The organism is Saccharothrix coeruleofusca (genome assembly GCF_017876325.1).
In the GTDB taxonomy this organism is placed as follows: Bacteria; Actinomycetota; Actinomycetes; order Mycobacteriales; family Pseudonocardiaceae; genus Actinosynnema; species Actinosynnema coeruleofuscum.
The window spans coordinates 6,821,277-7,044,488 of the sequence record NZ_JAGINV010000001.1 but is presented as its reverse complement, the minus strand read 5'-3'; the positions used below and the strand labels follow the sequence as shown (position 1 = coordinate 7,044,488).

Below are 223,212 nucleotides of genomic sequence, written 5' to 3'. Positions count from 1 at the left end.
TCGCCCGCGACCGCCTCGATCAGGTCGCGCGGCCTGCCGCCGACGATCGCCGCCGCGCGCTCGGCCAGCTCGCCGTAGTGCAGCGTGTCGCGCAGGTCGTCGGTGGCCGCCGCGCGGGACAGGTCCAGCCACGCGGTGATGTCGACCAGGAAGTCCTGCCCGTCCCGCTTCTCGTGCTCGAACACGCCGTGGTGGCCGCGCACCCGCAGGCCGCGCAGCTCGATGCGGTCGCCCGCCGGGTCAGCCACGGCCCGCCCGCCAAGCCCGCGCCACGGCCACCGCGTCCAGCGAACGGCCCACGTCGTGCACCCGCACGCCCCACGCGCCCGCGAACGCGGCCAGCGCCGACACCGCCGCGGTGGCGTCCTCGCGGCCGTCCGGCGCGCGGCCACCCAGCAGCGTGCCCAGGAAGCGCTTGCGGGACGCCCCCACCAGCACCGGGAACCCCAGCTCCAGCAGCACGTCCAGCCGGTTGAGCAGCTGCCAGTTGTGGTCGGCGTCCTTGGCGAACCCCAGACCGGGGTCCAGCACCACGTCCTCCGCCCGCACACCCGCCGCCAGCGCGGCGTCGACCCGCGCGGACAGCTCGTCGCGCACCTCGCGCACCACGTCGTCGTAGACGGCCAGCCGCTGCATCTCGCGGCTGTGCCCGCGCCAGTGCATGACCACGTACGGCACGCCCGCCTCGGCGACGACCTTCACCATCGCCGGGTCGGCCAGGCCGCCGGAGACGTCGTTGACGATCGACGCGCCCGCCTCCAGCGCGGCCAGCGCCACCTCCGAGCGCATGGTGTCCACGCTCACCGGCACGCCCTCGGCGACCAGCTCGCGGATCACCGGCGCCACCCGCGCGGCCTCCACCTCCGGCGGCACCCGCTCGGCGCCGGGGCGGGTGGACTCGCCGCCCACGTCGACCAGGTCGGCGCCCCGGCGGTGCACGGCCACGCCGTGCGCCACCGCGTCGTCGCGGTCGAGGTAGCGACCGCCGTCGGAGAACGAGTCCGGGGTCACGTTGAGCACGCCCATCACCACGCAGTGCCCCGGCCTGGGCAGGGTCACCGGCCGCGCCCCCTGATCAGCTCGATCGCCTCCGCGCGGGTGGTCGGCGAGTCGCGCAGCATCCCGCGCACGGCCGAGGTGGTGGTGCGCGAGCCGGGCTTGCGCACCCCGCGCATCCCCATGCACAGGTGCTCGGCCTCGATGACCACGATCACCCCGCGCGGCTCCAGCCTGCGCACCAGCGCGTCGGCGACCTGCGAGGTCAGCCGCTCCTGCACCTGCGGCCGCTTGGCGTACAGGTCGACCAGCCTGGCCAGCTTGGACAGCCCGGTGACCCGGCCCTGCTCGTTGGGGATGTACCCGACGTGCGCGACGCCGTGGAAGGGCAGCAGGTGGTGCTCGCAGAACGAGTACATCGGGATGTCGGTGACCAGGACGAGCTCCTCGTGGCTCTCGCCGAAGGTCTTGTCCAGCACGCTGTCCGGGTCGGTGAACAGCCCCGCGAACAGCTCCCGGTAGGCCCGCGCCACCCGCGCCGGGGTGTCCCGCAGGCCCTCCCGGTCCGGGTCCTCGCCGCAGGCCAGCAGCAGTTCCCGCACGGCTTCCTCGGCCCGGCGCTGGTCGAAGGGCCGTCGCGCGGCGACGCCGGCCTCCCCCGTCAGGGAGAGGCCGGCGTGGTCGAGACCGGTCACTGGCGGTTGTCCGGGTCCGTGTCGAAGGACCGCTTCCCCGCCTCCGCGTCGGTGGGCTCGGGCTGCCACTGGGTCGCGGGCGGCTGGCCGCCGCCGGGGACGGTGGCCGGGGTCCAACCGGGGGGCGCGCCGTAGTTCGGCGGGCCGGACGACGGGTGCTGCGGCTGGTAGCCGTTGCTGCCGTTGGGCTGCTGCGGCGGCTGCTGGGCCTGGACCGGCGCGGTCACCGGCTCCTGCGCCGACGTCACCTCGGCGATCTCGCGCTCCAGCTGCTCCTCGACGGTGGGCGGCCACGGCTCGCCGCGCTCCTTGGCCAGCTCCGCCGGGGTCTTGACCGGCGGCTTGTCCGAGGGGACGCGGTTGCCGAACTCGTTGAACTTGGTGATCCTCGGCCGCTTCTCCACCCCGGCGAAGATCCGCTCCAGGTCCTTCTGGTGCAGGGTCTCCTTCTCGATCAGCTCCAGGGTGAGGTTGTCGAGGATGTCGCGGTAGGTGTTGAGCACCTCGTAGGCCTCGGTGTGCGCGGCCTCGATGAGCTCCCGGACCTCCTCGTCGATCTCGTGCGCGACCTCCAGCGAGTAGTCGGCCTGGCGGCCCGCGGTGCGGCCGAGGAACGGCTCGCCCTGCTCCTGGCCGTACTTGACCGCGCCCAGCCGGGCGCTCATGCCGTACTCGGTGACCATCGCGCGGGCGATCTTGGTGGCCTGCTCGATGTCGTTGGACGCGCCCGTGGTCGGCTCGTGGAAGACCAGCTCCTCGGCCGAGCGCCCGCCCAGGGCGAACACCAGCCGGGCGATCATCTCGGACCTGGTCATCAGGTCCTTGTCCTCCTCGGGCACGGACAGCGTGTGACCGCCGGTGCGCCCGCGGGCCAGGATGGTGACCTTGTAGACCGGGTCGATGTCCGGCATCGCCCACGCGGCCAGCGCGTGCCCGGCCTCGTGGTAGGCGGTGATCTTCTTCTCCTTCTCGGAGATGATCCGGCTCTTGCGGGCCGGACCGCCGATCACCCGGTCGACGGACTCCTCCAGCGCGGCGCCGCTGATCACGGTGCCGTTCTGCCTGGCGGTCAGCAGCGCCGCCTCGTTGATGACGTTGGCCAGGTCCGCGCCGGAGAACCCGACGGTGCGCTTGGCCAGGCCGTCCAGGTCGGTGTCGGGGGCCAACGGCTTGCCCTTGGCGTGCACCCGCAGGATCTGCTTGCGGCCCTTGAGGTCGGGCGCGGACACCGGGATCTGCCGGTCGAACCGGCCGGGGCGCAGCAGCGCGGGGTCCAGGATGTCGGGCCGGTTGGTCGCCGCGATCAGGATGATCCCGCCGCGCGAGTCGAAGCCGTCCATCTCCACGAGCAGCTGGTTGAGGGTCTGCTCGCGCTCGTCGTGGCCACCGCCGAGGCCGGCGCCGCGGTGGCGGCCGACCGCGTCGATCTCGTCGACGAAGATGATGCACGGCGCGTTCTGCTTGGCCTGCTCGAACAGGTCGCGGACGCGGGAGGCGCCGACGCCGACGAACATCTCGACGAAGTCCGAGCCGGAGATCGAGTAGAACGGCACCCCGGCCTCACCGGCGACCGCGCGCGCGAGCAGCGTCTTGCCGGTGCCGGGCGGGCCGTAGAGCAGGACGCCCTTGGGGATCTTCGCGCCGAGCGCCTGGTAGCGGCCGGGGTTCTGCAGGAAGTCCTTGATCTCCTGCAGCTCCTCCACGGCCTCCTCGGCGCCCGCGACGTCGGCGAACGTCGTCTTGGGCATGTCCTTGGACAGCTGCTTGGCCTTGGACTTGCCGAAGTTGAGGACGCGGTTGCCGCCGCCCTGGGCGTTGTTCATCATCCACATCAGCAGCACGAGCAGCAGGCCGAGCGGGACCAGGTACAGCAGGATCTGCATCAGGAACGAGTCCTGGTTGACCTTGGTCTCGACGGTCGGCTTGTTGCCCGCCTGGTCGAGGATGGTGAAGACCTCGTCGGTGGAGCTCGCCGGGAACTGCGTGATCAGCCGGTCGTGGCCCTCGAAGGTCACCCCGTCGTTGAGGGTCAGCTTGAGGCGCTGCTCCTTGTCCTCGATCGTGGCTTCCTTGACCTTGCCGTCCCGGACTTGCTGCAGTGCCTGGGACGTCTTGACCGGGGTGTAGCCCCTGGCGTCGTCGAAGAGCACGTTGAAGGCGTAGTAGAGCAGCAACACCGCGACGATCCACAGCAGCGGGTTGCGAAGCAGGCGCTTGCGGTCCATGCACTTACGGCCGTCGGGCGGCCTCGACCCTCCCTGACTTGGTGACGGGCGCAGACGGGCACGCCCGTCCGACCAGCCTACCGCCCGAGCCGCCGGAGCAGTGCTCCGCGTGCGGAAGCGGCGGACCGGGTGGTGGCGTTCGAGGGATCAACGGCCGGGGACGGCCGAGGGTTCCCCACCGCGGTGCCGCGGTGACCACGAACACGGCCCGCAGGTCAGAGCGGTTCACCGGGGTCGTGGTGAACCGCCTCGGCCACACCGCCGTAACCACCATGACGGCCTTGGCGTTACCAGCGCGGGTAGCGACCGCGCGAGCCGGACTCGGGTGACTCGGAACACCAGGGGCCGGCCGCGTGGTGGCGCGCGTGCGATCCTCGCCACCACGAGTGTTCAACACCCACCCGAAAGAGTGAACACCGACCGAAGGTAACGACAGCATGTCCCCTCGCCCCCAGACACCCGGACGCCTCCGGCGGGTCGCCCTCCCCGTCGGCGCCCTGCTCGGCGTCATCGCGGCCGCCGGTGTGACCGTGGTCGCGCTGCGGGCCACCAGCGGTCCCGACTGCGACGGCACCCTGCCGCTGAAGGTCGCGGTCACCCCCGCGGCCGAGGAGGTGGTGCGGGCCGCCGCGGAGGACTACCAGGCGGACCAGCCCGTCGTGGACGGCCGGTGCGTGCAGGTGCAGGTCGAGCCCCGCGGCGCCGCGGACGTGGCCCACGAGCTGCCCACCGCGCAGATCAACCCGCCCGCGCTGTGGATTCCCGACTCGTCGATGTGGGCCGCCGAGGCCCAGCGCCAGGCGGGCGACGAGGGTGTCGAGGCGCCGAAGCTGGACATCGGCGAGCCGCTGGCCAGCTCCCCGCTGCTGATCGCGGGCTCCGAGCGGGCCATGACCGCCCTCGGCTGGCCGATCACCCCGGTGAGCTGGAAGAAGGTGGTCGACCCAGGGGTCGAGGTGACGCTGAGCGACCCGACCACCTCCACCGAGGGCCTGGCCACGCTCGCGGTCATCCGCGCCCAGCTGGGCAACCCCGACGGCACCCCCAAGCCGGAGCTGATCGGCGCGCTGCTGCGGGTCGGCCGCAACGCGCTGCCGTCCGTGCGCGACGCCTTCGGCAAGGTCACCCAGGGGGTGGACAACGCGCCCGTGTTCACCGCCCCGGAGCAGTCAGTGCTGGCCGCCAACCGCGCCGCCGGGGCGCGCAAGGTGGTGGCGTCCCAGCCCCAGGAGGGCACGGTCGCGTTCGACTACCCGGTGGTGCGGGTCAGCCGGTCGGGTGAGCAGGCGGGCACCGCGCGGGCCGCCCAGGACTTCGAGGCCGCCCTGCGCGGCGACCGGACCGCCCAGCGCTTCGCCGAGGCGGGCTTCCGCACCCCGGACGGCAAGGCCCCGCAGGACTGGACGACCGACGAGCACGGCGTGCGCGGCGGCGAGGTCACCGTGCTCAAGACCCCCACCCCCGACCAGGTCTCCGAGCTGCTGGGCACGTGGGGCGCGGTGAGCCTGGACGCCCGGCTGCTGGCCGTGCTGGACGTGTCCGGCTCCATGGCCGAGCCGATGGGCAACGGCAAGCAGACCAGGGTGAACGCCGCCACCGAGGCGGCGCTGACCGCGCTGGGGATGCTGCCGGACACCTCGGAGATCGGCCTGTGGGCGTTCTCCACGGACAAGAAGCCGCCGAACGACTGGATCGAGCTGGTGCCGCTGGGGCCGCTGGGCGAGGCGCTGGGCGGGCCGACCCGGCGGGTGCGGCTGCAGCAGGGCGCGTCCAGCCTGCCGTCGCTGGTCGGCGGCGGGACGGCGCTCAACGACACCACCCTGGCCGCGTTCCGGCACGTGCAGCGGACCTACGACCCGACGAAGATCAACTCGGTGACCCTGATCACCGACGGCCGCAACGACGACATCTCCAGCATCGACACGGCCGCGCTGATCGAGACGCTCAAGCGGGAGGCGGACCCGACCCGGCCGGTGCCGCTGATCATGGTCGGCCTCGGCAACGAGGCCGACATGGCGGCGCTGCGCCAGATCGCCCAGGCCACCGGCGGCAAGGCGTACCAGGCGATGGAGGCCGAGGACATCCGCGGCGTCCTCCTGGACGGCATCTCGCAGCGCCGCTGCCGCCCCAACTGCTGACCCCACCCCCTCGGGTAGTACTTGCCCACCCCCCACCACCCACCCGGTGAGGCGCGTGCAAGTACTACCCGAGGCGCCCACGAGGGCCGGTAAGTACTACCCGAGGCGCGCGAACGCTCAGTTCGCGGTGTCCGAACGCTCCGTTCGCGCGATCGGGTGAGCACGACAACACCGGTGCTAGTCAGGTGGGCACCGCGCGAGGCCGCGTCGGCCTGTCGGCATGCCTTTCGCGGAAAATCACGCTCTTCGATTTTCCGCGAAACGCGTGCCGATGGGCCGACTTCCAGGCGGCCGAGCCGCCGCGCCGGAGGCGCGGCAGTCCTACACCGAGTAGACCTTGGGGTCGAGGGTGCCGATGTAGGGCAGGTCGCGGTAGCGCTCCGCGTAGTCCAGCCCGTAGCCCACGACGAACTCGTTGGGGATGTCGAAGCCGATGTACTTGACCGGCACGTCGACCTTCACCGCGTCGGGCTTGCGCAGCAGCGAGCACACCTCCAGCGACCGCGGCTTGCGCGAGGCCAGGTTCTTGAGCAGCCACGACAGGGTCAGGCCGGAGTCGATGATGTCCTCGACGATGAGCACGTCGCGGTCGGCGATGTCGCGGTCGAGGTCCTTGAGGATGCGCACCACGCCGGAGGACGAGGTGGACGAGCCGTAGGAGCTCACCGCCATGAACTCCAGCTGCACCGGCACGGGCAGCGCCCTGGCCAGGTCGGTCATGAACATCACCGCACCCTTGAGCACGGTGATCAGGACGAGGTCCTGGTCGCCCGCCGGGTAGTCGGCGGCAACCTGCTTGGCGAGCTCGCCGACCTTGTCGCCGATCTCCTGCTCCGTGATGAGCACGGAGGCGATGTCGCCGTCGTACACGGACGATCCCCTTCGGTCATGCCTGCACTGCTTCCAGGATCAGCCTGCCATGCGCGCGGCGCGCCACAAAGCCGCCCGCCAGCCAAACGCCCCCCTGACCGCGCCAGTCCCCCACCAGCGCGTCCACCGAGCGCAGGTGCGAGTCGGACAACTCGGGCACGCCTTCGGCGAGCAGCCAGCGCCGCAGCACCCGCCTGCGCAGCGCGGCGGGCAATCCGTCCAGGTCCCCCACCGCGCAGCAGTCGCCGTCGAAGGCCGCCGCCAGCTCGTCCAGCGCGTCGCAGTCCTCCCGCAGCTGGGCGGCCGTGCGGGCCAGCGCGTCGGCGACCCCGCCCTGGAGCACGTCCTCCAGCAGCGGCAACACCTCGGTGCGCAGCCGGACGCGGGTGAACGCCGGGTCGGCGTTGTGCGGGTCGGTCCACGGCTCCAGCCCCAGTTCGGCGCAGGCGGCGGCGGTCGCGGCGCGGGGCACCCCGAGCAGCGGGCGGCCCCACGGCGGGTCCAGCGGGCGCATGCCCGCGATCGAGCGCGGCCCGGAGCCCCGGCCCAGCCCGAGCAGCACCGTCTCGGCCTGGTCGTCGCGGGTGTGCCCGAGCAGCACCAGCCCGCGCTCGGGGCGCAGCGCCGCGTACCGGGCCCGCCGCGCCGCCGCCTCCGGGCCGCCGGGGCCGTCCACCACGACGGTGCGCACCTCGGCTGCCAGGCCCAGCTCGGCGCAGGTGCGGGCGGCGCGGGCGGCCACCTCGGCGGAACCGGGCTGCAGGCCGTGGTCGACCACGACCGCGCGGGCGCCGGGCGCGAGCTTGGCCGTCACCGCGGCCAGCGCGAGCGAGTCCGCCCCGCCGGAGACCGCCACGGTGACCCGCTCGGGCCGGTGCTCCAGCAGGAACCTGCGCACGGCCGTGCGGACCTGGGCGAGCGGCCCGTTCCCGCTCACGGCGCGACGCGGCGCAGCCAGGCGGCCGGGTCGGTGACCTCCACGCGGGTCGGGAGGGTGTCCGGGCTGGTCCACACGGTGTTGAAGCCGGCCATGCCCACCTCGTCGACCACGTGCCGGGTGAACGCCGCGCCCTCGGCGTACTGGCGGACCTTGGCCTCCACGCCCAGCAGCGTGCGCAGCACCCGGTCCAGCACGCCGCCGCCCTTGCGCCGGACGGTGAACCGCTCGCGGATGGTGCGCACCGAGGGCACCACGTCCGGGCCGACGGCGTCCATCACGTGGTCCGCGTGGCCCTCCAGCAGCGTCGACAGCGCGATCAGCCGGTCCAGCACGGCGCGCTGCTCGGGGCTCTGGAACAGGTCGAGCAGCCCCACCGGGCCGGTGGCCTCGCGCAGCCGCCGGGGCAGGTCGCGCAGCCGCGGCGAGGAGCCGTCCATGGCGTCGAGCAGCTCGGTGACCAGGCCGGCGAAGTGCCCCGCGAGCCACGGCACGCCGGTGAACTGGAGCCGGTGGGTGACCTCGTGCAGGCACACCCACATGCTGAAGTCCTCGCCCGGCACGTCGAGCGCGTGCTGCGCGCCGACGATGTTCGGGGCCACCAGCAGCAGCCTGCCGCCGTCGGAGAACGGGTCGTACTGGCCCAGCACGCGGGCGCTGAGGAAGGCCAGCACCACGCCCGCCTGCACGCCCGCCGTGCCCGCGAGCACGCCGCTGAACGCGCCGGACTGCTTGGGCAGCGCGCCGTCGGTCAGCGCGCTCAGGCCCTGCGCGGCGGCGCGCACCCAGGCCGGGCGGTCGACCACCTCGCCCGGCCGCAGCGGCAGGCCGCTGCCCAGCCCGGTCAGCTCGCGCACGTGCACCTCGGCGTCGACCGCCAGCTCGCGCAACCTGCCCACCGCGATGTCGGCCTCGGCCCTGGGCACCACCGGGCCGGGCCGCACCAGACGCGCGGCCGTGGCCACCGCCAGGTCCCAGTCGACCGGCGTGCCGCCCACCTGCTCCTGCTGCGTCGCCGCGTTCACCCCACCGACGCTACCTGCGCGTGCGGGTTCAGGAACAGCCGCAGCCGCGCAGCGCGGCGGCCAGCTCGTCCAGCGCCCCGCGCACGCTGTCGGTCGACTTGTCGCTGATCGACATGAACGCGAACACCAGGAGCCTGCCGTCGACGTCCACCACCACGCCCGCCAGCGAGTTCACGCTGGTCAGGGTGCCGGTCTTGGCGCGAACCCAACCGCGCCCCGCCGCGCCGCTCTGGCTGTACCGGGTGGCCAGGGTGCCGCTGCCGCCCGCCACCGGCAGCGCGGTCATCAGCGGGCGCAGCTTGGCGGTGCGCGGGTCGGCGGTGTCCGGCCCGGCAGCGGTGCTGAGCAGCGCGCCCAGCAGCTTGGCGGGCACCCGGTTGTCCAGCGACAGGCCGCTGGCGTCGGCGGACTGCACGCCGGTCAGGTCGAACCCGTGCTCGGTGAGCACGTCGCGGACCGCCTTGGTGGCGCCCGCGAACGACGCCTCCTGGCCGCGGGCCACGGCCACCTCGCGGGCCATCGTCTCGGCCAGCACGTTGTCCGAGTTCTGCATCATCGTCTCGACCAGCCGGTCGACCGGCGGCGACTTGACCTCGCCGAGCACCTTGGCGTCGGCCTTGGCGGTGGTCCGCCCGGCGACCTGCGCGCCGAGCCGCTCGGCCAGCTCGCGGGCGGCGTCCTCGGCGGGGGTGCCGGTGCGCGGGGTGTCCAGCAGCTGCGGGTTGCCCCGGCCGCCGTCGAGGATCAGCGACGTGATCGGGGTGACGAAGCCGTTGGGCACGTCCATGGGGTCCACGCCGGGCGCGATGCCCTCACCGGTGTAGCGGCTGGTGTCGAACTGCACCCTGGTGACCGGTCCGGCCGCCTTGACCTGGGCGACCAGGTCGTCCAGCGTGGCCGCGCCGGGGTAGACGGTGGCCACGCCCTCGGGCAGCGAGGACAGCGTCGGGTCGCCGCCGCCGACCAGCACCACGGTGCCGGGCTGGTCGCCCTGGACGACCTTGGTGGACAGCTGCTGCGTGTGGTCCAGCTCCAGCAGCGCCGCGGCGGCGGTGAGGGTCTTGATGGTGGAGGCGGGGGTCAGCGGCGTGGTCTCGCCCTGCTGCCACAGCGTGGTGCCCGCCACCGGGTCGACCACGACGCCGGTCAGCGTGCCGAGCGCGCCGTTGGCCGCCGGTCCGCTCAGCGCGGCGGTCACGCCGGGGGCGCTGGGCGGGGGACCGCCGCTGCCGACGGCGCGCAGCGCCCTGGTGACCTCGGCAGGCGGCGCGGGGGGCCGCGTGGTGGCGGTCGGGATGCTGTCGAACCAGCCCAGCCGCGCGCCCGCCAGCGACGCGCCCGCGACCAGCACGGCGACCAGGGCCAGCGCGCCGATCAGCAGCGGACGCCTGCGGCGGCGGACGGGTTCGGCGGTGCCCTCGGGCTGCTGCTCGGCCTGCTCGGGGCGCGGCGCGGGAGCAGGAGCAGGGGCAGGGGCAGGGGCAGGAACCGGGGTCGGGGCGGGCGCGGGGGCCGGGACAGGAACCGGGGAGGGAGCAGGGGCCGGGACGGGCTGCTGCTCGGTCCGCTGCTGCTCGGCGGGCTGCTCGGGCGAGGGTGCGGGCAGCTCCGTCCGGGGCGCGTCGACCTGCGGCGGCTGGAGCCGGTCCACGCGCAGCATCTCCGTCGAGGCCTGCTCCGGCTGGGACGACTCCGGGCGGGGCGACTCCGGGCGGGGCGACTCCGGGCGGGGCGACTCCGGCCGCGGCTTGGGCGGCAGCGGGATGCGCATGGTGGGCGGCTCGGCCGGTCGCGAGCGCTGCACCTGCACCGTCGGCGGCTCGCGGTCCGCCTCGTCACCGTCCACGGTTGGCCACGATGGCTCGTCGGGCACGCGGGGTCCTCCGGGGTCGACTACGGGCAATCTCACACCCCCAGGCGAGACCGCTGTGGGGGTTGACGAGACGTCGTGGTCCACACTAGTGGCCACACCGCACAGCGAAGACGAGCGAGGACCAGCGCAGTGGAGTTCGACGTCACCATCGAGATCCCCAAGGGGGTCCGCAACAAGTACGAGATGGACCACAAGACCGGGCGCATCCGGCTGGACCGCACCCTGTTCACGGCCACTCAGTACCCGGCGGACTACGGGTTCGTCGACGACACGCTGGGAGAGGACGGCGACCCGCTGGACGCCCTCGTCCTGGTGCAGGAGCCGACCTTCCCCGGCTGCCTGATCCGCGCCCGCGCCATCGGCATGTTCCGGATGACCGACGAGAAGGGCGGCGACGACAAGCTGCTCTGCGTGCCCGCGGACGACCCGCGCAGCGAGCACCTGCGCGACATCCACCACCTCAGCGAGTTCTACCGGCTGGAGATCCAGCACTTCTTCGAGGTCTACAAGGACCTGGAGCCGGGCAAGAGCGTCGAGGGCGCGACCTGGGTCGGCCGCACCGAGGCCGAGGCCGAGATCGTCCGGTCCTACCAGCGCCTGAAGGACGCCGTGGCGCGCGGCGAGGAGCACTGAGCCCGGAGAACCGGGTCGAACGCGGAGAGGCCCACCCCCTGGCAGGGGGTGGGCCTCTCCGCGTTCGACCGGCGGGTCAGTGCACGGCGACGGGAGGCGCCGCGGCCTCCTCCTCGTCGCGCACCCGCTCCAGGTTGGAGCGGGTGGACAGCGGGACCTCGCGCAGGAACCACACGATCGCGAACCCGACGGCGGTCACCACGCCGCCGACCACGAACACCGTGCCGATCGCCTCGGAGAAGCCCTCCAGGAACGGCCGGGCCAGCACCGGGTCCAGCGTGGTGAGGAACTCGGTGTTGTCCAGGCTCATCCCCGAGCCGCCGCTCTGCAGGGACGCGGCGAACTCGCGGTTCTCCGGGCGGGCCAGCGCGGCCTGGAACTCCGGGCGGCCGAACGCCTCGCGCAGCGCCTCGGCGATCTTGGTGGTGACCGTGCTGAACAGGATGGACAGGAACACCGCGGTGCCGACCGTGCCGCCGATCTGGCGGAAGAAGGTGGCCGACGAGGTGGCCACGCCCATGTCCCTGGGCTCGGCGGCGTTCTGGATCGCGATCAGCAGGGTCTGCATGCACAGGCCGAGGCCGATGCCCATGCTGAACATCAGCACCAGCGGCTGCCACACCGGCGTGTCCACGCCGACCCGGCTGAACACGAACAGCGTCACGGTCAGCACCGCGAAGCCGATCACCGGGAAGATCTTGTAGCGCCCGGTCACCGCGGTGATCCTGCCGCTGATGTTCGCCGCGGACATGATGCCCAGCGTCATCGGCAGCATCATCAGGCCCGCGTCGGTGGCCGAGTAGCCCTTGACGATCTGCAGGTAGAGCGGGATGGACACCATGCCGCCGAACATGCCCGCGCCGAGCACGAAGTTGATCGTGTTGCCCATCGAGAAGGTCTGCTTGCGGAACAGCCGCAGCGGCAGCAGCGCCTCGTCGCCCATCCGCCGCTCGGCGAGCACGAAGCCGATCAGGCCCAGCACGCCGACGACGTACATGGCCACGGCGGTGGTCGAGGCCCAGCCCCACTCGCGGCCCTGCTCGGCCACGACCAGCAGCGGCACCAGGCCGACGGCCAGCATCAGCGCGCCGAGGTAGTCCACGCGGTGGTCGACCCGCTTGTGCGGGACGTTGAGCACCTTGGCCACGACGGCCAGCGCCACCAGCGCGATCGGCACGTTGATCAGGAACACCCAGCGCCAGCCCGCGGTGCCCAGGAACGTCTCCATGCCCGCGAACAGGCCGCCGACGACCGGGCCCGCGACGCTGGAGGTGCCGAAGACGATCATGAAGTAGGCGGCGTAGCGGCTGCGCTCCCTCGGCGAGGTGATGTCCGCGAGGATGGCGAAGGCCAGCGACATCAGGCCGCCCGCGCCCAGGCCCTGCACCGCGCGGAACGCGGCCAGCTCGTACATCGAGTTCGCGATGCCGCACAGCAGCGAGCCGACCAGGAACAGCGAGATCGCGGTCAGGTACAGCGGCTTGCGGCCGTAGATGTCCGACAGCTTGCCGTACAGCGGGGTCGAGATGGTCGCCGTGATCAGGTAGGCGGTGGTGGCCCACGCCTGCACGGTCTGGCCGTTGAGCTCGTCGGCGATCGTCTTCATGGCGGTCGCGACGATCATCTGGTCCAGCGCCGCGAGGAACATGCCCATCAGCAGTCCTGACAAGATGGTCAGGATCTGCCGGTGGGTGAGCAGCGCCGCGCCGGGTGGCGTGGTGGCTGTTTCCGACATCAGTTGTTCTCCCCTTCTGGGCGCGGTCGTGATCCGCGCTCAGGGATGAAGTTCGGGAGCGCCCGCTCGTAGTCGCCCACGAAGCGCTCGAAGTAAGTGGCGAACTCGGCCCACTCCGGTGTGGACCAGTCCGCGAACAGGCGCGCGATCGCCGCGTTGCGCCCGCGCCGCCGCTCGTCGAGGAACGCGACCCCGGCCTCGGTCACCACGAGCACGCTCGCGCGCCCGTCCGCGGGGTCGGCCCTGCGCTCGACCAGGCCCTCCTTGACCAGGTCCGCGACCTGGCGGCTGACCGTGGAGGGGTCGGAGAAGACCGCCTCGGCCAGCGCGCTGGATCGCGACGGCCCCTGGTAGTGCAGGGTCGCCAGCAGGATGAACGAAGCCTTGTCGATGCCCGCCTTGCTCATCTGGGAGTGCAGGCACGCCTGCAGCCTGTTCAGCCGCGCCAGCGCGTGACCGACGCGGTCGGCCAGCGCCTCCTCGGACGCGGGCGCTCCGTCGTCGGGCTCGGTCGTCATCGGGCACTCCGTTGCTTGCATCATCCAACTAGTTGCTGAGTACAAGCATGCACTTTCGGAGGATTCTTCGCAACTGAGATGACCGGCGTCTCACCTCTACTGGTTACCCAGCGGTAACATCCGGCCATGGACACCTCGTCGCTAGCCGCCGCCATGAAGCAAGCCGTGCCGTGGGTGCGCACCAACGGCATCGAGTTCGTCGAGGTCGCGCCCGGTCGGGTGGTCACCGCGCTGCCCGACCGCGAGGACCTGCGCAACCACGTCGGCGGCCCGCACGCCGCGATGATGTTCGGCGTCGCCGAGACCGCCTCCGGCGCGGTGGTGATGGCCGCCTTCGCCGAGCACCTGGGCAAGGCCACCCCGCTGGTGGTGAGCTCGCGGATCGACTACCGGAAGCTGGCACTGGGCGCGCTGCGCGCCGAAGCCGTCCTGGACCGACCGGCGGCCGACGTGGTCGCGGAACTGGAGTCGGGCACGCGGCCGGAGTTCCCGGTGCGGGTGACCATCACCAACGCCGAGGGCGTCACGACCGGCGAGATGACGGTGGTGTGGACGCTGCGCCCCAACCGCTGAGGCGGGTAACGCGCGGGCGGTGGCCGTGCGATGCCCGGTACATGAACGCCACCGGTTCGGTCCGAGGATTGGCTCCACTCCTGGCGATTCCGGTTCTGCTGCTGACCAGTTGCGGAACCGGTCCGTCCACAAACGACAGTGCCGCCCTGTCGATCGCCCCCAGCACCACAACTTCCACCACCACGACGACCACGACGACGACCACCCCGCCTCCGGTCCAGGTCGCCGACGTCGTGGACGCCCGCACGATCGTCGTCACCGGCGGCGCCACCGTCCAGCTCGCCGGCCTCGCCCAGCCCGGCGCGTGCTGGGGGCAGTCCGCCACCGGTGCCGTCAAGAACTCCTTGGCGGGCAAGTACTTGCGCGTCAACGGCGGCACCGTGCTGCTGCCGGACGGCACCGACCTGGCGGTGTTCCTCGTCGGCCAGGGCCTGGCGCGGGCCGAGCAGGCGGCAGGCGCCGTGCTGAGCGCCGCACAGGCGACCGCGCAGCAGGCCAAGCTGGGCCTGTGGGGAGCGCCGTGCGACGGCGCGGACACCGTCGCGCCCCCGCCGCCCGCGCCCAAGCCCGCGCCGGTCCCGGCCCCCGAGCCCGCGCCCAAGCCCGCACCGCAGCCCGAGCCCGCCCCGGAGGTCTACTACCGCAACTGCGACGCGGCCCGCGCCGCGGGCGCCGCGCCGCTGCACCGCGGCGAGCCCGGCTACCGCGCCCCCCTCGACCGCGACAACGACGGCGTGGCCTGCGAGTAGCTGGTAGAACCAGCCGGGTGAAGGTGGACCGCGTCGAAGTCGAGTACGACCCCGGCAGCGTCGTGGCGGCGGCGCTGGAAGCGGAAACGTCCGGCTGCGACGGGTTCTGGGTCGCGGAGACCCGGCACGACCCGTTCCTCGCGCTCGGGCAGGTCGCCGGGCGGGTGCGGCGGGTCGAGCTGGGCACCGCGATCGCGGTCGCCTTCGCCCGCAACCCGATGAGCACCGCCGTGCTGGCCAACGACCTGCAGCTGATCACCGGCGGCCGGTTCCACCTCGGCCTCGGCTCGCAGGTCGAACCGCACATCACCAAGCGGTTCGGCATGGCGTGGTCCAGGCCCGCGGCCAGGATGCGCGAGTTCGTGCTGGCCATCCGGGAGATCTGGCGGGCGTGGGAGACCGGCGACCGGCCGCGCTTCCGCGGCGAGTTCTACACGCACACGCTGATGACGCCGTTCTTCGACCCCGGCCCCAACCCGCACGGCAACCCCCGCGTGTGGCTGGCGGGCGTCGGCGAGCGGATGACCGAGGTGGCGGGCGAGGTGGCCGACGGGTTCCTGTGCCACGACTTCACCACCGAGCGCTACCTGCGCGAGGTCACCCTGCCCGCGCTGGCGCGGGGCCGCGCCAAGGCCGGGAAGCCGCTGGCGGGCCTGGAGATCAGCGGCCCTTCGCTGGTGGTGACCGACGACGAGTCGGCCGCGGCGGTGCGGCGGCGGATCGCGTTCTACGGCTCCACCCCGGCCTACCGCAAGGTGCTGGACCTGCACGGGTGGGGCGAGCTGCACGAGGAGCTGCACCGGCTCTCGCGCAGGCAGCGGTGGGACGAGATGAGCGCGCTGGTCGACGACGAGGTGCTGCGCGCGTTCGCCGTGGTCGGCACGCCCGCCGAGGCCGCGGCGGCGCTGCGCGACCGCTACGGCGACGTGGTCACCCGCGTGGCGGCCCCGGTCCTCATGACGGCGTGAGCCGGTGCGGGCGGCTCGGCGTGCTGCGCACGCCGTGGTGGAACAGCGCCAGTTCGACCGGCGGCTCGCACCGCCTCGACCACCGCCGCCTGCCGCCCCGCAGGACGAGCAGGACCAGCGGCAACGCCAGCACGGTCAGCACGACCATCCCGATCACCGCCACCACCTCCACGAACGCAACGACAGGATGAGGCCACCCTGATGCCGCATGCGCGAACGTCACTCTAATGGAGTAGTCAACGGTCCCGGAACGCGGAAACGACTCGGGTCCGGCGCGCGTGGCACGCCGGACCCGAGTGCATCTCACCTGAGCCGCCTGTCGGAATCGAACCGACGACCTGTTCATTACGAGTGAACCGCTCTGGCCGACTGAGCTAAGGCGGCGAGACGCGACAACTATAGCCCAGCCTTGCGTCGTGACCGATCAGGGGGTTCCCTCGTTGAGCCCACGGGTGACGCACCTCACCCCGCGTCACCGCGACATCGCCGTCCGGGGAGGACCGACCAGATGCGCCTGTTGGCCGTGCCCGCCGCCCTCGCGCTGGTCGCGCTGTGCGCCACCCCGGCGCTCGCGCAGCCGGTCACCACACCGGTGCCAGGCCCGGTGAACCCCGGTCAGCCGCCGATGTCCGCCGGTCCCCCGGTGGTGGCTCACGCGATCGGGGACGCGGGCACCGGGCTGGCCGTGGTGCGGCTGGCCCCGGACTCGGCCGCCACCAGCTCGATCCTGCCCGGTTTCGGCGAGCGGCTGGCCGAGCAGTCGGCCGCGGAGCTCGGCGTCGGGCTGGCCAGCGCCCAGGCCAACTCGGAGGCGCTGCTCAGCTACGAGCGCGCCGTCGCCCAGGCCTCGCCGCTGGGGTTCGCGGTGCGGGGCCACGCCCCGCAGACGCCGGGCACGCTGGTGCAGACCGCCTCCCCGGACAACGCCCAGCCGGTGGCGGGTGGCCTCAACCCGCCCCGGACGCCGCTGGGCGGCCTGCTCAGCGTCGGGGCGCTCAACGGCACCGCGCACGCCCGCTGGGACGAGCGGCTGGGCCCGTGCGTCTCGCCGATCGCGGACGCCACCACCGAGCTGGCGAGCCTGAGCGCGCTCAACGCGATCCCCACCCTGCCCACCGCCACCGACCTCACCGGCGTGCTCGCGGACGTCCCGAAGCTGGACGCGGACGCCGAGCGGGCCCTGCTGGACGGGCTCAACCGGCTGGCGGGACCGCTGAGCAGGCTCGGCGGGCTGCTGTCGGGCAGCCAGGACACCGGGGCGGACGGCTCGCTGCTCAGCCTGCCCAACGCGCTGGCCGCGCGGTCCAGGGTCGAGCTGGTGGACCTGCCGGGCAGCCCCAACAAGGCGGTGCGGTCGATCTCCACGCTGCAGGCCACGGCCGTGCGGCTGCTGGCGGGCACGCCCGCGGAGATCCGCGTGGACGTGGTCGGCCAGCCCGCGCTGATCGCGCTGGCCACCGGCGACGAGGCCACCTCGCGGGTCGACTACACCGCGCCGGTGCTGCGGGTCAGCCAGGGCGGCAGGCAGCTGGGCGTGCTGGACGCGGCCAACCCCCGCCTCGACGTGCCCATCGGCGTTCCGCTGGACCAGGCCGGGAAGCTGCCGCTGGTCGGCGACGTGGTCGACCGGCTGCCCAGGGTCGACATCGGCGTGCTGCGGCTGCAGGTCGGCCAGCTCAACCGCAAGGCCGCCCCGCTGGAGGGTCCGCTGGAGGGTCCACCGGGGCAGGGCGGTCCCGCCGTCGAGGGGTTCACGGTCGGCGCGACCGCGCGGCTGCTGGACCTCCAGCTGCTGCCCACCGACGCGCTGGGCCTGCCGAACCTGCCCTCGGCGCTGGCGCAGGTGTCGCTGGGCGAGCAGGTGGTGCGGGCGGCGGCGCCGCGCGGCGGGGTCGTGTGCGCGGCCGCCGCGGCCCCGCCCGAGGACGCGCGGCCCGCGCCACCCGCGAAGCGGGCGCTGGCCCGCACCAACGCCGCCTACCGGACCGTGCCGATCTTCTGGACCGGCACCGCGCTGCTGCTCGTGGGCGTGGTCCTGGTGGCCGCGCTGCCGCCGCGCCGACCTCGGGCCGACCGCCGGTAGATCCCGGCGTCAGCCCCGGTGCAGCGTGGTCAGCATCGCCTCGACGGCGATGCGCGGTTTGACGTTCATCTCCAGCGCCTCCCGGCAGGCCAGCACGGCCTCCAGGCGGCGCAGCGTGGACTCGGGGCTCCACGACGCGGCGGCGGTGCGCGCGTCGGCGGCGCGGTCCGGGTGGTTCAGCGCGGCCTCCGAGCCGGTCGCCGAGACCAGCACGTCCCGGTAGAACGCGGCCAGGTCGACCAGCGCCTGGTCCAGCGAGTCGCGCTGGGTGCGGGTGGCGCGGGACTTCTGCCGCTTCTCCAGGTCCTTGAGCGCGCCCTTGGCGCCGCGGGTGGCCGCGGCGGTGCCCTTGCCGGTGCCGCCCGCGCCCATCGCGGTCTCCAGCGCCTGCCGCTCGGCCTCGTCGCGGGAGGAGTTGGCGGTCAGCGCGTCCGCCTCGGCGGCCTTCACCAGCTCGTCGGCGCAGGTGAAGATGTCGGCGGGCCTGCGAAGCGCGAGCGGGATGCCCAGCACGGCCTCGCGCCGCTGCCTGGCCTGCTCGTCGGTGGCCAGCCTGCGCGCGCGCTCCACGTGCCCGCCGCACACCGACGCCGCCCAGGACGCCAGGTCCGGGTCCACGCCCTCGTCCCGCAGCGCCTCGGCGATCGACGCGGCGCGCGGGGTGCCCAGCGGCACGACCCGGCAGCGCGAGCGGATGGTCACCGACACGTCCTCGGGGTGGTCCGAGGGCGCGCACAGCAGGAACACCGTCCGCTCCGGCGGCTCCTCCACGGCCTTGAGCAGCGCGTTCGCCGCGCCTTCGGTGAGCCGCTCGGCGTCGGCGATGATCACCACCTGCCACCGGCCGCCGGTGGGCCTGCGCGCGGAGACCTGGACCAGCGACCGCATCTCGGCCACCGAGATCGACAGCCCCTCGGGGGCGACCACGCGCACGTCCGCGTGCGTGCCCGCCAGCGCGGTGTGGCAGCCTGCGCACGCGCCGCAGCCGGGCCGGTCGTCGACCGCCGTGCACTGCAGCGCGGCGGCGAACGCGCGGGCCGCCACCGACCGGCCGGAGCCGGGCGGGCCGGTGAACAGCCAGGCGTGGGTCATCGCGCCGGGCGCGGGCGAGCCGCCCGCGACGATGCTCGCCGCGGCCTCGGCGGCGGCGCTCAGCACGGCGACGGCTTCGGGCTGGCCGACCACCCCGCCCCAGACACCCTTGCTCACCGGGCCACCGTACCCAGTGCCGCGATCAGGTCGCCTCGGCCATCGGGTGGGCGGCTGGGGTGGGCCGCGCGGACTGGCGGGCCTCGATCAGCGGCAGCACCGCGGCGCGCACCCGCTCGGCCACCTGGTCCTCGTCCGCGTCCGCGTCGACCACCGCGTACCGCTCGGGGTCGGCGGAGGCCATCTCGCTGAGCAGCCGCTGCACCCGCCAGTGGTGCTCGGCGTTGTCCATCGGCCGCTTGCCGCCCTCGGCGGCGGGCAGCGGGGAGCGGTCCAGCAGCACCGTGATGTCCGGGCGCAGCCTGCCGGTGGCCCAGTCGACCAGGCCCTCGACCTCGCGCGGCTCGACGCTGCCCGCGGCGCTGAAGTGCGCCAGCGGGCTGTCCACGTAGCGCTCCATGACGACCAGGGAGCCGCCGTCCAGCGCGGGCCGGACCTCGCGCTCCACCACGTCGGCGCGCACCGCCGCGGCGACCAGGGCGTGCGCCCGCACGCCCGCCAGGTCGGCGGTGGACAGCAGGTTGCGCAGCCGCTGCTCGTCCAGGTCGGGGTCGCTGGCCAGCAGCACCTCGCGGCCGGACGCGCGCAGCGCCTCGGCCAGCCGCCGGGCCTGCGCCGCGGTGTCCCGCCGGGTGTTGCCCTCGACCGCGATCAGCAGCCCGCCGCCCCGGCGCGGCCTGCCCCGGATGGCGGCCACCAGGTCGGACAGCAGCGGCTCGCTGCGCCGGTCGTCCATCTGCCGGTAGGCAATCAGGCCCAGCAGCGCGGCCACCACGCCCGCGCCGAAGAGCACCGGCCGGGTGCCGTCGACCTGCATCGGGTGGCCGAACGCGGTGACGGTGCGCTGCTGCACCAGGCTGACCAGCAGCGGGGTGGTCGCCGACGTGGCGAACAGCACCACCTTCAGCAGCGACTGCAGCAGCGCCACGGTCCGGCCCCGCATCGCGTCCTCGACCTGCGAGCCCACGATGGTCAGGCCGGTGAGGAACGCCACGCCCGCGCACCCGCCGACCAGCGCCACCGCGATCAGCGCGATCCACAGGTGCGGCGCGATCGCGACCACCAGCAGGCTCAGCCCGGCCAGCACGATGGTCAGGCCGAACAGCCGGTCGTAGGGCAGCCGCCGGGCCATCCTCGGCGCGGTCGCCATGCCCGCCGCCAGGCCCGCGAAGACCGCCACGAACAGCAGGCCGAACGTGGAGTCGCCGCCCAGCAGCGAGTTCGCGTACAGCTTGGCCGTGCCGACCACCGCGCCCGCCGCGGCGAACGCGCCGATCATGCCGATGACCAGGCCGCGCACCAGCGGCGTGCGGCCCGCGTAGCGCAGCCCGTCGCGCAGCATGGCGAAGAAGCCGGGGGCGTCGCCGTCCTGCCTGGCCCGCCGCACCACGGCGGCCCGGCCGGACAGCTCCGGGATGCGGGTGGCGACCATGATCGCGGAGGTCACGTACAGCGCGCCGTTGACCATGACCGCGATGGTCGCGATGCGGAACTCGATGTCGGTGTTCTGCAGGTGCAGGTAGCCGGGGATGCCGGAGATCAGGGAGTACAGGCCCGCGCCGCTGATGACCGAGATGCCGTAGGTCATCACCAGGCCGAGCTGGTTGGCCGTCTCCACCTGGTCCGGGCGGCGCAGCAGGTTCGGCACGGCCGAGTCCTTGGCCGGGATCCACAGCATCGCGCAGCAGCCGACCAGGAAGTTCGCGACGAACAGCCACCAGGCCGTGCCGACCAGCGCGATGGAGATGAACAGCCCGCCGCGCAGCAGGTCGCAGACCACCATGATCTTGCGGCGGTCGAACCGGTCGGCCAGCACGCCGCCGAGCGGGGCGAACAGGATGCCGGGCAGCAGCTGCGTGAGCACCACGAGGCTGAGCGCGAAGCTCTGCCACTGGTAGCTCTCCAGGAGCCGGGTGACCAGGCCGGTCAGGGCCAGCAGTGACAACCAGTCACCGATGCTGCACAGATAGGTGACACCCCAGAGCCTGCGGAAGGGCCGGATCGCCAGCACGCTGCGAATCCGGTGGCTGGTCGAAGCGTCCTGGATGGTGCTCACCCCCTGCCTGGTGCGATGAACCAGCGTAGCCGGGGTCATCAGGGCTGGTGACCAGATGAACCATTCGGGTGGTGGTTCCAGTCACTTGGAGCGGTCGAACAACGACCGGACGACCTCGCGCAGGGTGTCGAAGAACGCCCCGGTCCGCACGACCATGAACCCGATGCCGATTCCGATCTCGCTCGGGACCTCCTCCGGCCGCGCCGCTGCGGGCCGGACCGGGGCCATCGGCGCAGGAAGCCGCACGGGACGCTGATCGGAGCGCCGCGGAGGACGTTGCACGGGGCGCTGGACATGGCGCTGAACGGGGCGCTGAACGGGGCGCTGCGGAGAGTGCCGCAGGGGGCGCTGGGCGGCGCGTCCCGGCAGCGGCGGCGCGGGCCGAACCGTCCGCACCGGGGCCTGCCGAGGTGGTTCGACGACCGCTTCGGGTCGCGCGGGCGCGGACTTCGGGGCTCCGGGCGCGTCGTAGGCCCGCTCGCCGGTCACCAGACCGGCGAGCGGATCGGGAAAAGCGCGTGGCGGCGGTGGCGGCTCAGTGCCGTCAGGTCCGAATAACCACTCGTCCACCGCCACCACCTCCGCTAGCCCTTGGCCTTGGCCGGTGCCTTCTTCCGCGCCGCGGGCTTCTTCTTCGTGGTCGGGCCCTTGGCGCGCTTCTCCGCCAGCAGCTCGGCCGCCCGCTCGTCGGACAGGCCCTCCACGCTGTCGGACTTGCGCAGCGAGGCGTTGGTCTCGCCGTCGGTCACGTACGGGCCGAACCGGCCCTCCTTGACCACCATCGGCTTGCCCGACACCGGGTCGTTGCCCAGCTCCTTCAACGGCGGCGCGGCCGCCGCCCGGCCCCGCTTCTTCGGCTCGGCGTAGATCTTCAGCGCCTCGTCCAGGGTCACCGTGAACAGCTGGTCCTCGCTGGCCAGCGACCGCGAGTCGGTGCCCCGCTTCAGGTACGGCCCGTAGCGGCCGTTCTGCGCGGTGATCTCCGCCCCGGTCTCCGGGTCGGTGCCGACCACCCTGGGCAGCGACAGCAGCTTCAGCGCGTCGTCCAGGGTCACCGTCTCCAGCGACATCGACTTGAACAGCGAGCCGGTGCGCGGCTTGGGCGCCTTCTTGCCGTCCGGCGGCTCGGGCAGCACCTCGGTCACGTACGGGCCGAAGCGGCCCTCCTTGGCCACGATCTCGTGCCCGGTCACCGGGTCGGTGCCCAGCGAGCGGCCCTCCTGCGGGGTCGCGAACAGCTTCTCCGCGACCTGCTGGTCCAGCTCGTCCGGCGGCAGGTCGTCGGGCAGGTTCGCGCGCTGCGACACCCCGTCGACCTCGCGCTCCAGGTACGGCCCGTACCGGCCGACCCGGACCACCACGGTGTGCCCGTCGGCGTCGGTGAACAGCGGGATCGAGTTGACCTCGCGCGCGTCGATCTCCTCGACGCTGGAGCCGACCAGCTTCTTGAGCCCGCCCGAGCGGCCCACCGACGACTCCGGCCCGACGTTGCCGCCGAAGTAGAAGCCGGACAGCCACGTGGTGCGCTCCTGGCGGCCCGCGGCGATGCCGTCCAGCTCGTCCTCCAGCGCGGCGGTGAAGTCGTAGTCCACCAGCCTGCCGAAGTGCCGCTCCAGCAGCCCGACCACGGCGAACGCCACCCACGACGGGACCAGCGCGGACCCCTTCTTCCACACGTAGCCGCGGTCCTGGATGGTGCTGATGATCGAGGCGTAGGTGGACGGGCGGCCGATGCCCAGCTCCTCCATGGTCTTGATCAGGCTGGCCTCGGTGAAGCGCGGCGGCGGGCTGGTCGAGTGGCCGTCCGCGGACAGCTCGGCGGCCTGCACCGGCTGGTCCTTGGCCAGCTGCGGCAGCCGCGACTCGGCGTCGTCGGACTCGCCGCCCGCCTCCGCGTCCACGGTCTCCACGTACGCCTTGAGGAAGCCCGCGAAGGTGATCGTGCGGCCGGACGCGGCGAACAGCACCTCCTCGCCGCCGGTGGTGGTGCCCGAGATGCGCACGCTGGTGGTGTTGCCGCGCGCGTCGGCCATCTGCGAGGCGATGGTGCGCTGCCAGATCAGCTCGTAGAGCTTGAACTCGTCGGCGTCCAGCTCGCGCGCCACCTGGCCGGGGGTGCGGAACACCTCGCCTGCGGGCCGGATCGCCTCGTGCGCCTCCTGCGCGTTCTTGACCTTGCGGTTGTACTGGCGCGGCTCCTTGGGCACGTACTGCGAGCCGTACAGCTCGGTGGCCTGCGCGCGCGCCGCCGAGATGGCCGTCTCCGACAGCGTGGTGCTGTCGGTGCGCATGTAGGTGATGTAGCCGTTCTCGTACAGCTTCTGCGCCGCGCGCATGGTGCGGTCGGCGGAGAAGCGCAGCTTGCGGCCCGCCTCCTGCTGGAGCGTGGAGGTCATGAACGGCGCGTACGGCTTGCGCGAGTACGGCTTCTCCTCGACCGAGGACACCGTCAGCGTCGCGTCGGCCAGGCCGGTGGCGATCGCGCGGGCCTGCGCCTCGTCCAGCACCCGGACGTCCGCGCCCTGCTTGAGGCGGCCGTCTGAGCCGAAGTCGCGGCCGGTGGCCAGGCGGGTGCCGTCCACCGCGACCAGCCGCGCGCCGAACGTGCGGGGGCTGGCGTCCGCACCCGCGTCCATGGTCGCCGAGACGTCCCAGAACGAGGCGGTCACGAACTTCATCCGCTCGCGCTCCCGCTCGACCACGATCCTGGTCGCCACGGACTGCACCCGGCCCGCCGACAGCTTCGGCATGACCTTCTTCCACAGCACCGGGCTGACCTCGTAGCCGTAGAGGCGGTCCAGGATGCGGCGGGTCTCCTGCGCGTCGACCAGGCTCTGGTCCAGGTCACGCGGGTTGGCCGCGGCGGCCAGGATGGCGGGCTCGGTGATCTCGTGGAACACCATCCGGCGCACCGGCACCTTGGGCTTGAGCGTGTCCAGCAGGTGCCAGGCGATGGCCTCGCCCTCGCGGTCGCCGTCCGTCGCGAGGTAGAGCTCGTCGACGTCCTTGAGCAGCTCCTTGAGCTCGGCGACGGTGGACTTCTTGTCCGGGGTCACCACGTACAGCGGCTCGAAGTCGTGGTCCACGTCGACGCCCAGCCGCGCCCACGACTGCCCCTTGTACTTGGCGGGCACGTCGGCGGCGCCCCGCGGCAGGTCGCGGATGTGCCCCTTGGACGACTCCACGACGAAGCCGTTGCCGAGGTAGGACGCGATCTTGCGCGCCTTGGCGGGCGACTCGACGATCACCAACCGCCGGTTGCCGCTCGCTGATCCCCCGTTGGACTTCCTCGCCCGTGTCGATCCAGCCACGCCGTCCCGCTCTCTCCCCGAACACTGTGTTCCCGACCCGCCAGTGTGCACTGTCCTTAGTCGCCGACGAGCAGCCCTGGTCGCAGACAGAGTGACACAACCGGCGGCGTTCGTCCGCCAGGAGGACCGGCTACGCGGCCGGCCAGGTGCGCTCGGCGACTCCCCGCGGAGCACGTCCGACCAGCTCCGCGAGGCGTTCCAGCCGTCTGCGGCCGACCACCCGCAGCGCGGGCGGACCCGCGCGGGGCGTCAGCAGCGCGGCGGGCAGACCGGCCGCCGCCAGCGCCGTGCGCAGCGGCTCGTGCGTCGCGGGGGCCAGCGGGTCCAGGCCGAGCAGGTAGCCCGACTCCACCCACCGGCCCGACGCCAGCGCCCACATCCTGAGCACGCCGCCGTGCGGTGTGAAACCCTCGGGCACCGCCTTCTCCGCTCCCCGCAGCCACCGCGCGGCCAGCCCCCGCAGATCCGCCCGGAAGGCGGTCCTGACCTCCCACGTCCGCACAGGGCCCGCGTTTCCCGCAGCGTCTCCCTCAGCGTCCTCCGCGCCGTCCTCGGGTGGTGGGGCCTCGACCGAGCGCGCCTCGGCCTGCACACCGCGCTCGGCGAACGCGGCGACCAGCGCCGGGGCCCGCCACCGCTCCTCCAGCCCGACCGAGACCCGCGCGGCCCGGCCCCTGGCGAAGCCCAGCACCTGCCCCGGCCCGCACAGCACACCGGCGAGGTCACCGACGCACGGCTGCCTCGCCTCGGCCGAGAAGAAGGACAGTTGCCCCACAGGCGGCAGCGTAGAACACACGTTCGACCACGGCCAGTGGTCGAGCGGAGCAACCGGAGCGGCGGGTCAGCCGCCCATGTTCCGCAGCAGGTCACCCATGGCGGTGCACTGCGGCGCCTGCTTGAACGCGGCTCCCAGCACCGGGTCGCCCTGGATCTTCTCGACCTGCTGGCGCAGCGTGGTCGGGTCGCCCGCTTCGCCGCCCAGCTGCTCCAGCTTGGCGGAGAACTGCGGGTCGTTGGGGTCGAGCCCGGCCAGCTCCCGGTTGGCGTCGGTCAGCCCCTTGCCCGCCTGGCCGAAGTACCCGACCAGCTCGTCGTGCAGGGCGCGGGTCTCCGGCGAGGGCGCCCCGATCCGGGCCAGCTCCTCGCTCGCGGCGGTCAGCGCGGTGCCGGACTTCTCGCTGAACTGCAGCAGCGCGGCCTTCTGCGCGGCCGGGTCGGTCGCGTTGCCCCCGGCCAGCAGCGCCTGGAGCATCTCGACCATGCCCTGCGCCATCACCCCCATGCCGTCGCAGAAGGCTCCCGCCCAGGTCACCGGGTCGGCGGTGGCCGCCGAGGTGGTGGTGGTGGTGGGCGCGGCCGAGCCGCTGGAACCGGTCGCGGCCGTGTCTCCGGAGGTGGTGCCGGAGGTGCAGCTCGCGACCGCCAGGCAGGCAGCGAGGAGGCCGGGCAGGATGATGCGGTGCTTCACGAAGAGATCCCCCAGTCGAGTGACAATCGAAAGGGGGAACCTACTACGAGGTGGCGGGCGGGGCCTCGGACGTCGCGGTGGACGGCCGCAGCGTCCGCAGCGCCTGGCAGGACGGCGCCTGCTGGGCCGCCGCGGCCAGCTCCGGGTGCGACTCCAGCTGCTTGAGCGGCTCGGTGAACTCGTCCAGCCGGGCGATCGCGTCGCCCGCCGCCTGGATGCCGCCGACCGGGTCGTTCGCGTCGGCCTGCTCGATCGTGCTCCTGGCGTCGCCGAAGGTCTTGGCCACGTCGGTGAAGGTGGCGGCCATCTTCTCGACCTGCTCGTCACCACCCGCCACCGGCGAGGGGCCGACCTCCCGCAGCCTGGTCGCCGTGGAGCCGAAGGCGTCGGCCATCTGGCCCATGTAGGCGGCCATGTCGGCCTTGAGCTTGTTCTGGTCCGTGGCGTCCAGCTTCGGGGGCGTCTTCGGGACGCTCACGAACGACGAAGCCGCCGCGCACACCTTGTCCACGTACGCCACCGCGGCGTCGTTGGAGGAGGTGGACGGCGGGGTGCTGGACGTGGCGGAGGAGTCGTCGCCGCCCGATCCGCAGCCCGCGAGCAAGGCGGACGCGGCGAGCGCGGCGGCGAGGCGGACACCCATGTCGTCTCCCAGCGTGTTCCGGTGTGCTCCCGGTGTACCTCGCAGTACTACCCGAAACCGCCGGGGGCTACGCACGCAGGGGTGCCCGCGAATACCACCCGAAAGGAGGATCGGACGGCATTCGCGGGCACCGGTGGGCTCAGGCCGCGCCGTTGGCGACCGGCGCGTCCGCGGGCGTGTCCGAGATCGCCGTGCCGCGCCGCTTGGACACCACCACGGCGGCCACGATGATCACCGCGGCGACCGCCGCGATGGCGTAGCGCACGCCCGCCGAGGCGTCCGCGCCGACCGAGAAGGTCACGATCGCCGGGGCGATCAGCACCGACACCAGGTTCATCACCTTGATCAGCGGGTTGATGGCCGGGCCCGCGGTGTCCTTGAACGGGTCGCCGACCGTGTCGCCGATGACGGTGGCCGCGTGGGCGTCGGAGCCCTTGCCGCCGTGGTTGCCGTCCTCGACCAGCTTCTTGGCGTTGTCCCAGGCGCCACCGGAGTTGGCCAGGAAGACCGCCATCAGGGTGCCGGTCGCGATCGCGCCCGCCAGGTAGCCCGCCAGCGGGCCGACGCCGAGGCCGAAGCCCACCGCGATCGGCGCCATCACCGCGAGCAGGCCGGGGGTGGCCAGCTCGCGCAGCGAGTCCCTGGTGCAGATGTCGACGACCTTGCCGTACTCCGGCTTGACCGTGCCGTCCATGATGCCGGGGTTGTCGCGGAACTGGCGGCGCACCTCGAACACGATCGCGCCCGCCGCGCGGGTCACCGCGTTGACCGCCAAGCCGGAGAACATGAACACCACCGCCGCGCCGATGGCCACGCCGACCAGCACGTTCGGGCTGAACACCACGTTGGTGAAGGACACCGGCACCTCGCCCAGGGCCACCTGCACGTCGGCCAGCGCCTGTTCGATGGCGTCCTTGTAGGAGCCGAACAGCGCGGTCGCCGCGAGCACCGCGGTCGCGATGGCGATGCCCTTGGTGATGGCCTTGGTGGTGTTGCCCACCGCGTCCAGCTCGGTGAGGATCTGCGCGCCCTCGCCGTCCACGTCACCGGACATCTCGGCGATGCCCTGCGCGTTGTCCGAGACCGGGCCGAAGGTGTCCATCGCGACGATGACCCCGACCGTGGTCAGCAGGCCGCAGCCCGCCAGCGCCACCGCGAACAGCGACACCACCACCGAACCGGACAGCAGGAACGCGCCGTACACCGCGCCGCCGATGACCAGCGCGGTGTAGACCGCCGACTCGAAGCCCACCGAGATGCCGGACAGGATGACGGTGGCCGCGCCGGTCAGCGAGGTCCGGCCGACGTCCTTGACCGGCTTGTACTCGGTGCCGGTGAAGTAGCCGGTCAGCCACAGGATGACGGTCGCCAGCGCGATGCCGATGATCACCGCGATCGCGGCGATCAGCGCCGGGTTGCCGGGGGTGCTGCGGATGGCGTCCGGCACCCCCTCCAGGTCGGCGAACGAGCCGGGCAGGTAGACGAACGCCGCCACGGTGCACAGCACCGCCGAGATGACCGCCGAGATGTAGAAGGAGCGGTTGATCGCGTTGAGGCCGTTCTCACCGGTGCGCGCGCTGGTGGTGTAGACGCCGATGACCGCGGTCAGCACCCCGATGGCCGGGACGATCAGCGGGAACAGCAGGCCCTGCATGCCGAACGCGGCGGTGCCCAGGATCAGCGACGCGACCAGGGTGACCGCGTAGGACTCGAACAGGTCCGCCGCCATGCCCGCGCAGTCGCCCACGTTGTCGCCGACGTTGTCGGCGATGGTGGCGGCGTTGCGCGGGTCGTCCTCGGGGATGTTCTGCTCGACCTTGCCGACCAGGTCCGCGCCCACGTCCGCGGCCTTGGTGAAGATGCCACCGCCCACGCGCATGAACATCGCCAGCAGCGCCGCGCCGAAGCCGAAGCCCTCCAGCACCCTGGGCGCCTGGCCCGCGTAGGCCATCACGACCGCCGCCGCGCCGAACAGGCCGAGGCCGACGGTCATCATGCCGACCACGCCACCGGTGCGGAACGCCACCCGCATGGCCTTCTCCCGGCCGCCCGACTCCTTGGCCGCGGCGGCCACGCGCACGTTCGCGCGGGTGGACAGCCACATGCCCAGGTAGCCGATGGCGGCGGAGAACGCCGCGCCGATGACGAAGAACAGCGACCTGCCGATCCGCTCGGCCGCGGTGTCGGCCGGGAGCGCGAACAGCAGCACGAACACGATGACGACGAAGATGCCGAGGGTGCGGAACTGGCGGTTGAGGTAGGCCGCTGCGCCCTCTTGGACCGCCTTGGCGATGTCCTGCATCTTGGTGGTGCCCTGGCCCGCGGCCAGCACCTCCCTGAGCAGCACGTACCCGACGGCCAGGGCGGCCAGGGCGACCACGGCGACCACGGCCACGAGGCCGCGATCACCTCCGGAGAGCTCCAGGCCCTCCGCGAGGAATTGCCGGGACATCCATCCTCCTGGTGAGAGTTGGCCCAACGGAGGCTGGTTCGCGGCGCGCCAGGGCGGGCCCGACGTCAGCCCCGGCACGACGTGATCCATCCCTCATTGGATGCGATAGCGGCGGAGTCTATTCATAGGGCGCAACCCCACCACCAGGTGTACCGATCTGTGCACGCGCCGTTATCAACGCAGGAAGCAAAGGTAACTCAGGGGGCGCTGTCGGCGCCGTGTGCGAAGCTGCGGTGCGTGGCGCACCAAGGACGTCGACTCCTGGACCGGGTGCTCGCGGGCGTGCCCTCCGGCGAGTCGCCGCTGACGCACGCCGCCGACCTGCCCGCGCAACCCGCCCAACCGGTCCCGTGGCCCTCCTGGGCTGCGGAACCGGTGGTGGCCGCGCTGGTCGAGCGAGGCGTGCCGGTGCCGTGGCGGCACCAGGCCCAAGCCGCCGAGCTGGCCTGGTCGGGGCGTGACGTGGTGGTGGCCACGGGCACCGCCTCGGGCAAGTCGCTGGCCTACCAGCTGCCGGTGCTGAGCAAGCTCGTGGAAGATCCAAAAGCAACAGCTCTGTACCTGTCGCCGACCAAGGCGCTGGGGGCCGACCAGCTGCGCGCGGTCGAGGCGCTGGGCCTGCCCGGCGTGCGCGCCGCGAAGTTCGACGGCGACACGCCGATGGCCGAGCGCGACTGGGTCAGGGCGCACGCCAACTGGGTGTTCAGCAACCCGGACATGCTGCACCGGGGGGTGCTGCCCAACCACTCCCGGTGGATCAGGTTCTTCCGGCGGCTGTCCTACGTCGTGGTCGACGAGTGCCACGCCTACCGAGGCGTGTTCGGCTCGCACGTGGCGCTGCTGCTGCGACGGCTGCGGCGGGTCGCCCGGCGCTACGGCGCGGACCCGGTGTTCGTGCTGGCCTCGGCGACCGTGGCGGACCCGGCGGGATCGGCGTCGCGGCTGCTCGGCGCGCCGTGCGAGGCGGTCACCGAGGACGGCTCGCCACGCGCGGGCCGGACCGTGGCGCTGTGGGAGCCGCCGCTGCTGGACGACCTGGAAGGCGAGAACGGCGCCCCGGTGCGGCGGTCGGCGGGCGCGGAGACCGCCCGCATCCTGGCCGACCTGGTGGTCGAGGGCGCGCGGTCGCTGGCGTTCGTGCGGTCGCGGGTGGGGGCGGAGCTGACCGCGCTGGGCGCGCGGCGCATCCTGGCCGAGGTCGACGGCGAGCTGGTCGACCGGGTGGCCGCCTACCGGGCGGGCTACCTGCCCGAGGAGCGGCGGGCCCTGGAGCGGGCGCTGTCCGGCGGCGACCTGCTGGGCGTGGCCACGACCAACGCGCTGGAGCTCGGCGTGGACATCGCGGGTCTGGACGCCGTGGTGGTGGCCGGTTTCCCCGGCACCCTGGCCTCGTTCTGGCAGCAGGCCGGGCGGGCCGGGCGCAGCGGCGACTCCGACGCGCTGGTGGTGTTCGTGGCGCGGGACGACCCGCTGGACACCTACCTGGTGCACAACCCGTCGGCGGTGCTGGACAGACCGGTCGAGGCCACCGTGCTGGACCCGGCCAACCCGTACGTGCTGGAGCCGCAGCTGGCCTGCGCCGCGGCCGAGCTGCCGCTGACCCCCGACTGCCTGGACGAGTTCGGCGGGCAGGCCGCGCGGGCGGTGCTCGACGACCTGGTGGCGCGGCGGGTGCTGCGGCGCAGGCCCAACGGCTGGTACTGGACCTCGCACGACCGCCCGCACGGCGAGGTGGACATCCGAGGCTCGGGCGGCGAGCAGGTCGTGGTGGTGGAGGCCGACACGGGTCGGATGCTGGGCACGGTCGATCCGGGCGCGGCCTGCTGGACGGTCCACGAGGGCGCGGTCTACCTGCACCAGGGCGAGTCGTACGTGGTGGACCGGCTGGACCTGGACAGCGGGATCGCGCTGGTGCGCGCGGAGAAGCCGGAGTGGACCACGACGGCCCGCGACACCAAGGACATCACCGTGGTGCGCACCCTGGACAAGCGCGAGTACGACGGCGTGTCGGTGTGCCTGGGCGAGGTCGAGGTGACCTCGCAGGTCGTGTCGTACCTGCGGAAGCTGCCCTCCGGGCAGGTGATCGACCAGGTCGCGCTGGACCTGCCCGCGCAGACCCTGCGCACCCGCGCGGTCTGGTACGCGGTGGACGACGCGCTGCTGGTGGGCAGTGCGCCGGGGGGCGCCGGTCTGGCTCCGGCGCGCGTCCCCGGCGCACTGCACGCGGCCGAGCACGCGGCGATCGGCCTGCTACCGCTGTTCGCGACCTGCGACCGCTGGGACATCGGCGGTGTCTCGACCGCGCTGCACCCGGACACCGGGAAGGCGACGGTGTTCGTGCACGACGGTCATCCGGGGGGAGCCGGTTTCGCCGACCGCGGCTTCGCCGCGATCATCCCGTGGTTGGCCGCTACTGGGGAGGCCATCGCTGCTTGCGCGTGCCCGGCCGGGTGCCCGTCCTGCGTGCAGTCGCCGAAGTGCGGGAACGGCAACGACCCACTGGACAAGGCGGGCGGGCTGGCCGTGCTGGACGTCGTGCTCGGGGTTGTCGGGGAGGGGTCCGACGACGCCCGGCACGGCCGGGTCTCAGGTCAGGACCGGTCGGCGGAGACCAGTCCCTCGTAGCGGTCGGGCACCCGCACGGCCTCCAGCAGCGCGTCCTCGACGACGCCGGGGCGCGGCAGCTGCCAGCCGCAGATCTGGGGCTTGACCCGCCAGTGCACCACGCCGTGCTGGACCGGCGTCGGCGGCAGCGGGACGTACTCGCCCCGCCCGTAGTGGTGGACGTCGTCGTGGGCCAGCAGGTCGGTGCTCAGCGGCTGCCCGGAGGCGACCAGGAACATCCAGCGGCCCGCGGGCGTCGCGGCGATCGGCACCGGGATGCCGATGGCGCGCAGCGCGACCGCGGCGCGGCGGCCCAGGTCGGCCCCGACCTCGATGGCGTCGACGCCGTGGCCGGTGGCGACCAGGATGCTGTAGGACTGGCCGGTCCACCAGGAGGCGACCTGCTCCGGCCTGCTGCCGATGCGCTCCTGCCAGTCGTGGTGCACCGGGACCGGGCCGTCCTGGTCCAGGCCGTCACGACCGGCCCACCGGTCGCCCGCCGGATAGGTGCCCGGCAGCACAGGCCACCCGTGCCACGCGAGGTTGACCGCCTCCGCGCGCAGCTCGATGCGGAAGGCCCCGCGCCAGCTATCCGACCACTCCATGTTGAGTTCGCCTCCTTGAGGACCACGACACCGTGTCGGGTACTTCTCGACACCGCGTCGGTGCCGCCATTCGAATTAACGACACGACCGGCCCCGTTGGTAACCCGGCAGTCGACAACTGGTCGTTGCGGAACGGCGAACGCCCTTCGCCCGGACGGGGGACCGAACGACCGCGGCCACCGTTCACCGCCGGCGAACCCCACTGTGAGTCCGCTCACCGCCGGAGGACGACCGCTCGTCGTGCGGAGGACCCCTCACCATTCCGCCGGACCCGCCCGCGCCCGTGCGCTCGGCGCGTCGAACAGCACGGGGCCGCCGGAGGACTCGCCGGAGGACTCGTCCGACACCTCGACCGAGACCTCCCAGCCCCGCACCGAGCAGTCGTCCAGCCTGCCGCCCATCCGGGTGATCACCCACTCGGCGCGGGCGCAGGCGTGCGCCGGACCGGACACCAGGTGCGCCGCCGCGGCCAGCGCGCCCAGGTCGGCCGCGGCGGTCAGGCGGTGCCGGACGAGGGTGACCTCGCCCAGCCGGATGCCGAGGGCGGTGATCGTGAACAGGACCGACAGCAGCGCCACCGCCAGGACCGAAGCCGCGCCCCGGTCGTGGTGCGGACGCATCCACCACCTCCTTTCGCTCGTGCTGCTTCGTCTTCGTCACCTGAACGCTCAGTTCGGAGTGCCCGAACGCTCAGTTCGCGGTGTCGGAACGCTCGGTTCGCGGGGCTCCTCGGGGGTGGGTTCCAGGACGGCGTAGGCGCGGGCGCGCAGGGTGAGACCCGCTTCGGTGGCGGTGACCTCGGTCCAGGCGGTGTCGCCCTCCAGGCGCACGGTCAGGTGGGCGTCGGCGGGGGCGATGGCGGCCACGGCGGACTCGGCCAGCGCGCTGTCGCCCCTGGCGACCAGCCGGGCCGCCTCGCGGGCCGCGTCGGTGCAGCGGAGCTGGGCGATCACGGCGGCCAGGCCGCCCGCGCACAGCGCCAGGAAGGCCAGCAGGGCGCAGATCGCCAGCGCCGCTTCCACCGTCGCGGTGCCCCGGTCGTCGCTCACCAGGGCAGGTCGAGGGCGAGCCGCAGCACCTTCTGCAACTGCTGCTCGACCCATCCGCCCGCGACGAACGTCAGGAGCAGACCCGCCAACGTCGCCGCGGCGAGCGTGGTGAGGGCGTATTCGGTGGTGGTCGTTCCCCGGTCGTCGAGCACTTTCATCCTCCATCGGGTGTGATCAGGTCGGGGTGGGATCAGGTCAGGGTGGGATCAGGTCAGGGTGTGATCAGGTCAGGGTGCGCACGAGGCCGAGCACCACGGGCAGCACGCCGAGGCACAGGAAGGCGGGCAGGAAGCACAGCGCCAGCGGCCCGGCCACCAGCACCGCCGCCCGCTGGGCGCGGGTCTCGGCTTCGTCGGCCAGCGCGGCGCGGACGTCGCGGGCCAGGTCGGTCACCGCGTCCGCCAGCGCGGCCCCGGACCGGGCCGACCGCTTGGCCGCGCGGGCCAGCGGCGCGGTGTCCGGGTGCGCCAGGGCGGGCGCCCAGGCGGTGGCCGGGTCAACGCCGAGCGCCAGCTGGTGGCAGACGCGGCGCAGGCGTCCGGCCGGACCCGGCGGCACGCCCGCCAGCACGGCGTGCAGGGCGCCCGCCACCGGCAGACCGGCCCTGAGGCAGGCGGCCAGCAGGTCCCAGGTCGCGGCCAGGGCGAACGGGTCGGGCGGTGGCGGTTTCGCCCTTGTCCGCCGCGCGGGCGGCGGGCGCAGCCGGTCGAGCGCCGGTCGGCCCGCCGGGAGCACCAGCAGGGCCAGGGCGAGCAGCAGCGGGCTCATCCCGGCGCCTCCCCGGTCAGGTGAGCGCACCAGCGCAGTCCCGCGCACACCAGCACCGCGCCGAGCACCAGCAGGACCTGTCCCGCGAGCGTGGTGCGCAGCACCTGGACCGGGCCCGCTCCGCTGAACTCGCCCAGCAGCAGCCCGAAGACGGGCAGCGCGGCCAGCACCGCGACGCTGGCGCGCGGTCCGGCCATGCGGGCGCGGACCTGCCGGGCGAACGCCGCGCGCCGGTCGAGGTCGCGGCCCACCGCTTCCAGCGCGCCCGCCAGCGGCACCCCGTGCGCGTCGGCCAGCCGCCACGCCCGCGCGAGCGGGGCGGCGTCGGTGTGCGCCAGCGCGGCTTCGACGTCGCCGCCCCTGGCCGCCGTGGTGGCGATGGTGGCGAACACCTCGGCGGCCGGTGGTGCGCAGTCCTCGGCGGTGTTGGCCGCCGCCGCGGCCGGGTGGGCTCCGGCGCGCAGCTCCGCGGTGAACGCCTTGAGCCCGGCGGCCAGTGCGGCGGTCGCGGCCAGCCGGTCCCGCCGCGCGACGCGGTCGCGGTGCTCGCGCCACAGGACCGCAGCCAGCAGCGCGCCCGCGAGCGCACCGCCCACCCCGGCCACCAGCCCGAGCAGCGCGCCCCCGACGGCGACCACGGGCGTGCCGGGCCGCCTCCACCGCCATCGGCGTCGCGGCTCGGGGCGCAGCGCTCTCAGGCGTCGGTGGGCGCGGGGTGGCGGCAGCGCCGCCAAGGCCGCCGCGAGCACGATCAGGGGCATGGCCGTCCCCGTTCGCGCAGCATCTCGCGCAGCACCGCCGCGCCGGCCTGCCACCCGGTGTCGTGCCGCCAGGCGGGCGTGACCCCGGTGGTGCGGGCCCTGCGCTCGAAGACGCCGATCTCGACGAGACGACGCGCGCCGGTGGCCGTCCGGCGCGTGTGCAGCACGACCTGCACCGCCGCGGCGAGCTGGCTGTGCAGTGCCGCCCGGTCCAGGCCGCCCAGCGCGGCCAGCGCCTCCAGCCGGGCCGGGACCTCCGCCGGGGAGTTGGCGTGCAGGGTGCCCGCGCCGCCGTCGTGGCCGGTGTTGAGCGAGGACAGCAGGTCGCACACCTCCGCGCCGCGGACCTCGCCGACCACCATGCGGTCCGGGCGCATCCGCAGCCCCTGCCGCACCAGGTCCCGGACGGTCACCTCGCCCGCGCCCTCGACGTTGGCGGCGCGCGCCACCAGCCGGACCACCTGCGGGTGGTCGGGGTGCAGCTCGCCCGCGTCCTCCACGCACACCACGCGCTGGTCGTGCGGCACGCAGCCGAGCAGCGCCGCCAGCAGGGTGGTCTTGCCCGAGCCGGTGCCGCCGACGACCAGGAACGCCAGGCGGGCCTCGACGATGGCGCGCAGCAGCCCGGCGGTGGGCCCGTCGAAGGTGCCGCCGCGCTCCAGCGCGGCCAGGTCGTGCGCGGCGGGCCGCAGGACGCGCAGCGACAGGCAGGTGTGCTGGCTGATCGGCGGGAGGACCGCGTGCAGCCGCACGGCACCCGGCAGCCAGCCGTCGACGTACGGGACGGCGTCGTCCAGCCGCCTGCCCGCGGCGACCGCCAGGCGCTGGGCCAGGCGGCGCACGGCCGCCTCGTCGGTGAAGGTCGTGCCGGTGCGGCGCAGCCCCTCGGCCCCGTCGACCCACACCTGGTCCGGCGCGGTGACCAGGACGTCGGTCACTCCGGGGTCGCGCAGCAGCGGCTCCAGCGGGCCCGCGCCCGCGAACTCCCGGCGCAGCACGGCCAGCGCCCGCAGCACGTCCTCGTCGCCCAGCAGGCCGCCCGCCTCGCCGCGCACCGCTGCCGCGACCGCGGCCGAGGTCAGCTCCGACCGGCCGTTGGCCAACCTCCGGCGAACGCGCTCGACCAGATCGGCGGTCACGGTGCGCACCCGCGCAGCGGCCTGACGCGGCCGCGGCGGCGCCGTCCTGGCCGGAATACCTCCGAACACAGGAATCCCCACCACCTCACCCGTTCGGCGCTCACTCGCTCGGCGCTCACCCGTTCAGCCCTCACGGAGCACCGCCAGCACCTCGCGGGCCGCCTTGGCCAGCCGACCGCGAGCGCCGCCGGGGAAACCGCCCCGGTCCAGCGCGCCGGCCAGGCGGGGCTGCGACGGCATCACGGTGAGCAGGGGGACGCCGACCGCGTCGGCCACCTGCCCGGCCCGCAGGCCGCCGGGCGCGGGGCCGCGCACGACCGCGCCCAGCGCCACGCCGCGCTCGCCGACCTGGCGGGCCACCCGCTGGGCGGCGGCGCAGGCCCGGACCTCCGCCGGGACCACCAGCACCGCGAGGTCGGCCCGGTCCAGCGCGGCGCAGGCCGCCGGGGTGAGCTGGCGGGGCAGGTCGCACACCACCGTGTCGCCCGCGCGGCGGCCGGACTCGACCACCGCCGCCACGGCCTCGGGTTCGGGGTCCGGTCCGGCCCGACCGCAGGCCAGCACGCTGAGCGTGCCGCGCCGGGTGGACCGGCCGGGCAGGGCCGAGCGCAGCGACGATGCGGGCACCCGGCCGCCGGTCACCCGCACGTCCGGCCAGCGCAGGCCCTGCGCGGCCTCCACGCCCAGCGCCAGGTCCAGCCCGCCGCCCAGCGGGTCGCAGTCGACCAGCAGCCCGTTGCCGCCCGCCGCCAGCACCGCGTGGCCGAGCGCCGCGGCCAGCACGGAGGCGCCCGCGCCGCCGCGCCCGCCCAGCACCGCCAGCACCCGGCCCCCGCCGGTCGGCGGGCCGTCGGCGACCTCCCGCAGGACGGCCACCAGCTCGGGCGCGCCCTGCGGCAGCACCACCACGCGCGCCACGCCCAGCGCCACCGCCCTCGGCCAGGCGCCCGGCGACGGCGGGCCGGTCGCCACCAGCAGCACGTCCGGCCTGCGCGGCAGGCCCGCCGCCGCGCAGGCCTCCAGCGCCCGCTGGTCCAGCAGCACCGCGGGCGCGGCGGCCCACCGCCCGCGCAGGGCCGCCACGTCGGCCACCCGCTCCACCTCGCACTCGGCCGCGGCGGCCAGCCGGAGCACCTCGTCCAGCAGCTCTTCCCCGGTCACCAGCGCCACCGGTCGTCGCACAACCCCACCCCCGTCGATCAAGGACTCGTCGGGGTCCACGGTCACCGGTCGTGGGCGGGCCCACAACGACCGAAGATCAACATGTGGACAACCGGGGGCCCTGTGGACAACTCGGCGCGATGAGAGCGCTCCCGCTCGCAGCGGACGCGGAGGTGCGAAATGCTGGGGGATTTGGCGGGAAAAGGGCCCGGCGGTCCAGCGAGCGGCGGCGGCCACCCGAGTCCGGACATGGGACGACCCCCGCCAGGGGGGAGGGACGGGGGTCGTCATTGGTTCAGTCCCGGGGGGTCGGACTGAACCCGTCCGGTCGAGCCGGACCAGTCCTACTGTATCCCCCCGCGCCAGGGTCATGCGCGTCTTCCGTTAGAGGGACAGAAAAAATTCGGGGGGCCGCATCACCTTCGGTTCGTAAACCTTCGAACGTAGGCGTCCATCCGGGTCTCGCCCGTGCGCCCTTAAGCTGGAGCCGTGACCGAGCACCCGAACGACGGCGACGCCAATGAAGGTGACGCCAGCGGAGGACGTCGAGTCGCCGCGTTCTTCGACCTGGACAAGACGGTCATCGCCAAGTCGAGCACGTTGGCGTTCAGCAGGCCCTTCTTCCAAGGCGGCCTGATCAACCGGCGGGCGGTGCTCAAGAGCGCCTACGCGCAGTTCGTCTTCATGCTCGCGGGCGCCGACGCGGACCAGATGGACCGGATGCGCTCCCACATCACCGCGCTGTGCGCGGGGTGGGACGTCGAGCAGGTCCGCGCGATCGTCGACGAGACCCTGCACGACATCGTCGACCCGCTGGTCTACAAAGAGGCCACCCAGCTCATCGGCGACCACAAGGACCAGGGCCACGACGTGGTCGTCGTCTCCGCGTCCGGCGAGGAAGTCGTCTCCCCCATCGCGGAGATGATCGGCGCGACGCGCAGCGTGGGCACGCGGATGGTGGTCAACGGGGGCCGCTACTCCGGCGCGGTCGACTTCTACTGCGCGGGCGAGAACAAGGCCATCGCGGCCAAGCAGCTGGCCGCGGAGCACGGCTACGACCTCGCGGAGTGCTACGCCTACTCCGACTCGGTGACCGACCTGCCGCTGCTGGAGGCCGTCGGCCACCCCACGGCCGTCAACCCCGACCGCGCCCTGCGCAAGGTCGCCGCCCAGCGCGGCTGGCCCGTGCTGACCTTCTCCGACCCGGTGTCGCTCAGGGCCCGCCTGCCGCGCCCGTCCGGCGCCGCGGTGGCGGTCACCGCGATCGGTCTCGGCGCGGCCACGGCGGCCGCCGGGGTGGCCTGGTACGGACTGCGCAGGCGGCGCAAGAACTGATTCACCCCGCTGTGCCCCGCTCAGCGGTACCTACGGCGGAAACCCCTGTCGCACAAGAACATCCGCTACTCACCGTTGCTTGACCGGTGCACCCCATCGAGCCCTTGATGTGACGGCGGGCACGGACTACAAAGGAAGTGCGGACCTCGGGTCGGCCGGGACCGGGCGAAGAGAAGCCCAGCTCCTCCCTGACAGAGCTCCGTGCGCGGACGTCGAGCACCCACGCGCAGCACGCCGCGGGAGGCTTGTCGTCTAGGGCCTGCGTACCGGGACGCCGGACGCCGAGGCCAGGTTGGTACGACACGAGTTGCACGCTTGGTAACTCGAACGTCCGCGCTGCCGGCGGTGCCCTCACGCGAGTGGGGGCATCGCCTGTTTCATGCCCGTGGAAACCGCACCATCGAAGGACGAGCGCGAGCCGGAAATCGTCGGGGCCGCCCCGCACAATGGCCGCACGACGGCGATGAGGCAACGTTGACCCGCCACTGTGGCGTGGGTAACTTGCCGATTGCGTCCACCAGTGGTGGAACATCGCCAAGTGGGGAGGCCACCGTGCTCCGGCTCCGCCGAACGCTCGTCGCCACCGCCGTGGCCGCGGCCTCGCTCGCCGCGCCACCGGCCACCGCCCAGGCGCCCGCCGACGCGGCCGGGGCCGCGCGGCTGGGCACCACCGCCATCAGCGCGCTCCTGCGGGGCATGTCCCTGGAGGAGAAGGTGGGCCAGCTCTTCGTCACCTACGTGCACGGCCAGGCCGCCGACGAGGCGCACCCCGGCAACCAGCGCGACTTCGGCGTGGGCACCGCCGCCGAGGTGGTCGCCAAGTACCGGCCCGGCGGGGTCGTCTACTTCAACAACTCCAGCTACGACAACATCGACACCCCGGCGCAGATCGCCGCGCTGTCCAACGGGCTGCAGCGGGCCAGCCGCATCCCGCTGGCCATCTCCACCGACCAGGAGATGGGCATCGTCACCCGCATCGGCCCGCCGGTCACCCAGTTCCCCGGCAACATGGCGCTGGGCGCGGGCCGCCGCGCCCAGGACGCCGAGAAGGCCGCCGAGATCACGGCGCGCGAGCTGCGGGCGATGGGGATCAACCAGGACTTCGCCCCGGACGCGGACGTCAACTCCAACCCGGCCAACCCGGTGATCGGGGTGCGCTCCTACTCCGGCGACCCGGCGCTGGCGGCCACCATGACCGCCGCCCAGGTGCGCGGCTACCAGCAGCACCCGCTGACCCGCACCGGCGTGTCGGCCACCGCCAAGCACTTCCCCGGCCACGGCGACACCGCCGAGGACAGCCACACCAGCCTGCCGACCGTGGACCGCACCGCCGAGCAGTGGCGCGCGGTGGACGCCGAGCCGTTCCGGGCGGCCATCGCCGCGGGCGTGGACTCGATCATGACCGCGCACATCCGGATGCCGCTGATCGACCCGTCCGGCGAGCCCGCCACGCTGTCCCGACCGGTGGTGACCGGTCTGCTGCGCGAGGAGCTGGGCTACGACGGGGTGGTCATCACCGACTCGCTGGCCATGGCGGGCGTGCGGCAGCTGCACCCCGACGCGGAGATCCCGGTGCTGGCCCTCAAGGCGGGCGTGGACCAGCTGCTCATGCCGGTCGACCTGCGCGTGGCCGTGGACAGCGTCGTCGCCGCGGTGCGCGGCGGCGAGCTGACCGAGCGGCGCATCGACCAGAGCGTGCTGCGGGTGCTGCGGATGAAGTTCCTGCGCGGGATGCTCACCTCCCCGCCCGCGAGCGCGGACCCGAAGGTGGGCACCCCGGACCGGCTGGCGGTCGCGCAGGCCATCGCGGACCGGACGGTCACCGCCGTGCGCAACGACGCGGGCGTGCTGCCGCTGTCCGCCAAGCCCGCGTCCGCGCTGGTCACCGGCTGGGGCGAGACGACGACCCGAGCGCTGGCCGAGCGCTTCGCCGCCCGCGGCGCGGCGGCCACCGCGCTGCCCACCGGCTCCGCGCCCACCGAGGCGCAGATCGCGTCGGCCGCGCAGGCGGCGGCGGACGCGCAGGTCGTGGTGGTGCTGACCAACGCGCTGTCCCGCCAGCCCGCCCAGCAGGCGCTGGTGGCCCGGCTGCTGGCGACCGGGAAACCGGTGGTCGCGGTGGCCGTGCAGAACCCGTACGACGTGGCGCACACCGACGCGCCGACCTGGCTGGCCACCTTCTCCTACGGCGCGGTGTCGATGGAGTCCCTGGCCAGGGTGGTCTACGGCGAGGTCAAGCCCGCGGGCAAGCTGCCGGTGGACGTGCCCGGCCCGCGCCCGTACCCCTTCGGCCACGCCGTGGGCTGGTGACGCGCGTGGACCGCAGGGGATTCCTGGCCGGCGCGCTGGCCGTCCCCGCGCTGGGCGCGGCGTCCGCCCCGGCTTCGGCGGACCCGGCCTCGGCCGCCGGGGCGACGGCCACCGGCGCGGAGCAGCTGGCCGCGCGGGGCTGGCGGCGGTTCGCGGGCCGCAAGGTCGGCGTGCTCACCAACCCGACGGGCGTGCTGCGCGACCACACCCACGTCGTGGACTCGATGGTCGCCGCCGGAGTGCGGCCGGTGGCGGCCTTCGGCCCCGAGCACGGGTTCCGCGGCACCGCGCAGGCGGGCGGCTCGGAGGGCGACTACCTGGACCCGCGCACCGGCGTGCCGGTCTACGACGCCTACGGCGCGAACGCGACCAAGCTGGCGGGCATGTTCGCCAAGGCGGGCGTGGACACCGTGGTGTTCGACATCGCCGACATCGGCGCCCGCTTCTACACCTACATCTGGACCATGTACACCGCGATGCAGGCCGCGGCGGCCACCGGCGCGGCGTTCGTGGTGCTGGACCGGCCCAACCCGATCGGCGGCACGGCGCGCGGCCCGCAGCTGGACCCGGCGTACGCCACGGGCGTGGGCCGCAAGCCGATCGTGCAGCAGCACGGCATGACCGTGGGCGAGCTGGCCGGGTTCTTCGACGGCGAGTTCCTGCCCGAGGACGGCGGCCGGGTCGCCGAGCTGGACGTGGTCGAGGTGCGCGGCTGGCGGCGCGACCAGCTCGACACCGGCCTGCCGTGGGTGCCGCCCAGCCCGAACGTGCCCACCAGGGACACCGCCCTGGTCTACCCCGGCACGTGCCTGTTCGAGGGCGTGCTGTTCTCCGAGGGCCGGGGCACCACGCGGCCGTTCGAGACCGTCGGCGCGCCGGGGCTGGACTGGCGGTGGGCGGAGGACCTCAACGCGGCGGGCCTGCCGGGCGTGCGGTTCCGGGAGACCCACTTCGCGCCGACGTTCAACAAGTTCGCGGGCACCGCGTGCGCCGGGGTGGCGGTGCACGTCACCGACCCGCACCGGTTCGACGCCGTGCGCACCGGCGTGGCCATGATCGTGACCGCGAAGGCCCGCTACCCGCAGCAGTTCGGGTGGCGGCCGGACAACTGGATCGACAAGCTCACCGGCTCCGACCGGCTGCGCCGGATGGTCGACGCGGGCGCGGGCACCGACGAGGTGGTCGGCGCCTGGGCCGCGGAGCTGGCCGCGTTCCGGCACACCCGCCGCAGGTACCTGCGCTACCGGTGAGGAGACCGATGCGAGTTCCCGCCCTGCTGTTCGCGTCCGTGACCGCCCTGAGCCTGCTGAGCGTCCCCGCGAGCGCGACCGGCGCGGGAGGCCGCTTCGACCAGCCGCACGACCGCTTCGCGCCCGCGTGGACCGCGCTGCGCCCCGGCACGCCGCAGCGGGCCGGGCTGGACCCGGCGCCGGTCGAGGGCGCGTTGGAGGCGGTGCGCCGCTACACCGAGCCGGGCGCGGACGGCCACCCGCTGTTCGCGGGCGCGGTGACGCTGCTGGCGCACAACGGGGTCGTCGTCGCCCACCAGCCGGAGGGGTGGGCGGTGCGCTACGCGGACGCGGCGGGCACCGAGCTGCCCGAGGACCAGCGGGTGCCGATGGCCCCGGACACGATCTTCGACCTGGCGTCGGTGTCCAAGCTGTTCACCTCGATCGCGGTGATGCGGCAGGTGGAGCTGGGCCGGGTGGCGATCGACCGGCCGGTGGCCGACTACCTGCCGGAGTTCGGGGTCAACGGCAAGGCGTCGATCACCGTCGAGCAGCTGCTGACGCACACCTCGGGCCTGGAGCCGTGGCTGCCGCTGTGGCAGAGCTGGCCGGACCGGGCCGCGCGGGTCAAGGCGGTCATGGACGTGGCCCCCAAGACCCCGCCGGGCACCGCCTACGCCTACTCGGACCTGAACCTGATCACGCTGGGCGTGCTGGTGGAGCGGGTCGCGGGCAAGCCGCTGGACGCCCTGGTCCGCGAGGGCGTCACGGAGCCGCTGGGCATGGTCGACACCGGCTACAACCCGCCCGCGAGCAAGCTGGGCCGGATCGCGGCGACGGAGTTCCAGGCCAGCCCGCCGCGCGGCATGGTGCGCGGCGAGGTGCACGACGAGAACGCCTGGTCGTTGGGCGGCGTGGCGGGCCACGCGGGCGTGTTCTCCACCGCGCGCGACTTGGCGGTGCTGGGACAGGCGCTGCTCAACGGCGGCGCGTACGGCGGCAGGCGGATCCTCGAACCCGCCACGGTGGAGCTGATGCTGACCGACTTCACCGGTGATTTCCCCGGCAACTCGCACGGCCTCGGCTTCGAGCTGGACCAGCGCTGGTACATGGGCGCGCTGACCGCGCCGGGCACGGCGGGCCACACCGGGTACACGGGCACTTCGCTGGTGCTGGACCCGCTGTCGCGGTCGGTGGCGGTCCTGCTGACCAACCGGGTGCACCCGAGCCGGAACTGGGGCTCGGTCAACCCCGCCCGGCGCGCGGTGGCCGACGGGCTGGCGAAGGCGCTGGCGGTGAAGCCGCGGCGCGGGCCGTCGGCGTGGTCGCCGGTGGTCGCGGGCGGCACGCTGACCACGCGCGAGCTGCCGGTGCGCGGGACGCGGCAGCGGCTGGTGTTCAGCGCGTTCGTCGACCTGGACCCCGGCGACCGGGTGGTCGTGCAGGCGGGTGACGGCACCACCTGGCGGGACGTGGAGGTGCTGACCGGGTACGGCGAGCGGCGGTGGGAGCGGGTGGTGGTGGACACCGCGCCCGCGTCCCGGTTCCGCTGGGTGTACTCGCGGGGCACCGGCTACGGCGGCCGGGGCGTGCACGTCGACGCGGTGCGCGTGACCGACCAGCGGGGGCTGGTGCTCGACGCGGAGCGGGAGCAGGCCGGCCTGACGGCCGAGGGCTGGCAAGCCGTCAACAGGTAGTAACGATCTTCCCGATAGTCGATATCAACAGGGTGGATCGTGCTCGATCAGGGTGACAGCAGGGCACTCTACGTTGACCACTAGTCAATCGGTTAGTAAGTTTCCCACGTGGCCACCGAAAGCACCGACACCAGCCCCCTGGTGAAGATCCGCTCCCTGCTGCCCGGCCTGGCCCGAGCGGAGCAGCGGGTCGCCAAGGTCGTGCTGGACAACCCGGCGACCGTCGCGCACCGCAGCATCACCGAGGTCGCCGAGGCCGCGGGCACCAGCGAGACCACGGTGACCCGGTTCTGCAAGGCCATCGGCGTCGGCGGCTACCCGGAGCTGCGCATCGCGCTGGCCGCCGACACCGCCCGCACCGCCGCCCGCACCGACCGCGACCTCGGCGGCGACATCGGCCCCGGCGACGACCTGCGGCAGGTGGTGGGCAAGGTGGCCTTCGCCGACGCCCGCGCGGTCGAGGAGACCGCCGAGCAGCTCGACGTCGACACGCTGGAAGCGGTCGTCGAAGCGGTCGCGGGCGCGGGCCGGGTGGACGTCTACGGCTTCGGCGCCAGCGCGTTCGTCGCCTTCGACCTGCAGCAGAAGCTGCACCGCATCGGCCGCACCTGCTTCGCCTGGAACGACACCCACATCGCGCTGACCTCGGCCGCGGTGCTCAGCGGCGCGGACGTGGCGGTGGGCATCTCGCACACCGGCTCCACCGCCGAGACCGTCGAGGCGCTGCGGGTGGCCAAGCAGCACGGCGCGACCACGGTGGCGCTGACCAACTTCCCCCGCTCGCCGATCACCGAGGTCGCCGACCACGTGCTGACCACGGCGGCGCGCGAGACCACGTTCCGCTCCGGCGCGATGGCCAGCCGCATCGCCCAGCTCACGATCATCGACTGCCTGTTCATCGGGGTCGCCCAGCGGCACGTGGACAGCGCCAAGACCGCGCTGGAGGCCACCTACGACGCGGTGGCCGGGCACCGCCTGGGCAGCAGGCCGGACGGCAGGCGGCGCAGGGAGGCGGGTAAGTGACCTCACCCCCGAACGGTGTCGCGGTCCGGGTCGACTCCCCCACCGAGGCGCGCAACCCGCGGACCGAGGACATCGACCGGGTGTCCACGCTGGAGGTGCTCCGGCTGATCAACCAGGAGGACCGGCAGGTCCCCGACGCGGTGGCCGCGGTGCTGCCGGAGCTGGCGCGGGCCGTGGACCTGGCGGTGGTGGCGCTGCGCGGCGGCGGCCGGGTGCACTACGTGGGCGCGGGCACCTCGGGCAGGCTGGCCACGCTGGACGCCGCCGAGCTGCCGCCCACGTTCAACGCCCCGCCGGAGTGGTTCGTCGCCCACCACGCGGGCGGCGCGGAGGCGCTGGTCCGCGCGGTGGAGAACGCCGAGGACGAGGCGGCGGGCGGCGCGGCGGAGATCCGCAGGCACGCCGCCCCCGGCGACCTGGTGCTGGGCGTGACGGCGTCGGGCCGCACCCCGTTCGTGGTCGCCGCGCTGGAGCAGGCGCGCGCCCTGGGCGCCCGCACCGTGCTGGTGTCGAACAACCCCGACGCCGCGCCGGTCGACGTGGACGTGCTGATCGCGCTGGACACCGGCCCGGAGGCCATCGCCGGGTCCACCCGGATGAAGGCGGGCAGCTCGCAGAAGCTGGTGCTGACCTCGTTCTCCACCGCGGTGATGGTCAAGCTCGGCCGCACCTACTCCAACCTCATGGTGTCCATGCGGGCCACCAACGCCAAGCTGCGCGGGCGCACCGTGCGCATCCTGCGGGAGGCGACCGGCCTGGCCGAGCCGGAGTGCACCGCCGCGCTGGCCGAGGCGGACGGCGACCTGAAGGTGGCGCTGGTGCGCCTGCTCTCCGGCGTGCCGACCGCGCGCGCCGCCGAGGTGCTGGCCGCCGCCCACGGCCACGTCCGGCAGGCGCTCAGCCTGTTGGCACCGGGCGCCACGGGATAGGCGTCGACAGCACCATCGCGCTGGAGGTCTCGCCGTAGCCGCCGAGGCGGACCAGCAGGCGCTCCAGCTCGCTGATCGTGGTGGTGACGACCTTGACCACCGAGCAGATGTCGCCGGTCAGCCGCTGCACCTCGACCACTTCCGGGCAGTCGTCGAGCAACTCCGGGTGCACCGTGATGCACCGGGGGCCGTAGCACTTCATCCGCACCAGGGCGACCACCGGGCGGCCCACCGCCGTCGGGTCCACGGTGGCCCGGTAGCCGGTGATCACGCCCGCGTTCTCCAGCCTGCGCACCCGCTGCGCCACCGTCGGCGGCGACACGTGCACGCGCCGCGCCAGCTCGTTGTAGGACAGCCGCGCGTCCTCCTGCAGGGCGTCCAGCAGCGCCCGGTCCACCGCGTCCAGCTCCGTGCTCACGAATGAAAACTCCCGCCCGTCATGACTTTCCGAATGATAGAAGAACGGGCTTCGCAGGCACTTGATGGCCATTCAGCCGACGTGGAATCGCAGGCATCATGACGTCATGGAACAGACCTGCCCCGTAGCCCCGAAGCTGGACTTCGGGGGCACCACGCCGTACGAGGACTACGTGCACGCCTCGGTGCTGCACTCCCTGCAGCAGCAGGCTTCCGACGACCCGCGTGAGATGTCGTTCCTGGTCATCACCCAGATCATGGAGCTGTACTTCGGGCTGCTCTGCTTCGAGTGGCGGCAGGCGCAGAGCGAGCTGCGCGCCGACGACCTGCGCGCCGCCGTGCGCACCCTGCGCCGCAGCGACCTGCACATGCAGGCGTTGAACGCGGCCTGGCGGCCGATCGCCCGGATGACGCCCGCGGAGTTCAACTCCTTCCGGGACGCCCTCGGGGAGGGCTCGGGCTTCCAGTCCGGCCGCTACCGCGAGGTGGAGTTCCTGCTCGGCGAGAAGTCACGCTCGATGCTGGTGCCGCACCGCGCCGCGCCCCGGCAGCACGCCGCACTGGAGGCGCTGCTGCACGAGCCCAGCCTGTACGACGACGTGCTCGCCGCCCTGCACCGGCAGGGCCTGCCGGTCCCGGCCGAGGTGCTGGCGCGCGACGTCTCCCAGCCCTACGAGCCGCACCCCGACGTCGAGCGGGTGTGGACCGGGATCTACCGCGACGGCTCCCGCGACCTGCTGGAACTGGGCGAGGCGCTGACCGACATCGCCGAGGAGTTCGCCCGGTGGCGCTACGACCACCTGCTGGCCACCCGGCGCTCGATGGGCGCCAAGGTCGGCACCGGCGGGTCAGCGGGCGTGGCGTGGCTGGAGAAGCGCACCCAGCGGTCGGTGTTCCCGGAGCTGTGGACCGCCAGGAGCTACGTGTGAACGACCCGCTGGCGCACGTCCGCGCGCTGTTCGACCTCGACGACGACGTGGTCTACCTGGACGGCAACTCGCTGGGCGCGCCCCCGCGCGCGGTGGCCGAGCGGATGGCGCACGTGGTGCGCCACCAGTGGGGGCGCAGGCTGATCCGCGGCTGGTCCGAGGGCTGGTGGGAGGCTCCGCAGCGGGTCGGCGACCGGATCGGGCGGCTGGTCGGCGCCGCGCCTGGCCAGGTGGTGGTGGCCGACTCCACCAGCGTCAACCTGTTCAAGGCGCTGATGGCGGCGGCGCGGGGTTCGGACCGGGCGGAGATCGTGGTCGACGCGGGCACCTTCCCCACCGACGGCTACCTCGCGCGGTCGGTGGCCGAGCTGACCGGCCTGGCGCTGCGGTCCGCGCCGCCGGACCGGCTGGAGCTGACCGAGCGGACCGCGGTGGTGCTGCTCAACCACGTCGACTACCGCACCGGGCGGCTGCTGGACATGGCCGCGCTGACCGAGCGGGCGCACGCCGTGGGCGCCAAGGTGGTGTGGGACCTGTGCCACAGCGTGGGCGTGCTGCCGATCGAGCTGGACGCGCTGGGCGTGGACCTGGCGGTGGGCTGCACGTACAAGTTCCTCAACGGCGGCCCCGGCTCGCCCGCGTTCCTCTACGTGCCGACCGCCGCGCAGCCGTCGTTCGAGCAGCCGCTGACCGGGTGGAACGGGCACCGCGAGCCGTTCGCGATGGCCGAGGACTACCGGCCCGACCCCGGCGTGGCGCGAGCCCGCGTCGGCACCCCGGACATCCTCTCGCTGCTGGCGCTGGACGCCGCGCTGGACGTGTGGGACGGGGTGGCGCTGGCCGACGTGCGGGCCAAGGGCCTGGCGCTGACCGCGCACTTCATGGCGCTGGTGGAGGACCTGCCGGGCATCGAGGTGATCACCCCGAGGGACGAGTGGCGCGGTCACCAGGTGTCGCTGCGGCACCCCGAGGCGCGGCGGTTGACCGGTGAGCTGGCCGACCGCCAGGTCATCGGCGACCACCGCCCCCCGGACGTGCTGCGCTTCGGCTTCGCCCCGCTCTACAACAACTTCGACGAGGCCGAACGCGCCGCCACCACCCTCGCCAAGCTGCTCTGAGCGTCTGCAAGTACTACCCGACCGCTGTTCTGGGGCACTTGACTACTACCCGGGACCAGGCCGGGTGGTGCTGAGCCGGGTAGTAGTCAGCGGCCCGTTCTCCCGGGTCGGGTAGTACTTGCAGGCGTCAGGAGGTGGCGTCGGCGATGCCGCGGGCTTCGCGGGCGCCCGCTTCCAGGGCGGCGCACCAGAACAGGACCCAGCGGGCCACGCCTTCGGGGTCGCCGGTGGAGAAGTCGTGCAGGGCGGCGTCGTACTCGGTCTGCTTGCGCAGGCAGTGCACCTCGGGCACGCCCAGCGACTTGGGGTCGAGGCCGGAGGCGATGGAGGCCAGCCGCGACGCGGCGCGGGCGACCACGCCGTTGGCGGTGCCGAACGGCGACAGCGCCATCAGCTCGCCGTGCACCACGGCCACCAGCAGCGGGCCCGGCACCCGCGTGCCGCCGGTGACCAGGCCCGCGAGCAGGTCCAGCCGCTCGGACACGCCCGGCGCCAGGCGCGGCCTGCCCAGCTCGCCGCCCAGGTCCGCGCCCGCGAGCACGTGCAGCCTGGCCAGCGCCTGCAGCGGCGCGCGCTGCCAGGTGGGCAGGACGACGCCCAGCGCCTCGGCCACCCGCAGCGAACCCGCCAGCACGGGGTCGACGACCGCGCCGTCCTCGGGAATCCGGGTGGGGCCGCCGTCCAGGGCGGCGGAGGCGCGGGCGGCGCGCACGGACGCCTCGGCGGCGGTGGTCGCCCAGCCGCGCAGGTTCACCCGGTGCCGGTGCACCTGGAAGACGGCGTCGCGGGCCGCCGCCACGGCGTCGGTCACACCGGGCAGGTCCAGCAGCGGGGCGAGCGGGTCGGTCACCCGGAAAACACTACCCGCCGGTAAGTGGTTATTCGGAAATGGCCGGAATTGGCTGTTCCAGATGTCCACTTGGCGGCCTACCGTCGCAAGCATGACCTGGTACGACCGCCCCGTGCTGACCGGCCCGCACGTCCGCCTCGAACCGCTCACCCTGCGCCACACCGAGGGCCTGCTCGCGGCGGGGAAGGACCCGGACACCTGGACGTGGCTGAGCACCCGGCAGCCGACCGACCTGCCCGCGATGCGGCGCTACGTCGAAGCCGCGCTGGCCGACCCCGCGCGCCTGTCGTGGGCCCAGGTCGACCCGGCCACCGGCGAGGTCGCGGGCACCACCTCGTACTACGAGATCGACACCAAGCACCGCGGGCTGTGGATCGGCCACACCTGGATCGGCACGCGCTGGCAGCGCACCGGCCTGAACACGGGCGCGAAGCTGCTGCTGATGACCCGCGCGTTCGAGGAGCTGGGCGCGTTGCGGGTGGGCTGGCACACGGACGTGCGCAACCAGCGGTCGCAACGGGCGATCGAACGACTGGGGGCTGTGCGCGAGGGCGTTCTGCGGCACCATCGCATCCGTCCGGACGGGACGCTGCGCGACACCGTCGTCTACTCGGTCACCGCCGAGGAGTGGCCCGCGGTGAAGACACGATTGAGTGAGTGATGGGCATCACCTCTGTGCCGCTGGTCGCATGTGAGGTGTCGTTTAGCGGAACCGCACTGGTCAGCGCCCTCCCCTGCGGGTTACACAGTTACCCACGCGTTTCACCCCCGCCGAAATTGGTCTGAACCTATTGGGTGCGCAGTGAGCCGCACCGCACTACGTTCGGTGCGCACCCACGGCCAGGACTCAGGAGGTCTGCCCACCATGACCCAGCCGCAAGCCCAGGGACCGGCCCTGGACAACCTGCTGACCGAGAACCGGACGTTCCCGCCTGGCGAGGAGTTCGCCGCCCAGGCCAACGCCACCGCCGCGCTCTACGACGAGGCGCTGGCGGACCGCGAGGCGTTCTGGGCGAAGCAGGCGGAGCGGCTGACCTGGGACACCAAGTGGACGCAGGTGCTGGACTGGTCGAACGCCCCGTTCGCCAAGTGGTTCGTCGGCGGCAAGCTCAACGTCGCCTACAACTGCGTCGACCGGCACGTCGAAGCCGGTCACGGCGACCAGGTCGCCATCCACTGGGAGGGCGAGCCGGGCGACAGCCGCGCCATCACCTACGCCGAGCTCCAGCGCGAGGTGTCCAAGGCCGCCAACGCGCTGACCTCCCTGGGCGTGGGCGCCGAGGACCGGGTGGCGATCTACATGCCGATGGTGCCGGAGGCGATCTTCGCCATGCTGGCCTGCGCCCGCGTCGGCGCGATGCACAGCGTGGTCTTCGGCGGCTTCTCCGCCGAGGCGCTGCGCACCCGCGTCGAGGACTCCCAGGCCAAGCTGGTGATCACCACCGACGGCCAGTACCGGCGCGGCAAGCCCGCGCCGCTCAAGCCCGCCGTGGACGAGGCCGTGGCCAACGCAGGCAGCGTCGAGCACGTCCTGGTGGTCAAGCGGACCGACACCGAGGTGTCCTGGACCGAGGGCCGCGACCTGTGGTGGCACGACGTCGTCGACGCCCAGTCCGACCAGCACACCCCGCAGGCGTTCGACTCCGAGCACCCGCTGTTCATCCTCTACACCTCGGGCACCACGGGTAAGCCGAAGGGCATCCTGCACACCGCGGGCGGCTACCTCGTGCAGACCGCGTACACGCACTACAACGTGTTCGACCTCAAGCCGGACACCGACGTGTACTGGTGCACCGCCGACATCGGCTGGGTCACCGGGCACAGCTACATCGTCTACGGCCCGCTGGCCAACCGCGTCACCCAGGTCGTCTACGAGGGCACGCCCAACACCCCGCACGAGGGCCGCCACTGGGAGATCATCCAGAAGTACGGCGTGTCGATCTACTACACCGCGCCCACGCTGATCCGCACCTTCATGAAGTGGGGCGCGGACATCCCCGCCCAGTACGACCTGTCCTCGCTGCGCGTGCTGGGCAGCGTCGGCGAGCCGATCAACCCCGAGGCGTGGATCTGGTACCGGGAGACCATCGGCGCGGGCAAGACCCCCGTCGTGGACACCTGGTGGCAGACCGAGACCGGCGCCATCATGATCTCCCCGCTGCCCGGCGTGGTGGACACCAAGCCCGGCTCCGCGCAGCGCCCGCTGCCCGGCATCGGCGCGAAGGTCGTCGACGACCAGGGCGTCGAGGTCGCCAAGGGCGGCGGCGGCTACCTGGTGCTCGACCAGCCGTGGCCGTCGATGCTGCGCGGCATCTGGGGCGACGACGAGCGCTACCGCGACACCTACTGGTCCCGGTTCGCCGAGCAGGGCTACTACTTCGCGGGCGACGGCGCGAAGTACGACGCCGACGGCGACATCTGGCTGCTGGGCCGGGTGGACGACGTGATGAACGTGTCCGGCCACCGGATCTCCACCACCGAGGTGGAGTCGGCGCTGGTGTCCCACCCGACCGTGGCCGAGGCCGCCGTGGTGGGCGCGTCCGACCCGACCACCGGGCAGGGCATCGTGGCGTTCGTCATCCTGCGCGGCGGCGTGGCGCAGGACGAGGCCAAGGGCGAGGAGGCGATCAAGGCGCTGCGCGACCACGTGGCCAAGGAGATCGGCCCGATCGCCAAGCCCAGGCAGATCATGGTCGTGCCCGAGCTGCCCAAGACCCGCTCCGGCAAGATCATGCGCCGCCTGCTGCGCGACGTGGCGGAGAACCGGCAGATCGGCGACGTCACCACGCTGGCCGACTCGTCGGTGATGGAGCTCATCTCCAGCGGCCTGCAGTCGGGCAAGGGCGAGGACTGAGCCCGGAGAACTGAGCACGGAGAACTGAGCACGCCGGAACGGGGTGTCCCGCACTGCGCGGGGCACCCCGTTCCGGTTAGGGTGGTCGGCGGTGTGCCGGGAAGTCTGGTCGGCGAGTGGTTCCGCCGACCCCTGGAGTTGACGACTTGACCCGCGCCCAGCGTCCCGTCGCCGAGTTCGCCCGCTACCTGCGCATGGAGACCGTGGGCGGCGTGGTGCTGCTGGCCGCCACCGCCGTCGCGCTGCTCATGGCCAACTCGCCGCTGCGCGAGGTCTACACGGCGGTGCGCGACTTCCACGTGGGACCGGAGTCGCTGCACCTGAGCCTGAGCGTCGGCGACTGGGCCAAGGACGGGCTGCTGGCCATCTTCTTCTTCGTCGCGGGCCTGGAGCTCAAGCGCGAACTGGTCGTCGGGGAGCTGAGCGACTTCAAAGCCGCCCTCCTGCCCGTGGTGGCGGCGGTCGGCGGCATGGTCGTGCCCGCGGTGATCGCGCTGGCCGTGGGCTGGGGCCACCCCGGCGTGGAGCGGGCCTGGGCCATCCCGGTGGCCACCGACATCGCCTTCGCCCTCGGCGTGCTCGCCATCACCGCCTCCGGCCTGCCCAGCAGCCTGCGGGTGTTCCTGCTGAGCCTGGCCGTGGTCGACGACCTCGGCGCGATCATCCTCATCGCGGTGCTGTTCACCGCCCAGTTCAACGTGTTGGCGGCGGTCGCCGCGGTGGCGCTGCTCGCCCTGTACGCCTACCTCCAGCACCGCCGGATCACCACGCCGTGGCTGTACGTGCCGATCGCGGTGGGCACGTGGGTCGCGGTGCACGCGGCGGGCATCCACGCCACCATCGCGGGCGTCGCGCTGGCGCTGCTCACCCGCGTGCGCAAGGACCCCCACGAGCGCGAGGCCCCCGCGCTGCGCCTGGAGCACCGCCTCCAGCCGTGGTCGGCGGGCCTGGCCGTGCCGGTGTTCGCGCTGTTCGCGGCGGGCGTGCCGGTCGGCGCCGAAGCGCTGCGCGGGGTCTTCGCCGACCCGCTGGCGCTGGGCGTCGTGCTCGGCCTGGTGGTGGGCAAGGTGGTCGGCATCCTGGGCGCGTCGGCGCTGGCGGTGCTGTTCAAGATGGCCGTGTGGCCCAGCGGCGCGGGCCCGCGCGACCTCGCGGCGGTGGCCGTGCTCGGCGGCGTCGGCTTCACGGTGAGCCTGCTCATCGCCGAGCTGGCGCTGGACGGCGCCACCGCCGAGCGCGCCAAGGCGGCCGTGCTGCTGGCCTCGCTGATCGCCTCGCTGCTGGCCGCCGTGCTGCTGGTGCGCCGCAGCCGGGTGCACCGGCGGGCGGCCTCGGGCGGCTGATCCCCCCGGTCGGGCGGCCTCGCGCCCGCGTGCATGGCACGATGAGCCGGTGACCACCGCGAGGGACAACACCAACGGCTCCGGGCTGCCACCTGTTCCGTCGATCCCGCTGACCGCGGAGAGCGCCGCCTCGATCGCCGGGGAAACCTCGATCGGCGGCCTCGTGCGCGACGCCACGGCCCACATGTCCACGCTGATCAGGGCAGAGGTCGAACTGGCCAAGTCCGAGGTGGCCGGCGAGCTGAAGAAGGGCGTCAAGGGCAGCGTCTACTTCATCGTGGCGCTGACCGTGCTGCTGTTCAGCTCGTTCTTCTTTTTCTTCTTCGCCGCCGAGCTGCTGTCGGTGTGGCTGTACCGCTGGTTCTCGTTCCTGCTGGTGTTCCTGCTGATGCTGGCCACGGCGGGCTTCTTCGCCCTGCTGGGCGTGCGCAAGGTCAAGCGCCTGCGCGCCCCGCAGCGCACCATCGACTCGGCCAGGGACACCGTCGCGGCCATCCGGCACCGCGGCGACGGCCACTGACCCCGGCGCCGTGCGGCTCCCCCCGGACCCGTCCACGACGAGGGTCCCCGGCCCGTGGGCGCACCGCGACGTGTCGGCCAACGGCATCCGCCTGCACGTGGCGGAGCTCGGCGACGGGCCGCTGGTGCTGCTGCTGCACGGCTTCCCGCAGTTCTGGTGGGCGTGGCGGCACCAGCTGACCGCGCTGGCCGCGGCGGGCTACCGCGCGGTCGCGGTCGACCTGCGCGGCTACGGCGACTCGGACAAACCCCCGCGCGGCTACGACGGGTTCACCCTGGCCGGTGACGTCGCCGGGCTGGTCAAGGCGCTGGGCGCACCTCGGGCGCACCTGGTCGGCCACGCCTGGGGCGGAATGCTGGCCTGGACGGTGGGCGCGATGCACCCGCGCCTGGTGCACTCGGTCACCGCGATCTCCGCCCCGCACCCGCTGGCGCTGCGCCGCGCGGTCCGCAAGGACCCGCGCGGACAGGGCAAGGCGCTGGGTCACCTGTTCCGGTTCCAGCTGCCGGTCTACCCGGAGCGCAAGCTCACCGCCGACGACGGCGCGGCCGTCGAGGCCCTGCTGCGCGAGTGGTCCGGCCCCAAGTGGACGGTCGCGCCGGAGTTCGACGAGGTGGTGCGGCGCAACCGCGAAGCCGTGCTGGTGCCCGGCGTGGCGCACAGCGCGCTGGAGTACTACCGGTGGGCGGTGCGCTCCCTGCTGCGCAGCGACGGCAGGCGGTTCGCCGAGGCCGTGTCCCAGCGGCTGACCGCGCCCGTGCTCCAGCTGCACGGGGCGCTGGACCCGGTGATGCTCGCCCGGACCGCCCTGGACTCGGCCGACTGGCGCGGTCCGGGGTCGGTGTACCGGTGCGTGCAGGAAGTGGGCCACTTCCCCCACCAGGAAGCCCCCCAGACCACCACCGGGATGATCACCGACTTCCTGGCCGGGCTGTAGCGGTTCGCAGGGAGTAGGGGTCTAAAAGCGGCGCTCGCCGCGCGCGCAGCCCTGGTGCGTGGGCAAGTACTACCCGACGGGGTTGGCGGGGCCGGTAACTACTGCCCGAGGGGCGCGGAAGCGCCGGTCAGGGCGCGGAAGCGTGGGTCGGGGCGCGCGAATGTTGAATTCGGGGTGTCTGGAGGTTCGACTCGCGGGGGTGACACGCCCAACACGCCCATAGGCGGGTGACGCCGGGCGCGGGCGTGGTGGGCATCGTGCGAGGCCGCGGCGGGGGTGGGGCGGTTCTACACGGCGCAGGTCTGGGTGGAGACGCGGCGGACCAGGTTGGGGGCCTTGGCGACTTCTTCGGCGACTTCCTGGGCGGTCAGCACGAAGCCGGTTTCCTGGTCGTCCACGGCGGCGCCGAACACCACGCCCATGACGCGGCCCTGGGGGTCCACCAGCGGGCCGCCGGAGTTGCCGCTGCGGACCTTCGCGCGGACCGTGTAGACGTCCCTGGTGACGGTCTGGGCGTCGTAGATGTCCGGGCCGCGCAGCATCTGGATGCGTTCGCGCACGCGCGCCTCGGAGGCCGTGTAGGGGCCGTCGAGGGGGTAGCCCAGGACGATGCCGTCCTCGCCCTGCCGGATCTCGTCGCTGCGGAACCGCAGGGGCGCCGCGTTGAGGTCGGGCACGGCCAGGATCGCGATGTCGGTCTGCGGGTCGTAGTGCACCACCGTGGCGTCGAACTGGCCCCGGCCGACCTCCACGACCACCTCGCTGGTGCCCGCCACGACGTGCGCGTTGGTCATCACGCGCTCGGGGGAGATGACGAAGCCGGTGCCCTCCAGCGCCCGCGAGCACGACGGCGCCCGGCCGCGCACCTTCAGCACGCTGGGGCGCAGGTCCTGGACGACGGGGTTGCCGCTCAGCGTCGGGTCGGGCGGACCGACGTCCTTGAGCGGGGTGCGGTTGAACGGGTCCATCGCGGCGGGGAAGCCGGAGACGTCGAAGAGGTTCTGCAGGTCCTGCGAGAGGGTGCGGGCGGCCTGCGGCATGGTGTCGTTGACCGTGGACAGGATGACCGACTGGTTCAGCGCCTTGGCCAGCGACGGCAGGCCCGCCACCGCGGTCAGCGGCAGGGCGATCATCCAGGCCACCACGAACACGACCGCGCCCTGCACGATCGCGCCCAGCGCGTTGTCCGCGCCGCGCAGCGGACCGGAGTTGATCTTCGGCTTGATCGTGCGGCCGGTGTAGACGCCCAGCGTCTCGCCCAGCGCGACGAGCAGGACCACGATGCCGACCGCGAAGACCACCTTGGTCACCACGTTGTCGAACCGGGCCACCACCAGCGGCGCGACCTGGGTGCCCAGCACCAGGCCGAGCAGCACCCCGACGAACGCGGGCAGGGCGACCACCATGCCCTGCCGCGCGCCCGAGACCGCGGCGAACGCGGCGAGCGCCAGCACCAGCAGGTCTACCCAGTTCACGCCCTACCTCCACCCGGCGCTAAGTAGCAGCGCGCAGCGCTAGTTCCAGATCACGCACGTCGGAGGTGTCCCACGGGCGTTCCCAGCCCCCCAGCGCGAGCAGCCCGTCGAGCAGCCCGGCCGTGAAGCCCCACACCAACATGCCAGGAGCGGAGAAGGCGGGGCCGGAGTAGCCCGAGGAGTGGCGCACCCGGAACCTGTTCGCCGGGTCGGCCAGGTGCGCGATCGGCACCCGCGCCACCGCGGCGGTCTCCGCCGGGTCCACCGGCGCGACCGGCGAGGGCTGGTCCCAGTGCGCCAGCACCGGGGTCACCAGGAACCGGGACACCGGCACGTGCAGCTCGGGCAGCAGCGCCACCGGCCGCACCCCCTCGCGCAGCACGCCGGTCTCCTCGAACGCCTCGCGCAGCGCGGTGTCCACCGGCCCGTCGTCCTCCGGGTCGGCCGCCCCGCCGGGGAAGGCCACCTGGCCGGGGTGCGAGCCCAGGGTGTCCGCGCGGCGCAGCAGCAGCACGTCGGGACCGTCCTGGCCCTCGCCGAGCAGGATCAGCACGGCGGCGGGCCTGGCGGTGCCCGGCGGGGGCGGCGGCACGCGGGTGAACGCGCGCGCGTCGATCTCCGCCGTGGCCTTGACCAGCCGTGACATCCACTCCGGGAGGTCACCCGGTTCGACCTGCGCGGTCATCCGACCACCTCGCGCACCTGCTCCACCGAGGTGAACACGGTCGGGTCGGTCACCAGCCGCGACGAGCCGTCCGCCGCGAGCACCACGCTGGCGGGCAGCGCGTTGGGTGCGTGCAGCGCCTTGCGCACCGCGTCCGCTTCGTCGACCACCGAGGGCAGGCGCACGCCGAGGTCCGCGAGCAGTTCCAGGCCGTCCTCCTCCTTGCTCCGCACCTGCACCGCGAGGACCGGCACGGAGCCGGGCTGCTGGGCGTACTCGTCCAGCACGCGCAGTTCCTCACGACAGGGAACGCACCAGGGGGCCCAGAAGTTCACCAGAGCCCGTCCGGACAGCGCCGAGGCCACGTCCACGGTGCCGCCGTCGCTCATGCACACCGCGGTGACGCCCCGCAGCTGCGGGGGGCCGCCCTCGCCGCGCGGGCACGGCCGCAGCGCGGCCCGGTCGCGCGCCTGGCGCACGTCCTCGGGCGAGGCCGTGGTGCGCTGGCTGCGCGGCACCTCAGGGGTGGGTTCGTCGGGCGTGCGGGGCCACAGGGCGACCACGCCCGCAATCGCCAGGACCAGGACGACGACCGACCACCGAGCCGCGGAGCTCACCCCAGCTTCTCCCCCGCCCGGACCCGTTCGGCCAGTGCGATCAGGTGCTCGGCCTCCTCGCCCTTGACCAGCTTGGCGGCCTTGTCCGGGTCGACCTGGCCGATGCCGTAGGAGGGGCACAGCGGCGCGAGCAGGCAGGCCCCGCACGCGGGCGTGCGGGCGTGGCAGACCCGGCGGCCGTGGAAGATCACCCGGTGGGAGGCGATGGTCCAGTCCTTGCGCTCGATCAGCGCGCCCACCGCGTGCTCGACCTTGACCGGGTCCTCCTCCTGGGTCCACCCCCACCGGCGCACCAGGCGGCCGAAGTGGGTGTCGACGGTGATGCCCGGCACGCCGAAGGCGTCGCCGAGCACCACGTTCGCGGTCTTGCGGCCGACGCCGGGCAGCGTCACCAGGTCGGCCTGCCTGCCGGGCACCTGGCCGTCGAAGCGCTCCACCAGCGCCGCGCCCAGGCCCATCAGCGAGGTGGCCTTGTTGCGGAAGAAGCCGGTGGGCCGGATCAGCTCCTCCAGCTCGGTCCGGTCGGCGCCCGCGTAGTCGGCGGCGGTGCGGTAGCGCCGGAACAGCGCGGGCGTGACCTCGTTGACCCGCTTGTCCGTGCACTGGGCCGACAGCACGACCGCGACCAGCAGTTCCAGCGGGTTGGTGAAGTTCAGCTCGCAGTGCGCGCCGGGGTAGCCCTCGGCGAGGACGCGGACCGTGCGGCGGGCCCGGCGCACCAGCCCGAGCCGGGTCTCCTGGGTTTGGCGGCGGGTGGCGGGGGGCACGCAACCAATGTACGGGCGCACACGTCCTCCACTCGAAGCGGCTCGACACGCCGGACAAAGGACCCTGCCACCGCACCGGGTGACCGGATGCGCGAGGATCGGAGCATCATGACTGCCTGGTTCGTCATCGCCGTTCCGATCGTGATCATGTTCTTCGCGCTCTTCATGGAGCGCGTGGAAGCCCGTCTGCGGCACGTGGCCGTGCAGGAGGACGAAGTCGAGGAGTTCCTGGAGTCGGCCCGGCCGGACGAGGTCAGGGCTCTCTACGGGCACGGCATCGGCCGCGCGCTGGAGCTGTTCCGGCTGCGCAGGCTGGGCGGTCGTGCCAGGAACCTGCGACAGCGGCGGCCCCGCCGCTAGCAGGACCGACGGCGAGGCCCTCGGGACGTTCCCGCGGGCCTCTTCGGGCTGTCCGGGCTGCTGGTGGGTGGCGTGCCGAACGGCGCTTCCCGCCACAGCCCTTAGACTGCACCCAGTGATCGGCGGCAGGCGCTGATCCGCCATAAGGCGGAACGCGCTCAACCATGCCGCCGCGTCTCGACAGGAGGGACGAGGTGGACGAGACCCTGGCCCGCGCGGGCATCTTCCAGGGGGTTGAACCGGCTGCAGCGGAGGCACTGGCGCAGACGCTGGAGTCCGTTGAATTCCCGCGTGGCCATGTGATCTTCGCGGAAGGCGAGCCGGGCGACCGGCTCTACATCATCCAGTCCGGCAAGGTGAAGATCGGCCGGAAGTCGCCGGACGGGCGGGAGAACCTGCTGGGGATCTTCGGCCCGTCGGACATGTTCGGCGAGCTGTCGATCTTCGACCCCGGTCCGCGCACGTCCACCGCCACGACGGTGACCGAGGTGCGCGCGGTGAGCATGGACCGCCCCGCGCTGCGGCAGTGGATCACCAACCGGCCGGAGATCGCCGAGCAGCTGCTGAGGGCGCTGGCCCGCAGGCTGCGCCGGACGAACTCCATGCTGGCCGACCTGATCTTCACGGACGTGCCCGGCCGGGTGGCCAAGGCGCTGCTGCAGCTGGCGCAGCGCTTCGGCAGCCAGGAGGCGGGCCTGCTGCGGGTCACCCACGACCTGACGCAGGAGGAGATCGCCCAGTTCGTCGGCGCGTCGCGGGAAACGGTGAACAAGGCCCTCGCCGACTTCGCCCACCGCGGCTGGCTGCGCCTGGAGGGCAAGAGCGTGCTCATCCTCGACCCCGAGCGCCTCGCTCGCCGGGCCAGGTAGCGGCACGACAACCGCACCAGCCCACCCCGCTCCAGCAGCGCGGTTCCGGGTGGGCACCACGCGAGGCCGACTTCCAGGCGGCCGAGCCCGACCCGGCGGAGCCGGGTCAATCCAACAGAGCCTGGACGCCGCCCCCGACGCGGCGTTCCAGGCTCTGCTGTTCGCGCGGCCCATCCCCCGACAGTCCGCGCTAACCCGCACTCCCGGCGCTGGTAGGCCCCGACCCTGCAACGCCGGAAGTAGGGGTGGTTACCCGTTTGACTTGGCCGTGAAACCGGTCGGGCCCGCTGGTCGGCGGGGTGACCGATCGGCTCCAACGATCGCACGTTCCCTCCCCCGCCGCTCAAGGCCGTTCACTCTCAAGGAGTGCGAGGGGGCATCTTTCGCTGCCCTGTTTCACCCGGTCATCCGAGTGCCGTGACCTGATCGCGACCCCGGTGAGCGGTGGCGGAGCACACCGGAAACCATTTGGTACGCACGTACCACTCCAGGCATACTGGTACGCATGTCCCACTCTGCCCGCTTCTCCGACTACCGCGCTGCCCTGAGCACCCCCGGCATGCGTGGCCCGATCACGGCCTCGCTGCTGGCCCGCCTGCCGATCGCGATGATCGGCCTGTCGCTGCTGCTCTACGTGCAGCACGAGACCGGGTCGTTCGCGACCGCGGGGCTGGTGTCGGCGGGCGCGCTGGTCGGCGTGGCGGTGGGCTCGATCCTGCAGGGCAGGCTGATGGACCGGCTCGGCCCCACCCGCCCGCTGCTGGCCACGGTCGGCCTGTTCGCGCTGTTCGTGGCGGTGGCGGTGCTGGCGGTGGAGGCGGGCGCGGCGCCCGGCGCGCTGGTCCCGCTGGCGTTCGCGGTCGGGCTCACCGAGCCGATGGTGGGCTCCGCGTCCCGCTCGCTGTGGGCGGTGATGGCCCCGGCGGGCTCGGTGCGGCTGGCCGGCTACGCCTACGAGGCCATCAGCATGGAGGTCTTCTTCATCCTGGGCCCCGGCCTGGCGGGCGTGCTGGTCGCGGCGCCGTGGGCGGGCACCGGCGTGGTGGTCGGCGCGGCGTCGATGGTGGCGGGCGCGCTGTGGTTCGCGCTCAACCCGACCGTGCGCGCGGTCCGGCCGGTGCGCACCCGCGGCAGCCTGCTCGGCGCGCTGGCCTCGCCGGGGATGCGGACGGTCGCGCTGGCCGCGCTGGGCTTCGGCGTGACCATCGGGTTCATCGAGGTGGCCGTGCCCGCCGCCGCGGCGCGGGCCGGTCACGTGGGCCTGGGCGGGCTGCTGCTGAGCCTGTGGTCGATCAGCTCGGTGCTGTTCGGCGTGCTGTACGCGATGAAGCCGGTGCCGCGCGCCATGCACCTGCGGCTGCCGGTGCTGCTGGGCGGGTTCGCGCTGCTGTCGACGCTGCTGGCGGTGCCGACGACGCTGTGGGGCCTCGGGCTCGCGCTGTTCGCGGTGGGCACCCTGATCACCCCGCAGTCCACCACCCACTCGGCGGTGATCGAGCAGGTCGCGCCGCGCGGGACGGCCACCGAGGCGTTCGGCTGGGTGGTCACCGCGGTGACCGTGGGCCTGGCCGCCGGCCAGTCGCTCAGCGGCAGGCTGGTCGAGTCCCACGGCACGGGCTGGGCGTTCCTGGCCGCCTCGGGCTCCGGACTGGTGATCGCGGCGCTGGTCTGGGTCTTCCGCGGCACCGTCGCCACCCCCGCCGAGCTGCCCTCGCGCGAGGAAGTCGAACTGGTCGCCCGCTAGATCGGGAACTGTCGGTGGTGCGGTCTAGCTTCACCGCATGGACCTCACCGCCACCGCGGCGGACCTCGCCGCCGCCGCGTCCGACGTCGCCCGCCTGCTCCCCGCCCGCGTGCTCGACCCCGTGCTGGCCGGTCTCGTGCTGCGCGCGGACCCGCACGGGGTCGAGCTGGCGGGCAACGACCGCGAGCACGCCGTCCGGCTGACCCGCCCGGCCACCGTGCACACCGAGGGCGCGGTCCTGGTGCCCGCCAGACCGCTGGCGGAGACGCTGCGCGGACTGGCCGACCACCAGGTCAGGCTGGTTGTCGAGGGTTCGCGGCTGGCGGTGCGGACGCAGTCGGCCCGGTTCGCCCTGCCGCTGCTCGACCTGGCCGCGCACCCCGGCGTGCTGCCGCTGCCGCCGCTGGCCGGCCGGGCGCCGGGGGCGGCGCTGGCGGGCGCGCTGGCTGCGGTGTCCACGGCCGCCTCCAAGGACGACGCGCTGCCGGTGTTCACCGGGGTGCGGGTGCACGCGGCGGGCGAGCGACTGGAGCTGATCTGCACCGACCGCTACCGGATGGCGTTCGCGTCGCTGCCCTGGTCCGGCGGGGCGCTGGACGTGCTCGCGCCCGCCGCCGCGCTGGCCGAGGTGTCCCGGCGGTTCGGCGGCGGCGAGGTGGCCGTGCACGCCGACGCCGACCGGGTGGCCCTGGCCTGGGCGGGCGGCAGCGCGAGCACCGCGCTGCTGGCCGCGCCCTTCCCCGACGACCGGGCCCGCAAGCTGCTGGAGGCCGACGCGGAGAGCACCGTGCTGGTGGAGGCGGACGTGCTGGCGGGCGCGGTGCGCCGGGCGGCGCCCTACTCGGGCCCGCACGGGGCGGTGACCATCCAGGTGGACGACGGCGAGCTGCGGGTGCGGGGCAGCGACCCGCAGGCGGGCGAGTCGGAGGAGTCGGTCAAGGCGTCGGTGGACGGCAACCGGCTCACCAAGAGCTTCCAGGCGCGCTACCTGGCCGACGCGCTGCGGGCGTTCGGCGGCGGGCGGGTGGAGCTGCGCATCCGGGACGGTCTGCGGTCGACGGTGCTGACCTGCGACGCGGGCGAGGACGGGGTGGAGCTGACCTACCTGGTGGTGCCCCTGCGCACCCCGTGACCGGCCCCGGTCAGCCCCGCAGGTAGTCCAGCTGCGCGCGGACCGACCACTCGGCGGCGGACCAGAGCGCGCGGTCCACGTCGGCGTAGACCACTTCGACGACCTGGCGGGCCGTCGGCGGCCCGCCCAGCCGCTCGGTCAGCCGCTCGACGGCCGCGCGGACCTGGGCCAGGCGCAGCTCCCGGTGCGCGAGGTAGGCGCGGGCCGCGGTGCCCGCGTCCGGCAGCTCGGGGCCGTGCCCCGGCAGCACCGCCGTGCCCTCGGGCAGGTCGGCCAGCGCGCGCAGCGACTCCAGGTAGTCGCCCAGCCTGCCGTCCGGGTGCGCCACCACGGTCGTGCCGCGCCCCAGCACGGTGTCGCCGGTCAGCACGGCGTCGTCGAGCAGGAAGCACAGCGAGTCCGACGTGTGGCCGGGCGTGGCGAGGACCCGGATCTCCAGCCCGGCCGCGATCACCACGTCCCCGCCCGCCAAGCCCTCCTCGCCCAGCCGCAACGCGGGGTCCAGCGCGCGTACCGGGGCCTTGACCCGCTCGGCGAACGCTGCCGCGCCCTCGGCGTGGTCGGCGTGCCCGTGGGTGAGCAGGACCTGCGCGACCGGGCCGAGCGCGGCGATCCGGGACAGGTGGACCTCGTCCAGCGGGCCGGGGTCGACCACCACGCACGTCTCCTCGCCGGGGGCGCGCAGGACCCACGTGTTGGTGCCGTCCAGGGTCATCACCGAGGGGTTCTCCGCCAGCAGCACCGCCGCGGTCGGGGTGATCTGCCGCAGCACCCCGTAGGCCGGGTGGGCCAGCCGCTCGCCCTCGACGGGCGCGCCGCTCACGGGACCACCACGCGCACCGCGCCGCCCTCGCGCACGAGCTTGGGGATGATCTTCTCCACGGTCCGGTCCACCACCAGCACCTCGGCCGCCGCGCCCAGCTCCGCCAGCTCGGCCAGCGCCACCCAGGTCGGCGGCAGCAGCAGTCGGCGGCCCGCGCGCCAGTCCGCCAGCGCGTCGGCGGGCCGCTGCCACACCGCGTCGGACGCCTCGGTGGTCACCGCGTCGGCCCGCTGCCCCTCGGGCAGCAGGGCGGCGAAGAAGCGCGTGTCGTAGCGGCGGGGCTCCTCGGCCGGGGTCACCCAGTTCGCCCACGGCCGCAGCAGGTCGGCCCGCAGCACCAGGCCCGAGGAGGCCAGGAACCCGGCCAGCGAGACCTCCCGGTCCACCAGCGCCCGGCGGGCGGCGGCGTAGGGCGCGGTGTCGGCCACCACGGTCGTCTCCGAGGGGCCCGCGAGCAGCACGCCGGACTCCTCGAAGGTCTCCCGCACGGCCGCGCACACCAGCGCCCGCGCCAGCTCCGGCGAGCAGGCGAAGCGCTCGGCCCACCAGCTCGGCGGCGGCCCCGCCCAGGCCACGCCCGTGTCGGCGTCCCGCCGGTCGACCCCGCCGCCGGGGAAGACCGTCATGCCGCCCGCGAACGCCATGCCCGCGACGCGGCGCTGGAGGAACACCTCCACGCCCTCGGCGGCGTCGCGGACCAGCAGGACCGTCGCGGCGTCCCTGGGCTTCACCGGGGTCGCCGGGGGCACCTCGGGGACCATGCTCGCGGGCAGCACCAGTTCTTCGGGCAGTTCGCGCACGACACGAGCCTACGGCCGATCAGCGCGGGCAGGATGGAGTCGTGGACGTGAAGCGGAAGTGGCGCCTGCTCGGCGCCGACGGATTCATACCCGGCGTAATCGCGGGGGTGCTGCTGACGACCGCCGCCACTCTGGTGCTGTTCCTGCCCACCACCACCACGATCAGCAGCAGGCAGCCGGAGGGCGAGGTACCCGGTGTGTTCGTGAAGCGGCACGGCAGCCCGATGGGCGGCAGGGACTACGAGGTCTGGCTCGGCCAGACGGAGGACAGGGGGCACGTCGTGCGGATTCCCTCCGGCTGGGGCACGGACTTCGAGGTGCGTCCTGTGGAGGGCGGCTTGGAACTGGCGTTCGCCTCCGGCGGGCGGGTCTTCGTGCCCGAGCGGTTCTACACCGGGAACCGCTAGCGGGCAGGATTGTCCGCGTGGACGAACAACTGCGGGTAGGACTCGTCGGCGCGGGACCGTGGGCGCGCATGGTGCACGCGCCCGGCCTGGCCGACCACCCCGGCACCCGGCTGACCGCGGTGTGGGCGCGCAAGCCGGAGGCCGCGGCCGAGCTGGCGGGCACCTACGGCGCCGAGGTGGCCGCCGACCCGGACGAGCTGCTGGCGGCGGTGGACGCGGTGGCGTTCGCGGTGCCGCCGGAGGTCCAGTCGGGGATCGCGACCACGGCCGCCGAGCGGGGCAAGCACCTGATCCTGGAGAAGCCGGTGGCGGCCACGCTGGCGGACGCCGAGCGGCTGGCCGGGGCCGTGCGGCGGGCGGGCGTGGCGTCGCTGGTGATGCTGACCAAGCGGTTCGCCCCGGAGATCCGCGAGCAGCTGGACCAGCTGCGCGAGGTCGGCGGCTGGGCGGGCGGATCGGTGCGGGTGCTCAACGGCGCGCTGCTGGAAGGGCCGTTCTCGCGGTCGCCGTGGCGGCACGAGCGGGCCCCGCTGGACGACGTCGGCCCGCACGTGTTCGACCTGATCGACGCCGCGCTCGGGCCGATCACCCAGGTCATCGCCGCGCACCGCGGCGAGGGCGGGCTGTGGCAGCTCATCCTGGGCCACGAGGGCGGCGCGACCAGCGGCGTCTCGCTGAGCATGGCGCTGCCGCTGAACCCCGGCGTCTGGGAGGTGGCGGTGTTCGGCGAGCACGGCCACCGGGTGCTGGCCGACCGCGGCACCAGCGCCCAGGACTGCTTCACCAACCTGCTGGACGACTTCGTGGCGATGGTGCAGAGCGGCACCACCGAGCACCCGTGCGACGTGCACCGCGGCTTGTACCTGCAGCGGATCATCGACCAGGCGCGGCGCGCGGCGGGCGGATGAGGCACCTGCCGACCCGGTGGGCGGCGGTCGCCGCCCCACCGGGTCAGCCGGGGTAGTTGCCGTTGTTGGGCTTGGGCACGCCGTTGACGTACTCCGGGCCACCGGCGGGCCAGGTGGACTGCTCCCGCTGCGCCAGCTCCTCGTGCAGCTGCTGCAACAGCGCCCGCTCCCGCTCGCTGAGCTTGGCGTCCACCGGCTGGGACAACGCCGCCGTGGCCGGGGCCTCCCCCTCGGCCAGCGCGGCCTGCAACGCGGCCAGGTCGTCCGGGTTCAGCTCGGTGGTCACCTCGGAGCGCGACAGCGGCGGCTCCTCCAGCGCCGGGGGCTTGGGCAGCTCCTCCTCGACCGGCTCGCGCACCGGCAGGCGTTTGACCGGCTTGGGCGGGAACGGCTGCACGCCCTCGAACGAGTCGGCCCGCGCCCGGCGGGCCTTCGAGCCGGTCTCTGGTTCGGCAGGCACCGGTTCCGGCTCGACCACCGGTGCCTTGTCCCGGACCTCGCCGTCGAACCAGGTGGCGTTGTCCACGGGCTGGTCGACCGGCACCGCGGGGAAGAACACCTCGCGGGCCGCGGTCACCGCCGAGGCGTGGTAGTCGCCCAGCGGTGTGCCGACGGTCAACACCTCCACCGCCGCCCGGATGCCCGCCCGGCGCAGCGCCACGTCCACCCGGTAGGCGGTCGCCGGGGCGAACCCCTTCGGGCCTATGTCGACCAGCACCACGCGCTGCGGCAGCGGCCCCGGCGTCGCGCCCGCCGGGCTGGACCGCCACGAGGCGCGCACACCGCGCACGTCGGGCAGCGAGGACACGGTCTTGGCCAGCGCCTCCGACAGCCCCTCGGCCGGGTCGGAGTCCGAGCTGAACCGGTGCCTGAGGTAGGGCAGGTGCTCCACCGCGAGCAGCCGATCGGCCAGCGCGGGGTCCGAGCGGACCTCCCTGAGCACCGCGCCCAGCTCGCGCCGCTCGTCGCCGGTCACCGGGATGCGCCCGGCCAGCAGGCAGCCCACCACCAGCTCCGCCGCGCGGTCGGGCTCCGCCACCGCCAGCAGCTCCCTGGCCTGGGACAGCGCGTCGTCGTCCACGCGGCCCGCCAGCGCCAACAGGAAGTCGTGCAGGCGGACGGGAAGCCCCACTCCGTCATGCGCCACGACTGCTTCTCCTTCCGGCCCCCGCACCGCGGCGAGCACTACACGGGCACCAGGTGCCCATCGGCCTCGGCGCCGGTGCACACCAGCTCCGATGCCGCCAACGCCGCCCGGTGGTAGGGCGGCAGGTCCAGCCCGGCGGGCAGGACCTCCACGCACGGGTCGTGCTCGCCGAGCGCGCGCAGCACCCGCTGCACCTCACCCGCCAGCCGAGGGCTGCCGGAGGTGGCGGTCACCAGGATGATCCGCCTGGTCCCACCACCGCCGCCGCGCCGCCACGAGGACCGGACCTCGCCGACCCCCGGCCGACCACGCAGCGTCGCGCCGAGCACCACGGTCGCGGAATCCCCCATTGACGCCTGATCGGGTGATTCCGGGGAAAAGGTGTAGTCGGTCTCCGGGAGTTCGTCCAGTCCTCTGATCGAACTGATCGCGCCGGGGTCGGCCCCGTGCGGGAGCAACGCGTCGGCGAGCAGCCGCTGCTCGTGGTCGGTCAGCCCGACCCGGTCGTGCAGCAGCGTACGCGGCAGGGCGCGGGCGAGCACCGCCGTGGCGTCGGTCGCGACCCAGTCGCGGTACCGCCAAAGCACGTCGTCCGGGAGCCGCCCGGCCAGCCGCAGCAGCAGCTCGTGACACGTGTCCGACATCTCACTCCCCGATCTCGACGACCAGTTCCACCTCGACGGGCGCGCCCAGCGGCAGCTCGGCCACGCCGACCGCGGACCGCGCGTGCGCCCCCGCGTCCCCGAACACCTCGCCGAGCAGCTCGGACGCGCCGTTGACGACGGCCGGGTGACCGGTGAAGCCGTCGGCGGAGGCGACGAAGCCGACCAGCTTGACCACGCGGACCACCGCGTCCAGGCCCACCAGCGCGTCCACCGCGGCCAGCGCGTTCAGCGCGCAGGTGCGGGCGTGCGCCTTGGCCTCCTCCGGGCTGACCTCGCCGCCGACCTTGCCGGTGGCGGCCAGCGAGCCCGCCACGAAGGGCAGCTGGCCGGAGGTGAACACCAGCGAGCCGGAGCGGACCGCGGGCACGTACGCCGCGACCGGCGCGGCCACGGCGGGCAGCTCGACGCCCAGCTCGGCCAACCGGGCCTTCCAGCTCACGACTTCGGCCGCTTCAGGTAGGCGACGTGCTGCTCACCGCTGGGGTTGGGCAGGACGGTGACCAGCTCCCACCCGTCCTCGCCCCACTGGTCCAGGATCGCCTTGGTGGCGTGGATCAACAGCGGGACGGTGGCGTACTCCCACTTCTGCATGGTGGGAGCCTAGCCGCACCCCCTTGGGCGGGTGCGGGCGTGGGTCAGCGCCGGGCGCCGTCGAGGAACGCCCGGAAAGCCCTGCTGGTGAACACCAGGGTGCCCGCGCCCCGGTTCTTGCTGTCCCGCACGGCGGTGCGCCCCCCGGCCACCGCCAGCTCGACGCACTGGGCGTTGGTGGCGCTGCGGCTGCTCTTGCGCCACGTCGACTCGCTCATGACTTCCCCCCGGCTGTCCGCGCTGACCCGACGAGTCTCACCGGTCCCGGCCGTGGCGGCGGACCGGCCTAGGCCACTCCGGGCACGTCCGGTTCGGGGAGGCGACACCGTCGGACCAGCGCGTCAGCCGAAGACGCCTGCGATCGGCCCCGGATCGGACGGCGCGGGCGCGAGGCGGTGCCTCGCGCCCGCGCGGGCGTCCACCGGGTTCTCAGGCGTTGACGGGGACGGGGGCGGAGTCGACCGCGACGGGCCGGTCGCGCAGCACGACCAGGGCGACGACGGCCGCGACCAGGGCGCCGACCGCGGCGGCGGTGAAGCTGGTGGACATGGCGGTGGTGAAGGCGTCGCGGGCGGTGCCCGCCAGCGCCGCGTCACCGCTCCGGGCGGCCACGCCGAGGGCGTCGCCGATCGAGCGGCGGGCGTCGCCAGGGGCGTCGGCGGGCATGGCCGCGGTGAACGCGCCGCTCAGCACGCTGCCCAGGACGGCCACGCCCAGCGCGGCGCCCGCCTGCTGCACCGTGTCGTTGAGGGCGGAGCCGACGCCCGCGTGCCGCGCCGGGACCGCGCCCATCAGCGCCGCGATCGCCGCGGGCATGGCCAGGCCGCCGCCCGCGCCGACCAGCGCCAGCGCGACCACCGGGGAGGCCGAGCCCATGACCTGGAAGCCCGCCGCCATCACGGCCAGGCCCACCGCGGTCAGCACCCGGTTGCCGACCTTGCGCCCGAGCGCCGCGCCGAGGGCGTTGAACACCAGGGCGGCCACCGCCATGGGGATGAACGCCAACCCGGCTTCCAGCGCCGAGTAGCCGAGGACGAACTGCAGGTACTGGGTGACCACCAGGAGCAGGCCGCCGTTGCCGATCTGCACCAGCGCCAGCGAGAAGCAGCCGCCGCTGAAGTTGCGCTCGCGGAACAGGCCCAGCGGCACCATCGGGGACTCGGCGCGCAGCTCCCACAGGACGAAGCCGGTCAGCGCCAGCACCGCGACGCCCGCCGCGACCAGGGTGCCGGTGCCCGAGCCGTGCTGGGGCAGCTCGATGATCGTCCAGACCAGCGCGACCATGCCGACCACGGACAGCACCGCGCCGAGCGGGTCGGGCTTGCTCCAGGGGCCGCGCGACTCCGGCATGAGCGCCACGGCGGCGACGACGGCCAGCGCGACGATCGGCACGTTGACCAGGAAGACCGCGCCCCACCAGAAGTGGGCGACCAGCACGCCGCCCAGCACGGGCCCGCCGACCAGGCCGACCATGGACACCACGCTCCACGCGGCCATCGCCGTGCGGCGCTCGGCCTCGTCGAACACCGTGATCAGGATGGACAGGGTGCTGGGCATGATCAGCGCGCCGCCCACGCCCATCAGCACGCGGGCGCCGATCAGCTGCTCGGGGTCGCCCGCCAGCGCGGCGGCCAGCGAGGCCAGCCCGAACACGGCCAGACCGATCACCATCACCCGCCGCCTGCCGAACCGGTCGGCCAGACTGCCCGCGGTCAGCAGCAGACCGGCGAAGACCAGGATGTAGGAGTCCAGAATCCACTGGACGTCCTGGGCGTCGGCGCCCAGTTCGGCGGTCATCGCCGGGATGGCCACGTTCAACGCCATGTTGTCGACGACCAGCACCAACGTGCTCAAGCAGAGCACGATCAAGATCAACCAGCGACGCGGGTGACGGTCCACCGCGAATCCCCTCCCGAGTGGTGCGCACACTGTGCGCTTGACTGCGAACAATGTACGCATAGCGGAACGCTGTACGCAACTAGGTACACCGTGCGCTACGCTGGCCAGGTGCAACAGGACGAACGGGCGCTGCCCACGGTGTGGGCGCGGGAGGACCGGAGCAGGCGCGAGCAACCGGCGCTGAGCAGGGCGCAGATCGTGGCCGAGGCGCTCCGGCTGCTCGACGCCGAGGGCATGGAGGCGCTGACCATGCGCAAGCTCGGCGCCCGCCTGGACGCGGGCGCCACCTCGCTCTACCGACACGTGGCCAACAAGGACGAACTGGTCGAACTGGTCGTGGACGAGGTGTTCGGCGAGATCCGCACGTCCTCGGGCGGGGACTGGCGCAGCGCGGTCGCCGATGTCGCGCGGGACATGCGCGCCGCGATCCTGCGGCACCCGTGGGTCGCCTCCGCGCTCGGCGCCGCGGGCATGTCCTACCTCGGCCCGAACCTCCTGCGGCTGTCCGAGGACCTGCTGGTCACGCTGGAGGCGGCGGGCTTCCCGCTGCTCCCGGCCAACATCGCGATGAACACCGTGTTCGCCTACGTCATCGGCGTCGCCACCAGCGAGGCCGCCTGGCTGACCATGCTCCAGCGCGGCGGCCAGAGCGAGCAGGAGTGGACCGCCCGCCTGCGGCCCACCATCGAGCGGGCCACGCGCGGCTACCCGAGACTGGCCGCGCTCTACGAGGCGGAGGGCGCCAGGAACCCGGAGGAGGTCCGCGAGGACGACTTCGAGGTGGGTCTGCGGCACGTCCTGGACGGCCTGGAGGTCGCCCGCGACCGCGACCGGATCACCTGATCGGGAAAGGCCGCCCACGGCGCCGGTCCCGCCGCTACCTTGATCGGGTGGAAACCTGGCGGGTCGTGGCCACCTGCGCCTTCGTGGCGGGCGGGCTGGTGCTCGTGCTGGTCGGCATGGCCCAGGTGCGCGACCGCACCCGCACCCGCGGGCAGCGCCGGACCAAGCGCGCCGAGGTGCTGCGCGCGGGCCTGCTCGGACTGGTCCTGGTGGCCGTCGTGGCGCTGCTGATCGCCTACTTGCTGCCGTCGGTGGTGGCGTGGGGCGTGGTGGCCGCGACGGTGATGCTCGTCGTGTTCATCACCACTGTGGACTGACCGCGTCCAGCGGAGTGGCGCTCGGCGCGCATAGGCTGATCCGGTGAACGGCTGGACCGACGAACTCTCCCGCGCGCGGCTGCACGTCGTGACCGGCAAGGGCGGGACCGGCAAGACCACCGTGGCCGCGGCGCTGGCGCTGGCCCTGGCCACCGGCGGCAGGCGGGTGCTGCTGGTGGAGGTCGAGAACCGGCAGGGGATCGCGCGGCTGTTCGACCGGCCCCCGCTGCCCTACGCCGAGGAGCGCATCGCCTCCGCGCCCGGCGGCGGCGAGGTGCGGGCGCTGGCGGTCGACCCGGAGGCCGCGCTGCTGGAGTACCTGGACATGTTCTACAACCTCGGGTTCGCGGGCCGGACGCTGCGCCGGATGGGCGCGATCGAGTTCGCCACCACGCTCGCGCCCGGCCTGCGCGACGTGCTGCTGACCGGCAAGGTCAAGGAGTGCGTGCGGCGGGTGCGCCCGACCGGGCGGCACGAGTACGACGCGGTGGTGCTCGACGCCCCGCCGACCGGCCGGGTGGTGCGCTTCCTCGACGTCACCAGGGCCATGGCCGAGCTGGCCAAGGCGGGTCCGATCAGGGGGCAGAGCGAGGGCGTGGTGAAGCTGCTGCACTCCGGGGACACCGCGGTGCACCTGGTGGCGCTGCTGGAGGAGATGCCGGTGCGCGAGACGCTGGACGCGGTGGCCGAGCTGGACGCCGCCGACCTGCGGCCGGGGGCGGTGTTCGTCAACCGGGTCAACCCGCCCCGGCTGCCCGAGCGGTCGCTGGTCGCCGCCGCGCAGGGCCGGGTGGACGCCGAGCGGGTGCGCGCCGGGCTGGCCTCGGCAGGCCTGGAGGTGGACGACGAGGCCGTCGAGGGGCTGGTCGACCAGGCCGTCGAGCACGCCATGCGGGTGCGCGCCGAGCAGCGCGCCAAGGAGCTGCTCGCCGAGGCCGACCTGCCCTCGCTGGAGCTGCCCGAGCTGACCGACGGGGTGGACGTGGCCGCGCTCTACGAGCTGGCCGAGGTGCTGGTCGGGCGGGGGGTGCGGTGAACCGGCTGGACGTGGACGCGCTGCTGGACGACCCGGCGACGCGGGTGCTGGTGTGCTGCGGCTCCGGCGGCGTCGGCAAGACCACCACGGCCGCCGCGCTGGCCGTGCGGGCCGCCGAGCGGGGCCGCCACGCGGTGGTGCTGACCATCGACCCGGCGCGCAGGCTGGCCCAGTCGCTGGGCCTGCGGGAGCTGGACAACCAGCCGCGCGAGGTGCGCGTCGAGGGCTTCCAGCCCAAGGGCGGGCTGCACGCGATGATGCTGGACATGCGCCGCACGTTCGACGACATGGTGTGGGCGCACGCGGGCCGGGAGCGGGCCGAGCAGATCCTGGCCAACCCCTTCTACCAGACCATCTCCACCTCGTTCTCCGGCACGCAGGAGTACATGGCGATGGAGAAGCTGGGCCAGCTCGTCGGGCGCGACGAGTGGGACCTGGTCGTGGTGGACACCCCGCCCAGCCGCTCGGCGCTGGACTTCCTGGACGCGCCGCAGCGGCTGTCCACCGTGCTGGACGGCAAGCTGATCCGGATGCTGTCCGCGCCCGCCCGCGCGGGCGGGCGGGGCATCCGCAAGATCGTCGGCGCGGGCTTCGGCCTGTTCACCAAGGCCGTCTCCACCATCGTCGGCGGCCAGCTGCTGCAGGACGCCTCCACCTTCGTGCAGGCGCTGGACAGCATGTTCGGCGGCTTCCGGCAGCGCGCGCAGGCCACCTACGACCTGCTGCGCTCGCCCGGCACCGGGTTCCTGGTGGTGGCCGCGGCCGAGCCCGACGCGCTGCGCGAGGCCAGCTACTTCGTGGAGCGGCTGTCGGCCGAGGACATGCCGCTGACCGGGTTGGTGGCCAATCGCACCCACCCGGTGCTGGCACCGCTGGCCGCGTCCGGCGCGCAGGCCGCGGCGGACCGCTTGGAGCGCTCGGGTGACGCCCCGCTGGCCGCCGCGGTGCTGCGCGTGCACGCGGACCGCGTCGCCGTCGCCGACCGGGAGAAGCGGCTGCTCGCGCGCTTCACCCGCGCGCACCCCGGTGTGCCGCTGGTCGGTGTGCCCGCGCTGCCCGTCGACGTGCACGACCTGGACGGGCTGCGCGAGATCGGCAGGCGCCTCGCGGGCGAGTGATCCCCCTCGCCGTGCGGGCACCCGAAGGCGCGCTACCCGACCTTGGACTCCTCCAGGTGCTCCTGGCGCGCGGTGTCGAGCAGCTCGTGCCAGGACGTGACGTCGGGACGCCGCCGCAGCAGCGCCCGCCGCTCACGTTCGGTCATGCCGCCCCACACGCCGAACTCGATCCGGTTGTCCAGCGCCTCGGCCAGGCACTCGGTGCGCACCGGGCACCCCAGGCACACCAGCTTGGCCTTGCGCTGCTCAGCGCCCCGGACGAAGAGCTGGTCCGGCTCCTCATCACGGCAGGACGCCTTGATCCGCCAATCCCCCTGCTGCATATCCCCCACCTCGTTCACACTTGTCCGGTCCGGTAAATCCGCCACACCCCTGCCGCGGATGCCGTAGGCTCACCACCGAGTGGCCGTGCCGTTGGCTGCTGTCCCTGGACGTTGACGGACTGTAGAGCCTTCCGGTTCCACCTCCAACCCTGGGTTGCGCACCTGTTACCTGTCTTGAGTACGAGTACTCATCCCGGGTAATGGCGTTACTTCTGCCTGATCACCCGTCGGTGAGCCGCGTACGCTGACCCGCGTGCGAGTCAGGAACGGCGTGCTGAAGCTGCTCGGCCTGTGTCTGCTGGCGGGGGTGCTGCTGGCGGGCCTGCTGTTCCCCGTCGTCGGCTCGCTGGGGCTGATGTCCAACCAGGCCAGCGACACCGTGGACAGCATCTCCGCGGACCTGGTCACCACCGACCCGCCGCTGATCACCACGATCACGGACAAGGACGGCGCCCCCATCGCCTACCTGTACGACCAGTACCGGGTGCTGGTGCCGCCGGAGAAGATCTCGCCGACCATGAAGGCCGCGCTGGTCTCGGTGGAGGACCGGCGCTTCTACGAGCACCAGGGCGTGGACTGGAAGGGCACCTTCCGCGCGGCGCTGACCAACCAGTTCAGCGGGTCGGTCACCCAGGGCGCGTCCACGCTGACCCAGCAATACGTCAAGAACTACCTCGTCCACGTGGTGGCCAGGAACAACAAGGTCGAACAGCAGAAGGCGCAGGAGCAGACTATTGCGCGAAAAATGCGTGAAGCGCGCATCTCCTTGCAACTGGAGAGCAAACTCGGCAAGGAGGAAATCCTCGCCCGCTACCTGAACGTGGTGCCCTTCGGCTCGACCATCTACGGCATCGCGGCGGCCTCGCAGGCCTACTTCGCCACCACGCCGGACAAGCTGACCGTGCCGCAGGCGGCGCTGCTGGCGGGCATGGTCAACAGCCCGTCCGCGCTGGACCCGGAGGTCTTCCCGGAGAAGTCGCTGGAACGGCGCAACCAGGTCATCGACAAGATGGTGGAGAACGACAAGCTCTCCCGCGAGGCCGCCGAGGCGGCCAAGGCCGAGCCGCTCGGCCTGGCCCAACCGGTCCGCACCCCGCCCAACGGCTGCGTCGGCGCGGGCCCGGAGAACGGCTTCTTCTGCTCGTACGCGGTGCAGTACCTGGAGCGCAACGGGTTCAGCCTGGAGCAGCTGCGCACCGGCGGCTACACCGTGCGCACCACCCTGGACCGCACCATCACCCGGCAGGCCAAGCAGGCCGCCGAGGCGCAGGTGCCCAAGAACACCGACGGCATCGCCAACGCGATGGCCGTGGTCCGGCCCGGCAAGGACAAGCACGAGGTGGCCGCACTGGTCGCCAACCGGGACTACGGGCTCAAGCCCGAGCAGTTCCAGACCCAGTACGACCTGCCCAGCGGCGTGGAGAACAAGTTCGGCGCGGGCTCGGTCTACAAGGTGTTCACCGCGGCGGCGGCGCTGGAGAAGGGCATGGGCATCGAGAACGTCATCCCCACGCCCAGCTTCTACGAGTCGCGGGTGTTCAAGGGCGGCGGCGAGCGGTGCCGGGGCACCGGCGAGCCGAACACCCGCTGGTACTGCCTGGGCAACTACGACAACAGCTACCCGCCGCAGATGTCGCTGCAGCAGGCCCTGGCGACCTCGCCGAACACCGGGTTCGTCATCCTGGAGGAGCGGCTGGGCATGGACCCGGTGGTGGACATGGCCGCCCGGCTGGGGATGCGCGAGACGCTGGCCACCAACCTCAGGGGTGAGCCGCCCAACGCCAAGGACAAGAACAAGGAGCTGCGGATCTCGCAGACCGAGTTCTACAAGGCCAACGGCGGCAACGCCTCCTTCACGCTGAGCCCGGCGCCGGTGAGCACCCTGGAGCTGGCCAACGTGGCCGCCACCATCGTCAGCGGCGGCACCTGGTGCCCGCCCACCCCCATCGGCGAGGTGCTCGACCGCAACGGCAAGGTCGTCGAGGTCAACGAGGCCCCGTGCGAGCAGGCGGTGTCCGAGGGCCTGGCCAACGGCCTCGCGGCGGGCATGAGCAAGGACGACCAGGCCAACGGCACCGCGGCGGGCGCGGCGCGGCAGTTCAAGTGGACCCGCCCGATGGTGGGCAAGACCGGCACCACCGAGGAGTTCAAGTCGGCCGCGTTCATCGGCGCGACCCCGGACTTCGCGGGCGCCGTGCAGGTGTTCAACGACGGCACCTCGCCCCGGCCGATCTGCCTGGGCGACAAGCCCAGGCTGTGCGGTCGCGGCGGCAACATCACCGGCGGCAGCCTGCCCGCGCGGACCTGGTTCGACGCGATGAGCCGGGTGCACGCGGGCCTGCCCGTGCGCGAGCTGCCCAAGCCCGAGGAGCGCTACCTCAAGGGCGGCACCGAGATCAAGATCCCGGACGTGGTGGGCAAGAACGTCAACGAGGCCACCCGCCTGCTGGAGCAGGCCGGCTACAAGGTCAGCACCCAGAACCGCAACTCCGGGCAGCCCAAGGGCACCGTGGTCAGCCAGACCCCGCGCGGCACCGCCCTGCGCGGCACCATCGTCACGCTGCTGGTGAGCACCGGCTACGTGCCGCCGCCGCAGCCGACCGCCCCCGGCCCCACCGGCGGTCAGCCCTCCGGCGGCCCCGGCACCTCGCAGCCGCCGGAGATCACCCTGCCCACCGAGCCCACAGAGCCCACCGGGCCGCCCGGCGGGCCGGAACCGGGCATCCCGATCCCCACCCGCCCCCGCCGCTGACCCGGCCCCAGGGGGCAGGCCCCCAGGGGTAGGCCCTCAGGAGGCCGGGCTCTCAGGAGGCCAGCTTCGCCTTCACCGCCGCGGCCACCCGGCCGCCCTCGGCGCGGCCCGCGACCTTGGCGTTGACCGCCTTCATGACCTGGCCCATCTGCCGCTGCCCCGGCTGCTCGCCCAGCTGCGCGGCCACCTCGGCCACCGCCTCGTCGACCAGCGCGGCCAGCCCCGCGTCGTCCAGCTGCGCGGGCAGGTAGGACTCCAGCACCGAGGACTCGGCGCGCTCCAGCTCGGCCTGCTCGGTCCGCCCCGCGCCCGCGAACGCCTCGGCGGCCTCCTTGCGCTTCTTGACCTCGCGCGCGAGGACCTTGAGCACCTCGTCGTCGGACAGCTCGCGCGCCGCCTTGCCGGAGACCTCCTCGGTGGTGATCGCGGCCAGCGCCATCCGCAGCGCGCCCGCCCGGACCGTCTCCCGGCCCTTGATCGCGCTCGTCAGGTCCGACTGCAACCGCGCCTTCAACTCCGCCATGCGGCTCAACCTACCGGGCACCACGCCGCACCCCGAACCGGTTAACCCCCTACCCTCGGGGGCGTGAACACGTTCGGTCGCGCGCTGCTCGCCACCACCGCCCTCGGCACCGCCACCATCGCCTACGCGGCGGGCATCGAGCGCAGGAACTGGACCCTGCGGGAGGCGACGCTGCCCGTGCTCAAGCCGGGCTCGGCCCCGCTGCGCGTGCTGCACCTGTCCGACCTGCACATGACGCCCAACCAGAAGTCCAAGCAGCGCTGGGTGGCCGAGCTGGACTCGCTGGAGCCCGACCTGGTGGTCAACACCGGCGACAACCTCGCCCACCAGCAGGCCGTGCCCGCCGTGCTGCGCGCCCTCGGCCCGCTGCTCGACCGGCCCGGCGTGTTCGTGTTCGGCAGCAACGACTACTACGCGCCGCGACCGAAGAACCCGGCCCGCTACCTGCTGCCGTCGTCGAAGACCAAGCGCATCCACGGCGTCCAGCTGCCGTGGCGCGACCTGCGCGCGGCGATGATCGAGCGCGGCTGGCTGGACCTGACCCACGTGCGGCGCACGTTCACCGTGGCGGGGCAGACCGTGTTCGCCGCCGGCCTGGACGACCCGCACCTCAAGCGCGACCGCTACCAGGACATCGCGGGCAAGCCCGAGGACGCCGCCCTGCGCCTGGGCGTCACCCACTCCCCCGAGCCGCGCGTGCTGGACCCGTTCGCGGCCGACGGCTACGACCTGGTGATGGCGGGCCACACCCACGGCGGGCAGCTGCGCGTGCCGGGCTACGGGGCGCTGGTGACCAACTGCGAACTGGACCGGTCGCGCGCCCGAGGGGCGTCCCGGTGGGGCGAGCACACGTGGCTGCACGTGTCGGCCGGCCTCGGCACCTCCCCGTACGCGCCGGTGCGCTTCGCCTGCCCGCCGGAGGCCAGCCTGCTCACCCTGGTGCCCCGACCCGTTGACGCAGGTCAGGAGCGGTCTGAGGGCAAAAGGGGTACCCGGTTCGGAGTGGGTGGGAACGTCAGGTAGAGTTCTCCTCGTTCGATCCCAGCCGGGGTGTGGCGCAGTTTGGTAGCGCGCTTCGTTCGGGACGAAGAGGTCGCAGGTTCAAATCCTGTCACCCCGACCAGGTCAGGCCCGGTACGTCGCAAGACGTACCGGGCCTGACCTGTATCTGAGTGACTTACTGCGTGACTACGCTCCCGAAGCCGGGAAGATCCGATCCATCGCCGTCGCGCCGTCTTGGATCACTGGCCGGATCTGATGGCGGTACACCTCCTCCGTAACCGACGTGCTGCTGTGCCCCACGAGCTTCGATATCTGGTCCGAGGTCATGCCGCTGTCCGAGAGCAGCGAGACGAAGCTGTGCCGCAGCTCACGAGGCGTCCACTCCGCGGCGTTGAGCCCTGCCGCCTTGAGGACTCGCCGGAACATGCGACGCACGTTGGCCGCGTCCAGCTCGGTACCCACTTCCGACGCGAACACCAACCCGTGCTCTTGCCACTGGTCGCCGGCTCGCTTCCGTTGCACCTCCTGACGCGCCCGCTGCGCTTCCAACGCCTTGATTGCCCGCTGCGACAGCGCGAGCGTGCGCCGGGACTTCCGCGTCTTCGTGTCGCCGCCGGCCCGTACCGACCGCCACACAGCGATGTGCGGCGGTACCGGCGGACTGGCGTGTGCGTCCCCCTTCAGGTCGACGTGCGACCACGTGAGGGGCCGCGCCTCCTCAGTGCGCGGGCCGCCCACCAGCGACACCACGATGTAAGCCCCGATCGTCGATTCATCAGCTTCCGCGCGGAGCAAGACAGCCTCGGCCTGCTCGAAGCTCAACGACTTCGACGGTCTACCGGCCTGCCCTTCCGGGCACTCGCAGAGAAGCACGACATTGCGCTTGACCTTGTCGCGCGCCTGCGCCCGGCTGACGGATCGGCGGAGAACCGAACGGATGTCTCGCAGCGTTCGCGTGCTGAGGGTCTTCGCCTTCTCCGCCAACCACTCGTCAACGTCGTCTGCCGACAGCTCCCGGAGCTTTCGAGCACCCAACGCCGGGATGACGTGCGTTTCTGCCAGGATGCGGCACGTTGTGACGGTCTGCTTGTCACGACCGTTCAGGCCGTACTGCAACCAGTTGGTCACAGCGTCGGCAACTGTGTAGTTGTGTGGTTCTATCGCTAGCCCGTCTTTGACGTCACGTTGGATGGCGTCAAGTTTGTTCTTCGCTTCGGTCTTGGTTCGGCCACTGGCGCGCTTGGTGATCCGCTTCCCTCGTCCGTCAAAGCCTACGGTTACGGTCGCAATCCAGCGCTTACGCTTGTCATCCCAGTGCAGGCCACCGTCCCCGCGGCTACGCCGTTTCGCCAAGGTGCACCCCCGCTTCCCGCTCCAACAGCGTGACGTAGGAACGGATCGCGGATGCCGGGATAAGCGTGGCACTGCCTTGCTTGACGAACTTGATCCGTCCGGCACGCATCTGCTCGTAGAAGGTGCTGCGACTCAGTGACAGCAGCCGCATCGCTTCGGGCACTTTGTAGAGATACTTCGCCAACTCGGTGACGTTGCTCGTGTCGCTCATCGGTTTCCCCTCGTTTTCCGGTGAGTCGTGCGGCTTCACGCGAGCGCTTCCCAGTGGTGCGGTCTGTCGTTGGGTGGGGATTTTGGGCATGCGTCATCACCTTGTGGTCGGTCGGGGTGGCGGCGACGTAGCGCGGCTGGACGTCGGCGCTGTGCGGGGGGCGGGTACGGGGTGTCAAACCCGCAAACCCGCCGATCGAGCAGAGGAAGGGCTGTGAGCTGCGGTGATGCGGTGCGGGTTTGAGGTCGGGGCAAACCCGCGCCAAAGCCGCGGGTGGTCGTGTCAAACCCGCAAGCGGGTCTGCAGGGCCGGTCGGAGGGCCGCCCTGCTACTGCCAGAGGTCGGCCTGGCCGGCCGGGATCTGGTCGTCGGTGGCCTGGTCGGGCTGGTGGTCGTCGTTGGTGCGGGTTTCGACCCAGAAGACGCGGGCTTTGGCGTGGGTGTCCATGGCGGAGCGGATGACGTAGTCGCCGTGCCAGCGGCCGATGTGGCCGGTGAGGTGGCGGCCGATGGATTTGGTGGAGGGGGTGCGGCCTTGTTCGTCGGTGAGGAAGGTTCCTTCCCAGCGGTCGACGGGTTGGTTGTCGATGATGTCGATTTCGGCTTGTTGGCGGAGATGTCGGCTGGTGATGCGGCGGTCGTGGTTGAGTTCGTGCCAGCGTGCGAGGAATGCGACCCATTCGGCGTCTTCGTCGTCGGCTTCGCGCATGTCGTTGAGGTTGTCGAGGAAGCCGTCGATGCCGTGGTGGGCGAGTAGTCCGCCGGAGGCTCCGGCCCAGGTGGTGAATTGGCGCATGGTGTGGCCGGAGCGGGGTGCTCCGGCGTTGATCCAGTCCATGACCAGGATCAGCAGGTGCCGCAGCACGGTGACGCGGTTGGCCGGGGTTTTGAGCCAGTTGTCCAGGTGGGGAATGCCGAACGCGGTCTGGTCTCGTTGGTCGGGGTGCGGGTCGTTGGGGTCGAGTCGGACCAGGACGGTGCGGGTGGCCATGTCCCCGCCCAACCGGATGTTGTTCCCGGTGGCCAACCACAGCCGGTTGTTGGTGGCGGTGAATCCCGCGCCGGAGGAACCGAGCATCCGGGCGGACCATTGCGGTGAGGTGAGCAGTTGGGCCAGGACGGCGGAGGAGACGATGGTCCCTTCGGCGATGTTGTCCCACAGCATGATCGGCGATGAGCTGTGCAGGGCACTCGTGATGCTCTTCTCCAATTCGCTGTCGTCGCCTTTGCGCCAGACAAGGTTTTTGCAGCCGTAGATGTAGCCGGGAATCTCGGCGAGCAAGGTTTTGCCGCTGGACTGGGTGGTGGCGGAGATCAGGCCGAACGGGGTCAGGCATCCGAGATAGGGACGCAGGATCGGAGCGAGTAGTAGGGCGATGTGGTTGGCGCGGTCGGCGGGCGCGACAAACGGGAAATCGGACAACAGCCGGTCCAGCAGGAAGGTTTTGGCGTCGGCGACCTGGTCGGCGGTCGGGTGGGTCGGGACGGGCGACATGGGGGCGGTGGGCGAGTAGTAGAGGCCGGTGGCGGGGTCGTAGCCGCTGGTCTGGATCAGCGTTCCGTCAGGTCGCAGGACGGGTGATCCGACGATGCCGGTCAAGGGTCGGACGCCGGGCCAGTAGCGGGAGGACAGCACCGCCGACAGGGCAGTTCCGGTGGGGCTGACCTCCACTTCGGTCCACTCGTCGGTGTTCTTGTCCTTCTTGAGGCGGTGGACGTAGGTGTGGTGGGCGAGCAGGAAGGCCAGCGCGGAGGCGGTGAGCGGTTCGGCCTGTACGGGCGGTGCCGCGGGCTGTCCGGCGGTCTGGTCGGTGCCGGTGGGGCCGGAGACGCGGGACAGGTGCACGAGCTGCCCGCCGGAGACGAACACGTCGGGCAGCGCGCCACCGGCGACGGCGGCGGTGAGGGTGCGGATGGTCTCGGCGTCCCCGCCGATGCGGATGGGCGGCCGGTCGACGGGATCGGTCCCGTCGGCGGTGTCGGCGGTGGTGGGTTCGGCAGCAGTGGTCATGCGACGGGCCTCCCTTCCGTGGCGTGCTGGGCGCGGTCGGTGGTGGTCATGCGGCGGGGTGTTCGGTCGGGGTGCGGGGTCGGTTGAACCCGGAGGCGAGGGCGTAGCGGATCTCTCCGGCGGGCAGGCCGGCGGTGTGGGCGGCGGTGGCGAGCGCGGTCTCCACCTGGTGGCGGTCGATCCAGCCCGCCTCGACCATCCCGGCGAGTCGGCTGGTGGAGCGGAACAGCTTGCGGTTGCGTCCGGAGTCCGGCGGCATCGCGGCCAACTCGTCGCACGCCGAACGGAGCGCGGCGGCGGCGTAGCGGGCTTGGCGATCCTCACCGCGGGCGGTGACCGTGACCGGCGCCGGTCGGATCGGTGTCGGGGTGGCGTGGCGGTCATGGCCGGTGCGCACAAGTTCGGCGGTGAGCCAGTCGGGCAGGACAGCCGGGGTCAGGGCGGTGGAGGCGCGGCGGTAGGTGCCGGCCGGGGTGGTGGAGCCGGGCAGCACGACGTAGCCGCCGTAAGCCTTGATGTCGACCTGCCAACCCAGTCCGCTGCTCACCACGCTTTCGCCGTCGCGGACACGGCCGCTGCTGGACTTCCACCGGCCCGACTCGGCGGTGTAGAGCAGGTGCAGCCCACCGGACGGGGTCTCCGTGACGAGGGTGTCCACGTCGAAGCCCTGCCCCCGCAGGCCGGCCAACGTGGCGTAGGTGTCGATGCCGTCGGCGGGCAGCGGGTTCCCGACCGGCCAGGGCACGCCGTTGAGCGGTTGGGCGGGCGGGGTGCCGCCGTGCGCGTCGAGGTCGACGGTCAGCAGCCCGGAAACCCCCAGGTGCACCGCCCACACGCTCGTGCGCCACCGCGCCGCCCACCGACCGATCATCTGCGTGTCGGCGGTGGCGGCCCACACGCCGTGGCACAGCGCGCCGTCACGGCGGGCCAGGCACGTGCACTGTGCGGCGGTGTGGCCTCCGCCGCCCCGGCAGTCCGGGCAGCCGGCCAGCGGGCGTTTGGTGCCGGGGTGCAGGGGCAGCACGTGCCAGCCGTGACGGCCGGCCACCCACAGCGCGACGTCGGCGGCGGTGGGCCGGGTTGCGGTCATGGCGGTGGTTCCTCTCGGGTGGTGGGCGCGGCCCTGTCGCTGCGGGGACGGCGGTTGGTCACGTCCCCGCAGCGACCAGTGCCGACGGGGTCAGCGGCGGCGCAAGCGGTTGAGGTCGGCGAGGGTGAAGCCGACCTGTTGGGCGACGTGGTCGTTGCCGGAGGCGACGTTGCGGGTGCTGTGCCCGTGGTGACCGTTGGGGGTGTCGTGGTCGTCCCGGTCGTGGTGGGTGGCGTGGTGCACGGCCTCTTCGGCGCGGCGCAGTGCCTCGTTGATGTGGTTGGTCACGTCCCCGTCGTCACCTGCGGTGTATCGGAAGCTGGTTGATCCGTGGGTGACGTCGTGTTGGCTGCCCACGTGCGCGCCGGAGTGGGCGATGTTGGTGTTGTGCAAGGTGAATCCTCCGTACCGATAGGTGCTTTCGTCCCTTGTGGACGCTCCGGTGGTGGTGTCGTCGGTGGTCGTCGGCGGGGTCACGTCCCTGTCGTGACCTGCGGTCGTGTCGTGGTCGGCGGCGGGGTCCTGGCCCTTGGGGTGGCGCTGGTTCACGGCGTCGTCCTTGGCCTGTCGGTGGGCGGTGCGGGCGGTGTCGAGGCGTTCGCGGGCAGCGGTGATCTCGGCCGGGTCGCCGGTCTCCTTGGCCTGGCGCAGGGCGCGGCGGGCGCGGGAGACGGCCTGTCGGGTGTTCTGTGTGGACCGCCCGCTGGCGTTGGGGCAGCGGCGGCCTCCTGCTCTGCACATGTCACGTCCCCTTGCCATGCATGGGATTCGGAGGTCAGCGTTTGGCCGCGATGTCGGTGGCGCGGCAGGTCGGACAGACGGTGTAGCCGGACAGCGTCGGGAACCACACGCGGGAGTTGCCGCCCTCGGGCATGGTCTGGCCGCACAGGGTCTTGACCTGGCCGGACCACCACGAGCGGGTGCCGATGTGCGCGACGGGCTTGCCCATAACTCGACCTCTTTCGTGACTGTGTGTGACGCCGGGTGGACGTGTTGGGGTGACGCGCGGGCGGTGCCATCGGGTGCCGGCGCGGGGGTGGGGAGGGTGGGGGTGAAGCGGGGCGGGGTGCCCGCGCACTCCGGTTTCCGAGAGTCGCGCGGGCACCGCTCATCGCAGATTCATTGCTTCATTTCTTCACTTTCCGCTGGTCAGGGCCTTGACCTGCGGGTTTCATCCGGGAGTGCGATTGTTCATCCCGGATCGTCGGGTTCACCGGTGTTTCACTCGTCGGCGAACCCGTCGGGGTCGTCGTCCTCCGCGGGGTCGGCGGCGGTGCCACGCATGAGCTGCTGTTGACGGACGGTGACGGGGTCGACGTTGTACGCGCCGTTGGTGGACGGCACCTTCACGCCGTGGTCGGCCAGTGCCTTGACCAGGGCCATGCGGTCGCGCATCTGCTGGTAGGGCAGGTGGCGCGGGTGCGCGGTCTTGAGCGCGGCCAGGACCTTGGCGGCGGTGACGGCCTGGTCACCCAGCACGGCCAGCACATCGGCCAACAGGTCCCGGGGTTCTTCGTCGTCGCTGGTGGGGGTGGGGACGTGACCGGCGCGCAGCTCCATCGCCCGGTCGGTGACCTCGGCCACCTCGGCGGAGGTGAGGTAGAAGCTGCGCAACAGGCCGGGTTGAGCCATGATGCCGCGCACCATGGCGGTGCCCACGTCGCCGGGACCTTCGTCGGTGGCCGGGTCGAGACTGACCGCGGAGATGCCGGCCTTGTAGCTGCCGGTACCGAGGATGGCGTCGTTGGACTGCTGGTCACCGATGGCGAAGCACGCCTTGCACGAGGTCACGGCGGTGACCTTGCGCGGCAACGACGCCGTGGACGCTTCCGGCGTGGCGAACAGCAGCGTGACGGCGTACTTGCGGGCGGCGCTGATCAGCTTGGTGACCACGTCGGCGGCCTCCTCTCCGTACTCGTCGTGCATGAACAAGGCCTGACACTCGTCGATGACCACCACGCGCGGACGCAGTCGGCTGTCCTTGGCGGCAACCGTGCGGTTGACCTTGCGTTCGTCGTGTTCCCGCAACGCCTTGCCGCGCACGTCCAGATCGGCGTACAGCTCCCGCAACGTGTCCAGGCAGGCCCGGACGGTCTCCTTGTCCGCCCCAGTGCGCAGAGTCCGCAGCCGCGGTTTCATCGGGTCGTAATCGGCGTTCTCGGCCAGCACGAACACGTCCACGTCCACCAGCGGATCCAGGATCGCTCCGCACACCAACGTGATGAACAGCGACGACTTACCCGACCCCATCACCCCGGCCGCGGCATAGTTCTTCTCGAACAGCAGTGCCCGGACCACCTCGCCCCGGATGTTCACCCCGACCGGCAGGGCGGCGAAGTAGTCCGTCGGCCCGTTGGTGTCCAGCAGCGGCCACGGCCCCACCGGACCGGACAGCGCGCCCTGGTCGGCCACCCACAGGTCCAGCACACCCGGTTGCCCCTTGGGCTCGGACGGCCAGACCTCCACCGGCAGGCGCACGAGGTTGTGCGCGAACACGGTCTTGCGCTTGACGATCTCCTCCACCGGCACGCCTTTGGGCATGACCAGCTGCATCCGCCAGCCCTTGCCGTCGCGGTGCGGCGGCTGCACCCACGTCGGTGTGATCGACCGTCCCCAGCCCTCCTTGAACGCCTGCCGCAGCGCGGGCAGCCCGGACAGGTGACGCAACGCGGACAACACCGCGGACTCGTCGGGGATGATGTCGCGGCCATCCGCCTCAACGGTCCGCTCCTCACCCGCCCACATCGGCAGGGTGCCCCGGTCACGTCCCACCGGGATGGTCCGCGCGGCCCAGGTGCCCGCGCCCGCGATGGCCCAGGCCCACCAGTAGCCGCCGACCGGGGACAGCTCCACCACGGTGGTCCAGAAGTCCACCATGCCGTTCCACCGGTCGGTCAACGACGCTGCGCCGATGACGGTCTGCACCGCGGAGAACCCGAGGAACACCACGTGCCCCGACGCCAGCAGCAGCACCGCGCCACCCGACCACCGCAGGATCTCCAGCCGCCGTTCCCGGCCGCGTTGGGCCGCGCCCGACCGGCGCCGCTCCAACACCTCCTCAAGCTCGCGCAGGACGTGGAAGTCCTCCGCGCTCTTGGCGTTGACGCGCAGGGTGGTGATGGCCTGTTCGAGGTCCAGGTGCTTACGGCGTGCACGGCGCTCCTGGCGGCGGATGCGGGCACCGGCCACCGCGTACCCGGCGTTGCGTCGCACCGCGCGGGCCACGGAGCGGGTGCGCTCGTGGCGCACCACCCGAACCACCGCACTGGCCGCGGTGCGGGCCGCGTTCTGGGCCGCCATGCGGCGGTCCAGCTCGGCGGATTCCTCATCGGTCAGCAGTTCCCCGACAACGGCCCCGTCCGGCTCCACCTCGCCCGTGTCCGGGGTGGCGTCGGCGTGGCGCACGGGCAGGCGCACCACGTTGGTGCGCTCCCGGTCCTCGTCCTCGTCGTGATGGTCGTGGGCGGTGGTGCTCATCGGGTCACCTCGCTTCCGGTCGGGTCTGTCGGGCGGGCTCGGTCAGGGCGTTGCGCAGTTCGCGGGCGTACTCGCTGCCGCAGCGCAGGTGCGCGCGGATGGCACTCGCCGACGCGGTGGCGGGCAGGTCACCGGCGGCGATGGCGGCACGCAGTCGGGGCAGCAGCGCGGCGGCCCGCGCGGACAGTTCTGCCTGAACGATCGGGGTGTCGGTCGCACGTTCAGGGGCGGTGTCGGCGCTCACCGGGGCCGGGCTGGACGGACCGGCCGGGGTGGCGTGGGTCGGGGTGTCGGTGCGGTGGCCGGCGGGGTGCGCCGACGCCGGTCGGGCCGGAGCGGTCCGGTCGGGGCGGGTGCCGGCGGTGTGGTCGAGGTGGGCGAAGCCGTCCCAGATGATCGGCAGGACGGTGACCGCGCCGACGGCGACCAAGGGGCCGATGGCGTGGGCCAGCAGCGTCATCGGCTTGAAGGTATCGGCGACGATCGGCAGGTAGGGCCAGACGTTGAGCGTCAGCGTCACCCCGAGCGCGCCGAACTCGACCTTGGTCAGGTGCGGGTGGTGCAGGGTGGTGCCGCGGGTGGTCAGGAACGCCTTTGCGCCGACGACCACCAGCAGGATGGCGGAGATGACCGGTTCGACCGCCCACGCGCCCCACCACGCCGCGCCCCGCTCGGTCATGCCGAGGGTCAGGGTGTGGTGCACGCCGGTGGTGGACCAGGCCAGCGCGCCGACCAACGCCACCAGGGCGGTGACGGTGAGGACCAGGCGCACGCGGGCGGCCTGCCACGCCCGCGCCATGGGGTTCTGCCCGAGGGTGTGCAGGCGGGCGGCCTCGTGAGAGCGCTTGAGGGCCTTGCGTACCCGCTTGGTGTCCACCAGCAGGGGTGCGGTGTCGTCCTGCAAGGCCAGCAGGGCGTGTGCCTCGGCGACCTCGGCGCGCAGCCCGCGCACCCGCCGCGTGTCTCCGGCGGCGGAAGCGGCGGCGTGGTCCTGGCCCTCGTCGTCGGCGGCGTGTTCGCGCTGGTTGACGGGGCGGACGTGGTCGACGGGCACGGCCGATGTGGGAACGGTGGGCGCGGCGGCGGCGACGTAGCGTTCCAACTCGGCCACGGTGGCGGCGAACGGGTCGAACTCGTCGGGACCGGGCAGCGGGGTTGCGGTCGTGCTCATCGGGTCACCTCCAGTCGGCGGGCGGAACGAGGGGAGAGCAGTCCGGCGCGGTGGCCGGTGCGAGTGGTGGCGCGGCGGGCCAGGACGACGACCAGCAGGGCGGGCAGGCCGTAGGCGACCAGCAGGACCGTGGGGTCCTCGGTCTGGGCGGTCACCGCCCACTGGGCCAGGCCGATCAGCCCGGCGACCATGAGCAGCTTCCACAGCACGATCACCGCCACCACGGCGAGCGCGATGAGCAACAGCAGTAAGGGGGTGGGGATGGTCGCCACGGTCACGCACCCCCGATGGGGCGCAGCACGCGGCCGGAGGCGGTCAGGTACTCCCACGACCGACCGCGCTGACTGGACGGGGCGGAGCCGTCGGCGGTGGTCACCGGGATGACCGGGCCGTAGGGGGTGGGCTGGATGAAGGTGTCGCCGGTGCGGACGTCCACGAGGTCGCGCCGGTGCAGGTTGTTCGACATGCTGGTGCTCTCCTGACCCGCCCGTGACGGGCGGTGTTGGGGTGGACCGGACCGGCGGCGCGTTCCTGGCCGGGAGTTGGGCCGCCGGTCCGGGCGGAGTCAGTGCACGAGGGTGGTGCCGTACTGCCGCTGGACGAGGTCCACGGCGTCGGTGAGGACCTGGTCGTGGTCGAACGCCAGCGACCCGAACTCGTCGGCCAGCACGTCGGCCACCGGCCACCAGCGGGCCTGGCGGGCGTCGTCGCCACCGACGGCGGCGGGCATGTGGTCCAGCACCGCGGCGAATCCCACCGACACCACCCGGCCACGCGGGTCACGGCCGGGGGTGTCGTACACGCCGACCTGGTCCAGGCTCCATTCCTCGAACGCCACGCCGGTCTCCTCGTGCAGCTCGCGCACGGCGGCGGCGGCGAAGGTCTCGTGCGGGTCGACGTAGCCACCGGGCAGCGCCCACCGACCCGCGAACGGGTCGTGACCCCGCTCGATCAGCAGCACCCGCCACTGACCGGCGTCGTCCTGGGCGAACAGCAGCACATCGGTGGTGATGGAAGCGTTGTTGTCCTTCACAGCAGCGATCTCCTCAGAAGTGTTGATGTGCAAGGGAAAGCGAGAGCAGGTCAGGTGGCGGCCTGGTACCGGGCGTACCGGCGGGCCAGGCGGGCGCGGTTGGCCTTGTCCAGCGCGGCCTGACGGGCCGGGGTCATCGGCCGCACCGGCTTGGCGGACTCGACCAGGTAGAGGCTTGCGAAGTTGCGCCGCCCACTGGCGCGGTGGCGCACGTAGAGCACCGCGACCGGATCGGCACCACCGGGCCGCAGCCCTCGCGCCCGCAACTGACGGCGGGTGGCGAGCCTGTCACGCGGAGCACGGCCCCAGGTCAACAGCGGCAACCCGTCATGCGTGCCGCGCGTGAGCACCGTCCCCGTGGTCCAGGGCACCGACTCCACCCACACCCACGGCCAGCGCGCCATGTCACCGGCCCACCAACACCGACGCGGTGCCGACGGCGGCCGTGTCGCTCGCGGCCAACAGACGGCGGTACTCGTCGGCGTAGTCCAGGTGCAAGCGCTCCGCGTCGTACAGGGCCGACCAGACGATGTCCCCCACCCGCACCGACATCCGGGCCTCCGCGAACACCTCCGCCAACGCGGTCTCCGCCCCGACCACGTCCCGGTAGTACGCCACCCGGTCGAAACCCTCGGCGTACAGGTCGAACCCCACAGCGGCGAAGCGGTCCCGCACCCCGCGCAACCGGTCCTCGGCGGCCCTGAACCGGGCGTCGAAGTCCTGCAACATCCGGTCCATCACGCCACCGCCGTGAGCAGCGCGGCCACGCCCAGCCACAACCAGTGCCAGGACTGGTCCAGCGCATACGCGCCCGTGCCCAACGTGGGGTTGTCGTCCCGGCCGGGTCGCGGTGCGCCGAAGGTGACGAACCCGCCCTTGCCGACCAGCGCGGCGAGACGGGCCAGGGTGTGGCGGCGGTCGGCCCAGTAGTGCGTCACCGCGGACACCAACTGTCCGGCGACGAACCCCGCCGGGGTGATCGGCAGGCCCAGCAGCCACCACAGCAGCGCGACCGTCCCGGCGGTGACCATGGTGTAGGAGGCGACATGCCGCAAACAGGCCAAGCGGCCCGCGTGCGACCTCCACCCCTTGTGGACGCTCTGCGACTCGGTCTGAACCCAGTGATCAGCCACGTTGTGCGCCACCAGCAACGCTGGCAGTACCGCCGCGAAGGCGACCGCCATCCCCATGGCGTCGAGCTGCATCACGCCACCCGCTTCACGGCCGCAGCGGCACGACGGGCGGCGTTGCGACGCGCCTTACGTCCCTTGCCCTTGCTCCAACCGAACACCGGCGACGGCAACGCCGTGGCGACCGCCACCGGCCCCACCATCCGCTCCGCATCCTCCAGCTCGGCCGCAGCCTGGGCGACGCTGACGCTGCCGTACTTGGGGGTGATGCCCGCCAACGCACGGGCCAAGATGCGCCGGTTACGGCGCTCCCGCGCCGACCCGTCCAACAGCCCCGACGTCGGCTCACCCAACGCGATCTCCACCGAAACCTGCGCGTCCAGCAGCGCCAACGCCGCCGGAGTCAAGCTGTCCGGGTAGTGCTTCGTGGTAGTCATCGCCCCTCCGTCTTAAGACAATTATCGTGTCGCACACAGTAGACATACTCCGTCGCAGCCGTCAAGACGTGTCTCAAGACGGGTGGGTAGGATGTGTGTTATGGCTGATCAGGGAGCTACAAACCGCCGTCGATCAACAGCTAGCCAGCGAGTCGCGGATGGCTTGCGAACGGCAATCGCTGACGGCGACTACCGGCCTGGCGACCCGTTGCCCGCATATCGGACACTTGCGGCTACGTACGGAGTTGCGGTCAATACAGTGATGGCGGCCGTGCGGCAGCTCGCCGAGCAGGGCTTGGTCGACATCAAGCCGAACTCAGGGGTCGAGGTTCGAGCTACAAGCAACGAGGCGGCCTACGGCCTCGCTGATCTGCGAGCGGATGCACGGGGCATCGCGAGCGAACTCCTAGACGCGTCGCAGACGCTCGCGAGCCTCGCGAAGCGGGTAGAGGATCTTCAAGACCGAGCGAAGCGCTTGGATATCAAGTGATCGCCAGCCCTCTCGGCTACCTACCGACCGTGGAGCCGAACGTGCCGAGCGCGTCGAGCACGTAGCCGCCCCAGTCCCCGAGCCGCTGCGCAGCGTGCGCCGCGCCCACGGGGTCACGGAGCACAAGTGCCAACAGCACGAGGAGAACGAGCAGGGGCACAACCTTCCGGCCGCCCTGCCCGCCCGTGATCGGCATCATCGTGTGGTTCTTGCGCCCCATGACTTCCTCCACAGTTGGCCGATGTGGTGATAGGGCTATTCCACGCCGAAGCACAGGACGGTTACACCGCGTTCCAACAGACCCTTGCAGACGTCCTGAGCATGCCCGTAACGTCCAAAACGTCCTAGGAACGTCCAGGGGAGGGTGCGTCATGCCCAACGACCGACTTCGGGCGGCCATCCGTGCCGCTGGGCTCACGATCGAGGACGTTTGCTCGCGTGTAGCGGTCGACCCGAAGACAGTCGAACGGTGGATCAGTAACGAATCACGGAAGCCGCACCGCCGGACTCGCTTGACGGTGGCAGCCTTATTAGGTGTTGACGAAGTACACCTATGGCCAGAAGTTGCAGAGGATATCCGCACCCGCCACACCGGGCAAAGTGAAGTGGTGTATGTGTACCCAACTCGCGCCTCCGTGCCTCACGATTTGTGGCTCGAATTAATCAGCGACGCAAGCACCGAAGTTGACGTTCTCGTGTACGCTGGCGCATTCCTTGTGGAGCAGTACAACCTAATTCCCGTTATCCGGCGCAAGTCGGCCGAAGGCGTTAAATTCCGACTTCTCGTCGGTGACCACACATCGACTGCCGTCATCCAGAGAGCCCGCGAAGAGGGTACGCCCGGAGGACTCGAAGGGCGAACACAACTCATGCTGCGCTACCTCGAAAGCGTTGCACGACTGCCAGGCGTCGAAGTACGCAGCCACGGAACAGTCCTGTATAACTCGATATACAGGTTTGACAATGACATGCTGATCAACGGCCACGCTTACGGGACGGTTGCCGGACAAAATCCGGTTATCCACATCCGACGGGCTCCCGGCGGGATGATGTGGGAGAACTACTCGTCATCCTTTGAGCGCGTATGGACCAGTGGCGTACCGGAACTACAGTAGAGGAGTTTAGCGTGGCTCGGATCGACTACTTCAATGACGCTGACGCACCCGCAGTCAATAGTGTTGTTCCCTCGGTTACATGCGCAATTCGGGATGACGACGGGAGGATCCTCCTCATCCACAAAGTGGACAACGACCTGTGGGCGCTGCCGGGCGGCGGGCACGACCCTGGCGAGAGCATCATCGACACGGTTGTGCGGGAGGTGCGTGAAGAGACAGGACTTGACGTCCAAGTCACCAGCCTGGTCGGCACATACACCGACCCACGACACGTCATGGCCTACGACGACGGCGAGGTTCGACAGCAGTTCTCATTGTGCTTCAGGGCAAAGTGGATTGGTGGCATGCCGCGCGAGGATGGCACCGAAACGAAGGCGGTACGTTGGGTCAACCCCAACGACTTGGATCGCCTCAACATCCACCCGTCAATGCGCCTACGGATTGATCACGCCCTTGACTCAAACCGTACGGAGCCTTACCTCGGTTGAGTCGCCAGGCGCAAGCGTGCTTCTGTTCGCGAGACAGCCTCGCCGATCACAGGTCGAGCCCTCAGCCAAAATCGGTGCACCGGATCGTTGGCCGGATAACGCGTGAAGACTTCGTCAATACGTTCGTCATAACTCACACTCTCGCCAGATGGACCGGTGGTGAGGTCTGCCGTGGCAAGAGCATCCGAAAGCGGACTCTCTTCGAACGGGTAATCGGCCAGCACATGAGGCATGCCGCGCTCCACTGCTTCAAACCGTGCACCCGAGTGGTGCGCAACCAGGTTCACCAATGCCGTGGGCAACTCGTGTTCGCGCAAATATGCGGCACCATCGGCGGCGTGGAGACCTGTCGCGACAAGGTCGGGCGCGTAGCCAATGTCATGGAGCCATGCGGACGCCACTAGAAGCTTGTCCGCTACGGAGTCCAACTCGGGTGATTCCCGTGAGTGAACCGCTGCACGGATCGAATCGGCCCGCACCGCGACTGCTTGGACGTGCCGCCAACGGCGTTGCAGTGGTGACACCAGCGCTTCAGCTGTGCGGCGGGCATATTCGACAAGATCGGAGTTCTGCGCTTCCCAGCGCGCTACGTCCTGCGCGTCCTTGGCCAGTTCCATGGCGCACCTCCGCTTCCGGTTCCACAGACGAGTCTTCCACTGCACACACGTGCAGTACACGGCATCGACAGCACTCTCGGCACTCGCCTGTCGTAGGCGGTCCGTGAGCTGCGGTGCATCGGTACCACCACGGTCCGCTCTGCCCCTGGCCCAAGGAGTGACGCCCGCCGGGACGGCGGACGGGCTTGCCGGAGCTGGTCAACGCCGCAGAACGCCGTACAGGACGGCCTGAGAGCCCCACAGAGGCGACCAACCGAGCCAGCCCATGTGCAGGGACACCTGCCGAAGTGGGGCGCAGCCAGTCACGGGACTGCCCTACTACCTCGCGCGAGGCAGTAGGGCAGTCCCTGGGGTGCGCGGGTTTGGAGGCGGGTTTCAAACCCGCCACTTGCACCAAACCCGCACCCAAACCCGCGCACCATCAGCGCAGGTCAGAGCACACCTCATCGGTCTCTTGCGGGTTTGCGGGTTTGTTTCTCATCCTGAGAAAGGAGAAGAGTAGTACATGACCACGCCAGAGCACGGGACGGGCTTGCCGGAGCTGGTCAACGCCGCAGAACGCCGTACAGAACGGCCTGAGAGCCGCACAGAGGCGACCAACCGAGCCAGCCCATGTGCAGCGACACCTGCCGAACCGGCATGGGTAAGATTTGCCACCAGCTAGCGGGGTGGTGCGCCAGCGAGCGCCGATGTCCACTTGAGACAATGCCAGCGAACGCGGTGCGATTTGCCCAGTGGCTGCCCAAGTTGGCTCTGCCCAAGTTGGCTCTGCCCAAGTTGGCTCTGCCCAAGTTGGGCAGCGACACGTCTACCCAGGTCAGAGATCGGTTCGAACGCGCGGGGAGCGCGGTTTCCTAAAACGCAGCTTCCAACACAGCGGCGGGTCGCCGATACGCGCCGGGGTGAGTACGCGATGGTGTCGTCATGACCAGTGATCGTGGCCACGAGACCCGGAGGGGCCGTGTGTTGGCGGAGGTGCGGTGGGGCTGGGTCAGTGGGTTGTCGTTGACCGCCGGTGGTGTGCTGGGTGTGGTCGCGCTGCGGCCGTGGTGGTCGGAGATTTCCATCCGGTTGGGTCAGTGGTGGCCGGTAGCGGGCACGGTGGTGCTGTTCGTGCTCGGTGTGACGGCCATGCATCGGCGCGCCCTGGCCGCCCAGGACAACGCGGGTCCGGCCCGAACCTCGGCTACCGGGACCGGGACTACGGCCACGGGTAAAGCGGAGGTGACGGAGCGTCGGTCGAGTTTGTCCGGGTGGGTGGTCCTGACCGCGGCGATCAGTGTCCTCGGTGTTGCGGTGCTGGTGCTGGCAGTGATGTGGGACTGGTCGGCGGTGCCAGGTCTAGGCGCGAAAGACGCGGCGAGCACGCGGTTAGAGACGGTGAAGTTCGCCGCGAGCGTCGCGGTCGCCGGCGGTGGGTTTTTCGCGTTGTACCTGGCCGCGCGTCGACAGCGGACCCAGGAGTTGGAGCTGGCGCAGCGCCACGCCGAATTCGACCACAGCGAGCGGGATGCGACCGAACGCCGGGTGACCGAGCTGTACACCAAGGCTGTCGAACAGCTGGGGTCGGACAAGGCCGTGGTCCGCCAGGGCGGGTTGTACGCGTTGGAGCGCGTAGCCCAGGACAACCCCACCCACCGACAGACCGTAATCAACGTGATCTGCGCCTACCTGCGCTCCCCGTACACACCACCTCCGGATCGTCCCATCACCCGCCGCACCGGCCTGCTCCGGTCCTTGCGCGGAACCCCCGCCGCCCGGGTAGCCGCCGCCACCGCGTCCGCGCGCCGTATCAGCCTGAATCCACCCACACCGTCCCCTACAGAGGAGGAATCGCGCCAAGAGCGCGAGGTTCGACTTACCGCCCAGCGCATCCTCGCCGCTCACCTGCGCCCCAACCTCGACGAGGACACCGGTCAAGCCGTCAACCCACGCTACTGGGGGGAGGGCTACGACCTGGATCTCACAGGCTCTACCCTTATTGACTTCAATATGACCGGCTGCCATGTCAACACCGCATCATTCCGCGGCGCGACCTTCACCGGCAACGCCTTGTTCCACGACGCGACCTTCACCCGCGACGCCTTGTTCGACGACGCGACCTTCACCCGCAACGCCTGGTTCCACCGCGCGACCTTCACCCGCAACGCCGAGTTCAACGACGCGACCTTCACCGGCGACGCCGAGTTCCACGACGCGACCTTCACCCGCCACGCCTGGTTCCACCGCGCGACCTTCACCGGCGACGCCGAGTTCAACGACGCGACCTTCACCCGCAACGCCTGGTTCCACCGCGCGACCTTCACCCGCAACGCCGAGTTCAACGACGCGACCTTCACCCGCGACGCCTTGTTCGACAACGCGACCTTCACCCGCAACGCCTGGTTCCACCGCGCGACCTTCACCCGCAACGCCGAGTTCAACGACGCGACCTTCACCGGCGACGCCGAGTTCCACGACGCGACCTTCACCGGCCACGCCTGGTTCAACGACGCAGCGTTCCAGTCGATTGCTAGGGCTGACGATGTGTGGGTACGGATTGATCAGCCCAGAAGCAATGTCCGTCCGTTGCTGGGAGAGAATTCGTGGCCAGCAGGATGGACTGTAGACGGGTCGGTGGCGGCACCCAGGGATGGCAGGGATGGCAAATGGGCTCAGTTGGTACCGGTGCCGATCGTTCTTACCTCGCTGCCCTCGCAGGCTGTCGACGCTTGAGCGACCAACTGCGTGACAACCGAGGCGGACAGGTGCGCACGCACCAGGATGTCTATGGACGTCATACGTGCTGTGAGCTGGGAGAACAGGGAGGCCTTGGTCCTAGGAACTTTGCTTCGGGACGAAGAGGTCGCAGGTTCAAATCCTGTCACCCCGACCAGGTCAGGCCCGGTACGTCGCAAGACGTACCGGGCCTGATTTGCGTTCCAGCCAGATGGCTGGAGGCAGGCCGGTCCAGTTCCACCTCACCGCCGTCCGTAGAAGGCTTGGAGGCGATGGACGCCAACCAAGCGGAGTGAGGCCAGGACGATGACCGGGAGCTTCGAAGGTCGACCCGCGTACCTCCGGATCGCAGATGACCTGCGGCGGCAGATCCTCGACGGTGAACTGCGGGACGGCGACCGGCTCCCGACCGCGCAAGAGATCATGGACGACTACGGCGTCTCCCGGATCGTGGTCCGCGACGCGATCAACCTGCTGCGCTCCGAGGGCTTGGTGCGCACCCAACAAGGCAGCGGCAGTTACGTCCGTCGGCACAAGCCGCTGAAGAAGCGCGTCATGGGCGACCTCTACGCGAAGCGCCCAACCTTCTCTCCCGTCGCCCAGAGCGCCCAAGCCGCCGGGAAGACCGCCGACTGGGAGTGCCAGTCACGAGCCACCAAGGCCACCAGAGCTGTCGCCGACCGACTGGGCATCGAGCTAGGCGACGACGTGAGAGCCCCGAGGCCCTTCGAGACGGACAAGCTGGAAGTTCCCCAAGGAGTTCCAGTCATGGCTGTCGAGCGCACCTACTACGCGGGCGACAGGCCAGTGGAAACAGCGGACATCATCGTGCCCGCCGACCGCTACGCGCTGTCTTACACGACCAGGATTCCCGAGGTCGCTTCCGAAAGCTGGTGAGCACGCCCCGAAGACACTTCAAAAAGTTCAGCAAGTGGCATTTTCATCATGCCGGTGACGGGGCTTTCCGCAACTTGCTCCAACCACTCGGTCACAGCAAGGCCAGGAACTCGGCGGCTGTCAGGCCGGCTTGGCGCACTACCGACGCCAGCGTGCCCCGCTTGACGGTGCCGTGCATCGGCAGGATGACTGTTCGACCGTCGTGATGCCGCCATACGGCATGGCTGCCCTTGGTGCGTACGTGCTCGAACCCGAGGGACTTCAACACGCGTTCAACCCTGCGCACGGGCAGGTCGGCCAGCGCAGGGCTCACGCGGCGCTACCCGGCAGGTGGAAGTGGGTCACCAACGGAGCGGGGGTGATAGTCGGCGTCGGAACGTGTTCGAGGTAGAGCTCCACGGCCTCGGCCAGGTTGCCCAACGCCTCGTCGATCGTCTGCCCCTGGCTGGCCACGTCCACCTCCAGGCACTGAGCCACGTACCAGTCCTCTTCCTGGTGGACGGCGGCGGTGAAGGTGTGCGGTCGACTCATGAGAGCAGTGTCCCACCAGCGCGCCGGTGAGGGGGGCAGGCGCAGCAGGGGCCTGGCACTTCGCGGCTGTGAGGCCGGTCTGACTGACGCACGATGGATGCGAGCGCACCTCGGCCACGGGCTCGACGCGCACTCCGCCGAGGTCGGTTCAGCGGTCAAGCAGCAACCGGTCACCTGGCGCGGAATAACGCGCCGCCCGCCGTGGTGTAACTGTTGCGACGGGTTGGTCGCGGGGAGGAGCCGGGAGCCCATGAGCCTTCGCCAGTACGAGTACGCGCTGGCCGTCGCCGAGGAGGGCTCGGTGACGGCGGCGGCGGAGTTGCTGCGCGTCGCGCAGCCGTCGGTGTCCCAGCAGATCCGCAACCTGGAGCGGGAGCTCGGTGTGGACCTGTTCGCCCGCACGCCGACCGGCCTGGTGCCCACCCTGGTCGGCCGGGTGTTCCTGCGGGAGGCGGAGGCGGCGGTGAACGCGGCGCGGCGGGCCAAGGCGATGGCGCGGGCCGGTGCCGACGAGCTGGTGGGCGAGCTGGTGGTGATGGCGCAGATGGGCTTGGGGACGCGGCAGCTGCCGGGCGCGCTGGGCGCGCTGCGCCGCCGCTTCCCCCGCCTGGAGGTCACCGTCTTCGAGGAGCCGAACCCGGCCGAGCTGGAGCGGATGGGCCGCCGGGGCGTGATCGACCTCGCCCTGGTGGCCTCGACGTGCGAGGAGGGTGCCGTCGACGCCCACCACCTCGGCGACGAGGAGTTCGTCGTGGTGCTGGGTGACGGGCACCGGCTGCTCGCCGAGGACCGGGTCGGGCTGGCCGAGCTGGCGGGTGAGCCGTGGGTGCGGTTCGACCGGGACAGCGCGCTCGACGGCGTGCTGCGGGACGTGCTGCGGGAGCACGGGCTGGCCCCGACCACGGTCGCCCGCGCGTCCCAAACGGCGACGGCCGTGCGCTGGGCCGCCCACGGGCTGGGGGTGACGCTCGTCCCGGCCTCCGCGGTGCCGCACGGTCACGAGCACCTCGTGCGGCCGGTGTTCCCGGTCGTGTCCCAGCCCGTCATCGCGGCGGTCCGGCGCGGCGCGGGCCGGGCGGAGCTGGCGCTGCTGGAGCTGCTGCGCCAGGAGTCCTGGTCGCGGTCCGCTGTCGTGACGGCCTGAGCGGGGGCCGTCAGCCCCTGGGGAACTCGCCGCCGTCCACGACGAGGTTGCTCCCGGTCAGCCAGCTCGCCCGGCCGGAGGCGAGGAACAGCACCGCGTTGGCGATGTCGTCGGGCTCGCCGTCGCGCCCCAGCGGCGGCGTGGTGGCGCTGACCTGGTCCGGCGTCGAGTCCAGGCGCGCCCACTGCTCCCGCGTCGCTTCGCCGCCGGGGGTGGCGACCCGGCCGGGGGTGACGGTGTTGACCCGGACGCCGAACGGGGCCAGTTCGGCGGCCAGTCCCCGGCTGTAGTTCTCCAGCGCCGCCTTGGCCGCCGTGTAGTGCAGGAACGGTCCGGACGCGACGGGCACGGCCGCGGAGGAGATGTGCACGATCACCCCCGAGCGCCGTTCCCGCATCCCCGGTGCCAGCAGCGCGTCCAGCCGCACCGACGCCAGCAGGTTCAGCTCCAGCGTGTCCTGCCACTCCTCGTCGGGGATGTCCAGCGCGCCGCGGTGCGGTCGCGCCCCGCCCGCGTTGTGCACCAGCAGGTCCACCCCGCCGAACGCCTCCCGCGCGGCCGCGGCGATCGCCTCCGCCCCGCTGCGGGTCCGCACGTCGGCTTGGACGAAGCGGGCCCCCTCCGGCGCCGCGCTCGTCGCCGACCTGGCGGTGGTGAGCACTTCGGCGCCCGCGCCCAGGAGTTGGCGCACGATGGCCGCGCCGATTCCGCGAGAACCGCCCGTGACCAGGGCCCGCTTTCCCGCGAATTCGGGCGTGCCAGATCCGTTCTCGGTCGTGGTCATGCCACTGGTCCTCTCCGTCGTGTATTCGGTCAACCCATCGGGCTCTTTCACGGTACGGCGGGGAAAGAACGGGAAGCAAAGACGAAATAACTGCGGACGCCATAGGGGGAACCTATGGCGTCCGAACGCTCGGTTCGCGGTGGGCGAGCGCGGCACCCCCAAGGCGGACGTCGCCTTCACGGGCTACCGGAAGCGCGGGCGGGCCGCCTGCTGATTCCGCACCCGGAGCGCCGCTCCTTCCCGACGATCGTGGAATGATTTCCGCCTTATTGCGGTTTCGCCGAAAATCTCGCGGGAATGTGCCGAAAATCGACCTCCCCTCAGGACAATGTCGGTGTCGACGACGTTGTCGGAGGGGCGGCATGACTGATCCAGCGGACCGCGGGAGACCCGGCCATCGAGTTCTGCTCATAATCTTGTTCGTCCTGGTGACCGCCGTGGTCACGTCCGTGTCGGCGCGCCTGGTCGCCGACGTGGTCGAGTGGTGGCGGGCGGACGGCATCCCCTACCTCGCCGCGACCGCGGTGATGCTGATCCTGTCCAGCGTGCTGATCAACGCGCTGCCCAGGGCGGTGAAGGAGTTCTGGCACTGGTCGGGGCCGTTCCCGGCGGTGGCGGACCGGGTCGGGAAAGCGCTGACCCGCCCGCGCAAGGCGCTGGGCGTCGTGATCACCGTCCCGCTTCTCGCCGGAGCGGGCTACGTCCTGCTGCCGCCCGCGCTGGAGCCGGGCGAGCTGGTCATCATGGCGGCGCCGGACCTGAGCCCCAACACCCCGCGCACCACGCTGATCGAGCAGTGGAACGAAACCCACCCGCGCAATCCGGCCAGGCTCGAAATCGCGGCGGGTGAGACCGAGGAGCAGCACGAGCGCATGGTCAACGACGCGGAGGAGGACGGCGAGCACAAGGCCGACGTCTACATCCTCGACGTGGTGTGGATGCCGGAATTCGTCGAGAACGGATACCTGCGGGAACTGGACCGGTCGAAGCTCGGGGACGACCTGGACGACTTCGTGGCACCGGTGCGGCGCACCTGCGAGGTGAAGGGCAAGCTCTGGGCGCTGCCGCTCAACACCGACACCGCGCTGATCTACCACCGCACCAAGGTGCCCGGCGTCGACGCGCCGCGCACCTGGGACGCCCACTCCGGGACCCCCGCCGCCGAGGGGCGCGGCGGGGTGGAGGCGGCGACCGCCGCGCAGTTCTCGGACGAGATGCTGATGGTCTCGGCGCTGGAAGCGATCTGGGCGGAGGGCGGCGGGGTGGTGACCGAGGACGGCGAGGTCACGCTGACCCCGGACGGCAGCCGGGTGAGGTTCACCAAGAACGACTACGCGGGGATGCGCAAGCTCAACGCGATGACCAGGGCGCAGGGCATCGCGCTGACCGACCCGCGCCCCGAGGACACCAACGCCCTCGACGCCGTCGAGCAGTTCGCCGCCGGGCGCACGGCGTTCATGCGCAACTGGGCCATCGCCCACCAGCAGCTCGACGACCGGCAGGCCGAGCTGGACGCCGCGGGCGTCACCTTCGACGCCATCGCCCCGCCCTCGCCCAGCGTGCTCGGCGGGCAGAACCTGGCGATCTCGGCGCACACCGGCGAGCCGAGGGCCGCGCAGGCGCTGATCCAGTTCCTCACCAGCGCGCAGAGCCAGCAGATCCTGGCCGAGGTCGGCGGGTTCGCGCCGAGCAGGGGATCGGTGTACGACCGGGCGAAGAGCGAGCACTGGGTGCACGTGCGGACGGCGCTGCAGCAGACCCGGCTGCGCCCGAACACGCGGAACTACACCGAGTTCAGCAAGGCCTTCCGCGACGCCGTCAAGAACGTGGTGAGCGAGCACGACCAGATCCCCGACGAGACCGCCAGGGAGTTGGCGGAGATCCTGCGGAAGTGACCGGTGGACCGGCGGGGCCCCTCCGCACCCCCATGCGGAGGGGCCTTCGCCGGTCAGCTCATATCTCGGTTGTCCACCGGGATCAGGTGGCGGGGTACGACCGCCATGTCGCGGTTGGCGGGGCGGTTGTCGGGGCGGTTGTCGGCCGGGGCGCGGTACGGCGTGCGGGCGTGACGCATGGCAACTCCTCCAGGTGTTGGTGAATGTGCTTCCACGGTATTGACCGCTCCCGCCTCCCGGCCACCGGATTTCGGCACTCGCCGCGCATTCGCCAAGGCGATTCCCTGGCGAGAATTCGACTCGTGGCGAGTCTGTGGCAAATCCCGTCGACAGGCCCTAGCGTGAGCGCGTGGACGTGTCCCGCCGTGCCCTGGACCGGCTCTGCTCGCTGCACAAGTCCGAAGGGGTCCAGCGCACCCCGCTGGACCGGCACCTCGGCCCCGAGCTGCGGGCGCTGTGGGGCATCGGCGAGGCCGACCGGCCGGAGCGGGCGCGGGCGAAGGCCGCGCTGCAGCTGGAGCGCGCGTTGGCGGGGCTGGACCCGGTCGTCGCGGCGATCGGCCGCGGGTACTTCAACACCTCGCTGGAGCCCGCGTGGTGGGCGTTGAACCTGACCGCGCGCAAGCAGCGGCTGTGCGTGGAGCTGGGGGTGTCCGCGCGCACCATGGACCGCCGGTTCCGGGACGAGGTGCAGCCCGCCCTGATCGCCTCTTTACGAGCCGGACCAGCGCCGATATCCCCCGACGAGGTGAGCGCGCGGGTCGCCGCGGAGCGGCGGGTGGTGGCGGGCGACCCGGTGGTGGACACCGGCGCGGACGACCGGATCGCGCGGTTCCGCCGCCCGGTGTCACCGCTGGAGGAGGCGCTGCGGTTCCTCCGGGAGGAGCGGCTGCACGCGCTGCGGCACGCCGGCGGCGAGCTGGTGGTGTTGCGGCCGGACCGGCGCAGCGCCTGGGTGCCGGTGTTCAGCAGTCGAAGCAGACTGCGCGAGTACGTCCGGAGCAATCCGCGGTTCTCCGGACTGCCATTTAGCACCACTGGCGCGAAACTCGTCGCGGAGTTGCTGGCGCACCGGACGCCGATCGGCGTCGTGGTCAACCCCATTGCCGAGCGGGCGGGTGATCTCGGGTGGACTTTCACCCTGCTCCCCGAACAGGTGGCCGCGTTCCGGCATTAGCGAAATCCACTTCCGGAATAGGGCGTCCGCGATAGGCTGCCGACCGTGAACGGCTTCTCGGTCGATCCACGCGAACTGCTCGACGCGGCCAAGCGCGTGCGGGCGGAAGTCGACGACCTGGTTCGCGAACCGGCGCTGAAGTACCGGGTCGCGCCGGACCAGGTGGGCCACGACGGGCTCGGGGCGGCGCTGGCCGCCTTCCACGAGACGTGCGCGGCGGGCGCCACGACGCTGGTCGAGGACGCACTGGAGCTGATCCGCAGGTTGGAGGCCACGGCCGCGGTCTACACCGGGGCGGACGAGGACCTCGCGGACCTGCTCCGCGCGCCGCGGTGACCGGCGCCCGCGCATGGCCGAAGACGCGGACCCGCTGCCCGGCAACTGTCATGCGCTGGACGGGGAGGTCATCCGCCTGCGCCACGTCGCCGCGGGGTTGGAGGGGGTAGCCGGTGCGGTGCACCGGGCGCGGGTGGACGGCTGGCAGGGCGACGCTCGGGAGCGGTTCGACCTGGCGCGGGCGCGCCTGCGGGAGCACCACCTGCGGGCTGCCGAAGCCTTCGCCACCGCCGCGGGGGCGGTCGAGGACTACCGGGCCGGGCTGGTCGAGCTGCAGCCGCGCGCCCGGTACGCGGTCGAGGAGGGGCGCGCGGCCGGGCCGGTCGGCGTGGCCGTCGCGCGCGAGCAGGTCGAGCGGTGGCGGCGGCAGCTCGACCTGGCCGGTGACCGCGCCGCGGCCGCGGTGGACGAGGCCCGCCGCCAGCTGGCCGAGCTGCGGCGGGTGTTCGGCGAGCCGCCCGCGCCCGTGCCGGTGGCGGCGCCGGCCACCCGAGCCGTGGCGGCGCCCGCCCCGAGCCCCCGGCCGGACCTGCGCGACCAGTCGACCTACGAGCGGGAGCTGCGCAGGCTCAACGACGCCTTGCTGACCTCTTTCCTGGCCCTGCGCTGAGCATCGGGGCCCTCCCGGTGGGTGCACCCGTTCAGGCAGGCGCAGGGTGAGCAGGCGTCAGTCCACCCCGCACCCGATCGGGAGGTCCACCACCGGTGCGACGGACGCGGCCCCCGGCGGCGGGAACACCGCGCGCAGGGTGAAGGCGAACGGCGTCGGGCCGTGCTCCCGCAGGTGCACCAGCCGCTCCTCCGCCTCGGCCGCGGTCGGCCGGTGGCCCGCCGGAACCCACCACAGCACGGCCATCGCCTCCACCGGCCGGGCGAACCAGCGGCGGCGCTCGCGCAGCACGGCCACGTGGTCGGCCCCGTACACGTAGTCGACCAGCTCCTGGCGGGAGGCCCAGGTCGACATGTTCAGCAGCAGCCACTCGTCGTCGAAGACGCGGACGGCGGTGGCGTCGCCGTCCTCGGTCCGCAGCCGCCAGCGGAAGCCCGGCGCGCGGTCGGCCGCCGCGTTGACCGGGTCCAGCGCGGCCACGAAGTCGGCCAGCGGCGCGCTGTCCAGCGGGGCCAGCAGCCTGGCGATGTTGGCTTGTGACAGTTCGAACCCAGAAATTCCCCCAAGTGTCATAAGCACCACCCTAGCGAGCTGAGGCACGATCGAGTGGTGCATGACCACCAGGTGAGACCCCAGGTGCGCGACACCTACGGCACCGGCGACCTCAGCGCGCTGTCGATCTTCGCGGGCGGCTTCATCAACTTCGGCTACTGGCGCGACATCCCGCTGGACGGCGAGCTGACCGTCGAGCAGCGCGTCGCGTCCCAGGAAGCGCTCTACGACGTGGCGCTCGACGCGCTGGGCGTGCGACCCGGCGACCGGGTGCTGGAGGTCGGCAGCGGGCGCGGGCTGGGCGCGGCCAGGGTGCTGCGGCACGACCCGGCCCTGGTCCGCGGGCTGGACCTGCTGCCGGAGCAGGTGGCGCGGGCCAGGGCCACCACCACCGACCCCAGGGTGGCGTTCGTGGTGGGGTCCAGCGCGGACATGCCCTTCGGCGACGGCGGGTTCGACCGGCTGCTGTCGGTCGAGGCCGCGCAGCACTTCGACGACCTGGCCGCGTTCACCCGCGAGAGCGCCCGCGTGCTCGCCCCCGGCGGGTCGCTGGCGGTCACCACCTTCTTCGCCGCCGACGACCGGGCGGGCCCCCCGCTGTCCGAGCTGCTGGCCACCTTCGCCTCCGGCCTGGACCTGCCTCACCCGATCGGGGACTTCCTGGCCGACCTGCGCGCCGCCGGGTTCGCCGACGTGACCGCCACCAGCATCGGCGAGCACGTGTGGCGGGGCTTCGACCGGTGGATCGAGCTGGGCGAGTACCGCGACAGCTGGGGCCGCAACTGGGTCACCGCCGTGGCGCGCGGCCTGGTGGACTACCACCTGGTCACCGCCCGCAAGCCGGCAGGATCGCAGCCGTGACGACGCACCCCACCGCTGCCGTGCCCGACCAGCTGTTCGCCGACGCCGAGGCGGAGGCCCGGTGGCGGGCCCGCTTCACCGCGCCGCGCGTGAGCCTGCCCGGCTGGGCGGACGACGCGCCCGACCGCAGCCTCTACCTGTCCAACTCCAGCGGGGTCTGGGAGATCTACGCCTGGGACCGCGCCGCGGACACCCACCGCAAGGTCACCGACCGGCCCAACGGCACCTCGCACGGCGCGCTGAGCCCGGACGGCGAGGCGATCTGGTGGTTCGCCGACAGCGACGGCGACGAGTTCGGCGTGTGGGTCCGCGAGCCGTTCGCCGCGACCGGGCAGCCCGCCGAGCCCGCCGTGCCGGGCGTGCGGGCCGGGTACCCGGCCGGGCTGGAGATCGGCCACGAGGTGGCCGTGGTCGGCACCTCGACCGACGACGGCACGACCATCCACCTGTCCCGCGCGGGCGGCGAGGCGGAGGTGCTCTACGCGCACGAGAACGACGCGGGCGTGTCCGCGCTGTCCAAGGACGAGTCGCTGGTCGCCATCGCGCACTCCGAGCACGGCGACAACCGGCACACCGCGCTGCGCGTGCTCACCACCGGCGGCGAGGTCGTCGCCGAGAAGTGGGACGGCCCCGGCAAGGGCCTGGACGCCATCGCGTTCAGCCCGGTGCGCGGCGACAACCGGCTGCTGGTCGCGCACGAGCGGCGCGGTCGCGAGGAGCTGCTGATCTGGGACGTCACCGCGGACACCGAGACCGAGATCCCGGTGGACCTGCCGGGCGAGATCAGCGCCGACTGGTACCCCGAGGCCGACGCGCTGCTGCTCGTGCACACCTACCGGGCGCGCAACACGCTGCACCGCTACGACCTCAAGACCGGCGAGCTGTCCACCTTGGACACTCCACACGGGACGATCGGCTCGGCGGGCGTGCGCCCCGACGGCGCGGTGGAGTACTCGTGGTCCTCGGCCGCCCGGCCCGGCGTGGTGCGGGTGCTGCGGGCCGACGGCGACGAGCGGGTGCTGCTGGAGCCCGCCGGTCACAAGGCGCCGCCGTCGGCGGAGCTGACCGACGTGTTCGTGGGCGACGTGCACGCGCTGGTGGCCCGGCCCGAGGGGGCCCCGGACGGGCCGCTGCCGACCGTGTTCAGCCTGCACGGCGGGCCGCACTCGGCCGACGAGGACCGGTTCTCCGCCTACCGCGCGGTGTGGCTGGACGCCGGGTTCGCCGTGGTGCACGTGAACTACCGGGGCTCCACCGGCTACGGCTCGAAGTGGCGCGACGCCATCGAGGGCAGGCCCGGCCTGACCGAGCTGGAGGACGTGGCCGCGGTGCACGACTGGGCCGTGCGCGAGGGCCTGGCCGACCCGCGCAAGTGCGTGGTCAACGGCGCTTCGTGGGGCGGGTACCTGTCGCTGCTGGCGCTGGGCACCCAGCCGGAGCGCTGGGCGGCGGGTGTCGCGGGCGTGCCGGTGGCCGACTACCTGGCCGCCTACGAGGACGAGATGGAGCCGCTGCGGGCGTTCGACCGGGCGCTGTTCGGCGGCTCGCCCGAGGAGGTGCCCGACCGGTACCGGGAGTGCTCGCCGCTGACCTACGTCGACGCGGTGCGCGCGCCGGTGCTGGTGCTGGCGGGCGAGAACGACCCGCGCTGCCCGATCCGGCAGATCGACAACTACCTGGACCGGCTGGCCGCGCGCGGCGCCCGCTACGAGGTGTACCGCTACGACGCGGGCCACGGGTCGCTGGTGGTGGCCGAGACCATCCGGCAGACCGCCGCCGAGGTCGACTTCGTGCGGCGCGCCCTGGGCTGAGCGGACCGCCGGGGGCCGCCGCTGGTGGCGGCGACCCCCGGCGCAGGGGTGATCAGGCCTGCTGGGCCTGCCACATCCAGTGCGCCTCTTCCAGCTGCTTGGTGATCTCGATCAGCAGGTCCTGGGTGACCAGGTCCGTCTTGTCGGTCTCGTCGACGCGCGCGCGCAGCCGCTGGATCAGCGCGGCCAGGGTCGCCACGATCGCCTGGACGACGTCGTCCACCTTGAGCCAGTTGTCCGGGAACTCCGGCACGCCCGAGGACTCGGCGACGGTCTTCGCCTTGCCGTTGGGCGACACGCCCAGCGCGGCGGCCCGCTCGGCGACCTGGTCGACGTAGGTGCGGGCGGTGGTCACCAGCTCGTCGAGCTGGAGGTGCGCGCTGCGGAAGTTCTGGCCGACCACGTTCCAGTGCGCCTGCTTGGCGATCAGCGACAGGTCGATCAGGTCGACCAGGGTGGCCTGGAGGACCGCGCCGACCGCGGCCTTGTCGGCGTCGGACAGCGGGCTGGTGATCGGGGACTTGCTCATGGTTGCTAGCGCCTCCTTCAGACGGTGGCTTCCGGGGGGCGTCCGGGAGGAGTTCCCTCTCAGACGGTGGCGCTGACCGCCACCTCGATGTTGCCGCGCGTGGCCTTGGAGTACGGGCAGATCTGGTGCGCCTTGGCGACCAGCTCCTCGGCCGTCGACTGCTCGACGCCGGGGATGCGCGCGACCAGCTCCACGGTCAGGCCGAGGCCGTCGTCGGTGCGGCCGATGCCGACCTTGGCGGTCACCTCGGTGGTGCCGAGCTGGACCTTCGCCTCGCGCGCGGCGAGCTTGAGCGCGCCGTGGAAGCACGCCGCGTAGCCCGCCGCGAACAGCTGCTCGGGGTTGGTCGCGTCGCCGCCGGGGCCGCCCATCTCCTTGGGCACGACCAACCGCTCGTCGATCACGCCGTCGGAGGAGCGCACCTCGCCGTTGCGGCCTTCGCCGACCGCGGTCGCTTCCGCCGTGTAGAGCACCTGCATCGTCACGCTCTCCTTCGAGCCGGTGGGGTCAACCGTCGTGTGGATCAACGCCACCCGCCACCCGATCTGCACCCGGTCGTGTGACAACTCACGCGCCCTGTTCCGAAGTACCCCCGGACGCCGGAGGTCAACCGGAGTGTGTCGCGGCGAACTCCGCCACCTGCCTGCCGATGGTGCGCAGGGTCTGCGCGACCGAGGGGTCCGAGCAGCCGCCGTCGGGGTCGAACTCGACCTGCCCGGAGTTCACCGCCGCGCCCAGCGGGGTGGGCCAGCCGCGCAGCGCGTGCACGATGGAGCGCAGCGCGGTGAGCGTGGTGACCGACGCCTGCCAGCCCTGCGCGGCGGCCACGCAGCCGACCGCCCGCCCGTCCAGGTAGGGCCGCTGCTCGCCGCGCAGGTCCTCCACGTAGTCCAGGGCGTTCTTGACCAGGCCGGAGACCGTGCCGTGGTAGCCGGGCGAGACCAGCACCACCCCGTCGGCCCGGCGCAGCACGTCGACCAGCCTGCGGGCGTTGTCCGGGCGGTCGGGCACCGAGGGGTCGTAGAAGGGCAGCACCAGTTCGGGACCGCAGACCTCGACCACCTCCGCGCCCGCCTCGCGCGCACCGGCCAGCGCGATGCGCATGGCGCGCTCGGACTGGGAGTTGGGGCGGATGGAACCGCCGATGCCCACCACCGTGACCGTCATGCCACCCGATCCTGCCACCTCCAGTTAGCTGGAGGTCCACGCGACGTGACGGTGACTACTAGCGTGCACTACTGACGAGTAACGTGAATGTCATGTCGAAGTTCGCCGATGCGATCCCCGCCGGTGTGGTGGCCGGTGCGCTCCGCTTCGCGTTCGGGCTGCCCAAGCCGCTGCGCAGGCTGATCACCGGGCCGCCGATCGTGGTCGACGGCCAGCGCCTGCACCCCGAGGCGCAGCTGCTGCTCAGGTTGCAGCAGCTGGGCGGGCAGGAGTGGCGCACCGACACCCCGGCCGCCAACCGCGCCGCCCTCAGCCGCAGCAACCTGCTGGTCGCGGGACCGCCCGTGCCCGGCGTGGCGGTGCGGCCGGTGACCATGGACGGCGTGCGCGGCAGGCTCTACACCCCGCACGGGCTGGCCGCGGGCTCGCCGCTGCTGGTCTTCTACCACGGCGGCGGCTGGGTCAGCGGCGACCTGGACAGCCACGACAACCTGTGCCGCCACCTGGCCGTGGAGGCGGGCGTGCGGGTGCTGTCGGCGGACTACCGGCTGGCCCCCGAGCACCCGTTCCCGGCCGCCGTCGACGACGCGCTGACCGCGTACGCCTGGGCCGCGGCGCACGCCGACGAGCTGGGCGCCGACCCGTCCCGCCTGGCGCTGGGCGGCGACAGCGCGGGCGGCAACCTGGCCGCGGTCACCGCCCTGCACGCGCGCGACGAGCACGGCCCCCGGCCGGTGTTCCTGCTGCTGTTCTACCCGGCGGTGGACGCCACCGCGCGCCGCCGCTCGCGCGACCTGTTCGGCGACGGGTTCTTCCTCAGCGACGAGAAGATGGACTGGTTCGCCGACCACTACGCGCCCCAGCGCGAGGTCCGCGCCGACCCCCGGCTGTCGGTGCTGCTGGCCGAGGACCTCAGCGGGCTGCCGCCGACCTACCTGGCCACCGCGGGCTTCGACCCGCTGCGCGACGAGGGCGAGGCGTTCGCCGAGAAGCTCGCCCGGCAGGGCGTGCCGGTGGTGCTGCGCAGGCACGAGGGCCTGTTCCACGGGTTCGCCAACATCCTCGGCGTCGGCGGGGTGTTCCGCGAGGCGGTCAGCGAGGCGGTCGGCGCGCTGCGCACCGGCCTGGCGCTGGCCAACGCCCGGCAGGACGTCCCCGAGACCGCCTGAGGGCGGGCACCCCGATGAGGGTCCTGGAGGAGTTCGTCGAGGGCAAGGCGGGCGACGACGAGGAGTGCGAGGACGGCGTCGTCGTCACAGCCCACTTCGTCGCCGTCGTCGACGGGGCCACGGACAAGACCGGCCACCGCTACGACGGCATGACCGGCGGTCGTCTCGCCATGCTCACGTGCCTGGAGGCGGTGCGGACCGCCGCGCCGGACGTCGACGCGGCGGGCATGGTCGGGCGCATGTCCGCCGCCCTGGCCGCGCGGCTGCCCAGCGGCGTGGCGCCGCAGGAGCGCCCGGCCGCGGCCGTCGGCGTCTACTCGGCCGCGCGGCGCGAGGTGTGGCAGGTCGGCGACGTCGCGTACTGGCACCGCGGCCTGCCCCCCACCGGCGTGCGGACGCTGAGCGCCGTCGACCACTTCTCGGCGGGCGTCCGGGCCGCGGTCCTGACCGCCGAACTCCACCGGGGCGTCCCCGTCGAGGAGCTGGCGAGGCAGGACGTCGGCCGAGCGGCGATCCGGGACGTGCTCATCAGGCAGGGCCTGTTCCGCAACAACGCCGAGGCGGGCGAGTGGGCCTGCGGTGCGATAGACGGCAGTCGCGTCCCCGAAGAGCTCGTGGGGGTGCACGCGGTGGCCGAGGGGGTGCGGGAGCTGGTGCTGGCCAGCGACGGCTACCCGCTCATCTTCCCGACGCTGGCGGAAACGGAGCGGGCGCTGCGGGGGCTGCTCGCGGACGACCCCCTCTGCATCGGCCCGCTGAGGTCGACGAAAGGGCTTCGGCCGGGGCACACGAGCTTCGACGACCGGGCCTACGTCAGGATCGCCCTCGACTAGCGGCGGCACACGGCGGGGGGCCGTTCCCCCGGCAAGAGAACGGCCCCCCGCTGATCCGCTCACCTGCCGAAGGCGGCGGCGATCTTGTCGCCCGTCTCCTTGTCGATGTTGCGCCAGTACTCGAACACCCGCTCCAGCACCGGCTCGGAGACCCCGTTGGAGGCGTGCGCGATCACGTTCTGCACCAGGCGCTCGCGCTGGGCCTCGTCCATCACCTCGCGGATCAGCGTTCCGGCCTGGCCGAAGTCGTCGTCCTCGGGGTGCAGCTTGTAAGCCGCGCGCACGACCTCGTCCTCCACGCCGTAGTTCGTGGTGACCTCGCCCGCGACCGAGGCGTCGGCGTGCGGGCCGCCGTAGGAGTTCGGCGCGTACACCGGGTCGACGGCGTTGCGGTAGGCCATCGCGCCGTCCTTGGAGTAGGAGTTCACCGGCGACTTGGGCCGGTTCACCGGCAGCTGGTTGTAGTTCGCGCCGATGCGGTAGCGGTGCGCGTCCGGGTAGGAGAACATCCGGCCGATCAGCATCTTGTCCGGCGACGGGCCGATGCCGGGCACCAGGTTGGTCGGCTCGAACGCGGCCTGCTCGATCTCGGCGAAGTAGTCCGCCGGGTTGCGGTCGAGCACCAGCTTGCCGACCGTGATCAGCGGGTAGTCCTGCTGCGACCAGACCTTGGTCAGGTCGAACGGGTTGAAGCGGTAGGTCGCCGCCTCCTCGTACGGCATGACCTGCACCTTCAGCGTCCACGACGGGAACTCGCCGCGCTCGATGGCGTGCCACAGGTCGGCGCGGTGCGCGTCGGCGTCCTCACCGGCGATGCGGGCGGCCTCCTCCGAGGTCAGGCACTCGATGCCCTGGTCGGTCTTGAAGTGGTACTTGATCCAGAACTTCTCGCCCGCCGCGTTCTCCCACAGGTAGGTGTGCGAGCCGTAGCCGTTCTGGTGCCGCCAGGTCTTCGGGATGCCCCGGTCGCCCATCAGCCAGGTGACCTGGTGCGCGGTCTGCGGCTGCAGCGTCCAGAAGTCCCACTGCATGTCGTGGTCGCGGCGGCCGGTGTCGGCGCGGCGCTTCTGGGAGCGGATGAAGTCGGGGAACTTGATCGGGTCGCGCAGGAAGAACACCGGGGTGTTATTGCCGACCAGGTCGTAGTTGCCCTGCGTGGTGTAGAACTTCAGCGCGAAGCCGCGCGGGTCGCGCCAGGTGTCCGGGGAGCCCAGCTCGCCCGCGACGGTGGAGAAGCGCAGCAGCACCTCGGTCTTCACCCCCGGCTGGAACAGCGCGGCCTTGGTGTAGGCGCTGACGTCCTCGGTGGTCTCGAAGTAGCCGAACGCGCCACCGCCCTTGGCGTGCACCACCCGCTCGGGCACGCGCTCGCGGTTGAACTGGGCGTTCTTCTCGATCAGGTAGTGGTCCTGGAGCAGGATGGGGCCGTTGGCGCCCAGGGTCAGCGAGTGGTCGTCGCTGGCGACCGGGATGCCCGCGTTGTTGGTGGTGTGCGGCGTCTGGGTCACGGCTGGCTCCTCTGTGCTGACTGGCAGTCGGGGCACAGTCCCCAGAACAGGACTTCGGCCTCCTCCACCGCGAAGCCCGCCGTCGCGGAGGGCTCCAGGCAGGGGGCGGCGCCGTGGACGCAGTCGACGTCCTCGGTCTTGCCGCACCGCCTGCACACCAGGTGGTGGTGGTTGTCGCCGATGCGGGTCTCGTAGCGCGCCGGGTGGCCCGCGGGCTCGATGCGGCGGAGCAGGCCGGTCCGCTGGAACGCGTGGAGCACGTCGTACACGGCCTGCGTCGACACGGACCCCAGCTTGGCGCGCACACCCCTGGCCACCTGGTCGGCCGTGGCGTGGGGGTGGTCGGCGAGCCACTCAAGCACCGCGATCCGGGGCGCGGTGGTCCGCAACCCGGTGTTCTTGAGCAGCTCGCGGGGTTCTGGGGACATGGCTCCTCCAGGTCATCACGTTTTCTTGAACTAGTCAAGAAAACGACTGGTTAAAGTTGTTGCTCCAGCGGGCGAAGATGGCAGTCGTGACCCCCGCCCCGTACCTCGCCGTGCTCCGGATGCCCCGCGTCCCGTCGACCATGCTGCTGTTCCTGCTGGCCAGGGTGCCCTCCACGGCCGCCGGGATGACCGTCACCATGCACGTGCTGCTCGGCCTGGAACGCGGCTACGGCGCGGCCGGGCTGGTCGGCATGATGAGCACCATCGGCATCGCCCTGGGCGCACCCCTGATGGGCCACCTCACCGACCGGCGCGGGCTGCGCGCCATGCTGCTGCTGTCGATGGTCTCCGAAGGCGTGTTCTGGTTCGTCGCGCCGCTGCTGTCCTACCCCGTGCTGCTGGTGACGTGCCTGATCACCGGCCTCACCGTGATGCCGGTGATGTCGCTGGGCAGGCAGGTGCTCACCGCGCTGGTGCCCGAGGCGAGCAGGCGCACCGCGCTGGCGATGGACGCGATGGCCGTGGAGATCTCCTTCATGGCGGGCCCCGCCTTCGGCGTCTTCCTCACCACGCACTGGTCCAGCCGCACCGCGATGTGGTGCATCGGCGCGGCGATGGTGCTGTTCGGGCTGGTGCTGTTCGCGATCGACCCGCCCATCCGGGGCGAGCAGGAGGAGTCCGGCCCCGCGCTGCCCCGGCGGCAGTGGCTCAACGGCAGGCTGCTGGGCGTGCTGATCAGCGCGGGCGGGGCCACGTTCGCCCTCTCGGGCGTCGAGGTGTCGCTGGTGGCCTCCATGCGGGGGCTGGACCTCACCGCGTGGACCGGCGCGATGGTGGCGGTGATGTGCCTGGCGTCGCTGGTCGGCGGGTTCGTGTACGGCGTGCGCAAGCGGGTGCCGCCGGTGTGGCTGCTGATGGGCGGCATGGGCGCGCTGGCGCTGCCGGTGGGGCTGTTCGACTGGTCGCCGTGGCTGCTGGCCCTGGCCCTGGTGCCGACCAACCTGCTGTGCGCGCCGACGATCACCAGCACCGCCGAGGCGGTCACCGAGCTGGCGCCCCCGTCCGCGCGCGGCGTGGCGATGGGGCTGCAGGCGTCCGCGCTCACCCTGGGCGTGGCGGTCGGGCAGCCGGTGACCGGGTTCGTGATCGACCACTCCTCCCCCGCCTGGGGGTACGCGACGGCGGGCCTGGGCGCGCTGGCCGTCGCCGTGGGCGCGGCCCTGCTGGACCGGTGGCAGCGCCGCCCCGCCGCCCCCGTCGCCGTGGAAATGCGGTGACCGCTTTTTTCCCATGACCAAGGGGACACTTTCCCGATATCTCCGCGCTAATGCGGATGGCTTCGCCCGCCCACCGTGCCAGGCTGCCGCACCGCCCACACCCCGGAGGCGGCGAAGATGATCCGGCACACCCGCGTCCACCGCATTCGGCGATCGGTTCGCGCGCTCGCCCTCGCCCTGTTGCCGATCGCCGGCTGCGCCGCGGAGGACGGCTACCGCCCATCCGACGCCTGCCCGGTCCCCGCCGAGCCGGTCGGCCGGTGGAACGGCGGCTCGAACGAACTGGGGCGCTGGCACTACGAGTTCTCCGACAACGGGGCGCCCATCACCTCCACGTGGAGCGCGCGCGGCGGTCTGCTGTCCCTCGACGGGTACAGCTACGTGCCCGTGCGCTGAACGCCTCACGAGTCCCAGACCCGCACCGCGAACCAGAACCGGCCGGTCTCGTCGGGGCCCAGGTGGGTCATCGCCGCGATCCTGCCCTCCGTGGTGCGGACGCAGAGCTTGCCGCCTACCTGCGGCTCCAGCAGCACGTCCGATCCCCTGGCGACGTAGCCACGGCACTCCTCGAACGAGGGCTCACGCGGCCCCGGCCACTCCACCGCGACCGCGCCCTGCCCCGGCGTCACCTCGGTGTAGTGGTCCTTCCTGATGTCCGCGCCCGCGTCCCCCGGCACCGCCGGGTCCACGTCGAGGTCGAGACCGCCGGGCCCCATCCGCACGTTCCCCGCCCAGAACGGCGTCCCGTTCCCGGCGGTGGCGGGCGTCGTGCCCGCCGGAGGGGGAAGGCCGCCCCCGGTCGGGGTGGCGTTCGGGGTGGGCGTCGGGGTCGCCCGCTGGTCGCGCGGGCCGTCCAGCACCAGGAACGCGACCACCGCCCCCACCGCGACCAGCAGCACCACGACGAGTAAACCCACCGGCGGGGAATGGCGGAAATTCTGCTGGATGGTGACATCACCGCCGATGGACCCCGATTGCACAACGGCACCGGGGCGTTCCGCCCTCAATTCGTTCCCGGTGCGCGGAAAACCATCGGACATGGCGCAATCCTGCCCCGCGCCACCCCTTTACAGCACCACCGCAGCGCCCGACGAACCCGAACGGATCAATCCGCCACGAGGTCCTGGAGGGCTTGGTAGAGGCGCTCGACACCGGGGCGGGCCCGCAGGTAGTGCGCCACGGCCTCGGGATCGGGCTCGATGGTCCGCGTCGGCACCACCAGGTCCGCGGCGACCTCCAGGGAGGGCAGCTCGCCCAGCGCCCGCCACGCCAGCAGCGCCGCGCCGACGCCGGAGCCCTCGCTGTCCTCGGCCACCTCCAGCGGCAGCCCCAGCGTGGAGGCCAGCACCGACGCCCACAGCGGGTGCCGGAACGCCCCGCCGGTCACCCGGACCGCGTGCACGTCGGCCACCGACCGGACCGCGTCCAGCACCAGCGCCAGCTGCTGGCCGACCCCCTCGACCAGCGCCCGGCCGACCTCCGCCCGCCCGTGCTCGCGGCGCAGCCCGACCACCGCCGACCGCGCGTCCGGGTCCCACCACGGGGCCCGCTCCCCCAGCAGGTACGGCAGCGCCGTGATGCCGCCCGCGCCGAACGGCACCTCCGCCGCCTCGTCCAGCAGCTCCACCACGTCCACGCCGAACGACTCGGCGGCCCACTGGGCGACCACACCGCCGTTGCTCACCGCCCCGCCCAGCACCCACAGCCCGTCGCCGATGGCGTAGCAGAACACCCGCCCGCCCTCGTCCACGGCGGGCCGGTCGCGCACCACGCGCAGCGCGCCGCTGGTGCCCAGCGACAGCGCCGCCACACCGGGCACCACGGCCCCCACGCCGAGGTTGGCCAGCGGCCCGTCGCCGCCGCCGAGCACCACCGGCGTCCCGGACGGGATGCCGGGCACCTCCAGCGCCAGCGGCAGGACCTCCAGCGGCGAGCGCAGCTCCGGCAGCACCGCCGCGGAGATCCCGGCGAACGCCAGCGCGTCCGGGTGCCAGGCCAGGGCGTCCAGGTCCATCAGGCCGGTGGCCGAGGCGGAGGAGTGCTCGGTGACCCACTGGCCGGTCAGCCGGAAGGCCACGTAGTCCTTGATGCCGCACCAGCGCGGCGCGGAGAACCCGCTCTCCGCGAACCAGGCCAGCTTCACCAGCGGCGACATCGGGTGGACCGGCGTGCCGGTGGCCCGGTGCAGCGCGATCCCGCGCGGGGTGCCCCGCAGCCGCGCGGTCTGCTCGACGGCCCGGTTGTCCGCCCAGCTCAGCGAGTGCGTCAGCGGCGTGCCCGCCTCGTCCAGCGCGAGCAGGGTGTGCATGGCCCCGGTGAGCACCAGCGCCCTGACGTCCAGCCCGGCCGCCGCGACCTCCCGCAGCGCCGCCAGCGCCGCTTCGAGCACCTGCGCCGGGTCGTGCGTGGCCTCGCCGGACCGGGTGGTGCGCATCGGGTAGCCGCGCTCCGCCGACGCCACCACACCCGCGTCCCGGTCCACCGCGATCACCTTCGTCGCGGTCGTCCCCAAGTCGATGCCCAGCACTACCTCCGCCATGGCGGAGAACCTACCCGCGCCACCTCCCCGATCCGACGCGCGAGGTCACGACCGTCAGCGGTGCCACAACCGGCGGCGGCCCGCGCCAACGGCGTCAGGCCCTGGCGCAATCGTTGAGACGCCACGCTCTCCGCGCGATCGATCACGTTGGCAGCCAGTCGAAGACCGTGATCCCTGTTACCCAGCCTCAGGTGCAATGTCGCCAGAGTGCTGAGGTCCATCAGGTTGCCGCGTTCCAACTCCGCCTTGTGCCCGTTCACCGCGACGCGCATCGCTTCCAGAGCCTTGGGCGCGTAAGCGGGCTGGAGTGCGCTGAGCGCGAAGTAGGCGTTGCCGCGCACGGACCCCACGCCGCCGGCGCGGAAGTAGGCCAACCAGTGCGGAACCGAGTCATCGGCATACTGGGCGAAAACGTCTTCGCTGCGGGTCACCAACTCCTCGGCACGCCGCGCTCGCCCCATGTCGGCGTAAGCCCGCGCTTGGTAGCAGGAGGTGACGAACTCGATGGCGCCTCGACCGGATTCCGCGGCGGGCAGCTCCGCGAGCTGGAAGAGCTTCAGCGCCTCATGGGGGTCACCACCGGCCAAATAGATGTGCCCCGTGCGGCACAGCACGAACGCGCACAGCGCCGGATCGTCGGCGAGCTTGGCGTGTTCGAGCGCGCGCAGGAAGTGGTGGCGGGCGTGGTCGACCAGATCGCTGTCGAAGGAGGTCCAGCCCACCACGCTGTGCAGGTCGGCGAGCGCGGAGTGCAGGTCTCGACGGACCCCGTCCGCCATCGACGTGTCCAGCAGCCGCTCGGCCTCGCGAGCGTGCGCCGCGGCTGCCGCTCGGCAGGCGGCTCCGCCGAGGCGGTAGTCGAGACCTCGGAAAGCCGCCGTCGCGGCGCGCAACCGGTGCACGTCGGCGGCACCGACGTGGCTCGGGGTGGTGGCGCGCAGCACCGGTTCGGCCGACACCGCCGGAACACCGAGGACGGGATCACCCACCACCACGGCCGCCGCACTGGCGAGGAACTGGCGTCGCTTCACGGCCTCGACCTCCGTCCCGGCGGAGTGGTCCTGGTCGTCAAGGTACGCGGGGACCCCGGCCAACCCCAGGAGTTCACGCGGACAGCCCAACCCGTCCGCGACGCGCGCCAGCACGTCGTAAGCGCGTACCGCCCGGCCGTTCAGGATCTCGGACACCTCGGAGGGGGTCTGCCCGACCAACCGCGAGATCCGGCGCTGCGAGACACCCGCCTCGCGCAGCAGCCGGTAGACCCGGCCGATGTCCCGCTCGGCCAGCGCCCGCCGCATCTCCGGCGCTCCCCAGTCGGTCAGCGCACCGTCTTCCCCCGCGTCGAACGACACGCGCGGAACGTACCGCCGAACGGAGCAGCGGAGGCCGACGTTCACCCGTCAGCCTGAACGCGAAACGGCCCACCACCCCTGACGCCTGCAAGTACTACCCGACCCACCTCAAAACGCCGCTGGCTACTACCCGGCTTCGCGAAGTCGGGTAGTAGCCAGCGGCTCGTCCGAGGGGGACGGGTAGTACTTGCAGGCGCGGGGGTCAGAGCCGGGAGGCCAGGCCCTCGGCGATCTCGTAGGTGTTCAGCGCCGCGCCCTTGCGCAGGTTGTCCCCGCACACGAAGAAGTCCAGCGTGTTCGGGAAGTCCAGCGCCTGCCGCACCCGCCCGACGTAGGTCGGGTCGCCGCCCACCACGTCGGCGGGCGTCGGGAACCGCTTGGCCTCCGGGTCGTCGACCAGCACGATCGACGGCTGCGACTCGAAGATCTTGTGCGCCTGGGCCACGGTGACCTCGCGCGCGAAGGTCGCGTGGACCGCCAGCGAGTGCGTGGTCACCACGGGCACCCGCACGCAGGTGGCGGACACCTTCAGGTCCGGGATGCCGAGGATCTTGCGGGACTCGTTGCGGACCTTGAGCTCCTCGCTGGTCCACCCCTCGTCCTTGAGCGACCCGGCCCACGGCACCACGTTGAGCGCCAGCGGCGCGGGGAACGGCGAGTCGGCGACCGGCAGCCCGGCCGCGTCCAGCGCCTCGCGCACGTCGCCCGCGCGCACGCCGACCTGCTTGCCCGCCAGCGCCTGGGTCTCGGCGTAGAGGCGGTCGATCGCGGCCTGCCCGCCGCCGGAGGCGGCCTGGTAGGAGGCCACGACCAGCTCGCGCAGCTCGAACTCGCGGTGCAGCGCGCCCAGCGCCGCCATCATCGACAGCGTGGTGCAGTTGGGGTTGGCGATGATGCCCCTGGGCCGGTCGTCGATCTTGTCCGCGTTGACCTCGGGCACCACCAGCGGCACCTGGTCGTCCATCCGGAACGCGCCGGAGTTGTCCACCGCGACCGCGCCGCGCGCCGCCGCGATCGGCGCCCACTCGGCGGAGATCTCGTCGGGCACGTCGAACATGGCCACGTCCACGCCGTCGAACGCCTCCGGCGTCAGCTCGACGACGGTCAGCTCCCGGCCGCGCACGGTGATCTTCTTGCCCGCCGAGCGCGCGGACGCGATCAGCCGGATCTCGCCCCACGGCACGGACTCCCGGCCGTTGATGATGTCGATCATGACGGTGCCCACCGCACCCGTGGCGCCCACCAGCGCCAGCACCGGCCCGCTCATCGCCCGCTCCCCGCGTACACGACCGCCTCTTCCTCTCCGCCCAGCTCGAACGCGTCGTGCAGCGCGCGCACCGCGTCGTCGAGCTGGGTGTCCCGGCAGATCACCGAGATGCGGATCTCCGAGGTGGAGATGATCTCGATGTTGACCCCGGCGCTGGCCAGCGCCTCGCAGAAGGTCGCCGTCACACCGGGGTGCGAGCGCATCCCGGCGCCGATCAGCGACACCTTGCCCACGTGCTCGTCGTAGATGACCTTCTCGAAGCCGATCTCGTCGCGGGCCTTCTCCAGCGCGGCGACGGCGCGCGGGCCGTCGTCCTTGGGCAGGGTGAAGGTGATGTCGGTGCGCCCGCTCATCGCCTGCGAGATGTTCTGCACGACCATGTCGATGTCGATCTCGGCCTCGGCCACGACCCGGAAGATCCGGGCCGCCACACCGGGGTGGTCGGGCACGGCGGTCACCGTGACCTTGGCCTCGGACCGGTCGTGCGCGACGCCGGTGATCATCGCCTGTTCCACGGGAAGGTCCTCCACTGACCCGGACACGATGGTCCCTGGCTTGTTGCTGAACGAGGATCGGACGTGCACCGGCACGCCGTAGCGGCGGGCGTACTCGACGCAGCGGAGCATGAGCACCTTGGCCCCGGCCGCCGCCATCTCGAGCATCTCCTCGTAGGAGATGGTCTCCAGCCGCTTGGCGTTGGGCACGATGCGCGGGTCGGCGGTGAACACGCCGTCCACGTCGGTGTAGATCTCGCAGACGTCGGCCCCGAGGGCCGCCGCCAGCGCCACCGCCGTGGTGTCCGTGCCGCCCCGGCCCAGCGTGGTGATCTCCTTGCTGTCCTGGCTCACGCCCTGGAAGCCCGCGACGATCGCGATGGCCCCCTCGTCCAGCGCGTCCTGGATGCGGCTGGGCGTGACGTCGATGATGCGCGCCTTGCCGTGCACGGACGTGGTGATCACACCCGCCTGCGAACCGGTGTAGGAGCGCGCCTGCGCGCCCAGCGAGTCGATCGCCATCGCCAGCAGCGACATGGAGATGCGCTCACCGGAGGTCAGCAGCATGTCCAGCTCGCGGGCGGGCGGCACCGGGGACACCTGGCGGGCGAGGTCGAGCAGCTCGTCGGTCGAGTCGCCCATGGCGGAGACGGCCACCACCACGTCGTTGCCCGCTTTGCGGGTCGCGACGATCCGCTCGGCCACCCGTTTGATCCGCTCGGCGCTCTCGACCGAGGAACCGCCGTACTTCTGGACGACGAGCGCCACAGAACCTCTCCTCCCAGGTGAGAAATCCCAGTTGGCAGGCAGCGTACCTGGCCCAAGGCGTGGACAGCGGCCACCGTGTTCGGGCCCTCACTACCCTCGGTGCGGTGTCGACGGTGGAGGCTGGATCGGTGGGCTCGGAGCACGGCGCGGGCGACGGCGCCGAAGACGGCGCCGAGGACGGCGCGGAGCGCGCGCCGTCGGCGCGGGACCGGTTGCGCGTGGCGGCCGGTCACCGGGCGGTGGTCCTGCTCGCGCCTGCCGCGCTGTACCTGGCGGTGCGGGAGCTGGGCCTGCTCGTGCTGCAGCTCATGGCGCCCCGCTGGGACAAGGACGTCACCGCGGCGCTGACCTCCTGGGACGGGCAGTGGTTCCTGGGCATCGCGCAGGGCGGCTACGACGAGGTGCCGCCCTGGCTGGTGGACGCGTTCGGCAGGCGCGGCGGGGAGACCCCGCTGGCCTTCTTCCCCGGCTATCCCGGCCTGGTGCGCTGGGTGGACGTCCTGCCGGGGGTGGGCCCGGTCGAGGCGGCGTTCGTGGTCAGCCTGCTCAGCGGCGTGGTCTGCGCCTACGGCCTGCGGCGGCTGGGCGAGCGGGTGGCGGGCGGGTCGCGCCGGGCCGGGCTGGCGCTGGTGGTGCTGTTCGCCGCCTCGCCGATGGCGGTCGTGCTGTCGATGACGTACTCGGAGGCCACGTTCTGCGCGCTGGCGGCGTGGTCGCTGGTGGGCGTGGTGGAGCGGCGCTGGGTGCTGGCGGGCGTGTGCTGCGCGGCGGCGGGCCTGGTCCGGCCGACGGCCGCCGCGCTGGTGCTGGCGGTGGGGCTGGCCGCGCTGGTGGCGGTGCTGCGGCGGCGCGACGGGGTGTGGCCGTGGGTCGGCGGCGCGCTGGCCCCGCTGGGCCTGCTCGGCTACCTGGGGTACGTGGCGCTGCGCACCGGCGAGTGGGACGGCTGGTTCGCGCTGCAGCAGCGCGGCTGGGACTCCCGGTTCGACGGCGGCACGGCCACCTGGAAGTTCACCCTGCTGGTGCTGGGCGAGCCGCGCTCGGTGCTGGAGCTGGTCACGGTGTGGCTGCTGCTGGGCGCGGTGGTGCTGGCCGTGGTGGGGTGGCGGCGGCGGCTGGAGTGGCCGCTGCTGGTGTACGGGGTGGCGGTGCTGGTGATGGACCTGGGCTCGAACGGGCTGATGAACTCCAAGGCCCGGCTGCTGCTGCCCGCGTTCACCCTGCTGCTGCCGGTGGCGCTGGGGCTGGCCAGGCGGCGCACCGGCACGGCGGTGGCGGTGCTGGCCGGGGTGGCGGTGTTCAGCGCGTGGTTCGGCGCGTACGCGATCACCGCCTGGCAGTATGCGATCTGATGGAGCTGAACCGGATCATCGCCGACCGCTGGAGCCCGCGCGCCTTCGACGGGGCCGTCGAGCTGGACGACGGGGTGCTGCGGGTGCTGCTGGAGGCGGCGCGGTGGGCCCCGTCGCACGGCAACACCCAGCCCGCGCGCTACCTGCTGGGGCGTCGTGGGGACGACACGTTCGGGCGAATCTTCGGCGCGTTGTCGCGCGGCAACCGCACGTGGGCGGGGCGGGCGTCGGCGCTGGTCGTGGGCGCGGTGGTGACCTCGGACGAGCGCGGCGAGGTGCCCAACGCCGAGTACGGCCTGGGGCTGGCGGTGCAGAACCTGGTGCTCCAGGCGGTGCACCTGGGGCTGGTCGCGCACCAGATGGGCGGGTTCGACAAGGACGCGGTGCGCGCGGAGTTCGCGCTGCCCGAGGAGGTCCGGCCGGTGGTCGTGATCGCACTGGGCGAGCTGGGCGACAGCGGCGAGCTGCCCGAGGACCTGCGGGCCAGGGAGCGCAGGCCGCGCACCCGCAAACCGCTGGAGGACCTGGTGTTCACCGGCACCTGGGGGCGGCGGTACTTCCGACCGGACGCCCAACCGAGCGCTCCCGCCACGACCGACGGCGCACGCAGCGCGGGTCATGACGGGAGTGGGCCCGGCGGTCCGGTGTGACCGCTAGCGGGCCACGACTCGCGCGACGATGCCGGTGACGACCAGCCAGAACACCGCGGCCAGGCCGTAGTTCACGATCAGGTCGAGGTTGGGGTTGCCGAGCTGGAACAGGCCGGGGAAGAACAGCGCCAGCGGCTCGGCGAGCTGCTGGACGAACCGGAAGAACGCGTTGGCCTGGTTCGCGCCGAAGAGGATCAGGAGGATGTAGAGCACCTCGATGAGCGCGAAGACAGCGCCAACACCGCTGATGAGCCGGGCAGCGCTGAAGCTGCCGGTCCGAGTACTCGTACGCCATCTGGACATGTCAAGGAGATGCCCCCATCACTTTCGAGTGAAACTCGACGGGGCGAAGTTCCACCATCTGGGCCTCCGGTTCCACGTCCGAGCGAAATCTGGTTAGTCTGTCCGACATGGCACGTGCCCTCCTGCTTCGCCGCCGTGACGGGGTCTGACCAGACCGGCCCCCCGTCGCGGGATCGAGCGTTGCCGCCGGTCGTCTCCCACCACCGGCCCGCAGGAGCAGACCACCCATGAGCACGAGCCCCGACGCGTACACCACCGGCACCAGCCGCATCCGGCCCCCGGCCCGGCCCGCGCCCGCCGACCAGCCCGCCTGGAACCCCCAGCGCGGCACCTCCATGCCGGTGCACCGGTACCGGCCCTTCCACGAGCTGGTCGAGGTCGTCGACCTGCCCGACCGCACCTGGCCCGCCAAGCGGATCACCAAGGCGCCGCTGTGGTGCGCGGTCGACCTGCGCGACGGCAACCAGGCGCTGATCGACCCGATGTCCCCGGCCCGCAAGCGCAAGATGTTCGACCTGCTGGTGCGGATGGGCTACAAGGAGATCGAGGTCGGCTTCCCGGCCGCGTCGCAGACCGACTTCGACTTCGTGCGGGAGATCATCGAGGACGGCGCGATCCCCGACGACGTGACCATCCAGGTGCTGACCCAGTGCCGCCCCGAGCTGATCGTGCGCACCTTCGAGTCGCTGCGCGGCGCGCACAAGGCGATCGTGCACTTCTACAACTCCACCTCGGTCCTCCAGCGGCGGGTGGTGTTCCGCTCCGACCGCGAGGGCATCAAGAAGATCGCCACCGACGCGGCGGCGTTCGCGCTGGAGGAGGCGAAGAAGTACCCGGAGACCGAGTTCCGGTACGAGTACTCGCCCGAGTCCTACACCGGCACGGAGCTGTCCTACGCGCTGGAGGTGTGCGACGCGGTCTCCGCGATCATCCAGCCGACGCCGGACAAGCCGCTGATCATCAACCTGCCCGCGACCGTCGAGATGGCCACCCCGAACGTCTACGCCGACTCGATCGAGTGGATGTCGCGCAACCTGGCCCGGCGCGAGTCGATCATCCTGTCGCTGCACCCGCACAACGACCGGGGCACCGGCGTGGCCGCCGCCGAGCTGGGCTACCTGGCGGGCGCGGACCGGATCGAGGGCTGCCTGTTCGGCAACGGCGAGCGCACCGGCAACGTCTGCCTGGTGACCCTGGGCATGAACATGTTCAGCCAGGGCGTCGACCCGCAGATCGACTTCTCCGACATCGACGAGATCCGGCGCACGGTCGAGTACTGCAACCAGCTGCCGGTGCCCGAGCGCCACCCCTACGGCGGCGACCTGGTGTTCACCGCGTTCTCCGGCAGCCACCAGGACGCGATCAAGAAGGGCTTCGAGGCCCTGGAGGACGCGGCCAAGGACGCGGGCAGGCACGTGGACGAGTTCCCGTGGGAGGTCCCGTACCTGCCGATCGACCCCAAGGACGTGGGCCGCACCTACGAGGCGGTCATCCGGGTCAACTCGCAGTCCGGCAAGGGCGGCGTGGCCTACCTGATGAAGACCGAGCACCACCTGGACCTGCCGCGCCGGTTGCAGGTGGAGTTCTCGAAGGTGATCCAGGAGGTCACCGACAGCCGGGGCGGCGAGGTCGGGCCCAAGGAGATGTGGGACGCCTTCGCCGAGGAGTACCTCAACGCCACCGCGCCGCTGAGGCTGGTGCGGCACAAGGTGACCAGCGACGGCAGCGGGCACGAGCGGATCAAGGCCGTGCTGGTGGTGGACGGCGAGGAGCAGGACGTCACCGGGTCGGGCAACGGGCCGATCGCGGCGTTCGTCGACGCGCTGGCGTCGGTGGGCTACGACGTGCGGGTGCTGGACTACTCCGAGCACGCCCTGTCGGCCGGTGACGACGCCCGCGCGGCCGCGTACCTGGAGTGCGCGGTGGGCAACCGGGTGCTGTGGGGCGTGGGCATCGACAGCTCCACGGTGGCCTCGTCGCTGCGCGCCCTGGTCTCGGCGGTCAACCGCGCCAACCGCTGACCACTCCGCGTCGGCAAGTACTACCCGGTCCCTCTCCCAGCGCCGCTGACTACTACCCGGCGGGCCTCAGCGCTCGAACGCCGGGTAGTAGTCAGCGGCCCTCTGGGGCACGTCGGGTAGTACTTGCAGGCGTTAGGGGAGGTGGGAGCGGAGGGCCTGGCGGGCGCGGCGGTAGGCGTCGGGGTCGTCGTGCAGCACCGACCGGCTGTTGGCCAGCTCCAGCACGGCGATCAGCTCGAACGCCAGTTGCGCCGGGTCGGCCACGCCCGGCACCTCGGCCGCGGTGGCGGTCACCAGGTCGTGCCACTTGGTCCCGTACTCGGCGATCTTGTCGCGCACCCGGCCGGGGCGGGCGCCGAACTCGGCCTGCACGGCGTGGAAGAAGCACCCGCCGGGGAAGGTGCGCTCCTCGGAGTAGGTCAGCCACCCCTCGCACAGCGCCTCCAGCCGCGCCCGCCCCGGCGGCAGCTCCAGCGCGGGCTTCACCACCCGGTCGACGAAGACGGCGGCGGCGGCCCGGACGGTGGCCAGCTGCAGCTCCTCCTTGGAGCCGAAGTGGGCGAAGACGCCGCTCTTGCTGACCGCCAGCTCGGTGGCCAGCCTGCCGATGGACAGCCCCTCCAGACCCTCCACCGAGGCGATGGCCGCCGCCCGCCCGAGGATCTGCCTGCGGGTCTGCTCGCCGCGCTCCACGCGCCCGTCCACCTTCACGCCGACACGGTAACCCCGTTGACAGCTCCCCAACTAATAGTACGATCGTTCGTACAAGTTGAGGGGGACGACATGGACCTGCTGGCACTCGACCGCGCCGCCACCGCCCTGAACGTCGAGCTGATGAGCCGCCTGACCGCCGAGCAGCTCGACGCGAGCACGCCATGCGCCGGCTGGACCGTGCGCGACCTGCTGCACCACCAGGTCGACACCACGCTGAAGTTCGGCGCGGCGCTGGGCGTCGAACTGGAGGAGCCGGACACCGAACCGGTCACCGCCTACCGGATCACCGCCGACCGGTTCGCCGAGGAGCTCGACCCGGCCGCGCTCGACCGCGAGGCGGACTTCCCCGGCTTCGGCAGGCGGTCGGGCAAGCAGGTGCTGGCCGGGCACTTCGTGGACCACCTGGTGCACGCGTGGGACCTGGCCAAGGCCACCGGGCGGGACGCCGCGCTGCCCGCCGACCTGGCACAAGCCGCGTTCCGGATGGCCAGGCGCTACCCCAGCACCCCGGACGTGCGCGGACCGGGCGGCCCCTTCGCCCTCCCGGTCGCCGTGCCGGAGGACGCGCCGCTCACGGACCGGCTGGTGGGCCTGCTCGGCCGCTCACCGCGCTGGCCCGCCTGATAGGGGGAAAACGAAGGGGGGCGGCCCCGACTGGGACCGCCCCCCTTCGCGCGTGCGCTACGGGTTGAGCGCCTCGGTCACCGAGGCGGGCCCGACCAGCGGGACGTCCGGCGAGATGCCGTCCTCCTCCACCAGCTCGGCCTCCACGGCGTGCGGCCGGATCCGGCCGTCGCGGATCTCCTCAGCCCAGTGGCAGGCCACCTTGTGGCCGGGCAGCACCTCGCGCAGCGCGGGCCGCTCGGTGTCGCACTTGGTCGCCTGCCGCCACGGGCACCGGGTGTGGAACCGGCAGCCCGTCGGCGGGTTGGCGGGCGAGGGCAGGTCGCCCTGCAGCAGGATGCGCTCCCGCCGGTCCTCCACCAGCGGGTCGGGCACCGGGATCGCCGAGAGCAGCGCCTTGGTGTACGGGTGCAGCGGCTCGGCGTACAGCCCGTCGGAGGTCGCCTCCTCCACGATCCCGCCCAGGTACATCACGCCGACCCGGTCGGAGATGTGCCGCACCACCGCCAGGTCGTGCGCGATCACCAGGTAGGTCAGGCCCAGCTGCTCCTGCAGGTCCTCCAGCAGGTTGACCACCTGCGCCTGCACCGACACGTCCAGCGCGGACACCGGCTCGTCGGCGATGATCAGGTCCGGCTCCACGGCCAGCGCCCGCGCGATGCCGATGCGCTGCCGCTGGCCGCCGGAGAACTCGTGCGGGTACTTGCGCAGCGAGGTCGACGGCAGGCCCACCGAGGCCAGCAGCTCCCGCAGGCGCTTGCCGGTGGCCTCGCGGCCCTTGTCCAGCCCGTGCGCCCGCAGGCCCTCGACCAGGATCGACTCCACCGACTGGCGCGGGTCCAGCGACGACATCGGGTCCTGGAACACCATCTGCATCCGCCGCCGCATGGTGCGCAGCGGCTCGCCCTTGAGCTGGGACAGGTCGGTGCCGTCGAACACCACCCGGCCCTCGGTCGGCTCGGTCAGCCGCAGGATGGCCCGCCCGAGGGTGGACTTGCCGCAGCCGGACTCGCCGACCAGCCCGTAGGTCTCGCCGCGCCGGACGCTGAGGTCCACCCCGTCCACCGCGTAGACGTGGCCCACCGTGCGGTCCAGCAGCACCCCCCGCTTGATCGGGAAGTGCACCTTGATGCCCTGCACCGACACCAGCTCGGTGCCCACGGGCCTGTCCTGCACCACGGACTCGGCGGTCACGCGGTCGTCACCTCCTCGGCGACCTCGGGCCGCACCGGGTTGTGGCAGCGCAGCAGCCTGCCACCGCCGATGTCCTCCTGCGCGGGCGTGACGTTGACGCACACGTCCAGCGCGTTCGGGCAGCGCGGCGCGAAGGCGCAGCCCTGCGTCCACGGGATGTTGTCGGCAACGGAGCCCTTGATGGGCACCAGCTTCTCGCCGCGCGGCGCGTCCAGCCTCGGGATCGACGACAGCAGGCCGTAGGTGTACGGGTGGCGCGGCTGCCCGAACAGCTCGTGCCGCTGCGCCTTCTCCACGACGCGGCCCGCGTAGAGCACGTTGACCTCGTCGCACAGCCCGGCCACGACCCCGAGGTCGTGGGTGATCATCACCAGGGCGGTGCCCATGTCCCGCACCAGCTCCTTGAGCAGCGCCAGGATCTGGGCCTGGATGGTCACGTCCAGCGCGGTGGTCGGCTCGTCGGCGATGAGCAGCCGCGGCCTGCACGCCAGCGCGATGGCGATCAGCGCGCGCTGCCGCATCCCGCCGGAGAGCTGGTGCGGGTACTCCGACAGCCGCCGCGTCGGGTCCGGGATGCCGACCTTGTCCAGCAGCTCGGCCGCCTCGACCATGGCCTTCTTGCGCGGCATGTCGCGGTGCCGCTCCAGCACCTCGGTGACCTGCAGGCCGATCGGGATGACCGGGTTGAGCGAGGTCAGCGGGTCCTGGAACACCATGCCCAGGTCGCGGCCGCGCCGGTCGCGCATCTCCTTGTCCGACAGGTCGAGCAGGTTCGCGCCCTCGAACCGCACCGAGCCGGACACCTTCGCGCCGCGCCTGGGCAGCAGGCCCATGATGGCCAGCGAGGTCACCGACTTGCCGCAGCCGGACTCGCCGACCAGGCCCACGGTCTGGCCGGGTTCGACGTCGAAGCTGACCTTGTCGACCGCGGTGAAGGGCTGCTCGCCCTTGCGCTCGAACACGACGCTGAGGTCGCGGACTTCCAGCAGTGCCACGTGGCTCACCGCCTGTTCTTCGGGTCGAGCGCGTCGCGCAGCGACTCGCCGACGAGGGTGAAGCCGAGCGCGATCACGATGATGCAGCCCGCGGGCCAGAAGGCCAGGTGCGGGTGGCTGTCGATGACGGTCTGGGCGGTGCCGAGCATCTGACCCCACTCGGGGATCGTGTCGTCGGGGTTGCCGAGGCCGAGGAACGACAGCGCCGCCGCGTCGATGATCGACGTGGCCAGCACCAGGGTGGACTGCACGATCACCGGGCCCAGCGAGTTCGGCAGCATGTGCCGGAACACGATCGGCGCGGGCTTGACGCCCAGCGCCGTGGCCGCCAGCACGTGGTCGCTGGACCGCTGGGCCAGCATCGAGCCGCGCAGCAGCCGGGCGAACACCGGGATCTGCACGATCGACACGGCGAGGATGACGGTGAACAGGCTCGGTCTGGCGAACAGCGCGCCGATGCCGAAGGCCAGCAGCAGCTGCGGGATCGACAGCATCACGTCGACCACGCGCATGACCAGCGAGTCGACCCAGCCGCCGAACGCGCCCGCGAGCGTGCCCAGCACCAGGCCGCCCGCCAGGCCGATCAGCGTGGCGAACACGCCGACCAGCAGGGTCTGCTGGGAGCCGACCAGCAGCCGCGACAGGAAGTCCCGGCCGACCTGGTCGCCGCCCAGCGGGTGGCCCTCCTGCGGCGGCGGGATCTCGTTGCGCGCCTTGACGACCTGGTCGATCAGGTCGCGGGCGGCCGGGTCGTGCGGCGCCAGCCACGGCGCGATGGCCGCGGTGACCAGGAACAGCACGATGATCGCCGCGCCGAGCAGGAACACCGGGCTGCGGCGCAGCCGCTTCCAGGCGCTGGCCGCGAGGCTGACGCCGGAGTCCGACCGCGCCGAGGTCTCGGCGAGCGCGTCGATGCGCTCCTTCTTCGTGGTGGGGGTGCTCATGGCGCTACCTCGTCCTGATCCGCGGGTCGACCAGCGCGTAGGACAGGTCCACCAGGAGGTTGACCAGCACGTACACGATGGCGGCGACCAGGATGAACATCTGCAGGACCGGGTAGTCGCGCCGCTCGAAGCCGAGCGCCAGCGCCTCCCCGACCCCGCTGAACCCGAACACCTTCTCGGTCAGCACGGCGCCCGCGAGCAGCGCGCCGATCTGCAGGCCGATGGTGGTCACCACGGGCAGCATCGCGTTGCGCAGCACGTGCCTGCGCCGGATCACGGTGCCCAGCAGGCCCTTGGACTCGGCGGTGCGCACGTAGTCCTCGTTGAGCACGTCGAGCACCGCGGCCCTGGTGATCCGGAAGATCACCGCGAACGGGATGGTGGCCAGCGCCACGGCGGGCAGCAGCAGGTGCACGAAGGCGTCCCAGGCGGCGTCCCACTCCTGGGTGAGGATGCCGTCGAGGACGAAGAAGCCGGTGACCCTGGTGGCGTCGATGTCGCCCGCCTGCCTGCCCAGCGAGGGCAGCCAGCCCAGCTTGGTCGCGAAGACGTACTTGAGCAGGTAGGCCAGGAAGAACACCGGCACCGCGACGCCGATCAGCGAGGCGCCGACGCTGAAGTTGTCGAACAGGCCGCCGCGCCTGCGCGCGGCCAGGTAGCCCAGCGGGATGCCCACGGCGATGGCGATCAGGATCGCCAGCACGCTGAGCTCGATGGTGGCCGGGAACCGCTGGAGGAAGATGTCGACCACCGAGTCACCGGGCTGCACGCCGGTGGAGTTGCCGAAGTTCCCGGTGAGGGCGCGGCCGAGGAATCTGAAGTACTGGACGAAGATCGGCTGGTCCAAGCCGAGCTGCTTGCTCAACGCCGCCCGCGACTCCTCCGTGCCGCGGTCTCCCAGGAGGGCCGATGCAGGCCCTCCTGGGAGCGCGCGCAACCACGCGAAGACGAGCAACGAGAGCACCAGCACCACGACGACGAGCTGGATGAGCCGTCGAACCGTATAGCGGAGCACTGGTAAACCCCGTTGTGTCTCGGGTCCGTCCGATCAGCCGATGCTGACCGGACCGAACTTCTCGTCGGTCAACGGGCTCGGGACGATGCCCTTGACGTTGTTCTTGACCACCAGCGCGGGCGGCGAGTGCGACACCGGGATGGCGGGCAGGTACTCGGACATGATCTTGCGGTTGAGGTCCTCGTACAGGCCGTACCGCTTGGTGCGGTCCGGCTCGGCGTCCGCGGTCTTCAGCTGCGCGGCCAGGTCGTTGCCCCAGGTCGCGGCGCCGGTGTTGAACCGGTTCTCCGGGTTTCCGAAGAAGGTGCCGATCCAGTTGTCGGCGCTGCCGGTGTCACCGGTCCAGCCCAGCAGGAACACGTCCGGGATGCCCTGGTCGACGTCGGTCAGGTAGCCGCCGTTCCACGGCTTGGTGACGGTCTCGATGGTGATGCCCGCCTGCTGCAGGTCGGCCGCGATCGCGCCGTAGATGTCCTTCGGGTTGGGCATGTACGGGCGGGTGACCTCGGAGGGCCAGTAGAACTTCAGCGTCAGGTTCGAGGCGTTGGCCTCGGCCAGCAGCTGCTTGGCCTTGTTCAGGTCGTACGGGTACTCGGTGACGTCGTCGGCGAAGCCGCCCACCGTCTTCGGGATGAACTGGGTCGCGACCTCGGCGCCCTCGGGCAGCTGCGACTTGACCAGCTGCTCGCGGTTGATCGCGTGCGCCAGCGCCTGGCGGACCTTCAGGTCGCGCAGCGCCGGGTTGTTCTTCTGGTTGATGCCGAAGTACAGGATGTTGAACGCCGGGCGCACCTGCACGTTGAAGCCCGCGGACTTCAGGCTCTCCCAGTCGGCGGCGTTCGGGAAGTCGAAGCCGTCGATGTCGCCGGACTGCAGCGCCTGCTTGCGCGCGGTCTCGTCCGGGATGATCCGGAAGACCAGCTTGTCCAGCTTGGTCTTCTCACCCCAGTAATCGTCGTTGCGGACCAGTTCGACGGTGCCGTTGGCCTTGTCGTACTTGCCGAACTTGAACGGACCGGTGCCCGTGGGGTGCTCGTTGGCGTAGGCCGGGAAGACGAAGCTGTCGCCCTGCGCCTGGACGTTGTCGGCGTCGTACTGCTTGAGCGCCGCGGGGCTCTGCATGGAGAACGACGGCAGACCCAGGATGTCCGGGAACTTCGAGGTGGACGAGGTCAGCACCACCTCGGCGGTGTTCGCGTCCTTGGCGCTGCACGACTTGTACAGCGAGGGCTTGGCGCCGTCGGAGAACCCGCCGAAGTTGTCGACGTAGTACTGCGACACGGCGTCGGACTGGGCCGCGCCCTTCAGGTTGTACCAGCGGTCGAAGTTGGCGCACACGGCCTGGGCGTCGAACGCGGTGCCGTCGTGGAACTTCACGCCCTGGCGCAGCTTGAACGTCCAGGTCAGGCCGTCCGGGGTGCTCTCCCAGCTCTCGGCCAGCGACGGCGCGGGCTCCGCGGTGCCCGGCTTGAACGTGGTGAGCCCGTCGAACATCTGCCGCGCGACGCGGAAGGTCTCGCCGTCGGTGGCGAACAGGGGGTCGAACAGCTTCGGCGCGCCCGCCGCGCCGAAGGTGAAGGTGCCGCCCTGCTTGCCCGCCCCGGACTCATCCCCCCGCTCGGATTGGGCGCAGGCGGACAGTGCGAGCGCAGCGGCGCCGGTCAGGCCGATCGCGGCCGTCCAGCGGCGCTGGGCCGTTCGGGAATGAACCATCAAACACCCCTTTGGGGAAATCCGGGATCTCACGGTGTGGTCACGGACCCTAACCGGTCACTACAACCCTCCTGGCGTAACGGAGGTCACGATCCGGCCACGTGGATCGACATACTCGTACATCCGGCGTATGCCCGCTGACCCACCGTGAACGCGCATGACCAGTGTCACGTCCTCATACGCTGTACAACGGAGTGTGAAAAGCAACACCGCAGCCGAGCGGAGGGGAGGTCGCCCGGTGAGTTCCGAGGTCGAGTTCCGCTTGCTCGGCCCACTGCAGGTGCTCGTCGACGGCGAACCGGTGGTGGTGCGCGCCGGGCGCCAGCGGTGCCTGCTGGTGTCGCTGCTGCTGCGCGCCGGGTCGAGCGTGTCGGTCGACCAGCTGGCGGAGCACATCTGGGGCGCGGACCCACCCGTTCGGGCGCGCGGCACCCTGCAGACCTACGTGATGCGGTTGCGCCAGGCGCTGGGCCCGGCGGTGCCGATCCGCACCGTCCCGGACGGCTACCTGGTCGACGTGGACCCCGGCGCGGTCGACGTGACGCGGTTCGAGCGGCTGGTCGAGCGGGGCGAGCGGGAGCGGGCCGCCGGGCGGCTGGAGGCGGCCTCGGCGCTGTTCACCGAGGCGCTGGGCCTGTGGCGCGGGCAGGCGCTGGTCGACGTGCCCTCGGAGGTGCTGCACCGCGACGAGGTGCCCCGGCTGGGCGAGCGGCGGCTGCACGCCGAGGAGCGGCGGGTCGAGGTGGACCTGGAGCTGGGCCGCCACGCCGAGCTCGTCCCCGAGCTGGCCCGGCTGACCAGCGAGCACCCGCTGCGCGAGCGGCTGTGGGCGCGGCTGATGGTGGCGCTGTACCGGTCGGGCAGGCAGGCCGACGCGCTGGCCGCCTACCGCAGGGTCAGCGCGCTGCTGGCCGAGCAGCTGGGCATCGACCCCGGCGACGAGCTGCGCCGGGTGCACCAGCAGGTGCTCAGCGGCGCGCCCGCGCTGGACCCCGGCGGGGGGACGCCGCCGAGGCGCGACCGGGTGGTGCCCTCGCAGCTGCCCGCCGACGTCGTCGACTTCGTGGGCCGCGAGCAGGCCGTGCGGCTGATCGAGGCGCTGCTGCGCAGCGCGCAGGGCGTGCCGGTGGTGACCCTGGCGGGCCCGCCGGGGGTGGGCAAGACGGCGCTGGCAGTGCACGCGGCGCACCGGCTGAGGTCCTGCTTCCCGGACGGGCAGCTGTACGTGAACCTGCGCGGCTACGCCCAGGGACCGCCGCTGAGCGCGGTGGACGTGCTGCCCCGGTTCCTGCGCGCCCAGGGCGTGCCCCCCGAGGCGGTGCCGCTGGACCAGGACGAGCAGGAGGCGATGTTCCGGTCCCGGCTGGCGGGCCAGCGGGTGCTGGTGGTGCTGGACAACGCGGCCAACGCCGAGCAGATCCGGCCGCTGCTGCCCGGCTCGTCGGGCTGCGCGGTGCTGGTGACCAGCCGGGACACCCTGCGCGGGCTGGCGGTCAGCCACGCCGCCTCCAACGTGCGGCTGGACGTGCTCGACCTGGACGAGACCAGGGCGCTGCTGGCCGGGATGCTCGGCGCGGAGGTGGTGGCCGCCCAGCGCGCGGCCGCCGACGAGCTGGCCGAGGTGTGCGCGCACCTGCCGCTGGCGCTGCGCATCGCCGCGGCGAACCTGCTGAGCAGGCCGGAGACCACCATCGCCGAGTACGTGGCGGAGCTGCGCGCGGACAACCGGCTGGCCGCGCTGAGCGTGGAGGGCGACGAGCGGGCGGCCGTGCACGCGGCGTTCGACCTGTCCTACACCGCGCTCAAACCGGAGCTGGCGCAGCTGTTCCGGGTGCTCAGCCTGGCGCCGGGCGACATCACCCCGGACCTCGCCGCCGCGCTGGGCGGGCTGACCGCACAGCAGGCGCGGCGCAGGCTGGACCGGCTGGCCACGGCGAACCTGGTGGACAACCACGTCCCCGGCCGCTACCAGTTCCACGACCTGCTGCGCGAGTACGCCGCCGAGCGGCTGGCCGTGGAGGACGACCCGGTCGGGCGCGCCCAGGCGTTCCGCAGGCTGCTGGACTGGTCGATCCGCTCGGTGGACAACGCCACCGACACGCTCAAGAGCAACCTGCTGCGGCTGCCCCGCGCGGCGGTCGTGCCGGAGGTCTCGCCGCGGCGGTTCACCACCCCGGCCGAGGCGCTGGCCTGGCTGGACGCCGAGCGGCAGAACCTGGTGGCGCTGGTCGCGCACGCGGCCGAGCGCAGCCCCGACGCCGACTGCTGGCAGCTGGTCGACGCGCTGCGCCGGTACTTCTACACGCGGGGGATGCCGGTGGAGTGGCTGGCCACCGCCAAGGCGGGCCTGGCGGTCGCGCAGGGCATCGGCGACCCGGTCGGCGAGGTGGCGATGCTGTCCTCGCTGGGCACCCTGCACTGGGCGATCGGCCAGCACCGGGTGGCCGTGGACCACTTCCGCCGGGCCCTGCCGATCCAGCGGCGCACCGGCGCGCCGCCGCCCGCGCAGGCCGCCGTGCTGGCCAACCTCGGCGCCGTGCACATCGACCTGGGCGACCTGGAGCAGGCCGCCGACCACCTGGAACGCGCGCTGGCGATCACCCGCGACATCGGCGCGTCCCAGCAGCAGGGCATCGCGCTGTACAACCTGGGCGGGGTCTACATGCAGCTGGGCCAGCTCGACCGGGCGGTGTCCTGCTTCGAGGGCTCGCTGGAGGTGGGCAACCGGCTGGGCTCGTGGATGGCGCAGGCCGACAGCCACCGGGCGCTGGGCGAGGTGCACCTGTTCCAGGGCAGGCCCGAGCGGGCCGCGCGGCTGTACGAGCGCACCGGCGAGCTGTACGAGCTGGCGGGCGCGCGGCGGTTCGCGCACATCCGGCACGAGGGCCTGGCGCTGTCGTACGTGCTGCGCGGCCGGTACGCCGACGCCATCTCCGAGGCCAGCCGCGCGGTGGCGCTGGCCGTGGACCGGGAGAACCTCAAGGGCCACTGCGACGCCAAGAACGTGCTGGGCGAGGCGCTGCTGGGCGCGGGCCGGGTCGCCGACGCGATGGCCAGGCACACCGAGGCGCTGCGCATCGCCGAGGAGACCAGCTACCCGTGGGGGACCTGCGCGGCGCGCAGGGGCCTGGCCAGGGCGCACCACGCGGCGGGCAGGCTGGACGAGGCGCGGTACTCGGCGGGGCAGGCGCTGGACAGCGCCGTGCGCTACCGGCTGCGGGTGGCCGAGGTGGAGGTGCTGGCCCTGCTCGGCCGCGTCCTGCTGGACCAGGGCGAGGTGGCGGGGGCGCTGGAGCACGCGCAGCGGGCGGGCGAGCTGAGCCGGGCGACCGGGCAGCGCCTGGTGCTGGCGCGCTCGGAGCACCTGGCCGGGGACGCGCGGGCGGCGCTGGGCGACCCGGCGGGGGCGGCGGCGCGGTGGCGCGCGGCGCTGGAGCTGTTCACCGCCGTGGACGCGCCGGAGGCCGAAGTCGTGCGGGCCTTGCTTGAGCCGTCCGAGTGACCGCTTTCACGCGGGCGGGCCGCGCCGCCTCTTACTCCCGACAACGGCTTCGGACGGAGGCGGGATGGGGTGGCAGGTGGCGTGGGCGCTGGGCGCGCAGCTGATCGCGGTGGCGGGCCTGGTGGCGCGGCTGCGGTGGTGGGCGGTGCGGGAGCGGCGGCGGCAGGAGGCGTTGCGCGCGTTCGCCGCCCGGCTGCCCGCCGCCGGTGACGTGGAGATCGACGACGTGCGCGGCGACGGCAGCAGGCTCCGGGTGCGCATCAGGAGGGACCGGTGAGCGAACCGACCACCTCGCACGTCGGCGCGAAGCACGCCGCCGACACCGCGTTCAGCGACTTCTACCGGGCCACGACCAGGCAGCTGGTGGCGTTCCTGCTGCTCCAGGGCGCGGACCTGCCGCTGGCGGCGGACCTGGCGCAGGAGACCATGACCACGCTGTACCGGCGCTGGGCGGAGGTCTCCCAGCCCCGCGCCTGGGCCTACCGGACCGCCTCCCGCGCGCTGGGCCGGGCGCTGTTCTCCTCGCGGGAAACTCCCACCGCCGACCCGCCGCTGCTGCGCGCCACCGCCGACGTCGAGCACTGGCACCAGACGCAGGAGGTGGTGGCGGAGCTGGCGCGATTACCGCCGCGACAACGGCAGGTGATGGCGTGGACCCTGTACGACCACACCCCGGCGGAGATCGCCGCCGAGCTGGGGATGACCCCGGAAGCCGTGCGGGCGAACCTCTACCAGGCCCGCAAGGCGCTCATCGCGCGTCGGGAGGGGGACCGGTGACCGACCAGTGGCTGCGGGACGGCCTGGCCGCCCTGGACACCGCGTTGGACGAGGTCCTGGACCTCGACGCCGGTCTGGCCGACGCCCGGCTGCCCGGCAGGGCCGCCGCGCTCACCGACGCCCTGGACGACGTGCTGGACCTCGACGCGGGCCTGAACGCGATCGTGACTCGCAGGCACAGGTCGGCGCTGCTCCGATTCGCCCACCTGCTGGCGGCACGGCCGCCGCGGGACAGGCTCCTCGCCCGCCGCTGGCTGCCCCTGGGAGGACTGGGCGCGGTCCGGGCAGCCGCGGAAATCGACCCGTCCACGCGCAGTGCTCTCCGGGCACTCGTCCACGAGCTGGATCAGGCGCTCATCGTCGCTCGCGCCAGCGACAACGTCCGCGAGCACGGCCAGGACGTCACCCGCTTGCTCGTCGCCTTCGTCGACCGGGCGATCGACCACGCCCGCCGCGCGGGCATCGCCCCCGGCATCGCCAGGAACCTGGACCGGATCAAGAAGCGCATCCCCGTCGAAGAGTCGTCCCGCACCACCTACGAGCTCACCGCTGTCCAGGACAAGGCAATGGCCCTGGAAGAGGACACCAACCTCGGCGCGGCCCTCAAATACGTCCTCCTCCTCCTGGGACGGCACGGGGACGCGGGTTCTCTCAGGCAGGCCCTGGAGAGCGACCTGGACGACAGCGGACTGATCGGACGCGAAGTGGTCGAGGGGGTGCGACTCGTCCAGCGGTCCGTCACCGATGTGACCGGCGCGGACCTGACCGACGCCGACCTGGGGGGAATCCCGCTGGAGGGGGTGCGGTGGTCCGCCGCCACCCGGTGGCCCGCCGCCTGGGAGGACTGGGTGCGCCACAACTCGACCCGCGTCGGGGCCGACCTGTGGGAGATCCGGGCGGATGGCCTGACCACCGACGAGCGCGCCGCCCTGACCTGATCAGCCCTGACCTGATCAGCCCTGACCTGATCAGCCCTGACCTGATCAGCCCTGACCTGATCAGCCCTGACCTGATCAATCCTGATCTGATCAGTCGGGGTGGACGACCTTGGTGGCGCGCTCGCGGGTGCCGTCGACCGCGAACCAGCCGCGCTCGAACGCCTGCCAGCGCACCAGGTGGGCGCGGCTGGCCTCGCCGTCCCGCGCCACCGCGCGCTCCAGGCGCGCGGCCGGGTCGGGCACCTCCACCCAGACCGCCTCGTCCAGCAGCGGCGCGATGCTGCGGCGCGCGGCCGACACGCCCTCGATGACCAGCAGCTCGGGCACCTCGACGGTCACCCAGTCGCCTGGGCGCGGCAGCCCGGTGCTCCAGTCCATCCGCCGGTACCGGCCGGGTTCGCCGCGCAGCAGCGGCTCCAGCACCCCCGACACCAGCCGGGGCCACCACGACACCGGGTCGTCCCAGGTGGCGAAGTGGTCGGTGGGCACGACGGCGCCGCCGAGGCCGCGCGCGTACGTCGACTTGCCCGAGCCCGAGGGCCCGTCCACGGCGACGATCCTCACATGCTGCGCCTGCCGGACAGCGCCCGACCGAGGGTCAGCTCGTCGGCGAACTCCAGGTCACCGCCCATGGGCAGGCCGGACGCCAGCCTGGTCACGGTCAGGCCGGGGAAGTCGCGCAGCATCCGCACCAGGTAGGTGGCGGTCGCCTCGCCCTCGGTGTTCGGGTCGGTGGCGATGATGATCTCGTTGACGTCGGTGCCGATGCGGGTCAGCAGCTGCCGGATGCGCAGCTGGTCCGGCCCGATGCCGGACAACGGGTCCAGCGCGCCGCCGAGCACGTGGTAGCGGCCCTTGAACTCGCGGGTGCGCTCCACCGCGAGCACGTCTTTTGGCTCCTCGACCACGCAGATCAGGGTCAGGTCGCGGCGCGGGTCGCGGCAGATCCGGCAGGTCGACTCGGCCGAGACGTTGCCGCAGACCTCGCAGAAGACCACGCCCTCCTTGACCTTCTGCAGCGCGTCCTGCAGTCGGCCGATGTCGGCCGGGTCGGCGGCGAGCAGGTGGAAGGCGATGCGCTGCGCGCTCTTGGGACCGACGCCCGGCAGCCGGCCGAGCTCGTCGATCAGGTCCTGGACTGGCCCCTCGTACATCAGCCGAACAGCCCGCCGAGGCCGCCCAGGTCGTCCAGTCCGCCCATGCCGCTGGCCAGCGGGCCCATCTTCTGCGCGGCCAGCTCCTGCGCGGCCCGGTTGGCGTCCCGCACCGCCGCCACGACCAGGTCGGACAGCGTCTCCACGTCGTCCGGGTCGACCACCTTCGGGTCGATGGCCAGGCTCTTGAGCTCGCCGCCGCCGGAGACCACCGCGGTGACCAGGCCGCCGCCCGCCGTGCCGGTGACCTCGGCCTCCGCCAGCTCCTGCTGCGCGGTGGCCAGCTGCTGCTGCATCTTCTGCGCCTGCTGGAGGATCTGCTGCATGTTGGGCTGACCGGGTTGCACCGCGGTTCCTCTCGTCGGTTTCGCCGCCGTCATCCAGCGTAGTCGGGTGCTCAGCCCTTCAGCGGCCGAGCGCCCAACTGGTCGGCGAGCAGCTTGAGCACCACCGCTTCCGGGTCGTGCCGCTCCCCGCCCTCCTCGGTGGGCCGGGCCGCCTCGGCGAGCATCTCCTCCTCGTCCACCGGCTCCGGCGGGAGGGGCTCATCGGGCTCCGGGGGCTCGGGCGGCGGGGGCACGTCGTCCGCCTGCCTGCCCGCCGGGGCCTGCCTGCCCTGGTCGGGCGCGGGCCTGCCCGCCTGGCTGGGCCTGCTGGGGGCGGGCCGCTGCGGCCGGGCCTGCGCGGCGGGTGGGCGCTGCGCGGCCGCGACGGCGGTGGCGTCGCCGTGGACGCAGCGCACCTGCCACGCGCCGCCGAACAGCTGGCCGAACGCGGCGGCGATGGCGTCGGTGTTGCGCTGCTCGGCGAGCCTGCGGGCCAGCGGTGCCGAGGTGTGGGAGACCGTCACGGCGGTGCCGCTGACCTCGGTGACCGTGGCGCTGGTGAGCAGCGCCCCCGCGCTGGGCCCGGCGATGCCCCGGACGACGGCGCACAGCTCCGGCCACCGGCGGCGGATCTCCACCGCTTCGACACCGCCGCCACCCGAAGGCTCCGGCACCGGAGCCGCGCTTGGCTGGGCGGCGCTGGGCTGGGCGGCGCTTGGCTGGGGCGTGCTGGGCTGGGCTGGGCCTGCCGGGGCCGCCGGAGGTGCGGTCGGCGGCGCCGCCTGCGCCGCGACGGGCTGCGACCGCTGGGCCGGTCGGGCGGGTGCCGCCGCGGGAGGTGCCACCGGGGCCGGGGGCTGGGCGGTGGGCTGGGGCGCGGGCTCCGGTTCGGCCGCGCGCTGCGAGGGCCGCTGGAAGGTCCGGCCACCCTCGACCGGGGCCGCCTGCCCGGCGGCCACCGCCCCGGCGGGCGGACCGTGCTTCTCCAGGCGCTCGACCCGCTGCAGCACCGCCGACTCCGCGTCCGACGCGGAGGGCAGCAGCATCCGCGCGCACACCAGCTCCAGCAGCAGCCGGGGCGCGGTCGCCCCGCGCATCTCGGTCAGCCCCTGGTGCAGCACCTCGGCGTAGCGGGTGAGCGTGGCCGGGCCGATGTTCTGCGCCTGCGCCACCATCTTGGCCAGCTCGTCCTCCGGCGCGGACACCAGGCCGCGCTCGGCCGCGTCCGGCACCGCGCGCAGCAGCACCAGGTCGCGCAGCCGGTCCAGCAGGTCGGAGGCGAACCGGCGCGGGTCGTGGCCCGCCTCGACCAGCCGGTCGACGGTGCCGAACACCGCCGCGCCGTCGCCCGCCGCCAGGCCGTCCACCACGTCGTCGATCAACGCCACGTCGGTCACGCCGAGCAGCGAGATCGCCCGCTCGTAGGTCACCCCCTCGGGGCCCGCGCCGGACAGCAGCTGGTCCATCACCGACTGCGTGTCCCGCGCCGAACCCCCGCCCGCGCGGATGACCAGCGGGAACACCGCGGGCTCCACGGGCACGCCCTCGGCCGCGCAGTTGCGCTCCAGCAGCGCGCGCATCGCGCCCGGCGGGATCAACCGGAACGGGTAGTGGTGGGTGCGCGACCGGATGGTCGGCAGCACCTTGTCCGGCTCGGTGGTGGCGAAGATGAAGATGAGGTGCTCGGGCGGCTCCTCCACGATCTTGAGCAGGGCGTTGAAGCCCTGCGTGGTGACCATGTGGGCCTCGTCGATGATGAACACCCGGTAGCGCGACTCCGCGGGCGCGTAGAACGCCTTGTCGCGCAGCTCGCGGGCGTCGTCCACGCCGCCGTGGCTGGCCGCGTCCAGCTCCACCACGTCCACGCTGCCCGGCCCGTTGGGGGCCAGGCCCACGCACGAGTTGCACTCCCCGCACGGGTCGGGGGTGGGGCCGTTGACGCAGTTCAGCGACCTGGCCAGGATGCGCGCGCTGGAGGTCTTGCCGCAGCCGCGCGGCCCGGAGAACAGGTAGGCGTGGTTGACCCGGCCCGCGCCGAGCGCCGTGCGCAGCGGGTCGGTGACGTGCTCCTGACCGACCACCTCGGCGAAGGTGGCCGGTCGGTACTTGCGGTAGAGGGCCAGCGCCACGGCGGCAACAGTACCGGGGACCCCCGACAGAAGAAGGGGACCCCGTGCACCCACCAGAGCCCGCTTATCCTTGCTGCCTTCCGGCCCTGGGGAGGTTCGCGAGATGTGTGCCGCACGAGGTCCGCGACCAGTGTAGCCGGTCGGCTCAGCCCATCTTCAGGGTGCTCGCGAACAGCGGCACCGCGTGGTCGAGCGCGTAGGCCGTGCCCAGCGACGAGCCGCTGGAGAAGGCGTTGACCAGCGTCTTGTCCTCCATCACCACCAGGCCGTCGCCCGCGGCCTGCTTGAGCAGCTGGTTCCCGGTCAGCGCCGAGGCGTCGCCGCCGATGGGGAACACCGCGGTCAGGTCGGCGCGCAGCAGGTCCAGCCGCTCGGTGGAGATGTCGACGTAGAAGGTGCCCGCCGCGAGGTCCTCGACCTCCTTCTTCACGCCGAAGCCGATGGCCTTCATGAAGTCGGCCCTGGAGTCGCCGCTGACGTACGCGCCGAACTTGCCGTCGAAGTACGCGCCGACCACGGCGGTCCTGCCCTCGAACTTCTTGTTCGCGGCGAACTTGGCGTCCAGGTCGCTGATGATCTTGTTGCCCTCGTCGACCTTGCCCAGCGCCTTGGCGACCATCTCGACCTGCTGGCGCCAGGTGGTGCCGTAGGGGATGACGTCCTTGGGCGCGCCGATGGTGGGCGCGATCTTGGACAGCGTCTCGTGCTTCTTCTCGTCGTTGTCCGACCGGGTGTTGAGGATCAGGTCGGGCTTGAGCGCCGCGACCGCCTCGTAGTCGACCTCGGTGGTGCCCAGGAGCGTGGGCGCGGCGGTGAACAGGCCCTCCGCCCACGGCCCGACGCCCTTGCCGCCGAACGCCAGCCAGTCGCTGACGCCGACCGGCTGCACGCCCAGCGCCAGCGCGGCCTCGGCGTCCGACCAGCCCAGCGCGACCACGCGCGTCGGGGGCCGCTCGACGGTGACCGGGCCGAACCGGGTGTCGACGGTGACGGCTTGCGCCGCCGCGGGGTCGCTGCTCTCCGTCCCGCCCCCGCCGCAGGCGGTGGCGAACAGGGCCAACAGGACGACGATCGAACGGAGCCGCACGCGGCCACCTCCTGAGCTATTTAGGGCAGGCTAAGCAAACATGGCGAGGCCGAACGGTGCAACGTGGGGGCCGCCACCTGCGGGTTCACGCCTGCGACCGATGCCGGTCAGTGGTGGGCGTTGCCGTCCGCCGCGCAGCTCGTCGCCCTGAATGACAGCGACGGTCGCCGATGTGGCGCCGAGCTATCCGGGGGCCGACCCGTGAGCATCCACACCGGATGCGCGTCCATGCCTTGGACCGGGCGTCCGCCTCGCTCACGGCGTCGGCGCCGACTTCGCCCCCTTCACTCTTCCGTGAGGTACCGCAGGTAGCTCGTGGGGTTGTCGAGGAAGCGGCGCCAGTGGTCGACAAGGCCCAGATCGGCCCACTTCACACGGCGTAGACCGTGCTCGCCCACTTCGATGATGTCGGCGCCGGGCGTCGAGGCCAGGATCGGCGAGTGCGTCGCGCACACGACCTGCGCGCCCGACTCACCCAAGTCGTGCATGAGCGCGACGAGCTGCAGGCAAGCGGTGAACGACAGCGCCGACTCGGGTTCGTCCATCACGTAGAAACCGGGGTCGCGGAACATCGAGCGGAACACGGCGAGGAAGCCCTCGCCGTGACTCATCTCGGCCGTGTTCTCATCCCAGTAGCCGGGGACACCGCCAAGGTTTTCCGTCATGCTGAACGCGGTTTCGGCGCGCAGGAAGAAGCCCTTCTTCTTCAGGCGCGGCCCCGCCAACATGCGACCGCCCCTGGCGGTGGTCTCCAGTCGCAGCACCTCGCCCAGCGGTGTCCTGGTCGTGTCGGCGCTGCCCGTCCTACGCGCTGCCCGCCCGCCGCGGGCGTCCAGCTTGAACCCCTCGGCGATGGCTTCGACCAGGGTCGACTTGCCCGAGCCGTTGTCGCCGACGAGGAAGGTCACCGGATGCGTGAACTCGACGCCGCGTTCGACGACCTCGGCGACCGCGGGCACGGTGTACGGCCAGGACCGGTGGTCATCGGGACGTAGGGACTCAGGTACGTAGGCACGGCTGACGAACACTGATGGTCTCCTATTGCCACGAGCTCGCCGACATGCCGTGGACCGTAGCAGTCGAGGGCGACGAAACGCGACGAATTCCGATGAAGTGCTCGGATGCCATCAAACAGGCGCACAATTTAGTCAACCAGCAATGACCAGGGGCGGATCAGGGACATGGAACAAGAACGGTGGCGAAAATCAAGCCGTAGTGCGGAGGGCATCCGCTGCTCCCGCGCGTCGGCAGGCAGCTTCCGGTCGGGGGGCGACCTGGTCCTCGAACCGGGCGAGCAGAGCTCGTCGGGCGGGTGCGGTGCGAGCCGACCGGTCCGGCGTCACCGCCCATGAAGCGTGAGCCGCGCCCAAGCCACGGCGGGTCTTGGCTGTCGCCCGCAGCCTGCCAGCGGTCGGAGAAGTCGTGCCGGAACCGGTGCGGGCACCCCGGCGCGCTCGCTCCGACGGTTCAGCGTGGTGCGACGTATCGGTGTTCGGTGCGGACTGCGGCGTTCGTGCTGGTGGTGCCCATGCGACAGACACACCGACAAGGCTGTCACCGAGCGCTGCGCCGACACCCCCCTGCCCTGCTCCCCCTGGTGCTGACCACCCGTTTTGGGTGGCCAGCGGACCGTCCGGTAGGCTCTCCGGCGGAGGATTCGCCTAGTGGCCTAGGGCGCACGATTGGAAATCGTGTTGGGTTAACACCCTCACGGGTTCAAATCCCGTATCCTCCGCAGGTCAGAGCCCCGGCACCGTCAGGTGACCGGGGCTCTGCTGCGTCTGCGGGAGCGAACGCCTGCCGTGCCGCACGAGCGTTGAACTCGCCCTACCTGGAGGTTCGACTCGTCGGACGGGCAGGGGCGAGGCCCCCGAAGCGGCTTCGGGGGCCTCGCGCGTAGAGCCGTCAGGGGCGCAGGCCCCGCAGGCACTCCAGCAGGTCCTCCATGGCGAACACCGTCTTGTCCAGGTGCGGGTTGCCGGTGCTCGGCCGCACCTTGACCACCTGCGGGTCGTGGTCGCTGGCCTGGTCGGCGAACTCGGCGTTGATGTGCACCACGTCGTACCGGTACCGCGTCATGTTCGAGCTGATCAGGATGTGGTCGAGGGTCTGCGAGTTGCCCTCGTGCACGTAGCTGTACCGCTCGTTCGGGGGCAGCGTGCTGATCAGGTCGACGATGGCGCCGCCCGAGGTCAGCGTGCCCAGCGCCGGCGAGAACTGGTAGTCGTTGATGTCACCGGCGAGCACCACGTTCGCGCCCCGGTCGACCGACTTCACCTGGTCCACGAACGCCTTCAGCGCGGCGGCCTGCTGACCCCGCTGGACCTCGGAGCCGCGCACCGGGGCCTGGTAGCGGCCGTGCATGGCCTGGTCGCCCCCCTTGGAGTTGAAGTGGTTGGCCACCACGAACACGGTCCGGCCGCGGAAGGTGAACTCGCCCGCCAGCGGCTTGCGGCTGTTCTCCCACGCCGGGTTGGCCGGGTCGACGCGGCCGGGCGAGACCGACAGCGCCGCGCGCCCGCCCCGCTTGACCACCGAGACCGGCGTGGTGGCGTCGCCGCCGGGCCGGTCCACGAACGACACGCGGGCCGGGTTGAACAGGAACGCCACCCGGATGTTGCCGCCCGGCTCGCCGCCGTCGGCCTTGTTCCGCGGGTCGATCTGCCGCCACTGGTAGCGCGGGCCGCCCGCGGCGGTGATGGCCGCGGTGAACCTGGCGTAGGTCTGGTCAGCGGCCACCGTGCCGTCGTCGGTCGCGCCGTTGTTGTCCTGGATCTCCTCCAGCACCACCACGTCCGGGCCGGCCAGGTTGGTCACCACGGCCGAGGCGAGCCGGTCGAACTTGGCCTGCTGGTCGGCCGGGGACAGGTTCTCGACGTTGTAGGTCGCCACGGACAGCTCGAACTGCCGGGTCGCGTCGGTCTTCTCCGGCGCGATGCCGCCGGGCACGTGCTCGCCCACGGACTTGGCCGCCAGGGTGTAGCCGCCGAAGTCGGTGTACTCGATGTTGCCCACGGTCGCGCCGCGCCACACGTCGCCCACGTTGCTCTTCGGCGGCGTGGCGCTGCCCGGCTTGACCTTGATGCGGCCGTTGTTGGGCTGGTCGTAGCCGAGGTAGACGGTGCCGCCGCGCGGGGTCGGGTTCTGCGCGGGCTTGGTCGTGACGAAGGTCTCGCCGTAGCCGTTGGTCGGGCCGACCACGCGCAGGTCGTCGGCCCGCACCGCCATGCCCTCGCGGGACTCCAGCCAGTCCAGCGCGTAGGTGGCCGGGTCCAGGGGCAGGCCCTCGATGTCGCCGCCGGAGCCCGCCGCGGGCAGGTAGCCGTCGGGCAGGGCGATGATCTCGGGCTCGGGCAGCGGGTTGCCGCTGGAGAGCACGGTCACCGTGGCGGAGGTGAGCTCGGTGAGCGTCTGGTTGGAGTTGCTCGCCGCCGTGCCGCCCGGTCGGTACTCCGCGACCGTGCCGCTGACCAGCACGGAGTCGCCCGGCTGCACGGTCGGGGCGAGGCCCGCGGTGTAGACGAACAGGCCCTCGCTGGTGCGCGGGTCGGTGTCGGGGGCGGTGTCCTGGAACCAGAAGCCGCGGTCGCCGGTGGCGCGGGTGGCGGTGACCACGCCGGGCACGCCGGTGACCTTCTGGCCCAGCAGCGGCGAGACGCGCGTGGTGCCCTGGATGTCGCGGATGCGCTTGTCACCGGGCTCCGGGTCGGGCTCGGGGTCCGGCTCCTGGCCGCCCGCGCCCTCGCCCTTGGCGTTGACCGGCGTCGGCGCGCCCACGGTGAAGTCCGCGGCGTTGTCGTCGGTGTCGGCGAGCTGGGGGCGCGCGGCGGAGGTGGTGCTGCTCAGGTTCCCGGTCGCCGTGCCTTCGCGCACCACCGTGGCCGAGCCGTAGCCGACCAGGTCCCGCACGCGCTCGTCGGCGGCGCAGTCGGCGGCGGTCTTGCAGGTCAGCGGCGTGGTGGCGGTGACGAGCGCGACCGTGCCGCCCGAGCCCGCCATGGCGATCGAGCCGGTGGCGTCGGGGGCGGGCAGCTCGACCGTGCCGCCCGAGCCCTTGGCCTGGGCGACCAGGAACCGCCCGCCCGAGGCGATGGCCCCGCTCAGCGGCGTGACCTGCCACTGGCTGGCCGCGCTGGCGCTCGCGGGCAGGTACTGCACGCTCCACCCGTCGACCGCGACCGGCGCGGACCCCCGGTTGGCCAGCTCGACGAAGTCCTGGGTCAGCGTGGCCCCGGAGTTGCCCCCGCCGCCGTACACCTCGGCGATCAGGGCGTCCGTGCTGGGCGCCGCGACGGCGGGCACGGCCAGGGCGAGCGAGGCGGCGGTCGCGGCGGTGGCCGCTATGCCTGCGCGGAGCGGGGTTGGTCTCACGGATTCCTCCGGTCATTGGCGGGTCCGCCGATCCTCCCTGGATCGAGTGAACGACGGAAGACGCCGTGACCAACGATTGACTGCGCCGAAATCACTCGAACGTGTGTTCGAGAATGGTGTAGGGTCGTCGGTGAGAGCGCCGGCCGGTGGTCCCCTCCCAGGCACCGGTCGGCGTCCTTCCTCTCCGGTGCCGAACGCGGGTGCCCAGCGCCCGCCGCAGGCTGCCAGGGTGCGACGCACCCTGGTTACCCCACCACCACCGGCCGATCGTCGAAGGTGACACGACGAGAGGAGCCGGTGATGGCACCGCACACCAGGCGCGGGTTCGGCGCGATCGCCCTCACGGCGGGCGGTCTGGCACTGGCGGGCACCCCCGCGCAGGCGAGTCCGCGGCGGGGCAACAAGGCGATCGTGCTGGAGGCTGTCGCGCGGCAGAACAGCGGCGGCAGCTTCTACGACTTCCTGCACCCCCGGGTGCGGTGGACGATCGTCAACGGCCGCACCTACCGCGACAAGCAGGAGTTCCTGGCGGAGGGCGCGGCGCCGATCCTCGACCGCCTGCGGACGGTCCTGCGCATGACGCCCACCTCCCTGCTGGAGGAGGGGGACACCGTCGCCTACCAGTTCACCGCCGACGCGACCGCCCTGGACGGGCAGCCGTACCACAACGACTACTGCTGGTTGCTCACCTTCCGCCGGGGCCTCATCGTGCGGGTGCACGCCTACCTGGACATGGGCGCGGTCCGCGAGCTGATCGAACGAGTGCGGCCACCCGCGTGACGAGGACCTCACCCGGCCGCTCTTGCACCTGACACCGACGTCAGGTCCTACCGTGCCCGTGCCGAGCCGATCCGGCTCCGCAGCGGACACGGAGGACGGGAACAACCATGGACTCGCCACAGGGCAGGACCGCCGTCATCGTCGCGGGCCGGGTGTTCGTCCCCGCCGAAGACGTCGAAGCGTTCATCGCCGAGGCGCGGGCGACGTACCCGGTCGCCGCGGCGAACCCCGGCAACGTGCTGATCTCGTTCAGCGTGGAGGATGCGGCGGCCGGAGCCGTCACCGTGCTGGAGCAGTGGACCTCGCAGGAGGCGCTCGACCGGCACCTGGCCACCCCGGAGGTCCAGGCGATCTTCGCCAAGTGGGGTCCGCGGATGCGCAACGAGGTGCGCGAGTTCGACGCCCTCGACGAACGCGACCCCCGCGCCTGAGCACCCGCGTGCTCGGGCAACGGCGGTTATGCCCGTGTGCGGCGCCCACCGGTGCGGGTGCGGTGGGCCCCCGCCCCGGACAGGAGTCGGAGGTGACCATGAGCGTTTCCATGACGCCCGAGGAGAAGGTCGCCCGCCAAGCCGCCGAAGCGCCGCTTCCCCCGCCGTCACCCGCCACTCCTCGCCCTCACCCTGTTCGCCCAAGTGCCGGAACCCAGGGCTGGTCCCACTGGCGCAGACGCCACCGCACCGCGCCGAACAAGCCCACCACCAGCGAGGACAGGCACAACACCACGAACTGCGGCTGGAGTCCTAAGGGTCCAGCTTGAGTGAGCCGTGGCCGACGTTGGTGCTGTCGGCGATGGCCCGGATCAGGTGCAGCAGCGCGTTGTGGAGTTCGTCGGTCATGCGGTTCTCGGCGACGCCGCGGAGGAACACGAGGTTGATGCCCCTGATCGCGGCTCGCCCCGCGGCTCCGAGCAGGTCGTCGCGATCGGCTCCCTCGAGGGGGAAGTCGGTCACGGGGGTTCGTTGCGAGACCTCGGCCTCCGCCATGGCGACCACGCCGGGGTTGGCCAGGGCCACGGCGCGGGTGAGCGCGGCTTCCTCCCGGTCGACGTTGTCGCGCAGGTCGTGCCACCACCTGTCCACCAGACCGATGAAGTCCAGGCCGGGCTCCTCCTGGTGTATCGCGATGAGCCGCCGCTCGATGGACGCCGGCCACTCGGTGATGAAGTCGAGCTTCGACGGGAAGTAGCCCGTCACGGTCCGTGGCGCGACTTCGGCCGCCTCGGCGATGTCGGCGATCGTGGTCCGCTCGTACCCGCGTTCGGTGAACAGGCGCAGGGCGGTGTGCAGGATCAGCCGCCGTCGTCGCGCTTTGGACCGTTCTCGAAGCCCCGGACCGCCACTGGTCACCGCAACTCTCCCGCACTCCGTCGATCACCGCCTGTGCGCACCTCAGCGTACTGCACCCAAGGCAAAAATGCCTCCTTGCGCAAACTTGCCACGCATGGCAATCTTTTGCCAGGCGGTCGAAGTCGATCACCACCGAGTCCGGGAGCAACGGCTTCCTGGACGAACGGCCTGAGAGGCACAACCATGAGCATGTCCTACGCAGACGCCGCCGGCTTCCCGGTCAGCGACCCCACCCCCATCCTCAGCTACAGCCCCTTCACGCTCGAGGTGCCGGGCAGGCCCGTGCCGCTGGAGATCAAGATCTCGGCCCCCGTGACCGGGACCGACCTGCCGGTGATGCTGCTCTCGCACGGGCACGGCATGGCCAACTTCATCTCCTCGCTGCGCGGTTACGGCCCCGTCGCGGACTTCTGGGCCGCTCACGGGTTCGTCGTCATCCAGCCGACGCACCTGGACTCCACGGTGCTCGGGCTGCGCGAGCAGGACCTGCCCGACGCGCCGCTGTTCTGGCGCGACCGCGCCGTCGACATGCACACCGTCCTCGATCACCTGGAGGAGGTCCTCGCCGCGGTTCCGGGGCTGCCGGGCCGTGTCGACACCGAGAAGGTGGCCGCGGTCGGGCACTCGGCCGGTGGCCACACGGTCTCGCTGCTGCTGGGCTCGCAGGTGAGCGACCCGAACGACCCCAGGGAGAAGGACCTCTCCGATCCCCGCGTCAAGGCGGGCGTCGTGATCGGCGGACCGGGCATCGCCGACGAGCACTTCTCGTCGTGGGCCGCCGAGAACTACCCGATGATGAAGTACATCGACTTCGGGCAGATGACCGGCACCGCGCTGGTCGTCGCGGGCGACGAGGACCTGAACCTCAACTTCTCCTCCCGGCTCAGCTACCGCTGGGACGCCTACACCCACAGCCCCGGCGGGAACAAGACGCTGCTGACCTTCCTGGGCGCGGGGCACCTGTTCGGCGGGATCTCCGGCTACGACGCCGCGGAAACCTCCGACGAGAACCCCGAACGGGTTGCCGCGGTGCGCGCGATGGTGTGGGCCTACCTGCGTTCCCAGCTGTTCCCCGGCGACACGTCCTGGGACCTCGCCGTGAAAGCCCTGGAAGCGCAGGAGACGCCCCTGGCGAAGGTCGAAACCAAGTAGCCCGCGACGTGCGGCTCCTCGTCGCTCGGCAGAACGACGTGTGAGCCGCGCTCACCACCGCGGTCGCGGGTGGTGGCCGCGGTGGAGTCCGGCCGGGTCGAGGGCCATCGGCATCCCGACCCGGCCGAGCTGACCAATGCGGGGGACCGGAGCACCCCGTTCGCGGCGACGGCCGACCGCACGCCCGAGGAGCTGCTGGTCGGCGGCCCGTTGTGGCCCCGTCAGGCGGTGGTGCGCCGACGCAACGCCGTGAGCCGATCCGTCGCCCGCGTGGACCGCACGTCGCTCAGCACCGCCTCCGCTCGATCCACCAGGTCCCCCGCCTCGTCCAACCGATCGGTCTTCGCGTAGAGCGCCGCCAGGTCGATCATCCGTCCCGCCTTCCCGCGCAGCCGGTCCGCTCCCATGCGCGGGATGAGGTCCTCGAAGCGGCGGATCGCCTCGCCGTCCTCACCCGCCGACATCAGGGCAAGGGTGATGATCGAGTCCATGTGCTCGGTGGTGAGGAAGTGCGCCCACGCGGGTCGGTCGCTGTCGCGTTCGGCGAGCTTCTCCGCCAGGGTGATGTGGCGAAGCGCGTCGCCACGCGCACCGGTCCGCGCGAGGTGCCCGGCCAGGCTCGCGTGCAGGTTCGCGCGCTCCAAGCCGCAGACCCGCCGGTCCGACAGCGCGACCTCGACCAGGTGGACGGCTTCGCCGGGGAGTGCGTCGCCGACCTGGGCGGCCATGTTCAGCAGCACGTGCGCGCGGAGGTCCGGATCAGCGCCCTTGTCCGCGGTGCGGAGCGCGAGCGCGGACAGCCTGTGCGCGCAACGGGTCCGGCCGGAGTCGAAGTACGTCCACGCGGTCCGGTCCGCGAGCGCGCCCACCGCTTCGCACAGCTCCACCCGAGTGTCGGCGCGCATCGAGGCGTCCAAGAGGCTGACCGCCCACCGGAGCGCGCCGCCGGACACGTGCGCGGCGACCTCACCGCCGTACCGGAGGTCCATCGTCGTGCAGACCGTCGCGGCCTGCCGCACGGCTTCGACCTCCGACCGGCCGACCTGTCTCGGCACGTCGGGCGCACCGAGGCCGTCGAGCAGTCGGGCCAGCGGGTCGGGGGTGGTGGTTCCGGCGAGCACCGCGGTGGCTGCCGCCAACAGCTCACGCCTGTTCACGTCCTCACCCAACCCCTGTGCGCCGAGCGCACGCTCGTAGGCCGCTACCAGTTCGGGTCTCGCCGCGCGCTGACCATTCTCCACCATCCCGAGCAGCGATTTGCTGTAGTGAGTGCGTCGCGCCAGAACTCCCAAACTGACCCCTGCGGACCGCCGGACTGCCGTTCCGCTGCGGTCACGCTACTCACAGTACATGCGCCCTTAGAGCGGATCGGGATCTTTCCCCCGATGGGATTACCGATCCCACTAGTGGAGTGAATTGCGCGGGAATGACGGGTGGCGAAGCGACCGGCATCGTGGATGTGACCACGGCGTTCCTGAAGGTGTGCGCCGATAATCCGAACGGCCACTTCCGGCCGAGCAACAGGTCGACCTCGGCTGGCACCTTCACCCCACGATGCGGCTGCCTGTGAAGGCACGCCCGCAGGGGCGATGTGTTAGGAACAGGAACAGGTGATGACGTCCCGTCATGATTGGCACGACGTACCTGAAAGGGTGCGGCAAGCTTGCCGAATTGGTTGACGAACCAACGGAACTGCCCAAGACACAGCGGGAGGGGCTCAGGAGCGGATCAGCCCCTCGACAATCCTGAACCGGTCATCAGTCCGCGTGGACGGCATCCGGGCCGCATACCCCCTGGCGCGGTCCAGTACCGCCCTAGCGGCATCCAGCGCCCCGGTACGGGCGTAGGACTCCGCTAGCCACGAGAGGTAGAGAGCCACCTCCCGGGAGTGCTCCTCGGGGTATGTGGCGACCGCTCCGGACAACAGCGGTTCGGCCCTGCCAGGTGCACCCAGCTTGATCATGCAACGTCCGGCCATGACGTCGATTTCGGCTCTGTTGAGCCAGTAGACCCACTCAGGTTCTTCGATGCCGGGTGACCTCTGCTCATACGCGTCGTCCACCGCGTCCAGCGCGCGGAGCGTCGCGTCACGATCTCTGGTCCTGGCACTGGCCCATGCCACCCGTTCCAGGAGCAACGCTCGGACGAGCGGGGTCGCGCTGTGTGCGCCTTTGACCGCAGTCCGCGCCAGGAGCAGCCCGTCCTCGGCATCACCAACGTTCGTGATCTGGTAGCTCAACGATGAGAACAGCTGCGCCCCGAGGGGTTCATCGCCCGCAGCCTTCGCCGCGAGCACCCCACCGACGTACAGCCGTTGGGCTTCGGCGTACTGCCCGGCATCACCGGCCACCCACCCGGCGAGTTGGGCGAGTTCGCCTGTCGCGGTGAGCAGCCGCCTGCCGATCGGTTCGGCGTAGGAGCCGTCACGCACCAGCGCTTCCGTCTCGGCCAACTCCCGGCGTATGGCGGGCAGCAGGTCGGCACTGCCGACCACGTCGTCCAGGTGCCTCAACTCGACCACGCGAGCTTCTACCGCGTCAGCCAAGGAAGCCCCCACTCTGCGCCCTGAACGCCGTTGCACGACCGTTGGCGAGTCCGCGACAAGCCACTCGTGCGCACGCCGGACAGGATCGCTCCCCATGGGCTCGCCGAGGTGGTCCTCGTAGGCCGTGACCACTTCCGGAACCGGTCGACGCTTTCCGTTCTCGATCAAGCTCAGGTACGCCTCGCTGTAATGGGTCAGTTGCGCCATTCGAGCGAGCGACAACCCGGAAGCCTTACGCGCCTCTCGCATAGCGTGGCCCAATTGCGACACACCGACCCCCGTTGTCAATGTCTGCAAACGCGCCAACCAGCGTCCCCGCACGTTGAGTCGGAAGCGCAAGCCGAGGCCACGCGGCAAAGCCACCAAGCGCCGGAGACGCTGTGGCGGGATGCCCCCGGAGCCGCCCAGCTCGGCGGACGGCGGGTCGCGGACGGCGGACGGCGGAGGCACCCGGAGACGAGAACGGGGCCCAGCTGCGCTTCCGCAGCTGGGCCCCGTCTTCAGCGGTGGCGGTGGGATTTGAACCCACGGAGGCTTGCACCTCACACGCTTTCGAGGTCTGCGCACCGCTGTTCGCCACCATCCCTATGAGTCCATAACCGCTGGTCAGAGCCTCAGGAGTTGTGGAGCGCGGACCCTGGCGAACAGGGCTGAACGCTGCTGAACCGACAGCAACTGAGACGAGAACTGAGACGACGCGCGGCAGACTTCGTCCACTGAGGACCGACGCGAACACGCGTCCCGAACGTGGACGAACCACGTTCCCAGTCGGCACCCCCGGCCGTCCGCACCCCCGATCTGGCATTCGTCCGTCTGCGGCCATCTGAGGGCCGCGTGAGAGACGTTCTCCCATGGCCTTACCCGGTCAGCGCACCCTGGCACTCCAGCCGCTTAGAGCCGCAGGGAGCAAGGAGCGTCATACGCCCCGACGCTCCGCCACGAGTCGGCACGCCACCCGCGTACGTCCGCCGCTTCCTGTCGGCAGGCTCCCGCGCTGCCCCACGCACCCATCCCCGCAATCGGTAACTGCGGTAACTGCGGTAACCACGCAGGTCAGAGGGTTACCTTTGATCATGGGTTACCGATCCGCATCGGTAACCAGACCTCCTCAGCCTCACCCCACCACGAGTCAGCGCACCGCAAGAGGGCTGTAGCCGAGGGCACGCCCCCTCGACTACAGCCCCCTCGGCGAGTTACCGGTGCCGATCGGTAACCCGCCCCTCATCGGTAACCGCCTGACCTGCACGGTTACCGCAGTTACCGCAGTTACCGATCCCAGAAGACACCCTTGCCCACGCGGCCAACCACGGTGCCCCTCAGCGGACAAGACCACGCTTCGTGACACTTGCGCCCTGGTCGCATTCGTCACGAGGGCGGTCACCGTGCCGACTCCACCGGCAGGCTGCCGCGCTACCCCACGCACCCGTCCCCAAGATCGCGAAGTGCCGCTGCACCAAGAGTTCCGTTGCTATCAGGCAGGGCAGCACGTCACCTCAGCACAGCGTTCGACGGTATGCCACCCGTCATGAATTCCTGGATCTGCCGAGCGGCAACCGCATAGCAGAGGCGGTTAGTGCCGGGAACCGTCCGTGCCGAGTGCGGACTGATGATCACGCCCGTACACCCCCAAAGCGGATGACCTGGCGGCAGCGGCTCCGGATCTGTCACGTCCAACGCTGCACGCAAACGCCCTGATTGCAACTCAGCCACCAGCGCCGTCGTGTCGACGATCTGACCGCGACCGGCATTTACCAGCAACGCGCCATCATCCATAGTCGACAAGAACTTGGCGTTAACGAGTTTCCGCGTGCCTTCGTTCAAGGGAGCTGTTACGACCACGACTTGGTGACCGGGAATCAGGTCTGAAAGCTCGGCGGACGCGTGCACACCTTCCCGTGCTGCACTAGCCACAAGGGTCGTGGTGGCATCGAATGCTTCGAGCTTTCGAGCCACTGCCGTGCCTATGCTTCCAGCTCCGAGGATGAGTACTCGTTTACCAGCAAGCGTATCAGCGTCGAAGCGTCGGTGAGCCCACACCCCGGAGTCTTGGAATCTCACCAGCGCTGGCCATTGGCGCAGTTGAGCGAGAATAGCAGAAAGGACCCACTCGGACACCGGACCAGCATGAGCACCGCGAGCACTAGCCAAGGTCACCCAGGTAGGCACATCACCAATCCACTCATCGACACCAGCGGAGAGGAGCTGAACCATCCGCAGATCCGATAGCTGTCGAAGCAATGGAATGGGCCGGTGACTACTTCGATATGGCGGAATGAGTACTTCCGCAGCACGCTGCGTGCTGCTCAAATTCGGTTCATTTGGGTCATAGGTCAGCACCTCCAGAGCAGGCACAGAGGTGAGGATATCTTGACCGACTTGATCGTCGGGTTCACAACTGATCAGGACTCGAAACTGCGACATTTAATCAGCCTTCGGCCAGCATGCGAGAGACCAGTTCACGCGCCTGAGTTTGCAACGGTGCACCCGACGCGCTGTTGTTTACCGTGAAGTGCGGAACAGGCGGACGGAATTCCGTGTCCAATGACGCCACGTAACTTTCCCAATTGTCCAACTTAAAAGCGTCTCGTGCAGCCCCACGATGTCGTATGTAAGTGTGCATGGTATCAGCATCACAGTAGACCCATACAACCGATACCTTTGCGCCCATGTCGATACAGGAAGCTTCCAAACGATCAAGCCAAGCCGCGTCCTTGAACTCTCTGATGAACGGAGCCGTAACAATGGCACTGTTACCACATTGAACGTTTTCCGTCATGGCATTAATCAGCGCTTCATACTCACGCGGCCGGATGCGCGACAGATACCCTTCAGACTCCCGATCGTGCGGAGAAAGTCCTAGAACCTCCAAAGCGGCTTCAACGACCGGTCGCGTAAGAGTGTCTTTATCGAGCATCGGCCAACCGGTTTCGCGTGCCAGCACGCGACCGAGTTCCGTTTTCCCGCTTCCCGCGTAACCGCCCACCAGCAGCACACGAGGAGACTCCGTGCGCACCTCGACCCGCGCGGCTTGGTCTGGAGCGTTCACGACGCGCCCGACGCGGGGCCTACTGACGATCACGTTCTCGCCAGCAAGCAGCTTCATGGCTTCGTTGATCGTGAACACGCTCACATCCCACTGCTGGGCGAGATCACGGGTCGATGGCAACGGCTGCCCGTGACGCAGCAAGCCAGCAGCGATCTGGTTGCGGATGTTTCGAGCCACCTGCTGGTGCAGCGACTCCCCCCGCGACACACGGGGACTAGGGCCTGACATGCCACCTCCGGCGCACTCGACGTCCAAACCAGCAGCCTACCAGCCACCTAACAGTGGTCTGACCAACGTTTGCCCAGCTAGATGGCCTATTTGGAACCAGTAGCTACCTAACAGTTGACCTGCATCCATATCAACTGTTAGCTTCCTCATGGCGCTACGGATGTGGCGACCACCACAGGGAGGAAGCCAGATGTACGGCGAGGAAGAGCCAATCCGGTTCAGCCCCGACGGGCTGACCGAGGGGCTGATCAACGTGCTGATCGCGGAGGTCGCAGATGAGTTGGCGACGCTGCCCGCGCCCACGTCGGCGCTGATGAGCGGTGAGGCGCATAGGCAACGGAACCGGCGGGTTGCTCAGCGGCAGTTGAGCCGCATTGTGCGGGTTCTGCGTGTGCACAAGCCGGTGCTGGACACGTCTGGAAACGAGGCCGCGTGATGGCAGGCAGGTCGTTTCCGTGGGTGCTGACCGAGGTGCCGTGGGCTGAGGGTCCGCAGTTCACCCGTGGCACGTACGAGGGCTTACCGCTGCTGTCCTACGGTTGCGCGCCGCGCGACAAGTTGGCCACCTACCGGCAGCTGCGGGCGATGGGGCTGCGGCCGGGTGGTCAGGACCCGGTGGCGGTGCTGTTCGTGCGGCACCGCGCGTCGGGCAAGACCTCGTTTGCGTCGCTGTACCTGATCGAGCGGGCCGCGCCGGTCCGTCCGATGACCCGCGCGAAGTTCACCGCGTTGGCCAAGGCCAACCTCGCGCGCCGGATCTGCCGCCGTTGCGGCCGTGACCCGCTCTACGTGCTGCCGACCAGCACCCGTCTGTGCTGGCCGTGCTCGGAGATCACCACCACCGCCACTACCGACACCACCACCGCGCACGCCGCGTGACCCGATCGGAGACCACGACCATGAAGAGCACCAACGCGAGCCTGGCCACCGACATGGTGATGCTGGCCCAGGACACCCACGACGTGTGGCACGTGCTGCTCATCGAGCGCGGCCACGACCCGCACGCGGGCCGGTGGGCGCTGCCCGGCGGCTACGTCGACCCGCACGAGACCTTCGCCGCCGCCGCCGTGCGCGAGCTGGCCGAGGAGACCGGCGTGGCGTTCGAGGAGTGGAGCCTGGACCGGGTGGGCGTCTACGACACCCCCGACCGCGACCCGCGCGGCCGGGTGGTGTCGGTGGCCTACTGCGCGGTGCTGGACCACATGCCCACCGCCATCGGCGGTGACGACGCCCGCCAGGCCCGCTGGTGGCCGCTGGCCGAGGTGCTGGTCACCGACTTCGGCCCCCTGGCGTTCGACCACGACCAGATCCTCACCGACGCCGTGGACCTCATCGAGCGGACCGGCATCACCCTCACCCACTGACTTCGCCCGGACCGGCGGCACATCCGACCAAGAACGCTGCCCGCCGGTCCGGCCCACCCCAACACCGTCCAAGAGGACGGGTCAGGAGAAGACAAGCATGTCCCGCGCGACCTCATCGCACAACGCACCAAGCGGGGCGTCGGTGGTCGAACCCACCGCGCGCGCCGAGTTCGAGCGCACCCACCCCGGCCGGTCCTGGGAGTCCGCCCCGGCCTGGCAGCGCGACCACTTCCGGCTGACCGCCCGTCAGCGCGCGGGGGTGTCCGATGACCAGTGAGCTGATCGCCTCCGCTCTGGTGTTGGCCGTGCCGGTGCCGGTGCCGTTCCTGCTGCTGACCCTCGCCGCGCTGCTGCTGGCGGTGCTGGTGTGGCGGCTGGTGCTGGCCGCCGTTGTGCTGCTGGCCGGTGCCTGGCTGCTGGTCAGCGTCGGCGCTGCCGGGCTGGTGACGCTGCTGGCGCTGGCCGTGTTCGCCGCCGCGCTGCCGCCCTGCCTGACCTCCGATTCCCGCACTGTGCGGCTGCACCGTCAGGAGGTCGCGCGATGAGCACGTGGGCCGAGAACCGCCGCGCCGATCAGGCCGCGCGTGCCGAGCGCGAGCGCGCCGACAAAGCGATGCTGTTCGAGCAGCGTCGCGCCGATGAGGCCGCGCGTGCCGAGCGCAAGCGCGCCGACAAGGCCGCTGCCGCCGAGCTGGCGCGGGCGGCCAGGGACGCCGCCCGTGACCGGCGCGTCAAGACCGCCAAGGCCGCTGTCGGGTGGGTGTCGGCGCACACGGTCGACCTGTTGTTCGTGCCGGTCATCTTCGTTCCGGCGCTGCTGGCCTGGTCGGCCATCGCCGGGTTCGGCCACGAGCTGTACGGCGCGCCGGGCTGGACGATGCCGCTCTACAGCGAAGCGGCGATGTGGGCGTTCGCGTTCGCCCTGGCCACCGCCCGCCGCACCGGTCGCCCCGTGCGTCGGCTGTTGATCGGGCTGTGGTTCTCCGCTGCGGTGTCGGCGACGCTGGCGTTCCTGCACGGCCTCACCGCCGATGGCGGCACCGTCACCGACGGCGTTGTGATGGCCATCGTCGCCATCGGCGGGGTTGTGGTTCACCAGCTTGTGGACACCGCCACCACTGCCCCGCCGCGCCGGACTCGTGAGCAGCGCGCGGCCGACCGGTTGCAGCGCCTGGCCGCCAAGCGCGTGCACGAGGTGCGTCGCGCCGCCCTACGGCAGGCCGCCGCCGAGCTGGCCGCCGACGGCACCGTCACCCTCGTGCACCGCCCCGGCCTGGTCGAGCTGCGCCGCCGGTTCGGCCGCGTGCGCCTGGTGCCCACCACCGTGGCCGGACTGCCCGTCACCACCGACGGCGACGGCGGCATCGGTGACGCCCTGGCAGCCGAGATCGGCGAATACCTGACCGCGCTCCCGGCGCTGCCCGCACCGCGCGCCGCCCGCACCGCGTCCACCGCCGCGCCGACCCCGGCCGACCGGCCAGACACCACCCCGACCACCGGTGCGCCGTCCCGCGCGCACCGGTCGGGAAATGCAGAAACGCCCGCCGCGCCCGACGCCGCGAAGATCGCGCGCTACATCGGTCGCACCCGCGCCGCCATCGACGGCGGCAGGCTCCCGGAGCGGCCCTCGCAGACCGAGGTGCGCAAGTTCCTGCGCTGTCGCTCCGAGGACGCCGCCGCCGTACACCGTGCCCTGTTCCCCTCCCGCAACGACGGCCCCGACGAGGGCGACACCCGACAGGCGGTGACGGCATGAGCACCACGACCGTGACCGGAGGGCTGCCGGACGAGCGACCGGACGGGTCCGACGCGGGCGGCAAGGTGTACCGACTGCCCACCGCCGACGCACCACCCACCGCGCCGGTCGGTGCCGCGGTGGAACCGGCGTCGCCCGTGCTCGACGCGGAATTGGTCGAGGACGACGCTGCCGCTGCCGATCGGCCGGTGGTGCCGGTCGACCAGCCGGGCAGCAGCAGTGACGCGGACTGGGTGACCCGGCTGCGGGAGACGCAGCGGTTGCCGATCATCCCCGGCTACCTGCGCACCCTGTCCGAAGCGCGGCAGACCGCCGGGTGGATCGGGCGGCACTACGCGCACGCCACCGGCTACCACGCGGTGCGCGCTCCGCTGTACCTGCTGCGGCTGGCCGCGCGATCCCCTCAGGGTGCGGTGTTGCTGCTGGCCGCGACCGGCCGGTGGGTCTCCGACGCGGAAGGGCGTCCGCTGCGCCGCGCGATGGCCAACGCGGGTGAGGCCGAGAGGTACCTCAAGCTCGTGGCCGAGCGCAACGCGCGGGTCCGGCTGCGCACGCTGCTGCTGCTGGTCGGCTCCACCCTGGGGGTGGTGCTGTTCATGGTGCTGCCGGGCGTGACGCCGGGGTGGGTCACCTGGGTCTGCGGCATGGTTGCGCTCGGCATTCTCGGCAAGCTCGGCACCCCGGCAGACAAGCCGGTTGCCGGGCGCGCGGTGGTCGGCCCGCAAGCGGCCAAGCTCACCTCGGACATGGTGGTCCGGGCGCTGACCTCGCTGGGCATTGCCGGGATCAACGGGCCTATGTCGAAGAACCCGCACGCGATCGGGTTCACCTCCCCCATCCACCGGGACGGACCCGGCTGGCGCGCGGACATCGAGTTGCCCGGTGGTGTCACGGCCGCTGACGTGATCGAGAAGCGGGAGCGGTTGGCCTCAGGTCTGGGCCGGGCGCTGGGCTGTGTATGGCCCGAACAGGCCACCGACGGTCACCCCGGTCAGCTCGTGCTGTGGGTGGGTGACCGGGACATGTCCAAGGCCAAGCAACCCGCCTGGCCGCTGCGCTCGGGCAAGCCGATCGACCTGTTCAAGTCTCAGCCGTTCGGCACCGACGTACGCGGCCGGTGGGTCGAGATCGTGCTGATGTTCGTCGCCGGGATCGTCGGCGCGATCCCGCGCATGGGCAAGACGTTCACGCTGCGGGAGCTGCTGCTCATCGCCGCGCTGGACCCCCGCGCGCAGCTGCACACCTACGACCTCAAGGGCACCGGCGACCTGTCACCGCTGGGGGTCGTGTCGCACCGCTACCGGGCCGGGGACGACGCGGAGGACATCGAGTACGCGCTGACCGACCTGCGGGCGCTGCGCGAGGAGATGCGGCGCCGCACCAAGGTGATCCGGGAGCTGCCCAAGGACCTGTGCCCGGAAAACAAGGTCACCAGCGAACTCGCCTCCAAGCGGTCGCTGCGGCTGCACCCGATCGTGATCGGCGTGGACGAATGCCAGGTGTGGTTCGAGCACCCCGAGCACGGCAAGGAGATCGAGGAGATCTGCACCGACCTCGTGAAGCGCGGTCCCGCGACGGGGATCGTGCTGATCCTGGCCACGCAGCGGCCGGACTCCAAGTCCATCCCCACACCGATCAGCGACAACGCGGTGTTGCGGTTCTGCCTCAAGGTCACCGGGCAGATGGCTAACGACATGGTGTTGGGCACCAGCAGCTACCGCAACGGTGAGCGCGCTACCCAGTTCTCCTTTAGTGACAAGGGAATCGGGTTGCTCAAGGGCGTCACCGACGAGACCACCACGGTCAAGGGCGTCTACATCGACGGCCCCGGCGCGGAGGCCATCGCGGCCAAGGCCCGTGCCCTGCGCACCGCCGCCGGGTTGCTGTCCGGCTACGCGGCCGGGCTGGACGTCGAGGTCACCGAGACCACCACGGACACGCTGCTGCCCGACGTGCTGACCGCGATGGGCAGCGCCGACAAGGCATGGTCGGAGTCCATCGTGGACCGCCTGGCGGAGCTGCGACCGGCCGTCTACGGGACGTGGGCCGACCAGGACGGCAAGGACAAGGCCAAGCACCTCACGGCCGCGCTCAAGCCCTACGGCATCGCCACCGTGCAGGTGTGGGGCACCGACCCCGCCACCGGCAAGGGAGCCAACCGGCGCGGAGTCGACCGCGACCACATCACAGCGGCGATCACGGAGCGCGACGGAAAGTAGCCGCCGCACTCCCGGCGGGACGGCGCTGGGTCTAGCACCCGACCCCGCTAGACCTAGCGCCCCCGCTAGCGCCTCACCTCATCGCTGATCAGCGCCCTAGTTCCTAGCGGCGTGGGTGCCGCACACCCCGAAACAGCCTGAAAGGCCACCTCGTGACCCCCTCACGCGTCGCGTTCATCATCCTCACTCTGTTAACGCTCAGTGACAATCCGTCCGTCAAGCCGGTCGGCGTGGTCGGCCTGGCGCTGCTGGTCGTGGTCCACCTCGGCCTGTACGCGGCCTACCCGTTCAAGCGCTGCCGCTCCTGCCAGGGCAGCGGCCACCACCGCGCCCCGCTCACCCGCGCCTACCGGCCCTGCCGCCGCTGCCACGGCGAAGGGATGCGGCTGCGCACCGGCCGCAAGGCGTGGAACGCGCTGGCCCGTAACCGCCGCAACCGGCGCGGCCACAACTCCCAGCACAACCGGGGGACGTGACATGTGCCGCGCCCACGGTCGCCGCTGCCCCGGCAGCGCCCACAGCAGCCGCGCCACCCAGACCACCCGCAAAGCCGTCTCCCGCGCCCGTGCCGCACTCCGCAAGGCCAAGAGCAGCGGGGACGCCGACGCCATCGCCGCCGCGCGGCAACGACTCGACGCCGCCCGCGCCGCCCACCAACACGCCAAGGACAACGCCATGCGCGAGCACAACATCCCAGGTCACGACAGGGACGTGACCGGCGACCAGCAGCAGAACGAGCGCACCACCCACACATGGACCTCGCCGGACGGCATGGTCACCAACACCGTTCACGGCACCATCGGTCCCGACGCGGTGCAGGCAGACACGATCACCGGCCCGGTCACCATCCACAACCGTCGCCCCACCGACCACGCCGCCAACCCTCCGGTGCCCGAGGACGTGCCCGAGGGCGTGCGCGCGTTCGTGCGGGCTGGGCTGGTCACCCTCGGACCGGACGGACGCCCTGTTCGCCGCAGGGACGTGACCACCCCGCGCCCCGCCCCCGCGCCGCACGACCACCACGACGGCAGCAGCAGCGGTCCGGTGCACATCACCGACCGGGCCGGACGGCCCATCGTGCAGGCCGGACAGGTCACCGGGGGTGTGTGGGTCAACGGCGTCCGCCAGGACCACCACGGCCACCACGGCCACCACGGCGGCAGTCGGCGCGAACACGACCGGCCCGACCAGCGCGAGCGCGGGCAGACGGCCGGGCAGGGCTTCACCATCCACAACGTCAACTACGCCGCTCCCGGTGCGCACGTGGGCAGTCAGCACGACGTGACCGGCAGCACCGACCACCGGCCCGACCCGGCCAGCGCGGACGGTCCCGGCGAGTTCATCCGCAAGCTGCACCGCACGATCCGGCACGCGCAGGAAGCCGCCGAGCAGGCACGCCAGGACGAGAAGCCGGGCGAGTCCGCGCGCACGACCAACATCGCCAGCGGCGACCAGCACGTGTCCCAACAGATCGGGATCAACCTCGGCACCGTCCACACCGGAGACGGACAGGTCTGGATCAACGGCAAGCGCATCCGCTAACCGCGCCCGTTTCGGCTGACCACGGCAGGGACGTGACCACCCGTGCCCGTCCCTGCCGTTGGTGCCGGACAAGACCACCGACCACCCGTCGACCAACCAGACGCGCGGGTGGTCCCCCTCCGCACGCCCTCGTGCTGCAACAAGACGTGACAGGAGAATGGTCATGAGCACCAACACCCGCCGCTCGTTCTGCGATCCGGACGGTGTGCGTCCGTGGAACCGCCCACCGGGGTTCGACCTCGACGCCGTGCGCCGCTGGGCTGAGCCGCTGCTGACCCGTGCCTACGCCGCTGCGCCACGCCGACCGCTCACCGGCCCGCACAGCCTCATCCCCCGCGCCGGAAGCCCGGAGTGGACCGCGCTGGCCGACTCCGACCCGCGCAAGCCCGCCGCTGTGGTGCTGGCCGCGCTGGCACGACTGGAGGAATCCACCCCGCACGCCATCGCCCGCCGGGTCGCCGAGGACTGGGCCGACGCCCAGAGCGGCCACCGGGAACGCGCACGGGCCACCGCCACCGCACCGGAGCAACTGCCCCACATCGTCGGGCACCCGCCGTTTTGCCTATCTGCCAAGCGCAAGCTCGTCAGCGACCTCCCGTGTGGACACCCCGGATGCGGTGCGGTCGTGCGGTTCGTCCACCCGCTGACCGGCGAGCTGGCCGCTCGCCTGCCGGACACCTCGTGGGTGCGCTGCACCCGTCACGACGGCACCACGCGGTTGGCGGTGGCCGCATGAGCGCGCCGCACCTCGCCGACCCCCGCACACCCCTGGTCGCCCTGGAAGGCGGACCGATGCACCGCCGCTGGTTCCACTACGCGGACTGGTTGGCGCTGCGCTCCGCCAGCCGACGCGGCGGTTACCCGCGCATCCACCCGTGCGGATCCTGCCGCTGCTACCTGCCCACCGAGCGCTACGCCACCAACCCCAACCCGATGGTGACCCACCGCCACGGCGACGCGCGGGTGTGGACCTACGTCGTGCCCGAGCAGTGGCAGCAGTGGGCAGGCCGCGAGTACCTGACCCCCGAGGAGAAGGCCGCCGGGGAACCGACACGGGTCCGCTGGCCCGTCACGCCAGAGCAGGAGGCCAGCGCATGAGCCGCCCCCGACTGCTGGACCTGTTCTGCTGCGCCGGAGGCGCGTCGGCCGGGTACCACGCCGCCGGGTTCGACGTGACCGGCGTGGACATCACGCCGCAACCGCACTACCCGTTCCCGTTCATCCAGGCCGACGCCCTGACCGTGGACCTGAGCGGCTATGACGTGATCGCGGCATCCCCACCGTGCCAGCGGTTCTCGCAGGCCACCCCGGAGGACCGGCGCGGCGAGCACCCCGACCTGATCGAGCCGATCAGGCAGCGGCTGCGCGACGCGGTAGCTCGTGGGCAGGTCTGGGGCTACGTCATCGAGAACGTCCCCGGCGCACCGCTGACCAGCCCGATCACCATCTGCGGTGAGACGCTGCGGTTGGGGGTGCGCCGCCACCGGCTGTTCGAGTCCAACCTTCCCCTGTTCGGCACCGCCTGCCACCACGACCGAGGTGCACCCGCCGTGCCGGTCTACGGCTCCTACGGCCAACGCACGGGACAAAAACCCCTCGACGTCGAGGGGGAACCGTCACGCGGCACCCCGGCCGACGTGGGCCGCGCCGCGATGGGCATCGACTGGATGCCCTGGCCCAACCTCACTCAAGCGATCCCACCGGCCTACACGTTCTGGATCGGCGCACAGCTCATGAGGTACGCACGCGACCTCGCCCGACCGGTGACGCAAGAGACCAGGGCGCAACCGTCACGCGCCGATCGCGCCGCCGGGTCGGCGACACCGGACACCGGTGCAAAGCGTCACGACGTGACGCAAGCCCTGAGCTCAGGGCTTGCGTCACCCACCCCGCCCACCACGCGCTTGTGCCGCTGCGGTGCCGAACTCGTCCGCCCCGCCACCGGCCGATGGCCCCGCCACTGCTCCCACGCCTGCCGACAGGCCGCCTACCGCGAACGCACGAAAGGAACCGCCGCATGAGCACGCACAACGGGGCGGAAGTCCTGGACCGGGTTCAAGCGTTCCTGTCCCGGTTCAACGCCTTCCCAGACGAGCACTGCGCCCCGATGCTGGCCCTCTGGTACGCCCACACCTGGGCAGCCGAACACTTCTACATCACGCCCCGGCTCATCCTGTCCAGCGCCGAACCTGGATCGGGCAAAACCCGTGTCCTGGAGGTGGCGCGGTTCCTGGTCAAGCAGCCTGAGATGACGTTCTCAGCCACTCCCGCCGCGCTGTTCCGCATGGTCGGTGCCGGTCCCATCACCATCCTGTTCGATGAGGTAGACGCCATCTTCGACAACAAGGGTGGCGGAAATGAAGACCTCCGCGCGCTGGTCAACGCCGGATACAAGCGTTCCGCGATGGTGGCCCGCTGCAAGGGCGACGCGGGGAACATGGTGATCGAGCGCTTCCCGGTCTACGCCCCGGCCGTGCTGGCCGGAATCGCCGGACGTATGCCCGACACCATCACCACCCGCGCCATCACCATCCACATGCGCCGCCGTCGTCCCGATGAGCAGGTCGAGTCGTTCCGTGAGCGCAAGGCAGAGGCGGAATCCACACCGATCCGGGAAGCGCTGGCCGCGTGGATGGAGTCGGTGGGCGAACAGGTCGGCGCGGCCTACCCCGACATGCCCACCGGGGTCACCGACCGAGCTGCCGAAATCTGGGAGCCGCTGTTGGCCATCGCGGACGCGGCCGGTGACCACTGGCCGACAACCGCACGTGCTGCGTGCCTGCACTTCGTGACCGCCGCGCAGACCAACCCGACCTCCGACCGGATTCGACTGCTGGCGGACCTGCGCACCGTCTTCACCGATCGTGGCGTCACGCGCATGAGCACCGTGGAAATCCTCGCCGTCCTGCACAGCATGGAAGAAGCACCCTGGGGCGACTTCTACGGCAAACCGATCAACGCGCGTCAACTCGCCACCGAACTCAACGCCTACGGCGTCAAGGTCACCGCGTACAAAAACGGCGGCAAGGCGTTCAAAGGCTACGTCATTGACGGACCGAACGGACTCGGAGACGCATGGGCTCGTTACCTGCCCGCCGAAGTGCCCACCGCTGCTTAGGAGGCTCTGACATGGACAACAACACCGCCTCTGTCGAGTACATCGTGTTGACGGTGGAGCAGGCAGCCGAGCGGCTCAACATCGGCCGGACGCTCATGTACTCGCTCGTCAGCAGTGGCGAAGTCGAGTCGGTGCTGATCGGCCGCCTGCGTCGGATTCCGCTGGACGCGCTCACCCGCTACGTCCACAAGCTCAGCAGCGCCACGCCCAACCCGGAAGTCGCTTAGGGGGACGACATGGGACGCAGGTCCAACGGGGAATCCTCGATCTACGAAGGTAAAGACGGTTATTGGCACGGCCGCGTGACGGTCGGCACCAAGGATGACGGCAGTCCGGACCGTCGCCACGTACAGGCCAAGACCCGCACCGAAGTCGCACGGAAGGTCGCCAGGCTCGAACAGGAGCGGGACGCGGGCAAGGTCCGCAAGACCGGCAAGGCGTGGACGGTGGAGCAGTGGCTTAACCACTGGTTGGAAAACATCGTCGCACCGCCCGCGATCACCGAGAACGCCTACAGCGCGTACGAAGTGGCCGTGCGGGTGCACCTCGTGCCCGGTATCGGCAAGCACCGGATTGACAAGCTCGAACCGGAACACCTGGAAAAGCTCTACCGGAAGATGGCGCGGGACGGCGCGAAGTCCGGCCGTGTTCACCAGGTGCACCGCACCATCCGGGCAGCGCTGAACATCGCGGTGCGGCGGAGGCACATCACCGAGAATCCGGCACTGCTGGCCCGTGCGCCGAAGATCGAGGAAATCGAGGTGGAGCCGTACTCGGTGGATGAGGTGAAACGGCTGTTGGAAGCCGCGCAGGAACGGCGCAACAGCGCGCGATGGGCTGTCGCGCTCGCGTTGGGTCTGCGGCAGGGTGAGGCGTTGGGGCTGCGGTGGACGGATGTGGATTTGGAGGTCGGCACGCTGAGCGTGCGCCGTAGCCGCTTGCGGCCACGGTGGAAGCACGGGTGCGCCGACCCGTGCGGACGCAAGTTCGGTGGCCACTGCCCGCAACGGGTTCCGTTGCGCCGTGAAACGGCCGGTACGAAGTCCAAGGCAGGCACGAGGGGCATCGGGCTACCCGATGAACTGGTGACGCTGCTGAGGCAGCACAAGGGCGCGCAGGAACGGGAGCGGGAGCGCGCCGGGCAGCTCTGGACAGACAGCGGCTACGTGTTCACCACACCGACCGGTGGGCCGCTCAACCCGCGTACGGACTACACCGAGTGGAAACGGCTGTTGGACGTGGCCAAGGTGCCGGACGGCCGGTTGCACGACGCGCGCCACACGGCCGCGACGGTGCTCCTGCTGCTGGGCGTCCCCGACCGGACGGTGATGGGCATCATGGGCTGGTCGAACACCGCGATGGCTGCCAGGTATCAGCACATCACGGCCGCGATCCGGCGGGACGTGGCTCAGCGGGTCGGTGGGCTGCTGTGGAGGCCCACGGATGCGGCCGACGAACCGGACGATGACGCAGGCACGACCAGCGCGCCGATACCGGCCTAGCGGCCACAACTGAGACGACAACTGAGACTAGATGCAGAGAGCCCCGCTCACCTGAACGGTGAGCGGGGCTCTGACCTGCGGTGGCGGTGGGATTTGAACCCACGGAGGCTTGCACCTCACACGCTTTCGAGGCGTGCTCCTTCGGCCGCTCGGACACGCCACCGCCGAGAACAATACAAGACCGCCGCCAGGTCCCCTAACCGGGGGTCACCGCCACGCGCGCATGGTCGCCGCGAGCTGGTGGCGGGCCCTGGCCAGGCGGCCCCGGACGGACTCCTCGGTGGTGCCGAGCGCGTCCGCGATCTCGGCGTAGGACAGGCCGTCCAGCTCGGCCAGCAGCCACACGGCGCGCTGCGCCGAGGGCAGGCCGCGCAGCGCCCGCCACAGCGCCTCCAGCGCCGCGAGCGCCTCGGCGCTGCGCTCGGGGTCGCGCGGGACGACGCCCGCGCCGACCGGGGTGGCGCCCCAGTCGGGCAGTTCGGCGGCGGGGTCGGTGCGCCTGCCCGCGCGGCTGCGCAGCACGGCCAGGCACTGCCGGTGCGCCACCCGGAACAGCCAGGTGCGCACGGCGGCGGGCTCGGTCAGGGCGGACAGCCCGCACCAGGCCGTGACGAACACCTCCTGGGTCACGTCCTCGGCGTCCGCGCGGTCGCCCAGCATCCGCAGCGCCATGCCGAGCACCCGCCCGGAGAACCGGTCCACCAGCAGCTCGAACGCGGCGCGGTCACCTCGGACGGCGCTGCTGACCAGCTCGGCGTCCGCGATCTCCACCCGGCTCATCGTGGCAGCGGGCGCACGGGAGCGCCGTGCGACGGCATCACCCGTGCGGGTGCGGCTCACAGCTCGGCGAAGAAGTCCTTCATCAGTGCCGCGCAGCGCTCTTCCAGCACCCCGCCGACCACCTCGGGCCGGTGGTTGAGCCTGCGGTCGCGCACCACGTCCCACAGCGAGCCCACCGCGCCGGTGCGGGGTTCCCACGCGCCGAACACCACCCGCGACACCCGCGCCAGCACCAGCGCGCCCGCGCACATGGTGCACGGTTCCACGGTGACCGCGAGGGTGCAGCCGGTCAGCCGCCAGCTGTCGCCGAACACCGCGGCGGCCTGGCGCAGGGCCAGCACCTCGGCGTGCGCGGTGGGGTCGCCGAGGGCTTCCCTGGCGTTGCAGGCGCGGGCCAGCTCCGCGCCGTCGGGGCCGAACACGACCGCGCCGATGGGGATGTCGCCGGTCTCCGGGGCCAGGCGGGCGGCTTGGACGGCCGCGGAGACCATCTCCTCGTCGGTCACGCCTGGATGGTGTCCAGCAGCTTGGTGAACTCCTCGCCGAAGCCGCACCGCTGCGCGATCATCTGCAGCTGCTCGTCCGGGTAGAGGTCCACCTCGTCCACGATGACCTGCAGCTCGTGCTGCGGCATCCCGAGATCGGCCAGCACCGCCAGGTCGCCCTCCGGCCACAGCTCGTCGTCCTCCTCGTCGGGCGGGTCCACCCGCAGGAGGTCGAGCACGTCGGCGGCGATGTCGTAGTCCAGCGCCGCGGCCGCGTCGGACAGCAGCAGCGACACGCCGCCCGGCACCGGTCTGAGGATGATGAAGAACTCGTCGTCCACCGCCAGCAGTCCGAAGACCGCCCCGGTGGAGCGCAGTTGACGCAGCTGTGTGATGGCCGCGTCGAGCTCGGACAGCGCGGCGCTGTCCATCCTGCTGCACCGCCAGCGGCCGTCCTCCCGGACCACCGCGACCGCGAAGCCGTTGACCGGCTCCTGCTCCGCCATGTGAACACCGTAGGGCCACCGGACCACACCCGGTAGCACGGGGGCCGCGGACGCGGGCGTCGGGGTGCGGCGGATGCCACTATCGATGGATGAGCGCAACTCTCCCGCACGTGCAGACCACCGCGTCGGACCCCCGCTTCACCGGGCTGGTGGAGGCGGCCAGGGCGCTGCAGCCCAGGACAGTGGCCCTGCGGCGACTGCTGCACAAGCACCCCGAGCAGGGCTTGCGCCTGCCCGCGACGCAGGCCGCCGTGCTGCACGCGCTGGAGGGCCTGCCCCTGGAGGTGACCACGGGCAAGTCGACCTCCTCGGTGGTGGCGGTGCTGCGCGGGGCGCGGCCGGGGCCGACCGTGCTGCTGCGCGGCGACATGGACGCGCTGCCGCTGCGGGAGGAGACCGGCCTGGCCTACGCCTCCGAGGTGGAGGGGTCGATGCACGCCTGCGGCCACGACACGCACGTGGCGATGCTCGCCTCGGCGGCGCGGCTGCTGTGCTCGCGCCGCGACGCGCTGTCGGGGCAGGTGGTGTTCATGTTCCAGCCCGGCGAGGAGGGCCACCACGGCGCGCGGTACATGCTGGAGGAGGGCCTGCTGGGCGCGGCGGGCGCGCCGGTGGAGAAGGCGTTCGCCCTGCACATCACCTCGACCCTGCAGTCGGGTGTGGTGGTGTCGCGGCCGGGCCCGGCGATGGCGTCGGCGGACACGTTCAAGGTGACGGTGACCGGGCGCGGTGGTCACGGCGGGATGCCGCACGACGCGATCGACCCGGTGCCGCCCGCCGCGGCGATGGTCGGCGCGCTGCAGACGATGGTCGCCCGGCGGGTCAGCGTGCACCACCCGGCGGTGGTCACGGTCGGCCACATCAAGGCGGGCACGACGAACAACATCATCCCGGAGACGGCGCTGCTGGAGGGCACCATCCGCACGCTGTCGGAGGAGACCAGGCAGCTGGTGCGCCGGGAGCTCAAGCAGGTCTGCCAGCACGTCGCCGCCGCGCACGGCTGCGCGGCGCGGGTGGAGATCGTCCCCGGCTACCCGGTGACGGTGAACGACGAGGTGGTCGCCCCGCGCGTGCTGGAGGTGACCGCGGCGGCGCTGGGCTCGCGGTGGGTCGCGCCGATGGAGGACCCGCTGATGGGTGCCGAGGACTTCTCCTACGTGCTGCGCGAGGTGCCCGGCGCGATCGCGTTCCTGGGCGCCTGCCCGCGCGGCGTGGAACTGGCGAAGGCCGAGCCGAACCACTCCAGCCGCGTGCTGTTCGACGAGGCCGCGATGGAGCACGGCGTGATCGTCTACACGGCGTTCGCGCTGGACGCGCTGCGCTGAGCGGGCCGTGCGGGACGGCGCGGTGCGGACCCGCGCCGCGCCGTCCCGCACCGGTGATCGGTTCCGCCGGCAGGATGTGCCCCGTGCGAGACGTGTGCGTGGTCGGACTGGGGTTGATCGGCGGCTCGGTGCTGCGCGCCGCGGTCGCGGCCGGGCGGACGGCGTGGGGCGCCACGGCGTCGGCCGAGGACGCCGGGCTGGCGGGCGCGGACGGCTTCGACGTGGTCGACCTGGCCGAGGCGCTGGGCCGGGCGCGGGAGTCCGACGCGCTGGTGGTGCTGGCGGTGCCGCTGCCCGCCGTGGAGGAGGTGCTGCGCAGGCTGCCGCCGGACGTGCGGCTGACCGACGTGGTGAGCGTGAAGGGGCCGGTGGCCGACCTGGTGCGGCGCAGCGCGCCCAGCGCCCGCTACGTCGGCGGGCACCCGATGGCGGGCAGCGCGGACTCGGGCTGGGCGGCGGGCGAGGCCGGGCTGTTCGCGGGCGCGGCGTGGGTGGTCACCGCCGAGGACGACGCGGACCTGGAGGTGCTGGGCGACGTGCTGCGGCTGGCGCTGGACGCGGGTGCGCACGTCGTGCCGACCACGGCGGCCGAGCACGACGCGGCGGTGGCGCGCGTGTCGCACCTGCCGCACCTGCTGGCCGCGGTGCTGGCCAGCGTCGGCGCGGACGGCGGCCCGCTGGCGCTGGCGCTGGCCGCCGGGTCCTTCGGCGACGGCACCAGGGTGGCGGGCACCCGCCCGGAGCTGGTCCGCGCGATGTGCGAGGGCAACCGGGTCGCGCTGCTGGCCGCGGTGGACGACGCGCTGGGCAGGCTGGGCGCGGCGCGCGGGTCGCTGGCCTCCACCGGCGGCCTGGCCAAGACCATCGACGCCGGTCATGCGGCTCGCGCGGCGCTGGTGGAGCGGCAGCGCGCCGAGCTGACCGAGGTGACCGTGGACCTGGGTTCGCCTCGGGCGCTGGAGGCGCTGCGCGCCCTGGGGTCGCGCGGCGGGCGGGTGGTCGGGTTCGACGGCACCACCGTGCGGGCGCAGACCGCGTAGGGGCGGATCTCGTAGGGTCGGGGCGTGGACCGACGCGGGTTCGTCGCCGTGGCCGCCGGGGTCGCCCTGCTCGGCGGCACCATCGCGGTGCTGCGCCAGGAGTCCGCGCCGCCACCGCCCGACGGGCCCTTCGCGCGCTTCCTCGCCGAGGGCGTCGGCCACAGCACCGACGAGGGCTCCCCCGCCACCCCCACCGACCTGGCGTTGACCGCGCTGGACCTGACCAGTCTGCGGGTGGGCTGGCGCGGCACCGCCACCGGCGGCTACGAGGTGCGCTGGGCCGACCGGGTGCGGCTGGTGCGGGCCACCGAGACCGAGCTGACCGGCCTGCCCCCGAACGCGGACGTGCGGGTCGAGGTGCGCGCGCTGGACCCGCTGGGCAGGCGCTCCGCGCCCGCCACCGCCGAGGCGGTGCCCCGGCTGGCGCACGACCCCGGCTGGGCGGACCCGCTGGTGCACCCGGTCGACCGGTTCGACGGCCCGGAGGCGCTGGCCCCGCGCCGCTGGCGGGTGCTCGACGACGGCGTGGCCGACTGCCTGGGGCTGACCGGGGCCGCCGACAAGCGGTTGCGGATCACCTGCGACCGGGTGGACCTGCAGTCCAACGTGCCGGTGCGGCTGTCCCCGCCGCACCCGGACGGCGCGGTGGCGCGGGTGGTGCTGACCACCGACGGCCCCTCCGGGCTGGGCGCTGTCCGCGACGCGGGCGAGATCGTCGTGGCGCTGCTGCCCGAGCCGTTCCACGACTCCGGTCCGCTGACCGACCCGCTGCCGCCGGGCGCGGTCGCCCTGCGCGTCGGTGAGCGCGCGGCGGGTTTCACCACCGGCGAGGGCGTGCCCGCGACGACCCGCCGGGTGCCGGTGACCGGCCAGGTCCGGCCCCCGGTGAGCGGGGTGCGGCACCGCTGGGAGCTGCGGGTGCTGCCGGACGCGCTGGTCGCGCTGGTCGACGGCGAGGTGGTGGCGGCGGCCCCGGTGGCCGTGCCGTGGACCGCCGCCCGCGCTCGGCTGGCGTTCCGCGGCAGCAGGTTCACCCAGGTCGACAGCTTCGGCGTGGGCGGCGTCCCCGCGCCTGCCGAGGCGTCGTCGCTGGTGCTGCTGGGCCCCGGCACCCCGGACGGCGACGACGCCGTGTCACTGGGCCACGTGCCCGCCGAGCGGCTGGCGGGCGGCACGTCGGTGCGGGTGGTCGCCGCGGTCGGGGCCGCGGCGGGCGCCCGGCTCACCGTCCGGTTCGGCGACCGGTCGGCGCCCGCGCGGGTCGTGGGCACCGACATGTTCGGCACCCTCGTGCACGCCGACTTCCCGCTGCCCGCGCCGGGCGGCGCGCAGGTCCGGGTGCTCGGCGACGGGGTGGGGGTGCTGCGGTCGCACCTGGTGGTGTCGGACGGGCCGGACGCGGTGCGCCCGCTGCCCCGGCTGCTCGAACGCGAGACCCCCGGTCCGCGCGCGCCCGAGCCCGTGACCGCGGTGACCCAGCGGTCCGGCCGGGCCGAGGTGGTGGTCGAGCTGACCGCGCCGCGCGGTGGCGAGATCGCCGCCGTCGACGGCGTGGAGGTCGACCTGGACGGCGAGCGCGTCGCCGCCGTCCCCACCGGCGGGGCGGTGGGCGGGCGGCACGTGTTCACCCTGGACCTGGGCGGGCTGTCGACCGGCGGTCACCGGGTCGCCGTCCGCGCGGTGCCGGTCGACCGGCGGCTGGAGACCCGCCTGGCTGAAGAGGACTTCCAGATCCGCCCCCTGTAGCGCCCGCAAGTACCACCCGGTGGCGCCGAGCGGGCAGCTGCCTACTACCCGGCGGGGCTCGCACAGGTCTCGGGTGCGCAACGGGGTGGTGACCGCGATCACCCGGCGACCTAGCTTGGGGGCATGGACCGTCGACGGATCGCCGCGCTCGCCGCGGGCGCGGTGCTGTTCACCGGCGTGGTCGCGGTCCTGCGCGGCACCGGGGCCGACACCCCCGCCACCACGAGCGGCACGTCCGCCCCGCCGCCCACCTCGCTCGCGCCGTTCGCCGCCGAAGGCGTGCTGCTGCCCACCGCGGGCACACCGCCGCAGCCGCCCCGGGAGGTCCGGGTCGAGGCGGGCGGGCAGCGGCTGCGGGTGCGGTGGAGCGGTGACGCGCCCGGCTACGAGGTCCGCTGGGGCGCGGGCGAGGAGCTGGACCGCACCCGGCTGGTCGGGCTGTCCTCGGTGCAGCTGGACGGCCTGGAGAACGGGGTGGCGCACCGCGTCGAGGTGCGCGCGGTCGACGCCTTCGGCCTGCGCTCCGAGCCCGTGCGGGCCTCCGGCACCCCGCGCGAGGAGCCCCTGGACGACTACTGGCTGGTGGAGCGGTTCGACCAGCCCACCGCGCCGGACCCGACCCGCTGGCGGGTCGCCGCCGCGCCCGGTTGCGCCCGGACCGGTCCGGGCGCGGGCGACGACGGCCGCAGGCTGGTGATCAGCAGCTCCTGCGCGGCGGCCGCGGTGACGCTGCGCTCGCGCACCCCGTTCGCGCTGCACGACGCGGAGGTGCTGGGCCGGTTCGCGGCGGAGACCGACGCGCCCGGCGCGGACGGCGAGCTGTCCGTGGACCTGGTGCCCGGCCCGGTGACCTCGGTCAGCGGCGAGGCGCTGCCGCCCGACGCCCTGCGGGTGCGCGTGGCCACCGGCGGCAGCGGCACGTCCGTGGACGTCCTGGTCCCCGAAGGCGCGTCGACGCGGGCGCTGCGCGAGCTGCCCGCGCTGGAACCGGGGATCACCCACCGCTGGGAGGTGGTGCTGCGCCGCGACGGCGTGCGCGTGCTGCTGGACGGCGAGGCGGTCGCGGAGAGCCCGGTCGTGCCCCGGTGGCGCGAGGCGACGGCGCTGCTGTCGGTGTCCGGACCGACCGGGCAGCGCGTGCACGTGGACCGCGTGGCGTTCGACAGCGCACGCGCCGAAGCGCCGCCCACCGTGGTCCCGCCCCGGCTGGTGGTGGTCGGGGAGCAGCCCGACACGGCCGACACCGAGCCGGTCGACGGGGTGGCGGGCGGGCAGCTGCGGCTGACCCTGCTGCACTTCGAGGAGCCGACGACGCCGCCGGAGCTCACCGCGCTGGTGGCGGGCGCGTCGGTGCCGCTGCGCCCCGCCGTGCCGGGCACGCCGTGGCGGCCCGACACCGGCTACCCGCTGGTCGCCGACCTGCCCGCGGACCTGCTGCGGCAGAAGGCGGGCGGCGCGCTGGAGGTGGCCGTGCCCACCCCGTTCCGCAGCAGGCCCACCCACCTGGACCTGGAGCTCACCCCGGCCCCCGGCGCGCGGCCCGCGACCGCCCCGCCGGTCGATCCGCTGCCGCCCGCCGAGACCGCGCCCGCCAGGGTCGTCGGCGCGGTGCTGGACGCGGCCGGGCAGCCGGTGTCCGGCGGAACCCCGGTGCGGCCCGGCAGGCTGGTGCTGGACCTGGCGCTGGACGGCACGGCGGGCCAGCGCGCCACGGGCGTCGCCGGGCTGGCCGGGTTCACCCTGTGGCTGGACGGCGACCGGGTGGCCGCCGTGCCCACCGACGCGGACGGGCCCGGCGTGGCCGGGCGCTACCGGCTGGCGCTGAACACCGGCGGTCTGGCCGAGGGGCCGCACATGATCGAGGTGCGGCTGTTCGGCAGTTCCGGTGAGACCCGCCCCACCTCGGCTTTCGTGCCGTTCTTCATCGGCCGGTGACAAAATGGCCCCATGCGCCGCCCGCTGATCCTCGACGCCGCCCGGACCCCGTTCGGCCGCTACCGCGGTGGACTGTCCGGGGTGCGCGTCGACGACCTGGCCGCGCTGCCGATCACCGAGCTGCTGCGCAGGCACCAGCCCGCGCTGGACCCGGCGCGGGTGGACGACGTGCTGCTGGGCAACACCAACGGCGCGGGCGAGGAGAACCGCGACGTGGGCCGGATGGCCGCGCTGCTGGCGGGCCTGCCGCCGACCGTGCCCGGCGTGGCGGTCAACCGGCTGTGCGCCTCCGGCGGCGAAGCGGTGGTGCAGGCGGCGCGGGCGCTGGCCATGGGTGACGCGGACCTGCTCGTCGCGGGCGGCGTGGAGGGCATGAGCCGGGCCCCGTTCGTCGTACCGCGCCCCGATCAGGCGTTCCCCGAACGGATGGAATCGGTGTCCACCGCGCTGGGCTGGCGGCTGGTGAACCCGCGGATGCCGGACCGCTGGACGGTGCCGCTGGGCCGCGCGGCCGAGCAGGTGGCGGTGGAGCTGGGCATCACCCGCGAGCGGATGGACGCCTACGCGCTGCGCTCGCACCGCCGCGCCTCGGCGGCGTGGGACGCGGGCGTGCACGACGGCTTCGCGTTCCCGGTGCAGCTGCCGGACGGGACGGCGGTGCGGCGGGACGAGTCGGTGCGGCCGGAGACCAGCGCGGAGAAGCTGGCCAAGCTCAAGTCGGCGTTCACCGAAGGCGGCCCGGTGACGGCGGGCAACTCGTCACCGCTCAACGACGGCGCGGCGGCGATCCTGATGGGCACCGAGGCGGTGGCCTCGGAGCTGGGCCTGGCCCCGCTGGGCGAGGTGCTGGGCAGCGCGGTGACCGCCGACGAGCCGCACCGGTTCACCCTCGCGCCGGTGGCCGCGATCCGCAAGCTGCTGGCGCGGCTGAAGGTCTCCGCCGAGGACGTCGACCTGTGGGAGCTCAACGAGGCGTTCGCGGCGATGGCGCTGTCGGTGCTGCACCACCTGCCCGAGGTGGACCGGGAGAAGGTCAACGTGCACGGCGGGGCGATCGCGTACGGGCACCCGCTGGGGGCGTCGATGCCGCGCGTGGTGGTCGACCTGTGCAGGCACCTGCGGGCGCGCGGCGGCGGGCTGGGCATCGCGGCGGCGTGCGTCGGCGTGGGCCAGGGCATGGCCATTGCCGTCCGCGTCTGACGCCGGTCGCGTCCGACCCCTTTCGCGGACCGCCATTCGCCCGGTCGAGCGATCTCGGTGAGGCGGGTGAGTGGGCTAAATTCGGCGACAGCCGAGACCGCTAGGTCGAGGAAGTGGACCAGGGCAGGCTCCCGCCGGACGACGGGCGCCCTGGTCTCGCGCTCTCGCCGGATCGCGGATGCCCGAGTTCACCGTCCCCGCACACAGGTGGTCACCTACCCAGTCAGGTGATCTCGACGAGGTGGGGCGGTGGGCTGGGTTCGGTGGCAGCCGAGGTCGCTCGACCGAGGAAGTGAGCCCTGGTAGGCCCGTCGGACGGCGGGAGCCAGGGCTTCGCGCTGTCAGCGGAGCCGTAGGCGCGACGTTGACCGGAACCGGGCGCGCAAGCGTTTGCTCGCCCGATGCGGTGATCAGATGCGCTGCGCGACCCTCGGGTAGTCGACCACCAGGCCCTCGGCGTCGACCGTGATGTCCTCCTGGAACTCCCCGCTGGTGAACGACACCACCGAGTGCTCCTCCCCCACCGACACGGTCCGGTAGCTCTGCCGCACCAGCCGCACCGACAGGTCGGGCAGGCTGACGTGGACCACCGGCAGCTCGTGCTCGGCGGGCTCGCGGTGCAGGTTGAGCCGCCGGATGGGGATGGAGTTGAACATGACGGCGTACTGCACGTCGACGTCGATGGCCCCGTCGAAGTCCGCCCGCTCGGCGCCCTGGCCCCGGTCGACCAGCCACGCGCCCTCGGAGGACCGGCTCAGCGAGAGGTGCCGCTCCTCGGACACCGTCGCCGAGCGCAGCAGCAGCCGCGACACCGCGCCGGTCTCGCCGATGGACAGCTCGAACGACCCGCTGAACTGCTCCTCGGGTCCGGCCGCGACGAGCCTGCCGGAGGCGCGCAGCTTGCGCTCCGAGACCAGCACGCGGACCTGCTCCAGCCGCGGCACGGCGTAGCCCTGCCACGTGACCATGTGCGCGAGAGGAGAGCGGGCCTCCCCGCCGGGGGCGACCCGCTCAGCCGTGTTGAACGAGTTCATGGTGCTCCTTCGCACTCCCGACGCAGGGTACCCGAAGGCTCCCGGCGTCCCCAGTGACAGCGAAACGGCCCCCTCAGGACTCCCGAGGGGGCCGTTCGCGGTGGTGCCGCGGTGTTACGCGGTCTTGCGGCGGCGCATCACGATGATCGTGGCGGCACCGGCGCCGACCAGGCCCAGGCCGATCAGCAGCGGCACGAAGATCGACGCGCCGGTCGAGGCCAGGTCGTCGTTCTCACCGCCACCGGCGACCGCGGTGGTCGTCGTGGTGGTGGGCGCCGTGCTGGTGGTCGCCTCGGTCGTCGTGGTGGCCGGGGCCGTCGTGGTGGTGGTCGCCTCGGTGGTCGTGGTGGTGGTCGGCACCACGGCCTCGGCCCAGTCCGCCTTGGCGCCGACCTCGACCTTGACCTTGGACGGGGTGGCGATGATCAGCGACTGGGTCTTCTTGTTCCGGTCGCTGCTGACGAACAGGCGGCCGTGGCGCAGCTCGGCGTTGGCCTCGACGCTGAACTCGACCTTGCCGGGCTTGGTGCCCTGGGCGACGCTGACGTAGACCTCGCCGGTCTTGACGTCGGCCTGCGCGGCGAACTCGCCCTCCTTGGCGGTGGCCAGCTCGGTGCCGTTCTTGTCGGTCAGCTTGACGCCCTGGGGCAGGTCCGCCTTGAGCACGACCTTGTCCGCCGTGGTGGTCACGGTGAACGGGCCGATCAGCTCACCGGCCTTGCCGCTGAGCGACTCGGGGGCGACGCTCAGGGTCGGGCTGGGCTCCTGGTCGATGCCGGTGTTGGTGGCGCCAGTCAAGTACTTGTAGACCGCGAAGACGTCCTCGTCGGTCTTCTTGTCCTTGTCGGTGGCGTCCTCGCGCAGCACGGCGCCGTCGGTGTAGTGCCAGATCGCGGCCTGGGTGGCGGCGATGGCCTCCTTGGTGTCGACGTCCCGGCCGGTCTTCTCGCCCAGCACGGACGGCTTCACCTGCGGGTAGCTGTTGTGCAGGATCCAGTTGACGAACTTGCTGTTCTGCTTGAACTTCGTCTGCTCGTTCGGGTGCTGGTCCCAGGGCACCTCGGACAGCGGGGTGCCGTCCTTGAGCGGGGTGGGCAGCTCGACGCAGTAGGCGCGGGCGCGGGTGTCGGCGGCGCCCTCGGTGATCTTCAGGCCGATGAGGCTGGTGCCCTCGGACTTGTGCTTGCCCCGGTCGTCCAGGTTGACGGTGAGGCCGTTCTCGCCCGCACCGCGGTCGGGCTCGACCTTGACGGTGTCCGCGAACGCGGGCAGGGCGGCGGGCGCCATTGCCAGGGAGGCGCCGAGGATCGCAGCCCCGATCCGCGTCAAGTTCCGGGATGCCATGTGTCTCCTTGAGGCTCGCGAGGGTAGCCCGTTGGTGTAGTCAAGGCGGCGGTCCGTGCCGTTCGGTGGGCCTCCGCGCAGGGGCTCCGACACCAAATCGACAGGAATCGGCGGAACGATATCCGACTGGGGTACCCCGTTCAGCGGTGGTCAACCCATCAATTTTCGGCGGTTCTACCTGCGCAAATCCGCTACCACCATCCACTGTGGACGAATTCCGGCCCGACGACTCCACCGCGAGGAGTCCAGTTCGGACTTCAGCGAACTGGACATACCCCACCTTCCCTGAGGGCGTTTCCGCAGATCAACGTCGGGGAGCCGGGCCACTCCCCAACCAGTGGAGCATGATCCGAAATCGTACTGTTATACAAAGGTGATCTAGGCGACCAACCCGGAGGGCACCACCGGTCGGATGTCCCCCACCCGCAACGAGGTCCCCGGCAGGCACAGGTCCTTGGCCGTGGGCGGCACCCCGGACAGCATCCACCGCACCAGCGAGGCCAGCTGGTAGGAGATCAGCGGCGGCACCGCGTCGCCCAGGTGGCGGTAGGCGTTGCCCAGCACCGACACGTCGAACCGGAACCGGCGCGGGAAGCCCTGCAGCAGCGCCATCTCCCGCACCGTGCACAACCGGTGCTGCTCCGGGTGGGCGTACCGGCCGTTGCCCACGTGCGCGCACTCCCGCTTGATGGTGCGCGCGGGCTCGTCCCACCACATCCGCCCGTAGACGTCGGGGTGCGACCCCCACCGGCCCGCCTCGATGATCTTGCGCTGCGCCGGGTTGAGCAGGACCTCGGTCTCCGGCGAGCCCACCAGGTCCGCCCACGAGCCGCCGTCGGCCGGGATCGCGCGCATCCGGTCCATGGTCCGGTCCCGGCGGAACGACGGCGAGACGTGCATCGGGTCCTCCGGGTGCGCCCGGCCCGCCTCCACCGGCGGCAGCTTGCCGATCGCCCGCCGCACGGTCACCGCCGAGGGCCGCACCTCCCAGCCGCGCCACAGGTCCGCCATCGTGCGCAGCGGCAGCCCCCCGTCCACCGCCACCACCACGGCGCGCTCGCGCAGCTGCGGCAGGCCGAACCGGGACAGCATGTGCGAACTGGCGTCCACCTCGTAGCCGAGCGCGACCAGCTGCTCGGCCAAGCCCTCCAGGTGGTGGCGCTGCTTGCCCTTCACCAGCTCGCGCGCGTTCTCCAGCAGCATCACCTTGGGCCGCAGCTCGGCCACGAACGCGGCCACCCGGCCCACCAGCGAGTTGCGCGGGTCGTCGCGCAGGTGGTTGGCCGCGGTGATCCGGGTGAACCCCGAGCACGGCGGGCAGGCCACCAGCACGTCCAGCTCGCCCCGCCGCAGCCCCCACACCTCGCGCAGCACCCCGGGGTCGATCCGGCCCAGGTCCACCTGCAGCGGGTCGACGCCGATGTTGTCGCGGTAGATCCCGTTGCAGCGCAACGACCCCAGCGGCGACGACGGCTTGCCCACCTGGGCGTCGGCGGCGCCGACCACGGTGAAGTCGCGGTGCGCCTGGAAGCCGAGGCTCATGCCACCCGCACCGGAGAACAGGTCGACGACCTTGTAGGGGGATCCGCGCACGGCGGTGATCGTACGGTGGACATGTGACGACACCTCGTCACGGTCGACCCGGTCGGGCGGCGCATCACGTAGCTTGCCCGGCATGGAGCTGCCACCCGCCTGGCAACGGCCGGACCCGTTGCGCGGCTTGGAGGACGTGCCGTGGCACGAGCTGTCCGGCGGGTCCGGTGTGGACGACGAGCTGCGCGGCGCGGCCGAGGGCGACCAGGGCGCGTGCGACCGGCTGGCCGCGCGGCTGCTGGACGAGGACACCGTCTCCGAGGCCAGCGCGTGGGCCGTGCCGTTCCTGGTCGAGCTCGGGGCCAGCTACAAGGTCCCCCCGGACAGCCGCGACCGGGTGATCTTCCTGCTCGCCGCGCTGGCCCTGGCCGGAGCCGGGTTCACCGAGGACGGCAGGCGCACCTGGCGGCGGTGGAACCCGCTGGGCCGCGAGCTGCCCCGGCGGCCACCGGACTGGATCACCCAGACCCGCTACGCCGTGGCCAAGGGCGCCCCCAAGGTGTTCGAGGCGCTGGGCGGCGCGCGGGTGGCCTGCTCGGTGGCGCTGGCCGTCGCGGTGCCCGAAGTGGTCCCGCGCCACGTCGCCGACGTGGCGCGGGACATCGTCTTCGCGGGCACCTTCCCCGAGCCGCTGGCCGACGCCGCCGCCGTCGCGCTGCACCTGGTCAACGGCTGGCCCACCGACGAGGGCTGGGTCTACGCCATCGCCCAGGGCCACCCCGACGTGCTGCGCGACTACGAGGAAGGCGCTTACCCGCCCAACCAGCCCCACGAGGTCACCCTCCAGCTGATGGGCTACCGCTACGCCTACCTGAGCGTGTACGGGGAGCGGGCGCGGGTCACGCGGTGACGGCGTCGAGCTCCACCACCGGGGCGATGGGGGTGTCGTCGGGGATCGGCACGGCGGGTTCCAGGGGACCCAGCGCGGTGCCCCACTCCCGGTCGGCCAGCGCGAAGGCGGCCACGGTCAGCGGGGCCGCCGGGCGGCCGAAGGGCAGCTGGTCGGCGACCAGGTCCAGCTCCAGGCGGGCGCCCAGGGGCGAGGGGCGCAGCCGCAGGGTGCCCTGCGGGACCTCCTCGGGGTGGGCGAACCGGCAGGCCCACTCGGTGAACACCACCGGCCGCTCGACGACCTCGGTCGGGTGCACCGCGCGCACGTTCGCGCCCACCGAGCCGTGCCGGTAGGCGTCCGCCGCGGCCACCAGCAGCTCCTCGAACTCCCGCGACGACACGCCCAGGTCGTGCCCGGCGACCAGGGCCACCTGCGCCAGCGCCAGCGGCAGCTGCGGCAGCGCGTCCTCGAAGCACACCATCGCCCCGCCGTAGCGGGTGTTGATCTCGGTGGGCAGGAACCCGTCCGCGGTGGCGATGCCGTCGAGGGTGAACGTGCCGCGGTAGCCGACGGTCTCGCGCAGCCGCTCGCCGACGCGGCGGGCCAGGTTGCGCATCTCCTCGCGGATGCGGGCGGGCGGGTCGTAGTAGGACGCGCAGCCCGCGTAGAGGAACCGGGCGGAGCCCCGGCGGCGCGGCACCACCATCTCCACCGGCCGCAGCACGGCGGTGCCGTCCGGGAACACGATGCCGTGCACGCTGACCGGGATGCCCTCCAGGAACGGCATCACCCGGACGAACTCGCACTTGGCCGCCAGCACCCGGAAGGCGTCCGCGGCCTCCTCCCGGTCGCGCACCCGCCGCACGAAGTTCGCGCCGCCGTTGATCGCCGGGCCGTCGCCGGACCAGACCACGCCCGCGCCCCGGTCCAGCCGCAGGGTGGCCTCCCACAGCCCGTCGAGGTCCAGGCCCAGCACCTCGGCGGGGGCGCGCGGCGCGGACAGCTCGTCCCACAGCGCGTCGATGGTGGTCTTGTTCTCCAGGTCCACCCACTCGGGGCGGCGGGCGTTGAGCACCGGCCTGCCCGCGAACTCGGGCACCTGGGCATAGGGGGTGCTGATCACCAGCGCCCGGCCCGCCGGGTCGAACTCGTCCAGCAGCTCGCGGACGCGGCGGTCGGGCGAGGTCAGCATCCGGGTCAGCCGGTTCTGCTCGGTCGCGACGAACCCGCCGCCGATGCCCAGCGGCACCCAGCGGGCCACCTCCGAGTCGTGCAGCGGCGCGTGGTCGTCCGTGGAGAGCACGAGCGCATGTCGGGCGCCGAGCTGGTGCAGCTCCTGGACGCGGCTGCTCAGCCGCGTGCCGCCCGCCAGGACGACCAGGCGGTCGCCGAACAACGTGCCGAGGCGCGCTCGAAGCGCGGAAAGGACATGATCCATCGCCGAGGACTCGCTTTACGAGAAGCAGACGAGAGCACCGGCGAGCGCCGGGTGCCACGCACTGTAGAGGCACCCCTGCGCGTCGGCCTAGCACGGTCCGGCAACGAACCGGATGAAAGTTGCCGACGGCTCGCGGGGATCAGCGAGCGGCGTCGCGCAGGACCTGGTCGACGCGGTGCAGGAAGGCGCTGTCGCCCTTCCGCTTCGGGTACGGCAGGGACAGGCTGAGCAGCGTGTCGTCCACCGACGAAGGAGCGGTGGTGACCACCGCGGCGGCTCTCTCCAGGAACCGCCTGCGCTTGGCCTCCCGCTCGGTGTGCTCGGCGAGAGCGCCCTCAATGCTCTTGTGCATGGCTGGCTGCGGGTAACTCACTCGGGTTGTATCGGCGTGGCGCGTCACCACCTTTAGGGCCATTTTTTGCCAGAGTGCCGCGTCCCGATCGGACGGTGCCGTGCTGGGATGTCGGCCATGCGAGTACTGGTCACCGGCGCGTCCGGGTACGTCGGCCGGGCGGTGGCCGCTCAACTGGCGTTCTCCGGCCACGAGGTGGTGCCGTTCACCGGCGACGTGCGGGACGCCCGGGCCGCCGAGGCGGCGGTGCGCGGTGCGGACGCGGTGGTCCACCTGGCCGCACGCGCCCGCGTCCGCGAATCGTTCGAACGGCCGGTGGAGCACTACGACGTCAACGTGGGCGGCACCCTCAACCTGCTGCGCGCCCGGCCCCCGGTGTTCCTGCTCGCCTCGACCGCCGCCGTCTACGGCACCTCCCGCACCGGCGTGCTCACCGAGGACACCCCCCGCGACCCCGCCAGCCCTTACGCCGCCTCGAAAGCCGCCGCCGAGGACGCGGTGGCCTGGGCGGCGCGGGCGGGCGCGGTGCTGCGCCTGTTCAACGTCGCGGGCGGCGGCGACCGCGACGACACCCGGATCGTCACCAGGGCGTGCGAGGTGGCCGCGGGCAGGCTGCCGTCGCTGGAGGTCTACGGCGACGGCTCGGCGGTGCGCGACTTCGTGCACGTGCGGGACGTGGCGCGGGCGTTCGCGCTGGTGCTGGAGCGCTGCCGGGAGGGGCACGCGGTCTACAACGTGGGTGCCACCCCGGCCAGCGTGGCCGACGTGCTCGGCGCGGTGGAGCGGGTCAGCGGCAGGCCGCCCGCCGTCCGCCGCCGCCCCGCGCACCCCGGCGAGGCGCGGGTGCTGCGCGCGGACACCGCCAGGCTGCGCGCGCTGGGCTGGCGGCCGGTGGAGTCCGACCTGGACGAGCTGGTGCGCGACCAGTGGGCCAGCGCCGCCTCACCGCCCGCCGGGTGACCTGCGCGGCACCCGGACCCGGTCGAGGTCGGCCGCCACCACCACCTCCCCGCCGAACACCTCCTCGGCTTCCGCGCGGAAAGCGCCGGGATCGGCGTAGCGCTGGGAGAAGTGCGTCAGCACCAGCGTGCGCACCCCGCACTCGGCGGCCACCCGCGCGGCCTGCCGGGCGGTCAGGTGGCCGTGCTCGACCGCAAGGCGCTCGTCCGCGTGCAAGTAGGTGGACTCGATGACCAGCATGTCCGCCCGGTCGGCCAGCTCGAACACCCCGTCGCACAGCCGGGTGTCCATAACGAACGCGAAGCGCTGGCCGGGGCGCGGCTCGCTGACCGCCGCCAGCAGCGGCCCGCCCTCCTCCAGCACCTGCCGCACCCGAGGGCCGCTGATGCCGTGCCGCGCCAGCAGCTCCGGCACCATCCGCCTGCCGTCCGGCTCGACCAGCCGGTACCCGAAGGTCTCCAGCGGGTGGTCCAGCGCACGCGCCTCCAGCACGCCGAACCCGCCCTCGGCCACCACCCCGTCGCGCGCCACCGGCACCTCGCGGACGTCCACCACGTCGTGGAAGGAGCTGGCGTGCCGCAACCTCTGGAAGAAGTGCGCGCCCGACGCCGGGTAGTGCGCGTGCACCGGGTGCGGCACCCGGTCCAGCGACATCCGCTGCACGACGCCCGGCACGCCCAGGCAGTGGTCGCCGTGGAAGTGCGTCAGGCAGATCCGGGTGATGTCGCTCGCCGCCACCCCGGCCAGCAGCAGCTGCCGCTGCGCGCCGTCACCGGGGTCGAACAGGAAACCCTCGCCGTCCCAGCGCAGCAGGTAGCCGTTGTGGTTGCGGGTGCGCGTGGGAACCTGGCTCGCGGTGCCGAGCACGACCAGCTCTCGGGTGGACACGTGGCAGAGTTTGCGCCATGCAGAGCTTGCGCGCGGTGTCCCGGTGGCCGGTCGAGAACGCGGCCACCGGCGTGGTGTCCGCCGACGGCCGGGTGCTGGGCACCTTCGGCGACGTGGAGCGGCGCTTCCCCCTGGCCTCGGTGACCAAGCCGCTCACCGCCTACGCGGTGCTGGTGGCCGTCGAGGAGGGCGCGGTGGAGTGGGACCAGCCGGTGGGCCCGGCCACCCTGCGGCACCTGATCGCGCACACCTCCGGCCTGGCGTTCGACTCGGACAAGGTCCAGGCCCCGCCCGGCGAGCGGCGGATCTACTCCAACACCGGCTTCGAGGTGATGGCCGCGTTCGTCGAGTCGGCCACCGAGATCCCGTTCGCCGACTACCTGACCGAAGCCGTGCTCGCCCCGCTGGGCATGACCTCCACCGCGCTGACCGGCTCCCCCGCCGCGGGCGCCGTGTCCACGGTGTCGGACCTGCTGCGCTTCGCCGCCGAGGTGCAGTCGCCCCGGCTGGTCTCCGCCGAGCTGGTCGCCGAGGCGACCTCGGTGCAGTTCCCCGGCCTGAAGGGGGTGCTGCCGGGGTACGGCTCGCAGCGCCACAACGACTGGGGGCTGGGCTTCGAGATCAAGTCCGACAAGTCGCCGCACTGGACCGGCGCGGGCAGTTCCCCGCGCACGTTCGGCCACTTCGGGCAGAGCGGCACGTTCCTGTGGGTGGACCCGGCGGTGGGGGCGGCCTGCGTGGCGCTGGCCGACCGGCCGTTCGGCGAGTGGGCCGTCGCGGCCTGGCCACCGTTCACCGACGGGGTGCTGGCCGAGCTGGGTGCGCGCTAGTCCCTGGGCGGTTTCCGGGTGGTGCGGGTGCGCGGCGCGGAGGGCGGGGGCACCACCGGCCCGATGTCGCCGTCCGGGGCCTCGTCCAGGTCCACGACGACCGGCGCGTGGTCGCTGGGGCTGGTCCCCTTGCGGGCCTTGCGGTCGACCCACGCCGCCCGCACCCGCCCCGCCACGGTCTCCGCCGCCAGCACCAGGTCGATGCGCATCCCCAGGTCCTGGTGGAACATGCCACCTCGGTAGTCCCAGTAGCTGAAGACGCGCTGGTCGGGCCAGCGGTCGCGGACCACGTCGCGCAGGCCGAACTCCGCCAGCGCGGCCCGCTCGGCCTCCGTGACGTGGGTGTGCCCGACGAACACGGCCGGGTCGTACACGTCGGCGTCGGCCGGGGCGATGTTGATGTCGCCGCAGACCAGCACGTCCTGCGGCCCCTCGCGCACGACCTCCCGCAGCGCGGCCAGCCAGGCGAGCTTGTAGTGGTAGTGGTCCGAGTCGACGGCGCGGCCGTTGGGCACGTAGACGGAGTGCACGCGCACCCCGCCGCACGTCGCGGCCACCGCCCGCGCCTCCGGGTCCGGGAAGCCCGGCGCACCCTCGACGCCGAGCGTCACCTCGTCCAGGCCGACGCGGGACAGGATCGCCACCCCGTTCCACTGCGGCTGGCCGTGCGCGGCGAAGGCGTAACCGCGATCCGCCAGCTCCTCGCCGAGCAGCGCGGCGAAGGCGTCACTGGTCAGCTTGAGCTCCTGCAGGCACACCACGTCGGGCCCGCGCTCGTCCAGCCACGCCAGGAGCCTGGGCATCCGCTGCTTCACCGAGTTCACGTTCCACGTGGCGACGCGCACCGCTGCACGGTATCCCGGCAGGCGGCCGGCCGCCGCGTCCACGCGCCGGAACCCCGTCCGTCGTCGTGCCGCTGTCGATCACCGGTGGCACGATCGTGCGATGCGCACCTCGACCACCGCCGCCACCGTCGAGGAGTGGGTGCACGGCTGGGCGTTGTCCCGCCGCACGCCCGCCCCGGTGCGGGAGCCGGACGGCTACCGCATCGACGTGGGGAAGGTGGTGCACCGCGTGCGCTTCGTGCTGCCGGACACCGCCACCGTCGCGCACCGGGCCAGGACGCTGACCGCTCCGGGGACGTGGTTGAAGGTGTGCGGGGAGCGGGACGCGGTGATCGCCGACCTGACGCCCGCGTGGCTGGTCAGTTCGCCGGAGTTCCTCATGACGGTTGACCTGCGGGTCGAGGACGTGACGGTCCCGTCGCCTTACCGGGTGGAAGTCATCGCCGATCCGGGTGGCGCGGTGTGCGATGCGGTGGTGCGCGCCGCCGACGGGTCGACCGCGTCCAGCGGGCGGGTCGCGGTGTGGGGCGCGGCGGCCGTGGTCGACCAGGTCTCCACCGATCCCGCGCACCGGCGGCGCGGGCTGGGCCGGGTCGTGATGCGCTCCCTGGCGGCCGCGGCGGTGGAGCGCGGGGCGAGCCGGGCGGTGCTGCTGGCCACCGAGGAGGGGGCGCGGCTCTACCGGTCCGTGGGCTGGTCGGTGGCCTCCCCGGTCACCGCCGCCCACCTGCCGGTGGACGAGCGCTGAGCACCGAACGGAGGTTGCGCCCCTTTACGAAAAGGGTAGCCTTTTGACAAGGCGCCAACTTGGAGGTGGAGGATGCCACTCACCGTTGCCGAGCAGCAGGCAGAGACCCTGGCCACCTTCAGCCGCGTTGAAAGGATCGAGGCGGTCGCGGCGACACTCGACGACAACGCCGCCGCCAAGCTGCGCGACATCGTCGAGGAGATGATCGACTCGACCCCCCCGGTGCGGATCACCGCTGCCGCGAAGCTGTTGAACTTGAGCAAACCCACCATCCACGCCTGGTGTGAGCGCGGTGTGCTGAAGCGAGCCGACGGCAGCCCGGTGCGGACACTCGATCCACATCGCCTGCACGCGGTACTGCACATCGTCAGAGACCTGCGCGTACTGGCCGACCAGCCGGGGAACCTGCTGGAGCAGGTATGGCACCGCCTACAGGACCGGACATTGCTGGAGACCGAGGAGTTGCGCGAGGGACTTGCCTCGTGGCGAGCGGGTGACGTGGTCGAGGCCTGACCGATCAGCGCGGAGATCGATCTGCCATTCTCTGCCAATGCCGGTTCAGGTCGTCATCACTCGACCCGCTGCGCGATTTCGCGATGCGATGCGCAAGCAGGAGCGGAACAAGTACGAGGCGTGGCTCACCCAGCTCAAGAGCAGGGGATGCGCCGCGATGGGCTACCGGCTCCACGGTGATCCGATAAACCGGCTGTGCGTCAGTCACCTCAGTGACAATATTCGGGCCGTCGTGGCTTTCGACTCGCCCACACGGGCGACAATCGTGGCACTGGGTCCGCACGACGCGGCCAACCCCGATCAGGACGTCTACCGACTGGTCTACCTTCTCGCCGAGGTGGAAGTTCCGGTCGGCAAGCGCACCAAGCCGCCCTGCTGCGACGGTCGCGGCATGCCGCCTGACGGATCGGATCTCGCCGAGGAGATGGCCGCACGCATCCACCAGTTCGCGAAAGCCGGTCGTCGACGGTGAGCGCGGTAGCGGATGGGGCGCTGTCGTCGAAGGCTTCGGCGGAAGAATCCGGCGGGACCCTCGACCCGGACTTTTGATGGAATTCGAACCTGCAGCAGTACACAGGGTCGGGAGTCATCCTCTGCGGTTCACGTAGTCCATCCGCGTTGGTGAGCGTCCGAGCAGTCAGGTCAGGTCGAAATTGCCGTCCTGCCAGGTGGAGCAGTTCGTGAGCAACTCCTGGCAGGATCAACCACCACCCGGACTACCGGCGGTCCGCACGCCGCCGTTTCGCCACCTGCAGCGACCGGTCCCAAATGCGGCAACACCACCACCAGCAGCGTCCCGATGCAAGCGACGACAGCAATGAACTTGGCAAAGCGAAGTACCGGGCGCTTTCGCGCGCTGCACGCCGGACAGATGCGGCGAGCGAGACCGGCGGTGAACCGCGACAGGTCAGCGGCTGCGGTCACATCGGTAGACGCGGCAGGGGTACGGGCACGAGCTTGAACACGTGCGAGTAAGACCCGATCTGAGACCAAGAGGGCCGGTACCACGCGGTACCGGCCCTCTGAGCTGCGCGCTCGGCAGGATTCGAACCTGCAACCTTCTGATCCGTAGGAACCGGTCAACGTCCTGACCTGGGCTTCTACCTCTCCGGTGCTTGGTGCACACGGTGCATGGTGTAGCTGTCGTTGTCGTCAGCGGTGTCGTCAACCTTGTGCCTGACGCTCGCAATAGAGCCCACCTTCAAACTGCTCCCGCGACCGCCAGCGGAGGGCGGCTTACCTGTGTCGGTAACCCTCGACGGCTCCGCACTCCCCGTGACCGGCTTTCCGTTGGCCGCTGGCGCGGAGCGTCGGCGGGCGTCGATCGCCGTGCTCAGCCAGTCCGCGGCGACCCACCACGCGATCGGCCCGACTGGTGCCGCTGGTTGCCCGTGCCCCTGGTCGCCGCCGTCGGCGGCGCGCTACCCGCCACCAGACCAGGCCGCGCCGCCCGGCCGCCGGGCGTGAGCGGAGCGGGAGCCCGGCGTGCCGGGATGGATGCGGAGTCGGTACCAGCTTGACGGGCACGCCGCGCGCCGCCGACGGCGGCGCGCCTTGATCCCATAGAGCCAAGTTCGGCAGCGATGAGTACAGCGCTACTCCGATCGGGCGAACCGCTGCTGCGGTGTTCCGGTTGACGTAACGATCATTCAAGCTGTCCGATGTGTGCGATACACAGTTGAAGTCCACCGGACTCCAACGATGAGGAGGTGACCTTTGTGAGCACCTACGGCTTTCGGGTGTTCGAACTCTTCGCCACCCCGTTGCGGTCCTTCGACCGAGTTTCTTTTACCGACCCAGAACCGGATGGGCTTAAGCCCATCATCCATGACTTGGCGGAGAAGCGCGTCAGATCCGGAGGGGAAAAAAACGAAAAGAAGGCTATCTACAGTCGATTCGATTCGGTTCGGTCGAGCGGCTGGGGGGTGCTAATCACCGCAAGCGGTGGCTACTATGGCGAGTCCGCCCAAGTAGTCGATGTTGAGAGTGGCGAAGAAGCGCATTCGATCGCGACCACTGATGCAGTTCTCCGGGAATCACGCGTTCTTATGCTGATCCCGCCGTACGGTGAGACTGGACTGCTGGTGGCCGAGACGCGAGGCCGATCTCATCTCGCGAATGGCGTCCTCGTTCAATTGAACAATGATTTGAAAGGGTACGGAGTTAAACTTCGCACAGTCACCGACTTGGCAGACGAGCACGCGTGGAATAAATTCTTGGACTCCGAAGAGATTGGCATAAGGTCGGTTGAACTGGTTCAGAGGACTCGATCTATAGATCGTACCAACTTCACTTCCGAGAACGTGAAGAAAAGTACTCTAATAATTGATCTCGAGGATGACACAGAGGTTAAAAGGCGACTCCGTGGTGCTCTTGATGAGTTGAGAGGAACCAAACATCGGCCAAGCCTGACAGGCATGATTGGCCTTTCTCACTATCGGGATGAGGACTTCGACGAGGAGCGTATAATCGCAGTAGTGGACGGACGGAATAGGACAATCAATATTACATCCGGATGGCCTGCCTTCACCTATACTATTGATACAGAAGAGAGGCCATCGGACCTGCATTTCGTCGATGAAGCATGTGAAGTTGCGCGAACTACATTTCCAGCGTTGAATGTGGACTTGGCGTCCAACTGGCGTCCAAGGTTCGAGGGGTAACGGCGACATGGCGAGGTCGCTGCAGCGATTCAACCCCTGGCCTATTGTCCTCTATCATGCGCAAGCCAATCGACGCAGCAGGGATGAGAAGGCTACCGTGCCGGAGTTGATACTCCTATACGGGGCACCATCTATTACGGCTGCGACTTTCGTGATTTTTCAGTTCCGACTTGGTGGCGTGGCGCAGCTACTTGCTGCGACCTCGCTACTCGTTGGCGCAATGATCAGCGTTTTCGTATTTCTGGCGAACCTTCGGGTAAAAGTTTTCGAAGTTGCCATGCTTCGTGTTCGCAGAGATTTGAAGAAGCTGATTGCATCCTCTGCCGTCGGCGCTTTGTACGTATCCATGCTATCGATGGTTCTAGCCCTTGTACTGGCGCTGATGGCATCGATACCAGCATTAATCGAAGAAACGTTCGTCGCCTCGCTGGCCTCCGCCTCAGCAATCTGGCTGCTGGTCCACCTTGTAGTAAGCCTGGCATCAGTCCTTCGGCGATTGTTCGGTATATATACCGCACTGTTCGGTGGAGATTTTTCTGCTGATGTCGATTCTGACGCGGCTGCCGGTTAGTCGCGGAAGTAGATCCTCTAAATCAGGCCGGTCGCCGATCGTAGATCAGTTAGAACGATGAGCGTGCTTACTGCGGAAAACGCTGCGATCTTGGATGGCTTGTTGGCGTAGCCAATGAAGCCTACTCCTGCCGCGCGAGCAGCTTCTTGATCCGTAGTGGAATCTCCGATTAGCAGAGTGGTCGCCGGGGAAGCTTCTAGGACTTCTAGCGCGTTGACTACTAGATGCGGACTAGGCTTGAGAAGAGTTGGATCCGAAAATGTTCGAGCACTAACATGGATATGAGCATAGCCGTGAAACGCGGTGAACACACTGATCGCTTGCGTGCTATTATTACTAACAATTCCGATTTTCCTGCCCGCTCGATGCCACTCCTCCATGAGTTGTTTCGTTCCTGCAGTCGGTATGGCAGTTGTCGCCGCCTCCACCTCGTGCGCCCGAAGAGTGGATTCGACGAACTCTGCTTCTCTGCGGCCTAGGGTGGCGGCGTGACGAAGGACGTCGAACGGATCGTCTGTTTTGGCAATCTCTGGTGGCAGTTCGACGCGACCGTCATCGATTAGAACATTTTTGAGTTGTTGGGCAATGTGATGTGCTGGCAGATGTGCAAATACTGAGCAAATCGGTCCGTCGAAGTCGAGTAGCAGAGTGTCCGCATCGGCGAAAAGCCGACGCGTAACCTCTACATCATCAACAGGCACTGCATCCTCGGTCATCGCTTGTACTCCGTGGCGATGGTGTTCCACAGGCTGTCGAACCAAGTGCGGGCCTGCTCGACGTACTGACTGCCGGTGCTGGTGTCGTCGTCGGTGACGGAGTGGTGGAAGAGGATGGCGTCCTTGCCCATGAGGTCGTAGATCGCCTGGGGTTCTCCGCCGAGGGAGAGGACGTGTTCGCGGACGGGGTAGAAGCCGAAGAAGGCTTCGTCGTTGTTGATCAGGTAGAGCTTGAACAGCGGCGCTGCCCCGTGAACGCGGACTTCGGCGGTGGCGTCCTTGACCAGTCCGAGTGCGCCCAGCTCGGTCACGTTGTCGATGATGGCCAAGGTGTGACGGCGCATGATCTCGGCGGCGCGGGCGCGGAAGGCCGGGCTGTCGGCGTGGTCATCGACGGTGCAGGGCACCGACCACGGGATGGTGGGGTCCGGGACGAGGATGCGGACGTGGATGGCCTCGGGCGTCAGCCTGCCGATGCGGATTTTGTCCAGTGGTTCCTGAAGGATGCCGTGCAGGGTCTCGCCGGAGAACCCCGCGAAGTCGATCGTGACGCGCTCGGTCTCGAAGGCCCGTTCGATGTGCGGGCGCAGTCCCACTGGGCGCTCGGTACGTTCGCGGACGAACACGCCGCTGCCCTGTCGGGAGACGATCAAGCCTTCGTCGCGCAGCTCGCGCAGGGCGTTCTGCACGGTCATCGGGGCCACGTCGTACTTCTTGGCCAGCTCGGCGCGTGAGGGCAGCTTGTCCCCGGCCTTGAAGACCTTGGTCAGGATGGCGGCCCGGAGGGCGTTCGCCACCTGCACGTACGGCGGTCGCGGGTCGTCCGGGTCCAGTGCCATGCCGCGTCCTCACCTCGGTAGTGACTGCCTACTTACGTACAGATCTGTACGCACTATGTTCGCAGCGTATGTTCGCACCTGCCTAGCCCGCCTAGGGAGCTAGCTCTCTGCCCGAATCGGTCCACTTGCTTGACTTGGCTAGCCAAGCTGTCTTACTGTCAAGTTGTCTAGCTCTGACAGGCGAGCTGGCAAGGTGACGGAGGAGCAGTCATGGCAGTGCCTTATGGCACCCGGTTCGCGGCGACGTTCGACCAGGTCTTCCCCATGGGGGCGCTCATGGTCGGTGAGGTCGCGCCGGACATGGAGTACCTGAGCGCGGAGGACAAGGGGCGGGGCAAGCAGCCCAAGCAGCGCGTGGACGAGACCACGGGCAAGCGGCAGTGGAAGGTGGTCGTCACCGACCCGTCGGCGGAGAAGGAGCGCGACGCCTCGGTGACGGTGACGCTGCTGGCGGACGTGCAGCCGGTTCCGCCGCAGTCGGTACAGGTCGTTCCCGGTGTGGAGGTGCGGCCGGTGGCGTTCGAGGGGCTGACGGTCGAGCCGCGGGTGATGGGCGACCGCTACAAGTACCTCGGCTTCACCATCCGGGCGACCGGCATCGTCTCGCCGCAGGTGGGAGCCGCGCCCAAGCGCGAGGGGGCCAAGGCCCTGGGCGAGCAGAAGGCGGCCTGACGGTGGCGCGGCCGTCGCGTGAGGCGGTCGCCCGTTGGAACACCGCCTATGCGGAGCAGACCGAAGCGCTGTTCGCCGCGTCCACCTCGGACGACCCGGCGGCGGTGCTCCGACTGTCGGAGAGCTATTCGGCCGTGGCGCGGGCGTGGCGGATCTTGGCCGCCGATCTGGCGGTGCCCCTGTGGGCTCGTCACGCCTGCTCGGTCGCGGCAGAGGAATTCGACCGCAGGGCGCGGCTGGAGCGCTCGCGCGGAGAGCTGCCGGACCCGGATGAGAGCGAAGCATGACCATGACCAAGCGGTCTGCGAAGGATGACCCGTGGGCGGCGGCGCTGGCCGTGACCACGTTGAAGGACGCTCACGAGGTGCTGACCAAGTTGATGCCCTCGCCGCACTCGGCTCCGGCGGTGCTGCGTGAGTACTACCTGCGCAGCGCGCAGGTCTACGCCCACGTGGCGGAGGTCGACCGGTGGCACCACCACGAAGCGCTCTACTGGGCCAACCGTGAGCGGCTGAAGGGAGAGGCCATCGTCCTGCCGCGCAAGCCCTAGCTGAGTCCTGTTCGGACATACCGCGTGATCTTGCGGGGTCATGTGGCGATGCCGCGCGTCTTCGTTGCGGCACAAGGGGAACGTAGGCGCAGAAGCGGAAACCGGCTACCAACCATGCCGCTCCTGCGCTGTCCACCACGCGATGCGGAGTGAACAGACGTGAGCGTAGAACCTCGGCGCACTCCTGCGCCAGCGGGGGCCTCGGGCAAGCGGTGCACCTCGTGCAAGCGCTTCGCCCGGCTCCTGCCCGAACAGACCACCTGTGACGCCTGCCTGGGCGTCCTTCCCCTCGACTTCGGCGGGCGGCGCGATGCCTAGGCCCGGCGGTTCGCGCTGGGTCGATCCGGCCCCGCTGGAGATCGCCCGTCCACGGCTGCCCTGGTGGGTGCTGCTGCCCTGGTGGCTGCTGTGGATCGCCGTACCGGTCGGCCTGGTCGTGCTGCTGGTGCGGCTGGTCGTGCGGCTGCTGCACCGCTACCCCGTCGTGGTCCTGGTGCCGCTGGGCCTGCTGGTCGTGGCGCGGCGCTGGGGCTGCTGGCCGCTGGTGCTCGTCGTCCTGGCGCTCGTCGCGGTGCTGCTGATCTGGTGGGGCCTGCACCGCTCCACGTTCCGCCGCTGGGTGTGGTGGCCGGTGCTGTCGCAGTGGCGGCGCGTCACCGTCTACGCCCTGCGCTGGCGGACCACGATGCGGCTGGCGGACCTGGCCAAGCGGGATCGGGGGCGGGAGTACCGGCCCGCGCTGCGCGCGGTGCGCTCGGAAGGCTGGCGCGACCGGGTGCGGGTGCGGATGATCCCCGCGCAGTCGCCGGAAGCCTGGGAGCTGCGGCGGGACAACCTGGCGCACTCCTTCGGCGCGCGCTCCTGCCGGGTGCGGGTGCTGCGGCCCCGCGTGATCGAGCTGGACTTGATCCACCGTGACCCGCTGCTGTGGCCGCTGCCCGTGCCGGTCCTGGCCGACGATGCGGCCGGTGTCGACTTGAAGCGGGTGGTGGTCGGGCGGACCGAGACCGGCAAGCCGTGGCGGCTGCGGCTGCTCGGGTCTCAGCTCCTGGTGGTCGGCGTGCCGGGGGCGGGTAAGGGCTCGGTGTTGTGGTCGATTGTGTGGCAGCTCGCTCCGGCCGTCCGCGCGGGCCTGGTGCGCCTGGTGGGCATCGACCCCAAGGGCGGTATGGAGCTGGGGCAGTGCCCGGACGCCTTTGACCGGCTGATCTTCGACAACGGCGCGGATGCGGTCGAGTTGTTGGAGCGGCTCGCCGCTGAGGTCAAGGAGCGGGCGGCGCGGTACCGGGGCATTCGGCGGCTGTGGGCTCGCGACACCGGTGAGCCGTTGACCGTGCTCGTCGTGGACGAGCTGGCGGACGTGATCGCCTACCAGCCGGACCGGCAGCTCCGCGACCGTGCCGCACGCGCGGTGCAGACCATCACCTCACAGGGCCGCGCACCCGGCTACGTGCTGGTGGGCCTAGTGCAGGACCCGCGCAAGGAGGTCGTCGGCTTCCGGCACCTGTTCAGCACCCGTGTGGCGCTGCGGCTGGATGAGCCGCAACAGGTGGACATGGTGCTCGGGGACGGGGTGCGCCAGCGCGGCGCGGCGGCGCACGAGATCGCCGAAGCAACGCCCGGTGTCGCCTGGGTCAAGCAGGACGGCCAGCGCGAACCGGAGAGGGCTCGGGCCTTCCACGTCACCGACGCCGACCTGGTGACGCTGCGGGACTACTTCCGGGCCGGTGAGGTCCGGCCCTTCCCGGCCTCGGGTGGCGTTGAGGGGGTGGCGGCCTGATGACCGGCACCCGCGCGGAGCGGATGCGCCAACCGGTGGCGCTGGATGTGGCCAAGGCCGCCGCTGAACAGCACGGGGTGTGCGTGCGGCCGTTCACGATGGAGGTGGAGGACCGGGCCAGCTACGAAGTGCGCTACGTCGCCGTGCCTTGCGGCTCCACGGTGGAGAGCGTCTGTGCTCCGTGTGCTCGTAAGGCCAAGGCGTTGCGGATGGCCCAGTGCCGCGAGGGCTGGCACATGACCGAAGAACCCGACTTCACCCCGGACCCACCGACGCAGGATCAGAAGGAGCTGCTGACCTTCCGGGCCGACCTCGTGGCGGCGTACCGGGAAGCGGTCGAGGCCGGTCACGCGGGCGATGCCGACGAGCTGCGCGAAGAGATCCACTCCGTTGACGCAGAACTTCGGCAACTCGGCGTGCGGGGCCGCTTCCCCTCGCCCGACGCACCGGGCAGGCGGCCGGTCAAGCGGTCCACTCGGCGGCGGCAGGACGCGCCGAACCTGCCCCGGCGGCGCGTCGAGAAGCGCACCATCGGCCGTGAGTACGCGGGTGGGTTCCGGCCCTCGATGTTCGTCACGCTCACCCTCGACACCTACGGCCGCGTGCATGACGACGGGACGCCGGTCGATCCGGATGCCTACGACTACCGGCGGGCGGCTCGGGACGCGGTGCACTTCGCCTCCCTGGTCGATCGGTGGTGGCAGAACCTGCGCCGCGTCGTGGGCTGGGATGTGCAGTACTTCGCCACCGTCGAACCCCAACGGCGGGCGGCGCCACACCTGCACGCGGCCCTGCGCGGTTCGATCCCGCACGAGACCATCCGGTTGGTCACCGCGGCGACCTATCACCAGGTGTGGTGGCCCCGGCACGACGAACGCCTCTACTCCGGTGAGCATCTGCCGGTGTGGGACCCGCGCGCCGAAGCGTTCGTCGACCCCGACACCCGCGCGCCACTGACGGCCTGGAATGACGCGATCGAGGCCGTGGACGAACCGGCGCACGTGGTGACCTTCGGCCGCCAGGTGCACTCCAAAGGCATCCTCGGCGGCACCGAAGAGGCCGGACGCCACATCGGCTACCTGACCAAGTACCTCACCAAGTCCATCGGCGAAGTGGTCGAGCAGACCACCGACCGGCAACGGCGGCACGCCGACCGCCTGGCCGACGAGCTGGCCGTGACGCCGTGCTCGGAGCGCTGCCCGGTCTGGCTGCTCTACGGCGTCCAACCACGCGGAGCGGGCTCGCGCACCACGCCGGGGCACTGCAAGGGCCGCGCCCACCGCCGAACCACACTGGGCCTGCCCGGTCGGCGGGTGCTGGTCTCGCGCAAGTGGTCGGGCAAGACCCTGGCCGACCACAAGGCCGACCGGCGGCGCTTCGTCCTGGAAGCGCTCAAGGCCGTGGGCATCGAGAAGCCCGAACCCGACCGGTCCCAGCTCGTCTGGCACAAGGTCCGCCCCGGCGACCCCAACGTGCCACCACGCGCGCACCTACTCATGCACGCCATCGCCCAACGGGTCACGTGGAAGGCCGAATACGAACGGGCCTTGCTCGCCGCTGGCGGCGCACCGCCAGAAGTTTCGGCAACTCAGCTCGCAGCTTGATCAATCGGGGGAAGTTCATGTCTGACAACCAGCTCTTGTCCGTGCAGACCGTGGCCGACCTGCTCTCGGTGAGCCGCTGGACGGTCTACCGGCTGATCTGGGACGGCGTTCTCCAGTCCGTCCAGGTGGGCCGGTGCCGCCGGGTCGTGAAGTCGTCGCTGGACGCCTACCTCGGCGGCCTGATCGGGGAGGCGGCCTGATGGCCAAGCGCGTCAACGGCGAAGGCACGATCAAGCAGCGCAAGGACGGCCGGTACGAAGCCAAGGTCTTCGTGCGGACGCCGGACGGCCAGTGGAAGCGCAGGAGCGTCTACGGCAAGACGTTCGAGGAGTGCCACGCGAAGAAGATCGAGCTGCAAGCCCAGGTGCAGAAGGGCGTGCCGGTCGCCACGACCACAATGACCGTGGGCGAGTACCTGAAGTACTGGCTGCACGAGATCGCGGAACCCTCGGTGCGGCGGACCACCTTCTCGTCCTATGAGCTGCTGGTCCGGCTCTACCTCGTCCCCGGCCTGGGGAAGCACAAGCTGACCGCGTTGACCGCCCAGCACATCCGCTCGTGGCTCAACGCGGTTGGCAAGACGTGCCAGTGCTGCGCCCAGCGCAAGGACGAGAAGTGGTCGGAGAAGCCGGGTCGCAAACCCCGGTGCTGTGCGCGAAAGCCGAAGGAATGTTGCGGCTCGTTCCCCTCGGCCGGAACGGTGAACTACCTCCTGCGGCTTCTGCGGGCCGCGCTTCAGGACGCGGTGGAGGAAGACCTCCTCGCCCGGAATGTCGCCACGCTGGTCAAGGTGCGCGGCACTGGCAAGAAGCACCGGGCGTGGAGCGAGAAGGAGGCCAAGCAATTCCTGGCGATTGCGAAGGATCATCGGCTTTACGCGCTGTGGGCGGTCGGCCTCGGGATCGGTCTGCGGCGTGGTGAGGCGCTGGGGCTGCGGTGGTCGGACGTGGACCTGGTGGACGGCAAGGTCACCGTCTCCAAGGCCCTGCACCGGGTGGACGGCAAGCTCGTCCTGGACGACGTGAAGACGGAAGCCTCGGCGGCCACGGTCCCGCTGCCCGCTCCCCTGGTCGCCGTGCTGCGGCGGCACAAGGCCGTCCAGGCGGGCGAGAAGCTGGCCGCTGGGCCGAAGTGGCAGGCCAACGGCCTGGTCTTCACCACTCCGCACGGCACGCCGATCGAGCCGCGCAACATCAACCGGACGTTCGCGGCGCTGTGCGAGAAGGCGGGCGTCCGGGTCATCCGCGTGCATGACATGCGCCACACGGCGGCGACCCTCCTCTTCGCCCTCGGTGTGGACGCCGCGACGGTTCAGCGGATCTTGCGCCACAGCTCGATCAGTGTGACGACTGGCACCTACATCGAAGTGATCGAAAGCGTCCAGCGGGAGGCCGTCGACCGGATGGGCGTGCTGTTCGACGACAGCGAGCGCGCGGCCGAGTAGGGCGTTGTCGTCAGACCTGTCGTCAAAGGCCCCGCCGGAAGAATCCGACGGGGCCTTTGACCTGGGCGCGCTCGGCAGGATTCGAACCTGCAACCTTCTGATCCGTAGTCAGATGCTCTATCCGTTGAGCTACGAGCGCATCGTTCTTCAGTTGTCACCCGGTGGAGCTGGGTGTTGCGGAGGCTCCGGGATTTGAACCCGGGATGGGCGGTAAACCCAAACCGCATTAGCAGTGCGGCGCCATAGACCAGACTAGGCGAAGCCTCCCGGAGCCCTCGGCTACGACGCATAGGTTACACACACCCCCGACGTAGAAGCAAAACGCCCCCCTCCCACCGGCATCTGCGCTGGTCAGAGCGCAGATGCCGGGGTCGAGAAGGGCGTTCAGCGGCCGTTGGGGGCCCGTTCAGTGACGAGCGTCTCAGGCAAGATCCAAAAACGGCCGCAGGGATGCCGGGTTGCGCAGCGCGTCCAGGCTGACCGCGCGCTCGGGCGGGGTGCCCGCGAGGATCTTCTTGACCGGCACCTCGCACTTCTTGCCGTTGAGGGTCCGGGGGATCTCCTCGACCGCGACGAACCGGTCGGGGACGTGCCGGGGGGACAGGTTGGCGCGCAGCGCCGCCCGCAGGCCGGGTTCGACGTCCGCCAGCGCCACGCCGGGGTCCAGGACCAGGAAGCACAGCAGCTCGCCGTCCGGGTTGGCCGCGCTGGAGGTGTCGATGACCAACGAGTCGGCCACGCCCGCCGCGCCTTCCACCACGCGGTAGAACTCGCTGGTGCCCATCCGCACGCCGCCGCGGTTGAGGGTGGAGTCGCTGCGGCCGTGGATGACGGCCGAGCCGCGCTCGGTGATGGTGATCCAGTCCCCGTGCCGCCACACCCCCGGATAGGTGTCGAAGTACGCCTCGCGCAGCCGTGAGCCGTCCTCGTCGCCCCAGAAGAACACCGGCATGGACGGCATGGGCTCGGTGACGACCAGCTCCCCCACCTCGCCGACCACCGGCCGCCCCTCCGGGGAGTAGGAGCGCACGGCCGCGCCCAGCGCCCGGCAGGACAGCTCGCCCAGCCACACCGGCAGGTCCGGGGAGGCGGCCACGAACGCGGTGCACACGTCGGTGCCGCCGGAGACGGAGGCGATCTGGACCTCGCCCACGGCGTCGGCGATCCAGCGGAAGCCCTCGGGGGTGAGGGGCGCGCCGGTCGAGCCGACGACGCGCAGCGCCGAGAGGTCGAACGTCCGCGCGGGTTCCAGGCCCTCCTTGAGGCACGACTGGACGTAGGGGGCCGAGGTGCCGAAGTAGGTGACGCGGTCCTCGGCGGCCATGCGCCACAGCGCCGACAGGTCGGGGTGGGCGGGGCTGCCGTCGAACAGCACGATCGTCGTGCCGACCAGCAGGCCGGAGACCAGGTAGTTCCACATCATCCAGCCGGTGGTGGTGAACCAGAAGAACCGCTCCCCCGGCCCGAGGTCGCTGTGCAGGGCGAGCATCTTCAGGTGCTCCAGGACGATGCCGCCGTGCCCCTGGACGATGCCCTTGGGCAGTCCGGTGGTGCCGGAGGAGTAGAGCACCCACAGGGGGTGGTCGAACGGCACCGGCTCGAACGCCGGCTCGGCTCCGGCGAAATCGGTGAGCAGGGAGTTCCACGGCACGACGTCGGGCAGCGAGCCGCCCGCGTAGTCGACGAGCACGGTGGACTTGAGCGACGGGATCTCCTCGCGCAGCCGTTCCACGGTGGGCCGCACGTCGAAGACGCGGCCGTTGTAGCGGTAGCCGTCGACGGCGACCAGCACGGTGGGCTCGATCTGGGCGAAGCGGTCGACCACGGCCCGCGCGCCGAAGTCCGGGGAGCAGGAGGACCAGGTGGCGCCCAGCGACGCGGCGGCCAGGAAGGCGATCAGGGCTTCGGGCGAGTTGGGCACCAGCGCGGCCACGCGGTCGCCGCGGCGCACGCCCAGCGACACCAGGCCCGCGCGCACGGCGGCGACGCGCTCGCGCAGCTCGGCGTAGGTGAGCCGGGCGGTCAGGCCGTCCTCGCGGTGGAACACCACGGCCTCGCCCTCGTGGCGCAGCGCGTGCTCGGCGTAGTTGAGGGTCGCGCCGGGGAACCACGACGCGCCGGGCATCGACCGGTCGGCGAGCACCCGTTCGGGCGGTTGGTGGAAGGCGACCCCGAAGAAGTCGGCGACGGCTCCCCAGAAGCCCTCCAGGTCCTCGGTGGACCACCGCCACAGCGCGTCGTAGTCGGCGAAGTCCAGTCCCCGCTCGGCTCGTAGCCAGTCGCGGAAGGCGGTCATGCGGCTGGCCGCGACCCGGTCGGGGTCGGGCTGCCACAGCGGTCGTGCCCCACCGGCGGCGGCGGTGCCTGCCTGCGTGTCGGTCATACCGACGTTCCTAGCCGATGCGACCGCCGGGGGCCACGGTCGACGGGCCGGTTCCGGCCGGTTCCGGTCAGTTCCGGCTCGCGACCGCCACCACCTGCTCCACGGCCGAGGTCAGCCGGGGCGCGTCGGTCGGGGTGAGCACCAGCCAGCCGTCGTCGCGCCGCACCAGGTAGCGGCCATCGGCGGTGTCCAGCCACGACACCGTGTCGCCGGTCAGGTGCAGGTAGCCCGCGCGGTTGCGGGCGATCACGCCGACCTGGCCGCCGCCCCGGCGGGTGGTGGTCGCGCGCAGCAGGGTGTTCGCCTCGGGTTCGCGCACGCCCGCCGACCGCAGCGCGTCCAGGAACCCCTCGGTGCCGTCGGCCCGGCCCGCCTCGCCCGCCGCCAGGTAGTCGGCCCACCGCACGTTCACCGACCGGCCGCTGCCGGGCGGCGCGGCGGGCAGGGTGGCCACGGTGGTGGACGCCAGCGCGGTGGGCCGGAAGCCGGTCAGCTGCACCTGGGTGCCCACGCGCGCGGCGAACGCGCCGTGCCACGCGGCGGTGGCCAGGCCGCGCGCCTGCTCGCCGTTGCGGGAGAACACCACCTCCAGGCCCACCTGGTACTCGGCCAGGCCGCGCAGCAGCCCGTGCAGCTCCCCGTCCGGCCGCCCCACGGTGCCCAGGCCGCGCGCGGCCAGCGCGCGCGACGCCTCCTCGGTCAGCCGGGCCCGCTCAGCCGCGGTGTGGCCGTAGTGCCGGGTGCCCAGCGGCACGGGGTGCGCCTCCCCGTGGACCGCTTGCCAGAGCAGGAAGAACTCGCGGTCGCTGAGCCGGAAGACGCGCTCGGTCACAGGCCGATCACCGGCGGAGCGGCCTTTCTGTCCAGGCCGAACACGTTGTCGTCGTCCTCCAGGTAGTCGGGCCTGCTGCGGCCGGACTCGGCGGAGGTGGGCGCGACCGGCGGGGCGGCCATCGGCGCGGCGCCGATCATGCCGTGCTGCGGGGTGACCGCCTTGGGCGCCTGGAACTGGCTGGTGGTGCCGCCGGGGTTGGCCGACGGCCTGCCGCCGTGGTCGGCGCCGACGAAGCCGCTGGAACCGCCGGGGCCGCTCATGCCGCCGGCCGCGCCGCCACCGCCCGCGCCGCCGTAGACCGGGGCGGCGGGGACGCCCCGCCCGGTGCCGTAGCCGCCGAGACCACCGCCGAAGCCGCCCGCGCCGCCACGGCCCGCCGCGGCGGCCCGCTGGGGCGGGGTCGTGCCGTGCTGCTGGTTGCGGTGGTCGGACTTGTGGGTGGTGGAGTTGCCCTGGTTGACGCCGGGGGTGACCGCGACCGGAGCGCCCGCGCCCGCGTCGGGCGCGGGGGTGGTCGGCAGGGGGGCGCCGGCGGGCGGCGGGGGCGGCGCGACCGGGTTCACCGGCGGGCTGAACGAGGGCACGGTGCGGTCGACCGCGTAGGAGTTCTGCTGGAACATCGCCATGACCTCGGCGGCCCGGCGGTGCGTCGCGTCGGCGGCGGCGACCGAGTCGACCGCGGGCGCCCCCACGGTCTCCAGGTCGGTGAACGCCTCCTCGCGCGGCACGGCGGTCCTGCCCCCGAACCCCGGTTCGGCCACGGTGTCCAGCCGCCTGCCCGCGACCGGCGCGGCGTCCGGCGCGACGGCGGTGGGCAGCGGCGGGGCGGGCGGCGGCGCGGGCATCTGCTCGCGCGCGGTCACCACGTGCTGGATCTCCTCGGCGATGCAGGTGGCCACGTTCTCCGCGTGGTCGCTGGTGTTCTGCGCCCACTTCATCACCGACTCCAGGCCCTCGCGGGCGCGGTCGGCGGTCTCGCCCTCCCACGCCTGGGAGGACTGGGCCAGCGCCTTGGCCAGCAGGTCGCGGACCTCGCCCAGCGACTTGCCCACGGCGGTCCAGTCGGCTTTGGCGCTGTTGGCCAGGTTGAGGTCCACCCCCTTGTGCACCATGTCGTAGAGCTCCTGGTGCGAGTGGGTCATCCAGTCGACCTTCTGGCCCAGCGGCGAGGCTCCGTCGTGGTCTGCGACGCGGCGGTCGTCGTCACCCATCAGCCCTGCCCTCTCCCGGCGTTGGTGACCGCGTGGACCGCCTCGTCGTCGGCGTCTTCGAGGTTGCGCGCGGCCTTGCGGATGGTCTCCTCGATCTCGAACAGCACGTGCAGGAAGTCGCCGATCACCGCGACCGCGGACTGCTCGTCGCCCACCGCGACCTCGTGCAGCCGCTTGCTGATCGACCGGCCGACCCAGTTGTCGCCGAACTTCAGCTCGACGTCGAGTTCGTTGACCGCCTTGGCGTGCACGGAGTTGACCACGTCGCGGGCCTGCGCGATGAGCTTGACCAGCTCGTCGACGGACTGCCGGTCCATGGCCAGCTTGACCTGCTGCTTGTCCACCGCGTCCAGCGCGGTGGTGGCCTTCTGCAGGTCGGCTTGGGCGGAGTCGGTGAAGTTGCCCTCGGGCGCGGCGGCCGGTGCGGTGGTGGGTGCGGTGGCGGGCGTGGCGGTGTCGGGGGCCGGTGCGGCGGACTGCGGCAGCGTCACGGTCGTGCTCGGGTCCGGGACGGTCGTGCTCGGGTCCGGGACGGCCGTGCTCGGGTCCGGGGCGCTCGCGCTGGGGCCGGGCACGCCCGCGGAGGCGCCGGGCAGCGTCAGCGTGACCGTGGGGTTGGACTCGACCACCGGGGTCTGCGGCAGCGGGTTCTGCGGCACCGGGACCGCCGCCTCCGGCACCGCACCGGGCTGCGCGAGCGACACCGTGGGGCTTGGGTCGGACGCGACGCCGGGCGGCACCGGCGATACCGGCGGCACCGCGGCGGCCGCGCCCGGCACGGCGATCGGCTGGGTCAGCGACACCGTCGCGGCCGGGTCCACCGCCGGGGCGGGCTGGACCAGGCGGACCGTGTTCCCGTTGCTCATGACTACCCCCTGCACTGCGTTCTCGCCGCAGGCGCGTCGCGCGTTACCCGACCCGTGCGCGGCTTCGCCTCCCGCGCACGCGACCCTTAGATGTACCTGGCCACCCGGTCGGTTCCAATACTCCGCGGGCGGTCTACCTCAGGTGCGAGTCGAACCAGTTCAGCGCCCGCTGCCAGGCCTCCGCGCTCGCCGAGGGGGAGGTGTCGAAGCGGTGACCGGAATCGGGGAAGCTGACCACGTCGGTGGCCACCGGGGCCGCCGCCGCGGCGTCGCGCAGCTTGTCCACGTCGCCGGACGGGATCTCACCGCCCGCCCCACCGTAGAGGCCCAGCCAGGGGCAGGCGAGCTCTTCGGCCATTTCCACCAGAGGTGGCAACCCGGCCGCCAGCGGCTCGACGATGCCGCGGGCGCCGACGCTGACCGCCGCGCCGACGGTTCGGCTTCCCGCAACCACCATCGCGACCGATCCGCCCAGGTCGAAGCCCATGACGCCCATTTGGTCGGCACTGATGCCGCGCTGCTGCAACCAGACGAAAGCGACATCGGTGTCGGCCAGCGCCGCCTCGCCGGAGAGCTTGCTGACCTCGTGGTCGGCGGCGTCGTCGCCGTCCACCTCGTCGGCGTCGTACAGGTGCGGCGCGACCGCGAGCCAGCCCTCGGCGGCCAGCCCGCTCACCAGACCGCGAACGGTGTCGGTGACGCCGCGCGCCTCGTGCAGCACCACCAGGCCGCCGCGCACGGCGTTGTCCGGCTCGGCGACGGTCAGCCGCAGTTCTCGGCCGTCGGTCAGCGGGAGCGTCTCGATGCGGGTCTGCGTCATGGGCCAACCCTTTCACCTCGGCGACGACGGCAGTCAACGTGAGCAACGGAACGACGGGTATGCCCCATTCAGGTCTTGAGCGGCTACCGTCCTGCGCAGAACCGGAGGAGGAGCCCCGCGATGACCGTCCGAACCCGTGCCGACCTGGCCGCACTGCCCGCCTACGTGCCAGGCCGGAGCATTCCCGGCGCGATCAAGCTGGCCAGCAACGAGGTCTCGGCCGGGCCGCTGCCCAGCGTCGTGCGCGCGATCGCGGACGCCGCCACGGCGATCAACCGCTACCCCGACAACGGGGCCGCGGAGCTGGTGGCGCGGCTGGCCGACCGGCTCGGCGTGCCCGCCGAGCAGCTGGCCGTCGGCTGCGGCTCGGTGACGCTGTGCCAGCAGCTGGTGCAGGCCACCTGCGCCGAGGCCGACGAGGTGGTGTTCCCCTGGCGGTCGTTCGAGGCGTACCCGATCATCACGCAGGTGGTCGGCGCCGGGCAGACCCGCGTGCCGCTGACCGGGGGCCACGGCCTGGACCTGGACGCGATGGCCGCGGCGATCACGCCGAAGACGCGGCTGGTGTTCGTGTGCAACCCCAACAACCCCACCGGCACCGCGCTGCGCACCGAGGAGGTCGAGCGGTTCATCGACCGCGTGCCCTCCGACGTGCTGGTGGTCGTCGACGAGGCGTACAAGGAGTTCGTCGACGACCCGCACGTGCCCGACGGCGTGGAGCTGGCCAAGGCCCAGTGGGCGCGCGGGCGTGACAACGTGGCGGTGCTGCGGACCTTCTCCAAGGCGTACGGCCTGGCGGGGCTGCGGGTCGGCTACGCGGTCGGCTCGCCGAAGCTGGCCGAGGCGCTGCGCAAGGTCGCGGTGCCGTTCAGCGTCAACGCGCTGGCGCAGGTGGCCGCGCTGGCGTCGCTGGACGCCGAGGACGAGCTGATGGCGCGCTGCCGCGCGGTGGTGGCCGAGCGGACCAGGGTCACCGGCGAGCTGCGGCACGCGGGCTACGAGGTGCCCGACTCGCAGGCGAACTTCGTGTGGCTGCCGCTGGGCGAGCGGACCGCGGCGTTCAATGAGCACTGCCTGGCGCACAAGGTGGTGGTGCGGGCGTTCCTCGGCGACGGCGCGCGGGTGACCGTGGGCGAGCCGGAGGAGAACGACGCGTTCCTGGCCGCCGCCAGGTCCTTCCCCCGGTGAGGGACGCGGCGCGGCCCGTGCTCGCCCGAGCTGCGGGCGGGCGGTGAACGACAGCGCGGACCCCGGCTCGTCGAGCACGGAGAAGCCGGGGTCGCCGCCGTAGTTCCCGGTCAGGTGGAACGCGGTCGCGGCGCGCGGGGAGGGCGCGGGTATTCGGGGATGCGGGCGCGGGAAGCGAACACCCGTTCAGCGGGCCAGGATCTGCACGATCGCCGCGGTGCCCACGACCACGATCACCGCGCGCAGCGCCAGCGGCGGCAGCTTGCGGCCGACCTTCGCGCCGATCTGGCCGCCGACCACGGACCCGACCGCCAGCAGCAGCACGGGCAGCCACGCCACGTCGGCGATGAAGATGAACAGCACGCCCGCGACCAGGTTCACGAACGCGGTCAGCACGTTCTTCAGCGCGTTCATCCGCTGGATGTGCTCGTTCATGAGCACCCCCATCAGGCCCATCACCAGCACGCCCTGGGCGGCGCCGAAGTAGCCGCCGTAGATGCCCGCGAGGAACACGCCCACCCACAGCAGCAGCCCGCCGTGCTCGTGCCGCTCGCGCTCGGCCAGCTTGCGGTTGAGCCACGGCTGCGCCACCACCAGCACCAGCGCGATGGCGATCAGCACCGGCACGATCGAGGAGAACGCGTCCTCGGGCAGGGTGACCAGCAGGATCGCGCCGACCACCGCGCCGAGCACGGACGCGGGCAGCAGCCGCTTGACCCGGCCCGCCTGGCCGCGCAGCTCGCGCCGGTAGCCGACCGCGCCGCTGAGCGAGCCGGGCACCAGGCCCAGGCTGTTGGACACGTTGGCCACCACCGGCGGGTAGCCGACCGCCAGCAGCACCGGGAAGGTCACCAGCGTGCCGGAGCCGACGACGGTGTTGATGCCCCCGGCGAAAACGCCCGCGAGCACGACGATGACCGCTTCGAGCGTCGTCACGGCCACCTCCGGTGCTGTTCGAGCGGGCGGCCGACGCTAACACCGCGTCCGGCGCGGTGCGGTGTGGCACTTGCTACACCCGCCTGCCTCGGCCGGTGCGGCCGAACAGCGCAAGGGCCCGGGTGCGGCGCCCGACATCAGTGGCACCGCACCCGGGTTTTCCCATTGGAGACGTGACGTGCCGGTCGCTGGACGGGGTGGCGTGGACCCCTGGTGGCGCCGACGGTCGAGAGGCGCCGCGAAGACCGGGGTCAACAGCGTCAAGCGGGTCTGCCGCGCCGGAAGCGCCGCGCGCCCGATCCCCTGTCCGCGCCGCTCATCTTCGCGACCGGGACGACAAGGGCCGGCTCGGCCGCGGGAATGCGGCTGGTCGCGGAACGTCACTGCGAGGACTAATCAGCACCGCACCACCTTCCCCTTCCGGGCGTGCCGCCGGGGCGAGAACCCGGTTACCCCGGACAACAGGTCCTGCATCGAGGATGCGCCTGCCGCGCGCCGCCCGCAACTCGTGTGGGCTGGGAAAACACGGCGAAATCGTCTCGGGTGGACGGTGGTGGCGTCCCGGTGGGCGGGCCCGGCGAGCCCGCCCACCGGGGTGCGTCACGGCGTGGTGGTGATGCGGTCCAGCGCGGGCGGCGCCACGTTCGGGTGCGCCCCGAAGTAGGCGATCAGCGCGTCCAGGTCGATGCCGCCGCCGGTGACCTCCGTGCCCGCGGTGAAGGCGCTGAAGCCGTCGCCACCGCCCTGCAGGAAGCTGTTGATCGTGATCCGGTAGCTCGCCGCCGGGTCCACCGGCGTGCCGTTGATGGCGATGCCGGAGACCTTCGACCCGATCGGCGCGGACGCCGACCAGCTGTAGGTCAAGCCCGCCGACGGCTGCAGCACGATCGTGCGCGGCGTGCCGTTGACGACCTGCCACTGCTGCTCCAGCGCCGCCTTGAGCTGCGCGCCGGTCAGCGTCACCGTCTGCAGGATGTTGCCGAACGGCTGCACGGTGAACGCCTCGCCGTAGGTGACCACGCCGTCGCCCTCACCGGCCGGGGAGGACGCGAAGGTCAGGTCCGCGCGGACGCCGCCGGGGTTCATCAGCGCGGCCACCGCGCCGTTGCCGGTGGTCGCCGCCAGCTGCGAGTCGGCGATCAGGTTGCCCAGCGCGAACTCGCCGCTGGGGGCCGCCGCGCGCAGCAGGTCGCCCGCGATGGTGCCGACCCGCTTGTTGGCGATGGGACCGGACTTCTCCTTGGCCAGGTCGATGATGTCCTGCACCTTGCGGTCCGGCTTGACGTCCTGGGTGACGACCTTGTTGGTGGCCCTGGTCTCCGAGCGGATCACGTCGCGGGTCCGCCGGTCGATCTTCAGGTCCACCACGGACAGCTCGCGGCCGAACGCCAGGCCCTCGATGAACGGCCGGGGGTTGCCCGCCGGGTCGGTCACCACGCAGTTGTACTGCTGGTGGCTGTGGCCGGAGAAGACCGCGTCGATCTTCGGGCTGACCTTCTCGGCGATGGCCCGGCCGGGACCGCCCGCGACCGTCTTGCAGTCGTCGGGGCCGCCACCGGCGGTGTTGTCGCCCTGGTGCACCAGCAGCACGATCGACTTCACGCCCAGCCAGTTCAGCAGGTCCGCGTAGCGGTTGGCGGCGGCGATCTCGTCGCCGAAGCGCAGGTCCTTGATCCCGTTCGGGTCCACCAGGATCGGCACGTCCTTCAGCGGCATCCCGATGAAGCCGATCGGCATCCCGTCGCGGTACTCCACCCAGAACGGCGGCAGCGCGGGAGCGCCGCCGCGGGCCAGCGTCACGTTGGCGCCCAGGATCGGGAAGTCCGCGCCCTCGTAGCGCTCGCGGAACTGGCAGCCGTCGGCCGGGTGGCAGCCGCCGCGCTGCATCCGCAGCAGCTCCTGGTAGCCCTCGTCGAACTCGTGGTTGCCCGCCGCCGTGGTGTCCATGCCCACCCGGTTGAGCACCTCGACGGTGGGCTCGTCGTGGAACAGCGCGGACACGATCGGTGAAGCGCCGATCAGGTCCCCCTGCCCCACGACGATCGAGTTCTTCACCTCGGACCGCAGGTTCTTGATGTGCGTCGCGTTGTAGGCCGCGCCGCCCGCGTTCACCGTCGTCCCGTCCGACAGCGTGACGCGACCGGACGAGCCGGTCGGCGGCTCGATGTTGCCGTGCAGGTCGTTGATGCCGATCAGGCGCACGTCCACGGTGCGCGGGCCACCGCGCTCGTTGTCCGCCTGCGCGGGGGTTTGCGACAGCGTCACCGCGAGCGCCGCCGCGGCGGTCGCCGCGAGCGCGACGGGCCGTCGTGTGAACGGGGTCATGGGGTTCCTCCAGCGTCGCGCCCCGGTAGGTGGGCGCGTTACGGCGTGGGAGTTTGCCTCGCGAAGCTGACGCGCACCAGACGTGCCCGTGGATCGTCGGTGAACGGAGATGTGGGCCTAGCCTGGTGAGGTGACTGAGCAGCAGCCGCGTTGGCTCGACGAACAGGAGATGCGCGCCTGGCGCAACTACGTGATCGGGGCGTCCATGCTCGCCGACCGCTTGCACCGCGAACTGCAGGACGGCCACGGCCTCTCGCTCGCCGACTACGAGGTCCTGGTGCGGCTGTCCGAGCAGAAGGGGCGGCGGATGCGGATGTCCCTGCTGGCCGAGGACGTCGCCTCGTCCAAGAGCCGGGTGTCCCACCAGGTCGCGCGCATGGAACGGGAGGGCCTGCTGCGGCGGCGCGAGTGCCCCGAGGACGGGCGCGGCGTGTTCGCCGAGCTGACCGACCGGGGCATGGCGCTGCTGGAGGGCTCCGCCCCGACGCACGTCAAGGGCGTGCGGGAGCACATGATCGACCTGCTGTCGCGGGAGGAGCAGGCGGTGGTGGCGAAGGTGTTCGACCGGGTCATCGCACACCTGCGAGGGTTGGACGGGTGACCTGCCAGCACGGGGAAACGTGGCAGAGCGGCCGAATGCACCCGCCTCGAAAGCGGGAGACGTTCACGGGTACGGGGGTTCAAATCCCTCCGCTTCCGCAGGTCGGAGGGGCGTGGCGGGTCCGCCGGGACCGGTCGCACCCCCTCGGTGCAGCAACGGATGGGCAACGCCCTCAGCCGAGTTCGACCGAGAGCTTCCACAGCGCCTCTCGCTTGTCGTCAGGCCGCGCGCGGAGTCGTTGCACGTGGTCGGGAGGCGGCGCGCTGATGGCGACGTGGTGCGCCGCGGAGCTGCTTCCGGCCGTGGAGTACGCGGCGATCGCGTAGTCATACAGCTGGTGCGGCTGGGCATGGCGATCGACGCTCGTCGACGCTCCGCGCCAGCGCCCAATGGGCACTGGTGGGAGCTGCGCTCGGCACTGAGCCGGTACGAAGCTGAGGCGATGGCCTCGACGCTCACATTGAACACGCGGAGTCGAGCACACCTGCTGCTGAGCGCCGCTGTGGCACGAGGTGACCACCGACTCAGTGTGATCCGGTCAAGCAGCTTCCCTTCCGGACGAGCGGGAAATTCCACTGGAATGGTCCATACAATTGATTCCACCCCAACGGACCGCAAGTCGCCGCAGAACTGCGGACATAGCTTGAGACATTCGAGTTAATCTGCCACCTAGGGTTCGGAACCAAGCCCCCTGTACGCAAAAATTCAATCGCCGACACCTCGGCGGCGGACAGGCACAGGGGGCACCATGACCAGCACCGTGCACTGCACGGGCGCAGACTTCTGCGAGGAGATATCGGGCGCCGTCGACACCTCCTTCAACCGCTTCTACCAGGGTGCCCCACCCTCTCGCCGAGTTCACTCGACGAGGCGCTTCGAACTTCTCGCCGACATGTCGCCCCTCACCGTCGGCCACCTGCTGCTGCTCCCCCGAAAGCACTACTTGTCGTTCGCTCAAGTCCTGGTCGAACACCCGGAGGAAACCGAGGAACTGCTCGACCGGGTCATCCGAATCTATCGCGAGACTTTCCGAGAACCGCTGGTCATGGAGCACGGGTCGAGCCAAGGTCAGCACAGCCACGCCTGCATAACCCATGCTCACCTGCATCTCCTCCCCATCGACGGCCACGCTGTCGACGAGTTGATGACGGCCGACGGTCTCCGATACCAGGACCTCTCGTCGATCCACGACCTGGCGAGCGCCCCTTGGCCCACGTCGGCCTACTTCTTGCGCCTGTACCGGGGAACTTGCCGGGTCTACCTGCCCACCGCAGGACAGCGAAGGCAGTACTTGCGCTCAGTGGCCGGGGCGACGTTGTCCATCGAAGATCCGGAGTGGGACTACGCCGTGGTCATGCGCAAAGACGACTTGCGGAGAACCATGCACATGGTCGAGCACTGGTCGGCTCAGCTCAGCCACAGCACCAGCCCAGGAGGATGACGACGTGGCGTCCGACGCGGTCTTCTCCGACGAACCCACCAGGTTGAGGAACATTATCGTCAGGTTGTTCGGCGGTCAGGCGGACGCGTTCGCACCACCCACCGCGTTCGATCACGGTCGGGTCGAACTGATTGCCGGAGCGGACGCCCAGGACGACTGTGCGGTATTCCGGCTCAGTGGTGACCTGGAACTCGTCGTCGGCTCGGACTACGTCCGGGGGCCCAAGTTCCGCCTGTACGAGATGGGACACCTCAACGAGTACGACTTGGGTTACTACCTGGTGGTCGCGAACGTGAGCGATATCGCCGCGATGGGCGCGAGGCCCATCGGGGTCCTTTCCGTGGTCCGGTACCCGCCCAACATGAGCGACGCCGTCTTCAGCCACGTCATGACGGGGATACGCGACGCGTGCGCCTCATTCGGCTGCTTGAACATCGGCGGCGACATCGGGAGTGCGGAGCGCCTCATCCTGTCGGCGTCCGCGCTGGGTGTGTGCCCGCCCGGTCGGTCGCTGCTGCGCGCGGGGGCCAGACCTGGAGATGCGGTGTGCCTGACCGCTCCCACCGGCCTGGCCGGAGCGGCGATGGCGTACTCGCGCGCGGGCATCCGGGATGCGGAAATCGAGAGTTCCTACCTCGACGCCATGCTCGCCAGCTGGCGACGCCCGACGGCCAGAGTCGCGGAAGGGGTCATCCTGAGCTCCAGCGGTGCGGTGACGAGCTGTCAGGACACCTCCGACGGGCTCAAGGCGACACTTGAGAGCATCGCAGCGGCAAGCGGTGTCGGAATCACCGTCGAAGAACGATCCGTCCCCATCCCGGAGGCGGTCGGCGCGGTCGCTTCCCGAGTGGGGGCGGATCCGCTAGCACTTGTCATGGGCGACTCGGTGGACTTCGAACTGGTCTTCACCGTGCCCGAACCCGCAGTGGCTCCACTCACCGATCTGCTCGACTTCCACCGTATCGGCCTGGTCACCGAAGAACGAAGTGTGGCGCTGCTCCGCTCCGACGGCAACCTCACCGCACTTCCGGGCCAGGCCTGGCGACACGCCCCAGAAGATCCGGGAACCGCAAGACGTGAGACGAACGACGGCCAAGGCCGCGGATAAGATCGCGCTGCTCTCGGCAACTCTCTGCTTGGCGGGCAAGGCGCACAACGTACCGTCGAAGCAGTTCTGGGATACGGCGCTGGAAAACCGGTCCTACGCACTGCTGGTGCTCCTCGGCATCGCAGGCGTCTTCGGTGCCCTCACTCCTTTCGAGAGCTGGCAGACGAGATCGTTGACGGACCGGAACGTCACCATGCGCAGAAGCATACTTTCGACGTTCGGCAGGTTGCTGAAAATAAGCGAGGAGGTCCGACCTCCGCTGGCGACAGGCGATCTGGCCTTGCATGTCTGGCAGAAGCGCAGAACGGTGCGGCACCCGTTGCGCGGAGTCCTCATCCGAGTGGCCACGTACCGAATGTCCTCCTATCCCGCCACCCGCCCCTTCTCGCCCACCATCGGTGTTGGCGCGGTGGGTCTGTGCTGGCAGCAGAACCGCGAGGTGGACTTTGACGTGGCCCCACTGGTCAACCAGCTCGAAAATCGCGAGGAGTTCGATCGGTACGTCACCCAACATGGCCCAACGGCCGTGATGAACCTCTCCTGGGAGGATTTTCAGGCATTCCGTCACCGCACGGCTCTCTTCGCCACCCCGATCAGGAACCGCCGCAGCAGGTTCGTCGGTTGCGTCAGCGTGGACGCCAGCCATGGTTATGAAGTCCTGCGCCGGCGTGAACTGCTCGAAGAGATGAGCAATCTGGGTATCGCTATCGGCTTGGAGAACTTCGAATGCACCTGAGCGACGACGAGGTCGAGCACATCGTGCGGCGGACTCGTCGGACCTACGACCAGTACGCCGAGGAGTACGTGACGACCACTGGGCGACTCGAGCAGTTCCCCGGACTGGATCGCGAACTGGACCGGTTCTTCGACGCCCTGCCCAGCGGCTTGGTGCTGGAGTTGGGCTGTGGGGCGGGCCGGGACGTGGAACACCTGATTCGACGAGGTGCCGCGGTCATCGCGGGCGACTTGAGCGAGCGCCTGCTGCGGGTCACCCGCGCGCGTTGCGCGACATCCGCCGCAGTACAGCTCAACTTGTTGTCGCTGCCCTTCGCGGCGACGACCTTCGCGGGCGTGTGGGCTTGCGCGAGTGTGCTGCACGTGCCGCGCAGCCGCCACGTCCAAGCGTTCCTGGAGATGCACCGCGTGCTGATCCCCGGCGGGGTGGTCGCCATCAGCCTCAAGGAGGGCGACGCGGAGGACTGGATGCACGGTGGACGGCTGCCGTCCCCCCGGTGGTTCTCCCTGCGCACGCCGGACTCGGTGGTGAGCGAACTGGAGTCAGTCGGGTTCCGGTGTACCCGGGTGCTGCCCAGTGGGCGCGGTGCCTGGTTCGTGGTGGAGGCGGTCAGGGCTTAGGAGCCCCACGCGTCCACATCGGTGCCAGGGAGAACGTGCCGGACGCCTCCTCTGGGGTCGGCCACGTCGCCCTCGTACCTCGGGATGAGGTGGATGTGGAGGTGATCCACCGTGCGGCCAGCCGCACGCCCCTCGTTGATCCCGATGGTGTAACCAGCGGGGTGGTATTTGGCGTCTAGCATCCGCTGCGCTTGTTTGGTGATTTCATACGCCTCTGCCGCTTCCTGCTCCGTGAGGTCGAAGTACGACTCCACGTGACGCTTGGGCACGATCTCCACATGCCCCTTGGCCGCCGGGTAGTTGTCCCACCGCACGTAGAACTCAGCGCCCTCGAGCAGCAGCTCGTTGATCGACGCGTCGTGCACCTGGCAGAACAGGCAAGCGACCCGCGCACCGGCTATGGCTTCTCCCACCGCTGCTGGTTGCCCCATCACGCTCCTCGCCTCACATGTCGTCGCCGATCGTGGCCTTGAGTCGCGCATCTTTGATCAAAGTAGCGCGAGCATGAGCACCGGTGAACCCTGTTCACCCGTTCGTTCGGGTACAGCCGGATGCGATTCGGCGCACGCATCACCCCGGCACATCCCGATCTCCTAATGGATCATGGAATTGTTACACCGCGGCTTTCGCACACCGACACCATGCGATCGACGACCTGCGCGAGCGGCAGCTCCGTGGTGTCGATCATCACCGCATCCTCGGCGGGCACCAGGGGCGACACCTCGCGGGACATGTCGGCCCGATCGCGGCGGAGCACGTCCCGAAGCACGTCCTCGTACGCCCCACCCCCCTCCTGGGCGATCCGACGACCGGCCCTGACCTCGGGTGTCGCCGTCAGGTAGAACTTGATCGAAGCGGCGGGGAAGACCACGGTACCGATGTCGCGCCCTTCGACCACGCACTTGGCGCACGCAGCCGCCCAGGTGCGGACCAACTCGGTGACCCGTACTCGGAGCTCCGCGATCCTGGCCACCGTCGAGACCGTGACGTTGACCGGAGCCGACCGCAAGTCCTGCGGGGCGTACCCTCCTACCGCGAACTGACTGCGCGCCCGGCTCTGCTCGATCAATTCATCACACAGCGAAATTACCGACGGTCGGTCTTCCGGGGAAATTCCACGCCGCAAGGCCTCGAATGCGAGTATGCGGTAGGTCCTGCCACTTTCGATGTACTGCAGGCCGAAAATTTCGGACAGAGCTAGACAGGTGGTTGTCTTGCCGGCGGCCGCAGGGCCGTCCACCGCGATGACGACCGAGTCCACACCGTAACTGGACATGCATTCCCCCGCGAAGAAATTTCGTCGATATCCATCGCATCGCCCACGCCAGCAGATTACCAGAGAGGGTGGCCGCAATTTTGCGGAACCACTCGCCGGACAAGCGGTTTCCGCTGGACAACTAAGATCCCTCACTCAGCAGAGTCATTACAAATACAGTCGGACGGGATACTGTTACTCAACGTGAAGACATTGCTTTATCAACTACCTGACGAGGGGTCACCTGCCTGCCCGGACAGAATTACGAGTCAACCACGGATAGGGAAGTCCTCCCTGACCGAATTCATCATCGCGCCACGCGGCCGATGTCGTCCGGCTGCCCGACGCGGCCCAGCGGCGTGATGGCGGTGATCCTGGCGACGTTCTCATCGTTGAAGAGGCCCCCCAGCTCGGGCGCCCTCGGTGTCGGTGGCCCCCGGCGCGACGGCGTTGACTCGGACCTTCCTCGGTCCCAACTCGTCGGCCAGGGTCCCCTGATCAGGGTGGTGACGGCGCCCTTGGTCGAGGTGCAGAGGGCCGCTCGACGTGCTCGGGGTTCCCGACGTCTCCCGGCACGGCCACGGCCTCTCGCTCGCCGACTACAAGGTCCTGGTGCGGCGGCGCGAGTGCCCCGAGGACGGGCGCGACGTGTTCGCCGAGCTGACCGACCGGGTCATCGCACGCCTGCGGGGGTTGGACGGGTGACCGCGCCCGCGACGGCCGCCCCGCTCCCGGTCAGGGGCGGGGCGGCCGTCGTGAAAGCGGTAGCGGTGGGATTCGAACCCACGGAGGGGGTCAACCCTCGCACGTTTTCAAGACGTGATCCTTAGGCCGCTCGGACACGCTACCCGTTTCCCGACGAGGGTAGCCGAGCGTCGTCAGCCGGGTGCCCCTGCGGGTGCTCCGCACCCACGGCGGCGCGGGAACGGGTCCGAGCACCCGCGCCGACCTCACGCGCCGCGTCCGGGCTGGGCGCGAGCACCTTCCGCCCGGCGCCGATCATCGGCAGCTCGACCGCCCGGTACAGCAGCGAAGCCAGCACCAGGGACAACGCGACGACCGCCCCCGCCTTGGCCCAGCCCTCGATGCCGGGCACCGCGAAGGCCACGATGGTGGCGCCCAGGAACTGCACGAGGTAGAGCGAGTAGGACCGCTCGCCGACGAAGGTCATCGGACGGCAGGACAGCACCCGGCGCACCGGTCCCGGCGCGATCACCGCGGGCAGCAGCAGCGCGACGGCCAGCGGGTAGAAGGTCATCGGCCACAGGAAGCCGGGCACGCCGGGCTTGGTGTTGAGCGCGTCGCTGATCGGCTTGAGGAAGTAGTGCAGGGTGACCACGCCCAGGGCCATGCCGGTGGCGACCCACGGGTTGGTCAGCGGGCGCACGAGCGCGTAGCTGCGGCGGTGGTGCATCAGCAGCCCGATCGCGCAGCCCAGCAGGACCGAGGCGTAGTGCGCGGGCCAGCCGGGGGCGCCGGAGCCGAAGGTCAGCGGCGTGACCGCGACCGCGCCCAGGAGCAGCAGCGCGGTGATGCCGAGGCGACGGCCCAGCGGCAGCGCCCCGAAGGCGAACGCCACCAGCGGCCAGACCAGGTAGAACTTCTGCTCGATGCCGAGCGACCAGGACTGGCCGAACGGGTTGTTGGCCGCGAACTCGTTGAAGAACGACAGGTACAGCGGCATCGCCTCGCTGAGGCCGGAGCTCTCGTAAGTGCCGAGCGCGAACGTCGTGACGGTGGTGACCATCAGGACGACGAAGTACACGGGCAGGATGCGGAAGGCCCGGCGCGTGTAGAACGCCTTGAGCGAGATCCGGCCGGAGCGGGCCTCTTCGCGCAGCATGAGCGTGGTGATCAGGTACCCGGAGAGCACGAAGAACACCTGCACGCCGATCCAGCCCTGAAGCCGGTCCGGGCCGCCGTAGTGGAACACGACCACCATCACCGCGGCGATGGCACGAAGGCCGTCGAGACCGCCGAAGCGGCTCATCGCCATGTACTCGGTGTGGGTCAGAGATTTCATGCTGGTTGCTCCCGGATGTTCGGCACCTTCATGAGCAAGTTGCCGGAGCGGGGCACCGCGTTGCATGGGGAACGAGCGGCACGCGCTCGCAGGGGTGAGCGCCCGCCGGTGGGCGCTAGGTTGGGAGCACCGTTCGGGTTCGGAAGGGGCGTTCGGATGCTCATCATCGCGGGACACGTGGAGGTCGACGCCGACCGGCGCGACGCGTTCGTCGCCGCCCACCACGACCTCGTCCGCAGGGCTCGGCGGGCTCCGGGGTGCCTCGACCTCGCCATCACCGCCGACCCGGTCGACCCGGCGCGGGTGAACAACTTCGAGCGCTGGGAGTCGCGGGAGCACCTCGACGCCTGGCGCGCGGTGGCCGCGGCGCCGGACACCGGCATCGCCATGAAGAGCGTTCAGGTGATGGAGTACGAGGTGGCCGACGTGCGGCCGGTGTTCGGCTGAGACCGCGCTTCTGGTCAGTCGCTGGTCCCGGACCAGGCACGCGGGTTAACCAGATCAGGTGAAGCGGGTGAATGTGGCCGTCGCGTGCGCGGAGAATCGCGAGAAGTGCGACGACGCCCTGCTCAACCTCCCGATTGCTGCCCGACCTCGACCAGGAGTGAGCCATGCGGACGCCTGAGCCCGACCTCACCCGTGTGTCGTGGCGCAAGAGCAGTTACAGCGGTGGGCAGGGGCAGTGCGTCGAGATCGCTCGAAGCGGCGAATGGGCCGCGATTCGCGACAGCGAGAACACGAGCGTCGGCGCGGTGATCGTCTCTCACGACCTGCTCACAGCCGCGTGGCGCAAGAGCAGTCGCAGCCAGAACGGGTCGGCGAACTGCGTCGAACTCGCGCGGACCGCAGCCGACGAGTACGCCGTCCGCGACAGCAAGAACCCCGGTGGCCCGGTGCTGAGGTTCGGCCGCGCCCGGTTCGCGTCGTTCCTGGGGAGCATCCGGGTGGACGCATAGAGCGTCCGCGTACCCCGGACGTCCGGTTCGGGGTACGCGAACGACGAATTCGGCGCACCTGAGTGGCGACTCAGGGTCGAGGCGGTTGGGTTAGCCAGATCAGGTGGACTTTCACGTCTTCGGCTACAGCAAAACGGGTGAACGTGGCCAGGGCGCTCTCCGGGTTCTCGGCGCGGGCGCGGAAGTCGCCCTCGGTGGAGACCACCTCGGCGTAGTCGTCGAAGGCCATCCCGTAGGCGGCGATCCATCCGTCCTGGCGGTGCCCGTACTCGTGGGCGATGGCGAACAGCCGTGGCGCGTCGTCGGTGGCGAGCCCCGTCAGGAAAGCGGCGAACTCCTCGTCACTGCCGCACCACTGCTCGGATTCGGCGAGCTGGTTCATCGGTCGTTTCCCTCCATGTTCATCAGAAACTCCGCCAGTGCTCACCCCAATGGGTGATCACCAACTCGGTTGTCCTCGATCAGCAGCTTCCTGTGATTCACTGCTCCGCGTCGAGTCGGTGCGGCGCATTGTGAAGAGCTGTCAAGGAGCACGCGGTGCCGGGTGATGCGAAATTGGGAGTGGTGCTCCGCGAACTGCGCACCGCGCGCAAGCTGACCCTGGCCGCCGTGGCTCGCCGCGCCGGGTGCGCGGAATCGCTCATCTCCTACATCGAGACAGGGCGGCGTCAACTGCACCCCTGGCTCGCCGAGAAATTGGACGACATCTACCAGACCGGCGGCGCGGTAGTAGCGCTGCTGCGCGGGGCAGCGCGCGTCGAGCATGAGCGGCCGAATTCCGGGTATCCCGAACGCGACCTGCTTCTCGTGCAATTGCCTGAAGGAGGTGCTCCAGTGCCGATCTCCCGCCGCGAACTGCTGACCGGCCTCGGCATCGGGGCGCTGGGTGGTGCCCTGCACGACCGTCTTGAACGCGCTGCGACGCATCTCGAACTCGATGACGACTCGCTGACGTCCCTGCGACGCGCGTTCGACGGTTTCCAGTCAGCCGCTCGCGTGCTACCACCTGAGCGTCTGATCGCCCCCATGACCAGCCATGTCGCGGTTGTCGATGTGCTCAGGCGTCGGGCGTCGAGCAGGCAGCGCACCCACTACGCGATCATGCAGGCGCGGTACGCCGAATCGCTGAGCTGGCTGAGCGAAGAAGCGGGGGACGTTCAAGGCGCTGCCTACTGGACCGACCGTGCCGCGCAGTGGGCGCAGAGCGCGAACTGGATTCCGATGGTGGCCTACACCTTCGTCCGCCGCTCGATGATGTCGATCAGCTTCGCCGGTGATGGACCTCTCGCGGTGGACAACGCCCAGCAAGTGCTCGAACTCCAGGGCGCCCCGGATCACGTCAAGGGTCTGGCTGCCAAGCAGATGGCTTACGGCCATGCCTTGCTCCGGGATGCCGACGCCAGTGCACGGGCTCTCGACGCGGCCATGCGACTGCTGGACGCACCGCCCCGTGAAGACGAGTCGGCGCTCGGCCAGCGCAGCGTGGTCACCGATGACCTCTACGCGATCTTCCGCACCACCTGCGACATCTACCTCGGGCGCGGCGACAGCGTGATCCCGGTTCTGGAACCGCGCCTCGATGCGCTGTCACGGGCTTCGGCACGCACAGCCACCATCACCAGGGCCAAGCTGACCAGGGCTTACGCCAACGCGGGCCAGCCGCTGGAAGCTTGCCGACTGGCGTGGCGAGTACTGGACGATGCCGAAGCGGTCGGTTCCCTCTCGGCCCGGAACGAACTTCGCCGCAGCGTGCCGCTACTTCGCCGCTGGGAGAAGCGGAGCGAAGTGCGGGAGGTTCTGCATCGCTTGCGGCCGAGGACGGCTACGACCGCTTGAGCCGCCGCACGTCGAGCGGTTCTTCGCGGACCGATCCGTCGGCTTGGCGCTCGACCCGGTAGGCGCAGGCGTTCTCGCGATCGGACACAGCGGCCACCAGTTCGGTGCCCTCGTAGTGCAGACCGGCACCGGCGTCGGTCGCATAGCCCTTGGGCAGTTCACCCGATCCGATGAGATCGCGGAACAGGTCACGGCGCTCGCCGTAGTGGACGGCGTTGGAGAAGGGGACGAGACCGAGGCCGTCCCGAACGCCCCGCACGTCGCCGAACGAGTCGGTGGTGCCGCCCTCGTGCCAGCACAGCGATCCGGCGGACTCGCCCGCCAGCACGACGCCCGCCAGCCAGCAGTCCCGCAGGATGCGGTCGACCTGGTGCGCCCGCCAGACCGCCAGCAGGTTGACCAGGCTGCCCCGGTCCACCCAGATGACGTCCTGGCCGCGCAGGTGCTGCTCGACGTCCGCCACGTTGGGCTTGTCGAACAGCACCAGGTGTGACAGCTCCACCGAGGTGCCCTCGAAGGCCGCGTGGAACTGCCGGATGGTCGCCTCCTGATCGCCGCCCGCGGTGGTCAGCACGCACAGGCGTCGTGTGCTCGCACCGGTCAGGTCGAAGGCGTAGTCGAAGATCGGACCGGGCTGCCAGGGGTCGCGAGCGCGGTTGCAGCCCATCGAAGTGGCGAGGATGTGACCGGGCACGACGCTCATCCTGGCCCGGCGGCGGCTCGCGCGTGCGGCGTTCGCGCACCCCGAACGCTCGGTTCGGGGTGTCTGAGTGACGAACTCGGGGGTTCTGGACGTTCGACTCGCGGGGGTTAGAGGGCCAGGGCGGCGCGGAGGGGGGCGGTCAGGGTGCGGACGTAGGTGTCGGTGAGGTGGTTGTCCCGGTAGACGACCACGTTGCCGACCACCGCCGGGCAGGTGTCGGGGCGGCAGATCCAGTCGGTCAGGTCGACCACCCGCGCGCCGGGGAGGGTGGCGGCGGTGTCGGCCAGGGGGTCGGTGAAGGCGTCGACGGCCTTGGCGCGGGGCTTGTCGCAGGAGCCGGGCGCGGGGTTGCGCTGCAGGCAGTCGAGCACGTTGTCGTCGGCGCGCGGGGTGTCGCGGATGACGGCCACGGGGATGCCCGCCTGCGTGATCGGGGCCAGGCGCGCCCGGTAGCCGTCGACGAGCTGCTGCCGCGACGGCCACACCCAGTTCAGGTCGTTCTCGTAGGACTCCGGCGACATGGCGGCGGTGACCACCAGGTCGGGCTTGTCGGCCAGGATCGCGGCCAGCTTCGCGTCGTCCTGGCCCTGGCACTCGGCGAACGGCGCGACCTGGTGGGCCGGGTCGGGGCGCGGGGACATGACCGGCGCGGCGGCGCTGAACGGGCAGCCGTCGTGGACCATCAGCTTCACCCGCCAGCCCGCGTCCTCGGCGATGTCGATCAGCGCCGTGGCGAACTGGGTCATGTGCGAGTCGCCGACGACCACCATCGTCCTGGTCGCGTTCGGCGCGCCGTAGGCGCAGGTGTCGCCGGAGACGGGGTGCCGGGCGGGGTCGTACTGGCCGCAGCCGTCGGCCCAGACCGACGCGATGTCCTTGGCCGCCACCGCCGGGTCGGGGATGGCCGGGACGCCGGTGGGCGCGCCGACCGCCGGGTCCATCGCCAGCGCGCCGGGGTGGGCGGCGTCGAGCACGGCGGCGCTGGTCAGGTCGTCCAGGCGGGTTTGCGCGGAGTGCCACGGCACGCACGCGCTGGCGGTGGTGACCACGACCAGCGCGACGCCGAGCAGGTAGGTCTTGCGCAGCCGCGAGGCGGGCCGCCGCGCGCGGAACGGGTCCTCGACGAACCGCTTGGACAGCGCGGCCAGCGCCAGGCTCAGCGCGCCCGCGAACACCAGCTGGGCGTCGGTCAGCCGGTCGGTGCCCGCCGCTTCCAGCAGGAACACGATGACCGGCCAGTGCCACAGGTACAGGCTGTAGGAGATGTCGCCGAGGTAGCGCAGCGGGCGCAGGCCCAGCAGGGGCGAGACCTCGCCGGGCACCGGGCGCGCGCCCAGGCCCCCGAGCAGCAGCGCGGCGGTGCCGACGGTGGGCAGCAGCGCGATCCAGCCGGGGAAGGGCAGGTCGGTGCGGAACTTCACGGCGCTGACCAGCAGCGCGAGCAGACCCGCCCACCCCAGCAGCAGCCGCACGGCCGGGCCGAAGTGCAGGCGGTGGGCGGCCATCGCGGTCAGGCCGCCGATGCCCAGCTCCCACATGCGGGTGGGCGTGGCGAAGTAGGCGGCCACGTGGTGGTCCGGGGTGACCACGGCGGACAGCGCCAGGGACGCCGCGGTGAGCAGCAGGACCGCGACGAACGCCGAGGGCACCACCCGGCCTCCCCGCTTGCCCGCCACGGCCGCGCCCGCGAGCAGCAGCAGCGGGATGACCAGGTAGAACTGCTCCTCCACGGCCAGCGACCAGAAGTGCTGCACGGGTGAGGCCGACGCGGTGGCGTTGGCGTAGTCGGCGGAGAACAGCGCGAGCTGCCAGTTCTGCACGTTGAGCGCGGAGGCGACCACCTCGCGCAGCACGCCGGGCCTGCGCCCGACGGGCAGCAGCACGGCGGTCGCCGCGACCACGGCCAGCAGCACGGCCGTGGCGGCGGGCAGCAGCCTGCGGATGCGTCGGGCGTAGAAGTCGACCAGGTTCAGGGTGCCGGTGCGGCGCAGTTCGGCGGTCAGCGCGCCGATGATCAGGTAGCCGGAGAGCACGAAGAACGCGTCGACGCCGACGAAGCCGCCCGGCAGCCACTCCGGCCGCAGGTGGTAGACCAGCACCAGGCCGACCGCGAGGGCGCGCAGGCCCTGGATGTCGTGCCGGTGCGGGGTCCGCCCGCGCGCGGCGGGTCTGGTCGGTCTGACGGTGTCCACCAATGCCATGTCTCAGTCCCCCGACTGCGATCTTCACAGAAGCAAATACTTGCGCCCGCGCGTCCGGGCGGGCTGCGCGGAATTGGATGAGGAGAATTTTTCGTGATCTTTTCCGACCCGTGCGAGGGGTCACCCCATCCATCTACCAGGGACGACGGATCATTACCGAGGTTGACTGACGAGACCCAACCGTGATTTTCCACTCACGTCGGGTGAGCCGCAAAATACGTGCCGTGAGGATTTCGGCGACGAGGAATAACCACCGAAAGGGATACGGTGATCCGCGTCACCGGCCCATCGGGCGGTTCGCCGCCGCCCCGACGGGGAAGTCATCCTGCGGAACGGCGGTGGGTGCCCTTCGCAGCCTGCTTGGAGGACGCGGTGCAGTTCAACGAGAGCGCTGAGCTCGACACGTCTCAGGTCTCCGACCAGCGCGGCGTCGGCGGGCGCGTGGCGCTGGGTGGCGGCGGGCTGGGCATCGTGGGGTTGATCATCTACTTCGTGCTGTCCCAGCTCGGCGGCGGCGGCCAGCTGCCCGCCGGGTCCGGGTTCAGCGACGTGGGCCAGGACCAGCAGGTCGGGGCGGGCGCCATCGCGGAGAAGTGCCGGACCGGCGCGGACGCCAACCGGGACGCGGACTGCCGCGCGGTGGCCTTCATCAACTCCATCCAGGCGTACTGGAAGGACCAGTTCGCCCGCTCCGGGCGGACCTACGAGCTGGCCGAGACCAACTTCTTCTCCGGCGGCGTGCAGACCCGCTGCGGCAACGCCACCTCGGCGGTCGGGCCGTTCTACTGCCCGGCCGACGCGGAGGTCTACATCGACCTGAACTTCTTCCAGGAGCTCCAGCAGAAGTTCGGGGCCACCGGCGGGCCGTTCGTGGAGGCGTACGTGCTGGCCCACGAGTACGGCCACCACGTGCAGAACCTGCTGGGCACCTCGGACCGGGTGGGCCAGGACAGCGGGCCGACCTCCGGGTCGGTGCGGCTGGAGCTGCAGGCCGACTGCTACGCGGGCGCCTGGGCCAACCACGCGACCAGCACGCCGACCGCGTCCGGCCAGCCGCTGATCACCGACGTCACGCAGGAGGACATCGCCGCCGCGCTGGACGCCGCCGCGCGCATCGGCGACGACTACATCCAGGAGGAGCTGGGCGGCGGCCACGTGGACACCACGCAGTTCACCCACGGCTCCTCGGCGCAGCGGCAGAAGTGGTACACCACCGGCTACCAGACCGGCGACCCGGCGCGCTGCAACACGTTCGACACGAACAACCTGGGCTGAGACGAGCCGAAGGGCCCCTTCCCGGACGGGGGAGGGGCCCTTCGTCGTCAAGCGGGGCCGTCGGTCAGGACGCGTCGGCGTGCGAGTGGTGCTCCGCCACGTGGAAGGTCCTGGCCGAGGCGCGGACCGCCGCGCGCGAGGAGCGGGCCGGGACGCCGTTGACGTCCTCGGTGCTGATCGCGTAGCTGGCGATCACCCACGCCGCCGCGTCGGAGTTGCGCTCCAGCGCCACCCGGTCGACATTGCCCAGGTTGTCGCCCGCGCCGTGGTAGTTCGGGTCGTACGCGACGCCCGCGCGCCCGCCCCACTTGGCCGCCTGCGCCTCGGTCTTGATCTGCTCGGCGCCGGTGAACAGGCCGCCCGCCGGGATGCCCTGGGCGATGAACTCGCCGTAGTCCGAGCGCCCGGTGAAGTCCGTGCCCTCGGTCTGCACGCCCTTCTCGGCGGTCAGGTAGTCGGTGAACGCCTTCTCGATCTGCGCCGAGCCGTAGGGGCCCGCGCCCGCGCCGACGCCGTCGGAGTCGTCGCCGTCGTAGACGAAGTACGCCGCGTTCGGCGAGCCGATCATGTCGAAGTTCAGGTACAGCGCGATGTCGAGCTGCTGCTCGAAGCTCAGCGACTGGACGTACTTGGTCGACCCGACCAGGCCCAGCTCCTCGGCGCCCCACCAGCCGAACCGCACCGCGTTGTTGACCTTGGGCGAGCCGCCCAGCCGCAGGGCGGCCTCCAGCAGGCCCGCCGAGCCGGTGCCGTTGTCGTTGATGCCCGCGCCCTCCTCGACGCTGTCCAGGTGCGCGCCCGCCATCACGACGTTGTCCTCGCGGCCGGTCCTGGTCTGCGCGATGACGTTGCGGGAGACCTTCTCCTCCTCGTGGAAGCGCAGGTCCACGGTGACCGCCTCGCCCGCGCGGGCGGCCAGCGCGGTGCCGTCGGCCTGGCTGACGCCGCCGGTGGGCACCACACCGGGCTGGCCCAGGGTCACGCCGCCCAGCGGGCCGGGGGCGTTGTTCGCCACGAGGACGCCGATGGCGCCCGCGGCGGCGGCGTTGCGGTGCTTGATGTCGAAGGTGCAGGAGCCGCGGCGGATCAGCGCGATGGACCCGGTGAAGTCCTGGCCCGCGAAGTCCTCGGCCTCGCAGCCGGGCGTGCCGTCCTCGGCCACCACGCGCAGCGGGCCGGTGACGCCGCCGACCGGGGTCTGCGGCGAGTACTCCATGGGCAGCGCCTCGTAGCTGGTCGAGCCGACCTTGGCGGTCGTGGCGTCGTAGACCTGCACGGGGTAGGTGAACTCGGGCGTGGTGACGTCGAAGCCAGCGGCGCGCAGCTTGCCCGCCACGTAGTCGACGCTGGCGTCGTAGCCGGAGGTGCCCGCGGCGCGGTTGCCGCCGTTGCGCTCGGCGATGCGCTGGAACGCGATCAGGTGCCGGTTCACCGCCTCCACCTGCACGTCCTTGGTGAGCTTC

General features: G+C 71.7%; 224 protein-coding genes, 9 tRNA genes, 1 other RNA gene and 1 pseudogene (2 of these 235 running past the window's edge). 108 read left to right on the top strand and 127 right to left on the bottom strand.

What is annotated here, in order from left to right; translation table 11 throughout:
• The 4 genes in view from folB to ftsH are tightly spaced (at most 29 nt apart) and all read right to left on the bottom strand, a layout consistent with a single transcriptional unit that may run on beyond the window.
• A protein-coding gene (gene folB / locus JOF41_RS32620) for a dihydroneopterin aldolase (RefSeq protein ID WP_209623659.1) crosses the window boundary here: on the bottom strand, positions 1 to 248 show its 5' portion. The gene continues 127 nt to the left of window position 1, outside the view; 248 of the gene's 375 nt are visible here — the first part of the coding sequence; the start codon lies at positions 246 to 248; the stop codon falls past the left edge of the window.
• A complete protein-coding gene (gene folP / locus JOF41_RS32615) occupies positions 241 to 1,026 on the bottom strand; it encodes a dihydropteroate synthase (protein WP_189221728.1) in 786 nt (261 codons plus the stop codon). Before folP ends, folB begins: the two co-directional genes overlap by 8 nt.
• A gap of 29 nt (positions 1,027 to 1,055) precedes the next feature.
• Positions 1,056 to 1,691, bottom strand: coding sequence for a GTP cyclohydrolase I FolE (gene folE, locus JOF41_RS32610; RefSeq protein WP_189221240.1), 636 nt, complete (start codon positions 1,689 to 1,691; stop codon positions 1,056 to 1,058).
• Positions 1,688 to 3,916 (bottom strand): ATP-dependent zinc metalloprotease FtsH, encoded by a 2,229-nt coding sequence (ftsH, locus tag JOF41_RS32605; protein ID WP_209623658.1) that lies wholly within the window; start codon positions 3,914 to 3,916, stop codon positions 1,688 to 1,690. The genes folE and ftsH overlap by 4 nt, the downstream gene beginning before the upstream one ends.
• A 437-nt stretch (positions 3,917 to 4,353) precedes the next feature.
• Here ftsH and JOF41_RS32600 point away from each other — a divergent pair, with 437 nt between their 5' ends.
• The gene (locus JOF41_RS32600; RefSeq protein ID WP_189221242.1) at positions 4,354 to 6,054 is read left to right on the top strand and encodes a substrate-binding and VWA domain-containing protein; all 1,701 of its coding nucleotides are present in this window, start codon (positions 4,354 to 4,356) and stop codon (positions 6,052 to 6,054) included.
• Positions 6,055 to 6,375: 321 nt separating this feature from the next.
• Here the strand turns inward: JOF41_RS32600 and hpt are convergent, their stop codons facing one another.
• Genes hpt through dacB form a run of 4 tightly spaced genes read right to left on the bottom strand, consistent with a single transcriptional unit; the run spans position 6,376 to position 10,732 of the window.
• Positions 6,376 to 6,924 (bottom strand): hypoxanthine phosphoribosyltransferase, encoded by a 549-nt coding sequence (hpt, locus tag JOF41_RS32595; RefSeq protein ID WP_189221243.1) that lies wholly within the window; start codon positions 6,922 to 6,924, stop codon positions 6,376 to 6,378.
• Between the two features lie 16 nt (positions 6,925 to 6,940).
• Entirely contained in the window at positions 6,941 to 7,861 is a 921-nt protein-coding gene (tilS, locus tag JOF41_RS32590) for a tRNA lysidine(34) synthetase TilS (protein ID WP_189221244.1), read from the bottom strand.
• Positions 7,858 to 8,886, bottom strand: a complete 1,029-nt coding sequence (locus JOF41_RS32585; protein WP_189221245.1) for an Rv3626c family coenzyme F420 biosynthesis-associated protein — start codon at positions 8,884 to 8,886, stop codon at positions 7,858 to 7,860. The genes tilS and JOF41_RS32585 overlap by 4 nt, the downstream gene beginning before the upstream one ends.
• Positions 8,887 to 8,914: 28 nt before the next feature.
• A complete protein-coding gene (dacB, locus tag JOF41_RS32580) occupies positions 8,915 to 10,732 on the bottom strand; it encodes a D-alanyl-D-alanine carboxypeptidase/D-alanyl-D-alanine endopeptidase (protein WP_307867604.1) in 1,818 nt (605 codons plus the stop codon).
• A 156-nt stretch (positions 10,733 to 10,888) separates the two neighbouring features.
• Between dacB and JOF41_RS32575 the strand changes: the two genes are divergently transcribed.
• Positions 10,889 to 11,392, top strand: a complete 504-nt coding sequence (locus JOF41_RS32575; protein WP_121223566.1) for an inorganic diphosphatase — start codon at positions 10,889 to 10,891, stop codon at positions 11,390 to 11,392.
• Between the two features lie 76 nt (positions 11,393 to 11,468).
• Here the strand turns inward: JOF41_RS32575 and JOF41_RS32570 are convergent, their stop codons facing one another.
• Positions 11,469 to 13,127, bottom strand: coding sequence for an MDR family MFS transporter (locus tag JOF41_RS32570; protein ID WP_189221247.1), 1,659 nt, complete (start codon positions 13,125 to 13,127; stop codon positions 11,469 to 11,471).
• A complete protein-coding gene (locus JOF41_RS32565) occupies positions 13,127 to 13,645 on the bottom strand; it encodes a MarR family winged helix-turn-helix transcriptional regulator (protein ID WP_189221248.1) in 519 nt (172 codons plus the stop codon). Before JOF41_RS32565 ends, JOF41_RS32570 begins: the two co-directional genes overlap by 1 nt.
• Before the next feature lie 126 nt (positions 13,646 to 13,771).
• On the opposite strand from JOF41_RS32565, the gene JOF41_RS32560 reads away from it, so the two are divergent.
• The 3 genes from JOF41_RS32560 to JOF41_RS32550 all read left to right on the top strand — a co-directional run bounded on the left by JOF41_RS32560 (position 13,772) and on the right by JOF41_RS32550 (position 15,935).
• Positions 13,772 to 14,218 carry a DUF4442 domain-containing protein gene (locus JOF41_RS32560; RefSeq protein WP_209623656.1) on the top strand — a complete coding sequence of 149 codons (447 nt, stop codon included), beginning with the start codon at positions 13,772 to 13,774 and terminating at the stop codon, positions 14,216 to 14,218.
• A 68-nt stretch (positions 14,219 to 14,286) separates the two neighbouring features.
• The gene (locus tag JOF41_RS32555) at positions 14,287 to 14,967 is read left to right on the top strand and encodes an excalibur calcium-binding domain-containing protein (protein WP_244989752.1); all 681 of its coding nucleotides are present in this window, start codon (positions 14,287 to 14,289) and stop codon (positions 14,965 to 14,967) included.
• Positions 14,968 to 14,984: 17 nt separating this feature from the next.
• On the top strand, positions 14,985 to 15,935 hold the full coding sequence (locus JOF41_RS32550) for a TIGR03617 family F420-dependent LLM class oxidoreductase (protein ID WP_307867600.1): 951 nt from the start codon (positions 14,985 to 14,987) through the stop codon (positions 15,933 to 15,935).
• Here JOF41_RS32550 and JOF41_RS32545 read toward each other — a convergent pair.
• Together JOF41_RS32545 and JOF41_RS32540 are read right to left on the bottom strand one after the other, a co-directional pair.
• Positions 15,922 to 16,092, bottom strand: a complete 171-nt coding sequence (locus JOF41_RS32545; protein ID WP_189221252.1) for a hypothetical protein — start codon at positions 16,090 to 16,092, stop codon at positions 15,922 to 15,924. The two genes, JOF41_RS32550 and JOF41_RS32545, sit on opposite strands and share 14 nt — an antisense overlap.
• Positions 16,093 to 16,245: 153 nt before the next feature.
• Positions 16,246 to 16,319, bottom strand: a tRNA-Thr gene (locus tag JOF41_RS32540).
• Positions 16,320 to 16,443: 124 nt separating this feature from the next.
• On the opposite strand from JOF41_RS32540, the gene JOF41_RS32535 reads away from it, so the two are divergent.
• Positions 16,444 to 18,018, top strand: coding sequence for a hypothetical protein (locus JOF41_RS32535; RefSeq protein ID WP_209623654.1), 1,575 nt, complete (start codon positions 16,444 to 16,446; stop codon positions 18,016 to 18,018).
• A 9-nt stretch (positions 18,019 to 18,027) separates the two neighbouring features.
• On the opposite strand, the gene JOF41_RS32530 is transcribed toward JOF41_RS32535, so the two are convergent.
• The 8 genes from JOF41_RS32530 to JOF41_RS32495 all read right to left on the bottom strand — a co-directional run bounded on the left by JOF41_RS32530 (position 18,028) and on the right by JOF41_RS32495 (position 29,157).
• Positions 18,028 to 19,227, bottom strand: a complete 1,200-nt coding sequence (locus tag JOF41_RS32530; protein WP_189221267.1) for a DNA polymerase III subunit delta' — start codon at positions 19,225 to 19,227, stop codon at positions 18,028 to 18,030.
• Positions 19,228 to 19,252: 25 nt separating this feature from the next.
• Positions 19,253 to 21,322 (bottom strand): bifunctional MFS transporter/dTMP kinase, encoded by a 2,070-nt coding sequence (locus JOF41_RS32525; RefSeq protein WP_189221268.1) that lies wholly within the window; start codon positions 21,320 to 21,322, stop codon positions 19,253 to 19,255.
• 42 nt (positions 21,323 to 21,364) lie between these two features.
• Positions 21,365 to 21,511: a hypothetical protein gene (locus JOF41_RS32520; RefSeq protein ID WP_209623653.1), complete on the bottom strand. Its 147-nt coding sequence runs from the start codon at positions 21,509 to 21,511 to the stop codon at positions 21,365 to 21,367.
• 356 nt (positions 21,512 to 21,867) lie between these two features.
• Positions 21,868 to 24,594: a type I DNA topoisomerase gene (topA, locus tag JOF41_RS32515; protein ID WP_189221270.1), complete on the bottom strand. Its 2,727-nt coding sequence runs from the start codon at positions 24,592 to 24,594 to the stop codon at positions 21,868 to 21,870.
• 130 nt (positions 24,595 to 24,724) lie between these two features.
• Positions 24,725 to 25,369 carry a hypothetical protein gene (locus JOF41_RS32510; protein WP_189221271.1) on the bottom strand — a complete coding sequence of 215 codons (645 nt, stop codon included), beginning with the start codon at positions 25,367 to 25,369 and terminating at the stop codon, positions 24,725 to 24,727.
• Positions 25,370 to 25,435: 66 nt separating this feature from the next.
• Entirely contained in the window at positions 25,436 to 26,062 is a 627-nt protein-coding gene (locus JOF41_RS32505) for a hypothetical protein (protein WP_189221272.1), read from the bottom strand.
• A gap of 43 nt (positions 26,063 to 26,105) precedes the next feature.
• Entirely contained in the window at positions 26,106 to 26,705 is a 600-nt protein-coding gene (locus JOF41_RS32500; protein WP_189221273.1) for a hypothetical protein, read from the bottom strand.
• 139 nt (positions 26,706 to 26,844) lie between these two features.
• A complete protein-coding gene (locus JOF41_RS32495; protein WP_209623652.1) occupies positions 26,845 to 29,157 on the bottom strand; it encodes a sodium-translocating pyrophosphatase in 2,313 nt (770 codons plus the stop codon).
• Positions 29,158 to 29,394: 237 nt separating this feature from the next.
• On the opposite strand from JOF41_RS32495, the gene sftH reads away from it, so the two are divergent.
• Positions 29,395 to 31,782 (top strand): DEAD/DEAH box helicase, encoded by a 2,388-nt coding sequence (gene sftH, locus JOF41_RS32490; protein WP_189221274.1) that lies wholly within the window; start codon positions 29,395 to 29,397, stop codon positions 31,780 to 31,782.
• On the opposite strand, the gene JOF41_RS32485 is transcribed toward sftH, so the two are convergent.
• The 8 genes from JOF41_RS32485 to ssd all read right to left on the bottom strand — a co-directional run bounded on the left by JOF41_RS32485 (position 31,749) and on the right by ssd (position 37,265).
• The gene (locus tag JOF41_RS32485; protein WP_189221275.1) at positions 31,749 to 32,366 is read right to left on the bottom strand and encodes a bifunctional DNA primase/polymerase; all 618 of its coding nucleotides are present in this window, start codon (positions 32,364 to 32,366) and stop codon (positions 31,749 to 31,751) included. The two genes, sftH and JOF41_RS32485, sit on opposite strands and share 34 nt — an antisense overlap.
• Positions 32,367 to 32,620: 254 nt before the next feature.
• Positions 32,621 to 32,986, bottom strand: coding sequence for an Rv3654c family TadE-like protein (locus JOF41_RS32480; protein WP_209623651.1), 366 nt, complete (start codon positions 32,984 to 32,986; stop codon positions 32,621 to 32,623).
• Between the two features lie 48 nt (positions 32,987 to 33,034).
• Entirely contained in the window at positions 33,035 to 33,415 is a 381-nt protein-coding gene (locus JOF41_RS32475; protein ID WP_307867598.1) for a TadE family type IV pilus minor pilin, read from the bottom strand.
• Positions 33,412 to 33,573, bottom strand: a complete 162-nt coding sequence (locus tag JOF41_RS32470) for a DUF4244 domain-containing protein (RefSeq protein ID WP_189221277.1) — start codon at positions 33,571 to 33,573, stop codon at positions 33,412 to 33,414. Before JOF41_RS32470 ends, JOF41_RS32475 begins: the two co-directional genes overlap by 4 nt.
• Positions 33,574 to 33,637: 64 nt before the next feature.
• Positions 33,638 to 34,183, bottom strand: a complete 546-nt coding sequence (locus tag JOF41_RS32465; protein WP_189221278.1) for a type II secretion system F family protein — start codon at positions 34,181 to 34,183, stop codon at positions 33,638 to 33,640.
• Positions 34,180 to 34,944 carry a type II secretion system F family protein gene (locus JOF41_RS32460; RefSeq protein ID WP_209623650.1) on the bottom strand — a complete coding sequence of 255 codons (765 nt, stop codon included), beginning with the start codon at positions 34,942 to 34,944 and terminating at the stop codon, positions 34,180 to 34,182. Before JOF41_RS32460 ends, JOF41_RS32465 begins: the two co-directional genes overlap by 4 nt.
• Positions 34,935 to 36,083, bottom strand: a complete 1,149-nt coding sequence (locus JOF41_RS32455; protein WP_189221280.1) for a TadA family conjugal transfer-associated ATPase — start codon at positions 36,081 to 36,083, stop codon at positions 34,935 to 34,937. The genes JOF41_RS32460 and JOF41_RS32455 overlap by 10 nt, the downstream gene beginning before the upstream one ends.
• A gap of 123 nt (positions 36,084 to 36,206) precedes the next feature.
• Positions 36,207 to 37,265 carry a septum site-determining protein Ssd gene (ssd, locus tag JOF41_RS32450; protein ID WP_189221281.1) on the bottom strand — a complete coding sequence of 353 codons (1,059 nt, stop codon included), beginning with the start codon at positions 37,263 to 37,265 and terminating at the stop codon, positions 36,207 to 36,209.
• A gap of 468 nt (positions 37,266 to 37,733) precedes the next feature.
• Here ssd and JOF41_RS32445 point away from each other — a divergent pair, with 468 nt between their 5' ends.
• From JOF41_RS32445 to murQ, 6 genes are all read left to right on the top strand, one after another.
• On the top strand, positions 37,734 to 38,579 hold the full coding sequence (locus tag JOF41_RS32445; RefSeq protein WP_209623648.1) for an HAD family hydrolase: 846 nt from the start codon (positions 37,734 to 37,736) through the stop codon (positions 38,577 to 38,579).
• 696 nt (positions 38,580 to 39,275) lie between these two features.
• On the top strand, positions 39,276 to 40,889 hold the full coding sequence (locus tag JOF41_RS32440) for a glycoside hydrolase family 3 protein (RefSeq protein WP_209624590.1): 1,614 nt from the start codon (positions 39,276 to 39,278) through the stop codon (positions 40,887 to 40,889).
• Between the two features lie 5 nt (positions 40,890 to 40,894).
• Positions 40,895 to 42,139, top strand: coding sequence for an exo-beta-N-acetylmuramidase NamZ family protein (locus JOF41_RS32435; RefSeq protein ID WP_372448504.1), 1,245 nt, complete (start codon positions 40,895 to 40,897; stop codon positions 42,137 to 42,139).
• Between the two features lie 8 nt (positions 42,140 to 42,147).
• Positions 42,148 to 43,815 carry a serine hydrolase domain-containing protein gene (locus JOF41_RS32430; RefSeq protein ID WP_209623647.1) on the top strand — a complete coding sequence of 556 codons (1,668 nt, stop codon included), beginning with the start codon at positions 42,148 to 42,150 and terminating at the stop codon, positions 43,813 to 43,815.
• A gap of 108 nt (positions 43,816 to 43,923) precedes the next feature.
• Positions 43,924 to 44,838 (top strand): MurR/RpiR family transcriptional regulator, encoded by a 915-nt coding sequence (locus JOF41_RS32425; RefSeq protein ID WP_189221285.1) that lies wholly within the window; start codon positions 43,924 to 43,926, stop codon positions 44,836 to 44,838.
• The gene (gene murQ, locus JOF41_RS32420) at positions 44,835 to 45,767 is read left to right on the top strand and encodes an N-acetylmuramic acid 6-phosphate etherase (RefSeq protein WP_209623646.1); all 933 of its coding nucleotides are present in this window, start codon (positions 44,835 to 44,837) and stop codon (positions 45,765 to 45,767) included. The genes JOF41_RS32425 and murQ overlap by 4 nt, the downstream gene beginning before the upstream one ends.
• On the opposite strand, the gene JOF41_RS32415 is transcribed toward murQ, so the two are convergent.
• Complete coding sequence (locus JOF41_RS32415) at positions 45,736 to 46,185, bottom strand: Lrp/AsnC family transcriptional regulator (RefSeq protein ID WP_209623645.1); 450 nt, start codon at positions 46,183 to 46,185, stop codon at positions 45,736 to 45,738. The two genes, murQ and JOF41_RS32415, sit on opposite strands and share 32 nt — an antisense overlap.
• A 106-nt stretch (positions 46,186 to 46,291) precedes the next feature.
• Between JOF41_RS32415 and JOF41_RS32410 the strand changes: the two genes are divergently transcribed.
• Both JOF41_RS32410 and kynU read left to right on the top strand, forming a co-directional pair.
• The gene (locus JOF41_RS32410) at positions 46,292 to 47,113 is read left to right on the top strand and encodes a tryptophan 2,3-dioxygenase (protein ID WP_189221287.1); all 822 of its coding nucleotides are present in this window, start codon (positions 46,292 to 46,294) and stop codon (positions 47,111 to 47,113) included.
• The gene (gene kynU / locus JOF41_RS32405; protein WP_209623644.1) at positions 47,110 to 48,231 is read left to right on the top strand and encodes a kynureninase; all 1,122 of its coding nucleotides are present in this window, start codon (positions 47,110 to 47,112) and stop codon (positions 48,229 to 48,231) included. Before JOF41_RS32410 ends, kynU begins: the two co-directional genes overlap by 4 nt.
• A 127-nt stretch (positions 48,232 to 48,358) precedes the next feature.
• Here kynU and JOF41_RS32400 read toward each other — a convergent pair whose 3' ends face one another.
• A complete protein-coding gene (locus JOF41_RS32400) occupies positions 48,359 to 49,081 on the bottom strand; it encodes a Fic family protein (protein WP_209623643.1) in 723 nt (240 codons plus the stop codon).
• 91 nt (positions 49,082 to 49,172) lie between these two features.
• On the opposite strand from JOF41_RS32400, the gene JOF41_RS32395 reads away from it, so the two are divergent.
• The 5 genes from JOF41_RS32395 to JOF41_RS32375 all read left to right on the top strand — a co-directional run bounded on the left by JOF41_RS32395 (position 49,173) and on the right by JOF41_RS32375 (position 54,735).
• Entirely contained in the window at positions 49,173 to 49,742 is a 570-nt protein-coding gene (locus JOF41_RS32395; protein WP_209623642.1) for a GNAT family N-acetyltransferase, read from the top strand.
• A gap of 204 nt (positions 49,743 to 49,946) precedes the next feature.
• Complete coding sequence (acs, locus tag JOF41_RS32390; protein WP_189221291.1) at positions 49,947 to 51,935, top strand: acetate--CoA ligase; 1,989 nt, start codon at positions 49,947 to 49,949, stop codon at positions 51,933 to 51,935.
• Between the two features lie 194 nt (positions 51,936 to 52,129).
• Positions 52,130 to 53,278, top strand: coding sequence for a Na+/H+ antiporter NhaA (gene nhaA, locus JOF41_RS32385; protein ID WP_189221735.1), 1,149 nt, complete (start codon positions 52,130 to 52,132; stop codon positions 53,276 to 53,278).
• A 49-nt stretch (positions 53,279 to 53,327) separates the two neighbouring features.
• Complete coding sequence (locus JOF41_RS32380; protein ID WP_189221292.1) at positions 53,328 to 53,798, top strand: phage holin family protein; 471 nt, start codon at positions 53,328 to 53,330, stop codon at positions 53,796 to 53,798.
• A 10-nt stretch (positions 53,799 to 53,808) separates the two neighbouring features.
• A complete protein-coding gene (locus JOF41_RS32375; protein WP_189221293.1) occupies positions 53,809 to 54,735 on the top strand; it encodes an alpha/beta fold hydrolase in 927 nt (308 codons plus the stop codon).
• A gap of 287 nt (positions 54,736 to 55,022) precedes the next feature.
• Here the strand turns inward: JOF41_RS32375 and JOF41_RS32370 are convergent, their stop codons facing one another.
• The 4 genes from JOF41_RS32370 to nth are packed head-to-tail and all read right to left on the bottom strand — an operon-like array spanning position 55,023 to position 58,258.
• Positions 55,023 to 56,210: a MarP family serine protease gene (locus JOF41_RS32370; RefSeq protein WP_189221294.1), complete on the bottom strand. Its 1,188-nt coding sequence runs from the start codon at positions 56,208 to 56,210 to the stop codon at positions 55,023 to 55,025.
• A 19-nt stretch (positions 56,211 to 56,229) separates the two neighbouring features.
• Positions 56,230 to 56,895, bottom strand: a complete 666-nt coding sequence (locus JOF41_RS32365) for an NUDIX hydrolase (protein ID WP_189221295.1) — start codon at positions 56,893 to 56,895, stop codon at positions 56,230 to 56,232.
• A complete protein-coding gene (locus tag JOF41_RS32360; RefSeq protein ID WP_209623641.1) occupies positions 56,892 to 57,491 on the bottom strand; it encodes a TlpA disulfide reductase family protein in 600 nt (199 codons plus the stop codon). The genes JOF41_RS32365 and JOF41_RS32360 overlap by 4 nt, the downstream gene beginning before the upstream one ends.
• Entirely contained in the window at positions 57,488 to 58,258 is a 771-nt protein-coding gene (gene nth / locus JOF41_RS32355) for an endonuclease III (protein ID WP_209623640.1), read from the bottom strand. Before nth ends, JOF41_RS32360 begins: the two co-directional genes overlap by 4 nt.
• Before the next feature lie 108 nt (positions 58,259 to 58,366).
• Here nth and JOF41_RS32350 point away from each other — a divergent pair, with 108 nt between their 5' ends.
• From JOF41_RS32350 to dnaN, 4 genes are all read left to right on the top strand, one after another.
• Positions 58,367 to 58,618, top strand: coding sequence for a hypothetical protein (locus JOF41_RS32350; protein ID WP_189221298.1), 252 nt, complete (start codon positions 58,367 to 58,369; stop codon positions 58,616 to 58,618).
• A gap of 194 nt (positions 58,619 to 58,812) precedes the next feature.
• A complete protein-coding gene (locus tag JOF41_RS32345) occupies positions 58,813 to 59,487 on the top strand; it encodes a Crp/Fnr family transcriptional regulator (protein ID WP_015097742.1) in 675 nt (224 codons plus the stop codon).
• Positions 59,488 to 59,992: 505 nt separating this feature from the next.
• Complete coding sequence (locus tag JOF41_RS32340; RefSeq protein ID WP_209623639.1) at positions 59,993 to 61,231, top strand: MFS transporter; 1,239 nt, start codon at positions 59,993 to 59,995, stop codon at positions 61,229 to 61,231.
• A gap of 37 nt (positions 61,232 to 61,268) precedes the next feature.
• Positions 61,269 to 62,363, top strand: coding sequence for a DNA polymerase III subunit beta (dnaN, locus tag JOF41_RS32335; RefSeq protein WP_189221300.1), 1,095 nt, complete (start codon positions 61,269 to 61,271; stop codon positions 62,361 to 62,363).
• A 10-nt stretch (positions 62,364 to 62,373) separates the two neighbouring features.
• Here the strand turns inward: dnaN and JOF41_RS32330 are convergent, their stop codons facing one another.
• The gene (locus JOF41_RS32330; protein WP_209624586.1) at positions 62,374 to 63,156 is read right to left on the bottom strand and encodes an MBL fold metallo-hydrolase; all 783 of its coding nucleotides are present in this window, start codon (positions 63,154 to 63,156) and stop codon (positions 62,374 to 62,376) included.
• Between the two features lie 26 nt (positions 63,157 to 63,182).
• Complete coding sequence (locus JOF41_RS32325; RefSeq protein WP_209624588.1) at positions 63,183 to 63,947, bottom strand: NUDIX hydrolase; 765 nt, start codon at positions 63,945 to 63,947, stop codon at positions 63,183 to 63,185.
• A 146-nt stretch (positions 63,948 to 64,093) separates the two neighbouring features.
• Here JOF41_RS32325 and JOF41_RS37520 point away from each other — a divergent pair, with 146 nt between their 5' ends.
• Together JOF41_RS37520 and JOF41_RS37515 are read left to right on the top strand one after the other, a co-directional pair.
• Positions 64,094 to 64,393 (top strand): hypothetical protein, encoded by a 300-nt coding sequence (locus tag JOF41_RS37520; RefSeq protein ID WP_229794919.1) that lies wholly within the window; start codon positions 64,094 to 64,096, stop codon positions 64,391 to 64,393.
• 17 nt (positions 64,394 to 64,410) lie between these two features.
• Positions 64,411 to 65,301: a Gfo/Idh/MocA family protein gene (locus tag JOF41_RS37515; protein WP_307867595.1), complete on the top strand. Its 891-nt coding sequence runs from the start codon at positions 64,411 to 64,413 to the stop codon at positions 65,299 to 65,301.
• Between the two features lie 43 nt (positions 65,302 to 65,344).
• On the opposite strand, the gene JOF41_RS32315 is transcribed toward JOF41_RS37515, so the two are convergent.
• The 6 genes from JOF41_RS32315 to JOF41_RS32290 form a co-directional block, all read right to left on the bottom strand.
• Positions 65,345 to 66,448, bottom strand: a complete 1,104-nt coding sequence (locus JOF41_RS32315; RefSeq protein WP_189221302.1) for a hypothetical protein — start codon at positions 66,446 to 66,448, stop codon at positions 65,345 to 65,347.
• 38 nt (positions 66,449 to 66,486) lie between these two features.
• Positions 66,487 to 67,092 (bottom strand): hypothetical protein, encoded by a 606-nt coding sequence (locus JOF41_RS32310; protein ID WP_189221303.1) that lies wholly within the window; start codon positions 67,090 to 67,092, stop codon positions 66,487 to 66,489.
• 1 nt (position 67,093) lies between these two features.
• Positions 67,094 to 67,552, bottom strand: coding sequence for a RidA family protein (locus JOF41_RS32305; protein ID WP_189221304.1), 459 nt, complete (start codon positions 67,550 to 67,552; stop codon positions 67,094 to 67,096).
• The gene (gene sp36 / locus JOF41_RS32300) at positions 67,549 to 67,704 is read right to left on the bottom strand and encodes a Sp36 family protein (protein WP_189221305.1); all 156 of its coding nucleotides are present in this window, start codon (positions 67,702 to 67,704) and stop codon (positions 67,549 to 67,551) included. Before sp36 ends, JOF41_RS32305 begins: the two co-directional genes overlap by 4 nt.
• A 44-nt stretch (positions 67,705 to 67,748) precedes the next feature.
• Complete coding sequence (locus tag JOF41_RS32295; RefSeq protein ID WP_189221306.1) at positions 67,749 to 67,922, bottom strand: DUF397 domain-containing protein; 174 nt, start codon at positions 67,920 to 67,922, stop codon at positions 67,749 to 67,751.
• Between the two features lie 211 nt (positions 67,923 to 68,133).
• Entirely contained in the window at positions 68,134 to 69,567 is a 1,434-nt protein-coding gene (locus JOF41_RS32290; protein WP_307867738.1) for an MFS transporter, read from the bottom strand.
• A gap of 144 nt (positions 69,568 to 69,711) precedes the next feature.
• Between JOF41_RS32290 and JOF41_RS32285 the strand changes: the two genes are divergently transcribed.
• The 4 genes from JOF41_RS32285 to bagB are packed head-to-tail and all read left to right on the top strand — an operon-like array spanning position 69,712 to position 72,917.
• Positions 69,712 to 70,446 carry a TetR/AcrR family transcriptional regulator gene (locus JOF41_RS32285; RefSeq protein ID WP_189221308.1) on the top strand — a complete coding sequence of 245 codons (735 nt, stop codon included), beginning with the start codon at positions 69,712 to 69,714 and terminating at the stop codon, positions 70,444 to 70,446.
• Positions 70,447 to 70,493: 47 nt separating this feature from the next.
• Complete coding sequence (locus JOF41_RS32280; protein WP_189221309.1) at positions 70,494 to 70,763, top strand: hypothetical protein; 270 nt, start codon at positions 70,494 to 70,496, stop codon at positions 70,761 to 70,763.
• Between the two features lie 43 nt (positions 70,764 to 70,806).
• Positions 70,807 to 71,799 (top strand): ATPase BagA, encoded by a 993-nt coding sequence (bagA, locus tag JOF41_RS32275; protein WP_209623636.1) that lies wholly within the window; start codon positions 70,807 to 70,809, stop codon positions 71,797 to 71,799.
• Positions 71,796 to 72,917, top strand: a complete 1,122-nt coding sequence (gene bagB / locus JOF41_RS32270) for an ATPase BagB (protein WP_189221311.1) — start codon at positions 71,796 to 71,798, stop codon at positions 72,915 to 72,917. The genes bagA and bagB overlap by 4 nt, the downstream gene beginning before the upstream one ends.
• A 32-nt stretch (positions 72,918 to 72,949) precedes the next feature.
• Here the strand turns inward: bagB and JOF41_RS32265 are convergent, their stop codons facing one another.
• The gene (locus tag JOF41_RS32265) at positions 72,950 to 73,240 is read right to left on the bottom strand and encodes a WhiB family transcriptional regulator (protein WP_189221312.1); all 291 of its coding nucleotides are present in this window, start codon (positions 73,238 to 73,240) and stop codon (positions 72,950 to 72,952) included.
• A 253-nt stretch (positions 73,241 to 73,493) separates the two neighbouring features.
• Between JOF41_RS32265 and JOF41_RS32260 the strand changes: the two genes are divergently transcribed.
• Positions 73,494 to 75,992: a penicillin-binding protein gene (locus JOF41_RS32260; RefSeq protein WP_209623635.1), complete on the top strand. Its 2,499-nt coding sequence runs from the start codon at positions 73,494 to 73,496 to the stop codon at positions 75,990 to 75,992.
• 52 nt (positions 75,993 to 76,044) lie between these two features.
• Here the strand turns inward: JOF41_RS32260 and JOF41_RS32255 are convergent, their stop codons facing one another.
• On the bottom strand, positions 76,045 to 76,515 hold the full coding sequence (locus JOF41_RS32255; protein WP_209623634.1) for a GatB/YqeY domain-containing protein: 471 nt from the start codon (positions 76,513 to 76,515) through the stop codon (positions 76,045 to 76,047).
• 63 nt (positions 76,516 to 76,578) lie between these two features.
• On the opposite strand from JOF41_RS32255, the gene JOF41_RS32250 reads away from it, so the two are divergent.
• Together JOF41_RS32250 and JOF41_RS32245 are read left to right on the top strand one after the other, a co-directional pair.
• On the top strand, positions 76,579 to 77,538 hold the full coding sequence (locus JOF41_RS32250) for a metallophosphoesterase (protein ID WP_189221315.1): 960 nt from the start codon (positions 76,579 to 76,581) through the stop codon (positions 77,536 to 77,538).
• Positions 77,539 to 77,561: 23 nt separating this feature from the next.
• Positions 77,562 to 77,638: transfer RNA gene (locus tag JOF41_RS32245), tRNA-Pro, on the top strand.
• Between the two features lie 65 nt (positions 77,639 to 77,703).
• Here JOF41_RS32245 and JOF41_RS32240 read toward each other — a convergent pair.
• The 15 genes from JOF41_RS32240 to JOF41_RS32170 form a co-directional block, all read right to left on the bottom strand.
• Positions 77,704 to 78,645, bottom strand: a complete 942-nt coding sequence (locus tag JOF41_RS32240) for a site-specific integrase (protein ID WP_307867594.1) — start codon at positions 78,643 to 78,645, stop codon at positions 77,704 to 77,706.
• Between the two features lie 208 nt (positions 78,646 to 78,853).
• Positions 78,854 to 79,171, bottom strand: a complete 318-nt coding sequence (locus tag JOF41_RS32235; RefSeq protein WP_244989750.1) for a helix-turn-helix domain-containing protein — start codon at positions 79,169 to 79,171, stop codon at positions 78,854 to 78,856.
• Positions 79,172 to 79,409: 238 nt separating this feature from the next.
• A complete protein-coding gene (locus tag JOF41_RS32230) occupies positions 79,410 to 81,092 on the bottom strand; it encodes a hypothetical protein (protein WP_209623632.1) in 1,683 nt (560 codons plus the stop codon).
• Positions 81,093 to 81,138: 46 nt separating this feature from the next.
• Positions 81,139 to 82,182 carry a bifunctional DNA primase/polymerase gene (locus tag JOF41_RS32225; protein ID WP_209623631.1) on the bottom strand — a complete coding sequence of 348 codons (1,044 nt, stop codon included), beginning with the start codon at positions 82,180 to 82,182 and terminating at the stop codon, positions 81,139 to 81,141.
• A gap of 90 nt (positions 82,183 to 82,272) precedes the next feature.
• Positions 82,273 to 82,923 (bottom strand): hypothetical protein, encoded by a 651-nt coding sequence (locus JOF41_RS32220; protein WP_209623630.1) that lies wholly within the window; start codon positions 82,921 to 82,923, stop codon positions 82,273 to 82,275.
• 34 nt (positions 82,924 to 82,957) lie between these two features.
• Entirely contained in the window at positions 82,958 to 83,131 is a 174-nt protein-coding gene (locus JOF41_RS32215; protein ID WP_209623629.1) for a hypothetical protein, read from the bottom strand.
• 272 nt (positions 83,132 to 83,403) lie between these two features.
• Positions 83,404 to 85,659, bottom strand: a complete 2,256-nt coding sequence (locus JOF41_RS32210) for a hypothetical protein (protein WP_209623628.1) — start codon at positions 85,657 to 85,659, stop codon at positions 83,404 to 83,406.
• Between the two features lie 4 nt (positions 85,660 to 85,663).
• Positions 85,664 to 86,830, bottom strand: a complete 1,167-nt coding sequence (locus JOF41_RS32205) for a hypothetical protein (protein ID WP_209623627.1) — start codon at positions 86,828 to 86,830, stop codon at positions 85,664 to 85,666.
• Positions 86,827 to 87,102: a hypothetical protein gene (locus JOF41_RS32200; protein WP_209623626.1), complete on the bottom strand. Its 276-nt coding sequence runs from the start codon at positions 87,100 to 87,102 to the stop codon at positions 86,827 to 86,829. Before JOF41_RS32200 ends, JOF41_RS32205 begins: the two co-directional genes overlap by 4 nt.
• 2 nt (positions 87,103 to 87,104) lie before the next feature.
• Positions 87,105 to 87,296, bottom strand: a complete 192-nt coding sequence (locus tag JOF41_RS32195; RefSeq protein WP_209623625.1) for a hypothetical protein — start codon at positions 87,294 to 87,296, stop codon at positions 87,105 to 87,107.
• Between the two features lie 99 nt (positions 87,297 to 87,395).
• Positions 87,396 to 87,863: an NUDIX domain-containing protein gene (locus JOF41_RS32190; RefSeq protein WP_209623624.1), complete on the bottom strand. Its 468-nt coding sequence runs from the start codon at positions 87,861 to 87,863 to the stop codon at positions 87,396 to 87,398.
• Between the two features lie 50 nt (positions 87,864 to 87,913).
• Complete coding sequence (locus JOF41_RS32185) at positions 87,914 to 88,267, bottom strand: RRQRL motif-containing zinc-binding protein (RefSeq protein WP_209623623.1); 354 nt, start codon at positions 88,265 to 88,267, stop codon at positions 87,914 to 87,916.
• A gap of 1 nt (position 88,268) precedes the next feature.
• Complete coding sequence (locus tag JOF41_RS32180) at positions 88,269 to 88,601, bottom strand: hypothetical protein (protein WP_209623622.1); 333 nt, start codon at positions 88,599 to 88,601, stop codon at positions 88,269 to 88,271.
• Positions 88,601 to 89,068, bottom strand: a complete 468-nt coding sequence (locus JOF41_RS32175; RefSeq protein ID WP_209623621.1) for a DUF3307 domain-containing protein — start codon at positions 89,066 to 89,068, stop codon at positions 88,601 to 88,603. Before JOF41_RS32175 ends, JOF41_RS32180 begins: the two co-directional genes overlap by 1 nt.
• Positions 89,068 to 89,430 (bottom strand): hypothetical protein, encoded by a 363-nt coding sequence (locus JOF41_RS32170; RefSeq protein ID WP_209623620.1) that lies wholly within the window; start codon positions 89,428 to 89,430, stop codon positions 89,068 to 89,070. Before JOF41_RS32170 ends, JOF41_RS32175 begins: the two co-directional genes overlap by 1 nt.
• Positions 89,431 to 89,521: 91 nt before the next feature.
• On the opposite strand from JOF41_RS32170, the gene JOF41_RS38005 reads away from it, so the two are divergent.
• On the top strand, positions 89,522 to 89,920 hold the full coding sequence (locus tag JOF41_RS38005; RefSeq protein ID WP_307867593.1) for a winged helix-turn-helix domain-containing protein: 399 nt from the start codon (positions 89,522 to 89,524) through the stop codon (positions 89,918 to 89,920).
• A gap of 16 nt (positions 89,921 to 89,936) precedes the next feature.
• Here JOF41_RS38005 and JOF41_RS32160 read toward each other — a convergent pair whose 3' ends face one another.
• Complete coding sequence (locus JOF41_RS32160) at positions 89,937 to 90,140, bottom strand: hypothetical protein (RefSeq protein ID WP_209623618.1); 204 nt, start codon at positions 90,138 to 90,140, stop codon at positions 89,937 to 89,939.
• 151 nt (positions 90,141 to 90,291) lie between these two features.
• On the opposite strand from JOF41_RS32160, the gene JOF41_RS32155 reads away from it, so the two are divergent.
• Complete coding sequence (locus JOF41_RS32155) at positions 90,292 to 91,035, top strand: DUF5919 domain-containing protein (protein ID WP_209623617.1); 744 nt, start codon at positions 90,292 to 90,294, stop codon at positions 91,033 to 91,035.
• 11 nt (positions 91,036 to 91,046) lie between these two features.
• On the top strand, positions 91,047 to 91,523 hold the full coding sequence (locus JOF41_RS32150) for an NUDIX hydrolase (protein ID WP_209623616.1): 477 nt from the start codon (positions 91,047 to 91,049) through the stop codon (positions 91,521 to 91,523).
• Here the strand turns inward: JOF41_RS32150 and JOF41_RS32145 are convergent.
• Positions 91,511 to 92,140, bottom strand: a complete 630-nt coding sequence (locus JOF41_RS32145) for an HD domain-containing protein (RefSeq protein ID WP_209623615.1) — start codon at positions 92,138 to 92,140, stop codon at positions 91,511 to 91,513. The two genes, JOF41_RS32150 and JOF41_RS32145, sit on opposite strands and share 13 nt — an antisense overlap.
• 924 nt (positions 92,141 to 93,064) lie before the next feature.
• Here JOF41_RS32145 and JOF41_RS32140 point away from each other — a divergent pair.
• A complete protein-coding gene (locus JOF41_RS32140; protein ID WP_209623614.1) occupies positions 93,065 to 94,855 on the top strand; it encodes a pentapeptide repeat-containing protein in 1,791 nt (596 codons plus the stop codon).
• A 309-nt stretch (positions 94,856 to 95,164) separates the two neighbouring features.
• Entirely contained in the window at positions 95,165 to 95,755 is a 591-nt protein-coding gene (locus JOF41_RS32135; protein WP_209623613.1) for a GntR family transcriptional regulator, read from the top strand.
• A gap of 91 nt (positions 95,756 to 95,846) precedes the next feature.
• Here JOF41_RS32135 and JOF41_RS32130 read toward each other — a convergent pair whose 3' ends face one another.
• Both JOF41_RS32130 and JOF41_RS32125 read right to left on the bottom strand, forming a co-directional pair.
• The gene (locus JOF41_RS32130; RefSeq protein WP_209623612.1) at positions 95,847 to 96,068 is read right to left on the bottom strand and encodes a type II toxin-antitoxin system HicA family toxin; all 222 of its coding nucleotides are present in this window, start codon (positions 96,066 to 96,068) and stop codon (positions 95,847 to 95,849) included.
• On the bottom strand, positions 96,065 to 96,286 hold the full coding sequence (locus tag JOF41_RS32125; RefSeq protein WP_209623611.1) for a type II toxin-antitoxin system HicB family antitoxin: 222 nt from the start codon (positions 96,284 to 96,286) through the stop codon (positions 96,065 to 96,067). Before JOF41_RS32125 ends, JOF41_RS32130 begins: the two co-directional genes overlap by 4 nt.
• Before the next feature lie 250 nt (positions 96,287 to 96,536).
• Between JOF41_RS32125 and JOF41_RS32120 the strand changes: the two genes are divergently transcribed.
• On the top strand, positions 96,537 to 97,430 hold the full coding sequence (locus tag JOF41_RS32120; RefSeq protein ID WP_209623610.1) for a LysR family transcriptional regulator: 894 nt from the start codon (positions 96,537 to 96,539) through the stop codon (positions 97,428 to 97,430).
• 10 nt (positions 97,431 to 97,440) lie between these two features.
• Here the strand turns inward: JOF41_RS32120 and JOF41_RS32115 are convergent, their stop codons facing one another.
• Positions 97,441 to 98,214: an oxidoreductase gene (locus JOF41_RS32115; RefSeq protein WP_209623609.1), complete on the bottom strand. Its 774-nt coding sequence runs from the start codon at positions 98,212 to 98,214 to the stop codon at positions 97,441 to 97,443.
• A gap of 416 nt (positions 98,215 to 98,630) precedes the next feature.
• On the opposite strand from JOF41_RS32115, the gene JOF41_RS32110 reads away from it, so the two are divergent.
• Positions 98,631 to 100,109, top strand: coding sequence for an extracellular solute-binding protein (locus JOF41_RS32110; protein WP_209623608.1), 1,479 nt, complete (start codon positions 98,631 to 98,633; stop codon positions 100,107 to 100,109).
• 53 nt (positions 100,110 to 100,162) lie between these two features.
• On the opposite strand, the gene JOF41_RS38000 is transcribed toward JOF41_RS32110, so the two are convergent.
• Positions 100,163 to 100,288: a hypothetical protein gene (locus JOF41_RS38000; protein WP_276515722.1), complete on the bottom strand. Its 126-nt coding sequence runs from the start codon at positions 100,286 to 100,288 to the stop codon at positions 100,163 to 100,165.
• 170 nt (positions 100,289 to 100,458) lie between these two features.
• On the opposite strand from JOF41_RS38000, the gene JOF41_RS38455 reads away from it, so the two are divergent.
• The 3 genes from JOF41_RS38455 to JOF41_RS32095 are packed head-to-tail and all read left to right on the top strand — an operon-like array spanning position 100,459 to position 102,232.
• Entirely contained in the window at positions 100,459 to 101,286 is an 828-nt protein-coding gene (locus JOF41_RS38455; RefSeq protein WP_209623607.1) for an SseB family protein, read from the top strand.
• A gap of 45 nt (positions 101,287 to 101,331) precedes the next feature.
• The gene (locus JOF41_RS32100) at positions 101,332 to 101,622 is read left to right on the top strand and encodes a hypothetical protein (RefSeq protein ID WP_189221322.1); all 291 of its coding nucleotides are present in this window, start codon (positions 101,332 to 101,334) and stop codon (positions 101,620 to 101,622) included.
• A 13-nt stretch (positions 101,623 to 101,635) separates the two neighbouring features.
• Positions 101,636 to 102,232 carry a putative T7SS-secreted protein gene (locus JOF41_RS32095; RefSeq protein ID WP_209623606.1) on the top strand — a complete coding sequence of 199 codons (597 nt, stop codon included), beginning with the start codon at positions 101,636 to 101,638 and terminating at the stop codon, positions 102,230 to 102,232.
• Between the two features lie 57 nt (positions 102,233 to 102,289).
• Here JOF41_RS32095 and JOF41_RS32090 read toward each other — a convergent pair whose 3' ends face one another.
• Positions 102,290 to 102,805, bottom strand: coding sequence for a DUF3291 domain-containing protein (locus JOF41_RS32090; protein ID WP_244989747.1), 516 nt, complete (start codon positions 102,803 to 102,805; stop codon positions 102,290 to 102,292).
• A gap of 36 nt (positions 102,806 to 102,841) precedes the next feature.
• On the opposite strand from JOF41_RS32090, the gene JOF41_RS32085 reads away from it, so the two are divergent.
• Positions 102,842 to 103,645 (top strand): class I SAM-dependent methyltransferase, encoded by an 804-nt coding sequence (locus tag JOF41_RS32085; protein WP_189221325.1) that lies wholly within the window; start codon positions 102,842 to 102,844, stop codon positions 103,643 to 103,645.
• The gene (locus JOF41_RS32080) at positions 103,642 to 105,456 is read left to right on the top strand and encodes a S9 family peptidase (RefSeq protein ID WP_209623605.1); all 1,815 of its coding nucleotides are present in this window, start codon (positions 103,642 to 103,644) and stop codon (positions 105,454 to 105,456) included. The genes JOF41_RS32085 and JOF41_RS32080 overlap by 4 nt, the downstream gene beginning before the upstream one ends.
• Positions 105,457 to 105,508: 52 nt before the next feature.
• On the opposite strand, the gene JOF41_RS32075 is transcribed toward JOF41_RS32080, so the two are convergent.
• From JOF41_RS32075 to JOF41_RS32065, 3 genes are all read right to left on the bottom strand, one after another.
• Complete coding sequence (locus JOF41_RS32075) at positions 105,509 to 105,985, bottom strand: Dps family protein (RefSeq protein ID WP_189221327.1); 477 nt, start codon at positions 105,983 to 105,985, stop codon at positions 105,509 to 105,511.
• A 59-nt stretch (positions 105,986 to 106,044) separates the two neighbouring features.
• Positions 106,045 to 106,464 (bottom strand): organic hydroperoxide resistance protein, encoded by a 420-nt coding sequence (locus tag JOF41_RS32070; protein ID WP_209624581.1) that lies wholly within the window; start codon positions 106,462 to 106,464, stop codon positions 106,045 to 106,047.
• A 127-nt stretch (positions 106,465 to 106,591) separates the two neighbouring features.
• Positions 106,592 to 107,152 carry an NADPH-dependent FMN reductase gene (locus tag JOF41_RS32065; RefSeq protein WP_189221328.1) on the bottom strand — a complete coding sequence of 187 codons (561 nt, stop codon included), beginning with the start codon at positions 107,150 to 107,152 and terminating at the stop codon, positions 106,592 to 106,594.
• A 92-nt stretch (positions 107,153 to 107,244) separates the two neighbouring features.
• Between JOF41_RS32065 and JOF41_RS32060 the strand changes: the two genes are divergently transcribed.
• Entirely contained in the window at positions 107,245 to 108,321 is a 1,077-nt protein-coding gene (locus JOF41_RS32060) for an alpha/beta hydrolase (RefSeq protein ID WP_209623604.1), read from the top strand.
• Positions 108,322 to 108,335: 14 nt separating this feature from the next.
• Positions 108,336 to 109,154, top strand: coding sequence for a hypothetical protein (locus tag JOF41_RS32055; RefSeq protein WP_209623603.1), 819 nt, complete (start codon positions 108,336 to 108,338; stop codon positions 109,152 to 109,154).
• A 59-nt stretch (positions 109,155 to 109,213) separates the two neighbouring features.
• Here the strand turns inward: JOF41_RS32055 and JOF41_RS32050 are convergent, their stop codons facing one another.
• Positions 109,214 to 110,662 (bottom strand): catalase, encoded by a 1,449-nt coding sequence (locus JOF41_RS32050; protein WP_209623602.1) that lies wholly within the window; start codon positions 110,660 to 110,662, stop codon positions 109,214 to 109,216.
• The gene (locus tag JOF41_RS32045) at positions 110,659 to 111,090 is read right to left on the bottom strand and encodes a Fur family transcriptional regulator (protein ID WP_189221332.1); all 432 of its coding nucleotides are present in this window, start codon (positions 111,088 to 111,090) and stop codon (positions 110,659 to 110,661) included. The genes JOF41_RS32050 and JOF41_RS32045 overlap by 4 nt, the downstream gene beginning before the upstream one ends.
• An 86-nt stretch (positions 111,091 to 111,176) precedes the next feature.
• Here JOF41_RS32045 and JOF41_RS32040 point away from each other — a divergent pair, with 86 nt between their 5' ends.
• Together JOF41_RS32040 and JOF41_RS32035 are read left to right on the top strand one after the other, a co-directional pair.
• Positions 111,177 to 112,367 carry an MFS transporter gene (locus JOF41_RS32040; protein WP_189221333.1) on the top strand — a complete coding sequence of 397 codons (1,191 nt, stop codon included), beginning with the start codon at positions 111,177 to 111,179 and terminating at the stop codon, positions 112,365 to 112,367.
• 180 nt (positions 112,368 to 112,547) lie between these two features.
• A complete protein-coding gene (locus JOF41_RS32035; protein ID WP_209623601.1) occupies positions 112,548 to 112,763 on the top strand; it encodes a hypothetical protein in 216 nt (71 codons plus the stop codon).
• A 5-nt stretch (positions 112,764 to 112,768) separates the two neighbouring features.
• Here the strand turns inward: JOF41_RS32035 and JOF41_RS32030 are convergent, their stop codons facing one another.
• From JOF41_RS32030 to JOF41_RS32010, 5 genes are all read right to left on the bottom strand, one after another.
• Positions 112,769 to 113,284: a hypothetical protein gene (locus JOF41_RS32030; RefSeq protein ID WP_209623600.1), complete on the bottom strand. Its 516-nt coding sequence runs from the start codon at positions 113,282 to 113,284 to the stop codon at positions 112,769 to 112,771.
• A 188-nt stretch (positions 113,285 to 113,472) separates the two neighbouring features.
• On the bottom strand, positions 113,473 to 114,906 hold the full coding sequence (locus tag JOF41_RS32025; RefSeq protein WP_209623599.1) for a gluconokinase: 1,434 nt from the start codon (positions 114,904 to 114,906) through the stop codon (positions 113,473 to 113,475).
• Entirely contained in the window at positions 114,894 to 116,258 is a 1,365-nt protein-coding gene (locus JOF41_RS32020; RefSeq protein ID WP_209623598.1) for a helix-turn-helix domain-containing protein, read from the bottom strand. Before JOF41_RS32020 ends, JOF41_RS32025 begins: the two co-directional genes overlap by 13 nt.
• A gap of 202 nt (positions 116,259 to 116,460) precedes the next feature.
• Positions 116,461 to 117,525 carry an aspartate-semialdehyde dehydrogenase gene (locus JOF41_RS32015; RefSeq protein ID WP_189221338.1) on the bottom strand — a complete coding sequence of 355 codons (1,065 nt, stop codon included), beginning with the start codon at positions 117,523 to 117,525 and terminating at the stop codon, positions 116,461 to 116,463.
• Complete coding sequence (locus tag JOF41_RS32010; RefSeq protein ID WP_189221339.1) at positions 117,522 to 118,787, bottom strand: aspartate kinase; 1,266 nt, start codon at positions 118,785 to 118,787, stop codon at positions 117,522 to 117,524. The genes JOF41_RS32015 and JOF41_RS32010 overlap by 4 nt, the downstream gene beginning before the upstream one ends.
• 104 nt (positions 118,788 to 118,891) lie before the next feature.
• On the opposite strand from JOF41_RS32010, the gene JOF41_RS32005 reads away from it, so the two are divergent.
• Both JOF41_RS32005 and JOF41_RS32000 read left to right on the top strand, forming a co-directional pair.
• A complete protein-coding gene (locus JOF41_RS32005; protein WP_307867592.1) occupies positions 118,892 to 120,139 on the top strand; it encodes a glycosyltransferase family protein in 1,248 nt (415 codons plus the stop codon).
• A complete protein-coding gene (locus JOF41_RS32000; RefSeq protein ID WP_209623597.1) occupies positions 120,139 to 120,789 on the top strand; it encodes a nitroreductase family protein in 651 nt (216 codons plus the stop codon). Before JOF41_RS32005 ends, JOF41_RS32000 begins: the two co-directional genes overlap by 1 nt.
• A 3-nt stretch (positions 120,790 to 120,792) precedes the next feature.
• Here JOF41_RS32000 and JOF41_RS31995 read toward each other — a convergent pair whose 3' ends face one another.
• Entirely contained in the window at positions 120,793 to 121,092 is a 300-nt protein-coding gene (locus JOF41_RS31995; RefSeq protein ID WP_189221341.1) for a hypothetical protein, read from the bottom strand.
• Positions 121,093 to 121,319: 227 nt separating this feature from the next.
• Between JOF41_RS31995 and leuA the strand changes: the two genes are divergently transcribed.
• Entirely contained in the window at positions 121,320 to 123,113 is a 1,794-nt protein-coding gene (gene leuA, locus JOF41_RS31990) for a 2-isopropylmalate synthase (protein ID WP_209623596.1), read from the top strand.
• 132 nt (positions 123,114 to 123,245) lie between these two features.
• Here leuA and JOF41_RS31985 read toward each other — a convergent pair whose 3' ends face one another.
• Positions 123,246 to 123,824: a TetR/AcrR family transcriptional regulator gene (locus JOF41_RS31985; RefSeq protein ID WP_189221343.1), complete on the bottom strand. Its 579-nt coding sequence runs from the start codon at positions 123,822 to 123,824 to the stop codon at positions 123,246 to 123,248.
• 72 nt (positions 123,825 to 123,896) lie between these two features.
• Between JOF41_RS31985 and JOF41_RS31980 the strand changes: the two genes are divergently transcribed.
• Entirely contained in the window at positions 123,897 to 124,451 is a 555-nt protein-coding gene (locus JOF41_RS31980) for a TIGR03086 family metal-binding protein (RefSeq protein ID WP_209623595.1), read from the top strand.
• Between the two features lie 57 nt (positions 124,452 to 124,508).
• Here JOF41_RS31980 and JOF41_RS31975 read toward each other — a convergent pair whose 3' ends face one another.
• Genes JOF41_RS31975 through JOF41_RS31955 form a run of 5 tightly spaced genes read right to left on the bottom strand, consistent with a single transcriptional unit; the run spans position 124,509 to position 130,312 of the window.
• Positions 124,509 to 125,627, bottom strand: a complete 1,119-nt coding sequence (locus JOF41_RS31975; RefSeq protein WP_372448538.1) for an ABC transporter ATP-binding protein — start codon at positions 125,625 to 125,627, stop codon at positions 124,509 to 124,511.
• Between the two features lie 14 nt (positions 125,628 to 125,641).
• On the bottom strand, positions 125,642 to 126,640 hold the full coding sequence (locus JOF41_RS31970; RefSeq protein WP_189221741.1) for an ABC transporter ATP-binding protein: 999 nt from the start codon (positions 126,638 to 126,640) through the stop codon (positions 125,642 to 125,644).
• A gap of 5 nt (positions 126,641 to 126,645) precedes the next feature.
• A complete protein-coding gene (locus tag JOF41_RS31965) occupies positions 126,646 to 127,584 on the bottom strand; it encodes an ABC transporter permease (protein ID WP_189221345.1) in 939 nt (312 codons plus the stop codon).
• Positions 127,585 to 127,588: 4 nt separating this feature from the next.
• A complete protein-coding gene (locus JOF41_RS31960; protein WP_189221346.1) occupies positions 127,589 to 128,599 on the bottom strand; it encodes an ABC transporter permease in 1,011 nt (336 codons plus the stop codon).
• A gap of 33 nt (positions 128,600 to 128,632) precedes the next feature.
• The gene (locus JOF41_RS31955) at positions 128,633 to 130,312 is read right to left on the bottom strand and encodes an ABC transporter substrate-binding protein (RefSeq protein ID WP_209623594.1); all 1,680 of its coding nucleotides are present in this window, start codon (positions 130,310 to 130,312) and stop codon (positions 128,633 to 128,635) included.
• A gap of 238 nt (positions 130,313 to 130,550) precedes the next feature.
• Here JOF41_RS31955 and JOF41_RS31950 point away from each other — a divergent pair, with 238 nt between their 5' ends.
• The 4 genes from JOF41_RS31950 to JOF41_RS31935 all read left to right on the top strand — a co-directional run bounded on the left by JOF41_RS31950 (position 130,551) and on the right by JOF41_RS31935 (position 135,529).
• The gene (locus JOF41_RS31950) at positions 130,551 to 133,814 is read left to right on the top strand and encodes an AfsR/SARP family transcriptional regulator (protein WP_209623593.1); all 3,264 of its coding nucleotides are present in this window, start codon (positions 130,551 to 130,553) and stop codon (positions 133,812 to 133,814) included.
• A 64-nt stretch (positions 133,815 to 133,878) separates the two neighbouring features.
• A complete protein-coding gene (locus JOF41_RS31945) occupies positions 133,879 to 134,091 on the top strand; it encodes a hypothetical protein (RefSeq protein WP_189221349.1) in 213 nt (70 codons plus the stop codon).
• A complete protein-coding gene (locus tag JOF41_RS31940; protein ID WP_209623592.1) occupies positions 134,088 to 134,591 on the top strand; it encodes an RNA polymerase sigma factor in 504 nt (167 codons plus the stop codon). The genes JOF41_RS31945 and JOF41_RS31940 overlap by 4 nt, the downstream gene beginning before the upstream one ends.
• Entirely contained in the window at positions 134,588 to 135,529 is a 942-nt protein-coding gene (locus JOF41_RS31935) for a hypothetical protein (RefSeq protein ID WP_209623591.1), read from the top strand. The genes JOF41_RS31940 and JOF41_RS31935 overlap by 4 nt, the downstream gene beginning before the upstream one ends.
• A 90-nt stretch (positions 135,530 to 135,619) precedes the next feature.
• Here the strand turns inward: JOF41_RS31935 and JOF41_RS31930 are convergent, their stop codons facing one another.
• From JOF41_RS31930 to JOF41_RS31900, 7 genes are all read right to left on the bottom strand, one after another.
• Complete coding sequence (locus tag JOF41_RS31930; protein ID WP_209623590.1) at positions 135,620 to 136,093, bottom strand: uridine kinase family protein; 474 nt, start codon at positions 136,091 to 136,093, stop codon at positions 135,620 to 135,622.
• Complete coding sequence (gene recR / locus JOF41_RS31925) at positions 136,090 to 136,683, bottom strand: recombination mediator RecR (RefSeq protein WP_189221353.1); 594 nt, start codon at positions 136,681 to 136,683, stop codon at positions 136,090 to 136,092. Before recR ends, JOF41_RS31930 begins: the two co-directional genes overlap by 4 nt.
• Positions 136,683 to 137,030 (bottom strand): YbaB/EbfC family nucleoid-associated protein, encoded by a 348-nt coding sequence (locus tag JOF41_RS31920; protein ID WP_307867591.1) that lies wholly within the window; start codon positions 137,028 to 137,030, stop codon positions 136,683 to 136,685. The genes recR and JOF41_RS31920 overlap by 1 nt, the downstream gene beginning before the upstream one ends.
• 50 nt (positions 137,031 to 137,080) lie before the next feature.
• Positions 137,081 to 139,138, bottom strand: a complete 2,058-nt coding sequence (locus tag JOF41_RS31915; protein ID WP_209623589.1) for a DNA polymerase III subunit gamma and tau — start codon at positions 139,136 to 139,138, stop codon at positions 137,081 to 137,083.
• 31 nt (positions 139,139 to 139,169) lie between these two features.
• Positions 139,170 to 139,264: signal recognition particle sRNA small type (gene ffs, locus JOF41_RS31910), an RNA gene on the bottom strand.
• A gap of 19 nt (positions 139,265 to 139,283) precedes the next feature.
• Complete coding sequence (locus tag JOF41_RS31905; protein ID WP_209623588.1) at positions 139,284 to 140,225, bottom strand: ABC transporter substrate-binding protein; 942 nt, start codon at positions 140,223 to 140,225, stop codon at positions 139,284 to 139,286.
• 284 nt (positions 140,226 to 140,509) lie between these two features.
• Positions 140,510 to 141,253, bottom strand: coding sequence for an AAA family ATPase (locus JOF41_RS31900; protein ID WP_209623587.1), 744 nt, complete (start codon positions 141,251 to 141,253; stop codon positions 140,510 to 140,512).
• A 622-nt stretch (positions 141,254 to 141,875) separates the two neighbouring features.
• Between JOF41_RS31900 and JOF41_RS31895 the strand changes: the two genes are divergently transcribed.
• A tRNA-Ser gene (locus JOF41_RS31895) sits at positions 141,876 to 141,960 on the top strand.
• Between the two features lie 170 nt (positions 141,961 to 142,130).
• Here JOF41_RS31895 and JOF41_RS31890 read toward each other — a convergent pair.
• Positions 142,131 to 144,596 carry a DUF8508 domain-containing protein gene (locus JOF41_RS31890; RefSeq protein WP_209623586.1) on the bottom strand — a complete coding sequence of 822 codons (2,466 nt, stop codon included), beginning with the start codon at positions 144,594 to 144,596 and terminating at the stop codon, positions 142,131 to 142,133.
• 300 nt (positions 144,597 to 144,896) lie between these two features.
• Between JOF41_RS31890 and JOF41_RS31885 the strand changes: the two genes are divergently transcribed.
• Together JOF41_RS31885 and JOF41_RS31880 are read left to right on the top strand one after the other, a co-directional pair.
• Positions 144,897 to 145,376, top strand: coding sequence for a nuclear transport factor 2 family protein (locus tag JOF41_RS31885; protein WP_209623585.1), 480 nt, complete (start codon positions 144,897 to 144,899; stop codon positions 145,374 to 145,376).
• 107 nt (positions 145,377 to 145,483) lie between these two features.
• Complete coding sequence (locus tag JOF41_RS31880; protein ID WP_189221360.1) at positions 145,484 to 145,807, top strand: putative quinol monooxygenase; 324 nt, start codon at positions 145,484 to 145,486, stop codon at positions 145,805 to 145,807.
• A gap of 312 nt (positions 145,808 to 146,119) precedes the next feature.
• On the opposite strand, the gene JOF41_RS31875 is transcribed toward JOF41_RS31880, so the two are convergent.
• Positions 146,120 to 146,725 carry a TetR/AcrR family transcriptional regulator gene (locus tag JOF41_RS31875; protein ID WP_209623584.1) on the bottom strand — a complete coding sequence of 202 codons (606 nt, stop codon included), beginning with the start codon at positions 146,723 to 146,725 and terminating at the stop codon, positions 146,120 to 146,122.
• A 189-nt stretch (positions 146,726 to 146,914) separates the two neighbouring features.
• Here JOF41_RS31875 and JOF41_RS31870 point away from each other — a divergent pair, with 189 nt between their 5' ends.
• Entirely contained in the window at positions 146,915 to 147,877 is a 963-nt protein-coding gene (locus JOF41_RS31870; protein ID WP_307867590.1) for an alpha/beta hydrolase family protein, read from the top strand.
• 221 nt (positions 147,878 to 148,098) lie between these two features.
• Here JOF41_RS31870 and JOF41_RS31865 read toward each other — a convergent pair.
• The 5 genes and pseudogenes from JOF41_RS31865 to JOF41_RS31845 form a co-directional block, all read right to left on the bottom strand.
• Positions 148,099 to 149,181, bottom strand: a pseudogene (locus JOF41_RS31865) (helix-turn-helix domain-containing protein); the annotation flags it as partial.
• A 413-nt stretch (positions 149,182 to 149,594) separates the two neighbouring features.
• Complete coding sequence (locus tag JOF41_RS31860) at positions 149,595 to 150,692, bottom strand: NsdA family TPR-like regulatory protein (protein WP_307867737.1); 1,098 nt, start codon at positions 150,690 to 150,692, stop codon at positions 149,595 to 149,597.
• A 234-nt stretch (positions 150,693 to 150,926) separates the two neighbouring features.
• Positions 150,927 to 151,003 (bottom strand) — tRNA-OTHER (locus tag JOF41_RS31855).
• Positions 151,004 to 151,910: 907 nt separating this feature from the next.
• Positions 151,911 to 152,774, bottom strand: coding sequence for an NAD(P)-dependent oxidoreductase (locus JOF41_RS31850; RefSeq protein WP_307867588.1), 864 nt, complete (start codon positions 152,772 to 152,774; stop codon positions 151,911 to 151,913).
• A 73-nt stretch (positions 152,775 to 152,847) separates the two neighbouring features.
• On the bottom strand, positions 152,848 to 153,675 hold the full coding sequence (locus JOF41_RS31845; protein WP_307867587.1) for a GntR family transcriptional regulator: 828 nt from the start codon (positions 153,673 to 153,675) through the stop codon (positions 152,848 to 152,850).
• A 211-nt stretch (positions 153,676 to 153,886) separates the two neighbouring features.
• Here JOF41_RS31845 and JOF41_RS31840 point away from each other — a divergent pair, with 211 nt between their 5' ends.
• From JOF41_RS31840 to JOF41_RS31770, 15 genes are all read left to right on the top strand, one after another.
• Positions 153,887 to 154,132, top strand: a complete 246-nt coding sequence (locus tag JOF41_RS31840; RefSeq protein ID WP_209623580.1) for a hypothetical protein — start codon at positions 153,887 to 153,889, stop codon at positions 154,130 to 154,132.
• The gene (locus JOF41_RS31835) at positions 154,132 to 154,575 is read left to right on the top strand and encodes an RRQRL motif-containing zinc-binding protein (protein ID WP_209623579.1); all 444 of its coding nucleotides are present in this window, start codon (positions 154,132 to 154,134) and stop codon (positions 154,573 to 154,575) included. The genes JOF41_RS31840 and JOF41_RS31835 overlap by 1 nt, the downstream gene beginning before the upstream one ends.
• 20 nt (positions 154,576 to 154,595) lie before the next feature.
• Entirely contained in the window at positions 154,596 to 155,060 is a 465-nt protein-coding gene (locus JOF41_RS31830) for an NUDIX domain-containing protein (RefSeq protein WP_209623578.1), read from the top strand.
• 97 nt (positions 155,061 to 155,157) lie between these two features.
• On the top strand, positions 155,158 to 155,337 hold the full coding sequence (locus JOF41_RS31825; RefSeq protein ID WP_209623577.1) for a hypothetical protein: 180 nt from the start codon (positions 155,158 to 155,160) through the stop codon (positions 155,335 to 155,337).
• A complete protein-coding gene (locus JOF41_RS31820; RefSeq protein WP_209623576.1) occupies positions 155,327 to 155,605 on the top strand; it encodes a hypothetical protein in 279 nt (92 codons plus the stop codon). Before JOF41_RS31825 ends, JOF41_RS31820 begins: the two co-directional genes overlap by 11 nt.
• Positions 155,602 to 156,816 carry a hypothetical protein gene (locus JOF41_RS31815; RefSeq protein WP_209623575.1) on the top strand — a complete coding sequence of 405 codons (1,215 nt, stop codon included), beginning with the start codon at positions 155,602 to 155,604 and terminating at the stop codon, positions 156,814 to 156,816. Before JOF41_RS31820 ends, JOF41_RS31815 begins: the two co-directional genes overlap by 4 nt.
• The gene (locus tag JOF41_RS37995; protein WP_209623574.1) at positions 156,813 to 159,035 is read left to right on the top strand and encodes a P-loop NTPase family protein; all 2,223 of its coding nucleotides are present in this window, start codon (positions 156,813 to 156,815) and stop codon (positions 159,033 to 159,035) included. The genes JOF41_RS31815 and JOF41_RS37995 overlap by 4 nt, the downstream gene beginning before the upstream one ends.
• Positions 159,036 to 159,187: 152 nt before the next feature.
• Complete coding sequence (locus JOF41_RS31805; protein ID WP_307867586.1) at positions 159,188 to 159,511, top strand: hypothetical protein; 324 nt, start codon at positions 159,188 to 159,190, stop codon at positions 159,509 to 159,511.
• Between the two features lies 1 nt (position 159,512).
• Positions 159,513 to 160,577: a hypothetical protein gene (locus JOF41_RS31800; RefSeq protein ID WP_209623573.1), complete on the top strand. Its 1,065-nt coding sequence runs from the start codon at positions 159,513 to 159,515 to the stop codon at positions 160,575 to 160,577.
• Positions 160,578 to 160,740: 163 nt separating this feature from the next.
• Positions 160,741 to 161,313 (top strand): hypothetical protein, encoded by a 573-nt coding sequence (locus tag JOF41_RS31795; protein WP_209623572.1) that lies wholly within the window; start codon positions 160,741 to 160,743, stop codon positions 161,311 to 161,313.
• The gene (locus JOF41_RS31790; protein WP_209623571.1) at positions 161,310 to 161,675 is read left to right on the top strand and encodes a hypothetical protein; all 366 of its coding nucleotides are present in this window, start codon (positions 161,310 to 161,312) and stop codon (positions 161,673 to 161,675) included. Before JOF41_RS31795 ends, JOF41_RS31790 begins: the two co-directional genes overlap by 4 nt.
• Positions 161,672 to 162,598, top strand: a complete 927-nt coding sequence (locus JOF41_RS31785) for a DNA cytosine methyltransferase (RefSeq protein ID WP_209623570.1) — start codon at positions 161,672 to 161,674, stop codon at positions 162,596 to 162,598. Before JOF41_RS31790 ends, JOF41_RS31785 begins: the two co-directional genes overlap by 4 nt.
• Entirely contained in the window at positions 162,595 to 163,695 is a 1,101-nt protein-coding gene (locus JOF41_RS31780) for a DUF3631 domain-containing protein (protein WP_372448503.1), read from the top strand. The genes JOF41_RS31785 and JOF41_RS31780 overlap by 4 nt, the downstream gene beginning before the upstream one ends.
• An 11-nt stretch (positions 163,696 to 163,706) precedes the next feature.
• Positions 163,707 to 163,922, top strand: a complete 216-nt coding sequence (locus tag JOF41_RS31775; protein WP_244989744.1) for an excisionase family DNA-binding protein — start codon at positions 163,707 to 163,709, stop codon at positions 163,920 to 163,922.
• Positions 163,923 to 163,931: 9 nt separating this feature from the next.
• Positions 163,932 to 165,197, top strand: coding sequence for a tyrosine-type recombinase/integrase (locus JOF41_RS31770; RefSeq protein ID WP_209623567.1), 1,266 nt, complete (start codon positions 163,932 to 163,934; stop codon positions 165,195 to 165,197).
• Between the two features lie 78 nt (positions 165,198 to 165,275).
• On the opposite strand, the gene JOF41_RS31765 is transcribed toward JOF41_RS31770, so the two are convergent.
• The 4 genes from JOF41_RS31765 to JOF41_RS31750 form a co-directional block, all read right to left on the bottom strand.
• Positions 165,276 to 165,360 (bottom strand) — tRNA-Ser (locus JOF41_RS31765).
• Between the two features lie 44 nt (positions 165,361 to 165,404).
• Positions 165,405 to 165,977: an RNA polymerase sigma factor gene (locus JOF41_RS31760; RefSeq protein WP_209623566.1), complete on the bottom strand. Its 573-nt coding sequence runs from the start codon at positions 165,975 to 165,977 to the stop codon at positions 165,405 to 165,407.
• A gap of 56 nt (positions 165,978 to 166,033) precedes the next feature.
• A complete protein-coding gene (locus JOF41_RS31755) occupies positions 166,034 to 166,468 on the bottom strand; it encodes a nucleoside deaminase (RefSeq protein WP_189221743.1) in 435 nt (144 codons plus the stop codon).
• Between the two features lie 11 nt (positions 166,469 to 166,479).
• Positions 166,480 to 166,968, bottom strand: a complete 489-nt coding sequence (locus tag JOF41_RS31750) for a tRNA adenosine deaminase-associated protein (protein ID WP_189221367.1) — start codon at positions 166,966 to 166,968, stop codon at positions 166,480 to 166,482.
• Positions 166,969 to 167,057: 89 nt separating this feature from the next.
• On the opposite strand from JOF41_RS31750, the gene JOF41_RS31745 reads away from it, so the two are divergent.
• The 5 genes from JOF41_RS31745 (at position 167,058) to JOF41_RS31725 (ending at position 174,214) form a co-directional block, all read left to right on the top strand.
• A complete protein-coding gene (locus JOF41_RS31745) occupies positions 167,058 to 168,293 on the top strand; it encodes a M20 metallopeptidase family protein (protein ID WP_209623565.1) in 1,236 nt (411 codons plus the stop codon).
• Positions 168,294 to 168,376: 83 nt separating this feature from the next.
• Positions 168,377 to 169,333, top strand: coding sequence for a prephenate dehydrogenase (locus JOF41_RS31740; protein ID WP_189221369.1), 957 nt, complete (start codon positions 168,377 to 168,379; stop codon positions 169,331 to 169,333).
• Between the two features lie 24 nt (positions 169,334 to 169,357).
• On the top strand, positions 169,358 to 171,079 hold the full coding sequence (locus tag JOF41_RS31735) for a fibronectin type III domain-containing protein (RefSeq protein ID WP_209623564.1): 1,722 nt from the start codon (positions 169,358 to 169,360) through the stop codon (positions 171,077 to 171,079).
• A gap of 123 nt (positions 171,080 to 171,202) precedes the next feature.
• The gene (locus JOF41_RS31730) at positions 171,203 to 173,014 is read left to right on the top strand and encodes a hypothetical protein (RefSeq protein ID WP_209623563.1); all 1,812 of its coding nucleotides are present in this window, start codon (positions 171,203 to 171,205) and stop codon (positions 173,012 to 173,014) included.
• A gap of 12 nt (positions 173,015 to 173,026) precedes the next feature.
• A complete protein-coding gene (locus JOF41_RS31725) occupies positions 173,027 to 174,214 on the top strand; it encodes a thiolase family protein (protein WP_189221372.1) in 1,188 nt (395 codons plus the stop codon).
• Positions 174,215 to 174,624: 410 nt separating this feature from the next.
• Here the strand turns inward: JOF41_RS31725 and JOF41_RS31720 are convergent, their stop codons facing one another.
• The 3 genes from JOF41_RS31720 to JOF41_RS31710 form a co-directional block, all read right to left on the bottom strand.
• Positions 174,625 to 175,248, bottom strand: a complete 624-nt coding sequence (locus JOF41_RS31720; protein WP_189221373.1) for a putative glycolipid-binding domain-containing protein — start codon at positions 175,246 to 175,248, stop codon at positions 174,625 to 174,627.
• Between the two features lie 114 nt (positions 175,249 to 175,362).
• Positions 175,363 to 176,592: a thioester domain-containing protein gene (locus tag JOF41_RS31715; protein ID WP_209623562.1), complete on the bottom strand. Its 1,230-nt coding sequence runs from the start codon at positions 176,590 to 176,592 to the stop codon at positions 175,363 to 175,365.
• A 378-nt stretch (positions 176,593 to 176,970) separates the two neighbouring features.
• Positions 176,971 to 178,185, bottom strand: coding sequence for a DNA cytosine methyltransferase (locus tag JOF41_RS31710; protein WP_189221375.1), 1,215 nt, complete (start codon positions 178,183 to 178,185; stop codon positions 176,971 to 176,973).
• Between the two features lie 82 nt (positions 178,186 to 178,267).
• Between JOF41_RS31710 and JOF41_RS31705 the strand changes: the two genes are divergently transcribed.
• Positions 178,268 to 179,035 (top strand): hypothetical protein, encoded by a 768-nt coding sequence (locus JOF41_RS31705; RefSeq protein ID WP_189221376.1) that lies wholly within the window; start codon positions 178,268 to 178,270, stop codon positions 179,033 to 179,035.
• On the opposite strand, the gene JOF41_RS31700 is transcribed toward JOF41_RS31705, so the two are convergent.
• Together JOF41_RS31700 and JOF41_RS31695 are read right to left on the bottom strand one after the other, a co-directional pair.
• The gene (locus JOF41_RS31700; RefSeq protein ID WP_189221377.1) at positions 179,025 to 180,455 is read right to left on the bottom strand and encodes an ATP-grasp domain-containing protein; all 1,431 of its coding nucleotides are present in this window, start codon (positions 180,453 to 180,455) and stop codon (positions 179,025 to 179,027) included. The genes JOF41_RS31705 and JOF41_RS31700 overlap by 11 nt on opposite strands.
• Before the next feature lie 139 nt (positions 180,456 to 180,594).
• Entirely contained in the window at positions 180,595 to 180,807 is a 213-nt protein-coding gene (locus JOF41_RS31695; protein ID WP_209623561.1) for a hypothetical protein, read from the bottom strand.
• Positions 180,808 to 180,924: 117 nt separating this feature from the next.
• On the opposite strand from JOF41_RS31695, the gene JOF41_RS31690 reads away from it, so the two are divergent.
• Positions 180,925 to 181,767: an NAD-dependent epimerase/dehydratase family protein gene (locus tag JOF41_RS31690; protein WP_189221379.1), complete on the top strand. Its 843-nt coding sequence runs from the start codon at positions 180,925 to 180,927 to the stop codon at positions 181,765 to 181,767.
• On the opposite strand, the gene JOF41_RS31685 is transcribed toward JOF41_RS31690, so the two are convergent.
• Entirely contained in the window at positions 181,750 to 182,655 is a 906-nt protein-coding gene (locus JOF41_RS31685; RefSeq protein ID WP_209623559.1) for a ribonuclease Z, read from the bottom strand. The two genes, JOF41_RS31690 and JOF41_RS31685, sit on opposite strands and share 18 nt — an antisense overlap.
• Positions 182,656 to 182,672: 17 nt before the next feature.
• On the opposite strand from JOF41_RS31685, the gene JOF41_RS31680 reads away from it, so the two are divergent.
• Entirely contained in the window at positions 182,673 to 183,485 is an 813-nt protein-coding gene (locus JOF41_RS31680) for a serine hydrolase domain-containing protein (protein ID WP_209623558.1), read from the top strand.
• Here the strand turns inward: JOF41_RS31680 and JOF41_RS31675 are convergent.
• Entirely contained in the window at positions 183,482 to 184,330 is an 849-nt protein-coding gene (locus JOF41_RS31675) for an exodeoxyribonuclease III (protein ID WP_209623557.1), read from the bottom strand. The genes JOF41_RS31680 and JOF41_RS31675 overlap by 4 nt on opposite strands.
• Positions 184,331 to 184,430: 100 nt before the next feature.
• On the opposite strand from JOF41_RS31675, the gene JOF41_RS31670 reads away from it, so the two are divergent.
• From JOF41_RS31670 to JOF41_RS31650, 5 genes are all read left to right on the top strand, one after another.
• Complete coding sequence (locus JOF41_RS31670; protein WP_209623556.1) at positions 184,431 to 185,078, top strand: GNAT family N-acetyltransferase; 648 nt, start codon at positions 184,431 to 184,433, stop codon at positions 185,076 to 185,078.
• Positions 185,079 to 185,150: 72 nt separating this feature from the next.
• Complete coding sequence (locus tag JOF41_RS31665) at positions 185,151 to 185,591, top strand: hypothetical protein (protein WP_209623555.1); 441 nt, start codon at positions 185,151 to 185,153, stop codon at positions 185,589 to 185,591.
• A 37-nt stretch (positions 185,592 to 185,628) separates the two neighbouring features.
• Entirely contained in the window at positions 185,629 to 186,063 is a 435-nt protein-coding gene (locus JOF41_RS31660; protein WP_209623554.1) for a hypothetical protein, read from the top strand.
• A 1,246-nt stretch (positions 186,064 to 187,309) separates the two neighbouring features.
• The gene (locus JOF41_RS31655) at positions 187,310 to 188,254 is read left to right on the top strand and encodes a hypothetical protein (RefSeq protein ID WP_209623553.1); all 945 of its coding nucleotides are present in this window, start codon (positions 187,310 to 187,312) and stop codon (positions 188,252 to 188,254) included.
• Positions 188,255 to 188,261: 7 nt separating this feature from the next.
• A complete protein-coding gene (locus JOF41_RS31650) occupies positions 188,262 to 188,825 on the top strand; it encodes a hypothetical protein (RefSeq protein ID WP_209623552.1) in 564 nt (187 codons plus the stop codon).
• Between the two features lie 17 nt (positions 188,826 to 188,842).
• Here JOF41_RS31650 and JOF41_RS31645 read toward each other — a convergent pair whose 3' ends face one another.
• A complete protein-coding gene (locus tag JOF41_RS31645; RefSeq protein WP_209623551.1) occupies positions 188,843 to 189,541 on the bottom strand; it encodes an HAD family hydrolase in 699 nt (232 codons plus the stop codon).
• Positions 189,538 to 190,380: a GntR family transcriptional regulator gene (locus JOF41_RS31640; protein WP_209623550.1), complete on the bottom strand. Its 843-nt coding sequence runs from the start codon at positions 190,378 to 190,380 to the stop codon at positions 189,538 to 189,540. The genes JOF41_RS31645 and JOF41_RS31640 overlap by 4 nt, the downstream gene beginning before the upstream one ends.
• Positions 190,381 to 190,590: 210 nt before the next feature.
• Here JOF41_RS31640 and JOF41_RS31635 point away from each other — a divergent pair, with 210 nt between their 5' ends.
• The 7 genes from JOF41_RS31635 (at position 190,591) to JOF41_RS31605 (ending at position 196,430) form a co-directional block, all read left to right on the top strand.
• Positions 190,591 to 191,052: a hypothetical protein gene (locus JOF41_RS31635; RefSeq protein WP_209623549.1), complete on the top strand. Its 462-nt coding sequence runs from the start codon at positions 190,591 to 190,593 to the stop codon at positions 191,050 to 191,052.
• Between the two features lie 2 nt (positions 191,053 to 191,054).
• On the top strand, positions 191,055 to 191,339 hold the full coding sequence (locus JOF41_RS31630) for a hypothetical protein (RefSeq protein WP_209623548.1): 285 nt from the start codon (positions 191,055 to 191,057) through the stop codon (positions 191,337 to 191,339).
• Positions 191,340 to 191,341: 2 nt separating this feature from the next.
• Complete coding sequence (locus tag JOF41_RS31625; RefSeq protein ID WP_209624673.1) at positions 191,342 to 191,602, top strand: AMED_5909 family protein; 261 nt, start codon at positions 191,342 to 191,344, stop codon at positions 191,600 to 191,602.
• Positions 191,603 to 191,912: 310 nt separating this feature from the next.
• The gene (locus JOF41_RS31620; RefSeq protein WP_209623547.1) at positions 191,913 to 193,382 is read left to right on the top strand and encodes an FtsK/SpoIIIE domain-containing protein; all 1,470 of its coding nucleotides are present in this window, start codon (positions 191,913 to 191,915) and stop codon (positions 193,380 to 193,382) included.
• Positions 193,382 to 194,986, top strand: a complete 1,605-nt coding sequence (locus JOF41_RS31615; protein WP_209623546.1) for a replication initiator — start codon at positions 193,382 to 193,384, stop codon at positions 194,984 to 194,986. Before JOF41_RS31620 ends, JOF41_RS31615 begins: the two co-directional genes overlap by 1 nt.
• 17 nt (positions 194,987 to 195,003) lie before the next feature.
• Positions 195,004 to 195,186 (top strand): helix-turn-helix domain-containing protein, encoded by a 183-nt coding sequence (locus JOF41_RS31610; protein WP_209623545.1) that lies wholly within the window; start codon positions 195,004 to 195,006, stop codon positions 195,184 to 195,186.
• Positions 195,186 to 196,430 (top strand): site-specific integrase, encoded by a 1,245-nt coding sequence (locus JOF41_RS31605; protein ID WP_209623544.1) that lies wholly within the window; start codon positions 195,186 to 195,188, stop codon positions 196,428 to 196,430. The genes JOF41_RS31610 and JOF41_RS31605 overlap by 1 nt, the downstream gene beginning before the upstream one ends.
• Before the next feature lie 66 nt (positions 196,431 to 196,496).
• On the opposite strand, the gene JOF41_RS31600 is transcribed toward JOF41_RS31605, so the two are convergent.
• The 7 genes from JOF41_RS31600 to JOF41_RS31570 all read right to left on the bottom strand — a co-directional run bounded on the left by JOF41_RS31600 (position 196,497) and on the right by JOF41_RS31570 (position 202,545).
• Positions 196,497 to 196,569: transfer RNA gene (locus tag JOF41_RS31600), tRNA-Arg, on the bottom strand.
• 38 nt (positions 196,570 to 196,607) lie between these two features.
• A tRNA-Ser gene (locus JOF41_RS31595) sits at positions 196,608 to 196,697 on the bottom strand.
• A gap of 154 nt (positions 196,698 to 196,851) precedes the next feature.
• Positions 196,852 to 198,813: an acetoacetate--CoA ligase gene (locus tag JOF41_RS31590; protein ID WP_209623543.1), complete on the bottom strand. Its 1,962-nt coding sequence runs from the start codon at positions 198,811 to 198,813 to the stop codon at positions 196,852 to 196,854.
• Between the two features lie 67 nt (positions 198,814 to 198,880).
• Positions 198,881 to 199,645: an ESX secretion-associated protein EspG gene (locus JOF41_RS31585; protein ID WP_209623542.1), complete on the bottom strand. Its 765-nt coding sequence runs from the start codon at positions 199,643 to 199,645 to the stop codon at positions 198,881 to 198,883.
• Positions 199,642 to 200,859: a hypothetical protein gene (locus tag JOF41_RS31580; RefSeq protein ID WP_209623541.1), complete on the bottom strand. Its 1,218-nt coding sequence runs from the start codon at positions 200,857 to 200,859 to the stop codon at positions 199,642 to 199,644. Before JOF41_RS31580 ends, JOF41_RS31585 begins: the two co-directional genes overlap by 4 nt.
• Positions 200,859 to 201,725: a hypothetical protein gene (locus JOF41_RS31575; protein ID WP_209623540.1), complete on the bottom strand. Its 867-nt coding sequence runs from the start codon at positions 201,723 to 201,725 to the stop codon at positions 200,859 to 200,861. Before JOF41_RS31575 ends, JOF41_RS31580 begins: the two co-directional genes overlap by 1 nt.
• 133 nt (positions 201,726 to 201,858) lie before the next feature.
• Complete coding sequence (locus JOF41_RS31570) at positions 201,859 to 202,545, bottom strand: dienelactone hydrolase family protein (protein ID WP_209623539.1); 687 nt, start codon at positions 202,543 to 202,545, stop codon at positions 201,859 to 201,861.
• 120 nt (positions 202,546 to 202,665) lie between these two features.
• On the opposite strand from JOF41_RS31570, the gene hisC reads away from it, so the two are divergent.
• The gene (hisC, locus tag JOF41_RS31565; RefSeq protein ID WP_209623538.1) at positions 202,666 to 203,733 is read left to right on the top strand and encodes a histidinol-phosphate transaminase; all 1,068 of its coding nucleotides are present in this window, start codon (positions 202,666 to 202,668) and stop codon (positions 203,731 to 203,733) included.
• Between the two features lie 186 nt (positions 203,734 to 203,919).
• Here hisC and JOF41_RS31560 read toward each other — a convergent pair whose 3' ends face one another.
• Positions 203,920 to 204,669 (bottom strand): sulfite exporter TauE/SafE family protein, encoded by a 750-nt coding sequence (locus JOF41_RS31560; protein WP_189221394.1) that lies wholly within the window; start codon positions 204,667 to 204,669, stop codon positions 203,920 to 203,922.
• A 600-nt stretch (positions 204,670 to 205,269) separates the two neighbouring features.
• A complete protein-coding gene (locus JOF41_RS31555) occupies positions 205,270 to 206,994 on the bottom strand; it encodes a bifunctional metallophosphatase/5'-nucleotidase (protein ID WP_209623537.1) in 1,725 nt (574 codons plus the stop codon).
• Positions 206,995 to 207,124: 130 nt separating this feature from the next.
• On the opposite strand from JOF41_RS31555, the gene JOF41_RS31550 reads away from it, so the two are divergent.
• From JOF41_RS31550 to JOF41_RS31525, 6 genes are all read left to right on the top strand, one after another.
• Positions 207,125 to 207,595 (top strand): MarR family winged helix-turn-helix transcriptional regulator, encoded by a 471-nt coding sequence (locus JOF41_RS31550; RefSeq protein ID WP_229794935.1) that lies wholly within the window; start codon positions 207,125 to 207,127, stop codon positions 207,593 to 207,595.
• A 13-nt stretch (positions 207,596 to 207,608) separates the two neighbouring features.
• Positions 207,609 to 207,693: transfer RNA gene (locus JOF41_RS31545), tRNA-Ser, on the top strand.
• Between the two features lie 650 nt (positions 207,694 to 208,343).
• Positions 208,344 to 209,036, top strand: a complete 693-nt coding sequence (locus tag JOF41_RS31540) for an HIT family protein (RefSeq protein ID WP_209623536.1) — start codon at positions 208,344 to 208,346, stop codon at positions 209,034 to 209,036.
• A gap of 4 nt (positions 209,037 to 209,040) precedes the next feature.
• A complete protein-coding gene (gene thiL / locus JOF41_RS31535; protein WP_209623535.1) occupies positions 209,041 to 210,144 on the top strand; it encodes a thiamine-phosphate kinase in 1,104 nt (367 codons plus the stop codon).
• Positions 210,113 to 210,880: a hypothetical protein gene (locus JOF41_RS31530; protein ID WP_209623534.1), complete on the top strand. Its 768-nt coding sequence runs from the start codon at positions 210,113 to 210,115 to the stop codon at positions 210,878 to 210,880. The genes thiL and JOF41_RS31530 overlap by 32 nt, the downstream gene beginning before the upstream one ends.
• Positions 210,871 to 211,500 (top strand): class I SAM-dependent DNA methyltransferase, encoded by a 630-nt coding sequence (locus JOF41_RS31525; RefSeq protein ID WP_209623533.1) that lies wholly within the window; start codon positions 210,871 to 210,873, stop codon positions 211,498 to 211,500. The genes JOF41_RS31530 and JOF41_RS31525 overlap by 10 nt, the downstream gene beginning before the upstream one ends.
• On the opposite strand, the gene JOF41_RS31520 is transcribed toward JOF41_RS31525, so the two are convergent.
• Together JOF41_RS31520 and cmk are read right to left on the bottom strand one after the other, a co-directional pair.
• Positions 211,497 to 211,931, bottom strand: a complete 435-nt coding sequence (locus JOF41_RS31520; RefSeq protein WP_209623532.1) for an HIT family protein — start codon at positions 211,929 to 211,931, stop codon at positions 211,497 to 211,499. The two genes, JOF41_RS31525 and JOF41_RS31520, sit on opposite strands and share 4 nt — an antisense overlap.
• A gap of 170 nt (positions 211,932 to 212,101) precedes the next feature.
• Positions 212,102 to 212,761 carry a (d)CMP kinase gene (gene cmk / locus JOF41_RS31515; RefSeq protein ID WP_209623531.1) on the bottom strand — a complete coding sequence of 220 codons (660 nt, stop codon included), beginning with the start codon at positions 212,759 to 212,761 and terminating at the stop codon, positions 212,102 to 212,104.
• A gap of 540 nt (positions 212,762 to 213,301) precedes the next feature.
• Between cmk and JOF41_RS31510 the strand changes: the two genes are divergently transcribed.
• Positions 213,302 to 213,460 (top strand): hypothetical protein, encoded by a 159-nt coding sequence (locus JOF41_RS31510; protein WP_209623530.1) that lies wholly within the window; start codon positions 213,302 to 213,304, stop codon positions 213,458 to 213,460.
• Between the two features lie 57 nt (positions 213,461 to 213,517).
• On the opposite strand, the gene JOF41_RS31505 is transcribed toward JOF41_RS31510, so the two are convergent.
• Positions 213,518 to 213,604 (bottom strand) — tRNA-Ser (locus JOF41_RS31505).
• Positions 213,600 to 214,778: an acyltransferase family protein gene (locus JOF41_RS31500; protein ID WP_189221399.1), complete on the bottom strand. Its 1,179-nt coding sequence runs from the start codon at positions 214,776 to 214,778 to the stop codon at positions 213,600 to 213,602. Before JOF41_RS31500 ends, JOF41_RS31505 begins: the two co-directional genes overlap by 5 nt.
• 156 nt (positions 214,779 to 214,934) lie before the next feature.
• Between JOF41_RS31500 and JOF41_RS31495 the strand changes: the two genes are divergently transcribed.
• Positions 214,935 to 215,225 (top strand): putative quinol monooxygenase, encoded by a 291-nt coding sequence (locus tag JOF41_RS31495; RefSeq protein ID WP_189221400.1) that lies wholly within the window; start codon positions 214,935 to 214,937, stop codon positions 215,223 to 215,225.
• 164 nt (positions 215,226 to 215,389) lie between these two features.
• Positions 215,390 to 215,734: a DUF397 domain-containing protein gene (locus JOF41_RS31490; RefSeq protein ID WP_189221401.1), complete on the top strand. Its 345-nt coding sequence runs from the start codon at positions 215,390 to 215,392 to the stop codon at positions 215,732 to 215,734.
• A gap of 70 nt (positions 215,735 to 215,804) precedes the next feature.
• On the opposite strand, the gene JOF41_RS31485 is transcribed toward JOF41_RS31490, so the two are convergent.
• Positions 215,805 to 216,116 (bottom strand): Rossmann-fold NAD(P)-binding domain-containing protein, encoded by a 312-nt coding sequence (locus JOF41_RS31485; protein ID WP_244989741.1) that lies wholly within the window; start codon positions 216,114 to 216,116, stop codon positions 215,805 to 215,807.
• Between the two features lie 155 nt (positions 216,117 to 216,271).
• Between JOF41_RS31485 and JOF41_RS31480 the strand changes: the two genes are divergently transcribed.
• Positions 216,272 to 217,570, top strand: a complete 1,299-nt coding sequence (locus JOF41_RS31480; RefSeq protein ID WP_209623529.1) for a helix-turn-helix domain-containing protein — start codon at positions 216,272 to 216,274, stop codon at positions 217,568 to 217,570.
• Here the strand turns inward: JOF41_RS31480 and JOF41_RS31475 are convergent.
• Both JOF41_RS31475 and JOF41_RS31470 read right to left on the bottom strand, forming a co-directional pair.
• On the bottom strand, positions 217,557 to 218,264 hold the full coding sequence (locus JOF41_RS31475) for a Type 1 glutamine amidotransferase-like domain-containing protein (protein ID WP_307867585.1): 708 nt from the start codon (positions 218,262 to 218,264) through the stop codon (positions 217,557 to 217,559). The two genes, JOF41_RS31480 and JOF41_RS31475, sit on opposite strands and share 14 nt — an antisense overlap.
• 116 nt (positions 218,265 to 218,380) lie before the next feature.
• Positions 218,381 to 220,474: an acyltransferase family protein gene (locus tag JOF41_RS31470; protein ID WP_209623527.1), complete on the bottom strand. Its 2,094-nt coding sequence runs from the start codon at positions 220,472 to 220,474 to the stop codon at positions 218,381 to 218,383.
• Positions 220,475 to 220,846: 372 nt separating this feature from the next.
• On the opposite strand from JOF41_RS31470, the gene ypfJ reads away from it, so the two are divergent.
• Positions 220,847 to 221,749, top strand: a complete 903-nt coding sequence (ypfJ, locus tag JOF41_RS31465) for a KPN_02809 family neutral zinc metallopeptidase (RefSeq protein WP_209624567.1) — start codon at positions 220,847 to 220,849, stop codon at positions 221,747 to 221,749.
• Positions 221,750 to 221,813: 64 nt separating this feature from the next.
• On the opposite strand, the gene JOF41_RS31460 is transcribed toward ypfJ, so the two are convergent.
• A protein-coding gene (locus JOF41_RS31460; protein ID WP_209623526.1) for a M28 family metallopeptidase crosses the window boundary here: on the bottom strand, positions 221,814 to 223,212 show its 3' portion. The gene runs 122 nt beyond the window's last position; 1,399 of the gene's 1,521 nt are visible here — the last part of the coding sequence; its start codon lies beyond the right edge, outside the window; its stop codon occupies positions 221,814 to 221,816.

What these genes read in the sequence shown, in the direction of transcription:
- folP (WP_189221728.1), bottom strand. Translation starts at nt 1,026, where the DNA reads ATGGGCGTGCTCAACGTGACCCCGGACTCGTTCTCCGACGGCGGTCGC.
- ftsH (WP_209623658.1), bottom strand. Translation starts at nt 3,916, where the DNA reads ATGGACCGCAAGCGCCTGCTTCGCAACCCGCTGCTGTGGATCGTCGCG.
- JOF41_RS32600 (WP_189221242.1), top strand. Translation starts at nt 4,354, where the DNA reads ATGTCCCCTCGCCCCCAGACACCCGGACGCCTCCGGCGGGTCGCCCTC.
- JOF41_RS32570 (WP_189221247.1), bottom strand. Translation starts at nt 13,127, where the DNA reads ATGTCGGAAACAGCCACCACGCCACCCGGCGCGGCGCTGCTCACCCAC.
- JOF41_RS32565 (WP_189221248.1), bottom strand. Translation starts at nt 13,645, where the DNA reads ATGACGACCGAGCCCGACGACGGAGCGCCCGCGTCCGAGGAGGCGCTG.
- JOF41_RS32560 (WP_209623656.1), top strand. Translation starts at nt 13,772, where the DNA reads ATGGACACCTCGTCGCTAGCCGCCGCCATGAAGCAAGCCGTGCCGTGG.
- JOF41_RS32535 (WP_209623654.1), top strand. Translation starts at nt 16,444, where the DNA reads ATGCGCCTGTTGGCCGTGCCCGCCGCCCTCGCGCTGGTCGCGCTGTGC.
- JOF41_RS32525 (WP_189221268.1), bottom strand. Translation starts at nt 21,322, where the DNA reads ATGACCCCGGCTACGCTGGTTCATCGCACCAGGCAGGGGGTGAGCACC.
- JOF41_RS32520 (WP_209623653.1), bottom strand. Translation starts at nt 21,511, where the DNA reads ATGGCCCCGGTCCGGCCCGCAGCGGCGCGGCCGGAGGAGGTCCCGAGC.
- JOF41_RS32500 (WP_189221273.1), bottom strand. Translation starts at nt 26,705, where the DNA reads ATGGGTGTCCGCCTCGCCGCCGCGCTCGCCGCGTCCGCCTTGCTCGCG.
- JOF41_RS32495 (WP_209623652.1), bottom strand. Translation starts at nt 29,157, where the DNA reads ATGTCCCGGCAATTCCTCGCGGAGGGCCTGGAGCTCTCCGGAGGTGAT.
- JOF41_RS32485 (WP_189221275.1), bottom strand. Translation starts at nt 32,366, where the DNA reads ATGGAGTGGTCGGATAGCTGGCGCGGGGCCTTCCGCATCGAGCTGCGC.
- JOF41_RS32480 (WP_209623651.1), bottom strand. Translation starts at nt 32,986, where the DNA reads ATGCGTCCGCACCACGACCGGGGCGCGGCTTCGGTCCTGGCGGTGGCG.
- JOF41_RS32470 (WP_189221277.1), bottom strand. Translation starts at nt 33,573, where the DNA reads ATGAAAGTGCTCGACGACCGGGGAACGACCACCACCGAATACGCCCTC.
- JOF41_RS32465 (WP_189221278.1), bottom strand. Translation starts at nt 34,183, where the DNA reads ATGAGCCCGCTGCTGCTCGCCCTGGCCCTGCTGGTGCTCCCGGCGGGC.
- JOF41_RS32460 (WP_209623650.1), bottom strand. Translation starts at nt 34,944, where the DNA reads ATGCCCCTGATCGTGCTCGCGGCGGCCTTGGCGGCGCTGCCGCCACCC.
- JOF41_RS32440 (WP_209624590.1), top strand. Translation starts at nt 39,276, where the DNA reads ATGTCCCTGGAGGAGAAGGTGGGCCAGCTCTTCGTCACCTACGTGCAC.
- JOF41_RS32430 (WP_209623647.1), top strand. Translation starts at nt 42,148, where the DNA reads ATGCGAGTTCCCGCCCTGCTGTTCGCGTCCGTGACCGCCCTGAGCCTG.
- JOF41_RS32410 (WP_189221287.1), top strand. Translation starts at nt 46,292, where the DNA reads ATGGAACAGACCTGCCCCGTAGCCCCGAAGCTGGACTTCGGGGGCACC.
- JOF41_RS32395 (WP_209623642.1), top strand. Translation starts at nt 49,173, where the DNA reads ATGACCTGGTACGACCGCCCCGTGCTGACCGGCCCGCACGTCCGCCTC.
- acs (WP_189221291.1), top strand. Translation starts at nt 49,947, where the DNA reads ATGACCCAGCCGCAAGCCCAGGGACCGGCCCTGGACAACCTGCTGACC.
- nhaA (WP_189221735.1), top strand. Translation starts at nt 52,130, where the DNA reads ATGGAGACCGTGGGCGGCGTGGTGCTGCTGGCCGCCACCGCCGTCGCG.
- JOF41_RS32365 (WP_189221295.1), bottom strand. Translation starts at nt 56,895, where the DNA reads ATGACCGCGCAGGTCGAACCGGGTGACCTCCCGGAGTGGATGTCACGG.
- JOF41_RS32350 (WP_189221298.1), top strand. Translation starts at nt 58,367, where the DNA reads ATGACTGCCTGGTTCGTCATCGCCGTTCCGATCGTGATCATGTTCTTC.
- JOF41_RS32340 (WP_209623639.1), top strand. Translation starts at nt 59,993, where the DNA reads ATGTCCCACTCTGCCCGCTTCTCCGACTACCGCGCTGCCCTGAGCACC.
- dnaN (WP_189221300.1), top strand. Translation starts at nt 61,269, where the DNA reads ATGGACCTCACCGCCACCGCGGCGGACCTCGCCGCCGCCGCGTCCGAC.
- JOF41_RS32325 (WP_209624588.1), bottom strand. Translation starts at nt 63,947, where the DNA reads ATGGTCCCCGAGGTGCCCCCGGCGACCCCGGTGAAGCCCAGGGACGCC.
- JOF41_RS32310 (WP_189221303.1), bottom strand. Translation starts at nt 67,092, where the DNA reads ATGTCGGACACGTGTCACGAGCTGCTGCTGCGGCTGGCCGGGCGGCTC.
- sp36 (WP_189221305.1), bottom strand. Translation starts at nt 67,704, where the DNA reads ATGCAGAAGTGGGAGTACGCCACCGTCCCGCTGTTGATCCACGCCACC.
- JOF41_RS32295 (WP_189221306.1), bottom strand. Translation starts at nt 67,922, where the DNA reads ATGAGCGAGTCGACGTGGCGCAAGAGCAGCCGCAGCGCCACCAACGCC.
- JOF41_RS32265 (WP_189221312.1), bottom strand. Translation starts at nt 73,240, where the DNA reads ATGCAGCAGGGGGATTGGCGGATCAAGGCGTCCTGCCGTGATGAGGAG.
- JOF41_RS32255 (WP_209623634.1), bottom strand. Translation starts at nt 76,515, where the DNA reads ATGGCGGAGTTGAAGGCGCGGTTGCAGTCGGACCTGACGAGCGCGATC.
- JOF41_RS32235 (WP_244989750.1), bottom strand. Translation starts at nt 79,171, where the DNA reads ATGCCCAAAATCCCCACCCAACGACAGACCGCACCACTGGGAAGCGCT.
- JOF41_RS32230 (WP_209623632.1), bottom strand. Translation starts at nt 81,092, where the DNA reads ATGACCACTGCTGCCGAACCCACCACCGCCGACACCGCCGACGGGACC.
- JOF41_RS32225 (WP_209623631.1), bottom strand. Translation starts at nt 82,182, where the DNA reads ATGACCGCAACCCGGCCCACCGCCGCCGACGTCGCGCTGTGGGTGGCC.
- JOF41_RS32220 (WP_209623630.1), bottom strand. Translation starts at nt 82,923, where the DNA reads ATGTGCAGAGCAGGAGGCCGCCGCTGCCCCAACGCCAGCGGGCGGTCC.
- JOF41_RS32215 (WP_209623629.1), bottom strand. Translation starts at nt 83,131, where the DNA reads ATGGGCAAGCCCGTCGCGCACATCGGCACCCGCTCGTGGTGGTCCGGC.
- JOF41_RS32210 (WP_209623628.1), bottom strand. Translation starts at nt 85,659, where the DNA reads ATGAGCACCACCGCCCACGACCATCACGACGAGGACGAGGACCGGGAG.
- JOF41_RS32205 (WP_209623627.1), bottom strand. Translation starts at nt 86,830, where the DNA reads ATGAGCACGACCGCAACCCCGCTGCCCGGTCCCGACGAGTTCGACCCG.
- JOF41_RS32195 (WP_209623625.1), bottom strand. Translation starts at nt 87,296, where the DNA reads ATGTCGAACAACCTGCACCGGCGCGACCTCGTGGACGTCCGCACCGGC.
- JOF41_RS32185 (WP_209623623.1), bottom strand. Translation starts at nt 88,267, where the DNA reads ATGGCGCGCTGGCCGTGGGTGTGGGTGGAGTCGGTGCCCTGGACCACG.
- JOF41_RS32180 (WP_209623622.1), bottom strand. Translation starts at nt 88,601, where the DNA reads ATGGACCGGATGTTGCAGGACTTCGACGCCCGGTTCAGGGCCGCCGAG.
- JOF41_RS32175 (WP_209623621.1), bottom strand. Translation starts at nt 89,068, where the DNA reads ATGCAGCTCGACGCCATGGGGATGGCGGTCGCCTTCGCGGCGGTACTG.
- JOF41_RS32170 (WP_209623620.1), bottom strand. Translation starts at nt 89,430, where the DNA reads ATGACTACCACGAAGCACTACCCGGACAGCTTGACTCCGGCGGCGTTG.
- JOF41_RS38005 (WP_307867593.1), top strand. Translation starts at nt 89,522, where the DNA reads ATGTGTGTTATGGCTGATCAGGGAGCTACAAACCGCCGTCGATCAACA.
- JOF41_RS32160 (WP_209623618.1), bottom strand. Translation starts at nt 90,140, where the DNA reads ATGGGGCGCAAGAACCACACGATGATGCCGATCACGGGCGGGCAGGGC.
- JOF41_RS32155 (WP_209623617.1), top strand. Translation starts at nt 90,292, where the DNA reads ATGCCCAACGACCGACTTCGGGCGGCCATCCGTGCCGCTGGGCTCACG.
- JOF41_RS32145 (WP_209623615.1), bottom strand. Translation starts at nt 92,140, where the DNA reads ATGGAACTGGCCAAGGACGCGCAGGACGTAGCGCGCTGGGAAGCGCAG.
- JOF41_RS32140 (WP_209623614.1), top strand. Translation starts at nt 93,065, where the DNA reads ATGACCAGTGATCGTGGCCACGAGACCCGGAGGGGCCGTGTGTTGGCG.
- JOF41_RS32135 (WP_209623613.1), top strand. Translation starts at nt 95,165, where the DNA reads ATGACCGGGAGCTTCGAAGGTCGACCCGCGTACCTCCGGATCGCAGAT.
- JOF41_RS32125 (WP_209623611.1), bottom strand. Translation starts at nt 96,286, where the DNA reads ATGAGTCGACCGCACACCTTCACCGCCGCCGTCCACCAGGAAGAGGAC.
- JOF41_RS32120 (WP_209623610.1), top strand. Translation starts at nt 96,537, where the DNA reads ATGAGCCTTCGCCAGTACGAGTACGCGCTGGCCGTCGCCGAGGAGGGC.
- JOF41_RS32115 (WP_209623609.1), bottom strand. Translation starts at nt 98,214, where the DNA reads ATGACCACGACCGAGAACGGATCTGGCACGCCCGAATTCGCGGGAAAG.
- JOF41_RS38000 (WP_276515722.1), bottom strand. Translation starts at nt 100,288, where the DNA reads ATGCGTCACGCCCGCACGCCGTACCGCGCCCCGGCCGACAACCGCCCC.
- JOF41_RS32095 (WP_209623606.1), top strand. Translation starts at nt 101,636, where the DNA reads ATGGCCGAAGACGCGGACCCGCTGCCCGGCAACTGTCATGCGCTGGAC.
- JOF41_RS32090 (WP_244989747.1), bottom strand. Translation starts at nt 102,805, where the DNA reads ATGACACTTGGGGGAATTTCTGGGTTCGAACTGTCACAAGCCAACATC.
- JOF41_RS32075 (WP_189221327.1), bottom strand. Translation starts at nt 105,985, where the DNA reads ATGAGCAAGTCCCCGATCACCAGCCCGCTGTCCGACGCCGACAAGGCC.
- JOF41_RS32070 (WP_209624581.1), bottom strand. Translation starts at nt 106,464, where the DNA reads ATGCAGGTGCTCTACACGGCGGAAGCGACCGCGGTCGGCGAAGGCCGC.
- JOF41_RS32065 (WP_189221328.1), bottom strand. Translation starts at nt 107,152, where the DNA reads ATGACGGTCACGGTGGTGGGCATCGGCGGTTCCATCCGCCCCAACTCC.
- JOF41_RS32060 (WP_209623604.1), top strand. Translation starts at nt 107,245, where the DNA reads ATGTCGAAGTTCGCCGATGCGATCCCCGCCGGTGTGGTGGCCGGTGCG.
- JOF41_RS32055 (WP_209623603.1), top strand. Translation starts at nt 108,336, where the DNA reads ATGAGGGTCCTGGAGGAGTTCGTCGAGGGCAAGGCGGGCGACGACGAG.
- JOF41_RS32045 (WP_189221332.1), bottom strand. Translation starts at nt 111,090, where the DNA reads ATGTCCCCAGAACCCCGCGAGCTGCTCAAGAACACCGGGTTGCGGACC.
- JOF41_RS32025 (WP_209623599.1), bottom strand. Translation starts at nt 114,906, where the DNA reads ATGGCGGAGGTAGTGCTGGGCATCGACTTGGGGACGACCGCGACGAAG.
- JOF41_RS32015 (WP_189221338.1), bottom strand. Translation starts at nt 117,525, where the DNA reads ATGAGCGGGCCGGTGCTGGCGCTGGTGGGCGCCACGGGTGCGGTGGGC.
- JOF41_RS32000 (WP_209623597.1), top strand. Translation starts at nt 120,139, where the DNA reads ATGGAGCTGAACCGGATCATCGCCGACCGCTGGAGCCCGCGCGCCTTC.
- JOF41_RS31995 (WP_189221341.1), bottom strand. Translation starts at nt 121,092, where the DNA reads ATGTCCAGATGGCGTACGAGTACTCGGACCGGCAGCTTCAGCGCTGCC.
- leuA (WP_209623596.1), top strand. Translation starts at nt 121,320, where the DNA reads ATGAGCACGAGCCCCGACGCGTACACCACCGGCACCAGCCGCATCCGG.
- JOF41_RS31980 (WP_209623595.1), top strand. Translation starts at nt 123,897, where the DNA reads ATGGACCTGCTGGCACTCGACCGCGCCGCCACCGCCCTGAACGTCGAG.
- JOF41_RS31965 (WP_189221345.1), bottom strand. Translation starts at nt 127,584, where the DNA reads ATGAGCACCCCCACCACGAAGAAGGAGCGCATCGACGCGCTCGCCGAG.
- JOF41_RS31955 (WP_209623594.1), bottom strand. Translation starts at nt 130,312, where the DNA reads ATGGTTCATTCCCGAACGGCCCAGCGCCGCTGGACGGCCGCGATCGGC.
- JOF41_RS31945 (WP_189221349.1), top strand. Translation starts at nt 133,879, where the DNA reads ATGGGGTGGCAGGTGGCGTGGGCGCTGGGCGCGCAGCTGATCGCGGTG.
- recR (WP_189221353.1), bottom strand. Translation starts at nt 136,683, where the DNA reads ATGTACGAGGGGCCAGTCCAGGACCTGATCGACGAGCTCGGCCGGCTG.
- JOF41_RS31885 (WP_209623585.1), top strand. Translation starts at nt 144,897, where the DNA reads ATGGCACCGCACACCAGGCGCGGGTTCGGCGCGATCGCCCTCACGGCG.
- JOF41_RS31880 (WP_189221360.1), top strand. Translation starts at nt 145,484, where the DNA reads ATGGACTCGCCACAGGGCAGGACCGCCGTCATCGTCGCGGGCCGGGTG.
- JOF41_RS31870 (WP_307867590.1), top strand. Translation starts at nt 146,915, where the DNA reads ATGTCCTACGCAGACGCCGCCGGCTTCCCGGTCAGCGACCCCACCCCC.
- JOF41_RS31840 (WP_209623580.1), top strand. Translation starts at nt 153,887, where the DNA reads ATGTACGGCGAGGAAGAGCCAATCCGGTTCAGCCCCGACGGGCTGACC.
- JOF41_RS31835 (WP_209623579.1), top strand. Translation starts at nt 154,132, where the DNA reads ATGGCAGGCAGGTCGTTTCCGTGGGTGCTGACCGAGGTGCCGTGGGCT.
- JOF41_RS31830 (WP_209623578.1), top strand. Translation starts at nt 154,596, where the DNA reads ATGAAGAGCACCAACGCGAGCCTGGCCACCGACATGGTGATGCTGGCC.
- JOF41_RS31825 (WP_209623577.1), top strand. Translation starts at nt 155,158, where the DNA reads ATGTCCCGCGCGACCTCATCGCACAACGCACCAAGCGGGGCGTCGGTG.
- JOF41_RS31820 (WP_209623576.1), top strand. Translation starts at nt 155,327, where the DNA reads ATGACCAGTGAGCTGATCGCCTCCGCTCTGGTGTTGGCCGTGCCGGTG.
- JOF41_RS31815 (WP_209623575.1), top strand. Translation starts at nt 155,602, where the DNA reads ATGAGCACGTGGGCCGAGAACCGCCGCGCCGATCAGGCCGCGCGTGCC.
- JOF41_RS37995 (WP_209623574.1), top strand. Translation starts at nt 156,813, where the DNA reads ATGAGCACCACGACCGTGACCGGAGGGCTGCCGGACGAGCGACCGGAC.
- JOF41_RS31800 (WP_209623573.1), top strand. Translation starts at nt 159,513, where the DNA reads ATGTGCCGCGCCCACGGTCGCCGCTGCCCCGGCAGCGCCCACAGCAGC.
- JOF41_RS31795 (WP_209623572.1), top strand. Translation starts at nt 160,741, where the DNA reads ATGAGCACCAACACCCGCCGCTCGTTCTGCGATCCGGACGGTGTGCGT.
- JOF41_RS31790 (WP_209623571.1), top strand. Translation starts at nt 161,310, where the DNA reads ATGAGCGCGCCGCACCTCGCCGACCCCCGCACACCCCTGGTCGCCCTG.
- JOF41_RS31785 (WP_209623570.1), top strand. Translation starts at nt 161,672, where the DNA reads ATGAGCCGCCCCCGACTGCTGGACCTGTTCTGCTGCGCCGGAGGCGCG.
- JOF41_RS31780 (WP_372448503.1), top strand. Translation starts at nt 162,595, where the DNA reads ATGAGCACGCACAACGGGGCGGAAGTCCTGGACCGGGTTCAAGCGTTC.
- JOF41_RS31775 (WP_244989744.1), top strand. Translation starts at nt 163,707, where the DNA reads ATGGACAACAACACCGCCTCTGTCGAGTACATCGTGTTGACGGTGGAG.
- JOF41_RS31770 (WP_209623567.1), top strand. Translation starts at nt 163,932, where the DNA reads ATGGGACGCAGGTCCAACGGGGAATCCTCGATCTACGAAGGTAAAGAC.
- JOF41_RS31760 (WP_209623566.1), bottom strand. Translation starts at nt 165,977, where the DNA reads ATGAGCCGGGTGGAGATCGCGGACGCCGAGCTGGTCAGCAGCGCCGTC.
- JOF41_RS31755 (WP_189221743.1), bottom strand. Translation starts at nt 166,468, where the DNA reads ATGGTCTCCGCGGCCGTCCAAGCCGCCCGCCTGGCCCCGGAGACCGGC.
- JOF41_RS31750 (WP_189221367.1), bottom strand. Translation starts at nt 166,968, where the DNA reads ATGGCGGAGCAGGAGCCGGTCAACGGCTTCGCGGTCGCGGTGGTCCGG.
- JOF41_RS31745 (WP_209623565.1), top strand. Translation starts at nt 167,058, where the DNA reads ATGAGCGCAACTCTCCCGCACGTGCAGACCACCGCGTCGGACCCCCGC.
- JOF41_RS31730 (WP_209623563.1), top strand. Translation starts at nt 171,203, where the DNA reads ATGGACCGTCGACGGATCGCCGCGCTCGCCGCGGGCGCGGTGCTGTTC.
- JOF41_RS31725 (WP_189221372.1), top strand. Translation starts at nt 173,027, where the DNA reads ATGCGCCGCCCGCTGATCCTCGACGCCGCCCGGACCCCGTTCGGCCGC.
- JOF41_RS31720 (WP_189221373.1), bottom strand. Translation starts at nt 175,248, where the DNA reads ATGAACTCGTTCAACACGGCTGAGCGGGTCGCCCCCGGCGGGGAGGCC.
- JOF41_RS31715 (WP_209623562.1), bottom strand. Translation starts at nt 176,592, where the DNA reads ATGGCATCCCGGAACTTGACGCGGATCGGGGCTGCGATCCTCGGCGCC.
- JOF41_RS31705 (WP_189221376.1), top strand. Translation starts at nt 178,268, where the DNA reads ATGGAGCTGCCACCCGCCTGGCAACGGCCGGACCCGTTGCGCGGCTTG.
- JOF41_RS31700 (WP_189221377.1), bottom strand. Translation starts at nt 180,455, where the DNA reads ATGGATCATGTCCTTTCCGCGCTTCGAGCGCGCCTCGGCACGTTGTTC.
- JOF41_RS31695 (WP_209623561.1), bottom strand. Translation starts at nt 180,807, where the DNA reads ATGCACAAGAGCATTGAGGGCGCTCTCGCCGAGCACACCGAGCGGGAG.
- JOF41_RS31690 (WP_189221379.1), top strand. Translation starts at nt 180,925, where the DNA reads ATGCGAGTACTGGTCACCGGCGCGTCCGGGTACGTCGGCCGGGCGGTG.
- JOF41_RS31680 (WP_209623558.1), top strand. Translation starts at nt 182,673, where the DNA reads ATGCAGAGCTTGCGCGCGGTGTCCCGGTGGCCGGTCGAGAACGCGGCC.
- JOF41_RS31670 (WP_209623556.1), top strand. Translation starts at nt 184,431, where the DNA reads ATGCGCACCTCGACCACCGCCGCCACCGTCGAGGAGTGGGTGCACGGC.
- JOF41_RS31665 (WP_209623555.1), top strand. Translation starts at nt 185,151, where the DNA reads ATGCCACTCACCGTTGCCGAGCAGCAGGCAGAGACCCTGGCCACCTTC.
- JOF41_RS31660 (WP_209623554.1), top strand. Translation starts at nt 185,629, where the DNA reads ATGCCGGTTCAGGTCGTCATCACTCGACCCGCTGCGCGATTTCGCGAT.
- JOF41_RS31650 (WP_209623552.1), top strand. Translation starts at nt 188,262, where the DNA reads ATGGCGAGGTCGCTGCAGCGATTCAACCCCTGGCCTATTGTCCTCTAT.
- JOF41_RS31645 (WP_209623551.1), bottom strand. Translation starts at nt 189,541, where the DNA reads ATGACCGAGGATGCAGTGCCTGTTGATGATGTAGAGGTTACGCGTCGG.
- JOF41_RS31640 (WP_209623550.1), bottom strand. Translation starts at nt 190,380, where the DNA reads ATGGCACTGGACCCGGACGACCCGCGACCGCCGTACGTGCAGGTGGCG.
- JOF41_RS31635 (WP_209623549.1), top strand. Translation starts at nt 190,591, where the DNA reads ATGGCAGTGCCTTATGGCACCCGGTTCGCGGCGACGTTCGACCAGGTC.
- JOF41_RS31625 (WP_209624673.1), top strand. Translation starts at nt 191,342, where the DNA reads ATGACCAAGCGGTCTGCGAAGGATGACCCGTGGGCGGCGGCGCTGGCC.
- JOF41_RS31620 (WP_209623547.1), top strand. Translation starts at nt 191,913, where the DNA reads ATGCCTAGGCCCGGCGGTTCGCGCTGGGTCGATCCGGCCCCGCTGGAG.
- JOF41_RS31615 (WP_209623546.1), top strand. Translation starts at nt 193,382, where the DNA reads ATGACCGGCACCCGCGCGGAGCGGATGCGCCAACCGGTGGCGCTGGAT.
- JOF41_RS31610 (WP_209623545.1), top strand. Translation starts at nt 195,004, where the DNA reads ATGTCTGACAACCAGCTCTTGTCCGTGCAGACCGTGGCCGACCTGCTC.
- JOF41_RS31605 (WP_209623544.1), top strand. Translation starts at nt 195,186, where the DNA reads ATGGCCAAGCGCGTCAACGGCGAAGGCACGATCAAGCAGCGCAAGGAC.
- JOF41_RS31590 (WP_209623543.1), bottom strand. Translation starts at nt 198,813, where the DNA reads ATGACCGACACGCAGGCAGGCACCGCCGCCGCCGGTGGGGCACGACCG.
- JOF41_RS31580 (WP_209623541.1), bottom strand. Translation starts at nt 200,859, where the DNA reads ATGGGTGACGACGACCGCCGCGTCGCAGACCACGACGGAGCCTCGCCG.
- JOF41_RS31575 (WP_209623540.1), bottom strand. Translation starts at nt 201,725, where the DNA reads ATGAGCAACGGGAACACGGTCCGCCTGGTCCAGCCCGCCCCGGCGGTG.
- JOF41_RS31570 (WP_209623539.1), bottom strand. Translation starts at nt 202,545, where the DNA reads ATGACGCAGACCCGCATCGAGACGCTCCCGCTGACCGACGGCCGAGAA.
- hisC (WP_209623538.1), top strand. Translation starts at nt 202,666, where the DNA reads ATGACCGTCCGAACCCGTGCCGACCTGGCCGCACTGCCCGCCTACGTG.
- JOF41_RS31555 (WP_209623537.1), bottom strand. Translation starts at nt 206,994, where the DNA reads ATGACCCCGTTCACACGACGGCCCGTCGCGCTCGCGGCGACCGCCGCG.
- JOF41_RS31540 (WP_209623536.1), top strand. Translation starts at nt 208,344, where the DNA reads ATGACCAGCACCGTGCACTGCACGGGCGCAGACTTCTGCGAGGAGATA.
- JOF41_RS31525 (WP_209623533.1), top strand. Translation starts at nt 210,871, where the DNA reads ATGCACCTGAGCGACGACGAGGTCGAGCACATCGTGCGGCGGACTCGT.
- JOF41_RS31520 (WP_209623532.1), bottom strand. Translation starts at nt 211,931, where the DNA reads ATGGGGCAACCAGCAGCGGTGGGAGAAGCCATAGCCGGTGCGCGGGTC.
- JOF41_RS31500 (WP_189221399.1), bottom strand. Translation starts at nt 214,778, where the DNA reads ATGAAATCTCTGACCCACACCGAGTACATGGCGATGAGCCGCTTCGGC.
- JOF41_RS31495 (WP_189221400.1), top strand. Translation starts at nt 214,935, where the DNA reads ATGCTCATCATCGCGGGACACGTGGAGGTCGACGCCGACCGGCGCGAC.
- JOF41_RS31490 (WP_189221401.1), top strand. Translation starts at nt 215,390, where the DNA reads ATGCGGACGCCTGAGCCCGACCTCACCCGTGTGTCGTGGCGCAAGAGC.
- JOF41_RS31485 (WP_244989741.1), bottom strand. Translation starts at nt 216,116, where the DNA reads ATGAACCAGCTCGCCGAATCCGAGCAGTGGTGCGGCAGTGACGAGGAG.
- JOF41_RS31470 (WP_209623527.1), bottom strand. Translation starts at nt 220,474, where the DNA reads ATGGCATTGGTGGACACCGTCAGACCGACCAGACCCGCCGCGCGCGGG.